This window comes from Bacillus sp. BSL6 (genome assembly GCF_052928345.1).
In genome coordinates, this window is record NZ_JAVGCW010000007.1 from 1 (window position 1) to 213,570 (window position 213,570).

The 213,570-nt window shown below is 35.8% G+C and carries 191 protein-coding genes, 3 rRNA genes, 5 pseudogenes, 8 riboswitches and 1 other annotated feature; of the genes and pseudogenes, 60 read left to right on the forward strand and 139 right to left on the reverse strand.

The window, feature by feature from the left end:
• Nucleotides 1-108: ribosomal RNA gene (locus RCJ96_RS20945) — 16S ribosomal RNA — on the reverse strand; the annotation flags it as partial.
• Between the two features lie 387 nt (nt 109-495).
• Between RCJ96_RS20945 and RCJ96_RS20950 the strand changes: the two genes are divergently transcribed.
• Entirely contained in the window at nt 496-852 is a 357-nt protein-coding gene (locus tag RCJ96_RS20950) for a YgzB family protein (RefSeq protein WP_000025063.1), read from the forward strand.
• Between the two features lie 204 nt (nt 853-1,056).
• Here the strand turns inward: RCJ96_RS20950 and perR are convergent, their stop codons facing one another.
• The 6 genes from perR to RCJ96_RS20980 form a co-directional block, all read right to left on the reverse strand.
• Entirely contained in the window at nt 1,057-1,485 is a 429-nt protein-coding gene (perR, locus tag RCJ96_RS20955) for a peroxide-responsive transcriptional repressor PerR (RefSeq protein WP_000237831.1), read from the reverse strand.
• A gap of 299 nt (nt 1,486-1,784) precedes the next feature.
• Nucleotides 1,785-2,240 (reverse strand): thioredoxin-dependent thiol peroxidase, encoded by a 456-nt coding sequence (bcp, locus tag RCJ96_RS20960; RefSeq protein WP_074608205.1) that lies wholly within the window; start codon nt 2,238-2,240, stop codon nt 1,785-1,787.
• Between the two features lie 44 nt (nt 2,241-2,284).
• On the reverse strand, nt 2,285-2,689 hold the full coding sequence (locus tag RCJ96_RS20965; RefSeq protein WP_000964351.1) for a potassium channel family protein: 405 nt from the start codon (nt 2,687-2,689) through the stop codon (nt 2,285-2,287).
• Between the two features lie 72 nt (nt 2,690-2,761).
• Nucleotides 2,762-3,547, reverse strand: coding sequence for an ABC transporter permease (locus RCJ96_RS20970; RefSeq protein ID WP_000639354.1), 786 nt, complete (start codon nt 3,545-3,547; stop codon nt 2,762-2,764).
• Between the two features lie 4 nt (nt 3,548-3,551).
• Complete coding sequence (locus RCJ96_RS20975; RefSeq protein WP_074608204.1) at nt 3,552-4,343, reverse strand: ABC transporter permease; 792 nt, start codon at nt 4,341-4,343, stop codon at nt 3,552-3,554.
• Complete coding sequence (locus tag RCJ96_RS20980; protein ID WP_000843646.1) at nt 4,336-5,349, reverse strand: ABC transporter ATP-binding protein; 1,014 nt, start codon at nt 5,347-5,349, stop codon at nt 4,336-4,338. The genes RCJ96_RS20975 and RCJ96_RS20980 overlap by 8 nt, the downstream gene beginning before the upstream one ends.
• A 121-nt stretch (nt 5,350-5,470) precedes the next feature.
• Here RCJ96_RS20980 and hemL point away from each other — a divergent pair, with 121 nt between their 5' ends.
• The 3 genes from hemL (at nt 5,471) to RCJ96_RS20995 (ending at nt 12,760) form a co-directional block, all read left to right on the forward strand.
• On the forward strand, nt 5,471-6,775 hold the full coding sequence (gene hemL, locus RCJ96_RS20985) for a glutamate-1-semialdehyde-2,1-aminomutase (protein WP_416504610.1): 1,305 nt from the start codon (nt 5,471-5,473) through the stop codon (nt 6,773-6,775).
• A gap of 198 nt (nt 6,776-6,973) precedes the next feature.
• Nucleotides 6,974-11,410 (forward strand): glutamate synthase-related protein, encoded by a 4,437-nt coding sequence (locus RCJ96_RS20990; protein ID WP_416504609.1) that lies wholly within the window; start codon nt 6,974-6,976, stop codon nt 11,408-11,410.
• Nucleotides 11,411-11,671: 261 nt separating this feature from the next.
• Nucleotides 11,672-12,760: an aromatic acid exporter family protein gene (locus RCJ96_RS20995; protein ID WP_000765785.1), complete on the forward strand. Its 1,089-nt coding sequence runs from the start codon at nt 11,672-11,674 to the stop codon at nt 12,758-12,760.
• A 13-nt stretch (nt 12,761-12,773) separates the two neighbouring features.
• On the opposite strand, the gene RCJ96_RS21000 is transcribed toward RCJ96_RS20995, so the two are convergent.
• The 4 genes from RCJ96_RS21000 to RCJ96_RS21015 all read right to left on the reverse strand — a co-directional run bounded on the left by RCJ96_RS21000 (nt 12,774) and on the right by RCJ96_RS21015 (nt 16,101).
• Complete coding sequence (locus tag RCJ96_RS21000) at nt 12,774-14,534, reverse strand: ABC transporter ATP-binding protein (protein ID WP_074608200.1); 1,761 nt, start codon at nt 14,532-14,534, stop codon at nt 12,774-12,776.
• Between the two features lie 54 nt (nt 14,535-14,588).
• Nucleotides 14,589-15,119 (reverse strand): nucleoside tri-diphosphate phosphatase, encoded by a 531-nt coding sequence (gene ntdP, locus RCJ96_RS21005; RefSeq protein ID WP_000506628.1) that lies wholly within the window; start codon nt 15,117-15,119, stop codon nt 14,589-14,591.
• Between the two features lie 251 nt (nt 15,120-15,370).
• The gene (locus RCJ96_RS21010; protein ID WP_000997582.1) at nt 15,371-15,631 is read right to left on the reverse strand and encodes a YgaB family protein; all 261 of its coding nucleotides are present in this window, start codon (nt 15,629-15,631) and stop codon (nt 15,371-15,373) included.
• Between the two features lie 188 nt (nt 15,632-15,819).
• Complete coding sequence (locus tag RCJ96_RS21015; RefSeq protein ID WP_000039045.1) at nt 15,820-16,101, reverse strand: gamma-type small acid-soluble spore protein; 282 nt, start codon at nt 16,099-16,101, stop codon at nt 15,820-15,822.
• 124 nt (nt 16,102-16,225) lie between these two features.
• On the opposite strand from RCJ96_RS21015, the gene RCJ96_RS21020 reads away from it, so the two are divergent.
• Entirely contained in the window at nt 16,226-16,450 is a 225-nt protein-coding gene (locus RCJ96_RS21020; protein ID WP_000275431.1) for a hypothetical protein, read from the forward strand.
• A 186-nt stretch (nt 16,451-16,636) separates the two neighbouring features.
• Here RCJ96_RS21020 and mutY read toward each other — a convergent pair whose 3' ends face one another.
• Nucleotides 16,637-17,734 (reverse strand): A/G-specific adenine glycosylase, encoded by a 1,098-nt coding sequence (mutY, locus tag RCJ96_RS21025; RefSeq protein WP_000171405.1) that lies wholly within the window; start codon nt 17,732-17,734, stop codon nt 16,637-16,639.
• A 149-nt stretch (nt 17,735-17,883) separates the two neighbouring features.
• Between mutY and RCJ96_RS21030 the strand changes: the two genes are divergently transcribed.
• The gene (locus RCJ96_RS21030) at nt 17,884-18,864 is read left to right on the forward strand and encodes a metal-dependent hydrolase (RefSeq protein ID WP_000379131.1); all 981 of its coding nucleotides are present in this window, start codon (nt 17,884-17,886) and stop codon (nt 18,862-18,864) included.
• 24 nt (nt 18,865-18,888) lie between these two features.
• On the opposite strand, the gene RCJ96_RS21035 is transcribed toward RCJ96_RS21030, so the two are convergent.
• Nucleotides 18,889-19,155: a YfhJ family protein gene (locus RCJ96_RS21035; RefSeq protein ID WP_000998157.1), complete on the reverse strand. Its 267-nt coding sequence runs from the start codon at nt 19,153-19,155 to the stop codon at nt 18,889-18,891.
• Nucleotides 19,156-19,276: 121 nt separating this feature from the next.
• Here RCJ96_RS21035 and RCJ96_RS21040 point away from each other — a divergent pair, with 121 nt between their 5' ends.
• Nucleotides 19,277-19,435 (forward strand): small, acid-soluble spore protein K, encoded by a 159-nt coding sequence (locus RCJ96_RS21040; protein ID WP_098000943.1) that lies wholly within the window; start codon nt 19,277-19,279, stop codon nt 19,433-19,435.
• A gap of 38 nt (nt 19,436-19,473) precedes the next feature.
• A complete protein-coding gene (locus RCJ96_RS21045; RefSeq protein ID WP_000122093.1) occupies nt 19,474-19,626 on the forward strand; it encodes a YpzG family protein in 153 nt (50 codons plus the stop codon).
• 64 nt (nt 19,627-19,690) lie between these two features.
• On the opposite strand, the gene RCJ96_RS21050 is transcribed toward RCJ96_RS21045, so the two are convergent.
• Both RCJ96_RS21050 and recX read right to left on the reverse strand, forming a co-directional pair.
• Complete coding sequence (locus RCJ96_RS21050; RefSeq protein WP_001057035.1) at nt 19,691-20,008, reverse strand: YfhH family protein; 318 nt, start codon at nt 20,006-20,008, stop codon at nt 19,691-19,693.
• 9 nt (nt 20,009-20,017) lie between these two features.
• On the reverse strand, nt 20,018-20,830 hold the full coding sequence (gene recX, locus RCJ96_RS21055; RefSeq protein ID WP_000268517.1) for a recombination regulator RecX: 813 nt from the start codon (nt 20,828-20,830) through the stop codon (nt 20,018-20,020).
• 81 nt (nt 20,831-20,911) lie between these two features.
• Here recX and RCJ96_RS21060 point away from each other — a divergent pair, with 81 nt between their 5' ends.
• From RCJ96_RS21060 to RCJ96_RS21075, 4 genes are all read left to right on the forward strand, one after another.
• Nucleotides 20,912-21,817, forward strand: coding sequence for a TIGR01777 family oxidoreductase (locus RCJ96_RS21060; RefSeq protein ID WP_242304619.1), 906 nt, complete (start codon nt 20,912-20,914; stop codon nt 21,815-21,817).
• Between the two features lie 140 nt (nt 21,818-21,957).
• Nucleotides 21,958-23,088: an amidohydrolase gene (locus tag RCJ96_RS21065; RefSeq protein WP_000698303.1), complete on the forward strand. Its 1,131-nt coding sequence runs from the start codon at nt 21,958-21,960 to the stop codon at nt 23,086-23,088.
• A 241-nt stretch (nt 23,089-23,329) separates the two neighbouring features.
• Nucleotides 23,330-23,887 (forward strand): GNAT family N-acetyltransferase, encoded by a 558-nt coding sequence (locus RCJ96_RS21070; RefSeq protein ID WP_000914738.1) that lies wholly within the window; start codon nt 23,330-23,332, stop codon nt 23,885-23,887.
• A 110-nt stretch (nt 23,888-23,997) separates the two neighbouring features.
• Entirely contained in the window at nt 23,998-24,117 is a 120-nt protein-coding gene (locus tag RCJ96_RS21075; protein WP_000358480.1) for a YfhE family protein, read from the forward strand.
• Between the two features lie 363 nt (nt 24,118-24,480).
• On the opposite strand, the gene RCJ96_RS21080 is transcribed toward RCJ96_RS21075, so the two are convergent.
• The 11 genes from RCJ96_RS21080 to nagE form a co-directional block, all read right to left on the reverse strand.
• Nucleotides 24,481-25,647, reverse strand: a complete 1,167-nt coding sequence (locus tag RCJ96_RS21080) for a diglucosyl diacylglycerol synthase (protein ID WP_000594713.1) — start codon at nt 25,645-25,647, stop codon at nt 24,481-24,483.
• A gap of 412 nt (nt 25,648-26,059) precedes the next feature.
• On the reverse strand, nt 26,060-26,791 hold the full coding sequence (gene pflA, locus RCJ96_RS21085; protein WP_000238472.1) for a pyruvate formate-lyase-activating protein: 732 nt from the start codon (nt 26,789-26,791) through the stop codon (nt 26,060-26,062).
• 69 nt (nt 26,792-26,860) lie between these two features.
• Entirely contained in the window at nt 26,861-29,110 is a 2,250-nt protein-coding gene (gene pflB / locus RCJ96_RS21090) for a formate C-acetyltransferase (RefSeq protein ID WP_074608196.1), read from the reverse strand.
• Between the two features lie 339 nt (nt 29,111-29,449).
• Entirely contained in the window at nt 29,450-30,994 is a 1,545-nt protein-coding gene (locus RCJ96_RS21095; RefSeq protein WP_001129993.1) for a glycosyltransferase family 2 protein, read from the reverse strand.
• On the reverse strand, nt 30,987-31,952 hold the full coding sequence (locus RCJ96_RS21100) for an NAD-dependent epimerase/dehydratase family protein (protein WP_000037033.1): 966 nt from the start codon (nt 31,950-31,952) through the stop codon (nt 30,987-30,989). The genes RCJ96_RS21095 and RCJ96_RS21100 overlap by 8 nt, the downstream gene beginning before the upstream one ends.
• A complete protein-coding gene (locus RCJ96_RS21105; RefSeq protein WP_001103215.1) occupies nt 31,949-33,193 on the reverse strand; it encodes a nucleotide sugar dehydrogenase in 1,245 nt (414 codons plus the stop codon). The genes RCJ96_RS21100 and RCJ96_RS21105 overlap by 4 nt, the downstream gene beginning before the upstream one ends.
• On the reverse strand, nt 33,183-34,763 hold the full coding sequence (locus RCJ96_RS21110) for a glycosyltransferase family 2 protein (RefSeq protein WP_139302791.1): 1,581 nt from the start codon (nt 34,761-34,763) through the stop codon (nt 33,183-33,185). The genes RCJ96_RS21105 and RCJ96_RS21110 overlap by 11 nt, the downstream gene beginning before the upstream one ends.
• Nucleotides 34,744-34,938, reverse strand: coding sequence for a hypothetical protein (locus RCJ96_RS21115; RefSeq protein WP_000899480.1), 195 nt, complete (start codon nt 34,936-34,938; stop codon nt 34,744-34,746). The genes RCJ96_RS21110 and RCJ96_RS21115 overlap by 20 nt, the downstream gene beginning before the upstream one ends.
• Before the next feature lie 16 nt (nt 34,939-34,954).
• The gene (locus tag RCJ96_RS21120) at nt 34,955-35,356 is read right to left on the reverse strand and encodes a hypothetical protein (RefSeq protein WP_000335513.1); all 402 of its coding nucleotides are present in this window, start codon (nt 35,354-35,356) and stop codon (nt 34,955-34,957) included.
• 157 nt (nt 35,357-35,513) lie between these two features.
• On the reverse strand, nt 35,514-36,755 hold the full coding sequence (locus RCJ96_RS21125; protein ID WP_416504607.1) for a serine hydrolase domain-containing protein: 1,242 nt from the start codon (nt 36,753-36,755) through the stop codon (nt 35,514-35,516).
• Between the two features lie 253 nt (nt 36,756-37,008).
• Nucleotides 37,009-38,502, reverse strand: a complete 1,494-nt coding sequence (gene nagE / locus RCJ96_RS21130; RefSeq protein ID WP_000938883.1) for an N-acetylglucosamine-specific PTS transporter subunit IIBC — start codon at nt 38,500-38,502, stop codon at nt 37,009-37,011.
• Nucleotides 38,503-38,826: 324 nt separating this feature from the next.
• Here nagE and glsA point away from each other — a divergent pair, with 324 nt between their 5' ends.
• Together glsA and RCJ96_RS21140 are read left to right on the forward strand one after the other, a co-directional pair.
• Nucleotides 38,827-39,756, forward strand: a complete 930-nt coding sequence (gene glsA / locus RCJ96_RS21135; RefSeq protein ID WP_001149849.1) for a glutaminase A — start codon at nt 38,827-38,829, stop codon at nt 39,754-39,756.
• A 175-nt stretch (nt 39,757-39,931) separates the two neighbouring features.
• Complete coding sequence (locus tag RCJ96_RS21140; RefSeq protein ID WP_000766603.1) at nt 39,932-40,273, forward strand: DUF3969 family protein; 342 nt, start codon at nt 39,932-39,934, stop codon at nt 40,271-40,273.
• Between the two features lie 25 nt (nt 40,274-40,298).
• Here the strand turns inward: RCJ96_RS21140 and RCJ96_RS21145 are convergent, their stop codons facing one another.
• Nucleotides 40,299-40,457 carry a hypothetical protein gene (locus tag RCJ96_RS21145; protein ID WP_000532409.1) on the reverse strand — a complete coding sequence of 53 codons (159 nt, stop codon included), beginning with the start codon at nt 40,455-40,457 and terminating at the stop codon, nt 40,299-40,301.
• Nucleotides 40,458-40,571: 114 nt separating this feature from the next.
• Nucleotides 40,572-41,183 (reverse strand): manganese efflux pump, encoded by a 612-nt coding sequence (locus RCJ96_RS21150; RefSeq protein WP_000100725.1) that lies wholly within the window; start codon nt 41,181-41,183, stop codon nt 40,572-40,574.
• Nucleotides 41,184-41,312: 129 nt separating this feature from the next.
• Between RCJ96_RS21150 and RCJ96_RS21155 the strand changes: the two genes are divergently transcribed.
• Nucleotides 41,313-41,966: a helix-turn-helix domain-containing protein gene (locus tag RCJ96_RS21155; RefSeq protein WP_001123720.1), complete on the forward strand. Its 654-nt coding sequence runs from the start codon at nt 41,313-41,315 to the stop codon at nt 41,964-41,966.
• A gap of 94 nt (nt 41,967-42,060) precedes the next feature.
• Here the strand turns inward: RCJ96_RS21155 and RCJ96_RS21160 are convergent, their stop codons facing one another.
• The 3 genes from RCJ96_RS21160 to RCJ96_RS21170 form a co-directional block, all read right to left on the reverse strand.
• Entirely contained in the window at nt 42,061-43,341 is a 1,281-nt protein-coding gene (locus RCJ96_RS21160; RefSeq protein WP_001001564.1) for an acetylornithine deacetylase, read from the reverse strand.
• A 95-nt stretch (nt 43,342-43,436) separates the two neighbouring features.
• The gene (locus RCJ96_RS21165; protein ID WP_242304625.1) at nt 43,437-44,858 is read right to left on the reverse strand and encodes an amino acid permease; all 1,422 of its coding nucleotides are present in this window, start codon (nt 44,856-44,858) and stop codon (nt 43,437-43,439) included.
• Between the two features lie 99 nt (nt 44,859-44,957).
• Nucleotides 44,958-45,212 carry a biotin/lipoyl-containing protein gene (locus tag RCJ96_RS21170; protein ID WP_000859492.1) on the reverse strand — a complete coding sequence of 85 codons (255 nt, stop codon included), beginning with the start codon at nt 45,210-45,212 and terminating at the stop codon, nt 44,958-44,960.
• Nucleotides 45,213-45,486: 274 nt separating this feature from the next.
• Here RCJ96_RS21170 and RCJ96_RS21175 point away from each other — a divergent pair.
• Nucleotides 45,487-46,889 (forward strand): annotated as a pseudogene (locus RCJ96_RS21175) (sigma-54 interaction domain-containing protein).
• Between the two features lie 149 nt (nt 46,890-47,038).
• On the forward strand, nt 47,039-47,236 hold the full coding sequence (locus RCJ96_RS21180) for a hypothetical protein (RefSeq protein WP_000063856.1): 198 nt from the start codon (nt 47,039-47,041) through the stop codon (nt 47,234-47,236).
• 53 nt (nt 47,237-47,289) lie between these two features.
• On the opposite strand, the gene truA is transcribed toward RCJ96_RS21180, so the two are convergent.
• From truA to RCJ96_RS21210, 6 genes are all read right to left on the reverse strand, one after another.
• A complete protein-coding gene (truA, locus tag RCJ96_RS21185) occupies nt 47,290-48,027 on the reverse strand; it encodes a tRNA pseudouridine(38-40) synthase TruA (protein ID WP_416504606.1) in 738 nt (245 codons plus the stop codon).
• A gap of 56 nt (nt 48,028-48,083) precedes the next feature.
• Nucleotides 48,084-49,463: a 23S rRNA (uracil(1939)-C(5))-methyltransferase RlmD gene (gene rlmD, locus RCJ96_RS21190; protein ID WP_000615223.1), complete on the reverse strand. Its 1,380-nt coding sequence runs from the start codon at nt 49,461-49,463 to the stop codon at nt 48,084-48,086.
• A 10-nt stretch (nt 49,464-49,473) separates the two neighbouring features.
• Nucleotides 49,474-50,337: a DNA-3-methyladenine glycosylase family protein gene (locus RCJ96_RS21195; RefSeq protein WP_416504605.1), complete on the reverse strand. Its 864-nt coding sequence runs from the start codon at nt 50,335-50,337 to the stop codon at nt 49,474-49,476.
• 59 nt (nt 50,338-50,396) lie between these two features.
• Entirely contained in the window at nt 50,397-51,179 is a 783-nt protein-coding gene (pdaA, locus tag RCJ96_RS21200; RefSeq protein WP_000681213.1) for a delta-lactam-biosynthetic de-N-acetylase, read from the reverse strand.
• A gap of 126 nt (nt 51,180-51,305) precedes the next feature.
• Nucleotides 51,306-52,826, reverse strand: a complete 1,521-nt coding sequence (gene fumA, locus RCJ96_RS21205) for a class I fumarate hydratase (RefSeq protein WP_000413516.1) — start codon at nt 52,824-52,826, stop codon at nt 51,306-51,308.
• 206 nt (nt 52,827-53,032) lie between these two features.
• A complete protein-coding gene (locus RCJ96_RS21210) occupies nt 53,033-53,215 on the reverse strand; it encodes an SE1561 family protein (RefSeq protein ID WP_000513558.1) in 183 nt (60 codons plus the stop codon).
• Between the two features lie 213 nt (nt 53,216-53,428).
• Here RCJ96_RS21210 and yfkAB point away from each other — a divergent pair, with 213 nt between their 5' ends.
• A complete protein-coding gene (gene yfkAB / locus RCJ96_RS21215) occupies nt 53,429-54,556 on the forward strand; it encodes a radical SAM/CxCxxxxC motif protein YfkAB (protein WP_416504604.1) in 1,128 nt (375 codons plus the stop codon).
• Nucleotides 54,557-54,590: 34 nt separating this feature from the next.
• Here yfkAB and RCJ96_RS21220 read toward each other — a convergent pair whose 3' ends face one another.
• Together RCJ96_RS21220 and cax are read right to left on the reverse strand one after the other, a co-directional pair.
• The gene (locus RCJ96_RS21220; protein ID WP_001992424.1) at nt 54,591-55,388 is read right to left on the reverse strand and encodes a YfkD famly protein; all 798 of its coding nucleotides are present in this window, start codon (nt 55,386-55,388) and stop codon (nt 54,591-54,593) included.
• Between the two features lie 81 nt (nt 55,389-55,469).
• A complete protein-coding gene (cax, locus tag RCJ96_RS21225; RefSeq protein ID WP_000482144.1) occupies nt 55,470-56,525 on the reverse strand; it encodes a calcium/proton exchanger in 1,056 nt (351 codons plus the stop codon).
• Nucleotides 56,526-56,704: 179 nt separating this feature from the next.
• On the opposite strand from cax, the gene RCJ96_RS21230 reads away from it, so the two are divergent.
• From RCJ96_RS21230 to RCJ96_RS21240, 3 genes are all read left to right on the forward strand, one after another.
• Entirely contained in the window at nt 56,705-57,121 is a 417-nt protein-coding gene (locus RCJ96_RS21230; protein WP_000550222.1) for a pyridoxamine 5'-phosphate oxidase family protein, read from the forward strand.
• Nucleotides 57,122-57,276: 155 nt separating this feature from the next.
• The gene (locus tag RCJ96_RS21235; RefSeq protein ID WP_000817786.1) at nt 57,277-57,423 is read left to right on the forward strand and encodes a BH0509 family protein; all 147 of its coding nucleotides are present in this window, start codon (nt 57,277-57,279) and stop codon (nt 57,421-57,423) included.
• A gap of 106 nt (nt 57,424-57,529) precedes the next feature.
• Complete coding sequence (locus RCJ96_RS21240; RefSeq protein ID WP_000100306.1) at nt 57,530-57,958, forward strand: EamA family transporter; 429 nt, start codon at nt 57,530-57,532, stop codon at nt 57,956-57,958.
• A gap of 8 nt (nt 57,959-57,966) precedes the next feature.
• Here RCJ96_RS21240 and RCJ96_RS21245 read toward each other — a convergent pair whose 3' ends face one another.
• Entirely contained in the window at nt 57,967-58,563 is a 597-nt protein-coding gene (locus RCJ96_RS21245) for a DedA family protein (protein ID WP_257811293.1), read from the reverse strand.
• A gap of 474 nt (nt 58,564-59,037) precedes the next feature.
• Between RCJ96_RS21245 and RCJ96_RS21250 the strand changes: the two genes are divergently transcribed.
• Entirely contained in the window at nt 59,038-61,800 is a 2,763-nt protein-coding gene (locus tag RCJ96_RS21250; RefSeq protein ID WP_416504603.1) for a tetratricopeptide repeat protein, read from the forward strand.
• 197 nt (nt 61,801-61,997) lie between these two features.
• Here RCJ96_RS21250 and lepB read toward each other — a convergent pair whose 3' ends face one another.
• Nucleotides 61,998-62,534 (reverse strand): signal peptidase I, encoded by a 537-nt coding sequence (lepB, locus tag RCJ96_RS21255; protein WP_000983296.1) that lies wholly within the window; start codon nt 62,532-62,534, stop codon nt 61,998-62,000.
• Nucleotides 62,535-62,720: 186 nt separating this feature from the next.
• Here lepB and RCJ96_RS21260 point away from each other — a divergent pair, with 186 nt between their 5' ends.
• On the forward strand, nt 62,721-63,005 hold the full coding sequence (locus RCJ96_RS21260; protein WP_000867043.1) for a hypothetical protein: 285 nt from the start codon (nt 62,721-62,723) through the stop codon (nt 63,003-63,005).
• A gap of 53 nt (nt 63,006-63,058) precedes the next feature.
• Here the strand turns inward: RCJ96_RS21260 and RCJ96_RS21265 are convergent, their stop codons facing one another.
• Nucleotides 63,059-63,739, reverse strand: a complete 681-nt coding sequence (locus tag RCJ96_RS21265) for a lysoplasmalogenase (protein ID WP_416504602.1) — start codon at nt 63,737-63,739, stop codon at nt 63,059-63,061.
• A gap of 123 nt (nt 63,740-63,862) precedes the next feature.
• Nucleotides 63,863-64,813, reverse strand: a complete 951-nt coding sequence (locus RCJ96_RS21270) for a DMT family transporter (protein WP_074608183.1) — start codon at nt 64,811-64,813, stop codon at nt 63,863-63,865.
• Nucleotides 64,814-65,084: 271 nt separating this feature from the next.
• Between RCJ96_RS21270 and RCJ96_RS21275 the strand changes: the two genes are divergently transcribed.
• On the forward strand, nt 65,085-67,010 hold the full coding sequence (locus tag RCJ96_RS21275) for a heavy metal translocating P-type ATPase (protein ID WP_074608181.1): 1,926 nt from the start codon (nt 65,085-65,087) through the stop codon (nt 67,008-67,010).
• A 183-nt stretch (nt 67,011-67,193) separates the two neighbouring features.
• On the opposite strand, the gene RCJ96_RS21280 is transcribed toward RCJ96_RS21275, so the two are convergent.
• From RCJ96_RS21280 to RCJ96_RS21290, 3 genes are read right to left on the reverse strand one after another with little or no spacing between them, the layout of a single operon-like run.
• Nucleotides 67,194-68,063: a YihY/virulence factor BrkB family protein gene (locus tag RCJ96_RS21280; RefSeq protein WP_001226530.1), complete on the reverse strand. Its 870-nt coding sequence runs from the start codon at nt 68,061-68,063 to the stop codon at nt 67,194-67,196.
• 6 nt (nt 68,064-68,069) lie between these two features.
• Complete coding sequence (locus RCJ96_RS21285) at nt 68,070-68,585, reverse strand: DUF4075 domain-containing protein (protein WP_001085393.1); 516 nt, start codon at nt 68,583-68,585, stop codon at nt 68,070-68,072.
• 53 nt (nt 68,586-68,638) lie between these two features.
• Complete coding sequence (locus RCJ96_RS21290; RefSeq protein WP_000250909.1) at nt 68,639-69,103, reverse strand: low molecular weight protein-tyrosine-phosphatase; 465 nt, start codon at nt 69,101-69,103, stop codon at nt 68,639-68,641.
• 174 nt (nt 69,104-69,277) lie between these two features.
• Here RCJ96_RS21290 and RCJ96_RS21295 point away from each other — a divergent pair, with 174 nt between their 5' ends.
• Both RCJ96_RS21295 and RCJ96_RS21300 read left to right on the forward strand, forming a co-directional pair.
• Nucleotides 69,278-69,502, forward strand: a complete 225-nt coding sequence (locus tag RCJ96_RS21295) for a DUF1128 domain-containing protein (RefSeq protein WP_000366197.1) — start codon at nt 69,278-69,280, stop codon at nt 69,500-69,502.
• Nucleotides 69,503-69,692: 190 nt separating this feature from the next.
• The gene (locus RCJ96_RS21300) at nt 69,693-72,359 is read left to right on the forward strand and encodes a cation-translocating P-type ATPase (RefSeq protein ID WP_270795273.1); all 2,667 of its coding nucleotides are present in this window, start codon (nt 69,693-69,695) and stop codon (nt 72,357-72,359) included.
• Between the two features lie 35 nt (nt 72,360-72,394).
• Here RCJ96_RS21300 and RCJ96_RS21305 read toward each other — a convergent pair whose 3' ends face one another.
• The 7 genes from RCJ96_RS21305 to RCJ96_RS21335 all read right to left on the reverse strand — a co-directional run bounded on the left by RCJ96_RS21305 (nt 72,395) and on the right by RCJ96_RS21335 (nt 78,969).
• Nucleotides 72,395-73,477: a toxic anion resistance protein gene (locus RCJ96_RS21305; protein ID WP_001064413.1), complete on the reverse strand. Its 1,083-nt coding sequence runs from the start codon at nt 73,475-73,477 to the stop codon at nt 72,395-72,397.
• An 18-nt stretch (nt 73,478-73,495) separates the two neighbouring features.
• Nucleotides 73,496-75,127 (reverse strand): YceG family protein, encoded by a 1,632-nt coding sequence (locus tag RCJ96_RS21310; RefSeq protein ID WP_074608177.1) that lies wholly within the window; start codon nt 75,125-75,127, stop codon nt 73,496-73,498.
• Between the two features lie 108 nt (nt 75,128-75,235).
• On the reverse strand, nt 75,236-76,027 hold the full coding sequence (locus RCJ96_RS21315; RefSeq protein WP_000025695.1) for a TerC family protein: 792 nt from the start codon (nt 76,025-76,027) through the stop codon (nt 75,236-75,238).
• 72 nt (nt 76,028-76,099) lie between these two features.
• Entirely contained in the window at nt 76,100-76,678 is a 579-nt protein-coding gene (locus RCJ96_RS21320; protein WP_001007534.1) for a TerD family protein, read from the reverse strand.
• A gap of 79 nt (nt 76,679-76,757) precedes the next feature.
• The gene (locus tag RCJ96_RS21325) at nt 76,758-77,342 is read right to left on the reverse strand and encodes a TerD family protein (protein ID WP_000146723.1); all 585 of its coding nucleotides are present in this window, start codon (nt 77,340-77,342) and stop codon (nt 76,758-76,760) included.
• Nucleotides 77,343-77,365: 23 nt separating this feature from the next.
• Nucleotides 77,366-77,962 (reverse strand): TerD family protein, encoded by a 597-nt coding sequence (locus RCJ96_RS21330; protein WP_001121583.1) that lies wholly within the window; start codon nt 77,960-77,962, stop codon nt 77,366-77,368.
• A 128-nt stretch (nt 77,963-78,090) separates the two neighbouring features.
• Nucleotides 78,091-78,969 (reverse strand): ROK family protein, encoded by an 879-nt coding sequence (locus RCJ96_RS21335; RefSeq protein WP_242304633.1) that lies wholly within the window; start codon nt 78,967-78,969, stop codon nt 78,091-78,093.
• A gap of 203 nt (nt 78,970-79,172) precedes the next feature.
• Between RCJ96_RS21335 and RCJ96_RS21340 the strand changes: the two genes are divergently transcribed.
• Nucleotides 79,173-80,150: an LPXTG cell wall anchor domain-containing protein gene (locus RCJ96_RS21340; RefSeq protein WP_446699840.1), complete on the forward strand. Its 978-nt coding sequence runs from the start codon at nt 79,173-79,175 to the stop codon at nt 80,148-80,150.
• 113 nt (nt 80,151-80,263) lie between these two features.
• On the opposite strand, the gene proS is transcribed toward RCJ96_RS21340, so the two are convergent.
• Both proS and RCJ96_RS21350 read right to left on the reverse strand, forming a co-directional pair.
• Nucleotides 80,264-81,694 carry a proline--tRNA ligase gene (gene proS, locus RCJ96_RS21345; protein ID WP_416504473.1) on the reverse strand — a complete coding sequence of 477 codons (1,431 nt, stop codon included), beginning with the start codon at nt 81,692-81,694 and terminating at the stop codon, nt 80,264-80,266.
• A gap of 47 nt (nt 81,695-81,741) precedes the next feature.
• Nucleotides 81,742-81,947 (reverse strand) — a binding site (T-box leader).
• 93 nt (nt 81,948-82,040) lie between these two features.
• Nucleotides 82,041-82,334, reverse strand: coding sequence for a YesK-like family protein (locus RCJ96_RS21350; RefSeq protein WP_139302790.1), 294 nt, complete (start codon nt 82,332-82,334; stop codon nt 82,041-82,043).
• Nucleotides 82,335-82,488: 154 nt separating this feature from the next.
• Here RCJ96_RS21350 and RCJ96_RS21355 point away from each other — a divergent pair, with 154 nt between their 5' ends.
• On the forward strand, nt 82,489-83,802 hold the full coding sequence (locus RCJ96_RS21355) for an alkaline phosphatase family protein (RefSeq protein ID WP_242304635.1): 1,314 nt from the start codon (nt 82,489-82,491) through the stop codon (nt 83,800-83,802).
• Nucleotides 83,803-83,910: 108 nt separating this feature from the next.
• Entirely contained in the window at nt 83,911-85,194 is a 1,284-nt protein-coding gene (locus RCJ96_RS21360) for an MFS transporter (RefSeq protein ID WP_000738818.1), read from the forward strand.
• 36 nt (nt 85,195-85,230) lie between these two features.
• Here the strand turns inward: RCJ96_RS21360 and RCJ96_RS21365 are convergent, their stop codons facing one another.
• The 8 genes from RCJ96_RS21365 to RCJ96_RS21400 form a co-directional block, all read right to left on the reverse strand.
• On the reverse strand, nt 85,231-85,623 hold the full coding sequence (locus RCJ96_RS21365) for a hypothetical protein (protein ID WP_416504472.1): 393 nt from the start codon (nt 85,621-85,623) through the stop codon (nt 85,231-85,233).
• A 12-nt stretch (nt 85,624-85,635) separates the two neighbouring features.
• Nucleotides 85,636-85,887, reverse strand: a complete 252-nt coding sequence (locus RCJ96_RS21370) for a helix-turn-helix transcriptional regulator (RefSeq protein ID WP_242304637.1) — start codon at nt 85,885-85,887, stop codon at nt 85,636-85,638.
• Nucleotides 85,888-85,943: 56 nt separating this feature from the next.
• Entirely contained in the window at nt 85,944-87,176 is a 1,233-nt protein-coding gene (locus RCJ96_RS21375) for an MFS transporter (RefSeq protein WP_416504471.1), read from the reverse strand.
• Nucleotides 87,177-87,242: 66 nt separating this feature from the next.
• On the reverse strand, nt 87,243-87,824 hold the full coding sequence (locus tag RCJ96_RS21380) for a TetR/AcrR family transcriptional regulator (protein WP_001254431.1): 582 nt from the start codon (nt 87,822-87,824) through the stop codon (nt 87,243-87,245).
• 80 nt (nt 87,825-87,904) lie between these two features.
• On the reverse strand, nt 87,905-88,048 hold the full coding sequence (locus RCJ96_RS21385) for a hypothetical protein (protein ID WP_000817976.1): 144 nt from the start codon (nt 88,046-88,048) through the stop codon (nt 87,905-87,907).
• A 126-nt stretch (nt 88,049-88,174) separates the two neighbouring features.
• Nucleotides 88,175-88,426: a hypothetical protein gene (locus RCJ96_RS21390; protein WP_242304639.1), complete on the reverse strand. Its 252-nt coding sequence runs from the start codon at nt 88,424-88,426 to the stop codon at nt 88,175-88,177.
• A gap of 13 nt (nt 88,427-88,439) precedes the next feature.
• Complete coding sequence (locus RCJ96_RS21395; protein ID WP_074608160.1) at nt 88,440-88,754, reverse strand: thioredoxin family protein; 315 nt, start codon at nt 88,752-88,754, stop codon at nt 88,440-88,442.
• A 10-nt stretch (nt 88,755-88,764) separates the two neighbouring features.
• Nucleotides 88,765-89,136, reverse strand: a complete 372-nt coding sequence (locus RCJ96_RS21400) for a DnaJ family domain-containing protein (RefSeq protein ID WP_073543758.1) — start codon at nt 89,134-89,136, stop codon at nt 88,765-88,767.
• Nucleotides 89,137-89,490: 354 nt separating this feature from the next.
• Between RCJ96_RS21400 and RCJ96_RS21405 the strand changes: the two genes are divergently transcribed.
• Nucleotides 89,491-91,515, forward strand: coding sequence for a glycosyl hydrolase family 18 protein (locus RCJ96_RS21405; RefSeq protein WP_074608158.1), 2,025 nt, complete (start codon nt 89,491-89,493; stop codon nt 91,513-91,515).
• A 457-nt stretch (nt 91,516-91,972) separates the two neighbouring features.
• On the opposite strand, the gene RCJ96_RS21410 is transcribed toward RCJ96_RS21405, so the two are convergent.
• The 6 genes from RCJ96_RS21410 to RCJ96_RS21435 all read right to left on the reverse strand — a co-directional run bounded on the left by RCJ96_RS21410 (nt 91,973) and on the right by RCJ96_RS21435 (nt 98,716).
• Nucleotides 91,973-93,517: an ABC-F family ATP-binding cassette domain-containing protein gene (locus tag RCJ96_RS21410; protein WP_416504470.1), complete on the reverse strand. Its 1,545-nt coding sequence runs from the start codon at nt 93,515-93,517 to the stop codon at nt 91,973-91,975.
• A gap of 389 nt (nt 93,518-93,906) precedes the next feature.
• Nucleotides 93,907-94,656 carry an ABC transporter ATP-binding protein gene (locus RCJ96_RS21415; protein ID WP_000016058.1) on the reverse strand — a complete coding sequence of 250 codons (750 nt, stop codon included), beginning with the start codon at nt 94,654-94,656 and terminating at the stop codon, nt 93,907-93,909.
• Nucleotides 94,653-95,651, reverse strand: coding sequence for an ABC transporter substrate-binding protein (locus RCJ96_RS21420; protein WP_074608154.1), 999 nt, complete (start codon nt 95,649-95,651; stop codon nt 94,653-94,655). Before RCJ96_RS21420 ends, RCJ96_RS21415 begins: the two co-directional genes overlap by 4 nt.
• Nucleotides 95,648-96,421 carry an ABC transporter permease gene (locus RCJ96_RS21425; protein ID WP_001057156.1) on the reverse strand — a complete coding sequence of 258 codons (774 nt, stop codon included), beginning with the start codon at nt 96,419-96,421 and terminating at the stop codon, nt 95,648-95,650. The genes RCJ96_RS21420 and RCJ96_RS21425 overlap by 4 nt, the downstream gene beginning before the upstream one ends.
• Nucleotides 96,393-96,713, reverse strand: coding sequence for an MTH1187 family thiamine-binding protein (locus RCJ96_RS21430; protein ID WP_000082906.1), 321 nt, complete (start codon nt 96,711-96,713; stop codon nt 96,393-96,395). The genes RCJ96_RS21425 and RCJ96_RS21430 overlap by 29 nt, the downstream gene beginning before the upstream one ends.
• Before the next feature lie 100 nt (nt 96,714-96,813).
• Nucleotides 96,814-96,915, reverse strand: a riboswitch (TPP riboswitch).
• Between the two features lie 61 nt (nt 96,916-96,976).
• The gene (locus RCJ96_RS21435; protein ID WP_416504469.1) at nt 96,977-98,716 is read right to left on the reverse strand and encodes a methyl-accepting chemotaxis protein; all 1,740 of its coding nucleotides are present in this window, start codon (nt 98,714-98,716) and stop codon (nt 96,977-96,979) included.
• Between the two features lie 141 nt (nt 98,717-98,857).
• A riboswitch (cyclic di-GMP riboswitch) is annotated at nt 98,858-98,942 on the reverse strand.
• Nucleotides 98,943-99,225: 283 nt separating this feature from the next.
• Between RCJ96_RS21435 and RCJ96_RS21440 the strand changes: the two genes are divergently transcribed.
• Complete coding sequence (locus RCJ96_RS21440; RefSeq protein ID WP_000498695.1) at nt 99,226-100,539, forward strand: anaerobic C4-dicarboxylate transporter family protein; 1,314 nt, start codon at nt 99,226-99,228, stop codon at nt 100,537-100,539.
• A gap of 115 nt (nt 100,540-100,654) precedes the next feature.
• Here RCJ96_RS21440 and thiE read toward each other — a convergent pair whose 3' ends face one another.
• Nucleotides 100,655-101,314 (reverse strand): thiamine phosphate synthase, encoded by a 660-nt coding sequence (gene thiE / locus RCJ96_RS21445; RefSeq protein ID WP_242304644.1) that lies wholly within the window; start codon nt 101,312-101,314, stop codon nt 100,655-100,657.
• Between the two features lie 16 nt (nt 101,315-101,330).
• The gene (thiM, locus tag RCJ96_RS21450) at nt 101,331-102,137 is read right to left on the reverse strand and encodes a hydroxyethylthiazole kinase (protein WP_270795284.1); all 807 of its coding nucleotides are present in this window, start codon (nt 102,135-102,137) and stop codon (nt 101,331-101,333) included.
• Between the two features lie 72 nt (nt 102,138-102,209).
• Nucleotides 102,210-102,319, reverse strand: a riboswitch (TPP riboswitch).
• A gap of 226 nt (nt 102,320-102,545) precedes the next feature.
• Between thiM and topB the strand changes: the two genes are divergently transcribed.
• On the forward strand, nt 102,546-104,735 hold the full coding sequence (gene topB / locus RCJ96_RS21455; protein WP_001140209.1) for a DNA topoisomerase III: 2,190 nt from the start codon (nt 102,546-102,548) through the stop codon (nt 104,733-104,735).
• A gap of 40 nt (nt 104,736-104,775) precedes the next feature.
• On the opposite strand, the gene RCJ96_RS21460 is transcribed toward topB, so the two are convergent.
• The 7 genes from RCJ96_RS21460 to RCJ96_RS21490 all read right to left on the reverse strand — a co-directional run bounded on the left by RCJ96_RS21460 (nt 104,776) and on the right by RCJ96_RS21490 (nt 119,116).
• On the reverse strand, nt 104,776-107,781 hold the full coding sequence (locus RCJ96_RS21460) for a YhgE/Pip family protein (protein WP_416504468.1): 3,006 nt from the start codon (nt 107,779-107,781) through the stop codon (nt 104,776-104,778).
• A 304-nt stretch (nt 107,782-108,085) separates the two neighbouring features.
• Complete coding sequence (locus tag RCJ96_RS21465) at nt 108,086-108,877, reverse strand: endonuclease/exonuclease/phosphatase family protein (protein WP_029437300.1); 792 nt, start codon at nt 108,875-108,877, stop codon at nt 108,086-108,088.
• 4 nt (nt 108,878-108,881) lie between these two features.
• A complete protein-coding gene (locus RCJ96_RS21470; RefSeq protein ID WP_074608143.1) occupies nt 108,882-110,519 on the reverse strand; it encodes a PTS transporter subunit IIBC in 1,638 nt (545 codons plus the stop codon).
• A 202-nt stretch (nt 110,520-110,721) separates the two neighbouring features.
• Nucleotides 110,722-112,386: a glycoside hydrolase family 13 protein gene (locus RCJ96_RS21475; protein WP_416504467.1), complete on the reverse strand. Its 1,665-nt coding sequence runs from the start codon at nt 112,384-112,386 to the stop codon at nt 110,722-110,724.
• A gap of 468 nt (nt 112,387-112,854) precedes the next feature.
• Nucleotides 112,855-113,685 (reverse strand): class C sortase, encoded by an 831-nt coding sequence (locus RCJ96_RS21480; protein WP_416504466.1) that lies wholly within the window; start codon nt 113,683-113,685, stop codon nt 112,855-112,857.
• 92 nt (nt 113,686-113,777) lie between these two features.
• Nucleotides 113,778-115,439: a SpaH/EbpB family LPXTG-anchored major pilin gene (locus RCJ96_RS21485; RefSeq protein ID WP_446699841.1), complete on the reverse strand. Its 1,662-nt coding sequence runs from the start codon at nt 115,437-115,439 to the stop codon at nt 113,778-113,780.
• 47 nt (nt 115,440-115,486) lie between these two features.
• Nucleotides 115,487-119,116, reverse strand: coding sequence for a SpaA isopeptide-forming pilin-related protein (locus RCJ96_RS21490; RefSeq protein WP_446699842.1), 3,630 nt, complete (start codon nt 119,114-119,116; stop codon nt 115,487-115,489).
• Nucleotides 119,117-119,279: 163 nt separating this feature from the next.
• A riboswitch (cyclic di-GMP riboswitch) is annotated at nt 119,280-119,371 on the reverse strand.
• Between the two features lie 263 nt (nt 119,372-119,634).
• Here RCJ96_RS21490 and RCJ96_RS21495 point away from each other — a divergent pair.
• Nucleotides 119,635-120,224 (forward strand): annotated as a pseudogene (locus RCJ96_RS21495) (BBE domain-containing protein); the annotation flags it as partial.
• Nucleotides 120,225-120,255: 31 nt separating this feature from the next.
• Here RCJ96_RS21495 and RCJ96_RS21500 read toward each other — a convergent pair.
• Nucleotides 120,256-120,837: pseudogene (locus RCJ96_RS21500) on the reverse strand (methyl-accepting chemotaxis protein); the annotation flags it as partial.
• Nucleotides 120,838-121,197: 360 nt separating this feature from the next.
• A pseudogene (locus tag RCJ96_RS21505) lies at nt 121,198-121,548 on the reverse strand (HAMP domain-containing protein); the annotation flags it as partial.
• Between the two features lie 206 nt (nt 121,549-121,754).
• On the opposite strand from RCJ96_RS21505, the gene RCJ96_RS21510 reads away from it, so the two are divergent.
• From RCJ96_RS21510 to RCJ96_RS21525, 4 genes are all read left to right on the forward strand, one after another.
• A complete protein-coding gene (locus tag RCJ96_RS21510) occupies nt 121,755-123,479 on the forward strand; it encodes a methyl-accepting chemotaxis protein (protein ID WP_416504463.1) in 1,725 nt (574 codons plus the stop codon).
• 170 nt (nt 123,480-123,649) lie between these two features.
• Nucleotides 123,650-124,372, forward strand: a complete 723-nt coding sequence (locus RCJ96_RS21515) for an amino acid ABC transporter ATP-binding protein (protein WP_000616944.1) — start codon at nt 123,650-123,652, stop codon at nt 124,370-124,372.
• Between the two features lie 121 nt (nt 124,373-124,493).
• Nucleotides 124,494-125,288, forward strand: a complete 795-nt coding sequence (locus tag RCJ96_RS21520; protein WP_000823738.1) for an ABC transporter substrate-binding protein — start codon at nt 124,494-124,496, stop codon at nt 125,286-125,288.
• A gap of 91 nt (nt 125,289-125,379) precedes the next feature.
• Nucleotides 125,380-126,072 carry an amino acid ABC transporter permease gene (locus RCJ96_RS21525; RefSeq protein WP_416504462.1) on the forward strand — a complete coding sequence of 231 codons (693 nt, stop codon included), beginning with the start codon at nt 125,380-125,382 and terminating at the stop codon, nt 126,070-126,072.
• Between the two features lie 52 nt (nt 126,073-126,124).
• On the opposite strand, the gene RCJ96_RS21530 is transcribed toward RCJ96_RS21525, so the two are convergent.
• Nucleotides 126,125-127,210: a fatty acid desaturase family protein gene (locus tag RCJ96_RS21530; protein WP_000661225.1), complete on the reverse strand. Its 1,086-nt coding sequence runs from the start codon at nt 127,208-127,210 to the stop codon at nt 126,125-126,127.
• Between the two features lie 582 nt (nt 127,211-127,792).
• Between RCJ96_RS21530 and RCJ96_RS21535 the strand changes: the two genes are divergently transcribed.
• Together RCJ96_RS21535 and RCJ96_RS21540 are read left to right on the forward strand one after the other, a co-directional pair.
• Nucleotides 127,793-129,319, forward strand: a complete 1,527-nt coding sequence (locus RCJ96_RS21535; protein ID WP_074606199.1) for an FAD-dependent oxidoreductase — start codon at nt 127,793-127,795, stop codon at nt 129,317-129,319.
• Between the two features lie 99 nt (nt 129,320-129,418).
• Nucleotides 129,419-130,720: an MFS transporter gene (locus tag RCJ96_RS21540; RefSeq protein ID WP_270795297.1), complete on the forward strand. Its 1,302-nt coding sequence runs from the start codon at nt 129,419-129,421 to the stop codon at nt 130,718-130,720.
• 14 nt (nt 130,721-130,734) lie between these two features.
• Here RCJ96_RS21540 and RCJ96_RS21545 read toward each other — a convergent pair whose 3' ends face one another.
• Nucleotides 130,735-131,517, reverse strand: a complete 783-nt coding sequence (locus tag RCJ96_RS21545) for a nucleotidyltransferase domain-containing protein (protein WP_074606197.1) — start codon at nt 131,515-131,517, stop codon at nt 130,735-130,737.
• Between the two features lie 121 nt (nt 131,518-131,638).
• The gene (locus RCJ96_RS21550; protein WP_270795298.1) at nt 131,639-132,748 is read right to left on the reverse strand and encodes a PRK06851 family protein; all 1,110 of its coding nucleotides are present in this window, start codon (nt 132,746-132,748) and stop codon (nt 131,639-131,641) included.
• 149 nt (nt 132,749-132,897) lie between these two features.
• A riboswitch (SAM riboswitch) is annotated at nt 132,898-133,010 on the forward strand.
• Nucleotides 133,011-133,096: 86 nt separating this feature from the next.
• Between RCJ96_RS21550 and RCJ96_RS21555 the strand changes: the two genes are divergently transcribed.
• The gene (locus RCJ96_RS21555; protein WP_000862957.1) at nt 133,097-133,729 is read left to right on the forward strand and encodes a cyclase family protein; all 633 of its coding nucleotides are present in this window, start codon (nt 133,097-133,099) and stop codon (nt 133,727-133,729) included.
• A gap of 27 nt (nt 133,730-133,756) precedes the next feature.
• Here the strand turns inward: RCJ96_RS21555 and RCJ96_RS21560 are convergent, their stop codons facing one another.
• The 7 genes and pseudogenes from RCJ96_RS21560 to RCJ96_RS21590 form a co-directional block, all read right to left on the reverse strand.
• A complete protein-coding gene (locus RCJ96_RS21560) occupies nt 133,757-134,137 on the reverse strand; it encodes a hypothetical protein (RefSeq protein ID WP_000424100.1) in 381 nt (126 codons plus the stop codon).
• A 224-nt stretch (nt 134,138-134,361) separates the two neighbouring features.
• Nucleotides 134,362-134,809: pseudogene (locus tag RCJ96_RS21565) on the reverse strand (ATP-binding protein); the annotation flags it as partial.
• Between the two features lie 206 nt (nt 134,810-135,015).
• Nucleotides 135,016-136,281 (reverse strand): S-adenosylmethionine decarboxylase related protein, encoded by a 1,266-nt coding sequence (locus RCJ96_RS21570; RefSeq protein WP_416504461.1) that lies wholly within the window; start codon nt 136,279-136,281, stop codon nt 135,016-135,018.
• Between the two features lie 237 nt (nt 136,282-136,518).
• Nucleotides 136,519-137,187, reverse strand: coding sequence for a hypothetical protein (locus tag RCJ96_RS21575; protein WP_001004273.1), 669 nt, complete (start codon nt 137,185-137,187; stop codon nt 136,519-136,521).
• A 162-nt stretch (nt 137,188-137,349) separates the two neighbouring features.
• The gene (locus tag RCJ96_RS21580; protein WP_000432501.1) at nt 137,350-137,799 is read right to left on the reverse strand and encodes a spore coat protein; all 450 of its coding nucleotides are present in this window, start codon (nt 137,797-137,799) and stop codon (nt 137,350-137,352) included.
• A 20-nt stretch (nt 137,800-137,819) separates the two neighbouring features.
• A complete protein-coding gene (locus RCJ96_RS21585) occupies nt 137,820-138,335 on the reverse strand; it encodes a spore coat protein (RefSeq protein WP_416504460.1) in 516 nt (171 codons plus the stop codon).
• A gap of 235 nt (nt 138,336-138,570) precedes the next feature.
• On the reverse strand, nt 138,571-138,810 hold the full coding sequence (locus RCJ96_RS21590) for a helix-turn-helix domain-containing protein (RefSeq protein ID WP_001004507.1): 240 nt from the start codon (nt 138,808-138,810) through the stop codon (nt 138,571-138,573).
• A 181-nt stretch (nt 138,811-138,991) separates the two neighbouring features.
• Here RCJ96_RS21590 and RCJ96_RS21595 point away from each other — a divergent pair, with 181 nt between their 5' ends.
• A complete protein-coding gene (locus tag RCJ96_RS21595) occupies nt 138,992-139,360 on the forward strand; it encodes a hypothetical protein (RefSeq protein ID WP_000235473.1) in 369 nt (122 codons plus the stop codon).
• A 195-nt stretch (nt 139,361-139,555) separates the two neighbouring features.
• Here the strand turns inward: RCJ96_RS21595 and RCJ96_RS21600 are convergent, their stop codons facing one another.
• The gene (locus RCJ96_RS21600) at nt 139,556-140,605 is read right to left on the reverse strand and encodes an NAD(P)/FAD-dependent oxidoreductase (RefSeq protein ID WP_074606191.1); all 1,050 of its coding nucleotides are present in this window, start codon (nt 140,603-140,605) and stop codon (nt 139,556-139,558) included.
• Between the two features lie 331 nt (nt 140,606-140,936).
• Between RCJ96_RS21600 and RCJ96_RS21605 the strand changes: the two genes are divergently transcribed.
• From RCJ96_RS21605 to RCJ96_RS21615, 3 genes are read left to right on the forward strand one after another with little or no spacing between them, the layout of a single operon-like run.
• Nucleotides 140,937-141,854 (forward strand): iron-hydroxamate ABC transporter substrate-binding protein, encoded by a 918-nt coding sequence (locus RCJ96_RS21605; RefSeq protein WP_000732578.1) that lies wholly within the window; start codon nt 140,937-140,939, stop codon nt 141,852-141,854.
• A gap of 48 nt (nt 141,855-141,902) precedes the next feature.
• On the forward strand, nt 141,903-142,943 hold the full coding sequence (locus RCJ96_RS21610; RefSeq protein ID WP_000823046.1) for a FecCD family ABC transporter permease: 1,041 nt from the start codon (nt 141,903-141,905) through the stop codon (nt 142,941-142,943).
• Nucleotides 142,940-143,947, forward strand: coding sequence for a FecCD family ABC transporter permease (locus tag RCJ96_RS21615; RefSeq protein WP_416504459.1), 1,008 nt, complete (start codon nt 142,940-142,942; stop codon nt 143,945-143,947). The genes RCJ96_RS21610 and RCJ96_RS21615 overlap by 4 nt, the downstream gene beginning before the upstream one ends.
• Nucleotides 143,948-143,996: 49 nt before the next feature.
• On the opposite strand, the gene RCJ96_RS21620 is transcribed toward RCJ96_RS21615, so the two are convergent.
• The 5 genes from RCJ96_RS21620 to mtnK form a co-directional block, all read right to left on the reverse strand.
• A complete protein-coding gene (locus RCJ96_RS21620) occupies nt 143,997-146,225 on the reverse strand; it encodes an S-layer protein (RefSeq protein WP_416504458.1) in 2,229 nt (742 codons plus the stop codon).
• Nucleotides 146,222-146,809: a hypothetical protein gene (locus RCJ96_RS21625; protein ID WP_000928931.1), complete on the reverse strand. Its 588-nt coding sequence runs from the start codon at nt 146,807-146,809 to the stop codon at nt 146,222-146,224. Before RCJ96_RS21625 ends, RCJ96_RS21620 begins: the two co-directional genes overlap by 4 nt.
• Nucleotides 146,810-147,062: 253 nt before the next feature.
• Complete coding sequence (locus RCJ96_RS21630) at nt 147,063-147,704, reverse strand: L-fuculose-phosphate aldolase (protein ID WP_000926545.1); 642 nt, start codon at nt 147,702-147,704, stop codon at nt 147,063-147,065.
• A gap of 54 nt (nt 147,705-147,758) precedes the next feature.
• Nucleotides 147,759-148,805 (reverse strand): S-methyl-5-thioribose-1-phosphate isomerase, encoded by a 1,047-nt coding sequence (gene mtnA, locus RCJ96_RS21635; RefSeq protein ID WP_074606184.1) that lies wholly within the window; start codon nt 148,803-148,805, stop codon nt 147,759-147,761.
• Nucleotides 148,806-148,814: 9 nt separating this feature from the next.
• Nucleotides 148,815-150,044 carry an S-methyl-5-thioribose kinase gene (gene mtnK, locus RCJ96_RS21640; RefSeq protein ID WP_074606182.1) on the reverse strand — a complete coding sequence of 410 codons (1,230 nt, stop codon included), beginning with the start codon at nt 150,042-150,044 and terminating at the stop codon, nt 148,815-148,817.
• A 588-nt stretch (nt 150,045-150,632) separates the two neighbouring features.
• On the opposite strand from mtnK, the gene ahpC reads away from it, so the two are divergent.
• Complete coding sequence (ahpC, locus tag RCJ96_RS21645; RefSeq protein ID WP_000924422.1) at nt 150,633-151,196, forward strand: alkyl hydroperoxide reductase subunit C; 564 nt, start codon at nt 150,633-150,635, stop codon at nt 151,194-151,196.
• Between the two features lie 14 nt (nt 151,197-151,210).
• On the forward strand, nt 151,211-152,737 hold the full coding sequence (ahpF, locus tag RCJ96_RS21650) for an alkyl hydroperoxide reductase subunit F (protein WP_000599492.1): 1,527 nt from the start codon (nt 151,211-151,213) through the stop codon (nt 152,735-152,737).
• Nucleotides 152,738-152,790: 53 nt separating this feature from the next.
• Here ahpF and RCJ96_RS21655 read toward each other — a convergent pair whose 3' ends face one another.
• From RCJ96_RS21655 to RCJ96_RS21665, 3 genes are all read right to left on the reverse strand, one after another.
• Nucleotides 152,791-153,537 (reverse strand): hypothetical protein, encoded by a 747-nt coding sequence (locus tag RCJ96_RS21655; RefSeq protein ID WP_270795306.1) that lies wholly within the window; start codon nt 153,535-153,537, stop codon nt 152,791-152,793.
• A 3-nt stretch (nt 153,538-153,540) separates the two neighbouring features.
• The gene (locus RCJ96_RS21660) at nt 153,541-154,149 is read right to left on the reverse strand and encodes an SAM-dependent methyltransferase (RefSeq protein WP_416504457.1); all 609 of its coding nucleotides are present in this window, start codon (nt 154,147-154,149) and stop codon (nt 153,541-153,543) included.
• Nucleotides 154,150-154,363: 214 nt separating this feature from the next.
• A complete protein-coding gene (locus RCJ96_RS21665; protein WP_048557692.1) occupies nt 154,364-155,479 on the reverse strand; it encodes a M20 peptidase aminoacylase family protein in 1,116 nt (371 codons plus the stop codon).
• Between the two features lie 293 nt (nt 155,480-155,772).
• Between RCJ96_RS21665 and nhaC the strand changes: the two genes are divergently transcribed.
• Nucleotides 155,773-157,194: a Na+/H+ antiporter NhaC gene (gene nhaC, locus RCJ96_RS21670; RefSeq protein ID WP_076869045.1), complete on the forward strand. Its 1,422-nt coding sequence runs from the start codon at nt 155,773-155,775 to the stop codon at nt 157,192-157,194.
• On the opposite strand, the gene RCJ96_RS21675 is transcribed toward nhaC, so the two are convergent.
• Entirely contained in the window at nt 157,183-158,454 is a 1,272-nt protein-coding gene (locus RCJ96_RS21675) for a transcriptional regulator (protein WP_270795309.1), read from the reverse strand. The genes nhaC and RCJ96_RS21675 overlap by 12 nt on opposite strands.
• A gap of 92 nt (nt 158,455-158,546) precedes the next feature.
• Between RCJ96_RS21675 and RCJ96_RS21680 the strand changes: the two genes are divergently transcribed.
• The gene (locus tag RCJ96_RS21680; RefSeq protein WP_074606177.1) at nt 158,547-159,656 is read left to right on the forward strand and encodes a mandelate racemase/muconate lactonizing enzyme family protein; all 1,110 of its coding nucleotides are present in this window, start codon (nt 158,547-158,549) and stop codon (nt 159,654-159,656) included.
• 14 nt (nt 159,657-159,670) lie between these two features.
• Nucleotides 159,671-160,366 (forward strand): N-acetyltransferase, encoded by a 696-nt coding sequence (locus tag RCJ96_RS21685; RefSeq protein WP_074606175.1) that lies wholly within the window; start codon nt 159,671-159,673, stop codon nt 160,364-160,366.
• A gap of 165 nt (nt 160,367-160,531) precedes the next feature.
• On the opposite strand, the gene RCJ96_RS21690 is transcribed toward RCJ96_RS21685, so the two are convergent.
• The 5 genes from RCJ96_RS21690 to rlmD (RCJ96_RS21710) form a co-directional block, all read right to left on the reverse strand.
• Nucleotides 160,532-161,239, reverse strand: coding sequence for a M48 family metallopeptidase (locus RCJ96_RS21690; protein ID WP_074606173.1), 708 nt, complete (start codon nt 161,237-161,239; stop codon nt 160,532-160,534).
• 94 nt (nt 161,240-161,333) lie between these two features.
• Nucleotides 161,334-161,852, reverse strand: a complete 519-nt coding sequence (locus tag RCJ96_RS21695; RefSeq protein ID WP_001251709.1) for a DUF1456 family protein — start codon at nt 161,850-161,852, stop codon at nt 161,334-161,336.
• Nucleotides 161,853-161,929: 77 nt separating this feature from the next.
• Nucleotides 161,930-163,948 (reverse strand): GAF domain-containing sensor histidine kinase, encoded by a 2,019-nt coding sequence (locus tag RCJ96_RS21700; RefSeq protein ID WP_074541518.1) that lies wholly within the window; start codon nt 163,946-163,948, stop codon nt 161,930-161,932.
• Nucleotides 163,949-164,262: 314 nt separating this feature from the next.
• Nucleotides 164,263-165,252 carry a tRNA dihydrouridine synthase gene (locus RCJ96_RS21705; protein ID WP_000566687.1) on the reverse strand — a complete coding sequence of 330 codons (990 nt, stop codon included), beginning with the start codon at nt 165,250-165,252 and terminating at the stop codon, nt 164,263-164,265.
• Between the two features lie 96 nt (nt 165,253-165,348).
• Nucleotides 165,349-166,725: a 23S rRNA (uracil(1939)-C(5))-methyltransferase RlmD gene (gene rlmD, locus RCJ96_RS21710; protein ID WP_074606171.1), complete on the reverse strand. Its 1,377-nt coding sequence runs from the start codon at nt 166,723-166,725 to the stop codon at nt 165,349-165,351.
• A gap of 121 nt (nt 166,726-166,846) precedes the next feature.
• Nucleotides 166,847-166,948, forward strand: a riboswitch (purine riboswitch).
• 200 nt (nt 166,949-167,148) lie between these two features.
• Here rlmD (RCJ96_RS21710) and RCJ96_RS21715 point away from each other — a divergent pair.
• The 3 genes from RCJ96_RS21715 (at nt 167,149) to RCJ96_RS21725 (ending at nt 170,949) form a co-directional block, all read left to right on the forward strand.
• Complete coding sequence (locus tag RCJ96_RS21715) at nt 167,149-168,345, forward strand: NupC/NupG family nucleoside CNT transporter (RefSeq protein WP_074606169.1); 1,197 nt, start codon at nt 167,149-167,151, stop codon at nt 168,343-168,345.
• A gap of 175 nt (nt 168,346-168,520) precedes the next feature.
• A complete protein-coding gene (locus tag RCJ96_RS21720; RefSeq protein WP_270795311.1) occupies nt 168,521-169,603 on the forward strand; it encodes a polysaccharide deacetylase family protein in 1,083 nt (360 codons plus the stop codon).
• A gap of 116 nt (nt 169,604-169,719) precedes the next feature.
• Nucleotides 169,720-170,949 (forward strand): aminopeptidase, encoded by a 1,230-nt coding sequence (locus tag RCJ96_RS21725; RefSeq protein ID WP_000007360.1) that lies wholly within the window; start codon nt 169,720-169,722, stop codon nt 170,947-170,949.
• A 40-nt stretch (nt 170,950-170,989) separates the two neighbouring features.
• Here the strand turns inward: RCJ96_RS21725 and RCJ96_RS21730 are convergent, their stop codons facing one another.
• The 10 genes from RCJ96_RS21730 to RCJ96_RS21775 form a co-directional block, all read right to left on the reverse strand.
• The gene (locus tag RCJ96_RS21730) at nt 170,990-171,313 is read right to left on the reverse strand and encodes a DMT family transporter (RefSeq protein WP_000263254.1); all 324 of its coding nucleotides are present in this window, start codon (nt 171,311-171,313) and stop codon (nt 170,990-170,992) included.
• A gap of 47 nt (nt 171,314-171,360) precedes the next feature.
• Nucleotides 171,361-172,812 (reverse strand): NADP-dependent succinate-semialdehyde dehydrogenase, encoded by a 1,452-nt coding sequence (gene gabD / locus RCJ96_RS21735; protein WP_416504456.1) that lies wholly within the window; start codon nt 172,810-172,812, stop codon nt 171,361-171,363.
• Nucleotides 172,805-174,172, reverse strand: a complete 1,368-nt coding sequence (locus RCJ96_RS21740; protein WP_000225164.1) for a sigma-54 interaction domain-containing protein — start codon at nt 174,170-174,172, stop codon at nt 172,805-172,807. The genes gabD and RCJ96_RS21740 overlap by 8 nt, the downstream gene beginning before the upstream one ends.
• A 116-nt stretch (nt 174,173-174,288) precedes the next feature.
• Nucleotides 174,289-175,653 (reverse strand): 4-aminobutyrate--2-oxoglutarate transaminase, encoded by a 1,365-nt coding sequence (gabT, locus tag RCJ96_RS21745; RefSeq protein ID WP_014481549.1) that lies wholly within the window; start codon nt 175,651-175,653, stop codon nt 174,289-174,291.
• Between the two features lie 154 nt (nt 175,654-175,807).
• Nucleotides 175,808-176,551: an HAD family hydrolase gene (locus tag RCJ96_RS21750; RefSeq protein ID WP_074607768.1), complete on the reverse strand. Its 744-nt coding sequence runs from the start codon at nt 176,549-176,551 to the stop codon at nt 175,808-175,810.
• 139 nt (nt 176,552-176,690) lie between these two features.
• Complete coding sequence (locus RCJ96_RS21755; RefSeq protein WP_000977677.1) at nt 176,691-177,596, reverse strand: diacylglycerol kinase; 906 nt, start codon at nt 177,594-177,596, stop codon at nt 176,691-176,693.
• 469 nt (nt 177,597-178,065) lie between these two features.
• A complete protein-coding gene (gene gatB / locus RCJ96_RS21760; RefSeq protein WP_001047674.1) occupies nt 178,066-179,493 on the reverse strand; it encodes an Asp-tRNA(Asn)/Glu-tRNA(Gln) amidotransferase subunit GatB in 1,428 nt (475 codons plus the stop codon).
• 14 nt (nt 179,494-179,507) lie between these two features.
• On the reverse strand, nt 179,508-180,965 hold the full coding sequence (gene gatA, locus RCJ96_RS21765) for an Asp-tRNA(Asn)/Glu-tRNA(Gln) amidotransferase subunit GatA (RefSeq protein WP_000051445.1): 1,458 nt from the start codon (nt 180,963-180,965) through the stop codon (nt 179,508-179,510).
• Nucleotides 180,966-180,980: 15 nt separating this feature from the next.
• Entirely contained in the window at nt 180,981-181,271 is a 291-nt protein-coding gene (gene gatC / locus RCJ96_RS21770) for an Asp-tRNA(Asn)/Glu-tRNA(Gln) amidotransferase subunit GatC (protein WP_000086999.1), read from the reverse strand.
• Between the two features lie 141 nt (nt 181,272-181,412).
• Nucleotides 181,413-181,649, reverse strand: a complete 237-nt coding sequence (locus tag RCJ96_RS21775; protein ID WP_001254393.1) for a YiaA/YiaB family inner membrane protein — start codon at nt 181,647-181,649, stop codon at nt 181,413-181,415.
• 231 nt (nt 181,650-181,880) lie between these two features.
• On the opposite strand from RCJ96_RS21775, the gene RCJ96_RS21780 reads away from it, so the two are divergent.
• From RCJ96_RS21780 to RCJ96_RS21795, 4 genes are all read left to right on the forward strand, one after another.
• Complete coding sequence (locus tag RCJ96_RS21780; RefSeq protein ID WP_144533216.1) at nt 181,881-182,363, forward strand: MarR family winged helix-turn-helix transcriptional regulator; 483 nt, start codon at nt 181,881-181,883, stop codon at nt 182,361-182,363.
• Between the two features lie 76 nt (nt 182,364-182,439).
• Nucleotides 182,440-183,621, forward strand: coding sequence for an ArsA family ATPase (locus RCJ96_RS21785; protein WP_074607764.1), 1,182 nt, complete (start codon nt 182,440-182,442; stop codon nt 183,619-183,621).
• On the forward strand, nt 183,614-183,805 hold the full coding sequence (locus tag RCJ96_RS21790) for a DUF3926 domain-containing protein (protein ID WP_074607763.1): 192 nt from the start codon (nt 183,614-183,616) through the stop codon (nt 183,803-183,805). The genes RCJ96_RS21785 and RCJ96_RS21790 overlap by 8 nt, the downstream gene beginning before the upstream one ends.
• A gap of 63 nt (nt 183,806-183,868) precedes the next feature.
• Nucleotides 183,869-184,351, forward strand: a complete 483-nt coding sequence (locus tag RCJ96_RS21795) for an HXXEE domain-containing protein (RefSeq protein ID WP_041184811.1) — start codon at nt 183,869-183,871, stop codon at nt 184,349-184,351.
• A 175-nt stretch (nt 184,352-184,526) separates the two neighbouring features.
• On the opposite strand, the gene RCJ96_RS21800 is transcribed toward RCJ96_RS21795, so the two are convergent.
• The 3 genes from RCJ96_RS21800 to RCJ96_RS21810 are packed head-to-tail and all read right to left on the reverse strand — an operon-like array spanning nt 184,527 to nt 187,066.
• The gene (locus tag RCJ96_RS21800; RefSeq protein WP_416504455.1) at nt 184,527-185,369 is read right to left on the reverse strand and encodes a MetQ/NlpA family ABC transporter substrate-binding protein; all 843 of its coding nucleotides are present in this window, start codon (nt 185,367-185,369) and stop codon (nt 184,527-184,529) included.
• Nucleotides 185,370-185,391: 22 nt separating this feature from the next.
• The gene (locus RCJ96_RS21805; protein WP_001261859.1) at nt 185,392-186,057 is read right to left on the reverse strand and encodes a methionine ABC transporter permease; all 666 of its coding nucleotides are present in this window, start codon (nt 186,055-186,057) and stop codon (nt 185,392-185,394) included.
• Nucleotides 186,047-187,066, reverse strand: a complete 1,020-nt coding sequence (locus tag RCJ96_RS21810) for a methionine ABC transporter ATP-binding protein (RefSeq protein WP_000622989.1) — start codon at nt 187,064-187,066, stop codon at nt 186,047-186,049. The genes RCJ96_RS21805 and RCJ96_RS21810 overlap by 11 nt, the downstream gene beginning before the upstream one ends.
• A gap of 123 nt (nt 187,067-187,189) precedes the next feature.
• A riboswitch (SAM riboswitch) is annotated at nt 187,190-187,294 on the reverse strand.
• A gap of 242 nt (nt 187,295-187,536) precedes the next feature.
• On the opposite strand from RCJ96_RS21810, the gene RCJ96_RS21815 reads away from it, so the two are divergent.
• Nucleotides 187,537-188,100: a cysteine hydrolase family protein gene (locus RCJ96_RS21815; protein WP_098946707.1), complete on the forward strand. Its 564-nt coding sequence runs from the start codon at nt 187,537-187,539 to the stop codon at nt 188,098-188,100.
• Between the two features lie 231 nt (nt 188,101-188,331).
• On the opposite strand, the gene RCJ96_RS21820 is transcribed toward RCJ96_RS21815, so the two are convergent.
• The 7 genes from RCJ96_RS21820 to RCJ96_RS21850 all read right to left on the reverse strand — a co-directional run bounded on the left by RCJ96_RS21820 (nt 188,332) and on the right by RCJ96_RS21850 (nt 197,414).
• Nucleotides 188,332-188,481: a hypothetical protein gene (locus tag RCJ96_RS21820; protein WP_000521648.1), complete on the reverse strand. Its 150-nt coding sequence runs from the start codon at nt 188,479-188,481 to the stop codon at nt 188,332-188,334.
• Between the two features lie 185 nt (nt 188,482-188,666).
• Nucleotides 188,667-190,214 carry an L-glutamate gamma-semialdehyde dehydrogenase gene (pruA, locus tag RCJ96_RS21825; protein WP_000259549.1) on the reverse strand — a complete coding sequence of 516 codons (1,548 nt, stop codon included), beginning with the start codon at nt 190,212-190,214 and terminating at the stop codon, nt 188,667-188,669.
• Nucleotides 190,215-190,367: 153 nt separating this feature from the next.
• A complete protein-coding gene (locus RCJ96_RS21830; protein ID WP_000343966.1) occupies nt 190,368-191,138 on the reverse strand; it encodes a TSUP family transporter in 771 nt (256 codons plus the stop codon).
• Nucleotides 191,139-191,233: 95 nt separating this feature from the next.
• On the reverse strand, nt 191,234-192,427 hold the full coding sequence (locus tag RCJ96_RS21835) for a CamS family sex pheromone protein (protein ID WP_242304651.1): 1,194 nt from the start codon (nt 192,425-192,427) through the stop codon (nt 191,234-191,236).
• 16 nt (nt 192,428-192,443) lie between these two features.
• On the reverse strand, nt 192,444-194,453 hold the full coding sequence (gene ligA, locus RCJ96_RS21840; protein ID WP_000031440.1) for an NAD-dependent DNA ligase LigA: 2,010 nt from the start codon (nt 194,451-194,453) through the stop codon (nt 192,444-192,446).
• Between the two features lie 15 nt (nt 194,454-194,468).
• Nucleotides 194,469-196,712 carry a DNA helicase PcrA gene (pcrA, locus tag RCJ96_RS21845; protein WP_001979861.1) on the reverse strand — a complete coding sequence of 748 codons (2,244 nt, stop codon included), beginning with the start codon at nt 196,710-196,712 and terminating at the stop codon, nt 194,469-194,471.
• Between the two features lie 12 nt (nt 196,713-196,724).
• Nucleotides 196,725-197,414 carry a heptaprenylglyceryl phosphate synthase gene (locus tag RCJ96_RS21850; protein ID WP_000272089.1) on the reverse strand — a complete coding sequence of 230 codons (690 nt, stop codon included), beginning with the start codon at nt 197,412-197,414 and terminating at the stop codon, nt 196,725-196,727.
• Between the two features lie 336 nt (nt 197,415-197,750).
• Between RCJ96_RS21850 and RCJ96_RS21855 the strand changes: the two genes are divergently transcribed.
• From RCJ96_RS21855 to RCJ96_RS21865, 3 genes are all read left to right on the forward strand, one after another.
• On the forward strand, nt 197,751-198,128 hold the full coding sequence (locus tag RCJ96_RS21855; protein WP_416504454.1) for a YgaP family membrane protein: 378 nt from the start codon (nt 197,751-197,753) through the stop codon (nt 198,126-198,128).
• 209 nt (nt 198,129-198,337) lie between these two features.
• Complete coding sequence (locus RCJ96_RS21860) at nt 198,338-199,183, forward strand: SPFH domain-containing protein (RefSeq protein ID WP_000660680.1); 846 nt, start codon at nt 198,338-198,340, stop codon at nt 199,181-199,183.
• Nucleotides 199,184-199,199: 16 nt separating this feature from the next.
• Nucleotides 199,200-199,364, forward strand: a complete 165-nt coding sequence (locus RCJ96_RS21865; protein ID WP_001085171.1) for a toxin-antitoxin system HicB family antitoxin — start codon at nt 199,200-199,202, stop codon at nt 199,362-199,364.
• A 37-nt stretch (nt 199,365-199,401) separates the two neighbouring features.
• Here RCJ96_RS21865 and purD read toward each other — a convergent pair whose 3' ends face one another.
• The 14 genes from purD to RCJ96_RS21935 all read right to left on the reverse strand — a co-directional run.
• Nucleotides 199,402-200,673, reverse strand: coding sequence for a phosphoribosylamine--glycine ligase (gene purD / locus RCJ96_RS21870; protein ID WP_242304653.1), 1,272 nt, complete (start codon nt 200,671-200,673; stop codon nt 199,402-199,404).
• A gap of 265 nt (nt 200,674-200,938) precedes the next feature.
• Nucleotides 200,939-202,474, reverse strand: coding sequence for a bifunctional phosphoribosylaminoimidazolecarboxamide formyltransferase/IMP cyclohydrolase (purH, locus tag RCJ96_RS21875; protein ID WP_416504453.1), 1,536 nt, complete (start codon nt 202,472-202,474; stop codon nt 200,939-200,941).
• A 24-nt stretch (nt 202,475-202,498) separates the two neighbouring features.
• Nucleotides 202,499-203,086 carry a phosphoribosylglycinamide formyltransferase gene (gene purN, locus RCJ96_RS21880; protein WP_000088580.1) on the reverse strand — a complete coding sequence of 196 codons (588 nt, stop codon included), beginning with the start codon at nt 203,084-203,086 and terminating at the stop codon, nt 202,499-202,501.
• The gene (gene purM / locus RCJ96_RS21885) at nt 203,083-204,123 is read right to left on the reverse strand and encodes a phosphoribosylformylglycinamidine cyclo-ligase (RefSeq protein ID WP_242304655.1); all 1,041 of its coding nucleotides are present in this window, start codon (nt 204,121-204,123) and stop codon (nt 203,083-203,085) included. The genes purN and purM overlap by 4 nt, the downstream gene beginning before the upstream one ends.
• A gap of 101 nt (nt 204,124-204,224) precedes the next feature.
• The gene (gene purF, locus RCJ96_RS21890; protein ID WP_000879025.1) at nt 204,225-205,640 is read right to left on the reverse strand and encodes an amidophosphoribosyltransferase; all 1,416 of its coding nucleotides are present in this window, start codon (nt 205,638-205,640) and stop codon (nt 204,225-204,227) included.
• A complete protein-coding gene (purL, locus tag RCJ96_RS21895; protein WP_000055574.1) occupies nt 205,625-207,844 on the reverse strand; it encodes a phosphoribosylformylglycinamidine synthase II in 2,220 nt (739 codons plus the stop codon). Before purL ends, purF begins: the two co-directional genes overlap by 16 nt.
• The gene (gene purQ / locus RCJ96_RS21900; protein ID WP_000666779.1) at nt 207,828-208,511 is read right to left on the reverse strand and encodes a phosphoribosylformylglycinamidine synthase subunit PurQ; all 684 of its coding nucleotides are present in this window, start codon (nt 208,509-208,511) and stop codon (nt 207,828-207,830) included. The genes purL and purQ overlap by 17 nt, the downstream gene beginning before the upstream one ends.
• On the reverse strand, nt 208,508-208,762 hold the full coding sequence (gene purS / locus RCJ96_RS21905; protein WP_000278826.1) for a phosphoribosylformylglycinamidine synthase subunit PurS: 255 nt from the start codon (nt 208,760-208,762) through the stop codon (nt 208,508-208,510). The genes purQ and purS overlap by 4 nt, the downstream gene beginning before the upstream one ends.
• Nucleotides 208,755-209,474, reverse strand: coding sequence for a phosphoribosylaminoimidazolesuccinocarboxamide synthase (gene purC, locus RCJ96_RS21910; protein ID WP_001170542.1), 720 nt, complete (start codon nt 209,472-209,474; stop codon nt 208,755-208,757). The genes purS and purC overlap by 8 nt, the downstream gene beginning before the upstream one ends.
• Before the next feature lie 88 nt (nt 209,475-209,562).
• Nucleotides 209,563-210,870 carry an adenylosuccinate lyase gene (purB, locus tag RCJ96_RS21915; protein ID WP_416504452.1) on the reverse strand — a complete coding sequence of 436 codons (1,308 nt, stop codon included), beginning with the start codon at nt 210,868-210,870 and terminating at the stop codon, nt 209,563-209,565.
• Complete coding sequence (gene purK, locus RCJ96_RS21920) at nt 210,867-212,018, reverse strand: 5-(carboxyamino)imidazole ribonucleotide synthase (protein ID WP_416504451.1); 1,152 nt, start codon at nt 212,016-212,018, stop codon at nt 210,867-210,869. Before purK ends, purB begins: the two co-directional genes overlap by 4 nt.
• Nucleotides 212,015-212,500, reverse strand: a complete 486-nt coding sequence (gene purE, locus RCJ96_RS21925; protein ID WP_000839367.1) for a 5-(carboxyamino)imidazole ribonucleotide mutase — start codon at nt 212,498-212,500, stop codon at nt 212,015-212,017. The genes purK and purE overlap by 4 nt, the downstream gene beginning before the upstream one ends.
• A 110-nt stretch (nt 212,501-212,610) precedes the next feature.
• Nucleotides 212,611-212,712: riboswitch (purine riboswitch) on the reverse strand.
• A 580-nt stretch (nt 212,713-213,292) separates the two neighbouring features.
• Nucleotides 213,293-213,408, reverse strand: a 5S ribosomal RNA gene (rrf, locus tag RCJ96_RS21930).
• 49 nt (nt 213,409-213,457) lie between these two features.
• Nucleotides 213,458-213,570: ribosomal RNA gene (locus RCJ96_RS21935) — 23S ribosomal RNA — on the reverse strand; the annotation flags it as partial.

Here is a 213,570-nt window from a genome sequence, read left to right on the forward strand (position 1 = left end):
GTCCGCCGCTAACTTCATAAGAGCAAGCTCTTAATCCATTCGCTCGACTTGCATGTATTAGGCACGCCGCCAGCGTTCATCCTGAGCCAGGATCAAACTCTCCAATAAAGTTAGTTTGTCTAGCATCTAAAATAAAAATTGACGTTTCACGTTGTTTGTTTCGTTCAGTTTTCAAAGAACTGCTTAGTCGCTCATTTGCGACTTCCTTATGTTAACATCTTCGTTTTTCGATGTCAACTAAGTTTTTTAATTTCTTTTTTATCGTTTTCTGCGTTTCCGCATCAGCGACGGTTATTAATATATCATGCAGTACATATATGGTCAATACTTTTTACAAAAAAATTTCACATCCCGTTAAAAGTTTAAAAACATGTTTCAAAAATCATTATAATTTCCCTTCCTTCTGCATTTCATATCTTATCACTTTACCATATTTCTGTACGATAGAAAATTCTAAATTTTATGTTATATTATTGTTATAGGAGCGTGGTGAGAATGAGCATTAAGTATTCAAACAAAATCAATAAAATCCGGACCTTTGCATTAAGTTTAGTATTTATCGGCCTCTTCATTGCATACTTAGGAGTCTTTTTCCGTGAGAACATTATTATTATGACAACATTTATGATGGTTGGCTTTTTAGCTGTTATCGCTAGTACAGTCGTTTATTTTTGGATTGGTATGTTATCTACTAAAACTGTACAAATTATTTGTCCAAGCTGCGATAAACCTACAAAAATGCTCGGTCGTGTCGACGCATGTATGCATTGCAACCAACCTTTAACAATGGATCGAAATCTAGAAGGAAAAGAATTTGATGAAAAATATAATAAGAAGAGCTATAAATCATAGGTACATATGATTACCTAAAAAAAATATAGCCTTACAGGGCTAAACATTAAAAGGTGATTTCTTGGTTAAGAAATCACCTTTTGTATTTATCCTTAATTAAATCCTCCACTGAACATTTTAACTCCTTCTGAACCTAACGTAATTCCCATATATAATAAAGAAAGAGGCTGACGTAAATCCGTCAGCCTCTTTCTTTATTATATATTACGCCTTATGACACTCTGGACAAACGCCATAAATTTCTAAGCGATGACTATTAATAACGAAGCCTGTTGTTTTTGCAGCTTCCTCTTCAAGTTGTTCCAAACCTCCATAAGGAAAATCAACAATTTTACCACATTTTTCACAAATCACATGATAATGTTGACTTGTAACATAATCAAATCTACTTGAAGCGTCTCCATAAGTTAATTCCTTTACAAGCCCAACCTCTTTAAATACACGTAAGTTATTATAGACAGTTGCAACACTCATATTTGGAAACTTACCTTCTAATGCTTTATAAATATCATCCGCTGTTGGGTGCGTCATTGATTCCACAAGGTACTCTAAAATAGCATGACGCTGTGGAGTAATGCGTACACCCGTATTTTTCAGCATTTCTAGCGCTTCTTTTAATTCTTCTTTGACCACCGTCATGCACCCCGATTCTATACGGATTATTATTTTATAATTCTTATAAAGAGTGTACTCCTTTTCTTATAAATCGTCAATATTTCTACTATAAGTATGTGGTTTATTTTTGTATATAGCCTTATTCTTATGTATCTTTCCCTATTTTTTATGCATTTACAATAGAAAAAAAGTGCGACATAATCGCACTTGGAATACTATCATCTGAGGAGGTATGCCCTACACTTCACTTTATGTAAGACAATAAAATATGTATAGACACTCGCCTTACTTCTATATATTTTATCTCCACAATGGATTTAGTTTATATAAGAAAGAACATCTTCAATATGTCCCTTCACTTTCACTTTACGCCACTCTTTTACAAGCTCACCGTCTTTATTAATAAGGAATGTAGAGCGCTCAATTCCCATGTACTCTTTCCCAAAGTTCTTTTTCAATTTCCAAACATCGTATAATTCTGCTACTTTATGATCCTCATCTACTAAAAGTGTAAATGGAAGTTCATGCTTCTCAATGAATTTCAAATGTCTATTTGCCGAATCCGGACTCACTCCAAGAATAACCGTGTCCTTCTCTTGAAATAATCCATATGCATCTCGAAAATCACATGCTTCAGTTGTACACCCTGGAGTCATATCTTTCGGATAAAAATATAGAACTACATTTTTACCACGAAAATCAGCCAAGCGAACTTGTTCCCCGTTACTTCCCTCTAATGTAAATTCTGGAGCCATTTCTCCTACTGTGATCATTGTTATCACTCCTACTCTTTTCTTTTACTATAACAAATGCTTCCTTATTTTTCATTGTCTGTTACAGACCTCATTACAAAAGCAAACGGTAATGTATATCCAATTAGCGCTTCTCCAATCGCAATCCATCGCCCAATTCCAATCGGAGATATGTCACCATATCCAACAGACAATAAAGTAACTGCGCTAAAATATAAACAAATTTCAACGAGTTGAAAAGAGTGAGCGTTTAAGCTTTCTCCATCCTCTTTCAAAACTGCAAAACCCATTTCCTCTAATACAACGTAACTTAATCCAAATGCAATCAATACTGTTGTATAAATCAAAAATAATGTAGCTAAATTATACAGCGAAAAAAAACGCGTTGAATCTGAATAGGAACTCCATAACAATTGGACACTCCTCAAAATAGCAATTGCTGCAATTAATAGAATAAATCCCCATAACATGTCCTCCACCTCATTTTATATGTATGAGACAGCCATTAGATTTATCCCTTAGAAACAAACGAGCTTTTATAATTAATTCCCTGCACCACGGTACCTTTTTACCCCTTGGTTCCAAAGAGTAATTGCAATTGTAAAACAGATAACACCAACGAGCGGTGTTGCAAATGCATAGCTATTCCACTCTGTTTTTCTTAAAAAGTACGCTGCTGGATACACTCCGACAAACGCAAATGGTAGGACAAACGTTAAAATGAAGCGAATCACACGGTTATAAATATTAACAGGATAGCGGCCATAATTCCCTATGTTATACATTAGCGGCATAATCGAACTTTTCGCGTCCGACCAAAAACCAAGACTTGCAAGCGTAACAAATATCCCTCCGTATACAAGTGCGCCCCCTCCTACCATCAACAAGAATAAGAAGATATCGTACCAGTAAAAAGATAATTGCAACTCCACTGCTGCGTAGCCCATTACAATCATTCCCGTAATCGCTCCAATTAAAGATTCAAGCTCCATTCTTTCTAAAATAATTTGAAATAAACTATGAATCGGTCTCGTTAATATGCGATCCATTTCTCCTTTAATAATGTAACGATCATTAAAGTCCCATATGTTAAAGAAAGCTGAGAAAATGGCAAACGGCACTAAAAAGAAACCATAAATAAAGATGACTTCTTCTCTACTCCAACCTTTTAATGCTTGCGTATGTCCAAACACAACGAGAATAAAAATTAAATTAACAGCCTGTAGTGATAAATCAGAAAGTAATCCAACGATAAAATCGCCCCGATACTCCAATTTTGTTTTTATATATTGGCTTGCATATTGCAAAAATAGTTTTATATATATCATCTCATCATCCCCCTTGTACAATTAGACGTTTTCTCGCCGTTCTCCACATGAGTACAATTGGAATAATAAGTACAATTGCCCAAATTACTTGGAATAATAATGCCTCATACAATTTACTTCCTTGTATACCTTCTGAAAAAATCATACTCGGAATATAACTAATGGCCTGAAACGGTAAAAACATCATTGCCTTTTGGGCCCATAACGGATAAAAACTAATTGGTAATAATAGACCTGAAAACAAATCAATAACAACACGTTTTGCATACATAATTCCGCTATTATTAAATAAGAAGAATGTGAGCATTCCCGTCATTAAATTAATTTGTGTATTAATAATAAAACTAAATATTAAAGATAAGAAGAAATATAACCACGTTTGAAAGTTCGTTGTAATTTGCAATGAAAATAATAAGGTAACGATGACCATACCCGGAATTGAAAAGAAGACAAAGCGAAATATTCCTTCACCAAGACCTTGCATCACTTTCATCCCTAAATAGTTATATGGACGTATCAGTTCTACCGCTACACGTCCTTCTTGAATCTCCATCGCAATTTCCCTGTCTATATTATTAAAATAAAAAGCACGTGCCATCCACGCAATTGCGATATACGTAGTCATTTGCGAAATAGATAAACTTTCAATATTCTCTTTTCCGCTATAAATTGCTTGCCACAAAAAATAATATGCGCCGATATTAATCGTATAAATTAAAATCCCGCTATAGTAGTTTGTACGATACGCAAGCATCATTAAAAAGCGAATTCGAATCATTTCAATGTACTTACCCATGTTTAATACCTTCCTCATAAATGTTACGAATAATTTCCTCTGTAGACACTTCGTTAATTTTTAAATCTTTAATTTGAAAGGCTTGTACCACTTTAGAAATAAGCATTGAAATAATAACTTCTTCATTCGGTATTTTGGCAATCCACGCGTTTTCCTCTTTCGCTTTCGACCAAACGACATGACTATCTGGCATAACCATTGATAAATCCTGATAAGAAACTGGTGCGACAAACTGAAAATGTATTTCTTTCTCTGCTCCCCACTGCGTACGAAGATTATTTAAAGAACCGTCATACATAATATTGCCTTCATCCAGCATGATAACGCGCTCACATAAAGCTTCAATATCAGTAATATCATGAGTTGTTAATAAAATCGTTGTTTTATAACGTTCATTCATTTCTTTTAAAAATTCACGTATTTTCAATTTCACAAGTACATCTAACCCAATTGTTGGTTCATCTAAAAATAATAACGGCGGATTATGAATTAATGCCGCCGCTAATTCACAACGCATTCTTTGACCTAAAGATAGCTTTCGAACTGGCTTATCTAATAAAGGACCAATATCTAACGTTTCGATCACGTGCTCCATATGTTCTTTATACTGAGCGTCTGATACACCGTACACTTTTTTTAATAAACGAAACGATTCTTGTACCGCAATATCCCACCAAAGCTGTGAGCGTTGTCCGAAAACAACACCAATCGTTCTTACAAATTCTTCCCTCTGCTTATGCGGGTTCATCCCGTTTACTAAAATGTCTCCTGATGTCGGAGTCAAAATCCCCGTAAGCATTTTAATTGTCGTTGATTTACCAGCACCATTCTCACCGATATATCCAACCATTTCACCTTGTTTCACAGTAAAAGATACATCATTTACTGCTGGCACTATTTTATAATTACGATTTAATAAATCGCGAAATGCACCCTTTAAACCTGGACGACTTGAATAGGCTGTAAATTCTTTACGTAACCCTTGTACCTCAATTACCGATTTCATAACCGGACCCCCTTCCTAAATGTCACAACGAATAGTTTACCCAACTGCCTTCTCTATCACAAACAATACGTCTTTTCGAAAAACATGTTAGAATAATACATAGATTTTTGTAAGGAGATGAATGGTAGTGAAATTCACAAAATCAGAAGCATTACATAAAGAAGCTTTAGAACATATCGTTGGCGGTGTTAATAGTCCTTCTCGTTCTTTTAAAGCAGTTGGTGGCGGCGCTCCTGTTGCTATGGAACGTGGAAAAGGTGCTTATTTCTGGGATGTAGACGGAAATAAATATATCGATTATTTAGCAGCATACGGTCCTATTATTACTGGACATGCTCACCCGCACATTACAAAAGCAATTACAACAGCTGCTGAAAATGGTGTACTTTACGGAACTCCAACAGCGCTAGAAGTAAAATTTGCAAAAATGTTAAAAGAAGCAATGCCTGCATTAGATAAAGTCCGCTTCGTAAACTCTGGTACTGAAGCTGTAATGACAACAATTCGTGTCGCTCGCGCTTACACAGGCCGCACAAAAATTATGAAATTCGCTGGTTGTTACCACGGTCATTCTGATTTAGTACTTGTAGCAGCTGGATCTGGCCCTTCTACACTAGGAACTCCTGACTCAGCGGGTGTACCACAAAGTATCGCTCAAGAAGTTATTACCGTTCCATTTAATAATGTAGAAACTTTAAAAGAAGCATTAGATAAATGGGGACATGAAGTAGCAGCTATTCTTGTAGAACCAATCGTTGGAAACTTCGGTATTGTAGAGCCAAAACCTGGCTTCCTTGAGAAAGTAAATGAACTTGTTCACGAAGCTGGTGCACTAGTAATTTATGATGAAGTTATTACTGCTTTCCGCTTCATGTACGGTGGTGCTCAAGACTTACTTGGCGTAACACCAGACTTAACAGCGCTTGGTAAAGTTATTGGCGGCGGACTTCCAATCGGTGCTTACGGTGGTAAGAAAGAAATTATGGAACAAGTTGCCCCTCTTGGACCTGCATATCAAGCTGGTACAATGGCAGGAAATCCTGCTTCTATGGCATCTGGTATTGCTTGTCTAGAAGTTCTTCAACAAGAAGGGCTTTATGAAAAATTAGATGCACTTGGTGCAATGCTTGAAAAAGGAATTTTAGAGCAGGCTGAAAAACATAATATCGATATTACATTAAACCGCCTAAAAGGCGCTTTAACTGTATACTTCACAACAAATACAATTGAAGATTACGATGCAGCACAAGATACAGACGGAGAAATGTTCGGTAAATTCTTCAAGCTTATGCTGCAAGAAGGAATTAACTTAGCACCTTCTAAATACGAGGCATGGTTCTTAACGACAGAACATACAAAAGAAGATATTGAATATACAATTGAAGCTGTAGGTAGAGCATTTGCTGCTTTAGCAAACAATAAATAATCCCGCCATTAAAAGGAAAAAAGAAAGCACACCTTTCTTTTTTCCTTTTTTCTATTTCATAAATTCCTCATTAATAGTATAATTATTCATAATTATCTGTTTAATTTTATTTTATATCCTTACTATCTTTGTATACAAGGCTGCTCACGCCTCAAATAGTAAGATTATTCAAACTTTCATAAGAGGGGGGATTGACGGATGCTCAATAAAACAAACACATGGACACCGTCTTTATTTCGAGATTACAAAAATGCGGAACACGATGCGTGTGGAATCGTTTCCGTTATGGAGAAACGAAAAATTCCTACAAAAGAAAATATTGACCTTTGCATACAATCGCTCGTCAAAATGAATCATAGAGCTGGTTTCATTAATGGCGAAGGCGATGGAATCGGTATTCACATTGATGTACCAAAATCACTTTGGAATGAAAAATTAAAAAGTAGCGGATATAATCCAACGATCGTGGATCATCCCCACTTTATCGTTGGACATTTTTTTCTAAACAAAAACGAAAATATAGTTAATTTAAAAAATCATATTCGTACACAACTAAACAACGAAAACTTTGCAATTCTTTTCGAAAGTGACAATGTAATAAACTCCGATGCACTCGGTCCACTTGGTAAACAAGAAGAACCTTTATTTTGGCAAGTTGCTCTTATCGCAGAAAATGAAGTTGCAAATATTGATCAAACATTATTTACAGTAACGATAAAAATAGAAGAAAATGAAGCGATTCATGTTGCTTCCTTAAGTCGTGATCACGTTGTATATAAAGTTCTCGGTGCTGGGGATACACTTGTTGCCTATTACAATGATTTACAACACCCACTTATCGCTTCAACTATGACACTAGGACATAATCGCTATTCTACTAATACATTATCTAACTTCTTTCGTGTACAACCATTTAGTATCCTCGGACATAATGGTGAAATTAACACAATTGCAAAATTACGCGATCAAGCTGAAATGATTCATGTTCCACTTACTGCTGGGGGCAGTGACTCCCAAGATTTAAACCGCACCTTAGAAACCCTACTTGTTCAATACAACTACAGTTTATTTGAAGCAATGGATATACTATTCCCGCCAATTATTAATGAAATTAAACTTTATGAACCACATTTACAAGATTTATATACGTATATACGTGAAGCATGGGGCCATTTTGCACAAGGTCCAGCTGGCATTATTTCACGTTATAAAGATGAAGCTGTTTTCAGCGTGGATTCCCTCGGGCTACGACCAGTATGGAAAGTAGAGACAGAAAGCTCTTATATTTTCTCTTCTGAACCTGGAGTTGTATCCCCAACTGAATATGTAGCAGAACCAAAACCACTCGCTCCAGGGGAGAAAGTCGGACTAAAGTGGAATGAACAAGATGAGCTTGTTCTTTATGAATATGACAAATACCAAGCTCAAGTATATGACCGTTTTAAAAAACGAGTGGATACTAAAGATTATCATTTAAACTTATCTACCCCTGAAACGAAAGAAATCCAAGGATTATGTGATTCTATGCAAGTTGACACAAAACAATACGTTGCTTTCGGATGGGATCGTGAACATATTCAGCTTCTTGAACAGATGGCAACAAAAGGTGTTGAACCAATTCGCTCACTTGGGCATGACTCACCACTCGCTGCACTTGATACTGATAGACGGAATATCGCTGACTTCATTAAGGAAAGTGTAGCTGTTGTTACAAATCCAGCAATCGATCGCGATCGAGAAGTTGAACACTTCTCCACACGAACGATACTTGGCAAACGTCCAAGTTTATTGGCTGATGCTAAACAGCCATTTGTAGTTGAGATGCTTTCCCCAATCATTTTAGAAGGAAGTGTAGCACAATCTATTGTAGAAGAATTACACACAATTACGTACGAGCAACTTATACAACTATTCAATACTCATAGCTCTATCGCTACAATCTCTGCTACATTCACTCAGGCAGAAACTTTACAATATGCCTTAAGTCGAATTAGCTCTGAAGCGATAACAGCCGTGAACGATGGAGCTTCCCTATTATTAATAGACGATGCTGATGCTCACCTAAATGGACGATTATGGATTGACCCGCATTTAGTTACCGCGAAAGTACATCAAGTATTAAGCGAAAATAAATTACGCCGAAACTGCTCTCTCGTTATACGTTCGGGTGCCCTTCGCTCCTTACACGATATCGTCACACTGTATGGATTAGGAGCAGATAGTATTAATCCCTATTTATTATTTGCAACCGTAAATGATGGGACAAAAACACCAATTATGAATTTATACAATGCACTTAATAAGGGACTGGAAAAAGTCATTTCAACAATTGGAATTCATGAATTGCGTGGTTACGGTCGCCTCTATTCTTCTATTGGATTACATGAGGAAATCGCAAATATATTGCAAATTACAAATTTCTTAGGTTCAAATGATTTAGCTTTTTCTCTTGAATCACTTGCTGAAGATGCACAAATGCGAGCGAACGATTATAACAATCCTAAAGTTAGAATGCGAAAATCTTTTCATATATTCCCACGAATTTGGAAAGCAATCGGCGATGTTGCAAAGGGAAACTCTTATGATGATTACCGTGAAAAATTAAGTGAATTAGAAGAAAATAACCCAATCGCAATTAGACATCTTGTTCAAACGAAAGAAACAAAACATGTCGTTCCGGCTGAAGAAGTGTCCATCAGTATTCAAAATCATGATTTACCATTTATTATTAGTTCCATGTCATTCGGCTCTCAAAATGAAATTGCCTTTCGTGCATATGCAGAAGCGGCCGACCAGCTAAATATGATTAGCTTGAACGGTGAAGGCGGCGAAATTAAAGATATGATTGGAAAATATCCACATACACGTGGACAACAAGTTGCATCTGGGCGATTTGGCGTAAACGCCGAACTACTAAATTCATCAAACTTAATTGAAATAAAAATCGGGCAAGGCGCAAAGCCTGGTGAAGGTGGACATTTGCCAGGTTCAAAAGTAACAGCCAAAATCGCCGAAGCACGTAATGCAACAATTGGCTCAGATTTAATTTCACCTTCGAACAACCATGATATTTATTCCATTGAAGATTTAGCTCAAATGATTACAGAAATTAAAACGGCTAATCAACTTGCGAAAGTAGCTGTAAAGGTTCCTGTTGTCCCTAATATTGGAACAATTGCTGTTGGCATCGCAAAAGCTGGTGCTGATTTTATTAACATTAGCGGATTTGATGGTGGTACAGGTGCTGCACGTATTCACGCATTGCAGCATGTAGGCCTTCCTGTAGAAATTGGTGTGAAAGCCGCTCACAATGCTTTATTAGAAGCAAATATGAGACATAACGTAGAAATTTGGGCTGACGGTGGTATTCGAAGTGTGAATGATGCCTTAAAAATCATGCTTCTTGGGGCAAATCGCATTGGATTTGGTACATTATCCATGATTGCAATCGGCTGTACAACTTGCCGCGGATGTCATTTAGATACTTGTCACGTTGGAATTGCAACACAAATTGAATCTGAAGCTCAGGCGAAAGAACACGGATTACGCCGCTTCGTCCCGCGCGAACTAGAAAGTGCCGTGGCTGGATTATTACATTTATTCACTACTTTTGGCGAAGAACTAAAACGATTAACAGGAAATCTTGGCTATACAAATTTACAAGAAATTGTCGGACGTTCCGATTTATTAGAGCAAGTTAGAGGCAAAAAATTATTAAACTTATGTAATTTACTACAAACGATAGAACATCCATCTGTTACAAACACGGAACAGATGCCTGAAAAACAATTTGAAACAGTTCATTCCCCTCATTCAAAAGAATTAGTAGGCGTTGGTGTAGAGCAACGCGTTATGGGCGGTCTAGAATCTTGCTATCGCGTTCGTAGTAAATTATATGAAGATACAAAACTTGAACCACTTACATTAAAGTATACGAATGGCTCGATTCCTGGAAATGGATTAGGTGCTTACAATAGTGAAAATTTATTTATACATGTAAATGGCGGTGCACAAGATGGTATTGGTAAAACCTCCTTTGGTGGTGGTATTTATATAACGAAAGCAAAAGGAAAAGATGACCTATATTATAACGGTTCTGTCGGAAAAGGTTTTGGATACGGTGCACAAAAAGGAGCGTTATACGTTCAAGGTAACGCTGATGCTCGCGCTGGCATTCGTCTCTCTGGAGCAGACATGATAATTGGAGGGCGCATGACGAAGCCACTCCGAGAAAAAGAGCAAGGGAATATAGGCGCATACTCTAATATTAAAGGTTTTGCTTTTGAATATATGACAAATGGGCGAGCGCTTGTTTTAGGGGATCCTGGCCCATGGATCTGTGCTGGTATGACTGGCGGCGTTGTTTATTTACGTCATGATTCAAGCTTAGGTTTAACAGAACAGGCCTTAAAAAGAAGAATCGCAAAAGGAGCAAATGTTACATTACAACCAATTAGTAAAAATGGTGTGCAAGATGTGACCGAGTTATTACTAGATTATATCCGTGTATTAAATGAACATGAGCAATATGAAGAAGTTGCTTTGTTAACACCGTTACTCGATGATATGCAGCAACAGTTTTTTGAAATCATTCCGAAAAAAGAGCAGGCTGATCCATCTATCTCAACAGAGTGATATGCCTATTTTTCATCTTCAAGAAAAAAAATTGACGAAGTACACTTCTCATAGTAATCTATAGTAACAATTTGAAACCTGCTGAAATTCAGCAGGTTTTTTTACTAAAAATTGATGTTTCAAAAGAATTAGGAAAAAGTATAAAATGAATCTTAATTTCTTATTAACGTCACTAAAATATCACTTGCTAACATATTGTAATGAATGTATAGTATCATGTTGTACATTCATTATGACAAGAGAAAGGATCTTATTTAGGGTATGAAACTTGGTGCTCGCATTTTAAAAACGGGTATTGCCATCACACTAGCTTTATTTGCTTGTATTTTACTTAACTTACCGAGTCCGGTATTTGCGGGAATCTCAGCTATCTTCGCTGTTCAACCGTCTGTATACCGTTCGTATTTAACTGCACTTGAACAAATTCAAGCAAACGTCATTGGTGCGGTATTCGCTATCGCATTCGCTACTGCTTTTGGACATAATCCTTTTATTATTGGATTAACATGTATATTAGTAATTGCTCTTACATTGCAATTACGATTAGAAAACACAATATCAATCGCTTTAGTAACTGTTATCGCTATTATGGAATATCAGGGTGAAGATTTCTTTAGTTTTGCCTTACTTCGATTTGCGACGATTATGGTTGGTATTATTGCCGCTTCACTTGTAAATTTAGTATTTATGCCGCCAAAATACGAAACAAAGCTATATCATCGCATCGTTGATAACACAGAAGAAATTGTAAAATGGATTCGAATGAATAGCAGGCAAGCTTCGGATTTTACAACGCTAAAAACTGATATTGATCGTATGAAAGAAAAAATGATCAAATTAAACCATTACTATTTGCTGTATAAAGAAGAAAGAAGTTATACGAAAAAAGTACAGTTCGCAAAAATTCGTAAGCTCGTTTTATTCAGACAAATGTTAGCTACGACAAGCCGTGCTTTAAGTACGTTAAAATCATTACATCGTACTGAAAACGAACTGCGCTATATGCCAGAAGAATTTCAGGAATCTATCCAGAACGAACTTGACTCATTAACACATTATCATGAACAAGTTTTATTAAAATTTATTGGTAAAGCAAAAAAACAACAATCTGTTGAAATGCTTGATGAGGTTGAAACAGGTAAACAAGAATTAATTGATATCTTTATGGAATATCAAAACAAAGACGATGAAGAAGCATATAAAACATGGCTACATCTCTTCCCTCTTATTTCTGCCATTATTAACTATAGTGAAGAAGTAGAGCATTTAGATTTACTTGTGGATAGCTTCTACACATACCATAAACCAGAAGCAGAACTTAAAATCGATGATAAAAAAGAAGACGAATAAAAAACAGCTCCTTTTACGCTAAAGGAGCTGTTTCTGTTATATGTTGAAGTTGATATAAGTTGTAATAATATCCTCTTTTTTTCATTAATTCTTCATGAGAACCTGTCTCTTTAATTTCACCATCTTCAATGTAAATAATCGTATCCACATGCGTAATCGTCGCCAATCGATGTGCAATTATAATTGTCGTTCGATCAGCAGCTAACGTCTGAAGCGCCTCTTGAATATATCGTTCATTTTCTAAATCTAAAGCGGAAGTCGCTTCATCTAATATAAGTAATGATGGATTCTTTAAAAACACTCGTGCAATCGCTACACGTTGCCTTTGACCACCAGATAACTTCACACCACGTTCCCCAACGACAGTATCATAACCATCAGGTAACTCTATAATAAAATCATGAATTTGCGCAGCTTTGGCAGCTGCAATTACTTCTTCCTCTGTAGCTTTCGGATTTCCATATAAAATGTTCGCCCCGATTGTATCGCTAAATAACAAATTATCTTGCAGTACAATTCCAATATGACTACGTAAATTTCTCATATCATACTTTCTGACATCTATCCCATCTACATACACTGCGCCTGAAGAAACATCATAGAAACGCGGGATTAAACTAGCAAGAGATGACTTCCCTCCTCCACTCGCTCCTACAAGTGCTACCTTCTCTCCTGGTAACATAGTTACCGAAAGGTTATGTAATACCTCTTTTTCATCCGCATTGTAACGAAAAGATACATTATCAAATATCACTTCACCATTTAATTTTTTCGTTTGTACCGCACTTGGCACATTCACAATATCGTATTTTTCATCTAATAGTTCAAACACTCGGTCCATCGATGCGAAAGACTGCGTTAATGTCGTAGATGAATTAACAAGGCGGCGAAGCGGACTATACAAACTATCCATATATCCGACAAAAGCAACCATAGTCCCTAATGTTAACTGCCCCTGAATCACTTCATATGCTGCAAAACCAATTACAAGTAACGGCCCTAAATCTGTTAACGTATTTACTGCCGAAAATGTTCTCGCCGTCCAACTCGTATGCGTTAACGCTTTCGTCAAAAATTCATTATTTCTTTTTTCAAACTGCTTCCCCTCATACTCTTCTAATGCAAAGCTACGTGTCACTTGCATCCCTTGAATACGTTCATGTAAATATCCTTGCATCGTTGCTAACGCTTGTGAACGCTCCTTCGTCAATTTACGAAGACGCCCGAAAAAATATTTCACTGCTACTACATAAATAGGTAAAATTAATAGCGCAACAAATGTCAATTTTATATTCATAGAAAACATAACAATAATAGCGATAGCAATTGTTGCCGTATCTAACCAAACATTCATCAAACCAGTAATTACAAAGTCCTTCGTTTGTTCTACATCATGAATGACACGTGAAATAATCTCCCCTGTTTTTGTATTCGAATAATAGCGTAAACTCAACTTTTGTAAATGACCAAAAATATGTTTTCGCAAATCATATAGTATTGTATTTGCGATACGCTGCGCAAAATATTGACGATAATATTCAATCGGTGGTCTTAACACCGCAAAAATAAAAAAAGCAATCCCAATCGCTGTTACTAGTTGGGACGTCTTATCTTGAAGTGACCCTCCGCCCTGAATGACATCATCAATAATATATTTTAATAACCACGGCATAATAAGCGGGATGCCGAATTTAACTAGACCAATCATAATCGTAATAGCAATAAGCCATCGATATGGTTTAACAAATTGCAAATATCTTTTTATACCTTGCACATAATCCCCCCTCTAATAGGACAAACCTGCGGGGAAATCCCCTGCAGGTTTGTTTTAATTTCTGTACATTAAATATCTCTCATACCACATATCTACAAAGTCTGGTGCGAATGGCCCTTTTCTTTGATGAATCCATTGTGTTAGTTGTGCTACATTTCGTTTTAAAATCGTATCAATTACAGGTGGATATTGCATAATTTGACTATGTTTTTCATACTCATCTTCATCTAAAAGCGTATATGTCATATCTGGATACACTTTAATATCTAAATCATAATCAATATACTTTAATGCTTCAGAATCATATGCAAAAGGTGAGCTTAAATTACAATAATAATATACTCCCTCTTCTCTTAACATTCCAATTACATTAAACCAATAGTTTGCATGAAAATAACAAATTGCTGGTTCACGAGTAATCCATGTTCGGCCATCTGATTCCGTCACTACTGTACGATCATTTGCTCCGATCACAAGACTTTGTGTCCCTTTTAAAATCGTTGTCTCTTCCCACATTCTATGAATGGAGCCATTATGTTTATAACTATGTATTTGTACTTTTTCTCCTTCTTTGGGAAATCCCATATATGCTCCCTTCCTTCAACTGCAAATGCCCTTTGAACTGCATTCACTTTTTTTCTATTATAACTTTTTTGTCGAAATTTTAAAACTAAAGCGATAAGACTCTATATTTTACACTGAATACGATATCCTTAATCCTATTAAGAAACAAGGATCTTCGCTTAACATTTTATAAAGGAAGAAATGAGAATAAAAAAAGTCCTTCCTCATTTCCATGTAAAGAAGGACCTTTCACCTAAAGGTAACGATATATCTTATCCTAAATTTGAAATCATTTTTTCAGTTTCAAAAGATTGAATCACACTATTTGTTTGCTCTTCAAATTTCTCATGTAATAGCTTGAGCGCTAATTCTGTTCTATATATTTCTTGGCGAATAAAATGTAATTCCTTTTTATCGCACGTATCCTTTTCGCTCATTTCAATTTGCTGATACTTCTCTAGGTGAGCTTGTAACTTCAACAACTCATCCATCGTTTCCAATTGCTCTCCTACCAACTTATCAAAATCGTTCATTACTTACCCCCTTTTGGACTTATTTATCATTTATTATTCCTCATTACATATTTCTAATCTTTAACTTCCTTCTCCTTTGACTACATTTGTTGACTTATTAGAAGTTATGTCGTTCGCTTTATTTTCATTACCAAGACCCATGCACAAAGAAAACACTTCTCCCGAATTAGAGAAGTGTTTTTCTTTCATTACTGATTTGAACTAGAAGATTGTGATTGTTTTGCAGCTGATTGTGCATTTTGTTTTTTCACAGCATGCACGTCTGTTTCAGTTGCAAATTCAGTACCATAACTAGCGTTTGCACTTTGTGCACCAGAAGCTTGTGCTTTCTTTGCTTCTGATTGCGCGTTTGCTTGTTTTACTGCTTGCACATCTGTTTCAGTTGAAAACTCTGTACCATAACTAGCATTTGTACTTTGAATGCTAGCACCAGAAGTTGCCTTGTTATAACCTTGTTGTTTTTTACTCATCTTTCTCACCTCCACAACCAATAATGTAACCAATTCACTTAGAAGCTATCCGTGATTTTCTTTTTTTAATCTCCGTATATATCTCTTGTCACTCATTCAAACTATAGAAAATGGAGGTGGAAATATGTATATCGGACGCGATATGACTGAACTAACGATGATTTCAAAAAATGAGTGGAAAGAAGATGAATTGGCTTATTTTCATCATTCATTACAACAGATTCTGCCGTATTTAAATGCAGAAGGTCAAAGTATCTACAAAGAAATTGTAATAGAAATTGAATCAAGAGGCGGCTTACAAGAAGGTGATGCTAGTTGGACTCATGGGACAAAAATTTCTTACGATTAAAAAAGTGTTCCCACCTGGGAACACTTTTTTTGTTTATCCCGCTTTAATGGGCAGTAAGACCCCCACCTCAAAATGCAGCGAAAGAAAAGAAGTAAGGTGGGGGTCGAGCTGCCCATTAAAGTCCGATTGGTGAGGGCTAATCATCAGTGGGGGATGAAGAAAACCCCCACTGATTAAAGTTTCACTTTATTGCATTGTAATTTTCTCAACACAATTCTCATAAATTGTACGATGCGATTTAGAGAAAGGTAACTGCTCAAATGCTTCTTTCGATACAAATTTCAATGTATCTGTTTCAACGATATCACCAGTTACTTTTCCGTAAAATACGAATATATCCCATGTGCGATGTGTAAATGTATGTTGTACATTCATTGCGTATTCATCAATAGAAATCGAGAGCTCAAATTTTTCTTTCATATAATCTGTAAGCTGTTCTTTCTGACTTCGAATCCCTTCGCCAAGTTCAATATTCGGAAACTCCCACATGTTAGCTAATAAACCGGTACTTGGACGTTTATTAATGACGTAACGACCATCTTCAGTTTGAAGTACTCCTGCAACGATCGGTACCATCGTAGGGGCTTTCGCTTTACTTTTTACTGGTAATTCCTTTTGAACACCTTCAGCATATCCCCTGCAATGCTCACGTACAGGACAAAGTAAGCATGCTGGATTTTTAGGAATACAAATCAGTGCTCCTAATTCCATCAAACCTTGATTAAAATAAGATGGATTTTCAGCCGAAATAATTTCACGCACAATCTCTTCAAACACTTTTCTCGTTTTCGGTTTTGCAATGTCATCCCATACTGATAAAATGCGAGATAATACACGCATAACATTTCCGTCAACTGCCGGCTCTGGTATACCATATGCGATACTTAAAATAGCACCTTTTGTATAGGGACCGACTCCCTTTAATTTCTCAATCTTCTTTACATCACTTGGCACAATCCCGCCATATACTTCTTTTACTTCTTTTACGGCTGCATGTAAATTTCGCGCTCTAGAATAATACCCTAAACCTTCCCATGCTTTTAACACTTCTTCATCATCAGCATTTGCCAAAGCTTCTAGAGTAGGAAACTTCCCCATGAAATTTGCGTAATATGGTTTTACAGCTTCTACCCTAGTTTGCTGCAACATAATTTCCGAAACCCAAACACGGTATGGATCTTTATTTTTACGCCACGGTAAGTCGCGTTGCTCTTTTTCAAACCAACCAATTAAATCATTTTGAAACTGCTCTATGTTAAAATTATTTAATATTTCAAGTGTCAAACTTGGTCCCCCTCATTTTTTTGCATATAAGTACTATTATAAAGATTTTAGGAAAAAATTTAAGTAAGATGACATAGGAAATAGAAGGCAAAGGACTTGAGGTATCGAATAAAAAGAGTTACATTAATAAAAAACGGAGGTGGATTTCTATGGACACAGCCACTCACCTTGTTATGGGCGTTACTCTAGGCAGTTTGGCCACGTTAGATCCAGCCATAGCACAAAGTGATATTGGGCCACAAGCAGTTATGCTCGCTACAATTGCCGGCTCCAATATTCCTGACATCGATACAGTTTTAAAATTGCGTAATAACGCTAAATATATAAGAAATCATCGTGGGATTACTCATTCCATTCCTGCAGTGATTCTTTGGTCTTTCCTTATAAGTGGCATCTCTTTCGCCTTCTTTTCAGACGCTCCATATTTGCATCTACTACTTTGGTCCTTTATTGCCGTCTTTCTTCATGTCTTTGTAGATATTTTTAATGCCTACGGTACACAAGCATTACGGCCCTTCACAAAAAAATGGGTAGCGCTCGGCATCATTAATACATTTGATACCGTCATTTTCTTTATCCATATACTCGCAATTGCTTGTATGCTCGTAGGTTCCCATAAAGGATATACTGCCTTAGCAGCGTATATATTAATGATTGTTTACTACATCGGACGGATTATGATGCATAGAAATATAAGAAGTGTTGTACAAAAACGTTTCAAAAATGTTGAGAAGATAATCATTTCTCCTTCTTATCGATTTTATCATTATCATTTAGCAGTCGTTACAACCGATTATTACTACGTTGCTAGATGGCATCGTGGTAACATTATGATCTATGATAAGTTCGATCGGGTACCGTTCCCAGATAATGCTATTATGCGCGCAGCTAAACAAGATGAAAACATCTCAGCATTTTTATCTTTCTCCCCTGTATATCGCTGGGACATTTTCGATTATGATCATTATTATGAAGTTCGATTCATTGATTTGCGATATCGTAGTAAAGACTATTATCCATTCGTTGCGATCGTTCAACTCGATCATAATTTAAATATTATTAGTTCCTATACAGGATGGATTTTTAGTGAAGAAAAACTTCGAAAAAAACTGGAGTTACTTCCACATTAAAAAAAGCGACTTCAGTCGCTTTTTTTAATGTTTCAAATGATCTTCTTGATTGATTAGATGGCTATATTTCGGATTATTTGTACGCATTTCATGAAGGCGTCCTCCATGATTATTAATCCATGATCGCACAACTTGTTCAGTCATTTCTTCTCCTTGATAACGACCTGATTTCGCATAAGTCGTTTGAAAATCTTCCCACAGTAATTCAACCCAAGCACGCGCTTGTGCGTAAGAAAGCTTGTCATTTTTGTCTAATAGTTCTTTCGTTAATGCTTCATAAATATCATTCATGTTCTAGTCTCCTTTACCTAATTATCCCTTCATTTCTAAAGGATAGTTTCTTCTATTTTGCACATTCTATAATTGATACTTCTTCAAGAGGTATCAACTGATGATGAGGAGGGCGTTCGCAATGGGTAAACAAGCCGAATTTTGGTCTGAGTCAAAAAACAACAGCAAAATCAACGGTCAACCGAAAGCGAAATCACGCTTCGCTTCGAAACGACCTAACGGCACAATTAACACGCACCCACAAGAACGTATGCGTGCTGCAAATCAGCAGGAAGAGTAGTAACAAAGTAACTTAACTTCCTACACGAGGTGATAAAGATGAGCTACCGTGATCGCTTAGATAGTCGTTCTGAATTATTTAACCATACGTGGACTCGTCCGAAACATGCAAAAGCGCAAGTTAACGGACAGACGCAACAAACCCAGTCTCTCATTATATTGGCGAATGAATGTAAAAAACGCCAATTTTAGAATCTCCTATCTCCTGTAACGCCTACCAAAGATGAAAACCAGAGAGATATTCGCTCTCTGGTTTTTATTTTTCTTGCAATAAAGAAATCGGTATTCCAATCTCTTCATTATCATTTTGCTTATGTCCCCAAGCAAATACCCCATTGAAATACGTAATTTCAAATAATATACCAGGTTCTTCTACTAATTCATACGTTTCACCAATATGGAATTTGTTTATGTCAGTCATATAAGCGCGAGCCATTGCTATCTTTCGCATTAATACATCGAACTCATTTACAATTCCAAGTTGCTCAGCTTTTATTGCTTGCTCTTTCAAAACCCCAATTTCTTCCCTTAGCTCATATGGTGTCATTTCACTGTAGCGTTTTGGCATATTCATTTTATTCCCTCACCCCTCTTCGCGTTTCATTTGCAAAAATATCTCTATCTCATCAATAGAGAATCCTTTACGATATAACGCTTGTTTCATCTTATTTTCAAATGTCCATCCATCATACTTCTTATATTTCTCATAGTATTTATTCCCATGATAGTGTAACGCTTCTTGTTGCTTTTCGTCATCTTTTTCGTCTTTCAATTCTTCCAAACAAATTTGAATCACATCTCTAGAATATCCTTTACGAACAAGCATTTCGTCTAACTTTAGCTTCATTTGTAAAAAGGAATGCTTTTGATAAGACTTTTTCTTCTTTTCTATAAGAATTAAAGCATTCTCAATTTGCTTTTCCTTTGGATATTCTTGTAAACTATGCGTAATAATTAAATCCTGAATACCTTTATTTAACAACTCTCTTTTAATAACCGTTGGACCTTTTCGATTCACATTACTTTGCGTTCTCGTATATAAAATAGCATACTCTTTATCATTAATATATCGGTCATGTAATAATTTCGAAACGACTTCAGAGATGATGGCTTGTCCTACTTCTTTTTTTCGTAAGAAATCTTCTATTTCTAGTTTCGTTCTCATTTGATAGGATAAATAGGAGATTGCTTGTAAATATGCTTTTTGTACCTCTTCATTGTACAAAATATTTCCTAACGCTATTTCATCAATTTCTAAGCCTTTTTGTAATCCGTGTTTTATTAAGATTACTTCGTTCACACTAAATCCGTATTCTTCCCCTTGACCTTTATCGATATAAATATTAAACCGTTCTTTCGATCGTTTTTGCACTTCTATTTTTGTAATGACAGCCATACTCTCACCTCTCTATTATTTTAACATAGTCGAGGAACGTTTTTGCTTTTCAAGAATATATATAATGAGGAGGAAATAATTGTGAAAATCGCAATTTCTGGTGGTACCGGCTTTATCGGCACATACCTTTCTACTTTTTTTATTCAAAAAGGATATACGGTTTACATTCTCACAAGAAAAGAAACTACTGAAACTTCTCACCCTAACCTTCAGTATGTGCAATGGACACCAGATTTGCAAACCTTCCCCCTCTCTTCTATTGATGTAGTTATTAATCTAGCTGGAGAGTCTATTAATAGTAGATGGACAAAGAAACAAAAGAAAGTCATTTTAAACAGTAGAATTCAAACAACAAAAGGACTCATTAAACAATTGCAGGCACTCCCTACAAAACCACACACATTTATTAACGCAAGTGCAATTGGATACTATGGAACGTCTGAAACCGAGTCTTTTACAGAACAGCATGTGACTCCTGGAAATGACTTTTTAGCAAATACAGTATATTCATGGGAACAAGAAGCATCTAAAGCACGTGCTCTCGGAATACGGACAATCTACGCAAGATTCGGAGTTATATTAGGTCCAGACGGAGGAGCCCTTCCCAAAATGCTACTTCCCTATCAATTCTATATCGGAGGTACAGTTGGATCTGGAAATCAATGGTTATCATGGATTCATATAGACGATGTCGCTTCCATGATTGATTTCATCATACACAAAGAAGAAATTGATGGACCGCTTAACATTACAGCTCCTGATCCTATAAGAATGAAGGAATTTGGAGAAATCATTGCAACTATAATAAAAAAACCTCATTGGTTACCTGTCCCTTCATTTATGCTTCGTGCTTTATTAGGCGAGATGAGCATACTTGTACTAGAAGGGCAACATGTATTACCTAGTAAAGCAATTGAGTATAGGTATCAATACACATTTCCGTCAATAGACCATGCATTACAAAATATACTTTCGCATACAATGTAGTACTTCTAAAACACAGTTTTACAGAGGGCCCTTTCAAAACTTTTATTTTCTAGCATCCGGAGCATTATTACACAAATAATCTTTCAGTTACTTTCCCTTACATTCCATTAACATTATAAAGTAACAGAAATGAGGTACCTATGAAAATATTGCTCAAACAAGCCATTGTCTATCCTATTACATCCCAAAAATTTCAAGGGGATGTACTCGTTATAGGAGAAAAAATTGCTGAGGTCAAGCCTTCCATTCAACCTACTCAAGATATGACAGTTATAGACGCACGTGCTCTTCATCTCTTACCTGGATTTATTGATGTCCATACCCATCTTGGTCTCTATGATGAAGGTACTGGTTGGGCTGGCAATGATGCAAATGAAACGTCTGAAGTTTCAACACCACATATCCGTTCTTTAGACGGAATCCACCCTTTGGATATTGCATTTCAAGATGCGGTACAAAATGGAATTACAACTGTTCACGTTATGCCAGGAAGTCAAAACATTATCGGTGGTACGACTTGTGTAATAAAAACAGCTGGAACTTGTATTGATCATATGATTATCCAAGAACCTGCTGGTTTAAAGATTGCCTTTGGAGAAAATCCTAAAAAGGTCCATAGTAATGGCACAAAAGAGTCCATTACGCGTATGGGAATTATGGGATTACTTCGGGAATCATTCTATGAAGCACAGCACTACGGGCATGAAGCTGATTTTCGAATGCTTCCTATCTTAAAAGCATTACGCCGTGAAATACCCGTACGTATCCACGCTCACAGAGCAGATGATATTAGTTCTGCTCTACGCTTTGCAACAGAGTTCAATCTTGATTTACGTATTGAACATTGTACAGAAGGACACTTTATTGTTGAAGAACTTTCAAAACACAATTTGAAGGTTTCAGTTGGCCCCACGCTTACACGCCGTTCTAAAATCGAACTAAAAAATAAAACATGGGATACTTACCATATATTATCAAAAAATGGAGTGGAAGTTTCCATCACAACAGATCACCCCTATACACCCATTCAATATTTAAATGTTTGTGCTGCTGTCGCAGTAAGGGAAGGATTAGACGAAAAAACTGCACTAGAAGGAATCACTATATTTCCAGCGCGAAATTTACGTTTAGAGGATAGAATTGGAAGCATTGAGGCTGGAAAAGACGCTGATCTTGTGCTCTGGACCCATCATCCTTTCCATTATTTAGCCAAGCCTGTACTAACTATGATTGATGGAAAAATAATTTACAAAAAAAATAAAAAAAACTAGTTTATTTTTTTGACTAGATAAAGTATTATACGATTATAAACTGAATGAAACCATAATCAATTTGTGTCGTGATTATCATTTTCAAATTGATGAATGGGGAAGGCAAATGGTGCGCCACCAGCGTTAGAAACTGGTTCTAGTGGGTTCGATTCCCACCCCGAAATTTTTTAAAGATTGATATAAAAATTTCGAGGGTGGGGTGTTTTTTCGTCATGCTACCCTCGTGTGAGGAGGAGTTAGTATGTTGAAAAAACGCGACTTACACGACAGCCACGTTCTATACGAGTTAATGGTGGATCCAGCTGTCTTCCCTTTTGTGCGTCAAAAGGCTTATTCTTATGAGGAATATTTATTTTTAACGAAACAAACGATTGAAGCTGAAGAGCGTGGGGAATTAATTTCACGCACAATTTTAGATGAATGGGGTAACCCTATCGGAACAATTACTTTATTTGATGTGCAAGAAAAAGCCGGATTCCTTGGAACATGGCTTGGCAAACCTTATCACGGAAAAGGCTACAATAAATTGGCAAAAGATTCATTTTTTAGCGAACTTTTCTACGAGTTAGATATTGAAACGATCTTTATGCGTATTCGCAAAATAAATATTCGTTCTATTAAAGCTGCAGAAAAATTACAATATGTAAATCTAGCAAACGAAACAAGAAAAGCCGTTTATGATGAAATTAACGCAAATGAAGAAGTATATAACTTATATGAAATTCCAAAAGATCAATATACACTTGCTACAATGCGAGATACAACGTTCCAAGATTCTCATCACTTAAAAGAAGCATAATCTAAATTTTCAGAAATAATAATTAACCATTAACATTTTGATATATACGTATATCACCCCATGTCTCTGGAAACGATAGATAGTAACTTTAGGACACGAGGTGATTTGTAATGGATAAAAAGAAACGTGATAAAGCAAAAAACGCATTATCTAGTACACAAGAAGTTCTTTACCAACGAGAATTTCGTAAAGCAGATCGCGCAGCGGGTTATCGCTCGAAAAGTATTTAAAGTGAGAATGAATAATTAGAAGTTCTCCCCCCTAATTATTCATTCTCATTACATATTTTTTCTACGTGATAGAGTAGAAAAAAGGTTCCTTATAAATAAGGAACCTTTTTTCTGTGGATAACGTTATCCACAGAATTGATAGAATTGTTAATAAATTATACAAACCCTTCACCAGCTTTTATGTTGTAGCGCACATCAAATGTTAGAATTGTGGATATTTTTCTAAAAATTGTGGATGATGTGGATATAGTTGTTAATATTCCGACTTTAATGTTTAATAAATACGCAATCTTCATGTGGATAAGTCTTTATCTTCGAAAATAATAAAGAACCCTCTTTAAACATACAAAAGAGGGTTTCATATTAAGTAAATGATTGTGCAAGAGCAGGTGATTTAATAGGTATATGATTCGGTTCTACATGGTTTTCTGCCAAAATTGTATCCACAATATGATCAGCTGGCTCTGGACGATAAATGCTTTTCATCGCTTCTTTCATTTGAAGAAGCCTCATATCATCTTGTAATAACGCCTCTGTTTTTGCAAAAACCTCACTATCATCACGAATGACAACTGCAGCCCCTTTTCTTTCAAAGTACATCGCATTTTCATTTTCTTGTCCTGGAACAGGCTTATATAAAATGACAGGTACTTGCAATGCTGCCGCTTCACTTAACGTAATACCGCCTGGCTTTGTAATCATACAAGAAGTAACGCGGAATAGTTCATCAATATTTTCTACATAACCAAATACTTTTAATGCATCAGGATTTTTTTCCTGTAACCCTAACAAATCCTGTTTTAACGCTTCATTTTTCCCACAAACGACAACTACTTGTAAATCAGGTACTGACATAAATGATTGGCATAGTTCTTTTACACTTCCTAATACTCCATGAGCACCTGCTACAATTAGTAAAATCTTTTTATTCTTACATAACTGATATTTATTATATATAATATCTGAATTGATCTTTAACTCAAAACTACTACGAATCGGAATTCCAGTTTCAACAATTTGCTCCGCAGGCACACCAATATCAACCATAACTTTTTTTACGTGATCAGTTGCTACAAAATAACGATCTACTTCCCGATGAATCCATATTTTGTGCACACAAAAATCCGTTAATACGTTATACACAGGAATTGAAATACCTGTTTGCTTTTTTAATTCTGGTACAGCTATAATCGGAAAAGTATTAATAACAATATCCGGTTTCTCCGCTTGTAAAAGTAATTTCAAACGTTTTCTTCCAAAATTAGCATACCAAGATGCTATTTTTTTATCATAAATTTTTTCTACGCCATAATAAAACAAGCGGTACAATTCTTTTCCTATTGTATAACTTTTTAAATATAAATATTTTGTAATATCGGTTATAACCGGATGTGATTCTCCGAACAAATCGCATACAATTACATCTTTAATTCCTTTTTGGCGAAATGTTTGTTCTAATGTTTTCGCTACTTGCACATGACCGTTTCCGTAATGTGCAGTTAATATTAAAACCTTGGGGTTTTTTATCAAACAAATCCACTCCTAGCTTATTGTTTCTCCATATTGCATATACGACAATAGGAAAAACATTTTCCTTAAAAATTACATAAACAGACTCTAATATTTCTCTTTCAGCTATGTACCTGTCGTGGATATGCAAAGCATATAAGATTGACCCCTTAATCCTATCTGTGCTCATATCTTTACATTATACTTTCCTATAAGAGCTTTCGCAATAACTTACAAATGTTCTCTATTCCATGATACTCACTCTTTTACTTCTTAATTCTTTTTACTATTTTGATTTCCCTTTACAATTATGTAAATTTCTCCACTTATTCCTTACAAAAATATGGATATTCTATTTTCAGTATACTCTTTTCTCCATATATACTCTAGGTTTTATTGTAAAGAAAGCAAAAAGCCTAACCCAACATTTGGATTAGACTGCTTGTAAAATATGTCTTGCTTCTTCTACATTTTTTTCAGTAGGCGGTTCTACATTTGCGAGTGGATACTTATGCCCAAGTGCCTCCCATTTATATACACCAAGCTTATGGTATGGTAGCACTTCAACTTTCTGAACATTAGACAGACTTTGAATAAAACTAGATAGTTTTTGTAGATCCTCCTCATTATCAGTAATACCAGGAACTAATACGTGTCGTACCCAAATCGGTTTATTTTTATCCGATAAATAACGAGCAAATTGTAAAATATGTTCATTTGGTTTTCCTGTTAATTTACGATGTTTCTTTGAATCAATATGTTTCAAATCCAATAAAACTAAATCTGTGTACTCCATTAAAATATCTAGCTTATTTTGGAATTCTGGTTCTTCAGAATAACAACCACCCGAAGAGTCAATTGTTGTATGAATTCCAATTTCCTTACATTTCTTAAATAATTCAATTAAGAAATCTAGTTGTAATAATGGTTCCCCACCACTAACTGTTATACCGCCTCCGGAAGCTTCAATAAAAGGAAGGTAACATGTCACATCCTGCATTACTTCTTCGACTGTTATTTCTTTTCCTTTACCGATCTCCCACGTATCAGCATTATGACAATATTGACAACGTAATAAACACCCTTGTGTAAATATGACATAACGAATTCCTGGGCCATCAACAGTACCACAAGACTCTACAGAATGAATTCTTCCTTTTACCATGTTACTTCCTCCTTTATTGAAACAGCCTCCCTCTGCTATTTATAAAATGCAGAGGGACACTTTTTTCATTTACATGCTTTCATGCATTGTACGGTTAATTACATCGATTTGTTGTTCACGAGTTAATTTAATAAAGTTTACAGCGTAACCAGATACGCGAATTGTTAATTGTGGATATTTCTCAGGATGTTCCATTGCATCCATTAATGTTTCACGGTTAAATACGTTAATATTTAAGTGATGTCCTTCTTTTACTGCATAACCATCAAGCATTGATACTAAGTTACGTACTTGTACTTCATCCTCTTTACCAAGTGCTTTTGGAATAATAGAGAATGTATTAGAAATGCCATCTTGTGCATCTTCATATGGTAATTTAGCTACAGATAATAATGAAGCTAACGCACCTTTTGTATCACGTCCATGCATCGGGTTCGCACCTGGTGCAAATGGTTCTCCAGTACGGCGACCATCTGGAGTGTTACCAGTTTTCTTACCGTATACAACGTTAGATGTGATTGTTAAGATTGACATTGTATGAACAGAATTTCTATATGTTTTATGTTTACGAAGTTTATTCATAAATGTTTTCACAAGATTTACAGCAATTTCATCTACACGGTCATCATTGTTACCGTATTTAGGGAAATCTCCTTCAATTTCAAAGTCAACTGCAATTCCATTTTCATCGCGAATTGGTTTTACTTTTGCATGTTTAATTGCACTTAAAGAGTCTGCTACTACAGATAGACCCGCGATACCTGTTGCCATTGTACGAAGAACATTTGTATCGTGAAGTGCCATTTCAATACGTTCATAGCTATATTTATCGTGCATGTAGTGAATAACATTTAATGTGTTTAAATATAGACCCGCTAACCATTCCATTGTCATATCAAACTTATGCATAACTTCTTCATAATCTAATACTTCAGAAGTAATCGGTGCGTACTCAGGACCAACTTGTGCTTTAGATTTTTCATCTTTACCACCGTTAATCGCATATAGTAATGCTTTTGCTAAGTTTGCACGTGCACCGAAGAACTGCATTTGTTTACCGATTCTCATTGCAGATACACAACAAGCAATCCCGTAGTCATCGCCGTAGTCAGCACGCATAATGTCATCATTTTCATATTGAATTGCTGATGTTTTAATAGACATTTTCGCACAGTAGTTTTTAAAGTTCTGTGGTAATTGTTTAGACCAAAGAACTGTTAAGTTTGGTTCTGGAGCTGGTCCTAAATTATCTAGTGTATGCAAGAAACGGAATGAGTTCTTTGTTACTAATGGACGGCCATCTAATGCCATACCGCCGATAGACTCAGTTACCCAAGTTGGGTCACCAGAGAATAATTCATTATAATCAGGTGTTCTTGCAAATTTCACAAGACGTAATTTCATAATGAAGTGATCCACAATTTCTTGTACGTCTTCTTCTGTTAAAGTACCATTTGCTAAATCTCTTTCAATATAAATATCTAAGAATGTAGAAGTACGTCCAAGACTCATTGCAGCTCCGTTTTGCTCTTTAATTGCTGCAAGATATGCAAAGTATAACCATTGGAATGCTTCTTGAGCAGTTGTTGCTGGCTTAGAAATATCAAAGCCATGAGAAGCAGCCATTTGTTTTAACTCTTGAAGTGCACGTATTTGTTCAGATAACTCTTCGCGTAAACGCATTGTATCTTCACTCATTACACCGCCAGTTAAATTTAAATCTGCTTTCTTCGCTTCAATTAAATGATCTACTCCATATAATGCTACGCGGCGGTAGTCACCGATAATACGTCCACGTCCGTATGCATCCGGAAGACCCGTAATAACACCTGATTTACGAGCAGCTCTCATTTCTGGTGTATAAGCATCAAATACACCTTGGTTATGAGTTTTTCTCCAATCTCTAAAAATACGACTAAGCTCTTTATCCATTTCGTATCCATAAGATTCACAAGCTTGTTCCGCCATACGAATACCACCATACGGTTGTAAAGAACGTTTAAATGGTTTATCAGTTTGGAAACCGACTACTTTTTCAGTCTCTTTATTTAAATATCCTGGTTCATGTGATGTAATAGAAGAAACAATTTTTGTATCCATATCAAGAACGCCACCGTTTTCACGTTCTTTCGTTGTTAAATCCATTACTTGCTCCCAAAGTTGTTTCGTTGCTTCAGTTGCTCCCGCTAAGAAAGATTCATCTCCCTCGTAAACGTTTACATTATTTAAAATGAAATCGCGAACATCAATCTCTGCTTTCCATTTTTCACCTTTAAAGTTTTCCCATGCGTTTTTAACATTTTCTAATACTTGAGTCATCCTAATCTCCTCCATTTTTGATTAGTACAGGACTAAGATTTTTTATATAACAGCTTACACACTTAGAATACTACTTTTTTACGAAAGTGAACGAAATAGTTGTGACATGTTTGTGAAACGTTGAGCAAACTACTATATACATAGTGTTAACTTCATTTTAAAGTCTTTAAAATTAACCCTTTCCTTAATTGTATTTTTTTGGTATTCTTATATACGAGTCCTATTTTGTAATATAAAAACAATACCCATTGTAGAGCTGTAATACTCTTATCTCCTAATCTGTTATAGTTTTTATAACAGAACAAAAAAGTGTACATATGTTGTACACTTTTTTGTTACCTATAAAATATCTCTTTTTCTATTTCCATCATGGAATCCACCACGACTGCCTGTTAATACAATTAATTGCTCTAACCCTTCTATATGATCACCAATAATTCGAAGTACAGCTGGTGGATGACCTATTTTAGCAAAATGTTCACTGGGTCGAATACGGTTCATCTTATCGACTTCAACACGACTTACACATGCAACTTCAAATCCTGAAAGAATAGCTTTCACTTGAGCTACACACGGTGCCAGTAAAGATCTATATCCAATTTCTTTCAAACACTTACGACTAAATGCATTCGGTACAGCGATAAGAGAGCCTACGCCTAGATCTTTTCTATCACAAGCTAAATTTAATGCATATTTAAATGCAGTTACAAGATGAAGCGGTACTCTTAAATCTAAATAATGATTTAGATCATTTAATGCAACATCTGTTCCATCTGCAATAGCTTTCGCAAAAGGATATAACTCACTCGCTGGAATAACAAAATCGCCGTCTATAAATAATACAATTTCTCCTTTTGCGAAATACGTTCCAAGTGAGCGCCCCACATCATTTCCGAGTGCTTCTTTATATACGATTGTCGTTGCTCCCTTTTCTTTTGCAATCGTTGCTGTTTGATCAGACGAACCATTTACAACAACGATAATTTCAAAAGGTTCAATTTTGCGAAGTTCTTCTATAACGTTTCCAATTGTTTTCTCTTCATCTTGTACAGGAATAATGACCGATAATTGCTTTCCCTTATACAAATTCGATGTAACGCCCCATCCTTGATAAAAATCTTCAAAATCTAAAGTATGATAGACACTATCTCTTTTCCTATTTCCATCATAATACCCTCCGCGCTCATCGCTACCTACTATTCGCTCCGCTACAGCTTCTATATGGTCACCTATCATCCGTTTTTCAGAATGAGAAAGACCCGTGCCATACGCAGCATGCTCGGTCGGCCGAAATTTATTTGGTGTAATAACGTCAATTGCACAATGTCGACTAATTCTCCATTTGCTTTGAACAAGACGTAAATGAGCGACAATAGGATTAACAAAACATTCATACCCAATGCTTTGAACAACTTCTTTCGTCAACGCATGAGGTACAGATAATAAAGAGTCAATTTTTAACTCCTCACTCTCTAACATTGCATTTAATATTTGGCGCCACACTGTCACTGAGTGCGGTTTTTGTTTCTTTAAAAATAATGCATCCAAATTATTTAAAACGATGTCGGCCTGATCATGTAAAATTGGATTTAGGAATAATTGTAACTTTGAAGTTTGAATAACAAAATCTCCATCTATAAATAGTAATACATCACCTATCGCGTGTTTTGCGCCAACTGCACGGCCCACATCATTCCCCAGTAGCTCTGTATACTTAATTACTTTACACCCTAAACGATCAGCAACCTCTTCTGTACCATCGTTACAACCGTTTGCTACTACAATAATCTCTACTGGATTTAATCCTTTTGCCGATTGAATAACGTCTGAAATCGTATCCACTTCATTACATACAGGTATAATAATCGATAGTGACTTAGCCATTGTTTTCTTCACGAAACCATTTAATAGTTTCTTTCAACCCTTGTTCCCACGTTACTTTCGCTTGAAATTGAACAAGTTCTCTTAATTTCGTTACATCTGGTCTTCTATTTGGAATTTCTTCAAAGCCATGTGGATATACCTCTTCGAAAGGAACTTGAACAATTTTTGAAGAAGAATTCGTTAATTTTTTTATTACTGCTGCTACTTCTTTTATACTCTTTTCATTCTCAGAACCTATATTAATAATCTCACCATTTACCTTCTCATCCATTGCTCGAATCGTTGCCTCTACCGCATCACTTACATACGTAAAACAACGTGTCTGCTTTCCATCTCCATATACGAGAATGTCTTCTCCTCGCAGTGCTGCGCGAATAAATCGTGGGATTACCCCTGCATACGGACCATCTTTCGCTCTTGGACCATAAATATTAAAATAACGAACAATCGTTACAGGTAAACCTTCTAAAGCGTATCCTAAACATAATGTTTCTTCTAACGTTTTACAAATTGCATAACTCCAACGTATTTTAGAGGTTGCACCGTATAATCGATCTCCTTCTTCAGAAAAGGGCGGCTTTGCCTTACCATATACTTCTGAAGTAGACGCAAAAACTACTTTCTTCTTTCCTTTTAGCGCTGCTTGTAAAATGTTTCTCGTTCCATCAAAATTCGTTTCAATAAGCTCTATACTCTTTTCCATTGTCGTTTTCACACCTAAAATTGCTGCTAAATGAAACACTACATCATGTTGATTTACTAATTCATAAATAGAATTTTTATCTAAAACACTTATTGGAATAACCCGAATTTCTTTCATTAACTCATCATGATATTTATTTTTCCCTTTATAGAAGTTATCAACGATAGTGACATCATAACCTCTTTTCACCAGCTCTTCAGCTAAATGCGATCCAATAAATCCTGCTCCACCTGTAATTAAACATTTCTTACTCATACACTCACCTTCTTTATAATTCCACGTGTATCTACGACTTGCTTTATCCCTTTAAAAACCTTCCAATCGATATTAGAGTGATCTGTTAAAATTAAAATACAATCCGCTTGTTTAACGACTTGTTCATCCAAAGAAACAGATTGATACACCTTATCTCCAAATTTTGCAGAAGAAATATATGGATCGTGATACGCTATCTCATATCCTGCTTTTATTAACAATTCAATAATTGGTAACGCTGGCGATTCTCTTAAGTCATTTACATCTTTTTTATATGCAATCCCTACAATTAAAACCGTTGCAGGTGATTGCACCACACCTTTTACTTTCCGGACCACTTTCTCTGGCATTTCCTCATTAATTACATGTGCCGCCTCAATTAATTGACTAATTGCTCCATTCTTTTTTATTCTCCACTGGAAATATAAAGGATCTACCGGAATACAGTGTCCCCCTATCCCTGGTCCTGGCCAATACGGCGTAAATCCAAACGGTTTTGTAGATGCCGCTTCAAGTGCCTCATAAAAATCAATTCCTAAACTTTCACATAGTGTATTTAACTCATTTACTAATGAAATATTGACTAAGCGCTGAATATTTTCAAATAGCTTACACATTTCTGCTACTTTTGGAGAGCTAACTGGAACAACTACATCAAATATAGTGCTATACAAAGCCTGTACTTTTTGTTTACACATTTCTGTTTGTCCACTAATGACTTTTGGAATCGTTTGAACTGAATATTGACTATTAGCCGGGTCAATTCTCTCAGGAGAATACCCAATATAGAAATCTTCTCCTACCTTTTTTCCTGTTTGAGAAATAATCGGTATAATAACTTCCTCGAGCGTACCTGGATATGTGGAACTTTCGAAAATGAAGGTTTGTCCTTTTTGAAGGTTTTGTTGTATATAATGCGAAGCTGAAATGAGGGCACTTAAGTCTGGTTCTCTTTGTTCATTAATTGGAGTTGGGACAGTGACAATAACGTAATCACTATTTTGAAAATCAGCAATACCTTGATCCGGTGTATTGACTATTAATTTTTTTCTAGTCAATAAACTTTGTAACAATTTAGAAGAAACATCTGGAATATAACTTTCTCCCTGTATAATTGATTCTATTTTTCTAGTATCTTTATCTAATCCAAGCACTGTATGTCCTCTCTCTGCAAAATGAACTGCCAAAGGAAGACCAACATATCCTAATCCGATAATGGCAACTGTACTACTAACATTCATCTGTATTCTCTTCTTCCTTTCTCAATTGTTGAATGATATCTCTATTCCGCTCTCCATCTGTAAAACTCCCGCGCTCGTCTGTGGATTGCAATAAATATGCAATCGCCTCAAGTTGATCACCGAAAATACGATCAAATGCTGGAATACGCCCATTTACAAATCCATGTTGCTCTGGGCGTACTCGATTTGTTTTTATGACATCTACAAAGTCTACCGCTGTAATAGAAAATCCCTCCAAAATAGCTTTCATTTGAGCGAGTGGTGGAATGATAAGAGAATCATATCCGATTTTCTCTATTACCTTTTTATGCATAGCATGTGGTACTGCCGTTAATGAGTTATTCCATAAATCTGGTCGTTTCGCTACCAAATTCACAAAATATTTTCCCATGCTAATTGGGTCTGCCGGATGAAACATATCTAATAAACACTGTAAATCATTCAATGCCACATCATTTCCATCTTCGATAGCATGTAAAAATGGAATTAGTTTTTCCCCTGGAATAACAAAATCACCATCGACAAATAAACAAATATCGGCCGTAGCATGCATAGCTCCTATCGCTCGGGCTACATTATGTCCAAGCGCTTCCTCAAATTCAATAACAATGACATTCTCTAGCTTTGCTTGTTTAACTGTCTCAACGTCCGCTCCATTCGCAACAACTATAATTTCATCTACACCTGATTTTTTCACTTCTTGTATAACAGATCTTATAGTCATCTTTTCTTCTGATACTGGGATAATTGCACTATATTTCGCTTTTTTCTTTTGTAATAAAACTGGTTTATACTTTCCTATAAACTCTCTATCCCTATTTCCTTCCGAAAAGCCACCACGCTTACCATATATTTCGATTACGTATTGCAAAGCACGTAAATGATCCCCCATAATACGACTAGTCGCTTTCGGATAAGGAGAGCCAGGTGATGTACCACTATGAACGGGACGCACTTTATTTGTATGAATGACATCGACAGAAGCCATATCAACAATATCTACTCCTCTAGACATCGCTATCGCTTGAAATAGTGCTGGATCCGCTAAATTCCACCAACCAAACTTTTGAATAACTTCCCTACTCATTGCATGCGGAATTGCGATTAAAGATCCAACAACAAGCTCTTTTTTATTCAAATAACGATTCAACATAAATTTGCCAACTGTCGTATAATGCGGTCTCATCTTTAAATAAACAGACCATGTTAAATTATTCACAACAATTTGGTGACCTTGCTGAATGCCTTTTATAAAACGTTGTAGCTCTTTATTATCAATGACGATATCACCGTCTAAAAACAAAACAATGTCGCCTTTCGCTTCTCTTGCACCAATTGCCCGTCCAACATCATTACCAAGAGAATATTTATAATAAATGACATGGCAATGATGTTGTAAGGCTATTTCTTTTGTTTCGTCTGTCGATCCATTATCTACTACGATAATTTCATATGGTTTCAATTTCTCCACTTCTACTAAAACTTGTGATAAAGTACTCGCTTCATTATGCACTGGAATAATAACTGATACCCTCATACTTGTACCACGCTTACCCTTCCAAGCGAACATAAGAAATGATAGGAATACGTACAACTACATCTTCCGGTGGTCCATAAGAAGGAGAAGTACGAACACTTACTGCCCCGTCTGTCACAGATAACAGAATACCTGCAACAATTTCGGCCGCTGTCACAACTTGCACTAGCTCACCAACATGATTACGTAATTCTTCAGTAAATAACATATATAAGTCTCCTTTCTTACGCTTCTTTAATTGATATAATACTTGTAAATGGTAATAAAACTTCTGTTCCTATTCCTTCTTGCAGTGTTAAGAAATCATCACCAACTGCTACAATTACACCTGTTAACTGTCCAACTGTCACCGTAATTTCTACATTTTTACCTAAATACTGCTCTGCAATTTCTTTAAAAGGTGATGTATTACATTCTTTTAAAATGTTACAAATAATAGATTGAAATCTACTTGATTCAATAAATTCTTCCGTAGCTTGCTTGGAGTTTCTTTGGATAAACCTCGCGAAGTTTTGCGAAAACAAAAGTCGTTCCATAGCAGGCAATAACTTATTATCTAAAAAATAATCTAATTGTCTATTAAACAATCTCGATAACTTTTTCCAATACTTACCGAATAAACACATACACTTCTCCTCCTATTATTTTTAAATTATAAAAATATATCCATACATCTTAATGTATACAAAGCAGACTCTTTTTGTGATAGGTAAGACATACATTTTTCAACGAAACAATATGTTCTAATCACATAAAAAAAAGACTACCTAAAAAGATAGTCTCTTACACTTCAATATTTCGTAACATCGTATAAATGTCATTATTCACTTTACCAAAAGATTTAATGTTGTTTTGAATGTTAGATAATAAAACAACATACACACTACCATTTTTACTAAATCCATTTAAACAGTTCCAGCCTGGCATTACACCGTGATTCGAATAACTTCCCGGGTCTACGTACCATCCAAACCCGTAATCTTTTTTTCCACCTGTAAACATTTGATCGTAGCTTTCTTTTGAAATCAACTTTCCAGAGAAGAGCGCTTCATTAAATAAATATAAATCATGGGCACTTGTATATATATCACCACAACCATAAAGTTGTGACATACTTGGAATATTAGGTGTTGTCATATTGTTATTTACTATTTTATAACCTGTCGATGGAAATCTTGTTTGTTCTAGCTCTCTACCAAAACCAGAATGTTTCATACCAGCAGTAGCAAAAATATGTTGTTTAATATACTCTTCTAACGGTTGTCCGCTTACCTTCTCAGCAATATAGGCAAGTATCGAATAGTTAGAATCGGAATACTTCCATTTCTCTCCTGGACTTCCAATACGCTTTTGCTTTCCTATTCGTTTTATCAATTCTTCATGAGAGATATCCTCTGTTCCCTGCTCGTACTCTGGAATTCCTGATGTATGTGTTAGTAAATGTTTTAACTGAATGCCATTACCTTGAGGGAAATCTGGAATATACTTCGCAATCGTATCCTCTACATTTAACTTATTTTGATCTTTTAATTGCATAATAGCAGTCGCTACAAAAGCCTTTGAAATAGAACCAATATAAAAAGTTGTCTCTGAATTATTCGGTACTTGTTTCTCTTTATTCGCCATACCGTATCCTTTATTCAAAAGAACCTTTCCGTTCTTCACAATAACCGCTGTCCCGCTAAATCCTGTTTTTTGCAAATATTGATCTAATTGAGCGTTTTCATTAATTTCTTGAGGTGGTCCCTCAGCAGGCTGTTCTGCAGCTTGTGCTTGCTTCACTTGTTCTTCCTGCTCTATTTGTTTTTTTGCTTCTTGCTTCTTTTTTTCTTCTTTCTTTTTTAGCTCTTCTTGTTTCTTCATTTCTGCTGCTGCTTTTAAAGTTTCTTCTTTCTTATTATGCGCAACAATTTTTGTATACATGAAATATACAAGTGAAAATAGTAAGACGAGAATGATTGTTCTTTTTATGTATACAATCGGCCGACGTGATTTCCCATTCGCATTATTTTTTTCGTGATCCATGATTACTTTTTTCCCCTTATTCACCAATAATTTAATCTCTCTACTAAAGATTTATTTTAGTAGATTATGGATAATCCATTCTATGTCATCCCTACTTTATCACGCACTGCACATATTACCAACCTATATGTATAAAAAAGAAAAAGAAAATTTACAAAAGTAAGATTCCCGTTAAATTTTTAACATAAAAAAAGAGGATATCCTCTAAAAACTGATGTTATCAATCTTTTTGGATATCCTCTTATCTAATTATTTATACGTGTTTTTTCATATCATCGGCAACAGATTCAACATTTGTACCTACGATAACTTGGACACTCGTGTTACTTAATTTCATAACACCTTTTGCACCAGCACGTTTTAATGCTGCTTCGTTTACTTGACCAGCATCTTTCACTTGTAAGCGTAGACGTGTTGCACAGTTATCAATAACTGTTAAGTTTTCTTTTCCACCTAAAGCTGCTACGTAAGTTTCACCAATTGAACCTGCAACTGGAGCTTCTTCGCCTTCAGCCATTTCCTCTTCATCTTCACGACCAGGAGTTTTTAGGTCGAACTTCTTAATTAAGAAGTAGAATACTACAAAGTAAATTGCTGCGTAAATTAAACCGATTCCTGCTAGTAACAATGGTTTTGTTGCAATACCGAAGTTTAAGACGTAATCAATTGCCCCGGCACTAAATGAGAAACCATCATGAATGCCAAGTGTTGTTGTAATGAATAGAGACAGACCTGTTAATACAGCATGAATTCCATATAGTACTGGTGATAAGAACATGAATGAGAATTCAATTGGCTCTGTAATACCAGTTAAGAATGAAGTTAATGCTAGACCACCTAACATACCTGTAACCATTTTACGTTTTTCTGGTTTAGCAGCTGCAATCATTGCGAAACATGCTGCTGGTAAACCGAACATCATAACTGGGAAGAAACCAGTCATAAACATACCTGCTGATGGATCTTTTGCAAAGAAACGTGCAATATCACCATGAACGATATCGCCTGCTGCATTTGTAAAGTCACCAAGTACGAACCAGAAGTATGTGTTCATTACGTGGTGTAAACCAATTGGAATTAATAAACGGTTTAATAATCCAAATAAACCAGCACCAATTGAACCTAAGTTCACGATACCATGTGCCACTGCATCAATACCACTTTGAATTGTTGGCCAAATTTGACCGAATACTAATCCTAAAAGTAACATTACGATTGAAGTAATGATTGGTACGAAGCGTTTTCCTGCAAAGAATCCTAACCATTCTGGTAGTTTAATCTTATGGAATTTGTTGTATAATAATCCCGCAACAACCCCTGCAATAATACCACCGAGTATGGCCATGTTTATTTTTGGCGTTAACGCCGCTGCTTTTGAAACCTTTGTCATTGTATCTGCTAATTTAGTTGGATCTACTGAACCGACTAAATCTTGAACACTTTTTAATTTATCATTTAACTCTGCTGCTGAATACGTCTTACTTAGAGCATTCGTTGTATTTTGTAAAACAAGATATCCGATTGCTCCGGCAAGTCCAGCTGCTCCACTACCGTCAACAGACAAACCGATTGCAACACCAATTGCAAAAATAAGTGCTAAATTATCAAAAATTGCTGCACCGGCCTGTGCCATAACAGGAATGTTAAATACGTCTTCTTGTCCTAAACGAAGCAATAATCCTGCTGCTGGTAGTACGGCAATTGGAAGCATTAACGCTTTACCAATACGTTGTAGAAACTGCAACATTTTAATTCCCCCTATCAAATTTATGAAATCGTTATCATTATAAGTACGCCTTAGAAAACGCTTTCTATTTACATAACCATAATAACATATAGTTGTATAGATGTGTAGTTTTTATTTTTGAATTTTTTATGGATAAATCTCCTATTTCCAAACTGTTATATAAAAGGAAATTTCTCCTTTTTCACTACAGAATATTCAAAACGAAAGACCCTCTATAGAACATGCAACTTTCGTTTTATCATTCCACTTTTTCATGTTATTATTTATTTCCGAGCATATCGGGAAAAGTAAACTTAGTTAATTCGAAATAGGAGCGTTGGTACTATGCAGTGCATTGAAACAAACAACTTACAACAGTTGTTAGAACAAGTAAAACCATATACGAAAAAAGGAAAGCTTGCCACTTATATCCCCGAACTAGGAAATGCCAATCCAGATGATTTAGGGATTGCCATTTTTCATAAAGAAACAGAATACATCCATGCTGGCAACTCACAAACACTATTCACTCTTCAAAGTATTTCAAAAGTAATTACACTTGCACTTGCCCTTTTAGATCGTGGTGAAGAATATGTATTTTCTAAAGTTGGAATGGAACCAACCGGTGATCCATTTAATTCTATTATTAAATTAGAAACGACAAGTCCTTCTAAACCACTTAATCCAATGATTAATGCAGGGGCACTAGCCATTACAAGCATGTTAGCAGGAAAAGATAATGAAGAAAAAATGGATCGCATTCTTCATTTCGTACGTGAAATAACAGATAATCCTACTATTAATTATTCTTCTAAAGTTGCCAATTCAGAATTAGAGACAGCTTACTTAAATCGTTCACTTTGTTACTATATGAAACAAAACGGAATTATTGATTGTGATATCGAAGAACTGATGGATTTATACACTCGTCAATGTGCAGTTGAGGTAAACTGTATCGATTTAGCGCGTATCGGTTTAATTTTTGCGATGGATGGATATGATCCATATAAGGAAAAACAAATTATCCCTAAGCATATTACAAAGATTTGTAAAACATTTATGGTTACATGCGGTATGTATAACGAGTCTGGTGAATTTGCGATTCGTGTTGGTATTCCCGCAAAAAGTGGTGTAGCTGGTGGCATTTTCGGCTGTGTAAAAGGAGAAATGGGCATTGGTATTTTCGGACCAGCTTTAGATGCAAACGGAAATAGTATCGCTGGTTTTAAAATTCTTGAACTTCTTTCTGCCCAAGAAGGTTGGAGCATTTTTTAATTTAGAACCATCCTGCTATACTAGCAGGATTTTTTTATTTCATAAAATCCTCAACTTTATCAGCTATCCGTCCCCTTAAAAAAACCGTACTGAAAGTTTCTCTATATCATGCATATTTGCTCCTCCCTCCTGAATAATATAGTACAACCTAGCGCTATATGTGGAGGTGTGAAAGATGAAACTAATATTTCAAATGGGAAAACAGCCTGTTCTTGAAAAAACAATTCTTCTTTTTATATTGAGTATTGTAGAAAGCTTAAAGCTAAAAGTTGTTTCACTCGATGAAGCTCACCGATACATATTCAATTTAGAAGTACTTGAACTATTAATGGATCGGAACATCGATGATCAAGTACTTGAACTTATTCATTTCGGAATGGGACTTGAAGACATTCATCATGTGCTTCCTGAAGAACTTGAACATACAATCGAAGAATTAAAGTGGCTTTGTATCCAAGTATTAAGTGAGTACAGTATGCACGAAGAATCGGAACAATTAATTGAAGATATACGTTAAAAAAAAAGCACCTATGTAGGTGCTTTTAATGTTTTTTCAAACTATTTTTATACGCTTCAATATTTACTGGTAGCTCTTCCTCTTCCAAAGTATGTTCATTTACATCTTTATGAATGAACGCACCTTTAGGTGGTTGGTGATCATGCCCTTTTTTCTTATGATCAAATGCTTTCCCGCGTCCCATACAAATCCCCCTTTCTTAAAAGAAATCCGTATTAGTATGGAGAAAAGTACGTCGATATATGCAATCCCTTGCTGTATTTCCAAGGAAATACTCGAACCTTGTTTTCTACTCTCCTTACAACAACTGATCTATCCCGATAAGAATTAATAACACGCCCGCAATAACCGTAGCCCATTTCCCTAAGTATTCTGCTAAATATCGTTTTCCTACATACGCAAAACCACTTATGCAAATAAAACTAAACACCCCAGAAATAGTTGCTGTAAGCCAAAGGTTCAAGTTTGTTACTCCAGCATCAAATCCACCTGCAATATTATTAATAGACAACGCAATCCCTAAAACAATTGCTTCTGAAAAACTAATTGTTTTAGAACCATCAAAATCTGCTTTTTCTGGATCACGTAAAATCCCCATAAGTACATTACCATCTTTAGAGCCTACGGTATTTCTTTGCCCCAAGAAAGGCTGGCACAAAATAAACACACCGATTATCCCTAAAACGATTGCTCCAATCAAGTTTGCTGTAAACTCTGAAATAAATAACGCAATCCAGTTCCCAAAAAATCCAGCTAATAAAGTAAATAAAAAACCAAAAAATGCGATGATAAAATTGTTGAACCACGAAATTCTAATTTTACGAATGCCATATGCAATCCCAACACCTGCATTATCTAAATTAGAAGCAATCCCAATTAAAAAAATTGAAAATAGACCTGCCGTACTCATAAATAGCCACCCCTTTTTCTCACTTTTCAATGCATCTTATGAAAATGTTGAGCAACTGTGCCTGTCTGTTTCATATACATGTAATAAATGCTCAACATTTTTTCAACAATAAAAAGGAGTGCCTTCGCTATGCCTAAAGAAAATCCAAATGAGCGGCTTAGTAGATTAATAAAAAAACTTTTAAAAGAACGTGCCTTATCTATGCGTCAACTCGGAATGCTTACAAATATTGATCCCGCAACAATCTCAAGAATTATGAATGGTAAACAACCGCCAAAACAAAAACACCTACAAAAATTCGCAGAATGTCTGCAAGTTCCACCCCAATTGTTATTCGATGAAATGTATCCGGATTCTCCTCACATTAATAAAGAAAAGACGGATATGTACACATCTCTTGATACCATTCAGCAAACGCTGCAATCCTCTAACTTATTCGATTTCGACTACACAACAACCCGCGTAAAACAAGAACTTGAAAACTATGAACGATATGCGCAAACAACAGAGGGTGAAAAACGTATTCATGAAAGTTTTGCAAGCAAGTTAGAACAAATTGATAGTGCTGGTCCTTTCATTGAACAATTAACGGATATGTATCAACAATTTTGCAATGAAACGATTTCAAAAGAAGAGCGTGCAGTTCTTGGCGGCGCATTACTGTATTTCATTTTATCGACAGATATTATTCCCGACTATCTCTTTCCAATTGGTTATTTAGATGATGCAATTGCTGTTGAATTAGCGAAAGAGAAATTAATTGAGCTAAAACGAAAGACATAGAAAAATAAAGAACTATTTCAGTTGTTTCTATCCAACTCTGAAATAGTTCACTAAAAAATCGTACAAGTATACATACCTGTACGATTTCAACATACTAATCTATTTTTTTCGTATGACACCATTCGTATATAAATGCTGTTATTACTTTTGTAAATTCAATTAACTGTTCTATTTCTACTTTCTCATTTATTGAATGAGCTTCCTCTAATGTACCTGGTCCGTAAATAACGGCCGGAATATGAAATTCACTAAACCAACCACCATCCGTTACCGTTGCAGACATATCTAAAATTGCATTTTTAGAAAGAATTGATTCGTGTACTGAGCTAAGCGTTTTTACAGCTGCATGTTCACTATCTATTTCTAAAGAAGGAAAAATTTCGCCACGATCCACAATCATTGATTCTCCGCCCCACTTAAATTGTGGTGGATTTTCACTTAGCCATGGATCAGCAGCTGCCACTTTCCCAATATACTCTTCAATTTCTTTTATTATTTGTTCATGTGTTTCATTCGGATAAAAATGTACTGTTATCCATAACCGGCACTCATCCGCAATAAATGCTGCATGTCTTCCGCCTTCAATAACAGCTGGATTAATTGTTGTTGTTCCAGATGGATAGCCTTCATATGTTTTCATGACTGCCCAATGACGCTCTAATTCTTGTAAACTTTGCACAATTTTCATCATTTTTTCAATCGCGCTCGCTCCGAATAAACGACCCCCTGCATGGATCATTTGCCTACGTGTTGCATCATGAAACGTTTGGGGGCTTTTCACAGTAATCCATCCAGTAATTACGCCCCCCTGTCCTTGCATATGTAAATCACTCGTATCCACTACGACTGCAAAATCAGCTTCATATCCCCTTTTACAGCATTGAAGTGTTCCCGCCTCTCCAACTTCTTCCCCAATTACGGATTGAAAGATTAAATCTCCAGGTAATTCAATGCCAGCTTCTTGTAAAAGCTGAATAGCAAATAGTGCCCCAGCCAGTCCCCCTTTCATATCTGCTGCACCACGTCCAACTAACCAACCATCTTTTATAAATGGCTCAAACGGATTCGTTTCCCACGCCTCATCTGCTGATATTTCCGCTACATCCATATGCCCATTAATAATAAGACTTTTATATGTGTCACTTTCTATCCCTTTTTTCACCCCAACAACGTTCGGGTCATTCGGATATACATCCCATTTATCAACACTAAAATTTCGTTTTCTTAAAAACTGTGCAACAAATTCTTGCGCCTCATTTGTATTTCTCGCCGGCGGTGCTGGTGTTTCAAAACGAATTAATGTTTTTGTAAGCTCTAGTAACTCATTTTTTCGTAGATCAATCTGTTCTAATAACTGTGCAACTTCTTCATTCATCGCTAATTCCCCTTTGCATACGTAGTATATTCCCAGCTTTATTTTCACAAAAAAAGAGACTGTTTACAATTTTACAGTCTCCAAATTAATCACTATTATAAACTTTCTATTTCTGTTGTCTTTGTCTTTTCAATATGCTCTAAGTTACCCCCCTTATTTCTTGTCGCACGGTAAAACAGTAAACAAACAATCATAAAGGGAATACCACAATACAATGCCATTCTTTGTTCTGGAATAAAGGCCATACCTACAATTACTGTTATATTTAATACTAACGCAAGCAGTGGAACGAATGGATACAGCGGTGTTTTAAATTTCAAGTCCTTCACATCCCCGCCCTGCTTTATATATGACCTTCTAGCTAATAAGTTAGATAGAGCAATAGATGCCCAAACTAATATCGCTCCGAACCCAGCAATGGAAAGTAACCATAAATAAACTGTATCTTCCGCATAAATACCTGATAGTAATGAAAGACAACCTACAATCGTACTTACAATCAACGCATAAATAGGAACACCATTTTTAGATAACTTACCAAAAATCGGACTAATCATTCCTTGATTAGACATAGACCATAGCATACGAGAAGTTGCATATAATCCTGAATTCGCAACGGATAATACTGCTGTAATAATAACGAAATTGATAATATCGGCTGCATAAGGAATACCAATTTTATCAAATACAACTACAAATGGACTTTCTATCACTCCTGCTTGTTGCCATGGGAATAATCCTGCAAGAATGAAAATAGATAATACAAAGAACACAAGTATACGCCAAACTGTATTATTAATTGCCTTCGGGATCGTTTTCTCTGGATTTTCACTCTCTCCAGCTGCAATACCAACTAGCTCTGTTCCTTGGAAGGAAAAATTAACAGCAATCATCGTAATTAAAATAGCGGATAATCCATTTGGAAACAATCCACCATAATCAGTAAAACTAGAGAACATTGGTGCTGGTTCATTTCCTTTCATATCTAGAAAACCAAACATCGCTGCCCCACCCAAAATAATAAATGCAATGATTGTAATGACTTTAATACTTGCAAACCAAAATTCAACTTCTGCAAAACTTCTTGAAGATAACGCGTTAATAGCAAAAAGTAGTACCGCAAACACTACGCACCAAATCCAAGACGGTACATCAGGAAACCAGCGTTTCATTAAAATACTAACTGCAATTAGTTCAATACCTATTGTAGCCGACCAGTTTAGCCACGACATCCATCCGACTACATAACCCGCTGCAGGGGAAATATGCTTCGTAGCATACGTTTGATAAGATCCTGCGTCAGGCATCGCAACAGCTAATTCTCCGAGACAGAGCATCGTTAAATACATAACAAATCCTCCAACAAGATAAGCTACAATCGCTCCTCCAGGTCCAGCTTCATGAATTGTATACCCCGATCCTAAAAAAAGTCCGGTACCAATAACTCCTCCAAGTGCGATCATAAATATGTGTCTGCTTTTCAATTCCCTTTTTAATACTTGGTTTTGATCCATCATACAAATCCCCCCTTTTCCCTTTGGAAACCCATTTCATGTAAGCATTTTTAAATTTTTTTATACGAAAAATAATTATTGAAAAGAGCAAAATACATAGTATTAATCACTACCTGTTATTAAAAGATCATCCCTCACCGTTATTAATAGCTTTTTATCAGCGATAGCTTGTCCTTCTACTACTTCTAATGACTCGATATACCCACTGATTCCTACCTTAATTTCTACTTTCTGTTTATCTATTGTTTCAATTAATGCTAATTTCTCCCATTCGTATACGTAAGAACTTTCCGTAACAAATAACTTCTCAACTTTCCCGTAACAAGGACTATACACGCCTTCTATAACCGTCTTCACTTTATACACTCCTCCTTCTTATTAATTGGTACTGAAACGTTGCATATCCCTCCTTTAGAGATTTCAACTATTCTTTATGCAAAATGCGTACCAATCTTAAATTCCTATTTAAAATAAGGGTTCCTCACAAAAAAATCTTCATAACCGCAAATTTTTTCTACCGTGTAAGAAGTTTTAAAAGGAAAATTGCAAAAAAATTTTGCGGTTTTATAAGAATTTTAATAAAATTATAAAAAGTCAGTCTTCATAGGGTGAAATGAGGAGAAGATAATCTATGCGTACAGAAGAAATTAATTTGAAACAGATCATTGAAATGAATATGCTATATGAAACTTTGCTCAATGAACTCGATATCGGGATTCATATTATTAATGAGGAAGGTAAAACGATTATCTATAACCGTAAAATGATGGAAATTGAATCAATGGAGCGCTCAGATGTGCTATATAAAAATCCTTTAGAAGTATTCGCATTTGAAGAAAATAAAAATAGTACTCTTATAGAAGCATTAAAATTAGGAAAAACAAACAAAAATATAAAACAAACTTATTTTAACAATAAAGGGCAAGAAATTACGACGATTAACAATACTTTCCCTATAATAGAAAATGGAAAAATTAAAGGCGCTATTGAAATTTCAAAAGAGATTAGCAATTCTAAACAAACAATGAAAACAAACCTTTCCCGAAAACAAAATAATAAGTTTACCTTTGATCACATAATTGGTGATTCTGAAGCCATTCAATCAATCATTGCGGAAGGAAAAAGGGTAATTCGTACATCCTCCTCTATACTTCTCGTAGGAGAGACAGGCACTGGGAAAGAACTATTTGCACAAAGTATCCATAATGAAAGCCAGCGTTCAGGCAAACCATTTATTTCACAAAACTGTGCCGCTATACCTGATACGTTAATGGAAAGTTTATTATTTGGTACGAACCGAGGTGCATTTACAGGAGCTATCGATAAAGCCGGTTTATTTGAAGAAGCGAACGGAGGAACTTTGTTATTAGATGAGATCAATTCGTTAAGTCCAGCACTTCAAGCGAAGTTACTGCGGGCTATACAAGAAAAAACAATACGAAGAGTCGGAGGCACACAAGAAAAAGAAATTGATGTTCGCATTATAGCAACTATTAATGAAGACCCTCTTGAAGCTATTACACACAATCGATTACTTGAAGACTTATATTACCGATTAAGCGTCGTTACTTTATGCCTCCCGCCGTTACGCGAACGAAAAGAAGATATTCCCGCTCTTGTTCAGCACTTTATCGAAAAGTACAACATTCAATTTGAACTTAGCGTAACAGATATAGATGTACATGTAAGAGAATTCTTGTATGCATATGATTGGCCTGGAAATGTACGAGAATTGGAACATATCATTGAAGGTTCAATGAACTTGGTTGAAGATGAAAATATTATTACAGCGTTTCATCTTCCCACTCGCTTTCGCGAACGAATAAAAAAGAATTCAATACGCAACCTTTCCTAACTAATAACGATACTGATACACCTAAAACATTAAAACACACAATAGAAGCAATGGAAAAGAACTACATCGATCAAATTCTAAAAGAATATCACGGTAATATTTCACAAGCTGCAAAGTTTTTAGGATTAAGTAGGCAAAACTTACAATATCGAATTAAAAAATTGCATTTACACATATGAAATGAAGCTTGGATGAGTGGATTACTAGCCCTCACCAATTCGACTTTTATTGCTTGTTAATGCAGCATAAATCTGCTTTAATGTACAAATAAAAAGTTGGTAAAATATGCTATAATGAACATATAACATACTCGAAAGGAACGATATATATGAGTAATGATAAAAAATTAAAATTATTACAATACTTAGCCTTCTTCCCTACCATTGTATGTATGATGTTACTAGTTGATATAAATGCCTATCCTTATGCAAAGCTACTAGCAACACTTAGCGGCTCTTTTGCAGCTATTATGCTTGCTGCTTTTTGGAATTTGAAGATACGTATGAAGAAAGAAAGATCTTCTTAACGCTAAAGCATAAAAAAAATCGAGCCTACACAGCTCGATTTTTTTACTGATTATTAAAACTCAACATTCTCCAAATACAAACCACTTGCCTCAGCAAGGCAATTAATCTGATTACGTTGTTTCGCCTCTAAAATGTGTGGAATCGCCTCTGCATCTAATTGTCCTAACCCAACTTCAATTAATGCTCCAACAATTTTTCGGACCATGTTATGAAGGAATCCGTTACCACTTACTCTAATTTGTACAAATCCTGCTTCTTCCATCACTTCAAGTGTATATACTTCTCGCACCATAGACTTTTTCTTTGATTTTGCATTTGAAAAAGCAGTAAAGTCATGTGAACCAACTAAATGTTTCGCAGCTTCTTTCATGCTTTTCACATTTAATTTTTTATTCACATGCATGCTATATTTACGCATAAATGGGTTCGTGTGCTCTTCATTCCAAATTTTATAAAGGTATGTTTTTGCTTTAGAATTGTAACGAGCATGGAATCGATCATGTACTTCTTCCACATTTGTAATGCTAATATCATTTGGCAAATATTGATTTAAATATTTTTTTACTTTATGTTCCACTAACTTCTCATCACTTTGAAAGTTAGCAACTTGATTCAAAGCATGTACACCAGCGTCTGTTCTACTACAACCGATAATTTCAGTTTCTTTTCCGACCATTTCGGAAATGACACTTTCAATTTTTCCTTGAATCGTATTATCGTTATTACCGAGACGTTGCCACCCTTTAAAACGGGCACCGTCGTACTGAATCGTTAATTTATAATTGTTCATTTTATTCTCCTTCATAGAAAATATTCCCTCATATCGTGAGGGAATATAAATACACTTTACTTTCTAACAAGCTTCACTACATTTTCTACATGAGCTGTATGCGGGAACATATCAACTGGTTGTACATATTCCACTTCATAGCTCTTCATTAACGCTTGTACATCACGTGCTAATGAAGAAGGGTTACAAGATACGTAAACAACTTGTTTCGGCTTCACTTTTAAAATTGTTTCCAGTAATTTATCATCGCAACCTGTACGAGGTGGATCGACAACAATTACATCTGGACGCCATCCTTCTTTTACCCATTTCGGTAGCCATTGTTCAGCTTTACCTGCTTCATATTTCGTATTTGTAAATCCGTGACGCTTCGCATTTTTTCTTGCGTCTGCAATTGCTTCTGGAATTACATCCATACCACGTACTTCCGCTGCATCATTTGCAAGCCAAAGTCCGATTGTACCAACACCACAATACGCATCTACAATTTTCTCATTGCCAGTTAAAGCAGCGGCTTTTTTCGCTTCATTGTATAAAACAACTGTTTGTTCTGGATTCAACTGGAAGAATGCACGTGCTGATAATTCAAATGATAAATCACCAAGTGTTTCTTGAATTACTTCTTTTCCAGCTAATTTAAATGTTTTATCACCGAAAATAACAGATGTTTTACGCCAGTTTACATTTTGCATAATTGATTTAACAGCTGGCATCTGTTTTTGTACTTCTGCAATAAATTGTTCTTTATTTGGCAACTCTTCTTTTGTTGTAATAAGTGTAACTTGTACTTCCCCTGTTTGCACTGCAGTACGTGTCACAATTGTACGTACTAAACCTTTTTGTTTTTTCTCATTGTAAATAGAAACATTTAATTTTTCTAAAATACGTCTTACAACTTTTGTCGCTTCATTCGTTGCTTTATGTTGAATCATACAATGAGCAATATCAATTAACTGATGTGAATTTTGTTTATACAGTCCTGTAATAACCTTTTCGTCTTTACGCCCCACTTGTAGTTGACTCTTATTACGATAATGCCATGGATTTTCCATGCCAAGCGTCGGACGAATTTTCTCTTCCAAACCGTTGTTCATATACTTCTGGAATGCTTGTACAACGATATCACGCTTTTGATTTAATTGTTCTTTATAGTCTAAATGTTGTAATTGGCAACCGCCGCACTCTTCATATACCGGACATGGTGCTTTCACGCGATGTGGTGAAGCTTTACGAACTTTTTTCACTTTCGCTTCAGCGAAGCCACGCTGAATTTTCGTCGTTTCAGCAACAACTTCTTCTCCTGGTAATGCCCCGGGAATGAAGACAACTTGTCTCTTAAAATAACCAACGCCTTCTCCGTTAATCCCAAGACGTTTAATTGTCACAGGAAACGTTTGACCAACTTCCAACTTACTCTCATGTTGCTTTTGTATCATTATTACACCTCTACTCTATACTTTTCCATAAATATAACGCTGCATAACTGCAGTATGGTTCACACTCTTGTTTCACTTTTTCTAAAAATACATCATCAGGTTTATCATCTAATTGAAATACACCTTGTACTGCACGCTGAATCCCAATGTCCGCTTTCGGAAACATATTTTTCCGTCCAAGCCCAAACATTAAAAAGTTTTGCACTGTCCATGTACCAATCCCCCTAATTGGTAACAATTGTGCTGAAACCTCTTCTTCCGCCTTGGTTTCTATACTCGCTAAATTTAATGTACCGCTGGCAATACTTCGACCTAATCCTACTATATATTCAGCCTTTCGCTGACTAAACTTCTGCTCTCTCAATTCCTCTATTGAAATATTTGCTACTATTTCTGGAGTGGGGAAAAAGAATACACCGTTCTTCTCTGTTCCATATCGTTTCACAAACTGTTCTGTTAACACAGTAGCAAATTTCAAATTTATTTGTTGATGAATGATACAACGAAGAAGACAAGCAAAATAATCAAACTCTAAAATAATTGGAGTATAAGCATATGTTTCAAATAGTGGACGTAATGATGTGTTTAAAAAATGATTTTGTATATCTTGAAACGGTTCATTCCAATGAAAAATGGCCCTCATTCGTTTCATAACTTTCTCTGGATCTCCTGTCTGACTAGAAATCCAAAACTGTGGATTTTGAACAGTACCAATCCCTTGCAGGCGAACAACAATCTGTTCCTCGTCTATACAAAGCGGGACATAAATAACTTTCTCATCTAATTGAATGACGTTAAGAGGATCAAAAGATAAACGTTTTAATACTTCTTCAAAATGATACGGATACTCTAACGTAACATGTTCGCTCCACATACGTTTCCCCATCCTTTTTACACATCATTATAGCATGAGAAAACCGCAAGCATACATGCTTACGGTTGATTGCTTTTTACTAAGTCATCTAGACTTTTAAAATGATACCCTTTCTCGCGCAAATCATCAATGATTTTCGCAAGTGCTTCTGCATTATCTTTTGATATTGCATGAAGTAATAAAATAGATCCTGGATGAATCATCGTCATAACATTATTATGCGCATATTGCCATCCTCTTTGCTCATCCACTTTCCAATCTAAAAATGCAAGTGACCAAAATACATTATAGTAGCCCATCTCTTTCGTAAGAGCTAACGTTCTTTCACTAAATACGCCGCGCGGAGGACGTACATATTTCACTTCTTTTTGCCCGGTTACTTTTTTAATTTCTTCCGTTACACTCGTTAATTCTTGACGAAGTTTCTCATCATTTACCGCTGTGAAATCAGGATGGCTCCACGAATGGTTTCCAATAATGTGTCCTTCATTCTTCATTCTTAACAATAAATCTTTTTGTGTTTTAATATAATGCCCCGTTACAAAGAAAGTTGCTGGTACTTTTTTTTCTTTTAATACGTCTAAGATTTTTCCTGTGTATCCATTCTCATATCCATTATCAAATGTTAAATAAATATCCTTTTTCTTCGTATCCCCTAAATAAAAACCACCATTTTTTTGTAGCAAATCTGTATATAACTTTCCTGCATCTGGTACTGTTTCATTTTTAGGGCGCGGGATTCCCCAGTTATGTGGAGTATTTGTATAAGCTAGTGCCGAAACTGGAACAAGTGCCATCATAATTGAAAAAATGAGACCGATATATAACCATTTATGTTTCATAAATAGTCTCCTTTCCATATATAATCGTACTCGTAGTTTCTGTTGCTACGCATTCTTTCATGCTGAACATGTTTTTCTATATATACCAAAAAAATGCATCTCGAATCGTTCGAGATGCATTTTTGTTTACTTAAATACTGGCTCTTTAAAGCTAGCTAATTTTTCAAGTGATGTTTTATCAACATCTGCATGTAAGCTATTACCGTGAGAATCCATTGTTACAACTGCTTTAAATCCATCGATACGTAAATGCCACATTGCCTCTGGAATACCAAATTGTAAGAAATCAACATCTTTCACTTCTTTAATACATTCAGCATAATATTGCGCTGCACCACCGATTGCGTTCAAATATACACCACCGTGTTCTTCTAAAGCTGCTAATGTTTTCGCACCCATACCGCCTTTTCCAATGACAGCTCTAATACCGAATTTCTTCATAATATCACCTTGGTACGGTTCTTCACGAATACTTGTCGTTGGACCTGCCGCTTTAATTTGCCAATTGTCATTGTCATCTTTCACAACAACTGGACCACAGTGGTAAATAATTTGTCCATTTAAATCTACTGGACAATCGTTATCCATTAAATGCTTATGAATTGCGTCACGACCTGTATACATCATGCCATTAATTGTTACAACATCACCAACGCGAAGTTCACGAATTTGCTCTTCTGTAATTGGCGCTTGTAATACAATTTCACGCTGCTCCGTTTTTTCTTGTACTTCTTGCTCCAGTGTATCTTCACCTTCTTGATATAACCAATCCATAATTTCACCTGTTTCAGGATGGATTGTTACACCAAGGCGACGGTATGCCCAGCAATTATACGCCACAGATACGTAGAAACTAGCTGGCAGACGGTTATACACGCCAATTTTACAGCCAAGTAAAGTTGTTTCTCCGCCAAATCCCATCGTACCAATGCCAAGCTTATTCGCATTTTCTAATACATATTCTTCAAGTTGTTGTAATTCTGGGATTGGATTGACATCATCTAATGTACGGAATAATTGATTTTTTGCTAATTCGTAACCTGATGTGCGGTCTCCCCCGATACCAACACCAATTACACCTGCACTACATCCTTGACCTTGTGCTTGATATACCGCATGAAGAAGGCATTTACGAATCCCTTCTAAATCACGGCCAGCTCGTCCAAGTCCTTCTAGTTCACACGGTAAGCTATACTGAATATTTTTATTCTCACAGCCACCCCCCTTTAGGATTAAACGTGCATCAATATAATCTTTTTCCCATTGTTCAAACTTAATAACCGGTGTACCTGGTCCTAAATTATTTCCACTATTGTCTCCAAAAAGAGAATCAACAGAATTTGGACGAAGTTTTCCATCTTTTGTCGCCCGCTCAAGCGCATTATAGATAGCTTCCTTCAACTTTAATTGATTCACACCAACTGGTGTATAAATTTTAAACGTTGGCATCCCTGTATCTTGGCAAATTGGCGAGATGTTATCATCAGCCATTTTAATGTTATTTGTAATTGTGCCAAGTGCCATCGCAGAACGAGTCCCTGCATTTTCTCGCTCTTTCGCTTGTTGAATCGCACGACGAACATCTTTCGGTAAGTTCGTTGACGTTTCAACAATTAGTTGATACATGCTTTCTTGAAGCTTTTCCATTGTTACTTCCCCCTCAATTGTGAACGCTACCAAAACGTTATGAGCTGAAATTTCCACTATTATGCTCTGCAGCTTTTTATTTGTTTCACGCTATTCAAGCATACATGAAATTTTTCACAACTTGATTATACCTCTTTTTCTATCGTCCTTCTATTATCCGCACAGAAAAAGGCTACCAAATTGGAATTGGCAGCCTTTTTAATATATTATTCGTCTTTTTTAAATTGCTCACATTTTAATTCTAATTCATCTAGCATTGCAAGAAGACGATCTACATCTTCTAATTCTACTTCTTCAGGTTCAATTGTATCAATTACTTCAATGAACATATTTAAACGTTCTTTTAAATATACTAATTGTGTATCTTTATCTTGAATTGCTTTTCCCATGAAGGCACTCTCCTTTTAATTCGAGTTGCTTTTATTATACCGCAAAAATGATTACAATGGGTATGTAATTTCATCAATTTTGTCACGGTTATTCACTATAATGTAAGCCCTCTCTCTTTTCCCTCTAAAAAGTTTCGCTTTATAAAAAGCACATATTCTTCTATTATAGAGGATGGACAAATTGTTATTTCAATAGTCAAAGGAGTATTTCATATGACGATATCACAAAAAATGAAGCCGATTACTCCTTCTTACGATCCATGGGAAGCGTATATGGACCTTGAAGAGTACGGCAAATTACTATTAACAAATGTTGAGTTTACAACAACGACGTTATGCAATATGCGCTGTGAGCATTGCGCTGTTGGTTACACGTTACAGCCGAAAGACCCGAATCCGCTTCCGATGGATCTTTTATTAAAACGATTAGATGAGATTCCTCATTTACGTTCTTTAAGTATTACTGGCGGAGAACCTATGCTTTCAAAAAAATCCGTCGACAACTATGTAACACCACTCTTAAAATACGCCCACGAACGAGGTGTTCGCACTCAAATCAACTCAAACTTAACTATAGATTTAGCACGTTACGAACAAATTATTCCCTATTTAGACGTATTGCATATATCTCATAACTGGGGAACAATTGACGACTTCGTTGAAGGCGGATTTGCAATGATGGAGCGTAAACCTACGTATGAACAGCGTGCAAAATTATTTGAACGTATGATCACAAATAGTAAAGCTCTATCAGATGCAGGTGTACTCGTATCAGCCGAAACGATGTTGAATAAACGAACTCTACCACACATTGAGCATATTCATCGTCAAATCGTTGATGAAATGGGATGTAAACGTCATGAGGTTCACCCAATGTATCCAAGTGACTTCGCGAGTAATCTAGAGATTTTAACAAAAGCTGAAATTCGTGATGCAATTGAGCATTTACTAGAAATTCGCGATGAAAATGTATGGATGTTATTTGGAACTTTACCTTTCTATGCTTGTAGCGATGATGAGCGAGACATTTCCACATTTAAAAAATTACAAAAGAGCAAAAATGTAACTGTTCGTAACGATCCAGATGGCCGTTCTCGTTTAAATGTAAATATTTTTGATGGAAATATTATTGTAACGGACTTTGGTGATGTTCCACTTCTAGGTAACATTCAAACAAATACGTTACAAGAAGCGTATGAAAAATGGAGCGCTTCAAAAACAGCAAAATCATTAAGCTGTCACTGTCCAGCAGTAAAATGTCTTGGACCGAATGTTCTTGTAAAAAACAGCTACTATCCGACAGAAGATTTCTTATCAAAAACAGCAAATATTACATTATAAAAAAACGTCAGCTTATAAGCTGACGTTTTTTATCTTATTGCGAATGAGAAGAAGAAATGAATTTAAAATATAAATGATCATGAATTGGGATAGCGGCTCCAATTCCTTGAGAAGTAATATTTTTTACAACAAGCCTTTTTTGATTTCCTTTTAATACGAGGTATACTTCTCCAAATGTTACTTTCCCTTTTTCATTTACTGCTGGTGTATAAGCGTATAAATATCCAAGTTGACTCGGACTAATATTATACACACGCTCATGCCCTGTACCATAACCAATAGTCGTTTTAAATGAAAGTGGCAATTGTACTTTTTCAAGTGCTTTGAGAAGCATCATTTTTTTCACATCTGCAGCATCTTTCATATCTGCTGTTAAATCACCTTCAACCGTCTTTTGTGTTTCTTGCTTATAGCGTAGTGGATATAGGCGATCTCCTCCGCGATTATCGTACACATTGCGATTTACTTGTTTATATTCCCAATTAACCGATGTATCAATCGATTCATAATGTAAAGCCCATTGCCCTAAATAAATCTTTGCTCGGTACCCTACCGCAAGCGGCGCATTCGAAATTGTTGTTTCATTAAACATTCGAATTAAGTCCGGATTTTCAATTTTAATATTTGCTGTTTTTAATAATTCTTGAGCAAACTTACTCGGCTGTAAACGCGGTAAATCTTGCGCATCATTTGGAAACGTATTGTCTTTAGAAATATTTAAAACAGATGAAGGCATTTTTGTTTCTACTGTTGTCTTTGCAAAGCCACTGTTAGGAAATAATAAAATAAACGAGACCATAGTTGAAAGACATATGCTGTATACTCGTTTCACCTGTCTGGCTCCTTCCTACATAAAGGTATATATACTACTTCGTTTATTGTTTTCTCTGAGCACAATTGTTATGCCTATTTTTCATAATAAATAAAAACCAATTCCCATAATGACATACGCAGCTAATAAAGTACCGCCTTCAAACCAATTCGTATCTCCATCATTTGAAATCGCAATCGTTAAGAAAACAGCTGTAATCATAGAAACAAGTTCTGGTATTGTAAATACTAAAGGCATCCTTTGCGTGAAGAACATAGAAAGCAGTACTAATACAGGAGCAACAAACATGGCAATTTGTAATGTAGAACCTATCGCAATCTCAACTGCAATATTTACTTTATTTTTATACGCCATAATAATTGCAGATGCATGTTCCGCTGCATTCCCAACAATTGCGACGATAATAACCCCTATAAATAGTTCTGACCAACCAAATGATTTTGCAACTGTCTCAAATGTATGCACGAGCGCCTCTGACACATAAGCTACCGCAATTGTTGCTATCGCTAAAATGAGTAATGCTTTCCCTTTCGACCACTCTGGTTCTTCCTCATGAGCGACTTCATCACTTTTATGCTGATATACACCACGATGCGTAACTAACTTAAATAGCAATGCAGCAAGGTACATAATAATCATAATAATCGAGACACCTATACTTAACTGATACGTCTTTCCAGCGTCCATCTTCATTGAAAAAATCTCTGGAATAACAAATGCTACTACTACAGCAAAGATTAATAAAGCCGAATTATGCCTTGCATCATATACATTAAAACTTTGTCTTTTATATTTAAGCCCTCCCACAAAGAAGGATAGCCCTCCTACTAATAATAAATTTCCAAGTACAGAACCCGTTAAAGAAGCTAACACAACTTCAATTAATCCTGCCTGAAGGGCAAAAATTGAAATGATTAGTTCAACAGCATTACCGAAAGTAGCATTTAATAATCCACCTATTCTAGGACCAGATACAATTGCCAAACTTTCTGTCGCTCTCCCCATAAAACCCGCTAATGCGATAATCGTAATACAATACACAGCAAACATAATTGTTTGAGGCCAATGAAGTGTTTTCCCAAGTACAGACAGTGGTACACCTATAAGCGCCACTATAAGAAATATTTTATTAAACATGCTTTCCATCCTTCCATCGTATGTATTTCTCCTCGATATTATTATTATTCTTCTCCTAACTTGTCCGATTTCATCACAATTGCGTTTAAAAAATCGAATTGAAGAAAACAGTATGAAAGATATTTAAATTACCTTGTTGAAACAGACAGAATTATAAATTATGAAAAGGGGTTAAAATTATGCACTTAAAAGAAAAAATCGCAACTATTATTCAAGGTCAACGTACCGGTGTATTATCTACAGTACGAAATGAGAAACCTCATAGCGCCTTTATGATGTTTTTCCACGAAGATTTTGTACTGTATGTTGCAACAGATCGACAATCAAAAAAGATAACAGATATTAAAAACAATCCAAATGTACATGTACTACTTGGTCGTGAAGGAAAAAAATTAGATGAAGATTATATCGAAGTGGAAGGCTTAGCCTCCATCGAGGAAGACTCCACATTAAAAAACAAATTTTGGAGTAATAGCTTAAAGCGTTGGTTACTCGGTCCTGAAGACCCTAATTATGTACTAATTAAAATCAACCCCGATACAATTTATTACATCGATGGTGCCGGTACGACGGAGCCCGAGTTTTTACGACTATAAAGTGAAACAAGCCCACCTTTAGGTGGGCTTGTTTTGTCGAAAAGTTCTTCTGAAAAAAACAATAAAATAGGTGGAACTTTCTAAAGATTCTGTTATATAATAGCAGTAACTTAAATAAACTGTATTAAAACAGATTGAGAGGAGAAATAAAATTGATGAAAAGAGAAGAACGCAAAAACATGATTGAGTTTATCGAAAAGAAAAAAGGGATTGAGCGTGACGAATTATTATTTATGACAGACGATGAAGTAGAACATATTTATAATGTAACGTACTTTTTATATGAGGAAATTGCAGAGTAGTATAATAATCCCCACCTTATGAAAAATATAAGGTGGGGATTATTTCGTTATTAATACATGAGAATGATTTTCATGTATAATAATATACGATTGGAGGAATTTTACTATGAGTTCATGGCTCTTATTCGCACTATTATCAGCAATTGCTGCTGCCCTTGTGTCTATTTTCGGTAAAATTGGTTTAGATGGAATCGATGCCAATGTCGCTACGACGGTTCGTTCTATTATTATGGCATTATTTATGGTAGGCGTTATTATTATACAAGGTAAATTTCAAAATATCGGCGACGTACTTCTAAATAAAAAAGCACTGCTCTTTATCACATTAAGTGGAGTTGCAGGTGCTTCGTCATGGCTATTTTATTTTCTTGCCCTCAAAACAGGGAAAGTTTCACAAGTGGCTCCTGTCGATAAACTAAGCGTTGTATTTTCTATCATTCTCGCTATGATTATACTCGGCGAAAAGTTAAACTTTATGACTGGTATTGGTGTTGTCTTTATTACAGCTGGTGTACTATTTATCGCTTTCAGCTAAAAAAACCGCTACTCGCGGTTTTTCTTTTTCTTTATGTAAAACCATACGACACATGTAACAACTACTGAAATAGATAAAATCCATATTCCATAATGATGTAAACTATACTCGACGAAACGCCACTTCTCTCCTAACTTCCAACCAAGTCCAATAAAAACACTGATCCAAATAAGCGCACCACCGTAAGCGTACAAACAAAAACGCCAAATTGTTAAATTCGACATCCCAGCAAAATACGCTGTTAAATGACGTACTCCTGGGATAAAATAACCAACTATTAAAAGAAATGGGCCATATTTTTCAAATAAAATATGTGTTTTTTCAATGTGATGTTCTTTAATTCTAATTTTCGGTCCATATTTTTTTAAAACAGGGAGTCCAAGTTTTAAACCTAATATGTAGCTTAATGTAATGCCTAACATCGCACCAGCCATCCCACTTAAAAACGCAGCAGTTCCTGACATAACGCCTTTTGAAACGTTATAACCAACGAAGGTCAATAAAAACTCGTCTGGTATCGGTAATCCAACAATCCCACCGGCCAAAGCTATAATAATTCCAAAATACCCATAATGTGCGATTAACTCGCCAATATGTTGTTCCATTCGGAAGACACATCCTATGCACGATCGTTATTCCACATTGTGCCCTTTCTATCTTTCAGACAAACATGGTATACATATTCACTATACATTGTTTTTATAATGAACTCTACTTCTATCCATTCCTTTAGCAGAAAGAAATTGAACCATCAATCAGTGAGGGTTTGTTCATCCTTACTCATTTTTAGTACACATCAATCGTGCGCTAGACTCCCGCCACCTTCCCTTATATTCACCTCTTTTTGAAGTGCTAATCTTACTATCTACAAACACCGAGATGAAAAAATAAAAATTCATATGCCTGTTTTTTTGTTACAATAAAGGAAAGTTACTTTTCGCAACGGTTTAACTCTCAGGAAAAATGATATACCTAGCAAAAACATAGTTTGGTCGATATAATGCAACTTCTACCTATTAAAAGAACATGCACCCTTTACATACAACATCATTTTTCTAAATTATACAGGGGGAACGAACATGACCATTGAAAATCAATTTATCCAAAAGGTTTACTATAAAACATTTTTAACAGAAGAAACTTCTACTCCAGTATCAGAAGTACTCGGTGAAGCATATATAAATGAATCTACAAATGAATTCTCCAACATTTCTAATATTCGCTTTGCTCAAGGTGAATTTTATTACCAAAATAAAGACTTTGAAGCAGCGATATTTAAATGGGAAAAAGTAAATAACGAACTTGCACTTTGGGCAACCAAAAATATTGCAGATGCTTATTTTGAACTAGGATTCTTACCAAAAGCAGAAGAAATGTATCAATCTATCCAAACGGAAGATACAACTCTTACAATGGAAGTTTCCTTACAACTTCTTTCTCTTTATATCGAACAAGATCGTTTAGGTCTAGCATTTAAGACGATTAGTGAAGCTGTTGCATTTCAACCTGACTATCCAAATATTACTTCAATTGCTCGCTCGTTCTATGAAAAACAAGAAGATTGGAATAATGCCATCGAACTTGCCGTTCAAGAAGGAATTCGAACAAAATCATTACACTGGTTCGATACTTTAATCAATTATGTGAATCAAGGATTTACGAAACAAATCAAACCAGAATATTTCTATGAATCTTTAAAAGCTTTATATGCAATTGATCAAGTCCAATTTAAGGAACTTGTTATCGCTCTTTGGAACAGCTATCAAAATGAAAAATCACATCTACCTTGGATTCAAACAATCAATCATTTATTCTTACATATTGAGACAGACAACAATGACGATTGGCATGAAATTGTTGAACGCTATCAAGATACGTACTTTGAATTAATTACTGGTGAACATTTCATGCATGAAATGCAAGGACTTGTACCTGACTTATTAACAAATTGGTTTAGTTTAACGAGAGCAAAAGACGCCCTATTCGTCTCTGCTGCAGTGTTAGCGTGGAATGAAGTTTCACCTACAACTTTAGAGTCATTACTCGTAAAAAGTGCGGGAGCCCTACTCTCTAATTCAACAGCTGAAACAAATGTGAATATGGAAACTGTTTCTCATTTATTCGAAACAATTGCTGTATGGGCTGAAAAAAATGATGTAGATTTAAGTCATCAATTTACGTTACTCGTTCATGAACTATGTGATTTAAATGTTACAAAATTACTAATTTCGGGAACTAGTGACTATGATAAATTATCATTCGTCAATTCAATATTAGGAGAGAACATCTTAACTGAAACTATAACAACTCCTATTCTATTTAAAGATGATAGCCAAACTGAAATAACAGAATTCACTGCGTTAGACGTGCACAATATACCGAACTTTGATGAATTCCATCAAATAATGACTACACCTGAACAATCAGAACTTGAGAACAAATGTATAGAAATTAAATTACCAAGTAGATTTTTGAGAAAGAATAAATTTGCATTTCTTGTTACACCATCTGTTCGAGGACAAGTGGATAAAAACAGCTCATATTTTGAATACTTACAAGCCGCAGATAGCCTTATTTACGTATTAAATTCTGCTTCATCGTTACATGGTGAAGAACTTGATACATTACTTTATTTACGTGAACAAGTACCAAACTTACAAATTCATTTCGTATTACATACAAATAGTGCGGATACGAATGAAAAACTAATGAGTAAGATGAAAGTCCATTTCCCAAATGCGCAGTTCTTCCCATACTCTCCTTCACAAGAGGGGAGCCAACAACTTGGGGACGTGACAGAGTCTATTCTTTCTAATCTAGCAGAACGCGATATAGAACAAGAACGTATCGAAAAACTAATATGGTTTACTCAAAAGACAATCGCATACCTTGTAAATGAACGTGTAGAATTAGAAAATACATTAGTCAAATCAGTACGTTGGAATAAACATATCTCAGTAAAACTAAACGGATTTATTAACAATCTTACCGCTCTTGAAAAAGATAAAATTCGTTCTATTACAGAATCTTATCTTTTAACGAAAGAAGAAATCACACGAGATATCCATTCTCAAATTCCTGAATTATTACAGAGCTGCTCTGACCTTGTTCAAGAAGATAGTGATTTCAAATTAGTTCATGAAGAATTAAATACTGCGATGAACGAACGAATTCAAAAACATGTACAGCAAGTGCTTCTTCCTAAATTTACTGGGTTTATTCAAGAGTGGATTGAAACAGCACATAATGAATTTATTCAAGCTCAATCTTATTTAGATGAAATGAGTGAAACGTTTAATAAATTATATAAAGAAGAACGAATGAAACTTCCTTGCGATTTCAAATTACTAGATGATTGGCATCGAGATGTTGTACGCATGACCAATAGAATTACAGTATCGAATATCAATATTTTATTACGTTTTACACCGACACAATTTTTCTTAAAGAGTGCAGGAAAACTATTTGGTAACATGCAAAAAAATCAATCTATGCTTGCAAACAAATATAAACAATATATTGAAACGGAAGACTATACGGAAATTGCTCAAACGATTTCAAAACAATTCTTCCTTCAATTTGAAGTATTTGAAGGCGCATTAGAACGAGATATCATGATGTTCTTTAAAGATCCACTTAGCATACTGAAACAAAATGTAGAAGCCGCTCAACTTGAAATACAGGAAGACGAGCAAACATTAGCAACGTTAAGAAGCAACCCAGAAACTTATCACGATCCGTTAGCATTCTTTAAACTGCAACTATTACAGCACAAATTCATTTTAAGTACGCACAAAAACAATGAAGACGTCTATGAATTTAATGAGTCTCCTACGATTTAACGTAAAGTGAAACTTTAATCAGCGGGGGTTTTCTTCATCCCCCACTGATTATCAGCCCTCACCAATCGGACTTTAATAGGCAGCCCGCCCCCCCCACCTAACTTCCTTGCTTTCGCTGAATTTTGAGGTGGGGGTCTTACTGCCCATTAAAGCGGGATAAAAAACCAAGCAAACTGAAATTTGCTTGGTTTTTTACTTTAATTCATTATTTTCATATGTTCAAATGGATAATAAATTGCTGCTAATTCTCCTAATACATCAGCTTTATCAATGAGTCCTAAACCATTTCTACTATCTCTGCTTATTAAGCGATTATCTCCCATAACAAAAATCTTATTTTTAGGAACTGTAATCGGTCCAAAGTCCTCTGTTAAATTCATAAGTTTTTTTTCAGCTTGTTTTTTATTACTATACAAATACGCCTCCTCTATCACTTCATGATTCACATATAATTGATCGTTTCTCACCTCAATGACATCACCAGGCAAACCAATAACCCTTTTCACATAAAAATTATCCGTCTTTACAACAATAATATCTTCTCTCCCATAACTTTCAAATTGCTTTGCCAACTTATTTACAATCACCTTATCCCCATCTTGTAACGTTGGCTTCATGGACGCTCCTTTTACAGTCGTAGGAAAAAATACGAATATTTTCGCCAAAAACACGAGCAAACATGCAATTGCAATTGTTCCAAAGAATTCACGCAAACGTTTTTTCTTTTGCATCATTCCACCATCTCATCATCTTTTTACTTTTATTATAAAGACTTCAACCGTATATTTTCCACAAGATTCTGAATTATTAAATTATAATATTACAAAAATACAAATAATAATATTCAATAATGTATTATTTTCATATACTATATCTTGCATTTATCATTATATTTTTAGTTACTTAGGAGGACTTTTTCTATGAAAGTTATGCTTAAAAATGAAAATACCGGTCAAATTAAACAAGCAAAAATTGGTTTTAGTTGGACTGTATTTTTCTTTGGTTTCTTCCCTGCTATATTCCGTGGAGACTGGAAATGGTTTTTAATTATTTTAGTCGCTAGTATGTTTACATTCGGATTCTCTAACTTAGTCTTCTGCTTTATTTACAACAAGCTTTACATCAATGATTTATTATCCCAAGGTTATAAAGCAGCAGATGAATACAGCCTTTCTGCTCTACAACAAAAAAATATTGTAGCATAGTAACAAAAAAGATACTCTTCAAATAGTCTATCCACTATTCGAAGAGTATCTTTTTATATTCCCACATATACAATACACATTTGAGCCGCTACATATGTAAACCAAATCCAAAGTGGTTCATACTTTAATTTGCGCCCTCCAATATCTGTCACGCCAATAATAAAATCAGAAATCACAAATAGTAAACCACCAAAAGCTGGTATCCACCATATTCCTGTATTCTCATAGTATAAGGCGAATGCAAAGCAAGCCATTCCTCCAACCCACAATCCGTAAATTAGCGCCCCTATCGTAAACAATTTATCTTGTTTCTCATTTCGAATAAAAAAGAACCATCCTATAATGAGAAAGAGTCCGTATACGAGTAAACCAATCCAAAAACCATTCCATGAAATGCCTGTTTGCAAAAATGCTTTTACATAAAAACAATGAGCGAGAGCGAAAGTAATCATCCCTCCAATTAATCTGTGACCAATTGAAATTAAACCTGCCATAAATAAATCTCCTACAGTTGATAACGTCATACCTAGTGCAACCCACGTACTATACTCTACTGATGGATCTTGTAACCATATCCAAATTGCACTTGCTGTTAACGAAAAACTAAGGATAAGACGGACTGCTAAAGGTAACGGCATATTATTTCTTGTTTTTTTTGTCTGCCCTATTGCGTACATTGCACCAATTAGAAAAAGAATGATTTGTGCAATTAACACCATGTAAAGTAGATTCATAACATGTTCTCCCCAATAAAATGCTTTTTGTATCTTTTTTCGTTACACCTAGTCTATTATCCTTTTTCTACATAAAAAAAGAAGAACAGTACTGTTCTTCTTTTTTAATCGTTTTCCTGTTATTTATGCTACTTGTTTTTCTTGCTCCATTTTCTGCTTAGCTGGCGTACGATTCACCACGATAATTCCCGCGGCTACACATGCTAAACCGAATAGTACAAATGAATGAATTGCTTCGCCTAAAATCATGCTCGATAATAATACACCAAATACGGGTATAAAGAACATGTACATGGATACTTTTCCAACCTTGTTATACTTCATAATTGTATTCCAAATGCAAAATCCTGCTGCAGATAAGAAAGATAAGTAGATAAGCATAAGTATTGCATGTACACTAAATGTAAATGGCATAATTCCAACTTGCAAAGCACCTATACATAATAGTCCGATAGAACCAAAAATCATTTGGTATGCCGTCATATAGCCGACATCTAACGTTTTACTACCTTCTTTCGCCAATATGTTCCCATATGAATATAACATTGCTGCACTCAGAAGTAATAAACTACCAATTCCGAAATGGAATGACAAACTACCATCACTCGGTACATTTACTAAAACGACACCACAAAATCCGATAGAGACTCCAATTATTTTTTTCATATTGAGCGCATCGTCTTTATATAAGAAGTGCGCAAGTAAAATTTGAAAGAATGATGATGTTCCTGAAATGATAGCTCCTTCAATGCCAGAACTATAACTCATTCCAATATAAAAACATATATATTGAAGAAATGTTTGAAATAAGCCAATTTGTACTAACTGCTTCCCCGTTCCTTTTTTGAAGCTCATATCTTTTCCTAACGCTTTAAAGAAGAATAAAAGCATAACCCCAGATAAAAAGAAACGATAGCCAGCAAATAATATTTGCTCTCCAACTTCTTGTGGCTGAATTCCAAGTTCAGCATAACTTAATTTAATAAAAGGAAATGCGCTTCCCCATAAAAAAGTTGCTACTATTGCAGCAATAAATACGCCAATCGGATGGGTAAAAAATTTCTCTGTCTTCACTTGTTGTCTTCCTTTCCGACCTTTTTATGAACAGTATTCATATATACCAAAGGAATTGAGAAAACACAAGTTTTCAGTTTCTAAACAAACAAAAAACATATCATCTAACGAAAACATATGCTATACTATAGAATAATTACAACATAATAACTATTAAAATCAGTTTCAACAGAAATGCTGCTATCCATTATGGATGGCAGCTTTCGTCGTTTTATAGGGGTTTCGATTTTGATTATTTTTCTCAATAAGAATTTGGAAGGAGCGAGTAGTAATGAACTCAGAAGTAAAAACATTACAAGTACAAAAGTCTATTTCTCATCCCTCTTTATGGGATACATTAAAGAAACATTATGAACTTATATTTGCAATCGCATCTGGTATTTTCATTTTAGCTGGTTGGTTATTCACAAAGAACGATGTAATGAATGTAGGCATTACTTGCTATATCCTTGCTTATATAGTTGGTGGATATGCAAAAGCAAAAGAAGGTATTGAAGATACAATTGAGGAGAAAGAGCTAAATGTCGAAATGCTTATGCTCTTTGCTGCTATCGGTGCTGCAATTATTGGCTACTGGGCAGAAGGCGCCATTTTAATCTTTATCTTCGCACTAAGCGGTGCGATGGAATCTTATACATTAAGTAAAAGTCAAAAAGAAATTTCAGCGCTTCTTGATTTACAACCGGAAGAAGCATTACGTATTTCAAATGGAACTGAAGAACGTGTTCCTGTTGGACGATTACAAATTAACGACATTATTCTAATTAAGCCAGGTGAGCGCGTTCCTGCTGACGGTACGATTCATAGCGGTGAAACAAATATCGATGAGGCAGCGATTACTGGTGAACCTATTCCAAATGAAAAAAAATATGGTGATGAAGTATTTGCTGGTACTGTAAATTTACGCGGCGCTATCGAAGTTACAATTACGAAGCCAAGCGATCAAACATTATTCCAAAAGATTATTCGTCTCGTTCAAAGTGCACAAAGTGAAAAATCACCATCACAACTATTCATCGAAAAGTTTGAAGGAACATATGTAAAAGGTGTACTACTCGTTGTTGCGCTTATGATGTTCGTCCCTCATTTCTTGTTGGATTGGAGCTGGAATGAAACGTTTTATCGCGCTATGATCTTACTTGTAGTCGCATCTCCTTGTGCACTCGTTGCTGCCATTACACCAGCAACGTTATCTGCTATTTCTAACGGCGCAAGAAACGGAATTCTCTTTAAAGGTGGCATACATTTAGAACGCCTCGCTTCCGTAAAAGCAATTGCCTTTGATAAAACGGGAACATTAACAGAAGGAAAACCTACTGTAACAGATGTATATGTTCGAGAAAATATGACAGAAAAAGAAGTACTTTCTATTACAGCAGCAATTGAAAGTCACTCTACACATCCTTTAGCTGAATCTATTGTGAAGTATGCACAACATGCGTATGACATTACATTAAAAAAACCAGAAAACGTTGAAGATGTAACTGGTTTTGGGCTAAAAGGAACATTCGAAAACAAAGCTTATAAAATAGGTAAAGCTGATTTTATCGGTGAAAAAACAAAGACATTTCATAATGGTATTTCTGCTTCACTTGAAAAAGAAGGTAAAACTGTCGTTTATATTAGTGACGAGGGTGGCATCCTTGGGCTTATCGCTTTAAAAGATACACTTCGCCAAGAAACAATAGCTGCTATTCGCGAATTACAAAGTATCGGTGTCGAAGCAATTATGATTACTGGTGATAATGAAGAAACAGCAAAAGCTATTGCCTCTGAAAGTAATATAAAGGAATATTACGCATCCTGCTTACCAGAAACAAAGGTTGAAACGATTAAAAAGCTAAAAGAAAAATACGGGACAGTAGCAATGGTCGGAGATGGTATAAATGATGCCCCTGCACTCGCTACTGCTAGCATTGGTGTAGCGATGGGAGAAGGAACAGACGTAGCTTTAGAAACGGCAGACGTTGTACTTATGAAGAACGAGTTATCTCGACTTTCGCAAGCAATTCGTTTATCAAAACGAATGAACCGTATTGTAAAGCAAAACGTAATCTTTTCACTAGCTGTAATTGCAATGCTCATTTGTTCAAACTTCATGCAATTTTTAGCTCTTCCATTCGGTGTTATCGGGCATGAGGGAAGTACGATTCTTGTTATTTTAAATGGCTTACGATTATTAAAAGGAAACAAATAAAAACGGGTCCCTTAGAGGACCCGTTTTTTCTAATGGTAGCTATTATGCCCGTTTGCACTACCACTCGTTTTATGCTTTGGATGCGAACTACTCTTTTGTTTATTGTTATTTTTATTGTTGTGATTCTTTTTATTATTACTCATGAAATATCCCCCCTGTTCCCTATTATTATGGAACAAGAGCTCATTTTTCATTACGGGAATTATTGTCACCCGTCCTATAATGATGGAGTAAACCATTAATTTCACCGCCAAGTAAAATTACCCATCCAGTTAAGTAAAACCATAACATTAAAATAATAATACCACCGAGACCACCATATGTATTGGCGTAATTCGCAAACTTATCTACATAATAAGCAAATGAGTACGATACCACAATCCATCCTACAGTAGCAAATGTTGCTCCTGAAATGACTTCTCTTCTTTTTAATTTTCGATCTGGTGCAAATGTATATAAAAAACTAAACAATGCAAATAACACGAAGAAACTCGCTACTAAACGCGTAATACTCCACACGTAAGAAAAACTATCCGATAAACCAATTGCTTTAAATACAGCTGCCCCAATGACTTGTCCAAACACTGGAACAATTAGTGCAAACACAATCATAAAAATAATCGCTAATGTAAATACAATTGATAACGCCCTCGTTTTAATAAAAGAACGTGTTTCCGTTACATCATACGCACGGTTAAAAGCATTCATCACCGCATTTACACCATTTGAAGCAAACCATAACATTGATAATAAACCAAATGATAATAAACCACCATTTTGCTCATTTACAACTTTATCAACGTTTACTTCAATTAAAGACATTGCATCTTCGGGTACGTACGGTTCTAATAAGTTGAGCACACTTTCTGTTTGAAGGTCAATGAATCCAAGAAGCGTAATTAAGAAAACAAGCCCAGGAAAAATCGCAAGTAAGAAGAAATAAGCGAGCTGTGCTGCCAAGCCCGCTACATCATCGCGCATCGTTCGGTCATATAAATCTTTACCAAACGAATAAGTACGATTTCTTCTCACCTTTTCTAAAATTTTTCTCATATATGGTTAAACGCTTTTCTTCTCTTCTTTATCTTGCTTCAACTCAATGTACGCTTCAGTTTTTTTTTCCTCTACATTGGAGTCTTTCATAAATAGTTCACGCGCTTCTTTCATACCGCCATCTTCAGCAACTACCGGCTCTTCTTCTGCTTTCAGTTCATCTACTTTTGGAGAAACAGCTTGAATTTCAATCGTTTCTGGCTTCTCTGCTGGCTCAACCTTTTTCTTACTAAAAATTTCTTTCGTTTCTTTTAACGTCTCTACAACAGACGGCGTCAATTTTTTAATTTCTGCTACTTTTGCTTTCACTACATTTAAATCAGCAAGTTCGCGTCCTTTATCTGTAACAGTTTGCACTTTTTCTTTGATTTTTGCATTTTCACCAATTTCAATCATCTTTGTTTTTGCTTTTTCTGCAGTATTTTTTACTTTTTCACGGTTTTCTTTCTTCAACATAGATACAGCTACACCTGCAGCTACACCAATCGCAATGTTTCGAGCAATATTATTTTTCTTTGCCATATTCCTTCACCCTTTCATTTCTTATGTTAGAAAGTATTTCTTTCTAAGCTTCCTCATATTCCTTGTTCTTTTCGAATGAAAGCTAATAGCTTTGCACACCCTTCTGTTACAAGGTCATATACTTCTTGGAAATTCCCTGTATAGTAAGGGTCGGGAACGTCTGTCCAGCCACCGTCTGGAACAAAATCGGACAGCCTACCAATATAGCCTCCAGTTTTACCTAAACTTTTTAAATCTGCTATATTCTTGTTGTCCATGGCAATAATATAATCAAACTTTGTTAAGTCTTCTTTTTCTACTTGCCTTGCTTTAATTCCTTCAAAAGTGACTGCATTTTCTTTTAAAATTTTTTGTGTTCCTTTATGTGGCGGATGGCCAACATGCCAATCTCCAGTTCCTGCAGAATCAATGACAATTTTCTCTTCGAGTCCCTCTTTTACGACAAGATCTCGAAAAATCGCTTCTGCCATCGGAGAACGGCAAATGTTCCCAAGACAAACAAACAATACTTGAACCATATTTTTGTTTCTTCCTTTCTTGGTGCATTTCTTTATATATACTTATAGTATAAACAACCAATTAGTGAATATAAAGGAAATCCCTACTAATTTAATAGGATTGAAAAGATTCATTAACGAAAATGATAAAAAATGTTAAGATAGCCTTATGTTATTTTAAAGGGGGACACTTCGGTGGATTTATCCGTAAAGTCAGAAGAAAACGTTGAATATATGGTTGAAGCTATTAAAGAAAAATTACGTATGGTTAATGCTGGAGCGATGAGAGCTGCTAGCTTTAATGAAGAAATGTACGAAGACTTACGTGACATTTATGAGCATGTTATGAAACGTGAAACATTCAGCATTAGTGAAATGCAAGCTATTACAGAAGAATTAGGTACATTAATTAAAAAGTAAAGGAGCCTCGTTTATGAGGCTCTTTTTTACTTCCAACAAATTCATGACAACTCTTCTCTTTCCCTCAATCAACTGTAAAATATTGTACAATAGAAGTAGAACCTCACCTTAGATTTTTTCTCCATACATACTACTCACAAATAATAGCAACACTACCATTGCTAACTGTTTTTACTGGAGGTGCTTACTTATGAGCAATTGGTACAGTAAGACGAAAGACCAAACATTAATTGACTTAGAAACAAATGAACAACACGGTTTAACAGAAGAAATTGCAAGTGAACGTTTAAAGCAATACGGTTTTAATGAATTAGCTACAAAACAAAAACGCACTTTATGGCAGCGTATTTTCGCCCAAATTAATGACGTCCTCGTATATGTCCTTATTATTGCTGCCCTTATTTCAGCCTTTGTAGGTGAATGGGCTGATGCAAGTATTATTGCGCTCGTTGTAGTTTTAAATGCTGTTATCGGTGTCGTCCAAGAATCGAAAGCAGAACAAGCTTTAGAGGCATTGAAAAAGATGGCGACACCTAAAGCTATCGTCAAGCGAGATGGTGAACTAAAAGAAATTCCATCTGAGCACGTCGTTCCAGGTGATATCGTTATGCTCGACGCCGGACGATATATCCCATGCGATTTACGCCTTATCGAAACCGCAAATTTAAAAGTTGAAGAATCTGCTCTAACTGGTGAATCTGTCCCTGTTGATAAAGAGGCAATCTACCACCCTTCCATGCAAAGTGATGAACAAGTACCACTCGGTGATCAAAAAAACATGGCCTTCATGTCTACCCTTGTAACATATGGAAGAGGCGTCGGTGTTGCTGTTGAAACTGGAATGAACTCACAAATTGGTAAGATTGCTACCCTGTTGCATGAAGCAGACGATGATATGACACCACTTCAAAAAAGCTTAGCACAAGTCGGAAAGTATTTAGGCTTTGTTGCTGTAGCGATTTGTATCGTTATGTTTCTCATCGGCTTTTTACAAGGACGAGATACACTAGAAATGTTTATGACAGCTATTAGTTTAGCCGTTGCAGCTATTCCAGAAGGTTTGCCAGCTATCGTTTCCATCGTTCTTGCAATTGGTGTGCAACGTATGATTAAACAAAATGTTATCATTCGGAAACTACCAGCTGTCGAAGCTCTCGGTTCTGTCACAATTATTTGTTCAGATAAAACAGGTACGTTAACACAAAATAAAATGACCGTTACTCACTTTTATAGTGATAACACATACAATCAATTAGAAAATTTAAATGTAAATAATGATGTGCAACGTCTATTGTTAGAAAATATGGTGCTATGTAACGATGCGTCTTACAACAATGAATCACAAACGGGAGACCCGACTGAAATTGCTCTTCTCGTTGCCGGAAGCACTTTTAACATGCAAAAAGATCATTTAGAAAAAATACATGAACGTGTTAATGAGCTACCTTTCGATTCAGATCGTAAAATGATGTCAACTGTACATACATACGATGAAAGCTACTATAGCATGACAAAAGGTGCTATCGATAAACTCTTACCTCGATGTACCCACATATTTAAAAACGGTAAAGTCGAGGTTCTAACAGATACTGATAAAGATCAAATATTAAAAGCTGCCGGGGCAATGTCTCAAGAAGCTTTAAGAGTACTTTCATTCGCATTTAAACAATACAACTCAAGCGATGTGGATATAGATCATCTTGAAGAAAACCTCATCTTTATTGGTCTTGTCGGTATGATTGATCCACCGCGAACTGAAGTGAAAGACTCAATTTCAGAATGTAAAAAAGCTGGTATTCGTACAGTTATGATTACTGGTGACCATAAAGATACCGCCTTTGCAATTGCCAAAGAACTTGGCATCGCTAAAGAAACATCTGAAGTGATGATTGGAACTGAATTAGATAACATTTCAGATACAGAACTAGCAAGCAAAATTGATCACTTACATGTATTCGCTAGAGTCTCTCCAGAACATAAAGTAAAGATCGTAAAAGCATTACGCGCAAAAGGCAATATCGTTTCTATGACCGGTGATGGCGTCAATGACGCTCCCTCTTTAAAACAAGCAGATGTTGGCGTAGCGATGGGCATTACAGGAACAGACGTTGCAAAAGGGGCAGCGGATGTCGTATTAACAGATGATAATTTCTCATCTATCGTGAAAGCTGTTGAGGAAGGTAGAAACATTTATCGTAACATAAAAAAATCAATTCTCTTCCTACTCTCTTGTAACTTCGGAGAAATTATCACTTTATTTTTAGCCATTTTACTCGGCTGGGCAACACCACTACGACCTATTCACATTTTGTGGGTAAATTTAATTACAGATACGCTGCCTGCATTATCACTTGGGGTTGATCCTGAAGATCCTGATGTGATGAAGGAAAAACCGCGACATGCGAAAGAAAGCTTATTTAGTGGTAGCGTTCCTTTCCTTATTTTCAATGGGGTTGTCATTGGACTTTTAACGCTAATAGCCTTTATCGCCGGAGCAAAGTTCTATACTGGAGATACAAATTTATTCCCCCTTTTCCCAGAGCGAATTGATGAGGATGCTCTATTACACGCTCAAACGATGGCATTTGTCGTTCTTAGTTTTTCTCAGCTCGTTCATTCATTTAACTTGCGTTCAAGAACGAAATCGATCTTTTCAATTGGGATCTTTACAAATAAATATTTAGTCTTCTCCCTTCTTATCGGTGTTCTTATGCAAGTTTGCATCATCTCCATCCCGCCCCTTGCAAATATATTCGGTGTGCATGCATTAACGATGCGAGATTGGGGATTTGTTCTCTTATTAAGTATCATTCCGCTTGTTATGAATGAAATCATTAAATTAGTGAAGAAAAACTAAAAGGCAATGAGGATTAATCCTCATTGCCTCTTCATTTATCCTTGCAATTCTTTTTTGATGTTCTCTGTTAATGTAGCCATACGCTTACGGCTTTCTTCACGCTCACGCTTGTTTTGCTCTTCAATTTGTTGTGTTTCTTGCATACCTCTTGAAATAATGTTCCAAGTTTCCTCAAGCGTTTCCATCTTAATACTAGAAGAACCTGATAATCTCGCTACTTCTACACTTTGCGTTGCGATATTTTGTGCATTTTTCTTAAGTAATTCATTTGTACGACGATCAAGCTCAGCCATAGAATCTGCAACAAGTTTTTGACGCTTCGCATTTACCGCCTGAATGATACCATTTTTAAAGATAGGAATCGTCGTAATAAATGCTGTATTGATTTTACCAATTAATTTATTATTACCACGTTGAATCATACGAATTTGTGGTGCTGTAAGTAACGCAACCATACGTGCTTTTTCTAAATCATCAATACGCTGTTCTAAAATTTCAACAGAGTTTTTAAGCGATTCTAATTCAATACCTGCTAATTGATCATTATTACGTACACGCTCTTCATACATCGGAACTAACTCTGTATTTAAACGCTCTAATAACATTTCTCCTGCTACTACGTATTTTTCTAAGTCTAAATAATATTTTAAGTTTTGCTCATATAAACCATCTAACGTACCAATTGATTTTTTCATTTCATCTTGATACTTCGTAATTTCCACATACACTTTATCAATTTCACGGCCCATCGTTTGATATTTGCTAAAGATTTGTTCAATCATTTTATCCGCTTTTTTGAACATACGTGAGAAGAAACCGCTTTTCTCTTCCGCAAAGTCTTTGCTATCAAATCGGTCCATAATTTTACCAAGTTGTTTTAATAATTCACCAGAATCTTCTATCTTTGATAATGACATCGTATGTAAAATTTGATCAGCAAAACGTGAAATTTCCATAGAAGGTTCTTTTCCAAGTTCAATTAATTCTAATTGATCTTTAATATCTACCGCATTATAAATACGTTGTACATCCGCATCTTGTCTAAGTTGCAATCGAACATCTTGTGCTGTTTGCTCATTTAATTCTGTTTTCGAATCTAGTACGACTGGGTTATTCATATGGTATTCTCCCTTTCCTTATAAAAATGGACGAAATAGTCCTTTTATTGTTTGTGATAAATTTTTATAGGCTGATGAACCATGAAACTCAAGATCGAAATTAACTTCTTCAAGCCAATGTGAATCAAATGCCCCCGCTTCAATATATGGTTCAATATCGTTTCTTCCCGTTGGATTGAAATGGAATACATCTACTCCAATTTGATTTAAAAATAGTAATAAAACAGCATCAGAACGAGTTAACTCTCCACTCTTCTCATTATTAAATATAACAATTTTCGGTACATCTTGTGAATAATCAAATTTCTCAAGCTGTTCTAAAATATTCGGTGGTATTTGAGAAAGTTGCGCGAAAACATATAGCGCTACATCTTGTTTCGTCTCTTTTGCAATTGGTTTACACATTTCGCTTTCACACGTATGGATAATCGCTTCTGCAATACCATGTTGTAATCCTTCTGGCAATCGTTTATGCGGCCACCAATGACTGTTCATAATTAAATCTGGATGCAATTTTCCCCCGCGGTCTAATGCATCTCGATAATGGTATTGGAAATTTGCTTTCTGTTCTTTCGTAAACGGAAATGCATTAATTAATAAACTGTTATCAAATGATGTAACAGCCTTTAATCGTTGAAAATACTCTTTATCATTCTTTGAAACACCTGATATTTTCGCAAATAAAGAAGGGATATAAATGTGTTTATTTTCAACAAAGAATGTCGGGCGTACAAACGCCTTTTCTTTCGTAATTAAAAAGAGTTCATCATATGTTGTTTTTAATGTACGAGCTACAGGCGTATAGGAACGAAATTGCCATGGCTTGTACAGCAGTGAATTATCGTGGTGAAGTACTTGCTCAATTTCTTTTGAAGCTTGATACGCTACTGTTGCTACACGCTCACGGCGACGATCTGGAAATGGTTCAAGAGAAATGCGACCTGGATGAGACACAATAAAGGTCCTTCCCTCTTCATCGACATTCTCAAATCCATCTTTTCCTTCTGGGTGATAATAAAGCACATCACAGCCGAGCATAATAAGAAAATATAAGAAATATATACGGCTTTCCTGTGCATCACCGTACCAAACGATACGCGGCATTTGTTTCTTATAGTTAATCGTAGAGAACCACTTCGCTACGTAATTTTCGCTTAATTTAATCATATCGATTAAGAAACGACGGAAGCCTTCTGTCTTTAAAGATTGATTATGTTGTTTCTCATATAATTTCAATACAGAAATAAATGTCGTATGTATATAATGTTGTAAATCCGGATTGTCTACTTTTGGCAAAAGTTGTTTCCCAGATAAGTGCGCCACTAGCCTATTTACTGTTAGACCATTTGGTGCTTCTTGATGTAATCCGAACACTTCTTGAATATGACGAAGTTTTTCCGAATCGATCACTTTGTTTAAATTTTGTTCGTGTAAAACTTCGATTCCTTTCGCTTCACTATAATCAAATAATTCATTAAAATATTCATCTACATCATTAGGAACGCCAAGGATTCGACATGCTATATAACTAAATTTCATCTCATTCTCTGTCAGCTCATATTGTGGACGTTTTTCTAAAAGTGTTTCAAATTGCTTTAAATCTGATTCATCTTTTAATGCATATGGTTGAAGTGTAAAACGTGAAAACACAACAGTTCACCTCCAAAAACATTTACTTTTTTCTAAGTCTTCTTTCTATTATAAACTATTTTTGGTTATAAAAAATGGGCGCTCGTAAAACGAGCAAACCCATTTCAATTATTTATTGTCTTCCTTAGTAGCTGCAACTTCTTCTTTAGCTTGTCCAGAATTCTTCATGTAGTGAAGTATAAATGTTGCTCCAAATGCTACAACTAAAATAATGAAGAACAATGTATGACTTACTTCAATATGAATAACAGACAGTAACATTTTTGCTGCAATAATCAAAATTAAAATATATGCTGTCGTTTCAAGTTCTGGAATACGCTCTAACAATTTTAAGAATACACCAGCGATACCGCGCATCATTAAAATACCGAGCATCCCACCTAATAATAGAATCCAAACTTCATTTGATACACCAAATGCAGCAAGTACGCTATCTACAGAGAATGCGATATCCATTAATTCAACCATCGCAACTGTTCCCCAGAAGACACCAAACATTCTGAAGAGAATACTGTTTTGGTTCATACCATGAGCTTCCTCTTCTTCTGCATTACCTTTTCTTTTATCAATGAAGTATTTAACTGAAAGCCACGCTAAGTAAAGTGCACCTAACACTTTTACCCATGCTAATTTAATTAAGAACATTCCAATTCCAATTGCAATAAATCGAAATACATAAGCACCAATAAGTCCATAGAATAATGCTTTTTTACGTTTTTCTTCCGGAAGGTGTTTTACCATTACCGCTAATACAAGTGCATTATCAGCAGATAATAACCCTTCAAGTACAACAAGTGTACCTATTAATCCCCAAGATACTGGATCTTGCAACACTTTAATCCACATGTCCAAGTCGAAAAACTGAGCATACGTATCAAGGATTCCTTGCAAAATACTCATCTTACCTATATCCCCTATTCTTTGCTAGATTTATAGAAAGGTCAAAAAAAGGAAACGAATATCGTTTCCTTTCTATGCATCCAAGCCATACGCTCTTACAAGCGCACCTAAACCACCTTGGAATCCACTTCCTACTGCATTAAACTTCCACTGTCCATTATGACGGTATAATTCACAAAAGACAACCGCTGTTTCAATGGAGAAATCTTCCCCTAAATCAAAACGAAGAACTTCTTCATTCGTTTCTTCATTCGCTAAACGAACGAAGGCATTTCCTACTTGTCCAAAGTTTTGACTACGGCCTTCCGCATCATAAATCGTAACTGTAATAGCAATTCTATGCACATCTGCTGGAACTTTCTTTAAGTCCACAACAAGTTGTTCATCATCGCCTTCACCTTCACCTGTGCGGTTATCCCCTGTATGTAGAACAGACCCACAAGGAGACTGTAAATTATTATAGAAGATAAAATCAGTTTCCTTCGTACATTTTCCGTTGGCATCTAATAAAAAGGCAGATGCATCTAAATCGAAATCTGATCCACCATCATAAGATTTAATATCCCAACCAAGACCAATTACTGCTTTTGTTAAGCCAGGGCTTGTTTTACCTAAATCGATTTTCTGTCCTTTTTGTAACTGAATGGCCATGTATATTCACCTCTATATTTTAATCTTTAAAAATATATCCATTAGCAAATATATATTTACTAATGGATAGCTAAATCTATTACTCTACATCTAAACCGAAATTGTTACATAGAGACGCTAATCCACCTTGGAATCCACTTCCGATTGCATTGAACTTCCATTCACCTGCATGACGGTATAATTCACCTACTACAACCGCTGTTTCAATAGAGAAATCTTCTCCTAAATCGTAACGAATTAACTCTGCATTCTTTTCTTCATCTAAAATACGTACGAAAGAATTAGAAACTTGTCCGAAGTTTTGGCTACGACCTTCTCCATCGTAAATTGTGATTGTAAAACAAATACGTTCAATATGTGCAGGTACGTTTTTCAAATCTACTTTGATTGACTCATCATCGCCTTCACCTTCGCCAGTTCGGTTATCTCCTAAATGTTCTACAGCACCATTCGCACCTTTTGGGTTATTATAGAAAACAAAATCTTCTGCTCCTGAAACTTTACCGTTAGCACCTACTAAAAAGATACTAACATCTAAATCAAAATCAGCTTGTCCATCATAACGATTTGTATCCCAACCAAGTCCTACAAGAACTTTTGAAAGACCTGGATTCGTTTTTGTTAAGTCTACCTTTTGTCCTTTTTTCAATGAAATTGATGCCATATACAATTCCTCCTCGGTTTATTTTATTGATAACGTGATACAATCTCACTTAAGTTTTTATCTTGTGTGCCTTCCCCAACAGCTGAAAACTTCCATTCACTTCCGTGGCGATACATTTCACCTGCAATTAGAGTCGTTTTGCCAGCATAATTATCCGATAAATTATAGCGTGCGAATTCTTCACCAGTTTGCGGGTTTTGAATACGAATATATGCATTACGAATCATCCCGAAATCTTGACGACGATTTACACAGTCATAAATATTTACAACGAATACTAAACGATTAATACGGCTTGGAACTTTATGTAATTCTACGAAAATTGTTTCGTCATCACCAGCGCCTTCACCTGTTAAATTATCTCCTGAATGAATAATACTACCACAAGTAGAAAGCTTGTTTCCGAAGTAAACTAAATCGTTTTTATTTAAAAAACGATCCCCTTCTAACATAACAACAGATGCATCACAATCTACATTTGGTTTACTTCCAAATAATGAAGACAGAAACCCACCTGATTGCCCAATTGGATCCCAGCCTAAGCCAACCTGTAGTTTTGCTACTTTTGGTTGTCCTTTCGTTAAATCGATCTTTTGACCTTTTTCTAAAATAATAGGCATGCAGTTTCTCCCTTTCTACAAAGCATTTTCCAAATCGGAAAATATTGTATTCTTCCCTTATATTGTAGCATTATTTACCTAGTGATAAAAAGGATAAATTCTCAGTTATATGAAAACATTCATATAATTTACTTATGATGATGTAAGAAGTGGTAAATAGCACCAACCATTCCTGCACAATTACCGTTTTGCGCAAGTTCAATCTCACAAGTACTATAAATCTCTTTATTTAAGTATTTACTGACCTCTTCTTTTACTTCTTTTAAAAACTCATTTCCTCTAGCGGTAATTCCTCCACCAATAATAATTGTTTCTGGATTAAAAATATAAGCAAGATTACTAATTCCAATCGCTAAATGTTTAAAGAACACCTCAACTACTTGCGTAACTTCCCTATCTCCTTTATCATACAGTTCGAAAATCGTTTTCCCATTCCAATCACCTTCTCCTTTATATTTTCGGACAAGATGAATTAACCCTGAAACGGAAGCGACCTCTTCAAACGCTTTTCCTTCTATTAACATATTTCCCCATTCACCAGCACTAAACGAATGCCCTCTATATAACTCTCCATCTATAAAAATTGCTCCTCCAATACCAGTTCCAAGGGTGAGCATAATAAAGTTTCCTTTCTCTCTTCCACTACCATTCCACTTTTCTCCAAACGCTGCACAATTCACATCATTATCAATGGATACAGGAACTTTTAATACCTCTTGCAATCTATTAATAATAGGAATCGTACTATAGCCCGGAATATGATCCGCCCCTCCCGTCACAACCCCTTTATTAACGTCAACAATTCCCGCAGTACTAATACCAATTCCCCAAACCTTATGTTCCCCCATTAATTTTTTTGATAAAAGAATGAGTTTTTGAATGATTTGTTCTCCGCCCAAATGAATTTCTGTTGGAACTGTTTTATGCTTTAGTACTGTTCCTGTTTCTGAAACAATTCCATATTTAATGTGTGTACCACCAATATCAAATGCAATATACTCTTTCATCTGCTGTCACTTCCTCTACTGTAATGAGTGTAAAATTCTCACCACTCTACTATTCATAAAGAATTTACACTAACTCTTTTCTCTCTTTAGAAATACACCACCTTTTTCTATATATAGTTTTTTTTGCATAAAACTCTTTTTCCTATGAAATATTACAAAAGGATGTATTTTAGATGGAATATTAATTTTTCAGGAGGAAATCAATGACGAAAATTTTCATTTTAGCATCAACTCTTTCTTTATCTTTCTTTAGTGGATTAAATATCGGTAATGCAGCAACAGAAAACTTCTCTCCAATAACAAACGCGGTTGTACAAAATAACGATCATTTCGCAGAAGGTAACTCAAAAGATAATAACAAACCACCAGGAAACGGTGGTTCTCAGGACGATAGTGGTTCTGGTGACAACGGCTCTGGCGGCAATGGCTCGGGTGGCAGTGGTTCTGGTGACAACGGCTCTGGCGGCAACGGTTCTGATGGCAATGGTTCTGGTGGCAATGGTTCCGGCGGTAGCGGTTCTGATGGCAGTGGTTCTGGTGGCAATGGTTCCGGCGGTAGCGGTTCTGATGGCAGTGGTTCTGGTGGCAACGGTTCCGGCGGTAGCGGTTCTAATGGCAGTGGTTCTGGTGGCAACGACTCTGGTGGCAATGGTTCCGGCGGTAACGGTTCTGGTGGCAATGGCTCTAGCGGTAGCGGTTCTGATGGCAGTGGTTCTGGTGGCAATGGCTCTAGCGGTAGCGGTTCTGATGGCAGTGGTTCTGGTGGCAACGGCTCTGGCGGCAATGGCTCTGGTGGCAATGGCTCTGGTGGCAATGGCTCTAGCGGTAGCGGTTCTGATGGCAGTGGTTCTGGTGGCAACGGCTCTGGCGGCAATGGCTCTGGTGGCAATGGCTCTGGTGGCAATGGCTCTGGCGACAATCATGGTAAAGGCGATAGCAGTTCTCAAGGGGGAAATGACTCTCATGGAGGTAACCGTGTTAAAGGCGATAGCAGTTCTCAAGGAGGAAATGGCTCTCAAGGTGGCAATAGTTCCAAAGGTGGTAACGTAAAAGATAACGCGAAAAAACAAGGCGATAAGTTACCTAATACGGCAACACATTATCCTGCATCTATTTTAATGGGACTTTCAACATTCCTAATCGGTATGTTACTATTTATTCGCCGCAAAAATGCAAAATAAAAACACATTCTTCCATCTAAAAAATACATGAAATAAATTATAAAACTAAAAGGACTTTGGATTGCATTTTTTTATGCACCCAAAGTCCTTTTCATTATCTATCAAAAAGAGCATTAATACGCTTTTCCCCAATACACCATTTGTTTAGCTTCTTTACCACAACAAACACATTCATCAGCTAAATGTTCTTGTTCAAAAGGCATACAGCGAGAAGATACCCCAACTTCTTCTTTTAGTTTCTCTTCACAAGCTAACTCTCCACACCACATTGCTTTAATAAACCCTTGCTTTTCATCCGCTAATTTTTTCATCTCTTCAAAATTCGCCACACTATACGTATTTTCATCACGAAATACTTTTGCTTTATTAAATAAAGAGTTATGAATTTCCTCAAGTAGTGCTGGAATGCGTTCTTCTAATTGATCCATTGATATAAACTCTTTTTCTTTCGTATCTCTTCTTACGAGTACAACTTGATTCTTTTCAATATCTTTAGGACCAACTTCTAATCGAATTGGAATACCTTTCATTTCATACTCATTAAATTTCCAACCTGGTGTTTTATTACTAGCATCTATTTTTACTCGTGCAACCTTTTGAATATGTCCTTGTAACTCTATCGCTTTCGCCAAAACTCCTTCTTTATGCTGCGCAATCGGTACAATAACAACTTGCACTGGTGCGACTTTAGGAGGCATTACAAGCCCATTATTATCACTATGAACCATAATAAGTCCACCTATCATTCTCGTTGATACGCCCCAAGATGTTTGGTGTACATATTGCCACTTACCGGTACGATCTAAAAATTTAATATCAAATGCTTCAGAGAAATTCGTTCCAAAGTTATGGGATGTTCCTGTTTGAAGTGCTTTCCCATCATGCATTAAGCTTTCAATCGTATAAGTTGCCTTTGCTCCCGCAAATTTTTCTTTTTCTGTTTTTTGTCCTTTAATTACCGGTATCGCTAAATAGTCTTCACAGAAAGAAGCATATAGATTTAAAATATTTAACGTTTCAGCTTGAGATTCTTCTGCTGTTTCATGAATTGTATGTCCCTCTTGCCATAAGAATTCTGTTGTGCGAAGGAATGGCCTAGTTGTTTTCTCCCAACGAACTACTGAACACCACTGATTATATAGCTTTGGCAAATCATTATAGGATTGCACAATTTTTGAAAAGTGCTCACAGAATAAAATTTCAGATGTAGGGCGTATACAAAGTCTTTCTGCTAACTTTTCATCCCCGCCATGTGTCACCCATGCTACTTCAGGAGCGAATCCTTCTACATGATCCTTCTCTTTTTGTAATAAGCTCTCTGGGATAAACATTGGCATATACACATTTTCATGACCGGTTGCTTTTAACTTCTCATCCATAACTTTCTGCATATTTTCCCATAAGGCATAGCCGTACGGGCGTAGAATCATACATCCTTTTACACTTGAATAATCAACAAGTTCTGCTTTTTTTACAATATCTGTGTACCACTGTGCAAAGTCCTCTTCCATCTTCGTAATCGCTTGTACTTGTTCTTTTGCCATAGTCCGTCTTCCTCCTTCTAGAAAATACAAAAAAGCCCGCGTCCCTAAATAGGGACCGAGCTTTGCCGGCGTTACCACCCTGATTCATGCACAAAATTGCGCATGCTCTCTTTTTGATAACGGGAAATTCCCGCTGCATATGCAGAACGCAAAGGTAGGTTCCATGTTGTCTTTTTAAGAATCTTTCAGCCTGACGGATTCTCTCTCTGCTAAAAAGGTTGAACATATACTAGTCCTTTTTCATCGTTATAACAAAATAAATTTGTTGAATATCATAATATAAATTTCACTTCAAAACAAGAGTGAATTTTCTTATTTTTATATATTCTTTTCATTTTTTGCAGTTTTATACGTAGCTTTTTCGTGATATTTTTAAAAGTTGATGTGCAATCATACCAATAAGTGTACCAAGTAGGACGAAGAAACCAATAAACCCATACCCCATTCCTTCCCATCCACCAATAACCATCATTGTAACAGGAAAGGATGCTAAGCAAAGAAGTATTAAACTAAGTGCAAATATAATATCAAACTGCTTATTTGGAAACCGTTTCTTTAGTAAATACGAAATAGCAAATACAAGAATAATCGTAATTCCGCCAATGATGTAAAAGATACTAAATCCATCTAGCAGATCCACAGTATTCCCTCCTTTCATTCATTCCCTTATACTTAATTATATGTTTAACTTTTCTGAAAATAAATAATAAATTTTATTCAAAAACATATTTTTATTACTAGGTATTAATAGTAATATATAGTAATAGGTTTTATATAATTAGGAGGATTGCTTTATGGATAAAGCATTAACGAATCGTGTCATCATTTTATCATTCGACTGTTTATCAGCTTTAGATTTTCCTATACTACAAAAATTACCTTACTTCCAATCTCTAATCAAAAAGGGCACGGTTGTCGAAAAAGTAGAACCAATTTATCCTTCTGTAACATACCCAAGTCACTCAACAATCGTTACTGGAAACTATCCTAATAAACATGGCGTAGTTAGCAATACGTTATTTCAACCTGGGCGCCAGTCACCAGATTGGCATTGGTACCGAAAATCCATTAAAGGAACAACGTTATACGATGAAGCACATAAAGCAAATTTAACGACAGCTGCCCTGCTATGGCCTGTTACCGGCAGAGCAAATATTGATTACAATTTACCAGAAATCTTTCCAAATAGGCCGTGGCAAAATCAAGTTTTAGTTTCATTATTTAGCGGTAGCCCGCTGTATCAATTAGATTTGAATCGTCGTTTCGGCCATATACGAAATGGGCTGTCACAACCTGAACTCGATGATTTCGTACTTGCTTCTGCTGTGCATACAATCCAGACGAAAAAGCCTAATGTTATGTTCGTGCATTTTACTGATTTAGACACTCAAAGACACTATCATGGCTTTGAATCCAAAGAAACAATAGCTGCAATTCATAGACATGATGAGCGACTAGGGAAAATTATTCAAGCTTTAAAAGACAGTGAACTATACGAAGAGAGCACTATTATCGCTCTTGGTGACCATAGCGCTTTAAGTGAAAACAAAGCCATTCAATTAAATGTACTATTTCATCAAAAAGGGCTTATCTCTATAAATTCAAAAGGAAAATTAGTAGACTGGAATGCTTATTGCCAAAGTTGCGATGGGTCCGCCTATGTATATGTGAAAGACAAAAATGATACGGATACAATTCGAGAAATACAACTACTCCTTGAAGAACTGCTTCAAAATAAACAAAACGGTATTGAATTTATACTTCATGATGAGGACGCGAAGGAATGTGGTGCAGATGGTAATTGTTTATTTATGTTAGAAGCGCGAGAAGGATATTATTTCACTGAAAACTATACAGGAGATTTTATAAAAGACATTACTGAAAAAGATGTTACGCCTAGTAAAAAATATACATTTGGTACGCATGGATACTCTCCAACAAAACCTAACTATGAAACAATTTTTATAGCTGCCGGGAAAGGGATAAAAAGCGGCATTACCATACCATATATGAGACTTATTGATGAGGGCCCAACTATCGCTAGACTACTCGGTTTACACTTAGGTGAAACAGACGGATCAATTGTAGAGGATTTACTCCAATTGTAAAGAACTGTGTATATATGTAAAAGTTATGTAAAAATCATCACTGTTTCTCTTTTTATAATTTTTATTTTTGTACACTGTTAGTAGAACTAATTTAAGGGGGAACACTATATGAAAAAAATGTCCAGACAAGAAAAAAGCTGGATATTATACGATTGGGCGAACTCGGTATATTCGCTCGTCATTACAACTGCATTATTCCCAATTTACTTTAAAGCAGCTGCAAAAGAAGCTGGACTATCTGGTGCAACGTCAACAGCATACTGGGGATATGCGAACTCATTCGCTACACTTTTAATTTCTATACTTGCCCCTATTCTCGGCACAGTTGCTGATTATAAAGGATTTAAAAAACGATTTTTCACGTTCTTCTTTGGACTCGGTATTGTATTTACAAGTATGTTAGCAGTCGTCCCAACATCTCAGTGGTACTTATTACTAGGATGCTATATGCTCGCATTAGTCGGTTTTGCTGGAGCAAACATTTTTTATGATGCATTTTTAGTAGATGTCACTTCTGAAGATAGAATGGATCGAATTTCTACGAGAGGTTTCGCTTTAGGCTATATTGGGAGTACTATTCCATTTATCGGTTGTATCGCTCTTATCATTCTTGCTCAAAAAGGAACTATCCCTTTATCAGTCGGCATTGCTAGTCAAATTTCATTCGCGATAACCGCTCTTTGGTGGGGACTATTCACAATTCCAATGCTGAAGAACGTAGAGCAAACACATTATATTGAACGTCACCCAAAACCAATTGCAATGAGCTTCAAACGCCTTGCTGATACTTTTAAAAATATTAAAGAATATAAAACGGTCTTTATGTTTCTAATCGCTTACTTTTTCTATATTGATGGGGTCGATACAATTATTACTATGTCTACCGCTTATGGAACAGATCTCGGCATTAGTGCAACGAATCTATTAATCATCTTATTCGTCACACAAATTGTAGCTTGTCCATTTGCTTTATTATACGGAAAATTATCAACAACATTTACAGGTAAAAAAATGCTATATGTCGGTATTATTATTTACATCATTATCTGCATATATGCTTATTTCTTAAAAACCACACTCGATTTCTGGATTTTAGCAATGCTAGTTGCTACTTCTCAAGGCGGTATTCAAGCACTTAGTCGCTCCTATTTTGCAAAACTAGTACCTAAAGAATCTGCAAATGAATTCTTCGGATTTTATAATATATTTGGGAAGTTCGCCGCGATTATGGGTCCAGTATTAGTCGGTGTTACAACGCAATTAACAGGAAAAACAAACGCTGGTGTTCTTAGTATTATTGTATTGTTTATTATCGGTGGATTTTTATTAACTAGGGTCCCTGAAAATAATACATCCGTTACACCACCTAATCCGAAAACTAAAACGCTATAAGAAAAAGATCCTCTTCATGCAAGAAGGGGATCTTTTTTATCTATAACGTCTTACAATTAAAAACTCAACAGCCGGCTTTACAACTATCGCAGCACATAACGCAAACAATAACGGTATGTTATGAAAATCAATCCATCTATTGAAGCCTACAGATGCGAAAAACAGACCAAAAATGAATACAACGAGTACATAATATGTAACATTGGCACTTGTTTTTAATACATGTTTTTCTAAATCCTCTTTCTCCTCAGTATCCCCTTCGACGCTATGTGATGCCAAACTTTTAAATAGATAATGTAACGCGATGCTACAAATAAATAGTGCATACCAGTTTACTTGAAGTTCAGTTAGCCAATAGTAAAGTGCAAACACTAACGTACCTATAGCCACTAATATAGTAACGAAAAGGCTTATTTTCTCTTTCCCCAACAACTACTCCCCCTACTGCTTGTACAAAAATAGTTTATCAACAGTTGTTCCTAATACTTCCGCTAAACGAAAAGCTAACGCTAAGCTTGGATCATATTTATTATTCTCAATTGCATTTATCGTCTGTCTAGAAACCTTACATTTATCAGCTAATGCGCCTTGTGAAATATTATTTTCAGTGCGTAATTCATAGATTTGATTTTTCACATCATTTCTCCTAACCTGTAAAATCGTTTTTACATCATCAGTATATAATTGGCTCATATAGTTGTCAAAAGTTCGCCAAAGAAAAAGGGAGCACTTCTGCTCCCTTACAATAGTTATTTCGACGCTAACGAATTTGTTAGTTCCTCTTTATTAGTGACATCTTCTTTCTTTATTTGCATGCGTAGAACTGGCCCTATTGCTAATAAAATAAGTGCCATTGCTATACAAAATACTGTAACTATTGAGGTCAGCTCCTTCAATCCTCCAGCTATTGAAGTTCCAATTAACATTGCTCCCATAAACAGCGGTAAAATTGTTCCATTTACTCTTCCAACCATATTTTCTGGTACAAGTTGAATCATAAGCGTACCGACAACGATATTAACACAGGCTAAACAAATACCTGTTCCAAATCTCATGAAACTAGTAATCCAAAATGATGTAGATAGCCCTTCTACTAAAAATGACATCGCTAATATGCCCATACCGAATACGAACATCTTTTTCGGGTTCACTTTTGAAGCGAAAATCGCAGCAACAATACCACCAATTAACATACCTATTCCATCAGCTGCAGCTAAATATTGAACTGCTTCCTTTTCCATTCCAAGGCGTTCTATTACAAGAAACACTTCTAATGGCGTTGTTAATCCAACAGCTAAGCCCATAATGGTGAAAGTAATTGTAATCATACATAAATTTTTCGTATGAAGAACGTATTTCCAACCCTCTTTTATATCATTTTTTAATGAATCTCTTGCCACTTGCTCTTGTTCAACCCATTTCGGTAAAAATGAAAGAGCGATAGCAGATAACAAAAATAAAATGATTAAGCTATATAGTGACGTAAATAAACCAAGTTGTGTATACACAAGTGATCCTACCACTGGTCCAAAAATCATAAATAATGACTGTAATGTTTGGTTAAATGCAATCGCATTCGCTACCTGTTCTTCCTTTACGTAGCGCTTAAATATACGCGAAGATGATGGTTGGGAAAACTGGCCTACAATCGCGGAAATGAGTGTTGCAAAAAATATGGCCTGCCAATAATCCAGTTTTAACAACAGGACAATTCCTATAATAGACATTACACTTAATACATCTCCAGCGACCATTGTTCTTTTCGGATTCCAGCGATCAGCTAGCGCACCACCGATAAACGAGAAAATAAAAATAGGTGCATATTCCATAACCGATAACAATGAAACGGAAACTGGATCATTATTCGTTCGCTCCATTATGAAATATAGAAGGGCCATATTTCTAATCCAAATTGCAAATTGTTGTAAAATATCAGACGCCATAACGAGCATAAATGCTCGGTTTTTAAATAAAGCGTTCATTTTTATTCTCCTTCCATAAACCGACCGTTCGGTCTAATTTATTTTGTAAGAAAAGCAACTGACCTATTATTCAGCTGCCATTCCTTTTAACAATACATCTATCGCCTTTTTATAAATACGTTTCAGCTCTTTATAATCTAACTCGTAATAAAGTACTCCAAGCCCTGATAATAATCCATTCACAATATACATAAGATCGCGCGTATTATCCTCACGAAACTCTCCAGACTGTATGCCTGCTTCAATTAATGTCTCAAACATAACATACGATTCTCTAGTTAAAGCTAACATTTCATCCAAAGTTTCTTTGCTTACAACTTGGCTCATAGAAAATTCTTCTATTGCATTAGAAATAGGTTGTTGTATGTCCTCTACATGATATTCTGCTAAGGCATACAATTTCTCAGTGCTAGTACTATACAACTTCTCTTTTTCATTCCATTTTTCAAGCCAATCATACGTATGCTGCTTTACTACAAATAAAAATAATTCTTCTTTACTTTTAAAGTGATAATAAATGCTTCCTTTACTTCGCTCTGTAATTTCACAAATCTCTTCCATAGATGTAGCTGCATAGCCCTTCTGTGAAAATAAAATTTCTGCTTTATATGCAATTTCTTTCTTTATCTCTTCTGCACTTCTTCTCATATTCACACCTCTTTAAACCGACCGTTCAGTCTAATAATAACAAATTAAAAACCTCTATTACAAGAGGCTATATTTCTTATTTAAGAAAACGTACTCTCAAACCACGTTCGAATCATATGTATAATTCCAATTTTAAATCCTAATTTAACAAGAAATACGCCTCCCGCAGCTAATAAAAATAACATTACTTTCCCCTTGTTTTTCACTTTCGGCTCCCTTTTCATTTCCATTCCCCTTAGTATATTAAAAATATTTAAACAAACGTTTCTTTAACTGTTTTTATGCATATGTAAGCCAACTAATTAAACGTTTGTTTAAAAAGAAATACGCCTATATAAGGCGCATTTTCATCAATCACCGCCACCTCCGCCACCATCGCAGCTGCCTCCGCTATCTCCACCGAAAGACCCTCCACAATCATGTGAACCTCCATGCGAGCTATCATTATCAGATCCCGCAAAGAAAAATAATGGTGATGAGTTGTTAGATGAGTTATGAATGTTATTTTGTTTTGTAAGATTTACCTTCTTTTTGTTTGATCGAACTGCTGTTAAGATTGTTACAACTACAACAAATAATAGTATAAAAATAATAAATTCCATATAAAAGCCTCCCTTATTCCTCGAATAATTGAAAGGTTCTCTCTAGATTTTCAAGCGAAATGAAGCGCGATTCACGGAGAATCTCTTTTCCATTATGAAATAATAAAATTGTCGGTCCAGTAAATACTGCATATCGCCCTGCAACCTCTTGCATGTCTTGCAGTAATATCTCTATTTTCTCTACGTAATCATAGTTCTCTAATACGTAATTTACTTTCCTTAACATGACATCACAAACACCACAATTTTCCGTTTTAATAAACAGAAGTACTAATTGTTGTTCTTCAATATATGTTGCTAATTCTTCTATCGTTTCAAATTTTTTCATCTTATCCCTCTTAACGTAGTTTATGAAATACTTTATCTTGATACATACGAAATGCTGAACTATCTTTAATCTTTCTTTTTTCCATTACTTGCTGAAAACGTAGCGTTTTTGCCGTTAACTCTTCTTTTAATTTTTTTCTCTCTTCTTCATCATAACAGCAAGCAATTAAATCCTCTATTTTTAATATATCTTTTTGTAGTTCCATTTCTGGAGGAATCATGCCCGCATTTTTTAAAATTTTATAACTCATTCTAAGTTCTGGAGGTACCATTGAAAGATCTTCTAATTGTAGTGGTTTTCCTTTTCCCGGAATATTATCGAGATCACCATTCCGTATTGCTTTTCGAATTTTTTCTTCAGCAATATTCAAAAACACATCCACACTATTCCCTCCTTTACATATTTTTACTATTATTTTACATGAAATTTCATTATCTTGCTACGCTATTACAAATTGACCTCATACAATTTTTTCTCAAATTTAACTCCAAGAAGCCCTTTCCTCTCTAATCGATATTTTATTTTCATGTGTAATCTGTATTAGAGCCATTTCATATTGAGAAAGTCTTTTCGAATTCAATAAAGCGTTTACACCAAATCTTACATTTGCTACGATTTAATCAGCTTCAGCTCCTTGTATAGACTTCGTGATGTCTGATCATTTTTATCTAGATTCATTTTGATTTATTGGCGAATGCCTTTAAATATATCTTTTATTTTGAAAGGAGAAATGGCTATGAAATCAAAAAAATTCACACTGCTATTACTATCCCTACTACTCTTCTTACCTCTTTTTCTCACAAACTTTATTACTCCCAATGTCGCATTAGCAGATTCACAAAAGCAAGGTCAAAAAATTGTTGGGTATTTTCCTTCATGGGGCATTTACGGACGTAATTATCAAGTTGCAGACATTGATGCATCAAAGCTAACTCATTTAAACTATGCTTTCGCTGATATTTGCTGGAATGGAAAACATGGAAATCCTTCTACTCACCCTGATAATCCAAATAAACAAACGTGGAACTGTAAAGAATCTGGTGTACCACTGCAAAATAAAGAGGTCCCTAATGGTACTCTCGTACTCGGTGAGCCATGGGCTGATGTCACAAAATCTTATCCTGGCTCAGGTACAACTTGGGAAGATTGTGATAAATACGCACGCTGCGGAAATTTCGGCGAACTGAAACGATTAAAAGCTAAGTATCCTCACTTAAAAACAATTATTTCCGTTGGTGGCTGGACTTGGTCTAACCGCTTTTCTGACATGGCCGCTGATGAAAAAACAAGAAAAGTATTCGCTGATTCTACAGTCGATTTCCTACGCGAATATGGATTTGACGGCGTTGATTTAGATTGGGAATATCCAGGCGTAGAAACGATTCCTGGTGGTAGTTATCGCCCTGAAGATAAGCAAAACTTCACCCTACTCCTTCAGGATGTTCGAAATGCATTAACGAAAGCTGGTGCAGAAGATGGTAAACAATATTTACTAACAATTGCATCAGGTGCAAGCCAACGTTATGCTGATCATACAGAGCTAAAGAAAATCTCTCAAATACTGGATTGGATTAATATTATGACATATGATTTCCACGGTGGATGGGAAGCTACTTCTAACCATAATGCAGCTCTATACAAAGATCCAAATGACCCAGCAGCGGATACGAATTTTTACGTAGATGGTGCAATAGGCATTTATACAAATGAAGGGGTTCCAGCAGATAAACTCGTATTAGGTGTACCATTTTACGGACGCGGGTGGAAAAGTTGTGGAAAAGAAAATAACGGACAATACCAACCTTGTAAACCAGGTAGTGATGGAAAGCTCGCTTCTAAAGGTACTTGGGATGACTATTCTACCGGCGATACAGGTGTGTACGATTATGGTGATTTAGCAGCTAATTATGTTAATAAAAATGGCTTTGTTCGCGGATGGAACGATGTGGCGAAAGTACCTTATTTATATAATGCAACTACAGGTACATTTATTAGTTATGATGACAACGAATCTATGAAATATAAAACAGACTATATAAAGACAAAAGGTTTAAGTGGCGCAATGTTTTGGGAGCTTAGTGGTGACTGTCGCACAAGTCCAAAATATAGTTGCAGTGGACCAAAATTACTTGATACGTTAGTAAAAGAATTACTAGGTGGACCTATTACTCAAAAAGATATTGAGCCACCAACAAACGTAAAAAATATTGCTGTAACAAATAAAAATTCAAACTCAGTTCAATTAAACTGGACGGCATCTACTGATAACGTAGGAGTTACGGAATATGAAATTACTGCTGGAGAAGAGAAGTGGAGTACAACAACAAATAGCATTGCAATTAAAAACTTAAAACCTAATACAGAATACACATTTTCAATACTAGCAAAAGATGCTGCTGGAAATAAATCACAGCCTACTTCTATTATTGTAAAAACAGATGATGCTAACACAACACCTCCTGGTGGAAATAGCAATGCTACCTTTTCAGTCACTTCAAATTGGGGAAGTGGTTACAACTTCTCGATTGTAATTAAAAATAGTGGAACGACCTCTATTAAAAACTGGAAATTAGAATTTGATTATAACGGCAATTTAACACAAGTTTGGGATTCTAAAATTAGTAGTAAAATAAATAATCATTACGTAATTACGAATGCAGGATGGAATGGTGAAATTCCTCCTGGTGGATCGATTACAATCGGAGGAGCAGGAACAGGCACTCCTGCTGAACTTGTAAATCCATCCATTAGCGAAAACTAAACGTAACTTCCAATAATTATTTCACTAAAGTTTGAATTTAGGTTTGATTCCTCTCTCCTAAATTCAAACTTTTAATTTTATGAAAAATCACAAAGAAACATTATAATAACCTATTATAATTATATTTAGTTTTCAATATGAAGTTCGTGTGAAGTTCATCTGAATTTTACATGAATTTCCTTTAAGCTCTATTGTCTTCCTATACTAATCACATTATCCTTTACATATAGGAATTATTTTCATTCCATTTCAAACTATCTACATATATATATAAAGATAGTCGCCTATTAGGGAAAGGCATCTAGTATTATTATAAATATAAACATAACAAAAGAAAAAGCACGCTTATAAGCGCACCATAAGAGTGCTTCTTCATACAATTCTCATGTAAGAGTTCTCGAAAATCATGTTAATCACAAAGAAAAGGCATTAGCTTATACAAGCTAATGCCTTTTCTTTATTCATATTGTTCAGCGTTCCATTCTTCTATATTCCACACTTTTGTTATCCATGCTTCATAAAAAGAAGGTTCATGTGATACAAGTAAAACGGTTCCTTTATATCGTTGTAGCGCTTCCTGCAACGCCTTCTTTGTTTCTATATCCAAATGATTAGTTGGTTCATCTAAAATTAAAACATTACTTTTCTTTACGATAAGTTCACATAAACGTACTTTCGTTTGTTCTCCTCCGCTTAATAAACGAATAGGTTTTAATACATGTTCTTCTTGCAATCCACACTTTGCTAATGCTTGGCGCACTTCTTTCTTTGTCATATCTGGTCGCTCTGCCCAAACTTTCTCTAAGGGTGTTGTTTCTGAAGCAAACTCTTCCTGGGCAAAATACGCAGGATTTACTCGTTCTCCAACAGAAATTGAACCGCTTAGCGGCTTAATTTGACCTAATAATGTTTTTAACATCGTCGTTTTTCCAATTCCATTATGACCAATAATCGCTATCTTTTCTCCTTTTTTCACTTGTAAATTCAACTCTGGACATAAAGGATCACTATAACCTATCCTTAGTTTCTCAGCTTGCAATATACGACTCACCGGCTCCTCATAAACATTGAAATCAAAACGGGATCGAGTTACAGAATGAATCTTTTCAATCCTTTGCATTTTCTCTAATACTTTCTCTCGACTTTTAGCCTGTTTCGCTTTTCGAATTTTATTTTTTTGAATAAATATTTCTAACTGAGAGATTTCTTTTTGTTGTTTCGCATACGCCGATTGTAATTGTTTCTTTTGCACTTGGTAACTTTGTACAAACTTTTCATAGTTTCCTACGTATCGCTTCACTTTTCCTCCTTCTAGATGAAAAATAACATTTGTAATACTGTTCAAAAATAATTCGTCATGCGAAATGATTACATAAGCTTTTTCATATAGTCTCAAATATGATTGCAACCATTCTATATGAGCTGTATCTAAATAATTTGTTGGCTCATCTAGTAATAAAACATCAGCTTTTTCTAAAAGAAGCTTCCCAAGTAATAACTTTGTTCGCTGTCCCCCACTTAACTTCGATACATCCTTTTTCAAACCTATTTCAAATAAACCTAAACCGATTGCTACTTCTTCAACTTCTGTATGAATGTGATAAAAATTAGAGCTTTCCAATATAGTTTGTAATTCTCCATACTTTACTAACAGTTTTTCTACTTCTCCTGCTCCATTCATTTGTTCAGCAATTTTTAACATTTCGTATTCAATCGCATACAAATCAGCAAATGCACTTTGCAAGTATCCCTCAATTGTCATCCCTTCTTGTAAATCCATATGCTGCTGCAAGAAACCTACCTTCACATGCGGAAACCATTCAATGTTCCCATCATCATGTATAAGTTCTCCTGTTAAAATCTTTAACAATGTTGATTTTCCGATTCCATTTCCCCCTACTAACCCAACATGCTCACCCTTCAATATTCGAAAACATGCATTATATAAAATGGTTTTCTCACCATACGAATGACTTACATTTTCTACCGTTAATATACTCATTATTTTCTCTCCTTTGCTTATGATTCATAAGCTAAATAGAGAGAGCAACAGTATAAAGCCTTATTTAATTGTGCATATAAAAAATGGGTAAGGTGAATACACCTTACCCATTACATATTATCGTAAGAAAGGATTAAGGTTCTTTACCTGCTGTCTTCAATTTAGCTTAATCGATAAAAATGGGCAGACTTCTCCCATATCAAGCTAAAACCATTTGAAGAACAGTTGATAAAGTCATTTTATCCTTTCACTCCTTTAACATTTGTTATATTAAGAGTATAAACTACTCTGTTATATTCTATTCTCTACTTTTCCTTTTGTTCCTTCTCCCCCTATAAAAAAAAAGCCTCTTAACAGTAATTATACAAAAAACTGTTAAAAGGCTTTTTCTATTTTTTCATATAAGGAGCTAATACTCTCAAAATTTCTTCCTTATCCTTCTTTAACTCAAGTGATGTTAACATATCCATCGTTCTCGGCCTAGGTAATTTCACTTGTACCTCACCAACTATTGATGCTGGTCTTTGAGATAAAATAAATACGCGATCCGAAAGCAAGATTGCCTCATCTAAGTCGTGTGTAACCATAACGATTGTTTGCTTCTCTTGATGCCAAGAGTTTAAAAGCCAGCTATGTACTTCCATTTTTGTAAAAGCATCTAATTTACCAAAAGGCTCATCAAGTAGCATAATTGGCTTTTCACATAAATATGTGCGCAGAAAACTAATTCTTTGACGCATCCCTCCAGACAATTCATCTGGATAATGGTCTGCATATTCATCTAATTCAAACTGCTTTAATGCTTCCATTCCTTCTGTCAGCCTTTGTTTTTTCGGCTTCCCTTCAATTTCTAACGGAAGAACGATATTTTGTAAAGCCGATCGCCACGGTAGTAATAAGTCCTGTTGCGGCATATAACTTACAACATCTTGCTCTTGCATTTGCTTATCGTTATACGTTACACTTCCACTTGTTGGATTTTCAATATTTGCGATCATATTTAATAGTGTGCTTTTCCCACAACCACTCGGTCCTACAAAGGAAACGAACTCTCCCTCTCTTATAGAAGCACTAATATTTGCTAATACATTCTTGCCATCGAAAGATTTCACAATATCTTTTATTTGTAATCCACTCATTTTTCACTTGGAAGGAACTCATTTGTAAAGGCATCTTTCACATCAATTTTCTTCTTAATAACTTTGTTATCATATAAGAAATTCATGTAATTCGTCCAAACTTCTTCCTTCTGTACTCCCCACGCTTTTGCATCATCTTGATACTTCGTACTTAGCCATTTTTGACTTTCTTGTACTAAATCTTTATTTACATCTGGAACAGCTTTAATTAAAATATCGGCAGCTTCTTTCGGTTCTTTAATTGCAAAATTATAACCCTCTGTCGTTGCACTCATAAACTTTTTCACAAAGTCTTTATCTTGCTTCGTATGTTTTTCACTCGTAATCATAACAGGACTATAGAAATCAAGCGCTGGATCTAAGTCTTTCACCATAATCGTATTTAACTCTTTTCCTTGGCGCTTCGCTTCAATTCCATCCCATCCATAATAAATCCATTCAAAATCTGCATCACGACCAATTGATTTAAAGAAATCTGTTTGTCCTAAAATGATTTTTTCAACTTTATTAAAATCAGCTTGGTGCTTATCCATAATAGTCTTTAATGTCGCTTCTTCCGCTGGTCCTCCCCAGCCACCGTAACGTTTCCCTTCAAAATCTTTCGGTGACGTCATATTATCTTTCTTAAGCGATGCAAAAGCTGAAGTGTTATGCTGAATAATCGCCCCTACAGATACAACAGGAATACCTTCCACACGAGCCAACGTTACATTTTCTTGTGCGCTTATTGCGAAGTCAGCTTTTCCTGAAGCTATCATTTGCTCCGCCGTCACATTATCACCAGGCTGAATGATTTCTACATCTAAGCCTTGCTTTTTATAATAATCTTTCGCTTGTGCTACATATAAGCCAGTATGATTCGTATTCGGAAACCAATCTAATACGACTTTTACTTTTTGATCTTTAGTTGCACTTTCTTCTTTCTTTGCCGTATTACATCCAGCTACACCTACTGCTACTAAGGCAGCCAACATAACTTTTAAACCTTTTTTCATTTTCTGCCGTCCTTTCTATATATCCATGGTGCTGTTATTCTTGCCATAAACTCCACGATAAAATACAGACATAATGTCACCATTACAATAATTGCTGCAACACCAAATACTCGGGCTGTTAAAAAGGATTTCGTAGCCCTTGTAAGCATAACTCCTAATCCTTCACTGGCACCAAGCCATTCTCCAATAATCGCTCCCATTACACTATATGTAACTGCAATTTTTAAGCCGGAGAAAAAGTATGGAAGCACTGCTGGAAACTTTACTTTCTGGTAAATTTGCCATTTTGTTGCCTTCATCGTTTGCAACAACTTCAACATATTTTTATCTACCGTTTGAAAACCTTCTAAAATGCTAAGCGCAATTGGAAAGAAACAAACGAGTATGACTACCATTACTTTCGGTAGCATTCCATATCCAAACCAAATAATAAATAACGGTGCAAGTACCACAATTGGAATCGTTTGCGAAATAACAAGCAACGGGTTTATTAAAATACGAAATAAAGGGATAACGTCCATAAGAATTGCAATGCTTGTCCCAATTAAAATCGCAAAGAACAGTCCAATTATAACCTCTTGCAGTGTTTGCATCGTATTCGGTAATAGTAAATCTTTCATTCCAATTAATTCTTGAACAATGGCAGAAGGCTTCGGTAAAATCCACGGTTCAATTTTAAATAATGAAACAGATCCTTCCCATATCGCAATGAGAAGGATAAGCCAAATTGTTGTAATTATTTTAGATTGCTTCTGGTTTTGCATATTCATCACGGTACTTCCAAACTTTTTCATCTATCGTTACACCAGTGCTTGGACGATAGTGGATTTTAATAGAAGTAATCACTTCTTCAGCTCCAGCATCCACACAAGCTTGTTGCGCACGTTTAACGACATCAAGAAGTACATCTAATTCTCCTTCCAGCGTTGTTTCCATTGCCCCTACTTCATAACGAACTCCCGATTGTTGCACAACTTCAATTGCCTTATCAACAACAGAATATACATCTTTTGTTTTTGCTTGTGGTACTACTGAAAATGACATTGTAACTTGTTGTGACATAATAAAATCCCCCTTATGAAATTAAATTTTAAAACAAGAAAAGGCTTTCCTACTACGTAGGAAAGCCTTGTATGCAAGTTATTATAGAATAACATATGCTACATCACTTTAAGTAACTCCCTACGCTGGCATTATCCAGATCAGGTTGAGGGTCGATGTTTGCTTACATCCTCTCAGCCAATTGGCTCCCCGGTCCTTAATTCGTTTTCATTGTAGCATGATTTATTTTATTGAACAAACAAAAGCATGTATAATCATTTCATTTAACTTTTGAACTCCCCAATTAACTCTTGTAACTCCTGTGAGAGCCAGCTTAAAGAACTGGCTAATTCAGCAATATCCTGTACAGACATTTCCTGTTCTTTCATGATTTCTTCAACATTACTACTACTATTCGCATACTTATTTGTAATAAGTGATAGTTCATTTACAACACGAACAATGTTTTGGCTATTTTGCAATATATTATTTGAATTGCTAGAAACAACTCCAACTTGATTAGTAACAGTTTGTGCTGATTTCGAAATTTTTTCAAAGAAAGCACCACTACTTTCAACAAGTTTCATTCCAGACTCTACTTCTTTTGAGGTTTTTTGCATTGAAACAACAGCTTCTTCCGTTCCTGCTTGTGTTTCCCCTATTAATTTTGCTATATCTTTTGCTGATGCTTCCGTCTGCTCTGCTAATTTACGCACTTCATCAGCAACAACAGCAAATCCCTCTTCAGTTTCCTCAGCACGTGAAGCTTCAATAGTAGCATGTAAAGCTAGCGAATTCGTTTGATTTGAAATACTTGTAATTACAGTTACAATATCACTAATTTCTTTTGATCTTACTTCCAAAGAATAAATGATAGAAGATAAATCTTGTACTGCATTTTGTATTATATTCATTTGATTAATTGCCTGTTTAGTAACACCGTTTCCTTTAACTGAATGATGCTCTATACCTTCAGACGCTTTCACCATTTGTTTTGCAGCATTCTTTATCTCTTCCATCTTATCTTCCATTTCATATACAATACCTAAATACTGTGGTACTGAAGTTTCTTGTAATTGAGCGCCAGCTCTTAACTCAACCATAGAACTTACGATTTCTTGAACTGCCATACTATTCTCTTTTGTACTCACTGACAATTCTTGTGAAGATGAGGAAACCTGTTCTGCTGTCTGCTTCACTTTATCTATAATTCCTTTAAACTTCTCGATGGTATTATTAAAATAAGAATTAATAATACCAATATCATCTGATCTTTCCTCTAATTTAATATTTAAATCACCTTCACCAACTCTGCGCAATCCTTCACGTAAATCTCGCAATGGAGCAAGTGCATTACGTACAATTAAGAATTGAATAACAGTTGCAATTAAAACAGAAATACAAATAAACATTAAACCTTGTATAATGAATTTTTCCTTTGTAATAGGAACAATAGAAGCATCTACATCGGCTGCAACAATCGCCACAATATTTCCTTCTCCATCTTTAATTGGCTCTAATATCGTTACCCATGTTCCTAATAGATCTTCATATACTACTGTCATGTTTGCTTTTTTCGTGCTCATTACCTTATCGTATGCTTCCATCCAAAGATCTGGTTGTTTATAATATTCTCCCGGCCTTACTTCAACAACATTTGCTAACTCTGTAGACAAGTCGACGATTAGTAACTCACCTTTTTCATTTTTTTTTGCTCCAACAATATACGTTTGTCCAACACTATTCAATTCTTCCGTTGCTTCATCTAATTTCTCTGTTAACTTCTCTCTCTTTTCTCTTTGTGCCACTGGGTCTTTTGTAACATCTCTCACTATTTCTTCGTCTAATTTATGTAATACCGTATCTCCTGTTTCAAAAGAATGCCTTTCAAATATAGACATCATGCTATTTTGAAACATGTTAAAACTTAACGCTCCCATAGTACCAACAAGCGTCAAAATAACTAACACAGTTAACAATACATTCTTTTGAAGAAATGATAGCTTGTGCCAATATTTTTTCATCAACATCACCTTTCTTAATTAACTTAATATAAAGGAAAGCTATTAAAATAGAAACCTTATCAACAACTGATAAGGTTTCTCATTTGTTTGCAAATAAAAAAAGACCAATGAAAAAGCATTGGTCAAGACCAACCCTATCCGTCCGGTAACTGGCTAGCGTAGCCTTTCGGCCTTAGCTCCTGTAGTTTTGCGTCCTAATGTTTCCATCAGTTTGCCTTTCTCGCTGAACGAGTTGAACGATATGGGAGTTCTATGAGAATTACATTATTCTCTATCAAAGATTACAACATAAAAATTAAAATGTCCACCTATTTAGAGATACAAATGTAAAATTTGGATGTATTATTTTTTCGAAATAATTTAACAAAGTACGTGAATGTTACATTTCTTGTGTTATATAATAAAAAATGTATATAACACAAGGATTGTTTTGATTATTTATTTTAATTTTCTTTTAAATTAAATTATTCAAATATATCTTAACTAATGAATTTCGGAGGTAGTTTATCATGTTTTGGCTACAATTTCTTACATTACTACTCTGCATTTTTATTGGCGCACGTCTAGGCGGAGTTGGTCTAGGAGTAATGGGTGGCGTTGGTATGGCAATACTTGTTTTCGTCTTCCACTTACAACCTACAGCTCCTCCTATTGATGTCATGCTTATGATTTTAGCAGTAATTACAGCTGCTGGTGCACTCCAAGCCGCTGGAGGAATGGACTACCTTGTTCATTTGGCTGAGAAAGCATTACGAAAAAATCCAAAACGCATTACATTCTTTGCTCCAATTGTTACTTATTTATTTACACTTTGTGCAGGAACTGGTCACGTTGCTTATTCTGTACTTCCTGTTATCGCAGAAGTCTCTCGCGAATCTGGAATTAGACCAGAACGACCAATGTCAATTGCCGTAATTGCTTCCCAACAAGCAATTACAGCTAGTCCTATATCAGCTGCAACAGTTGCACTTTTAGCAATGTTAGCTGACTATAAAATCACCTTATTAGATATTTTAAAAGTAAGTATCCCTTCTACTTTCATCGCTTGTATGATAGCTGCATTTGTTGCTAGCAAAATGGGGAAAGAATTAAATGAAGACCCTGAATACTTAAAACGATTAAAAGAAGGAATGATTCCTAAGATTGAAGAGAAAAAAGAATTTGTTGGTGTAAAAGGCGCTAAATTATCAGTTATCCTTTTCCTAGTAGGAACTTTCCTTGTCGTACTTCTCGGTTCATTTGAAGCACTTCGTCCAGGATGGATAGTTGATGGAAAGTTAGCCCGTCTTTCCATGCCAAACACAATTGAAATGGTTATGTTAACGATCGCAGCTCTTATTATTATTTTCTGTAAACCAAATGTAGAAAGCATCGTGTCTGGTAACGTCTTTAAAGCGGGGGCAACAGCAGTTGTTGCTATTTTCGGTATCGCTTGGATGGGAGATACTTTCTTTAACGGAAACTTAAATATGATTCAGGGATCAATTCAGCATCTAGTAACAAGTGCGCCATGGCTATTTGCCATCGCATTATTCATTCTATCTATTTTACTATATAGCCAAGCCGCAACAGTACGTGCTTTAATGCCTCTTGGATTATCACTCGGTATTCCACCAGCACTACTGATCGCGATGTTCCCTGCAGTAAATGGATATTTCTTCATTCCAAACTACGGAACAATCGTTGCTGCCATTAACTTTGATCGTACTGGCACAACTGGCATTGGTAAATATGTTTTAAATCATAGCTTTATGATTCCAGGCCTAATCGCAACATTCACTTCTATCGGAATTGGAATGCTCTTAATTTCAATTATGTTTTAAAGAAAAAGCACAAACCTACAAATTTAAAGGGTTTGTGCTTTTTTAATCAAACGTTTGTTTAAATATTTTTATCTGTCCATTCTGTTCTTTACTATTTTTGTGAAGTTCCCTTTTCCTACAAACTCCTACTTACTTCCTCTACTAATTTCTTCGTACTTTCATAGGCAGATTCCGCTAAACTAATCGCAGAGATAACGGAAACACCATCCGCACCTGCTTCTATAACCGAAGCTGTATTTTCAATTGAAATGCCACCAATCCCAACAATCGGTATTGTAATTCCTTGTTCTCTAAAATGAGCTAAACCTTTCGTTCCTTGCACCGCTTTCGTATCCTTTTTCGTACTCGTCGGAAAAATTGGGCCAACTCCTAAATAATCAGCTCCGTTTTTAATTGCCCAGCGTGCTTCTTCAATTGTATGGGTAGATACACCAACAATTTTATCCCCCATTTTTTCACGAACAGAAGTAATTCCTTCATCATCTTGTCCAACATGCACGCCATCTGCATCTAACTCGAGAGCTAGTTCCACATCATCATTTACGATGAATGGTACACCGTATTCCTTACAAATTGCTTGTAATTCTTTTGCGAAACAAATACGTTCTTCTCCCGTTAAAGCCCCTTCTCCCTTTTCACGAAATTGAAAAATTGTTATACCACCTTCAAGTGCCTCTCTCAATACTTGCAGTGGATCCTTCGTACAATTGTTACTTCCCATAATAAAATATACTGATAATAACTTAGACATTTCTGCCTTTGAAATACGTGACATTTATTTTCCCTCCTTACTATATAACCTCAATCTTCCCATACTTTTCTATATCACCCGAAGTCGTATTGGCTAACTGATTTAAAAATTCAATTTGGAAACTACCAGGTCCTTTTTCTACTGTCTTAGCAGCTGCTAGTTCCGCGGCTACACCATAAAACGTTAATGCCGCTAATGCAGCCTTTACATAATCCTTTTCTACCGCTACAAATGCTCCTATTACAGAAGTTAGTAAACAACCAGTTCCCGTAATTTTCGTTAAAATAGAGTGACCATTTCGAATAACAATAGTTCGCTCTCCATCTGTAACAACATCTTCTTTTCCAGTAATCACCGCAACTGTATTTAGTTCATCTGCTGCCTGCTTTGCAATACTTACGACATTACCATTTCCAGCACCAGCGTCTACCCCTTTAATTTCCCATTTTTCATTAATAACGTTCGCTATTTCAGCTGCATTTCCGCGAATAATTGCTAATTCGATTTCAGCCGGAATATGTCTCGCAACTTCTGTTCGATACGAAGTTGCCCCTGCGCCAACCGGATCAAACAGTACCGGTACATCATTCCTATTAGCCGACTTACCAGCAAGTAACATCGCTTCTACCTCGTCAGGACGAAGTGTCCCCATATTTAATACTAACGCCCCAGCAATGCTAGCCATTTCTGCTACTTCTTCTTTTGCATACGCCATTACAGGGGATGCCCCTAATGCTAATAAACCGTTAGCTGTAAAATTTGTTACAACAACATTTGTAATATTATGAACGAGCGGATTAGATTCTCTCACCAAATCCACTACTTTGCTAATTTCTTTCGTATTCATCCTTCTCATCTCCTAACTATAGTGATGGGAGATACACAAAAAGGCACTTTGCGCGTACGCAAAGTGCCTGAACATGTGCTTTTACACTCTCCCTACGCTGGCATTATCCAACAGGTTCAAATGGTCAATGACGGAATAGTCATACTCTCAGTTTGCATCCACAAACTCCCATGTGCTTATTATTCATCTACTTCAAAGTCTACTCTTATTCTACTAAAATAACAAGTTCTTTACTTTTCTATTTAATATGGAAGCAACCTATATAACAATAAGCATAATAAAATGAAACTTTAATCAGTAGAGACTTTGTTCATTCCACTAAAAACCGTTCAAATATGGAGCGAAACTGAATCTCAAGAAGATGTATGCTATAGTTAACGTATGGAAATTTGAAAGGATGTTTTTAATATGGCAAAAAGCGTTGTAATCGCTGAAAAACCTTCCGTTGCACGAGATATTGCGCGTGTACTGAAGTGTGATAAAAAAGGAAATGGCTACCTTGAAGGTAGTAAATATATTGTAACTTGGGCTTTAGGTCATCTTGTTACATTAGCTGATCCAGAAAGCTATGATGTGAAATATAAAAAGTGGAATTTAGAAGATTTACCGATGCTACCTGAGCGTTTGAAATTAACTGTTATTAAACAAACAGGGAAACAATTTAACGCTGTAAAAAGTCAGCTTCTTAGAAAAGATGTAAATGAAATTATTGTAGCGACAGACGCTGGACGTGAAGGGGAATTAGTTGCTCGTTGGATTATTGATAAGGTTCGAATTAACAAACCAATTAAACGTCTATGGATTTCATCTGTTACTGATAAAGCAATTAAAGATGGTTTCGCAAATTTAAAACCAGGTAAAGCATATGACAATTTATACGCTTCAGCTGTCGCACGTTCAGAAGCTGACTGGTATATCGGTCTTAACGCGACTCGCGCTTTAACGACTCGCTTTAATGCCCAGCTTAACTGTGGCCGTGTGCAAACACCTACTGTTGCTATGATCGCTAATCGTGAAGATGAAATAAAGAACTTCAAAGCTCAAACTTACTACGGCATTGAAGCTCAAACAACAAATCAATTAAAACTAACGTGGCAAGATGCAAATGGCAATAGCCGCAGTTTTAATAAAGAAAAAATTGATGGTATTGTAAAAGGTTTAGATAAACATAATGCTACTGTTTTAGAAATTGATAAAAAACAGAAGAAGTCATTCTCTCCTGGTCTTTACGATTTAACTGAATTGCAACGTGATGCCAATAAAAAGTTCGGTTACTCTGCGAAAGAAACATTGAATATTATGCAGAAATTGTATGAGCAACATAAAGTGCTAACATACCCTCGTACAGATTCGCGTTACATTTCATCTGATATCGTTGGAACACTTCCAGAACGTCTAAAGGCGTGCGGCGTTGGGGAATATCGTCCTTTAGCACATAAAGTATTACAAAAGCCTATCAAGGCTAATAAATCATTTGTTGATGATAGTAAAGTAAGCGATCACCACGCAATTATTCCGACAGAAGGATACGTTAACTTCTCAGCCTTCACAGATAAAGAACGTAAAATTTATGATTTAGTTGTCAAACGTTTCTTAGCTGTTTTATTCCCGGCATTCGAATACGAACAACTAACGTTACGCACAAAAGTCGGCAATGAAACGTTCATTGCACGCGGAAAAACAATTTTACATGCCGGTTGGAAGGAAGTATATGAAAATCGCTTTGAAGATGATGATGTAACTGATGACGTAAAAGAGCAGCTTTTACCTCGCATCGAAAAAGGCGATACATTAACTGTAAAGTTAATTATGCAAACATCAGGTCAAACGAAAGCACCTGCACGTTTTAACGAAGCAACTTTACTTTCAGCAATGGAAAATCCTACAAAATATATGGATACGCAAAATAAGCAACTTGCTGATACATTAAAATCAACTGGTGGATTAGGTACTGTAGCAACGCGTGCTGATATTATCGACAAGCTATTCAATTCATTCTTAATTGAAAAACGCGGTAAAGATATTCACATTACTTCAAAAGGCCGTCAGTTACTTGATTTAGTACCAGAAGAGTTAAAATCACCTACACTAACTGGTGAGTGGGAACAAAAGCTAGAGGCAATTGCAAAGGGTAAACTAAAAAAAGAAGTATTCATTTCCGAAATGAAGAACTATACGAAAGAAATTGTTTCTGAAATTAAATCGAGTGATAAAAAATATAAACATGACAACATTTCAACGAAGTCTTGTCCAGATTGCGGTAAACCAATGCTAGAGGTAAACGGCAAAAAAGGAAAAATGCTCGTTTGCCAAGACCGTGAATGTGGTCATCGTAAAAATGTATCTCGTACAACAAACGCTCGTTGCCCTCAGTGTAAGAAGAAGTTAGAATTACGTGGTGAAGGTGCAGGACAAATCTTTGCATGTAAATGTGGCTATCGCGAGAAATTATCCACATTCCAAGAAAGACGTAAAAAGGAATCTGGAAACAAAGCTGATAAGCGTGACGTTCAAAAATATATGAAACAGCAGAAAAAAGAAGAAGAACCATTAAATAACCCATTCGCAGAAGCATTAAAGAAATTAAAATTTGATTAAACAAAAAGGTTCCTACCTCTAGCGGTAGGAACCTTTTATGTTAGTGAATGATTTTACTTCCTTTTGCATTCTCAACGAATTTTTCACTTGATTTGTTAATTGGTGTTTTCAGTAATAACGCAGCAACAATCATAACTACTACGAAAGCACTTAACACAAGTAAATCTCGCGTTACAATATCCCATAGCATTCCGCCTACTGTTTCACGAATTGCACTAATTGCGTATGTGAACGGTAAGAACGGATAAATCGCTTGGAAGAACGCCGGTGTCATTTGAATTGGGAATGTTCCGCCCGATCCTGCTACTTGCAGTACAAGTAAAATGATCGCCATCGATTTCCCTACGTTTCCGAAAATAGAAACGAGTGAGTACACGATACAAACAAATACTCCACCTATAAATAAACTAAATAATACAAACCAGAACTTATCGACTACGTACGTACCGAGTAAGAATATATCTCCCATCGATACGATAAACGCCTGTGAAAGACCTATCGTTAAGAATGTTAATAAACGTCCGAAGTAAATTTCATGGCTCTTATAATTCGCGCCCTCTTCATGTACTTCTACTGTTAATAACGAAACCATTAATAATGCGCCTACCCATAATGCAAGCACTGTATAGAATGGTGACATTGCTGAACCATAGTTCGGCATTGCAAATAATTTATTCTCTTTTAAATTTACTGGATTTGCAAAGTAATCACTTTGCTTCTCAACATCGTTTTTCAACAAACGGATGATGTCTTTTAAATCCTCTTCAGATTCAAAATCACGAATTTTATCTGCTAATTCTTTAATCTTTTTCTCAGTAGCTGGCATTTCAGCTTTAATATCTGCTAATTTCTTTCTACCGTCTACTAAGCCTTTTGATGAATCTTCTAGTAATTTTTTAACATCTGGAAGCTTTTTGTCTGCTTCTTTTAAAATTTGAGATGTGTTTTTAGACATCTCTTTCGTACGAGCAATAGCTGCATTGAAATTTGGAGTGATTTCTGAGTCATATTTAGCTAAAATGTCACCAATTTGGCCCGAAACATTTTTAGATACTTCATTAATGCTCTCAATAACATCTACCGCTGGTTTTTGCCCTTTATTAATAGAGTCAATTCCTTTATCAGTTAAATCGATTCCTTTTTGAAGACCATCTTTTACTTTATTCAATTTAGAAATCGTGTTATTCGTGTTCTTATCACTATTTACATCTGCTAAAACTTTATTTGTATTTTCCAGAACTGGAATCATATCATTAACTAAATTCCATGCTGCTTTGAACTGTCCATTTAAATCATTTAAGGCTACTTTTGTAGAGTCTAATCCATTAACACCTGCGTTGCTTAAGTCTTCTCTTGCTTTTCCAAGTTCTGTTTTTACTCTGCTGTAATCACTTACAGCCTTATCGTACTTTTCTCTACCATTGTCTAATGCCTCATTGGTTTGATTTACTAACTCATTCGCTTTTTTTATATCTTGATTTAAATTACCTCTAAGTTGCTGAGCATCTTCTTTTACATTTTCAGCTTTGTCTTTCAATTGCTCAGCTTGGTTTTTCAATTGCTCAGCTGTGCTTACTGCTTTTTCGAAATCTGCTACAAACGTAGCATTATAATCTGCTTCTGCTTGATTTACCAAGTTATTTATTGCATCTAGCTTTTTATTAGTAGCATCTCTTACATCTTGTTTCACTTCTTGCCCTGTACCAATAATATTGGCAATATCTTTAACGCCACCATTTGCATTTACAATTGCTGTTTTAAGGTTTGTTAATTTCTCTATTCTCTTTTGGAAGAATTCTTTTCCAAAATCAGTTGATGCCGACTCTTTAAATTTAGTAAAGATATCAATTACATATGAAACACTATCTGCTCTACCTTGTAGCGTCTCAGAAACATTATTAAGATCTTGTTTCGCTTTCTCTGGATCAAAATTACCATTTTGCAACCCGTTTATAACACCTTGTGCGTAAGTTGTTCCGACACGTATCGAACTAAAAACATTATTTACAGTTTGATTAATATTTTTAGCAATATTTTTATACCCCTCACCATTCACTTGCGGTAATGCTGGAATTTCTGGTATTTCTGGTATTTGTGGTATTTGCGGAATAGTTATATTAGGTAACACTGGTAATTTAGCTGGATCTGGAAGTGTCAGATTAAAATCAAATGAAGGATTTTTTAAGTAATCCGTAATTTTCGCTGCAGCATCCAATCCCTGCTTCGTTACAATTAAATTATTCTTAATAGTTCCTGGAGCACGATTCAATGTTTCATCGTTTCTCGCAAAGAATGCATCTAAGCTCTTAAGTGTATCCTGACCATCATTAATAACACTCTCTACAACCGGCAACTCTTTCTGCGCTACTTTCACAACATCCTCTGCTCGAGTCGCATCATCTAAAGCCTTATCCATCAATGTATTCATTTCTGGGAACTGCGCTTCTAACTTAAATACAAGATCTTTTACTTTCTCAATACTTGGTAAGTTTGTTTCTAAATCGATTCCAAGGTCATTGAAGATTTTAAAAATCTCACCGTTCGCTGTTTTAACAAAGTTTTTACTAATTTCTTCTGTAATACCTGATGCACCTTTTGCTGTAATCTTCGGTGCAATCGCATTTACCTTTTCATTTACATAGTAATCAAGTTCTGGTTTCTGTGGATTTTCATCCAGAACAGTTGCAATCTTTTCAGAGAAGTCTTTTGGGATCGTAATACTTGCATAGTAATCCCCGCGTTCCACTCCGTAAATTGCCTGTTTTTCATCTACAAATTTCCAGCCAAGCTTTTTGTTTTTCTTAAGAGAATCTACAATCTCGTCCCCGATATTGATATCTTTCCCTCTTAAATTAGAGCCTGCATCTTGGTTAGAAACTGCAATGGGAACTTCTTTTGTATTTCCATATGGATCCCAAGAAGCTTTAATGTTAAACCATGCATATAACGATGGTAAAATCATTAACCCTACAACAATAACAATTGCAGCCCAATGTTTAGCTACATTCCGTAAATCCGTCTTATAAATACGCCAAATTTGTTTCATAGAAGTTATCACCTAATTATATATTTTTCCTTCTTTAGAAAATGATACATACATTTTGCAATTATATCACTTTCTACATCGTGGATTAACCAAAAACGAACTATTTTTTACCATTAACTTTAACTTACTACATTATATAACGAAGTAAGTCAAAGTATGAATACAAAATGACCAAATCGGTTTTACATTCAATAATAACAAATATATAGGAAATGTCATAAAAAATACAAGTATTTTCTCTTGGAAATACTTGTATTCCTAAAAAAACCTCACAGCTTTTTATCATCTGTGAGGTTTTCTTCTATTATATATCTACTTGTACTTCTACACCGAAATGATCTGAAATTATATTTCGGTTTGTACCATTAAAAATAACCTTTGAAGAACGAACTTTCTCACTTCGGTTACACAATATTAGATCGATTCGTAAATTATGTTTATTTTCATCCCAACCAGCAATTTCACCTTGGACAGTTGTTCCTTCATCCTTCTCTATTGCTAGTTCATATGTGTCGTACAAACCCTTTTGCATCATATATTCATAGCCCTCACCTTGCAAACGGGCATTATTATTAAAATCACCCATTAAGAAGGAAAGTTCATTGCTATCTACATGCTCCATTAAACGATTCACTTGACCTTTAAATGATTCTTCTTCATCATTCCACCAACCGAGGTGGCAAGAGTAAAACGTGATGTTCTTCCCATTATAAGCAATTGTTGCACTTACAATTTTGCGTGTTTTCCAATACGTTGTATCCTTATTTTCTGAAATAAAGAACGTATCTTCTTTTACAACATTATGCTTCGTTATAATCGCTAATCCTTCTTCATACACATCATAACCAATATGAGAGAAATCCCAAGTAATATTGTAATCTTTTACATGTAACGCATTTAACTCTTCTAATAGTAAAAGCCCAAAATTATCTTCTTTCTTGTTACCGCATACATTTTTAGCCCCTATCGACTGACTTACTTCTTGCAATGCGATAACATCGTACTCTTCTTCTTGAATGACTTTAGCAAGATATTTTATCTTTTCTATTTGATTTTCTTCTTGCCAAGAGTGACAGTTTAAAGTTAGCAATTTCATATTATTACGCACCTAACATATCTTGAATGTCTGACTTTAATACGTCAGCTTTCGGGCCATATACCGCTTGTACACCTTTATCTTTTACGATAAGTCCTAAAGCACCATTTTGTTTCCACTGCGCTTCTGGTGCAACAACATCTAAATCTTTTACTGTTACACGTAAACGTGTCATACAAGCATCTACGTCAGCAATATTTTCTTTTCCACCTAATAGATCAATAACTTTTGTTGCTAATGAACCATCTTGTACATTTCCTGTTCCTTCTGATGTCTCATCTTCGTTATCAATATAGTTACCTGCACGTCCTGGTGTTGGTAAGTTGAACTTTTTAATTAAGAAATTGAATAACGTAAAGTTCAGACCGAAGAATACTAATGAAACGATAACGAAATTGATTAAATCTCTAGTTAGTCCTGCATTAACCATCATCGGTGTACGAGTAATTAACTCAATAAATCCGAATGCGTGAACACGTAAGTTAATTAAATCTGCTAATGCGAATGCAAGTCCTGTTGTAATTGCATATACAACATATAATACTGGAGCAATAAACATGAACATGAATTCAATTGGTTCTGTTACACCTGTTAAAAATACTGCTAATGCTGCTGATAAGAACATTGGTTTATATTTTGAACGTTTTTCTTTATCAACATTACGGAACATCGCGAAAGCAATCCCCATTAATGCTGCTGTTGAACCGATAACTTGTCCAGCTTTGAAACGAGCTGGTACAACGTTATTTAATAAATCGTTATATGCTTTTGTATCTCCATTTGCTAATAAGTTATTTAAATCTGTAATCCATGCAAGCCATAAAGGATCTTGTCCTGCTACAACTTGTCCAACTTTTGAGCCAGTTAACATCGTATATGTTCCACCTAGCTCTGTATAGTTCATCGGAATTGTTAACATATGATGTAAACCGAATGGTAATAGTAAACGCTCTAACGTTCCATATACAAATGGTGCAACAATTGGTGCACTATCTTTTGAAGCTGCAATCCAGCGACCAAATTCATTTAATCCACTTTGGATGAATGGCCATAAAAGTGATAATACAATTGCAGTTACTGTAGACCAAACAATTACAACGAATGGTACGAATCGTTTTCCATTAAAGAATGCTAATGCTTGTGGCAGTTTGTTATAGTTATAATATTTGTTATATAAAGTAGCTCCTAAGAAACCTGTGATAATCCCTACGAAAACTCCCATGTTTAATGCTGGTGCACCAAGTACAGAAGTAAAGTAATCTTTTACAATTAAATCTCCTGCTAATACTGAAGAAACTTTCGCTTTTGAATCCGCTAACATTTCAGCGTTTACACCAAATATAGCTCCTGTAATTCTGTTCGTTAAGACGAATGCTAATAGCGCTGCAAATGCACCACCTGCACGATCTTTCGCCCAAGATCCCCCGATTGCTACTGCGAATAAGATGTGTAGATTAGTAATAATTGCCCAACCGATGTCTTCCATTACGCGAGCGATTGTATGAACTGCGTTAATATCCCCAGCAGACATTCCAATTAACTTACCGATAGAAATCATTAAACCAGCTGCTGGCATTACAGCTACAACAACTAATAATGCTTTCCCGAACTTTTGCCAAAAATCAAAAGACGTAATTTTCATCTGTTCTTCCTCCCCTTTATTTATAACAACATAATGATTTAAATTATAATTTCTGTTTCCTTTATGAAAACGATTCCTTATTTCGTTTTTATCCCTTTACGCAACCGTTTTCATAAATCTATTTTAATAAAAGCGTTTTCACTTTGCAATAGAAATTTATTATTTTTCATAAAAAAAGATGCTCTTAGAGCATCCTTTTTTATTATGAAATGCGATAAACCCTTGTTTCATAAGGCTTTAACGTGATTGTAGTTACTTGTTCATGTTCCGCAACTTCATAGTTATTTAAAAGCAAACGTTTGCGTTCTATTGCAAATGAATCCTCATTATATACAGCTTCCTCTTTTGAGATATTACTAATTACAATGATTTTTTCATCGTTTAATGTACGAGTATATGCATAAATTTGCGGATCATCTTCTAAAAGTAAATCGTACGTACCATAATTCAGTACATCGTGCTCTTTTTTCAAGGCAATCATTTTCTTATAGAAATTGAAAATAGAGTTTTCTTCATTTTTCTGCTTTTCAACATTAATCTCTTTGTAGTTTTGATTCATACTAAACCAAGGTGCACCTGTTGTGAAGCCAGCATTCATCTCATCGTTCCACTGCATAGGTGTACGTGAATTATCGCGGCAAGAAGCCCATATAATTTCCATCATATCTTGATGGGATACGCCCTCTACAATTTTCTCACGATATAAATTTTTAGTTGCAACATCATCGTAATCTTCAACATTTGGTAATTGGACATTTGTCATCCCAATTTCTTGCCCTTGATAAATAAACGGTGTACCGTGCATAAAGAAATACATTGCTCCTAAAGCTGTCGCACTTTCACGCCAATATTGTTTATCATCTCCCCAAGTTGAAACGATACGCGGCTTATCGTGATTCTCAATATATAAAGCATTCCACCCTTTATTTTCTAACCCTTTTTGCCATTTGGTTAATACCTTTTTCAGTCCTACAACATCAAGGTCTTTCTTCTTTTCAGCATCCCATAAGCTTAAATGTTCGAATTGGAATACCATATTGAACTTACCTTGCTCTTCTCCAACCCAAAGCTCAGCATCTTCAATCTTAACGCCATTCGCTTCACCAACAGTCATAATATCGTACTTAGAAAATGTATTTTCTTTTAACTCTTCTAATAAAGGTTGAATACCATCCACATTCATATGTTTATCAAAAGATGGTACATACTTTAGTTCTTTTGGATTTGGCATATCTTTAAAGCCATCTTCTTTTTTTATATGGCTGATCGCATCCACACGGAAACCATCAATTCCTTTATCAAGCCACCAATTAACTGTGTCGTATAACACTTCTCGAACTTCTTTATTCTCCCAGTTTAAATCTGGTTGTTTACGCGAGAATAAGTGTAAATAATATTGTCCTGTTACTTCATCATATTCCCATGCCGAACCATTAAAAATACTTTCCCAGTTGTTTGGTTCCGCACCATCTTTACCATCATGCCAAATATACCAATCACGCTTCGGATTGTCTTTAGATGAACGAGACTCAATAAACCATGGATGTTCATCACTTGTATGATTAATAACTAAATCAATAATAAGCTTCATATCACGTTTATGAACCTCATCTAGTAAAGCATCAAAGTCTTCCATCGTACCAAACTCATCCATAATATCTTGATAATCACTAATGTCATAACCATTATCATCATTAGGTGACTTATACATTGGACAAATCCAAATTACATCTATTCCTAAATCTTTTAAATAATCCAGTTTCGCAATAATACCTTGTAAATCTCCAATACCATCGCCATTTGAATCCATAAAGCTACGTGGATAAATTTGATAAGCAACCGCTTCTTTCCACCATGTCTTATTCATAGTCATTCTCTCCTTTTGCATCCCATCGGAATTTTTTTATGCAAACGTTTTCGTAACACTATCATAACAAAATATGGAGAGTTTGCAACGAGAATTTTTTACACTACTATTAAATATCTACATTCCTTTACAAAATCATCCCCTATTTCATTGTTATTGCAGAAGTTTTATTATTGTCAGATCTGATTAGCTTACTTTCTTTAATATAAAATAAGACCATGATTAATGTGCATCTTCCACTTATCTTCTTTATTTCACTAAATTTTGATGTAGTAGTATCAATATCCGTTAATGTAAAATTCCTACTTACCATATGAAATGATTCCAAATATGAAGGAACTTAAAAAAGGTAATCCCTATTTTCATACAGAGATCACCTTCTTAAGATTACATTATTTTTTAATACCCTTATAAGGGGGAACATTTCAACTTCCTTCTCCAAACAATCCCTTTTATTACCTATTTATTTCAGCTTATTTTCCCTGCTGCGTCTTTTCTCCTCTTTCTTCTTCTCATATAAATAGAAAGTAAAAGTACAACTAAAATAAAGATTGGAATGGCTACCATCCAATCTTTGGACGTAGATGGTTTTGAAATCATTTCTTTTTCTTTTTCTTCATAAGGAATTCGATGCCCTCTAATTAACAAACGATGTGTATTCACACCATAAGGAGTACATGTAATTAAAGTAGCGTAATCCTTATTTTCCACAATTAATAGATCATCTACTTCATGCGGCAACACAACTTTAATTTGATCTACTTTATAAGCAAGGACCTTATCTAATGAATGAATATAAAAAACATCCGATTCCTTCATTTCATCCAAATCAGTAAATAATAATGCAGAAGGTAAACCCCTATGCCCCGTTAAAACAGTGTGTGTGTTTGTTCCTCCTACTGGTAATGAAGATTTATCTAAATGACCTACACCGCGACTCAAAACTGCCTCTGAAGTCCCTTGATAGATTGGAAGTTTCACATTAATCTGAGGTATTTCAATATAACCCATTGTATCGCCTAGGTTTAAAGCATCTGCATAAGAATTTTGATCAGCTTTTTGTTGTTCAGCAAATGGATCTGAAAATGTTTGTCCAGAGTGTTGAACTTGCTTATTATGCTCATCTGCCTCTTTTTCTCGACGTTCGAGCTCTTTCTTTTGAAGGGACTTTACAGCTTTATCATAAGAACTAACTTGAGAATAATGTGTTCTTGTTGCAAACCAATCGCTTACAGTTGGATACAAAAATATACCTAGTCCTAATAAAAAAATGCATCCAAAAAAGATATTTTGTTTCATAGTACCCCCTTTAAGTATTTAAAAATATTAAAAAGAGGAAAGCTATCCGCTTCTCCTCTTTTTATGCTATATCATTATCATTTTCTAAAACCTTAATTTTTCGCTGTATTTCTTCTGAAGAAAACAAATGCTGCTACAGCCATCAACACAAGACCCACTACAGTAAATAGCATTGTTCCCCTACCACCTGTTGAAGGGAGTACCCAGCCACTTTTATTATTCTTTACTTCTAATTTAATAGTTTTGTGCTCTGCATTAATTGTTACATCAATTGGATCTCTTAATTTTTGATAAGAAGCTTTTGTACCATCTTCTTTTTCATAAGTTGGTGCTTTCGTTTCAACTACTTGGTAGTCTCCGTATGGGAGGTTATTCCATGTGATAATACCATTTTCATCAGATACACCTTTTACTTCTTGCTTTCCTACTACTACCACATTACCTTTTTTATCTTGCAATTCGAATTCTGCACCTTGTAATTTCTTATTATCAGCACCATCAACTTTCGTCAACTCAATGCTACCAGCTGTTGGGACAACAATTACCGGCTTAGATTCTTTTTGATCTTTTACATTATTATTATTTTCAAAATTAATTGTTGCTTTATTTGGAATTTCCGTTCCAGCTGCTACGTCTTCTTTAATCTGTGATTTAATTTGTAAATGCAACTCTTTTTTCTCATTTAATTTTGAGAAATCTTTCACAGTCGCTGTTACTTTTTGACCTTCTACAACTACTTCTACCACACTTGAATCTACTTCTACACCATCGATGTACACAACTGGTTTTCCTTGCATTACTAATCGATTATCTAACGTATCTGTTACAACATACTGTTTATAGTCTTTAATATCTTCTGGAATTAATGTTTTAATATCATAGTTATAATCTGTTTGTGTATTAATTGGTAAGAACTCTAAATCTTTATTAATCTTTTTGTCTATCGTTGGCTCTTCATAGTTCTTTACTTCCACAGTCTCTACTTTACCAGATGTAATTGAACCATCTTTACTAAGAGTACCTGATTCAATAATTGAGAATCCATGTTTTGTTAGATCTTTAACATAACCTTTTGGTGCTTCTTTCTCTTGGAAATAATACTTACCATACTCTAAACCTTCTACACGAATTTTACCATCTGTACCTGTTACTAACTTTTCTTTAACTACTTTACCATCCTCTGTATATAAAGAGAATTCCACACCTGGAAGTACTTTACCTTTTGCACCTATTTTTGTTAATTCTACTGCTCCACGTTTGATTTCATTCTTTGGATACATGTGAACATCGTAGTTTAGCACATCGCCCGTTTTACTTGTCATTGGAATGTCAACTGTATACGTATGTGGATTTAAGTTAACATGCTCTGGTCCAGCAACTTCTTTTACTTCATAACGTCCTAACTGTAAATTTGTAAATACTGCCTCGCCTTTATCAGTTGTTGTCATTTTGATTGCTTCTGCGTTTGTTACAGGCTTTACATTTTCCTTTACAATCTTTCCATCATTTGAAATCTTTTCGAATGACGCAATTTGCTTAATTTCAAATGTTACACCTTTTAATGGATTAACATCTTCAGGTAAAGTTTGATTCGCAGAACCATCACCCTCTACACCTGGATCTCCATTTTTTTCTTGTGCGTACTTATGAATGGTTAAAGAACCTGTATCTTTTGATGCTGCACTCACAAACATACTAGGCAACATAGAAAACGTTAATGTCAAAATTAAAAGCATACTGAAAATCTTTTTCATATTATTTTTCCTCACTATCTCTATAAATTTTTCAATTTAAAACTCTATTACTTATTCCTTTTATTTCGAACATATAAGAACACAACTAGTAACATTAAAATCCCACCGATAGAATAGAAAATGCCTGTACCTATCCCTCCGGTTTTTGGGATTTCCCACTGACTCTTTTGATTTTCTATCGTTATTTTGTGTACTGATGACCCGACTTCTACTGTAATTGGCTCTTTCAAAAGCATATATCCATCTGGGGCTTTTACTTCTTTAATTGTATATTTTCCGAACAGTAATGGATTGGAAACTGCGTTACCATTTTCATCTGTTGTTAATTTCCCAATCTCTTTACCATCTTTGTCTAAAATCTGAAACACAGCATTTTTTAATTTCAGATTGACATCTGTAGCATCGACCTTCGTAATTTCAATTACACCTTTTTCTAGCAATTCATTTTCAACGGTCTTCTCTATTGGTGTTTTTGTGTCTTTCGTTATTTCAAAGTCGTATGACTTATTATCTAGTTTATAACCTTCTGGAGCTTCGACTTCAACTAGCTTATATTCACCAATTGGTAAATCTATTGCCTTAGCTTTTCCATCTTCACCTGATGTAATTGTTTGAATGACATGATTATCTTTATCTCGGACTTCGAAAACAGCACCTTTTAATGGAATGTTGCTGCCTTTTTCTACTTTCGTAACTTGTAACTCTCCAGCACCAACTATATCTTCAACTAGTCCAGCATCGATTGTCATATTATGTTCATCTTCACCAAGTTTGATCATTTCTGAATAGCCATCTTTATCAACATTCGAATCAATTCTTGCATCATTACCAACGTTTTTGTTTGTCCATTTGTAACCATCTGGTAACTTAAATCTCACTTGGTATTCATCTGGATCTAAATTTACAAACTTGTAATAACCAGGATTTCCTTTTTTGTCATTACCAGTTCTCGTCATACTAATAACTTTTCCATCTTTATCTAATAGCTCTACGACTACACCATTCACACCAGTGTTTCCATCGTTTTGAATACCATCTTTATTTTTATCTAGCCAGACGTAATCTCCTAATGAGCTCTTTTTCGAAGCCTGTAATTGTACACCCACTCGGTTTGGCTCTGCTGGTTGAATCCAATTTCCTGTTACATCATTTATCGCACTGTATCCAAATGAATTCCATGCAATTCCCGCCGAAGCATCCATATCAACAGGTGCACGCATTGACCATTCTAGTGTCGCTGCTTCGCCTGGATATACAAGCTTATTCTTATCAAATTCAAATTTAACTGCCGTTACTTTTGTTAAATCCGCCGGTGGCTCTAAAGACCAATTCGGATCATTTGCACCATCTGGATTCACAAAAGCATCATTTCCTTGAATTAAATCATCACGCTTAGGCTTTGAAACAGTCGTATAATAAATCTTAATGAAGTCACCGTCAGTAAGCTGGATTGGTGATGTTAGGTATGGGGTCCATTTGCTACCACGCTCTTGTGAATGATTCTTCGTTTGTAAAACTGACTGGTCACCCTCCGCAGGGAATATATCAATTAAGACACCATTCCTAACCGCTACGGTTCCACCATTTTCAATTTTCAAACGATATTTCACTTCTCCACCTGGTACTGTCGTCGCTACTTCTGGTGAACCTTTCCAGCTATCATCTAGTTCACCTTTTACATATTTAATTGATTTTAAAGATTGTTCTTCTTCAATCTCAACAGCATCTTGACTTTCAATAATTGGGTCACTTATGTCGCCATCACCATCAAGATCATTTTCATCTTTTCCTGTTGGCTGTCCCCACTTATCTGCCGATATAATTGTCGAGGCATTAGACATTAAGCCCGCCTTATTATAGTACTTTCCTGCCATCGCAAAGTTGTTAACCCTTACTTTAAACTTAACAGTCACAGCGCTTCCCGCTGAAATGTCTAATTCTGAGAAAGTCCATCGTAAAAGCGTTCTTCCTTTTTCTTTATAATTAGGAATCGATTCCACCTTTACTTTTTTTGCATCATAAGGTTTTCTTTCCCATTCATCTTTAACAGTAGTAAACTTCTCCGAACCCGGAACATATTCTAATCCCTTTGGTAACCAATCTACAATTATTGGTTGTTTTAAAGGTGTAGAGCTCCAATCAACTTTACCAGTTAGTTCAAATTCCACTTCTTCTCCCTTGATATACTTTTCTCCAGGCTTCGTTAACGCCTTTTTCTTAAAAGTAACCTTTGATTCGGGATTTTCTTTTACTTTTACTTGCGCTGTCGCTTCTTTTATATAGTTTTTCCCGTCAATATCATATGAAATATGTGCGGTATTTTTCAAAATACCTTCTTTAAAGTTCGGATCATCCACTTTAAACATTAACCATGCCCCATAACTCATTTTAAAATCTGCAGGCACTTTACCAAACTCATATCGGATTCCGGTTACTTTGTCACCTTCAACTAATGATAAAGAAGAAACATCTAACCATTCTCCGTTCGTATTACCACGAATCACTTTCCACTCTTTCCACTCCTGGTTATCCTTCGTTTTGTATAAAACCTTATATTCACTTACACCTGAAAATGCCCCTGTATGCATTCTCGTAAAATGAAGTTGTTCATCAAAACGGTCATCTTGGAGCACAAAATTATCAATTTCCTTAGAATATTGATTTTGAATGTTAGATAATGTAAAAGCAATTTCTTCTTCTTTACTGTACTCAGACTTTTGGGCAGTCTTTCTCAGCTCTGAAAAAGCTTGCTCTGGAGGAATAACAGGAGGTTTTTTATTTGTTACTTCAACATACACATGTGTTTGTTTTGTTAATTCCTCTTCCCCTTTTGGCTTTAGTTTTGCCTCAACTCTATTTAGAACTTGTTGATTTTGATCTTCACCAAAATTTTCCTCAGGGAACTTAACCTTAACTTTAACAACTTTCTCGCCTTCTACATTTTTCAAATCCCATACGACTGTATGTGAATTCGCATCATATTTCCCGTTATCACTAGCTGATATAAACTGTGCTTCTTTCGGTAGTAGATCTTTTATTGAAAGCGAATCAAGTGTAGTGGGTCCCCTAACGTGTTGAGCACGAATCCTGTACTCGACTTCTTCTCCTGGCTTAATCGTCCACTTATTAGGAGTTTTACGCATTTCCCACTCTGGTTTTTTAGGGGGTTCAGGTGGTACTTCTTTTTCATATGCTACAACCGTTACTTCATTGGAAGTTTTGCCTCCTTGATCAGATACAAAATCTGCTACAGCTGTAGCTTTCGTTCCATTTTTTGTTCCTTTAGGAAACTTCACTGTAATAGGAACTGCTTTAGAATCTCCATTGGGAAGGGGCTCTTTAAATGTATAAATAACCGAATGCGTTTCTTTATCGTATACTGCATCCGTACCACTAATTTTCCCATGTCTTACATACTCGACTTCAGGTGGTAGTTTAACAATAATTTTTGCATCTTTATGCCCACCTTCTAATCCAAATGTACTTAAATCAAGTTGATATACAAAATCTTTATCTACATTTTTTTGCGAACCATCTCCGCCCTCAACCGAAAGCTTTACGCTGACATTTGCTTCTTTGTCATATGTTTCTGCTGCCACAATATGTATAAATGGCTGTACAATAATTTGCATTACCATTAAACAAATGACAAATATACTAATCTGTTTACTCTTCATACTCACACCTCTCTATTAATCTCCTTAACACCAAAGAGATTGGCTATTTCTTCGAATACCAGCCGCCTTCAGCCTAAGAACAATAAAATGGGCCATCTTAAATCAAACATCTTATTATCTGATAATTGGGCAAATAAAAAAGGATTGTCGAGTTGCAAATACAGTTTGCAACTCGACAATCCTAGTAATAAAATTCATTACCTTAGACTCAAAGCTTTGCGGCCTATTCTTTCAAATAGTGTGCCAAGATATTCCAATGTTACTATTCTATAAAAAAAATGATAATTTATCTACTATTTTTTTATTTTACATAATAATTCTCAAAAAACTTTTAATAAGCCACCATATTCTTACTTCTAAACTTTAAAATGACAATGTTCATTCGTAGTCTAAAGTTATGCTACATGTACATTATTACTCTATCTCTTTTACATTAATTCAAACACCCTTAAATATTTTTTCCATATATATATATTATAGTACAAACAATCTTATATAAAAAAGGAGCCATATAATGAAACAAAATTGAAGCACAAGGAGAGTTTGTTTGTTCTTCCTCTGAACTCCACTCTTTATTATCCCCCTTCTTGAAACTGGTAGCCCCTCTCTCTTTATAGAAGAAGCTCCTTATATAAAAGCTGTTGAATTTTTTAATAGCGGCAATATCCCTGAAAGTTTCAAGCGCTCTAGTTCCTATGTATATAAACCTATACCCTTTAAAGGAATTCAAATTATGTAATATTTTCTTTCTCATGCACCAAATAAAGACGCGAGTATTTGGCATCAATCACTCGTAGGTGCTGTTGAAAATATTTCACCGAATGAAACAGCTTATTTTCATCGTAAAGCAATTATTGCACAAGAATATATCACTTCTTGGAAACATGACGATGAAGAAAATAAAAATATACGCTAGGTTAAGGATTTAAGAGAAAGCTTAGATTCTTATACACTAGGTGACTATGTAAACTGGCCCGATATCGACATAAAAAATTGGTAAACAAGTTATTATGGTTCTAACTTCCCTAGGCTACGTAAGGTGAAGACAGATTATGATCCATGCAATGTTTTTCATTTCCAACAAAGTATTCCACCATTTCATACGTAAAAAAGGAAGAACAAAATACTGTTCTTCCTTTTCACATTGAAAATCGTTCAATTGTTTGTTTCAAGTCTGCTACTTGCTTCTCTAAATCCTTTAATAATTGATCGATCGCTATCATATTTTTAGATTGTTGCAACGTTACACGTGCTACTTCTTGTGAACCAGCTGACGTTTCTTCAGCAATTGCTGCTACAGCCTTCGTCTGTGCACCTGTTTGATGAATGTGACTCACTTGTTCATTCATATAGCTACTAATTTGCTTCGTTGCATCCGCTACTTCCATAACACTTGATGACATTTCTTTTAAAATTAATTCGGTAGCTTCCCCACGTTTCGCCTCTTCCTTAGCTATTTTCACTTGTTCTGTCATTTTCGTTGCAACTTGTTGCACTTCCTCTTGCATATTCCGTAATAACTGCGATATATTTCTTGCAGAATGGTCACTTTCATCTGCAAGTTTACGTACTTCTTCAGCTACAACAGCAAAGCCTCGTCCATGCTCTCCAGCACGAGCAGCCTCAATAGAAGCATTAAGTGCTAATAAATTCGTTTGGCTAGCAATCTCACTCACAACAGATACAATGTGTTCTACTTGTTTCATTCTTTCCTCTAACTTCTGTACATTTTGCATTGAATCTTCATTTTCTTTCGCCAATGTTTGAATACCTTGAATTAAAGACGTAAAGACACGAGTACTATGCCCTAAAGCTTGAACCATTTCTGAAGACAACTCATCAGACTGTTTCGCTTTCTCTTCTACTTCACTTGCAATAGAAGTTGTTGTATCAACAGCGGAAACAATCGCTTGAATTGATGCCGCTGATTGCTCAGCGCCAGAAGAAATCTCTGCAAGAGTTTCAGAAACACCTTGTGCTTGTTTCGTTGCTTCGCCTGTTTGTTTTCTAATTTGCTGTACTTGATTGTTTGTATACGAAAATGTTGTATCAATATTTTTTACCATGCCCCTTAAGTTCCCAAGCATCATATTAAATGCAACACTTAAAGATTTAATTTCATCATCAGTCTTCGGTAACGGAACATCTTCACGAATGTCTCCTTCAGCCGCTTTTCTCGCCGCCTCCTCTAACTTTCGAAGCGGTTTAATTAAAAATACGGCTGCTCCATATGCTAAAATTCCAGACCATACTACTCCTAATAGCATAACGATAATATTATATGCAGTTTGACTTACATAACTTTGAAAATAATCATATATCACATAAATAAAAAATATACTTGTTGAATATGTAATTAAAGCTAAAACTGTAGTGAATAGCATAAGTTGTGTACGTAAGCCAAAGGAAAATGCCTTCCTTTCTTTTTCCATCTCTTCTTTCCCCCTTTTTATAAGTAATATAAGTACCACCTATATATTATTATCCATATTTTCTTTATAGAAAGATATACAGATTTTTATTTTTTATTTACATATTAATTACATTACTTTTTCTGTATATAATATGTAAATAATGTATAATTTTATTTGGATGCCCATTATATATTCAACTAAATAATTTAAGGTTAGGTGATTCTATGTTAAAAATTATATATCGGTTAAACGTTATAAACAGATTAATATTGTTAGTAGCAGTACCCATTATTTCCATATTAATTATTAGCGTTGTAAATTATATGAATTTACAACAAATGCACAAACAACTTCAAACAGTATATGTCGATCGGCTACAACCTATTAAATGGCTTGGATCTATTGAGAGCAGCCTGTACCAAGAATTTAGTTATGTAAAGGAACTCATTATTACGGAAGACGAGAATCGACGTACTACAATTTTAAATAAATTAAATGATACAAATAAAGAAACCGAAAAATTACAGGCTCAATACGAAAATACATATATAACAGGCGAAGAAAAAAAACTCCTTAGCCAATATAAAGAAAAACTAGAAAACTATAAAAAACATCGTGCTCAAATGCTAGATTTCATTAAAGAGAATAAGCTGAATCAAGCATATTCATTCTACCTAACTACAGTTGAACCTAATTTATCAGCTACAGTAGGCGCTTTAAAAAATCTTAGTGATTATAACGAAAAGTTAGCTGAAGGTCTGTATAACGACAGCGAACACTCTTATAAACAAGTGATAAGCATAACCATTATTTTATTCATTGCATGTTTAGTTCTTTGCATTCTTATCTCCTTATTTACTGCTAAATCAATTATCAATCCAATCAATTCATTACGGAACATAATGAATACAGCTGGAAAAGGGGATTTAACCATTGCCGTACCAAAACAATATCATCATGAATTTGGTCATATGTTTAATAGTTTTGATCAAATGATATCAAACTTACGACAAATTATTAACAATGTGATTCAAACAAGTGTAAAAGTGAAAAGCTCTACAAATCATATTGTTGAAACAGCAACCGTTTCCTCTTCCACTATGGATAACATCACAAATACAATGAAACAGTTGTCTCACCATATTAATGATCAGTCTGCAAATATTAAAGATAGTTCTACAGCAATGAATGAAATAGCAAATGGCGTACAAAGCATAGCCGAATCTTCTACAACGATTTCAAACTTAGCTATTTCTACTTCTGATAAGGCAAATGTAGGAACAGAAATCATTGAAAATTCCATTTCTCAAATGACAACTATTCATACTGTCATGGATGAAATATATAAAGTGGTAGATCAATTAGTTATTCGTACGCAAGATATCGATAAAGCATTACAAACTATTACCTACATTTCTGAACAAACAAATCTATTATCTTTAAACGCTGCAATTGAATCTGCTCGCGCCGGTGAACATGGAAAGGGATTTGCTGTTGTATCTGAAGAGGTGCGTAAACTTGCTGAACAATCAAAACAAGCAGCTACAGATATTACAAAACTTAATTTACTTGTACAAAATGATACAAAAGATGTAGTCAACGTTATGGGGAAAGGACAACAAGAAATTCAAGAAGGCATTCATGCTGTTCAAAATGCAAAATTAGCATTCCATAATATTGTAAATCATATTAATGAAGTTACAAATCAAATACAAGATATAACAGCAAGTGCAGAAGAAATGTCAGCAAGCTCAGAAGAAATAAATAGTGCCCTTATTAATATCTCTTCAATTTCACAAAATATAGTTTCGGAGACTAATCATACATCCCAATCTTCACAAGCTCAGTCAGTATCAATACAGGACATTACACATATGTCTCTTCAAATGCAAAAACTTGTTGACGAATTAGAAAAGTCTGCAACTCAATTTAAAATTAAAAACTTGTAAGTATATGAAAGACCACCTAATTTAGTTGGTCTTTCTATTTTAATTACACATTCAGATTTACTTATATAATAGCTGTCCTCTAAAAAAAATAAAGGATTCTGACAATTTGTGACTAATAACAGAAATAAGGGGCAACATTTGTAAAATATATTTTTGACTGGGGGTTTTGTATGATTCAGGTTCGAAATCTAGTAAAATCATTTGGCTCACTTGACGTTTTAAAAGGAATTGATTTAGAAGTACAAGAAAAAGAAGTTGTCGTTTTAATTGGTGCCAGTGGTTCCGGTAAAAGTACATTACTTCGCTGTCTTAACTTTTTAGAAATGTACGATGAAGGTGAAATTCACTTACAAGGTGAACGAATTGATCCAAAGCATTCAAATTTAAACAAAGTCCGCGAAAATGTCGGTATGGTTTTTCAGCACTTTAACCTCTTTCCTCATATGACCTCACTAGAAAACATCATAGAAGCACCTATTCATGTAAAAAAATTAGAAGCAGCAAATGCAAAAGAAATCGGAAATCAGCTTCTGCAAAAAGTCGGCCTACAAGATAAAGCAGATGTAACGCCCCACCTCCTATCAGGTGGTCAAAAACAGCGTATTGCTATTGCACGAGCTCTTGCTATGAATCCTAAAATTATGCTATTTGATGAACCTACCTCAGCTTTAGACCCTGAACTTGTTGGAGAAGTATTGCAAGTTATGAAAGAACTTGCTGAAGAAGGAATGACCATGGTTATTGTTACTCATGAAATGAATTTCGCAAGAGATGTAGCTGATCGCGTCATTTTTATGGATGATGGAAAAATTGTAGAAGATGCTCCGCCAGCACAATTCTTTTCAGCTCCATCACATGAACGAGCGAAACAATTTTTACGTAACGTTTTATAATATAACTTCTGTTTCAAACGAAAAGAAATACATTCATACGGTGCACAACTAATCATCTAAATAAAATATTTCAATAACATACTTAAAACCATCCGTATGATCAATATATAGGAGGGGTTTTATGAAAAGAAAACTATTAACCATTGTTGCGAGTATTACATTATGCACATCCTTTATACTAGGAGCCTGTAGTAAGGAAAGTGCTACTACTTCTTCAAATGGTGAAAAAGAATTTCGTTATGCGATGAGTGGCTTATATAAACCTTTTAACTATAAAGAAAATGACGGGAAACTTGTCGGTTTTGATGTAGAACTAGGTGAAGCACTTGCGAAAAAAATGAATATGAAACCAACCCCTATTACAAATCCATGGGAAACGCTAATCCAAGGTCTCAAAGCGAAAAAGTATGATGTAATACTGGGCAGTATGGCAATTACAGAAGAACGCTTAAAAGCTGTTAATTTCTCAAATCCTTATTATCGTTCTGGTGCCCAAATTTTTGTAGCTAAAAAGAATACATCTATCTCTTCTCCAGAAGATTTAAAGGGTAAGAAAATTGGTGTTGTAAAAGCTAGTACCTTTAAAGACCTCGTTGCAAAATATACAGATCAAATTACAGAATACGATAGCGATATTACTGCACTTATGGACTTAGAGCCTGGACGTATCGACGCAGTAATTACAGATCAAATGGTTGGTTTACGCATGATTAAAGAAGGTAAATCAAATATAAAAGAAGCTGGAAAACCACTAAACCTTGATGAAATGGGAATTGCTATTCGTAAAGATGATAAAGAAATGGTCGAGAAAGTAAATAAAGCTTTAGATGAAATTATTAAAGATGGTACGTATGAAAAGATCAGTAAAAAATGGTTTGGGCGTAATATTCTTGGTGAAGAGGAAAAAACGAAGTAATTTAGCCCTTCAAAGTTTCCATAAATCATGCCCCACTTTGTGTGGGGCATTTCATTCTCTACTAAAATCTATATAATATGAGGTGAAACGCATGTTTGAAATTTTTCTCTCTACCTATCCCACACTCTTAAAAGCTACTATTGTGACATTACAATTAACACTAACATCCCTATTACTCGGTTCACTAATTGGATTACTATTCGCTTTCTTTCGAATCTCTAACAATAAAGTTTTAAATAGTATTGCTCACGTATACATCGCCATTATTCGTGGTACACCTTTAATTGTTCAAATCGCCATTCTCTATTTTGGGATTACATCTGTTGTTGTTTTTACTCCTTTTTGGGCAGGAGCCATTGCTTTAGCAATTCATAACGGTGCATATATTACTGAAATTTTCCGAGGCTCTATCCAATCTGTCGATCGTGGGCAAATGGAAGCTGCTCGCTCTCTAGGTATGCCGTATTCTTTAGCAATGCGCCGTATTGTATTACCACAAGCATTTCGTCAATCTATTCCTCCTTTAGGAAATCAATTTATTATTGGATTAAAAGATTCTTCACTTGTTGCTTACGTAGGATTGTCCGAATTATGGGGGTCAGGTTTATCAATCGCTGCAGGGAACTTCCAACAATTAGATACATATATAATCGTTGGTTTATATTATCTTGTTCTTGTTCTTCTATTCACGTACCTTGTTAACCTTTTAGAAAAACGACTACAACGAAAAGAAACAAATTCAGTTCAAGTTAGTGCAAAGAAGAAAAAAGAAGTCTCTTTATAAGAAAAAGCAAGCCAGAGATGGCTTGCTTTTTCACTGCAACATATATCAATTTTTACTGATTTACTTTTTTAATACTCTCTTCTTCCTCTATATGTTCCTCACGATATGAAATATTATGAGGATCTAGCCCATTTCCTAAAGAACCATAGAAATGCTCTCTATGTGGATCCACTAATTCACTTCCTTGATAATACACACGTGGTGTATTCCATAGCGCTGCCAAAGCTTTTGTCATCGGCATCTCATGATAGCGTTCCGGCCACATTTCTTTAATTTTCTCTTTTACTAACGGGTAGTATTTAGAGCTCATAGCAGGGAACAAATGATGTTCTGTATGATATGAGAAATTGAAATGTAAAACGTCTACCCAACGCGGCACTGTTACTGATAAACAGTTTGCTAACGGATCATTTACTGGAACAATTGGATTTAAGCGGTGATTTGTTGCGATATATGCCATTACAATAAAGTTAGCAATTAACAATGGAATCACATATGCAAATAACCATTTCCCAGGTCCCATAATAAACAATAAACTAATCCAAACAGTCCAAGGCAAAAGAAGTTGAAGCCATACAGACTTTTGATTGGATGACTTAAACTCTTTTATAAAATGAAAGAACATTCGAGTCGAATGCAATGTAAATTGAATTGTTAATGACAGAAAACTAAAGAATGAACGTACATGAAGAGGCATGCGATATACCCAACTCAAAAATTTACTCTTTTTAAGCTTCTCAAGTGTCGGCCATGCATCTGGATCATTCTCTTCATGTTGTGTATGAACGTGATGCGTTGCATTATGCCACTTTCTCCAAAGTTTAGGACCTGTTGATAGCGGCATAAATGCAATCGCGCCTAAGAAATCACGAAGCCATGCCTTTCTTACAACAGTTCCATGTAGAATTTCATGCCCTAAAAACCCAAGTGAAGCAAAACATAATCCAAGAACAATCGCAATTCCTAGATTCGCCCACACATTCAATTCAAATACACCAATCGATATTAATCCCGCCAATGCCACAAGCAAATAAGCCAGTCCGCCAAATAAACGAGTAGGAACTGGTTTAAATGCTTTTTTCGGCAAATGTGGTGATACACGTGCTGCATACCACCCAAACGTATGAAGCTCCTTCATCCTTTTGCCCCTTTCTTATGCCGCGCCTTGCGCAACTTACATATATCAATTCTTGCTTCCAGATTGATTTTACTAGGTGATTAAAAAAGCATCTAGTATAAGGAAAATATACTCACTCTATCGTCACTTATTTTTCGCTTTTATTATCAATGAAAAACATTTCTCTTTTTACTCTCTATCAACCTTTCCACATGATGAATCATATCAATAGAATTTCTACATTGTCAATAACTTTTATGACCTAGTAATAAAAGTTGGTTATATTTTTATAATTATACTTTATTTCAATAAAGAAAAAACACATATCTTATAAGGTTTCATCCATTATACATATACGTACCTTGACATGCTATAGACTCTATCTTATTCAAGAACTATCGGTGTAAACAACAAATACACTCACTTAAATTTAAGCTTTACACAACTCCTACCTCTTCATACCAACAAAACCTAATAATTATATTGAAATAATTTTATCTTTCTTTTAAATAAAAATAGCCTTCCTCTAAAACAGCACACATGAATTTCATCTCATATGGAAATATTAAAAGGAAAATTGTTCTAAATCAGGAGGTTTCCTTAATGACAAGCGATACATTTCCACAATTCCCATCATCTTATTGGATTGAATCTACTCAACTCCCTGCTTTTCCCCCTTTATCTGAAAATATAAAGACAAAAGTCGCTATTATAGGTGCTGGTATTACAGGTATTACTACTGCCTATTTACTTGCAAAAGAAGGCATCGATGTTGTATTAATTGATTCTGGTCTTATTTTAAACGGGACGACTGGACATACAACAGCGAAGATAACAGCGCAACATGATCTTATTTATGATGAATTAATAAACCATTTCGGTATGGAAAAGGCCGGGCTTTACTATGAATCAAATAATCATGCTCTACAATTTATTAATGAAACTGTGCAAACATATAAAATCGACTGTAATTTCTCAAATGAAGATTCATATTTATATACAACCACTGATAAGGGATTAAGAAATTTATCGAAAGAATATGAAGCTTATCAAAAATTAAATATACCTTGTGACTATGTTCAATCTCTATCGATTCCAATTCCAGTACAATCTGCACTTGTCATGAAAAATCAAGCCCAGTTTCATCCCCTTCTTTATTTGAAAACGCTTTTAGAAAAATTTGTGGAGATGGGTGGAAAAGTTTATGAACAAACGACTGCTATGGATGTAGAAAAAGGAGATTCTCCACAAGTCATTACAAAGGGCGGACATCGCATTACTTGTGAATATGTTGTCTCTTGTTCACACTTTCCTTTTTATGATGCGAATAGCTTTTTCTTTACGCGAATGTACGCAGAACGCTCTTATGCTCTTGCTATTAAAACAAAAACAGATTATCCAGGTGGCATGTATTTAAGTATTGATGACCCAAAACGCTCCTTACGCTACACAACAAGCAATGGGGAAAAATTAATTTTAATTGGCGGAGAAAGTCATAAAACAGGCCAAGGAATAAACACGATGCTTCATTATGAAGCACTGTATTCTTTTGCAGAAGCAACGTTTGGGGTAGATGAGGTTCCTTATAGATGGTCAGCACAAGATTTAATCACGCTAGATAAGGTCCCTTATATCGGACATATTAACGAGAGCAATCCAAATATATTTGTTGCAACTGGATATCGTAAATGGGGGATGACAACTGGAACTGCTGCCGCTCATTTACTGAAGGATTCCATTCTAAAAATAGACAGTCCATATAAAGAACTATATGCACCTTCACGCTTTCATGCAAATCCAGATATAAAAACGTTCTTCTCCCAAAACATTGATGTTGCGAAACATTTAATTGAGGGAAAGATTGAAACTGCATTACGTAAGCCAGAAGATCTCGAAGTTGGTGAAGGATCTGTCGTACATGTTAACGGGAAACGAGCAGGTGCTTATAAGGACAAAGATGGAAAATTACATATTGTCGATACAACTTGTACACATCTCGGCTGCGAAGTTGAATGGAATAATGGTGATTGTACTTGGGACTGCCCTTGCCACGGTTCCCGTTTTTCAATTGAAGGAGATGTTATTGAAGGTCCGGCAGATCAACCGTTAAAACGAGTTGATAATGAGTAAATAAATAAAACTTTTTCATATAAATTCCGACACAAGAAGGGAAATATTAACATCAAATGAAATAATATATTCATCTACAAATCAAAAGGGGTGAACATTATGCAACCTTCAGCTCCACCTCATCCAGAATCTACAAAAACTATTTTTTCGAACTCTATTACAAAGCTTGTTGTTTTTATTTGTTGGCTAGCCATTCTAGCTGACGGCTATGATTTAGGTATTTACGGGGCCGTTCTGCCTAAGCTACTGGAAGACAACAGCTGGGCACTATCACCAGCTCATGCTGGTACAATTGCAAGCTATGCTTTGTTTGGAATGTTTATTGGCGCTATTCTAGTTGGAACTATTACAGATCTAATTGGACGAAAATGGACACTTATATGCTGTTTAACACTTTTTTCTATTACAATGGGCCTAGCTGCACTTGCTCCTTCTCCTGAATTATTTGGACTATGGCGATTTATCGGAGGAATTGGACTAGGCGGTGTCATTCCAACAGCTTCCACACTTACTGTTGAATATTCACCAAAAAAGCGACAATCTTTTATTTATGCTCTTATGTTTACTGGCTATCCTTTAGGTATCGTGTTAGGCGCTATTTTGTCCATGTTTATGTTAGAAGACTTCGGATGGAGAACTATGTTTGGTATCGGAATGATTCCACTACTCCTCATTCCTTTCATTATTCGTTATTTACCTGAATCCATTCAATTTTTGTTATCACGTAACCGCCAAGAAGAAGTGGATAAAATTCTTAATCGTTTTCAAATTGAATTCCATGCAAAAGAGAAAACTCATCAACCCCCATCTAATATACGAAAGAAAAATGGATTTCTTACTTTATTCTCAAAAGAATACATAAAAGCAACGCTGCTTTTTTGGATCACTTATATAATGGGGATGTTTTTAATATACGGTTTAAATACTTGGTTACCTCAGATGATGCGACAGGCAGGATATCCTCTTGGATCTAGTTTATCATTTCTACTTATGCTAAATATTACCGCCGCTATCGGTGCATTATTTGCTGGAGCAATCGCGGATCGTATAGGAGCTAAAATTGTTATTAGCATCTCCTATCTTATGGCAGCTATATGTATTGGACTATTAACAATTAAACCATCTGTTACAATCATTTATCTTTTAATTGGTCTTGCTGGAATTGGATCAGTCGGTATTACTCAAATATTAAATGCATATGTAACACAATACTTCCCATCACATATCCGAGCTACTTCCTTAGGCTGGGGACTTGGACTTGGACGAGTTGGTGCGATTGCTGGTCCTATTCTTGTCGGTATTATTATGACAATGCAATATGACTTAGCATGGAATTTCTATTTATTCTCATTCGCAGGTCTTCTCGCGGCTATATCAGTTTTCCTTATTCCTGCAAAGTAAAAAAGGGCACAAATTTATTCGTGCTCTTTTTTGTATACTTCGAATAACATATCTCGAAACAATGTATTTAAACTCTCAATATCTATCCCTGATCCCTTTTCGATTCCTTTTACATATTGCTGATAGTAATGAATTTGTTCTTCTAAAAATTGATTCAACACATCAATTTTTAATCCAACATCTAATTCAGTACCTGCCTTTTTCTTTATTAACAACTGTTCAATTTCATCTAATACGCTACGCTCCAATGATAATTCTGTAATTAATCGATCGAATTCTACAGGAGGCAAAGTTGTTTTCTCCTCTAGCCACTTACAAGCCAAAATAGGACGCAATACATAAAAGTACTTTTTTAATTTTACATTCTCACCTTGCAAAAATTCACGATAATTTTTTGAAGCCATATGTAAGTAATGATATATCGTTGCTTTCGGATCGAAGTTCTTTTCACTCATTTGCTGAAGCTGTTCTGGAAAATTAGAGTTTTTCGAATAAAAAATGGGTGATCGAATCCATTCGAGTAAAGCTGGGTTTGACTTTGCAAATAGTTGTAACGCTTTTTTAATATCCCATCCGCTTATATCTAAATCATCACTAATCGGATACTCAATTACATCTCGTTTATCATGAATGGATAAATACCATTCTACCGGGTGCATATAAACGAATCTAACATCATAATCACTATCTTTTGATGGAAACCCCCATGCACGACTCCCTGACTCCACAGCAAATAAAATTTTCACATCATTTTCTTTCTCAATTCGTTCTAACTCCAACTTAATTTTCTCTCTCATTTCATACCCTCTCCATTTTTTGATTATTTCCTTGGAAATTCGACAAATATATTACTAAGTTTACTACATACTAAAATAGCTGTCAGAAAATTTCCGACAGCCTGTCAAAATTCGTTATTTTTTACTTGTTCTTTTCAGTTACACTAACCGCAATTCGTTCAAACTCTTTTTGAATCTCCTCTTTGTATGCATCTACTTTTGAAAAGTCCATAGCAGCAATATAAATTCGTTCTAATTTATCACGAACTGATTTCGCTTTCGCTAAAAAAGACATCGCCTCATTCATTTTTGCTTTATATTGAATAGAGACGTCACGAATTTCCTCCGCATACTTCTCATCCGTCCCTGGTTTTACAATAAGGGCATACATATCTATAATTTCATCACCTTCGCGGCTCGGAAAATATTCATGTGGTGCGGTGCTATCGAAAATCGCAAACCCTAATTCTCTTACGATCACCATATCAAGACTATTTGGATCAAACCCACAATGATATACTTCAACTTCAAATCCTTTTTCTTCTGCTGCCTTAGCTAATTTTTTGAGCATTGTTGATTTCCCAGAACCTGGGCGTCCTTTTATAAAATAACGATGTGGTAATCCTTCTGTTAAATTAGGAACAAAATCAACTGCTCCTTTCGGTGTAGCTGCTCCTAAAAACCGATGTTTCACAAGCGATTGTTTCCCAACTTTATCTGTAAATAATTTCTGAATAAGCTGCTCGGTTAGTTCGTTCGCTTTATTAAAATCAATATTACTAATATATATTTTCTCCCACTCATCATGTATAACTAATGCCTCGTTAAAACGAGCGTAAGCAGCTTGAAAAGCTTTGCTTGCTTCTGAAACAAATCGTTCAATTTCCACTTTCTGCTTTCTTAACTTATCTGAATCCCAAGCAATTCCTAAATTAATATACTCCTCGACAACTCCTGGCATTTTTGGCTCAATAACATGCGGTGATGTTCCATCAACAATTCCTACTTTTAACTTCGGGATAATGACACCATCAACCGATTTATTATCAGAAGAACAGTGTAAAAATTCAATATCATATCCCTTTTCAACCCATTCACGACCTATTACCTTAATTAAAGAAGATTTTCCCGTTCCAGGTCCACCCTTTAAAATAAATAATCTGTTTAGTCCTTTTAAATTCTCTTCATATAAATTATGAAATCCTCTAGCTGTATTTCCACCAGCATAATAATTCAATACATTCCCTGTCACTGCACTCACTCCTTCGCAGCATTCTATTTACATAAGCTACAATATGCGAGCAACTTTATTTGGGTGAATACCTATTTTGTGTTGCACAGAAAAAGGAAATGAATTACAATTTTATTATCACGAAAATTCCGAACTTTAAATTGAATATACCTTTATCAAGAGAGGCAGAGGGACCGGCCCTTTGAAGCCCAGCAACCTCAGTTTATACAAACTGAATAGGTGCTAATTCCTGCAAAATGCATTGCATTTTGAAAGATAAAACGTAACTATTGTGTGCAAAACTCATCTTTCTTGATTATGAAAGGTGAGTTTTTTATATTTCAAAATATATACTTGGAGGTATTTAAAGTGAAAGTAATTGACCTATCCCAAACATTTGAAAAAAATATGTCTCAATTTCCTGGAACACCAAAAATCAATTTAGAAGCCATTACAAGCGTTGAAGAAACAGGTTATCAAGTTACAGATTTTCATTCTGTCGTTCATGTTGGTACACATTGTGATGCTCCTGCTCATTTCATTTCAGGCGCAACGACTATTGATCAATTGCCCCTAGACCAATTTGTAGGTGAAGCTGTTCTTATCGACGTAACTCATGTACAAGAACGAAAACTACCTAAAGAAGTATTACACAATGCTGACATAAAAGAAGGTGATATTGTCATTTTCCATTCCAACCTATCTAATAAATGGAATACAGAAGCGTATGAACAAGAAGCCTTTTATCTTTCCGAAGAATTAGCTGAAGAATTAGTTCAATTAAAAGTAAAATCTGTCGGTTTAGATTTCATTTCTCCTGACGAGGTAACGACAGAAACATCGCCAATTCATCACATACTACTTGGGAATAATATTTATTTAATCGAAAACTTAACAAACTTAGATGCCATTAATGCGAAACGTTTCTTTTTCTCAGCGGCACCTTTAAAAATTAAAAATAGCGACGGTGCTTTCGCAAGAGCATTCGCTGTAATTTTTTAAACAAACTATACAAAAAAGCAAAGATCATCATTGACCTTTGCTTCTATTTCTTTTATTTAAACTAAGAAAGAATTGCTCAACGCGAGGACGTAACCAAGCTAAATAATCTTTCTCTTTCTTCTTTGTACAAGCTATTTCTTCCCCATCGACCATTCCGACAAGCTCTAGCTCTAACAGTTGCCTCGTAAATGCTAACATATTTATTTCTTCTTCCGGATACTCTTCTTTTAATTTCTCCTCAATTTCCCCTAATAAAAAACCGTCACGCATCATTGCCAATGCATCAATCCAAAGTGGCGGCATTTCATATTTTTCTCCTGTAATTGTATCTTTTACAATATAATTCTTTTGCTCTTTTCGAAATTGAATCGCGTGTAAGCATACAGTCGAATTTAATGTTAATTCCATCATACCACCTCTTTCATAATATCTGCATAGAAAAAAGGATGCGCGTGCACCCCTTCTTTTTCTAACACTACCGAACCGTTACATGAATAACAAATCTCATGTCGATATTTTCCTCCATTATAAACGAAGTATTTTATAAAAAAAACCCTTCTTGAAACATTTTATAAAATGTTTATATTTACGCAACAAGAACACTTTTCTGAAAAATATTTTCTTATAGCACATTATACTATCATTAAAAAAATTCCCACTTTCGTTCCTATTTCCACGCTACTTTGAATCACAACACTTCCTTGATACTCCTCAATAACTTTATATGTAATCACTAATCTAAGTCCCGTACCATTCTGCTTTGTTGTGTAAAAAACTTTACCGATTTTGTCTAACTTCTCGTTCTCCATCCCAAAATGGAAATACATAAATATCCTTCCGTTTTTCCGTATACACGGATATGAATGTCTCCCCCTTCTCGCATCGATTCTATCCCATTTTTAATAACACTTGTTTTAATTGTTTATCATCACCGTTTATAGGTGATACATTCTCATCTATTTTCCAGTGAAACTTCACTCTATATTGCGCTGCATAACTTTCCATTAACTGCACAACATATAAAAGGATTTCTCCTATTTTACATCATTCATAATTTGTTGGCTTTGGTTCCCCTAACAAATCCGTTAATTTTTTTAATACTTTTAAAGCTTCTCTTTCCCCATAAATTAAGCTTTTAAATTTTTTCATATAAAATACTCCTCATGATCAATACAAAAACTCTACATATTATCTCATTAAGTTATAAGGATAAAATTACTTTCGTAGCAATATGTAACCTTATAACGCGAAAAAGAAGGGGATTTCCCCTTCCTTTTCGTCACAACTTATATCCATCTTACCCGATCATGTAGCAAGCCATCCGTAAAATCATTTTCCCCCACTACAAAATTCTTCATATATAAATTCAAATATTCTCCGTACTTACTTTCTGTATTTAATAATAATTCCTCTACATAATAGGCACCTTGTTTAAATTCATCGAACAGTAAACTACACAAGCCGGCATAAATTCCGCATCCTACTTGGAAGTAAGTCGCATTCGTTTTATATTTATGAAAAACTTGGCTGCTATTCATCACGTTATACATATATGTCTCGCTATTTTCATAAACGAGTAATACACCGACTAGATCCTCGCCCGCAATCTCTTCTTCGGCTGGATTAAATACTTTACGATTCCAATTCCATAGATCTTCTACCTTATCTAAATTCTGTCTAATTATATTTGTTGTATACTCGTTAATTCGGTAAAGAAACCCTACTTCCATGTTAAAGTTTTTCCCTAAAATTAAAACTTCCTCATGCGGCATCAAACAACCATAAAACTCTTTCTCTCCCAACTTTACTTTATACTCTGAAGCATATACATCTTCATAAAAGTAAAGAGGACGATGATGACTCATATACATCGGATAACTCCATATCGCTTCATCTAGAAATCGCTCTACTGCCCATGAAGCATACAGTGTATGAGGCTTTATAAGTGCTGTATCATTCAAAAATGACGTATCATGTTCTACTATATAGCATGCTCTTGGCTTTTCATTCGGGCGTTCCTTCATAAGTTCAACAACCATCCATTGAACGACACCTGGATTCATACCTGAGCCTATAATTGCTTTTGTATTTGTAAATTTATCTTTTTCCTTCTCAAATCTCGTATATCTTTCCGTAAGCTGAAAGCCGATTAAACTATCGTCCTGATCTACTGCCTCGTTTTCCAAAGCTGAATTAATATAACAAATTCCAAGTTCATTACAACAGCTTAATACTCTGATCGTATCTGCCCCTGAAACATCAATCACAACGCTCGTACTACTTTCTTTTAAATGTTTTTTAAATGTCACTACATCTTGGAGATCTATTTCGGATAAAAACAATTGATCTTCCAAATTTGGAAACAACTCGTCATAATACGTCCTATTTTTTTGTTTTATATCAACCAAATAAAATGTAACATTCTTTATCACTTCATAAATCGGGTCTTTTTCATTTACTATCGCTTGATTTAAAATCGCTAAAACTGCTTTTGCTGCTCCACCAGCACTACCAAGTAATGTAATCGATAACGAATTTGGAAACTGCTCCACCAACAAAACCCCTTTAATATATTAGTTAAGCAGTTCTCCCTCAAAAAAATAAATTGAATACATCAAAAGATAGCTCGTACATATTTTTTATAATTTAGTACAAAATTTCCTCTTCAACAGTCATACTAACATATTTATATTCAATTCATTTTTCCCCTCATATTCAGATCAAGCTAAACAAATAGGCTCGACCTTTTCTTCTGCATATAAAAGAAAAAGCCAGCCCTTTCAATTAACTTACGGACAATGGACAGATTTTACATGTTGAATATTTACATACATTTTCGCATCACGCGCTTTTAATATTTCAATATGCCCCTCATCAATCTTCGCCATCTTTCCGATTTTATTATATTCCTCACCTAAATCGAACACCATAATTTTTCCAGACATTTTAATAAGTTGTTCTTCAAACGTTCGAGCTAACGTAATATTTAAGGGATTCACGGGGAGTTCATTTTTATTGAGGGCGTAAGGCACTTGATTTTCTTTATACGGAATTAACCATTTCAAGTGTTTTAAAGATATATATACAGTTTTATAAACTGGACTATAAAAAACAATATAATCGTTCATTACACTTGTAACATACCCATGTATTGGAGCATTTCCTGCTACATAAATTTCCGTAAAAATCCCTTTGGAAGTACTTAATACTTTCCTCAAAGAAATTGAAGGTGACTCTCTCTTAATTACAGAATCCACATCTGGTTTTGAGATTTCTTCATCATGTGGTCGTAAAAATTTATAATATTGTACATGGTATAAAGATATATATACGTAGTCTTGTCCATTGTAAAGAACAACGATATCATTTCCTACGTCTATTAATACACCTTTAAACCTTTTTTCACCAATTAATTTAACATATATATTTTCTCCAATACTTTTGTTTAACTCATTCATCTATATCCTCCTTCCTATGAATTTCTTCTTTCCTGTCTTTCATTTCTAAAAAAATAATCAGGGCAAAGTTCTGTTTTAATAGTAAGTAATTCCTTTTCATACTATTGAAATAAGAAATTGTTCTTCTCTTTCCCTCATAATGCCCCTCTTATTTATTAAACATTATTCATCTTCATTCTTTTTACATTTAACTACTTGACTCACACTCTTAATATGAGACTTAACTACATAAATCACTTCATCGCAGTTTACTAGTGTAATGCAGCCATGGTGTACCTCACTTAACAAACCTTCCACACATTCTGGACCACCACGATTAATTTTTACCCACTTATACTTCAAGTCTTTTAATATATCTAGAAAAGTATCCTCATCAGAGCAGAAACATGAACTATAGCAATCGCCACATTTACTTTCTTTCACTTTCTTAACTAGGCTCTTCACATGCTTCAAGTGATAATATACTAATTCACCATGTGGTAATTGTAACGTTAAATAATCTTTGCCTAACGATACAAGCTCACCAACTCGACTTTCTGGTCCGCGAAGGTTTACTTTGACAGTCTCACCAACTAAACATTTAATTTGGTCACAACATAATACATTCTCCAATTTCGTATCCCCCTTTCTTATTATCTTCCTCTACTTGATTGTCTTTGTGCACGAGCACGACCTGAATTATTGCTACTTTCCTTACTATCGTCGCTCTCATCGCTCTCTCCACAAGCTAAAGCATTATAGTTAACACTTTTAATATGCTTTATTGCAATTAATATAATTTCTTCTTTTACGATTAATGTTACGAAGTCACAAGAAACATCTTGTAAAATGCCTTCCACTTTCTCTGGACCACCGCGATTAATTTTCACCCAGCAATATTTGAAACTTTCAAGCAGTGCTTCAAAGTCTTCTGCACAGGTGCAATCTTCCCACTCGCAATCACTTGATCCACATTCTTTCGCATTTTTTGTGATACTCTTTAGATGTTTAAGTTGATAGTAATAAAGCTCACCTTTTTCATTCTGCAATACGAAGTAGTCCGGACATACTGATATTATTGTTCCTTTTTGAGATTCTGGACCACCCCTGTTTACTCTCACAAAAGATCCAATTAAGTCTTTCAAAAAATCACAATGAAATAAACTCACGAGAAAACCCCTTCCATTAATTTATAAGCTTTTGCACTGATAGTATATGTATCTGTACAGGTTACGTTCTCTATGTTTGTCCTAGCTAGAAAAAAATATGCTTTTAACATGGTAGACTACTACCTATCAAAATTTGAGGAAAGGCTAAGAACTCCTTATGCTTTTAATATCTTTAAACAAAAAATCCCTTATGAAGATACATTTCTGCATATCTTCATAAGGGATTTCCCATAGTTTAATCTTCGTCTTTAACATCCATATCTTCTGGAATTGGTTCGTTCAATATTTCTTCCACTAATTGCTTATATTTCTCCATTTGTTCTAAATGTGTATTGAATTGTTCTTTATTTAATAAATATTGCTCTCCATCAAATAGTGCACGAATTTTCTTTTGCTGAATTAACTCTTCAATATACGACTTTGGTAAATTCAAATACTCCGCAGCTTCTTCTACTGTTATATACAACTCGTTCATTCCTTTATTATTTTTTCCTATATACTGTATCTTACTTTATTTTTGTAAACAAATAAAAAAGATTTTGTAAATGCAACCTAAAAAGCAGGTAGATGCATTCCATATATTGTATAATAGTATATAGTAAGAATTTTTTAAATATAGAATGGTATTACCCATTTACACAAAGGAGAGTTAACATATGGCTACTCGTCACATCATTACAATGTTAGAAAAAACATTACAAATTGAAACAGAAAACACAATTTCTCATTTAACTGCATCTTTATCTGATCGTATTCTTTCTCAAAGCGTAGCAATACAGGAAAACAATTGTTACCATACAATTGGAGAATGGTACAAAAATCATTTCTTATTCCAACAAGATGATTTCCTTTGGGCTAAATACGTTTTCTATGACGCATATTGTGAGGAAATAAAAAAACAAGGTCATCTTACAAAACGTGTTCGCCAAATATTAGAATCATTAGCTCGAATGCATGGAAAACAGTACATTGCTTCTATATTAAACATGCCATTTCCTAACGAACGAGCTAAAGGAACAGCATAATGTAATACAGTTCTGCGTCAGCAAAACATAGATTCATTATTTTCTAGGAAGATTCACAAATAAAATGTTCATGTCACATGAACTGATGAAACCGGTGTCATTATAATGATTGAAAATATAGTAAACAGGAAAACCCCCATTTACCTCTCTCGTCATTCGAATAGAGAAGTAAATGGGGGTATACTTGTTCCTTTACTATTTCATCATCTGCTTAATCAATTCTCGATTTCTCTTCTTAAATACCTCATTATGCGAAGAAACCATTCCATACTCACTTGCATCTGGCTGAATAAATTGTTTCGCTTTATTCACAGCATTTCCAGCATCTTGGAATGCTCCCGCAATTAAGTGTAATTTTCCTTCATGCTTTAAAATATCCCCAGCAGCATATAATCCGTCTACTGAAGACTCACTATTTGCATTCCCTGCAATATAAAAATTATCTATAATCGCAACGTCTAACTCACTATTTTCTAATAATGTAATGTCACGTTCATATCCATGATTAATAATAACTTCATCAATAGGTAAATGAGAAACTTCACCTGTCTCATGATTCGTTAATTCTACATATTCAATCGCTTCATGACTATCACCAGCAATTAATTTTGTAATCGATGTATGAAAGAAACACTCAGCTGAGCTGTTCAGCAGTTGCTTCACTTGTGCTTCATGACCAGATAATTCTTCTTTTCTATATGTTACATATACTTTTTTCGCGATTGGTTCTAATTCATTTGCCCAATCAACGGCCGAATTTCCTCCGCCGGAAATAATGATCGTTTTATCTTTGAAACGCATTAAAGACTTCACTGTATAATTTAAATTCGATACTTCAAATCGCTCAGCACCTTCAATTGATAACTTTTGTGGTTTCAATATACCACTTCCAGTTGCCACAATAACTGTTTTTGAAAAGTGTTCTTTTCCATCGTTTGCTTTTAACGTAAAAGTGCCATCTTTATTACGAATAATCGATTCTACTTTTGTATTTAATACAACTTCCGGCTGAAATGTTAACCCTTGTTGTACAAGTTGCTCAATTAATTTATCACCTGTAACTGGTAATAGTCCACCTACATCCCAAATCATCTTCTCTGGATAAACATGTATTTTTCCACCTAGCTGTGGTTGAAATTCTATTATTTTCGTTTTCATTTCTCTGAGTCCACTATAAAAAGCTGAATAAAGCCCTGCAGGTCCTCCGCCTATCACAGTTACATCAAACAATTCTTCTCGATTCATTCGTGCTCACTCCTCAGCTACTAATCATTGATTATCATTCTCAATAAAATATAACCTGTTTCCGCAAAATTTACAATTAAAATTACTATTGACAATACAACTAGATAAAATTATATTATTTAATGAATCAATAGTGATAATCATTATCAACTTGTTAATAATTAGAAAATTTGAGATTACATCTTCTTTTATTAGTATGGTTAATACTATATTGTGACATCTCACATTCAAAATTTTTAATAAACATTTTGTATTACCACTACTCTTTCAAAAAGATTGCAGTTAAACAAATTATCGTATACACATATCATCTATTTAAAGGAGACAGACGATGAAAAAGTTATTTATTTCACTAACAGTTCTTTTCGTCCTTGTTATGAGCGCTTGTAGCAATGGCTCTACAGACAAAAAGAATGATGCAAAAGGTAGTAAATCAGAAACCATTACATACCAATCTGAAAATGGTAAAGTAGAAGTTCCTGCAAATCCAAAACGCGTTGTTGTTTTATCATCATTCGCTGGTAACGTAATGTCATTAGGTGTAAACCTTGTTGGGGTAGATTCATGGTCTAAACAAAACCCACGTTTTGATAGCAAACTTAAAGACGTTGCTGAAGTATCAGATGAAAATGTTGAAAAAATCGCTGAACTTAATCCAGATTTAATCATCGGTTTATCAAATATTAAAAATGTTGATAAGTTAAAGAAAATCGCTCCTACTGTAACATACACTTACGGAAAAGTTGATTACTTAACACAGCATTTAGAAATTGGTAAGTTATTAAACAAAGAAAAAGAAGCAAAAACTTGGGTTGATGACTTCAAGAAACGTGCACAAGAAGCTGGTAAAGAAATTAAAGCAAAAATCGGTGAAGATGCTACAGTTTCTGTTGTAGAAAACTTCAACAAACAGCTTTATGTATACGGCGAGAACTGGGGCCGCGGAACAGAAATTCTGTACCAAGAAATGAAATTAAAAATGCCTGAAAAAGTAAAAGAAAAAGCATTAAAAGAAGGTTACTACGCATTATCTACTGAGGTATTACCTGAGTTTGCTGGTGATTACTTAATCGTAAGTAAAAACAAAGATACTGATAACTCATTCCAAGAGACAGAATCATATAAAAACATCCCAGCAGTAAAAAATAATCGCGTATACGAAGCAAACATGATGGAATTCTATTTCAATGATCCACTTACATTAGATTTCCAACTAGACTTCTTCAAGAAGAGCTTTCTTGGTAAATAATACAAACATGAGGAATTCTTAAATTAAGAATTCCTCTTCCTTTATTCTATGAAAAGAAAAGATGTGAAACGAATGACAAAAGAACATGATAATACACGTTCTATAGCTTTTACATACAAATTAATTTTAAGCATAATTGCATTCTTTCTTATTTTTATGGTGGCAATGGTATTAGGTGCTGCAGATACTTCAATAAAAGACGTATGGTTAGCACTCACTTCCTCCGCTAAAGGGGACAAAATATCTATTATTCGCGAAATACGTTTGCCACGTGAAGTTGCTGCTATTTTTGTAGGAGCTGGACTTGCTGTTTCTGGAGCAATTATGCAAGGATTAACACGAAATCCACTTGCAGATCCTGGATTACTCGGGCTATCTGGTGGAGCAAATGCTGCGCTTGCACTAACACTTGCTTTCAACCCTTCCATAAGCTATCTTTACTTAACATTAGCTTGTTTTATCGGTGCTGCCGTTGGTGCAATTATGGTATTTGGAATTGGTATGGTGAAAAAAGGCGGTCTCTCCCCTCTTCGAATTGTATTAGCTGGTGCTGCCGTTTCAGCATTTCTACTTGCAATTTCAGAAGGGGTCGGCATTTACTTCAAAATTTCACAAGATGTATCACTTTGGACTGCTGGAGGCGTAATTGGAACTACTTGGAGCCAATTGAAAGTTATTATTCCAGTCATTTCAATTAGTATCTTTATCGCTATCTTACTAGCAAAAAAACTGACAGTTCTTAGTTTCAGTGAAGAAGTAGCTATTGGACTCGGTCAAAAAATTATTGTTATTAAAACCATTCTATTTATCATTATTATCTTACTTGCAGGTGCGTCTGTAGCACTTGTCGGAAATATGGCATTTATCGGTTTAATGGTACCTCACATGGTACGCCCAATTGTCGGGCCAGATTACCGATTTGTTATACCGATGTCAGCAATTGCTGGTGCTTCCTTTATGCTACTTGCAGATACAATCGGACGTACGATTAATGCTCCGTACGAAACACCAGTTGCCGCTATTGTCGCAATTGTAGGGTTACCATTCTTCCTATTCATTGTACGTAAAGGAGGAAAAACGTTCTCATGATACCATCTATTCTCAAAAAACAACGTCTTATCATACTCGCTTTACTTATACTAACCATTACAACCATTGTAATTGGAATGGGGCTCGGTTCAGCATCTTTATCTTATGATCGACTGCTCCCAACATTAATGGGCCAAGGAACTTTTAAAGAGGAGTTTGTTTTATACTCTTTAAGACTACCTAGAATTATCATTACATTATTAGCTGGTATGGCTCTCGCTTTATCAGGAGCTATTCTGCAAGGAATTACCCGAAATGATTTAGCTGAACCTGGTATTCTCGGTATCAACTCTGGGGCCGGTGTTGCTGTTGCTATTTTCTTTTTATACTTTCCAATAGATGTAGGTTCATTTCTTTACTTACTACCTGTCGTTGGATTTATCGGAGCATTTCTAACAGCTGTTCTAATTTACGTATTTTCATATAGTAAATCAAGTGGACTTCAGCCGGTACGATTAACATTAACTGGTATCGGTTTTGCATTTGCACTATCTGGAACGATGATTGTCCTTATTTCATCCGCAGATCGTATGAAAGTAGACTTTATTTCAAAATGGATTGCAGGAAACATTTGGGGAGACGATTGGATCTTCATTTTCGCAATGCTCCCATGGTTAATCGTATTAATTCCATTTGTTTTCTATAAAGCAAATCGATTAAACATTTTAGCATTAAACGAACCAGTCGCAATTGGCGTTGGAATTGAAATTGAAAAAGAGCGTAGATATTTATTAGTTGCAGCCGTTGCACTTGCTGCTGCCGCTGTTTCTGTAACAGGAGGAATTAGCTTTATCGGACTGATGGCTCCTCATATCGCGAAATCTTTAGTAGGTCCAAGGCATCAAATCTTCATGCCTATCGCCCTTTTAATCGGCGGATGGCTATTACTATTAGCAGACACAATCGGACGAAATATCGTTGAACCTAACGGTATCCCAGCAGGTATTGTTGTCGCTTTAATTGGTGCTCCTTACTTTATGTATTTGTTGCTTAAGAAGGCGTAAAAAACACCCTCAAGAATGAAATCTTGAGGGTATTTTTATCTCCAGCATTTTATTCACTTTTATACATATCAACGCGTTTTACAAAACCATCAGCGACACTGAAATAGATAGCGTAGCCCTCCTTGCGGTATACAAGGGCATCACTATCTATCCCTTCTTCTATTCCATACGGCTCACCTAACCAACTCTTTAACTCATTTACAGGAATATTCATATGTAACCAAATTTTTTTAACTTTTGAAGGAAACATATCCAGGTTATAATCACCATAAGTAACAGTATTAGCTGCATCACAAGCTGTACACTTTGCTTCCTGTAAAGCATCAGGTGTACCAAATTCTTGTTTCACTGCAGATTGTTCTTGTCCAATCACATTCAATCCAAATGGTCCTAAATTCCCGTCAATTAAAGCTGTTTCTAGAACCTGTTTTAGTTCTTGCTTTGTTTTAACTTTAAAATTATAAGAAGAACCAGCGCTATCATTCACCGATATTGATGGAATTGACTTATCTGCATCCGATTCTTTTGCAAGAGTAGTATTTTCTTGAGAAGAACTCTTCTCTCCATTACTACGCCATACTATTTTCTCTCCATGCCAAGCACTGTTATTGTCCTCTTTCATCAAGTACATTCCACTTATACCAAATAGCATCAATATAACCATGCCAAGTGGAATATAGATTCTTTTATCTTTTTTTATAACCTGTAGTACACCTTTCACCTTATTGAAGGTCTTTGAAAGTCTTTCATTAGTTGTACAAGCGAGTAAATATTTATAGAAAGAATCCCATCCCTGTGTCTTTTTATACAATCTTTTCAAACTAATCATAACAGCGAATGGTACCTCTTGATTTTGTGATATTCGGTAAAAAGAATTTACTTTCTGACGCTTCGATTTCATAAATCGAGCAAGTAAAATAGCAAGGTATTGAGAAGAGCTAAACTCTTTTAATTCTTCACCAGGATATAAATCATGCTCATCTTTTCGTTTAACCATACGCATTTCATAGTCCAAAATCAGATTTAATTTTTGATTCTCTTTCAAACCATGATGCAAAAATTTCATTGTAAACTCAGTCTTTGTCATCAAACCTAAATTCCTAAGATCATGATCATGAACTACCATCGGTAATTGTTTAAATAACTCTGCAGTAAAGGTGATAAAAGTATCCTTTTCTTTTTCGTATAGTTCTAACGATTTGCACATAAGCGCTGCAAATTTTAATAAGTTCGCATAATATTTAATACTTTTCCCATTCTTTATAATTGTTCGTTCCATAATTGGATACTTGCTAACGTGTTGATAAAACTGGTTAGATACTTGGACTGCTTTGTCAATTTCTTTTTTCTGTAATAAAGATTGTATATGAGAAATCGTTTCTATTGCCCATGTTACTACCTGTCCTTGCTCACCTTTAATTAATTGCAATTTATAAACGTTATCTTGCAAATATAACTTTTGAAATTCTATGCCACTCTTTTTCAGCTGCTTATTAACAGTTACAAATGCGCCTCCATATAAACTCAATTGAACATACTTATAATGGGTTTTTAATTGTTCCAGATCCACCTTCAACTGTTCATTATATTTATCCCACATTTGTCGTACATTCTCTTGCGCGTTTACTATTTTTAAAGCATCTGGGTCTAATAATTTTGCAAGTCCTTTAACTAAGAAGGAGCCTCCAAACCCCATAATTAACGATGCCATTATTTGTGATACAAGCTGCACAAATTTTTTCCCTGGAAGCCTACTTTGTATATCTCTTAATAATTCTGTATATTGACCATATGCCTCATAGTAATTTTGAAAGTTTTTAATCGTGGTATCCATTGAAAGGTTCATTCTTTTCTTTAACCCCTCAAAAACATTACCTGTAAAATATAATTTTTTAAATAAATGTCCATGTTGATTTTTTGATATTTCTTCAAGAAATTCATAATACACTTTCCCTAAATATGGAAAACTTAGTATCCCCTTCAGCTCATCTCTAATTTCGCCCACCTGAGTTAATTGAAAAAAACGGGTAATATATTGTGAATACATTTCTTTATTATCTGGATTTTGTAAGGGCTTAAAGACTTCTTCTTCTAGCATTTTATTCCGTTTTTCAATACTTTCATGAATTTTTTGGAAAAGTGCCTCTCCTACTCTCTCGACAAAAGATTCAATTTCTTCTGCTACATTATGAGTAAGTTGCTCATATAATTGTTTTTTGGTTTCTAAATACAGCTCTACTGGATTATCAGCTTGCTCTTTTTCTTTTATATAACTCAAAACAGATTCCCCAACAAATCTAAAATATCTAATCCATCTACAGACGTAGACAAAATAGAACCCGCATCCGTTATATCCACAACACTATTCACTACATCTAAAGCGTCCAAATGAGTAGTATCAATCACATCTATATCTATATTCGGGGATATGAATTCTGGACTTGTATCAATTGTCATCCCTTCCCCTAGTGGATTCGAGTTCATATCATATAATTTTTCTCCCGTAGCTGTATTCATTGTTAAGCCACCTGAACTATTAGGCTGTGAGTACCCTATTATCCCTTCAACATTATCATGAAAAGTTTCCCCACCATACATATTTTGGCTAGAAGAAACGGTATGTCCACCTCCAAAATCAAAGGTCGTTCCATCATACGCATTCTCTTGAACACGAGCAATTGTTTCTCCATGACCATCCATTATAACGCCACCACCTTCAACAGGAGACGGCTGATACTCCGCGACCACTTCTCCGCTTCTGCTTTTCAAATCATATCCGCCAGTCAAATTCGGTAAAATAATCTTTTCTTCCAAACTATCATTAGTAGACTGTATTCCCTGAAATAATTGATTCATTAACATTTCACTATTCCCCAAACCTTATCCATCCCTTCATTCTCTTCACTTTATCAGTTATTCTCCCCAAAATATGTATATACTTTTCTAAACTACTTATATTTTATGCTTCTCTATCCTTAATAAAAGTTACAATATTTACCTCATTATATCATTAAATTAAATTATTCCCTTAAAAGGATTTAATATTTATAAAAAAATCTACTGCAATAGATCCTTTTCCGAATCTATCGCAATAGACAAAACACTCCATTGCTAACTACTGCTGCCCATATCCTTCAAACTTCTTCGCCAAATTCTCCATCTCGTCTTCTGGCAATAGCTTCGGTTCCCCAATGCTTTTCGTTTGATAGTAAATTTGTGCACAAAACTCAATTTCTTCTGCAACGGTAAATGCCATTTTTATATGGTTTGCACCTGCAATTAAACCGTGGTTCGCAAGTAAAACAGCACGACGATCAATCATCCCTTCGAAAGCCGCCTCTGCTAATTGCTTCGTACCAAATGTTTCATACGGTGCACAGCGAACATTAGGACCTGCGAAAGCAATTAAATACGATACTGCGGGCAGTTCCCATCCTAATGATGCAATCGTCTTCGCATAAGGAGAATGTGTATGCACAAGCGCATTTATATCTTCACGCTTTCTATAATAAATAAGGTGCATATCGAGTTCGCTTGATGGTTTTCTCTCTCCCTCTACTACATCGCCATCTAAGTTTAATATAACTACATCTTCAGGCTTCGTTTCATAATAATCTAAACCACTTGGGCTAATGGCAACAAGACCTTGCTCCCGATTGAAAATACTAATATTACCGCCTGTCCCCTTTGTTAAACCGCTAGAAATCATTTTCTTTCCATACGCTACAATTTCTTCTCTCTCTTTTTGTAATAACATATACATCCCCCTAAGTATGAAGCTTATGATGACTGACTTTTGAGATCTATCCACTTATTGAAATAGCTTTTTTAAGTTTTCCGTAAACGGTGCTTTTACAATGCCTTTTTCCGTAATAATCGCTGTTACATTTTCATGTGGCGTGACATCAAATGCTGGATTATATACTTTACTTTCTTTCGGAGCAGAATATTGTCCGAAGCGATTAATTACTTCAGAAGCATCTCTTTCCTCGATTGGAATTTCTTTTCCTGTCGGTGTTTTTAAGTCGATTGTCGGCGTTGGTGCCGCTACATAAAACGGAATGTTATAGTATTTCGCTAAAATAGATACGCCTAATGTTCCAATTTTATTTGCTATATCACCATTTGCTGCCACACGGTCGCATCCAACGATTACCGCATCAATCTTCCCTTGTGACATAACCATAGCTGCCATATTATCCGTAATGACAGTGACGTCAATTCCTGCTCGCTGTAGTTCTAATGCTGTTAACGTTGAACCTTGTAATCTAGGACGTGTCTCATCTGAATAGATTTTTAAGTCCCATCCTTTTTCTTTCGCTAAGTACATCGGAGCTGTTGCAGTACCATACTTAGTCGTCGCTAACGCACCCGCATTACAATGTGTTAATACTCCCATTCCATCATGGAATAACGTTAATGCATGTTCTCCAATTTGACGGTTAATCTCTTCATCTTCTCTATGAATCTCTTTTGCCTCTTCTAGTAATCTATCTTTCAACTGTGTGATTGATAGATGAGTATGATCTGTCGCTACACTTTCCATTCTTTCAAGTGCCCAAAATAAGTTTACTGCTGTCGGTCTTGATGTGGCCAAATATGCACATACCCTTTTTACTTCATCAATAAATTCAGCTTCCGTACTTTCAACAAATTCCTTTATCCCTAAATACACACCGTAAGCTGCTGAAACACCAATCGCTGGCGCACCTCTTACTTTCATTACTTGAATGGCATCCCACACACCTTCAGCTGTCTTGAAAGATTCATAGACAACCTCATTCGGTAATAATGTTTGATCTAATAAAACTAAAGCATCATCTTTCCACTGGATTGGTATTAATTGCTCTTCCATCATCTTCTCCCCTTACTTCGCGTAGTGCGTTGACTGTTCTTTTAACGTTTCTACAAAGCTTGTACCTGTTTTATATTGATTCGCTCGTAAAATAAATTTCTTCGCTACTTGAAGACAAATACGTTCCGCTCTAGCACGTGCTTCCTCATTCTCAATGCAAGTAATATCTTTTACTTTCGCTAGCCCAACAATACGACGAATTAACTCCAGTCCCGTCACCGCAGCCGTATCCTCTAATACAGATTGTAAATAGATTTCGTTAAAGCCTTCTTCCTTCGCCATAATCTCTGTCACATGAATATCCCAAGCGTCTAAAAACTTCTTCTTAAATAAATCAATTACCTGTATTATTGTCGATTGTAACCAATCCATATACGTATCTTTCTCGGCTCCAGTTGACATTGTCGCATCTGCATTCACCCAAGCAAACATTAAATTCGCCATTACATTCCCAATGTCATAGCCCATTGGTCCATAAAAAGCAAACTCAGGATCAATTACCTTTGTGGAATCATTTTTTACAAAAACAGAACCAGTATGCAAATCACCGTGAATAAGCGCCTGTGCATTCGTCATAAAAGAAAACTTAAGTTTAGCTACTTCTATACGAAGCTCTTTATCACTATAAATATGTTCTCTAATCCACCCTTCATTTAACAGAAATAACTCATTACGCTTATTATGATTTGTAAATGGCTCAGCGTATACGAGGTCTTCTGTAATCTCACATAACTCAGGATTTATATAATTCTTCACAAGTTCCTTCTTCTCTTTATGATTCATTACAACATCCGATGTTAATAAGAGTGTATTTACCATAAAGGTAGTTAAATCATCCGCAAGCCTCGGAAATATTTCATGATTTATAAGTGCTGTACGTAATATTGTGTGATCCGATAAGTCCTCCATTACGCAACAATTCATCACACTATCAAACAAATACACCTTCGGAACAAGTCCAGGGGCTAACTCTTCCTCTAACTGCAAAACATCTGATTCTATACGAATACGATTCGTCGACAACTTAAACTCATCTGAAATACGTGCTGTATCCCCAGCTTGCTTTACAATGACAGAAATGTTCTTCTGTTCATCCCAAACGCGGAATACATAATTTAAATTACCATCGCCTATTTCTTTACACTGTAACCCCTTTGCATGTTCAAACTTACATAATTTCTCTTTCACATATACAATCACATCGCTAGCTTCCATTAAAAAATACTTCGTGAACTTAGACATGGTTTCCCCTCCACACTAATTGTAAGCGTTTTCTAAAAGCTATAAAAAATAATAGGATTAAATCTTTCATCCTATAATATATGTTCTTCTTTTTGAAATGTATATCTAGGTTTTATTATATCTTGTTAATATCTTGAGTCAATGTTTCTATATCATTGCAATATGCTTCCTAATTATATATTTGAGAGGACAAAAATTGTTCAAAAAGATTCTAGTTCATTTTATTTTATTTATCACACAATTCTTTGTAAAATAAAAATACGCAGTTCCTTTTCAAAAAGACAACTTCTAAGAAATATTTCCTTCCTAAGAATTTATACTTACATCATATCTCTAACATACACACTACTCTTTCAAGCACTCATTGAAAATTTATAAACTTAAAATTACCTTTCCATTCCCTGTTATCCTTAATTGAGAATAAATATTAATTAAATTGATATAAAGTTCGTTTATTCGCTTGACAAAATAACCACTTCTATATGATAATTAATATCGAATTAGAATTATTATAGTTAATTAAAAAATATATTTTATGAGCACACTATTTTTTGATGCTCAAAACCAACATTTAGGAGGAATTTTAATATGTTATTAATCGGCACAGAAGTAAAACCGTTTAAAGCTAATGCTTACCATAATGGAGAATTTATCCAAGTTACTGACGAAAGTTTAAAAGGAAAATGGAGTGTAGTTTGTTTCTACCCAGCTGACTTCACATTCGTTTGCCCAACTGAACTTGAAGACTTACAAAACCAATATGCAACTCTTAAAGAGTTAGGCGTTGAAGTATACTCTGTATCTACAGACACTCACTTCACTCACAAAGCATGGCATGATAGCTCAGAAACTATCGGTAAAATCGAGTACATCATGATTGGTGACCCAACTCGCACAATCACTACAAACTTCAACGTTTTAATGGAAGAAGAAGGTCTTGCTGCTCGCGGTACATTCATCATCGATCCAGACGGCGTTATCCAATCTATGGAAATCAATGCTGACGGTATCGGCCGTGACGCAAGCATTCTTGTTAACAAAATTAAAGCAGCTCAATACGTACGTAACAACCCAGGTGAAGTTTGCCCAGCTAAATGGCAAGAGGGTTCTGCTACACTTAAACCAAGCCTTGACCTTGTAGGCAAAATCTAAGGAGTTCGATCAAAATGATACTAGATGCAGATATAAAAACACAACTATCCCAATATCTTCAATTAATGGAGAACGATATTTTACTTAAAGTAAGCGCAGGAGACGATGACGTATCTAAAGATATGTTAGCTCTAGTAGACGAATTAGCTACTATGTCATCTAAGATTACAGTAGAAAAAGTTGAATTAGAGAGAACACCAAGCTTTAGCGTAAACCGCCCTGGTGAAGACACTGGTGTCGTATTCGCTGGTATTCCATTAGGACACGAATTTACTTCATTAGTGTTAGCTTTACTACAAGTAAGTGGACGCGCTCCAAAAGTTGAACAAAAATTAATCGATCAAATTAAAAACATTCAAGGCGAATATCATTTTGAATCTTATATCAGCCTAAGTTGTCATAACTGTCCTGATGTTGTACAAGCTCTTAACGTAATGAGCGTTCTTAACTCTGGTATTACACATACTATGATTGATGGCGCTGCATTCAAAGAGGAAGTAGAAAGCAAAGACATCATGGCAGTACCAACAGTTTTCCTAAACGGCGAATCTTTCGGCAGCGGTCGTATGACACTTGAAGAAATTTTAGCTAAAATGGGTAACGGTCCAGATGCATCAGAGCTTTCTGATAAAGATCCATACGATGTTCTTGTTGTTGGTGGCGGCCCTGCTGGTGCAAGTGCAGCAATTTATGCAGCACGTAAAGGAATCCGCACTGGTATCGTTGCTGAGCGCTTCGGTGGTCAAGTAATGGATACTATGGGCATTGAGAACTTCATCAGTGTAAAACGCACTGAAGGTCCTAAGCTAGTGGCAAGCCTTGAAGAGCACGTTAAAGAATACGACATCGATGTAATGAATCTACAACGTGCGAAACGTTTAGAGAAAAAAGAACTTATTGAAGTGGAACTTGAAAACGGCGCTATTCTGAAAAGTAAAAGCGTAATCGTTTCAACAGGTGCTCGCTGGCGTAATGTTGGCGTACCAGGTGAAGCTGAGTTCAAAAATAAAGGTGTAGCATACTGCCCACACTGTGACGGTCCATTATTCACTGGAAAAGACGTAGCAGTTATCGGTGGAGGTAACTCTGGTATTGAAGCAGCTATCGACTTAGCAGGTATTGTTAAGCACGTAACTGTTCTTGAATTCATGCCAGAATTAAAAGCTGATGCTGTATTACAAGAACGTCTTAACAGCTTACCAAACGTAACTGTTCTGAAAAACGTTCAAACGAAAGAAATTACTGGTACTGATAAAGTAAACGGTATTTCTTACATCGATCGTGAAACTGAAGAAGTTCATCACGTTGAATTACAAGGTGTATTCGTACAAATCGGTCTTGTGCCAAACACAGACTGGTTAGGCGAAACAGTTGAACGCGTTCGCGGTGAAATCGTAACAGACAAGCACGGCGCTACAAACGTACCAGGAGTGTTTGCTGCAGGTGACTGTACAAATAATCCGTACAAACAAATCATCATCTCTATGGGTTCAGGTGCAAACGCAGCTTTAGGTGCATTTGATTACTTAATCCGTAACTAATTATATAGACGTGAGTAAAAGAAGCATTACCAATTAGGTAATGCTTCTTTTTATTACAATGTATTTACGTAGTCGTCAAAATCCTTCCAACATAGTATTGTATACGGCGGCCCTATATCTAATACTACTTTTACATCCTCTGCCACTACTTGGATTCTTTTTAATGTGCTGTCTCTTTTTCCAGCCGGATAAATAGCAAGTTTTACAACTTCCGGTTTTCCACCCTCATAAATCTTTATTTTCAATTCTAATTGGTCTATTTCTTCTTTTGAAGGAATCTCTTTTCCTTCCCAATCACACATTTCAAATAGAGGATATCGATCTCCATGCCATTCCTCAACAATCTTAATGACTTTAAGGATAATATAATTCCCTGATACTAATTCATAACTAACAGCATCCCCCGCTTTTAAAGAAGTATTAGCTATAAATCTCTTCGGTACTTTTTTCGCTTCTGGCTGAGGAGAATTTAACTGCTCTCTTAATTTATTTAAAACTACTTCACGTTTCTTCTGTAATTTAGGTTCTTCTTCCCAGCGAGCTAAATCTGCACCGCTCTCTATTATTTGCAATGCCTCCTGTTTAACATTCTCTTGAAGTCTTCCTAACTTCCATTGCACGGAAGAAAATATTAACCAAAAAACAATCAGCTCTTCATCATCTAGTTCATGCTGGTACCCTTCAATTACAATCCTACTTGCTTCCTCATTCGAATAATCGTTTCCTAACAAATCCTTATACAGTAACTTAATATCTTCAGCAATATCGTCTGATAATATCGCTACTCCCCAAGCACCCATACATTAACACTCCAATCTATACACTAAAAACCTCTCATTTCCATTCTTCTCATAAGCACCTGGCAATCTAACTTCTTTCTTCAGCTCAAACGCAGTCTGATTTTCTAAGAAGAAAATATAGTCCTCAGAAGGATAATACAAAATAATATCCACTTCTCTCTCTATTTCCTCTACCGAAAGCAAAATGTTATTGACTACATTCATAAACACTTGTACAGAAAATGGATTAAAGAAATAAAAACGGTTATCGCGTGGATCAATCTCATATTCCTGCGCTAAACAACATTGGAATTGAATTTTCCCCTTACTGTTTCGTGCCTTTCGTTCATAACGATCTCGATTATCAATCGCTTCTTTATAAAACTCTTCATTCATTTCAATTCCAACCGCTGAAGCACCACATTTATGATGCATATAAAAGTTTAATCGCCCTTTTCCGCATCCAAAGTCTACAATTCGGTCGCTACTTCGTATTTCATATTGATTCAATAACTCATCTAACCCGCTATACGGCGTCGGTTCATAGCGATGATAATGCATAGACTTGTTAAATCCTTTTTGCTCACCGACTGTTTTTATATGTAAAACTGCATCGTAATATTGTTCATTCATTCGTTTTCTCCTATTAAGAAATGGTACTTATTATTATACACCATGTACTGGATGCTCATTTTTCATCAAATTAATAGGTACGTGAAATTATATCGACGATTTTCTCAATATATCTATCGTAATTTCAAATATATCAACGATTTTTTCAATATATCGACGTTTCGACAAAGGATATTGACTTAACGACAAATTTCTACAAAAAAACAGGAGCTCCCTAGCCCCTGTCTTCTAACACTTTCAATACAGTTTGTTTTAATATTTCTACCCCATCCATAATACAACTATGATCGAACTTCATATACGGATGGTGTAATCCAGGTTGTAGGTCTGCTCCTAATCCAAGCATGACAGCTTTTAAATGTGGTCTCTTCACTGTGTAGTAATGGAAATCATCGCTTCCTGTCGTATAAAGTGGTCCCGTACATTTATCTTCCCCATACACTTCAAGAATGCCTTTACGCATAAACCGCTCAGCTTCTTCTGAAACTTCAGCTCCTGGCGCGAGATCAATCCACTCATATGAAGTTTTCGATCCCATCGATGCAGCTGATTCTATGACATGCTCTATTTTTTTCTTCAATTCTTCTAATAATGTATTACTCTCCGCTCTGACATCTAAGCTAAAATGCCCGTTACCCGGAATAATATTTAAATTATCACCACCAGCTTGGCACCTCGTCATCTTTACTGAATAGGAACTTTGCGGTGGTAGCCATATGTTTTTCAAACCGATATTAATCATGGAAATAACATCAATCGCATTTATCCCTTGATGTGGGCGTGCTCCATGTGCATCTTCTCCGTGAATCATACCCTCTAAAAATCCTGCTGCTCCGTGACGAATTGATGGGGCAGCCTGTTTCAAAGATAGTTCTTCAATCGGGCGCAAATGAACACCGAATAGGAAATCCGCATCATCCACAGCACCTTTCTCTACCATTTTTAAAGCGCCATTCCCTTTCTCTTCTGCTGGCTGAAAAATAAATCTAACTGTACCACTTTTCCATCTCATATTCTTTAATTGTAAAATAAGTCCCATTACAATCGTCATATGAGCATCGTGACCACACGAATGATTCGCTTTAAATTCTCCATTCACTTCTTGCCAAAGTGCATCCATATCAGCGCGAATCGCAATAACAGGATTTCCGCTTCCAATTTCAGCAATCACCCCTGGGCAATCATCAAATATTTTATATGAAATTCCTTCTTCTTTTAAAAAGTTAGTAATATACGCTGTCGTTTCATACTCTTTCCAACTCACTTCAGGGTTTTCATGTAAATGCTGAAAAATTTCAGTTAAACGCTCTTGTAGTTCTAATGTTTTCAAAGCTACATTCTCCTTCCCAAATTCCAAACCATTCAGGTTAATTATACTTATGAAAAACAGATGTTTTTATGAACATATTGAATTTTAAGAAAAAAGTCAATTATTTATTTTTAAACACTAAAAAAGCTTACTCTACATCTATATTACAAACTAAACAAACAACTAGAATATTACTTATTTTCTGTCTTTTTTGTTGACGCTTACATATATTTTTAGTTATCATAACCTAATAAACGTCTATTTTACGACAATTCTAAAAATACAAACAAACATACATAACAAGGAGGACATTTATGAAAAAAGAAATACCTTTTGGTGTAGCCATGATCCCTATTATCATTACAGTTGCAGTTATGATGGTTACAATTGTTGTATTAAAACAAAGCCCTCACGTCCCACTTATTATCGGTACAACCGTTGCTTCCATCGTCGCTTGGCGTTACGGTTACAAATGGAACGACATTGAAGAAGCGATGTATAAAGGAATTCGCCTCGCATTACCCGCTATCGTTATCATTATTCTAGTAGGTTTAACGATTGGTGCCTGGATTGGTGGTGGAATCGTCGCAACAATGATTTATTACGGTTTAAATCTATTAACACCATCACTATTTTTAGTTTCAATTACAATTATTTGTTCTATTGTTGCATTAGCTATTGGTAGCTCTTGGTCTACAATGGGAACAATTGGTGTTGCAGGAATGGGTATTGGCCTAAGTATGGGAATCCCAGCTCCAATGGTTGCCGGTGCTATCATTTCCGGTTCTTATTTCGGCGATAAAATGTCACCGCTTTCAGACACAACAAACTTAGCCGCAGGATTAACAAATACAGATTTATTCACACATATTCGTCATATGTTATTTACTACAATTCCAGGTTTAATTATTACTCTTATCGTTTACGCCTTCTTAGGAAGAAGCTTTGGCGCTAACAATATCGATGCAAAAAGCATCGAGCAAACATTACAAGTATTGCAACAAAACTTTGTTATCTCACCTTTCCTATTAATCATACCTGTAGTCGTTATGGTATTGGTCGCTAAAAAAGTTCCTGCTATACCAGCTATTCTCGTAGGTATTATTTTAGGATTTTTATCACAAGTCTTTATTCAAGGTGGTTCTGTCTCATCAGCTGTCGCTGCACTCCAAAGTGGATTTGTCATAGACACTGGCAACAAGCTAGTAGACGAGCTATTTAATCGTGGTGGTTTAAGCTCTATGATGAATACCGTCTCTATGACAATTGTCGCTATGACTTTCGGAGGAGTATTAGAACATACAGGTATTCTTCGCTCCATTGTAAATCAAATTTTAAAATTAGCGACATCAGCAAAAGGTCTTATCGCTTCAACTATCGCATCTTGCTTTGCAACAAATCTTACTTGCTCTGAACAATATATTTCGATTGTTGTTCCTTCAAGAATGTACGCGAATGCATACACAGAAAAAGGACTACATTCTAAAAATTTATCCAGAGCATTAGAAGATGGAGGAACATTAACTTCTGTTTTTGTACCTTGGAATACATGCGGTGTATTTATACTCGCAACACTCGGCGTAGGTGCTTTCGAATATGCTCCTTATGCTATATTGAATTTCATCGTACCTATTATCTCGATTATTTACGGTATAACTGGTCTCACAATTACAAAACTATCTGACATTGAAAAAGCGGAACTACTAAAAAAACAAAACGCTCAATTAGAAGCTTAAAGATAACGGTAAATTCAGTTCATATATTGCGCGAGGACGCCCTTGTTGATAAGGCATTTCCTCGCCGCAAATATGAACATACCCATAATCAACTAGTTTCTTTAATAACCTTTCTGTTGATCGCCGAGTCACTTGTAAGTATTCAGAAAGATCTGCTGCTGTAAACTTTAATGACGGATGTGATTGACTAAATTGAATAATTTTTGATAAATTTGCTGGGCTAAGTTTCGTTTCCTTCGCTATTTTCATTAGTTCCGGATTGTCATTCTTCAAACTTTGTACTCTCTGTTCTTTCGGGAACGGACCAAATAGTTCTTTATCACTTGTTAGTATATAAAAACAGTGGTCTATTGGATTATTCTTCGCGAAACCTTGGGCGATTTTAGCATTTTGCTCCGCTTCTTTCACAGTTTTTCCGTAACCAAATCCAATAGCTATCGTTCCTTCTACGCTCGCAAACAAGTTATCTATCGCATTTGTTTTAATAATCGATTCGATATCACCACGAGTTGTATACAAAATGCATGTCATTTCATCCACTTGTTTAAATGAACCACGTAGTTCTTTTGAAATGACATCTAGTTTTTCAAGCAAATTCGTTCGTAATTCTAAAGAAGAAATAATACAAGCACCAACAGTAGCTGAATGGCTTCTTGCTAACTCAGCTTTTATTTTTGCATCTTTTAACCCTTGTATAATGGATTGCTTCGGATCTATCATACGTTCTGAAGGAATACCTATTTTTTGAAGTTCATCATAGACAGCGTGAATACTAGTTAAAGCTAAATGAGCTTCTCCAGATTGATATTTAGCTACATGAAAATCAATAACTCTATTTATTTCATCTTTACTCCACAGCATATTTTCATAATCAAACACTTGTGGACTTTCTTTTATGCCAATATCATGGAACACATTTATAATGAATGAACGGTCTACTAAATCAATTGAAATTTTATGTGGTTGAACCCCTTGGTGATACATGACAGAAAGAATGGAAGATGCGACAGTCGTCTCGTCTTGCTGTAAGTACGTACTTGGAATTCGTAATTGTTCTCTTACTTCTTTTGCCATATAATAAGGTAAAGCACCTGAGAAAAAGATGAAATCACAAGGCTTTAAACGCTTTAATAGTTCAGAAGATTCTGCCGGATGAAGGTAAACATATGGATCAATTTCTATTTCTTCTAGTTTATGAGCAATAGGTAAAAGTGTCTCCATAAACTCTTTTGAACCGACAACTGCAATTTTTATCATCATTTCTCTAACTCCTTATCATTAATTAACGACTATTTAACGTCAACTATATCAAATGTACAAAACTATTGTAAACAGGAAGGGGTTTCTACCTAATGAAAATTAAAGCTATTCATCTTTATGCAATTCGTTTACCGCTTCGCGATCCATTTGTTATTAGTTATGGTTCTTATTCTGATATGCCTTCTATTATCGTCAAAATGGAAACAGACGAAGGCATTATCGGTTATGGTGAAGGCGTCGCTGATGATCACGTTACAGGCGAATCGTGGGAAAGTACTTTCCATACTTTAAAGCATACACTAGCTCCTGCTCTTATCGGGCAAAATCCAATGAATATAGAAAAAATACACGATATGATGGACAATACAATTTACGGTGTTCCAACAGCGAAGGCTGCTATTGATATTGCTTGTTTTGATATAATGGGTAAAAAATTAAATCAACCTGTATATCAATTAATTGGTGGACGATACCATGAAGAATTTCCTATCACTCACGTATTAAGTATCGCAGATCCAGAAGAAATGGCCGAAGAAGCTGCTTCCATGATTCAAAAAGGTTACCAATCTTTCAAAATGAAAGTCGGTACAAATGTAAAAGAAGATGTAAAAAGAATTGAAGCGGTACGTGAACGTGTAGGAAATGATATTGCGATTCGTGTTGATGTAAACCAAGGTTGGAAAAATAGCGCCAACACATTAACAGCACTTCGTTCATTAGGTCATTTAAACATCGACTGGATTGAACAGCCTGTTATCGCAGACGATATTGACGCAATGGCTCACATTCGTTCGAAAACAGACCTTCCGCTTATGATTGATGAAGGATTAAAAGGTTCTCGTGAAATGCGCCAAATTATTAAATTAGACGCGGCTGATAAAGTAAATATAAAACTAATGAAATGCGGTGGCATATATCCCGCTGTAAAACTCGCTCACCAAGCAGAAATGGCCGGCATCGAATGCCAAGTTGGATCCATGGTCGAATCATCCGTTGCCTCTTCCGCAGGATTCCATGTCGCTTTCTCGAAAAAAATCATTACGAGCGTCGAGCTAACAGGTCCATTAAAGTTCACGAAAGACATCGGAAACTTACATTACGACGTACCATTTATTCGCTTAAACGAAAAGCCAGGACTCGGCATTGAAATAAATGAGGATATCCTGCAAGAACTCACCGTCTTTCAAGACAGTGTACGCTAAAGGAGGGCTAACGCATGACAGTTCTATACGAGGGCAGATTAAAACAAAATAACGAGCTATTTCACGTTACATTACTATCACTAGAGCACATCGAACAAATTTTATTATTACAAAACGTTGTAGTTGAAGCACTAGAAGATAAAAGTCGTCTACAACCACTCTCCCAAGAAGAATTTCAATACATTCTAGAAGGAAACGGCATGATGATCGGTGCTTTTATCGAAAACGAACTCATCGCATTTCGTGCCCTACTCGTCCCTCCTATCGACGATGAACATTTAGGACTTGATATTGGCTTACCAGAAAGTGAACTGCACCGCGTCATCTATCAAGAAATCTCAAATGTTCATCCGAACTGCCGAGGCAATGGTATGCAAAAAATATTAGCGACAGTCATCATGGATGAATTACAAAAAGAAGATAGCAAATACGACTACGTTTGCTGCACCGTTGCACCTTTTAACATTCCGAGTTTAAAAGATAAGTTCGCACAAGGGATGGAAATTGCTGCACTGAAGGAGAAGTATGGTGGTAGTCTGCGGTATGTTTTTGTGAAGGAATTGCGTGAGGACAATGAAAGGGATTGGACGGATATTAAAAGCGTTCCAATGAACAATGCTGGTGGACAACAGGCGTTGCTTTCGGAAGGGTATCGTGGGTTTGAGATGGAGAAGGTAGATGGAGATTTTATTGTGAAGTTTGGACGATAATTGCTACGCCAGAAAAAAAGGAGATGTCTGCTGTAACATCTCCTTTTGCTTTCTCTTCCTTGAACATATCGACCGCAACCCCAAATATATCAGCGGTTTTCCAAATATATCAGCGATTTTTGAAATATATCGACTTACCGACAAAGATTGACAATAATTGCATCACTAAACCGTCATCTTCCAACTAGATAACGCTAACCAATTCTCCATTTCCTTATAATCGGGCATTATCTTCCCGACAAGACGCCAAAAAGAGCGATCATGATTTAAATGAACCATATGACACATTTCATGAACAACTACATAATCAATTACTTGCTGTGGTGCCATCGCTAGCTTCCAATTGAAGGTTAGTTGTAAATTCGAATCACAAGTACCCCACGTGCGACTACTATCTGTAATACGAATAGAACGTGGTTTTGTTTTAAAGTTACTTTGATGCGCTTTAATACTCTTCTCTACTAATGACTTACACTGCTTATAGTAAAATCGTTTTAAAGCTTGCTGTATTTTCTCATCTTTAAGATCTTTCACATAAATATGTAGCTTATCTCCTTCAAACACTGCATTATCTTGCGTAATATTTGTATCTTGAGAAATTTGTATCGGATACGTACTTCCTAAATACAAAAAGCCTTCTCCTTGACCATAATCCTTTTCCTGTGGTCCACGCGCTCGCTCCGCCATTTCCTTACGTGTTGTCTGAATCCAATCCCACTTCTCTTCTAACAACTGGATTAAGTATTCAACAGGTGTCCCTTTCGGCGCCTGTACTTCCACATTTCCGTAAGAATCCACAAAAAGACGCACCGATTTTTTCTTTTTATAAGTTATATGAAAATTAATTGTCTCACCTAAATAAGTATGTACCATTTCATCACCTAACGTATTATTTTACAAATGAAAAAGAGTAGGATACGAACACCCTACTCTACCTATTATATCATTTACCGCTTTAACGGAATCATTATCCTCTATACTTTACAGCTAATCCCTTAATGAAATTCCTTGCGTATCTATCGCCGCACTCTTTGTAATTTTTATGGCCTTTTTTTCTTAATAGAGCGCCTAGTTCTCCCTTAGTCACCGTAACGCCTACGCTATCTAATATATCAAGTACATCCTCACTTGTTAAAGATAGTGCTATTTTCATTTTCTTTAGAAGAAGGTTATTCGCACTTTCTTTGCTTTGTACAGGTGCCGGTTGCCCTGGTTTCGGATCTTGCTTCCCTCTTTTTAAAGTAATAAATCCATTTAAAAATGCCTCTAACATCATCATATCGCATGTTTTTACGTACTCATCTTCTTCCACATCAGGGTTTTCAGGTTCGTGCTGAGGCGCTCTCTTTATTTTTGTAAGCATATCAACTACGTCTTCTTTCGTTACTTCCATTCCGCCAAGTTTAAAAATTTCTACCATATCTATATCTTTTATATCTAAAGCATATCTTACTCTTTTTAATATATCGTTGTTGCTCATTGCCATTGGGTTTCCTCCTGAAATGTTGATTATTTTTAACTTTTTATTTGTAATACAGTTTACCGTAACTAATCTAAATAAGATTATTTTTTATTATTTTCATAATTAAATTTAACAAAAAAGGTAGTGCCTTCCGATCCTGTTTGAATTTCTATTTTTGCATTATGACGGGTAGCAATGGCATAACATACGCCTAATCCCAATCCAGTTCCATTATCTTTGGTTGTGTAAAATGGAGTCCCCAGTTTCTCTAATACTTCAGGGCTGATACCTTTCCCTTCATCCCGCACTGCAAGCACCACACAATTTTGCCCTTCCTTATAGGTGCTAATGGTTAGAGTTTTCCCTGTACTCATCGCTTCTAAGCCATTACGGTATAGGTTCATTAATAATTGCCGTATCTCATTACGATTTAAAAGTAATGCTGGAACGTCATTTGTATCGACTTGAATATATTTATTTTGATTATGCGTATCTATCTTTATTAAAGGAATAATATCGTGGATAATTGAGTTTAAATCTAACATCTGCAAATCTGATTTCTTTGTATTACCTATTGAGAGAAATTCAGTAATAATAGAATTGGCACGGTCAAGTTCTTCAACCATTAAATTAAAGTAGTTATTATGTTTCTCATAGTTATTCTCTTCTTTTAATAACTGCAAAAATCCTCGTATTGTTGTCATTGGATTTCTAATCTCATGGCTGATACCTGCTGCCATTTGCCCTATTAACTCTATGTTGGATAACCTTTTCAATTCCTGCTCATATTGCTTTTTTTCTGTTATGTTTTTACAAATACAACAAATACCATCATCATACGGATATGCAATAACTTCATGCCAATATTCATCAGAGGTAGAAAAAAATTCAAAATGAACTGTAGTTCGCTCTGACATTACACGATGAAGCTCCTTATATATAACTGTATCTACGCTACTTGGGAAGACCTCCCATATATTCTTACCTAATACGTCTTTTGCTGTTTTTCTTTGTGGGAAATGTTGATGTTTATTTACATAAGTAAATTCCCATTTATTATTCAAAGTCAAGAATCCATCCGTAATACTTTCAATCACACTTGTGACTTTTTCATTAGCAGCAGCCAGTTCTCTCGTTCGTTCTTCCACCATGCTTTCAAGTTGATCCATATATAACAAGTTTGAAAACGTAGGAGCTGTGGCATCGACGATAGATTTTGCCAGTTGAATTCGGGAATCATCGTAATTATGAGTTTTTTCCTCTTTGCCAACGACGATTACCCCTAATACTTCTCCCATTGAAACCAATGGCATCATCAGTAAACCCTTACTATCTATATGTTTTGTTCGAATAATCTCTTGAATCTTGGCTTCATAGCTTTTCTCCATCCAATCTGCTTCTATCCAATCACAGCCCGAGCTTAACTTCGTTGTCTTAATCGTTGTTTTGTCTAGCGGATCTAAAAGGTGGGCAGCCATGTTTTTACTCTCTAAAATCTGTCCTAAGTAAAAAAAGCATTTATCAAAACTCTCCTGTATTGAGGAACACATTGATAAATCACGGGTAACATTTAGTAACAGCTGCTTCTCGGCAATAAGATTTTCTTTTTGGGTTAAATTTTTTGCGTTTTGAATGGCGACCGCCGCCATGTTTACATAAGCTTCAACACTTTGAATTTCTGAATCTGTTAAGTTCATTGGAACTCCATAATCAAATAAAAAAACAAGACCAAATAACTCTTGTCCAAATGAGATAGGCAGAGCTAATAAAGACTTAATTTTGAACGCACCGACTGGTCTCGGATCCGGTCGATGATCCTTTGAGGTATCAGGAATATAGATGGTTTTTTTAGTTTCAATAACTTCTTTTGCCAGTAAGTCTACTTCAGGGTCAATTACTTGAGTATCGAGCGTTACGCCATTTATGGTCTCTGGTTTTCCTGCAAACCCTCTAAATGTTCCATCTTCTTCAGGTAAATAAATTCCAACAGCGTCACACCTAACAATCTCCTCTGATATCGCCATGGTTACACGCTGCAATACTTCACGTAGTTCTAATTTTGTATTTATTATTTTGGTTATATTCGCGAGCCTAGAATATCTCGTTTGATCACTTAACATTTGCATAGCCTCCAATTATAGGCGTAATAAAGTGCAACTTTAATAAGTGAGGGGTGATTCATCCCCCACTTATTATCAGCCTGAATCCAACCTAACCTCTTTGCACTAGCAGAATTTTGAGGTGGGAGTTTTACTGCCCGCAAATAGCGGGATAAAATAAACATGCTAATATCAGTGAAAATCAAGATCAACCTACCATTTTCTCCTGTATTCTTTTCTTACCCTTGTTTTATATAGAATACCTCACTTACTTCTGATACGGTTCACCTTACACTAATAAAATTACTACACTCCATCCCTCTAACTTTCAAAAGTTACACCGTTTCACTACCCTGTGTCTCACTAACACTCTCCTCAAACTTATCAAGCAATGCACGTACTTCATCCGTCGACTTCGTACTCATCAATTGATTTCGTAGTTCAGCAGCTCCAGGGAAGCCTTTTACATAAATTTTGAAGAAGCGATGTAGCCCTGTGATAGAGCGTGGTAATACTTCTGCATATTGATCTTGAAGATCAAGCTGTAGCCTTAAAAGATCTAGATGTTCTTTACTGCTATGCTCTCTTGGCTCTTTTTCAAAGGCAAATGGATTTTTAAAGATGCCTCGTCCGATCATAACACCATCAATACCGTATTTTTCAGCAAGTTCCAGCCCAGTTTTACGGTCAGGAATGTCTCCGTTTATCGTTAGGAGCGTATTTGGTGCAATACGATCACGTAATTTTTTAATTTCCGGAATTAGCTCCCAGTGCGCATCTACTTGGCTCATCTCTTCTCTTGTACGTAAATGAATAGAAAGGTTTGCAATATCTTGTTTGAAAATATGCGTTAACCAATCTTCCCACTCACTTAATTCTTTAAAGCCAAGTCTTGTTTTTACGCTGACAGGTAGTCCGCCTGCTTTTGCAGCTTGAATAAGTTCTGCCGCAACATCTGGACGCAAGATAAGGCCACTACCTTTTCCTCTTGATGCTACGTTCGGTACAGGACAACCCATGTTAATATCGATGCCTTTAAATCCTAGTTCTGCCATACCAATACTCATTTGACGGAAATATTCAGGATTATCTCCCCAAATATGTGCTACCATCGGTTGTTCATCTTCTGTAAAAATTAAACGGCCACGTACACTTTTCATACCTTCTGGATGACAATAGCTATCTGAGTTTGTGAACTCTGTGAAGAATACATCTGGGCGACCAGCTTCACTTACTACGTGACGGAAAACAACGTCTGTCACATCTTCCATTGGTGCAAGTACGAAAAACGGCCGTGGTAAATCACGCCAAAAATTATCTATCATTTCAAATTCAAATCCTCTCACTATGAATACAATTTCAAACTCTCAATAAACCAAAAAGCAGATGGTATAGATTTTCCTATATCAACTGCTTTTCTATTATACCAACTTAAGCCAAGCCACACACTCTACGTGAGTCGTATGTGGGAACATATCAACAGGTTGTACTTCCTGTGTTTTATATCCGCCTTCTTCTAGTACTTTTAAATCACGTGCTAATGTTGCTGGGTTACATGATACGTATACGACGCGTTTTGGTTTCATGTCGATGATTGTGTTAAGTAGTGCCTCATCACAACCTTTACGCGGTGGATCTACGACCATTGTGTCAGCGATTACGCCTTCTTTATACCATTTTGGAATAACTACTTCTGCTTCTCCTACACCAAATTCAGCGTTTATCATGTTGTTTAGTGCTGCGTTACGCTTTGCGTCTTCGATCGCTTCTGGGACGATTTCAACGCCGTACACTTTTTTCGCTTTTTGTGCTAGGAATAAGGAGATTGATCCAATTCCACAATAGGCATCAATTACTGTTTCATTGCCATCTAATTTTGCGTATTCTAACGTTTTATCGTATAACACTTTCGTTTGTTCTGGGTTTACTTGATAGAATGAACGTGCTGAAATCGCAAATTTAATATCGCCGATAAAGTCATAAATATATTCTGATCCGTACAGTACTGTCGTTTTGTCTCCGAAGATTACATTTGTACGTTTCGGGTTTACGTTTTGAACAATTGATTTTACTTCTGGGAATTTCGTAGCAATTTCTTCAATGATTGCTTTTTTGTTTGGCAGTTCTGCTGTACGAGTAATGAAGACAAGCATAATCTCCCCTGTTACTTGTCCGTAACGAGCCATTACGTGACGAAGTGTTCCTTTGTTACGCTCTTCGTTGTACGCCGAAATACCGTGTTTTTCACAAATTCGTTTTACTTCTTGAATCAATGTATCGTTTTCTTCTGCTTGAATTAAACATGATTCCATATTAATAATGTCATGCGTTCCTTGACGATAGAAACCAGCTACAAGTCCGCCTTCACGTTCTCCAATTGGTACTTGTGCTTTATTACGGTATACCCACGGATTCTTCATGCCAAGTACAGGATGAACAGGAACATCGCTTAGTCCTCCAATGCGCTGCATAACGTCACGTACTTGTTTTTCTTTCGCTTGTAATTGTCCTTCATATGTTAAATGCTGAAGCTGACAACCGCCGCACTGATTGTACACTGGGCATTCGGCATCTTTACGATATGGGCTCTCTGTATGAAGCTTCATTAAACGACCGAATGCGAAGTTTTTCTTCACTTTAATAATTTTAATTTGCGCTTCTTCACCTGGTAATCCGTTTTTAACGAAAATAGGATAGCCTTTTACTTTCGCAACACCGGCACCATCATGTGTTAAATCTTCAAATACTACATCTATAAACTCGTTTTTTTCAACTGGTGGCGTCATTTTTGTACTCATTTTCCGACCTCTCTTTTTCATAACACTGCGTTACATTTTATCATACTTATATGGTCTATTTCTATTGGAAGAAAAAAAGCTATTGACGATAGTTCTCTGTTAATGTTACGCTACTACTAATTTAATACGGACGATGTTACCTCATATATACTCGATAATATGGATCGAGAGTTTCTACCCGGCAACCTTAAATTGCTGGACTATGGGGAAAACTAATGAATATTAGCCTATGTGCAAAAAGGACTCATATTGATTAGCTTTCTCTCATAGATGAAAGTGAATCCATATGGGTCTTTTTTATTTTTATTTTTCTAAAAGGTCAGACATCTTACGTATGACATAAAACCTCTTTGTCTTATTTTTAGTAATATAACGAGCGTTTTATGTACAAACTTTATACGAACTTCTGAAAGGGGCAACTACATGCAATATGTAATGAGTATTATCGGTATTCTTGTCGTTTTAGGTTTATGTTTTGCTTTGTCAAACAACAAAAGTAAAATCAACTTCCGTGCAATTGCAATTATGATTGGTTTCCAAATTTTAATCGGTTGGTTTATGTTTGGCACAAAAATTGGTCAACAAATTATCATCTTCATTAGTAAAGTTTTCAACAAACTAATTAAACTTGGTACGACAGGCGTCGATTTTCTCTTTAATGGAATTCAAAGAGATTTTGTCTTTTTCTTAAACGTATTATTAATTATCGTATTTTTCTCAGCACTACTTTCTATCTTTAGTTATTTAGGTGTTTTACCATTCATCGTTCGCGTTGTCGGCGGTGCTATTTCAAAAGTTACTGGTTTACCACGCGTTGAATCATTCCACGCAGTAAACTCTGTATTCTTCGGTTCAAGTGAAGCTTTAATCGTTATTAAAAATGATTTACAGCATTTTAACAAAAACCGTATGTTTATCATTTGTTGTTCTGCAATGAGCTCAGTTTCTGCTTCTGTTACAGCATCATACGTAATGATGTTAGATGCAAAATATGTATTAGCAGCTCTTCCATTAAACTTATTCTCAAGCTTAATCGTTTGTTCGTTATTAACACCTGTTGATACGAAAAAAGAAGACGAAGTAGTTCAGAAATTTGACCGAACTGTATTCGGGGATAGCTTTATCGGTGCAATGATTAACGGTGCGCTTGACGGTTTAAAAGTAGCAGGTATCGTTGCCGCATTAATGATCGCTTTCATCGGTGTGATGGAAGTTGTAAACTACGTAATTAGCGCAGCTTCAGGTGCAATGGGACATGCCGTTACGTTACAACAAATCTTTGGTTACGTACTTGCTCCATTCGCATTCTTAATGGGGATTCCAGCTCAAGATATTATCCCAGCTGGCGGAATTATGGGTACGAAGATTGTATTAAACGAGTTTGTAGCAATCCTTGATTTAAAAGGTGTTGCAGCAACATTATCTCCACGTACAGTTGGAATCGTTACAGTATTCTTAATTAGCTTCGCAAGTATTAGCCAAATTGGCGCGATCGTTGGTACAATTCGTGCTCTTTCTGAAAAACAAGGAAGCGTTGTTTCTAAATTTGGTTGGAAAATGCTATTTGCATCAACACTTGCTTCTATTTTATCTGCGACAATCGCTGGATTGTTTATTTAATAAAAAATCACCTTACTCGTTGAAGTAAGGTGTTTTTTTTATCTATTGTTACTTTTCTCATTCCATACATATTCTTCAAATGCTATGATGAACAAGGGTATGTCCCCACCTCTCTTACAGTGGTGGGGATTTTAAATATAAATATGTAACATAATACACAATAGAAGGTGATTTTATGAGAAAATATGTTGCAATCGCTTTATGCACATCTGCCATTCTAGCAGGTTGTAATACTAGCAATGTAAACCAGGAACCTAAAAAAGAGAAAAAGGTTCAAGAAACTAAGAAACAAGCAGCTACTGTGCAAGAACAAGGTAAAATTTCTTATCAGTCCATTACACACGAAGCTACAAATACTACCATTCATATGACAGATATAAAAGATGCTTTAACTGAAGTACAATATAAAATTTGGCGTACTGCTGATGGAAAGGAACACACTAAATCTTTTTCTTCTAAAGAAAAGGAGAAACAGTTTACACTTCCTTTTGATATAAAAGAATTTGAAGGAAAACGTGGTGAGTTTCAAATTGAAGCAATAGGCATAAAAGAAGATGGGAAAACCATTCCACTCACAAAATCTGCTATTACTTTCGAGCAAAAGGTTCCCGTTCTTATGTACCATGCAATCGATGATTATCACGGTCAAGGTATTAAAGACTTATTCGTATCACCTGCTAACTTTGAAGCCCAAATGAAATATTTAAAGGACAATGGTTATACACTGTTAACGTTTGAACGCTGGGGCGATATAAATAAAGTAAATAAACCTATCTTTGTTACATTTGATGATGGTATGAAAAATAATATGAATGCATTTCATGTTTTACAAAAGCTAAAAGACGATACGTTTAAACCGGCGGCAACAGAATATATGATTGTTGATAACGTTGATGTAGAAGGAGCATTGTCTACTTCTGAAATAAAAGAAATGGTTGGTTCCGGCATTTTCTCGGTGCAATCTCATACTGCAACACATGCAGACTTACCGAAAATTACAAACTATGAGGAAGAGTTAAAAGGTTCAAAAGAAAAGCTAGAAAAAATAACAGGTAAGCCTGTTATCGCGATTGCTTATCCATTCGGTCATGTAGATGATAAGGTTGTTGCAGAAACGAAGAAGTATTATCAATTTGCGACGACAACAAAACCCGGAAAATTCATTACAAAAGGTGAACCCGATGAATTGTTAAAAATGAAGCGTGTTCGCATACACCATACGACGACCGTAGAACAGTTTGCTTCTTCGATTAAATAACGATGAGGGCTCAATATATTTTGAGCTCTCTTTTTACGCTATATTTATATATATTTTTTGAATTTTCTTGTATTATATATAGTAAGAAATCTTTCAAATTAAAGGAGATTATACATATGTCATTTGAACAAACGTTAGAGAAATATGCTGCCCTTGCAGTCAATGTTGGTGTTAATATTCAACCAGGACAAACATTATCAATTAGCGCACCTCTTGAAGCTGTACAATTTGTACGCCTCGTTACAGAAAAAGCATATAAATCTGGTGCAAAACACGTATATGTGGATTGGAATGATGAGACGTTAACACGCTTAAAGTTCGATCTAGCTCCTGAAGAAGCATTCGCTGAGTTCCCATCTTGGAAAGCACACGCTCGTGAAGAATTAGCAAAAGAAGGCGCTGCATTTATGTCTATTTATGCAGAAAACCCTGATCTATTAAAAGGTGTAGAACCAACGCGTATCGCAACAGCTCATAAAGTAGCTGGTGAAGCAATGAAAGTATACCGTGATTACGTACAAGCTGATAAAGTAAGCTGGTGTGTCATTTCTGTTCCTACGAAAGAATGGGCTGCGAAAGTATTCCCTGACGTTGCACCAGAAGAACAAGAAGCAAAACTATGGGATGCTATTTTCAAAGCTACTCGTGCTGATTTAGAAAATCCTGTGGAAGCATGGAAAGAACACGATAAAACATTACATACAAAAGTTGATTACTTAAACGAAAAGCATTATAAAGCTCTTCACTATACTGGTCCTGGAACAGATTTAACGATCGAACTTCCAGAAAAACATGTATGGGCTGGTGCTGGTAGCTTAAATGAAAAGAACGTACCATTTATGGCGAACATTCCAACTGAAGAAGTGTTTACAATGCCACTTAAAACAGGTGTAAATGGCCAAGTATCTAGTACAAAACCGTTAGCATTTGCAGGTAACATTATCGATAACTTCACGTTAACATTTGAAAACGGACGTATCGTAGATTATAAAGCTGAAGTTGGAGAAGAAGCTTTAAAACATTTAGTAGAAACAGATGAAGGTTCTCACTTCTTAGGCGAAGTAGCTTTAGTACCTCATGATTCACCAATTTCAAACACAAATATTTTATTCTACAACACGCTATTTGATGAAAATGCATCTTGCCACCTTGCAATCGGAAATGCTTATGCATTTAACTTAGTTGGCGGAAAAACGATGTCTAAAGAAGAACTTGCTGAAAATGGCGCAAACGCTAGTATTACACACGAAGATTTCATGATTGGATCAGCTGAGCTTGATATCGACGGCATTACAGCTGATGGCAGACATGAACCAATCTTCCGTAAAGGTAATTGGGCGTTTTAATAAAAGCAAAAGGCTATCTCCCGCAGCGGAAGATAGCCTTTTATGATGCAGATGAAACCTTAAGCCCAATTACTCCTAACACGATGAAAAGAATACAAAATGCTTGGAATAGGCTAATGTGCTCTTTAAAAAAGTACACACTAATAATCGTAATAAGTAACGTCCCAACACCAGACCAAATTGCATAAGCAATACTTAAATGAATCTTTTTTACAACGATGGCGAACACGCTGAAACAAATTCCGTAAAATACAAAAATAAGTACACTTGGAATGAGCTTTGTTAAACCGTTTGATAATTTCATCGCAATTGTTCCAGCTACTTCAAAAATAATTGTTACAAGTAATAATAGCCAATATACCATACTAGAATCTCCTTCTCTGTTACCTTATAGAGATTCTAGTATACTACTTATAGTCCTAATGAAATATATTTAATTTCTAAATATTCCTCGATACCGAAATGACCTCCTTCACGACCAATGCCACTCTCTTTAAAGCCACCGAACGGTGCTTGTGCAACTGATGGGAGGCCATCATTTAAACCGATAATACCATACTCTAGTGCTTCACTAATTTGGAATGCTTGGCTAATGTCTTTCGTGAAAATGTACGCTGCTAAACCGTATGGCGTATTGTTCGCACGTTCAATTACTTCTTCAACCGTTTTAAATTTCGCAACAGGTGCAACTGGTCCAAATGTTTCTTCATTCATACAAAGCATCGTATCATTCGCTAATCCAATTACAGTTGGTTGAATAAAGTGTCCATCTAGCTCTGTAACCTTTTGGCCACCATATAAAACTGTTCCACCTTTTTGAATAGCATCTTCAATATGTTCTTGTACTTTTGAAACTGCATTCTCATCAATAAGTGGCCCGACAGTCGTTCCGTCACCGAAACCATCTCCTACTTTCAACTTCCCTACTGCCTTTTGAAACTTCTCTGCGAATACTTCGTAAACTTCTTCCTGAACAAATACTCGGTTTGTACATATACACGTTTGTCCTGCGTTACGGAATTTCGAACCGATTACTGCCTCTACTGCTTTATCTAAGTCTGCATCATTCATAACAATAAACGGTGCGTGACCGCCTAACTCAAGTGAAACCTTTTTCATCGTTTGTGCCGCACTAGCCATTAACTCTTTCCCAATTTCCGTTGATCCTGTAAAGGACACTTTTCGAACACGCCCATCTTCCATCCACGTATCAGCAATTGCTTTCGCACTACCTGTTACAATATTTATTACGCCTTTTGGAATGTCTGCTTCATGAGCTAATTCAGCTAACTTTAACGCAGTTAACGGCGTTTGACTTGCAGGTTTTACAACCGCTGTACATCCTGCTGCAAGCGCTGGGGCTACCTTTCTCGTAATCATAGCAGCCGGGAAGTTCCACGGTGTAATAGCTGCCATAACGCCAACTGGTTGCTTCATAACTAAAATGCGCTTATTTGGATGAGAAGCAGGAATCATTTCACCATATACGCGTTTTCCTTCTTCTGCATACCATTCAACAAAGCTATTTGCATAATTTACTTCACCAAGCGCTTCTGCAAACGGCTTTCCTTGTTCTTTCGTCATAATTGCTGCAATCTCTTCTTTATTTTCATCAATCAGTGTGAACCATTTTTTTAATTTCGCTGCACGATCTGCTGCTGTTAACTTAGACCATAATTTAAAAGCTTCATGCGCAGCATCAACAGCTTGCTTTGCCTCTGTTATCCCGCCCTTTGGTACCGTCGCAAATATTTCCTTCGTTGCTGGATTATTTACTTCGATTTGTTCTTGCAATGTAATCCATTCACCATTTATATACATCGCCTTTTTCTCTACATTTACAAACGTCGCTTTTTTATCCAATATTCTCTTCCTCCTCTATAAGTTTCTTTATTTTCCTAGTGGCAGCAGATTGACTTATTTTTAAAAACTCCGCTACTTTATAACTCGATCCATATGTTTTATATGCTTTCAAAATAATATTCCGTTCTACTTCTTCTAACATTTTATAGAGACTTTGACCGGACTGTTCAACCGTTGATTCTTGCATCGCTATTGGTAAATCTTCTATCGTAACGATATCATCGGCAGTTATAACAATTCGCTCAATCACATTTTCAATCTCTCTATTATTTCCTTCCCACGGGTAACCAACAAACATTTGCAATGTACTAGGCGCTAATTTCACATTTCTACCATATTTCTCGTTAAAGTGTTGTAAATAATGATAAATAAGTGGCAAAATGTCTTCAGTTCTTTCCCGTAGTGGCGGGATTACAATGGGAATGACATTCAGACGATAATATAAATCTTTCCGAAATGTTCCTTGTTTCACCATCATACTTAAATCTCTATTTGTTGCCGCTACAATTCTAACGTCCACCTTTTTTAATTCTCTTCCGCCTATAGGGCGAAACGTTTTTTCTTGCAACACTTGCAAAAGCTTTGCTTGAGTTTCAAGCGGCATTTCGCCAATTTCATCTAAGAATAGCGTTCCTTTATGCGCTGATTCTAATAGTCCCTTTTTCCCTTCACGATTCGCACCTGTAAAGGATCCGCCTGAGTATCCAAAAAGCTCTGATTCAATTAAATTTGTCGGCAATGCCGCACAGTTAATTTCATAGAAACTTTCATTCTTCCGGTTACTCACTTCATGTAAATGACGCACCAATCGACTCTTTCCTACTCCTGTCTCACCTAAAACGAGAACCGTACTATCTACCACGGATACTTTCTTGATTGTCTCGACTATTTTTTGCATAGCGATACTTTTAAAAATAAGTCCTTCATGTTCATATGTTTCTCTTAATTCTTTTTTATATGTTTTTAACTGATTATCCATTTCTTCTACCTTTTGACGTAATTGATAGAGTTCTGTAAGATCACGAGAGTAACTAATTACTCTTCTTAAATTGCCCTCCTCATCAAAAACAGGCCTTGTACGAACGTGTAAATACTCTCCTGATTTTGTCGTCTGAACTAGTTCGATTGGCCTCTTTTTTTCAATTACTTCTAACGTTGCTGATGGGTAAAAGATACCATCTTTCTGCAATTCTTTTACATGTTTACCTACTAACTCTTTTGCAGCCAATTGATAGTGCCTTTCACATGTACTATTTACACGTACAACGATTCCCTTTTCGTCAGTCACAAAAATTTCGTCAAACGCATATTCAAATACATCTTGTAAATCCATTAACACTCGTTCCTTTTCTGCAACCATCCTAGCCACCCCTAACTTCCAATCCGTCGATTCACTTCACTACCTTTATTATAAAGTGAATTTTCTGCATTTTATATAGAGTCAGCTAGAATGTTTGCTGTTTTATTATTTAACTTTTAAACACGAGCAATATTTGCTTTCTCATAACAGACTTGCAACGATTCTTCAATGATTGTTAATCCTTCTTCCAGTTGCTCATCTGTAATCACTAATGGCATTAGCACACGAATAACATTACCGTATGTTCCTGCTGATAGTAGAAGTAAGCCACGTTTATTTGCTTCTGCGCATAAATTAGCTGTTAACGTTTTATCAGGTGCTTTCGTCTTACGATCTTGAACGAGCTCAAATGCACACATTGCTCCTAAACCGCGCACATCACCGATGCAATTATATTTATTTTTCATCTCTTCGAATCGGTTCATTACGACTTTTCCTAATTCTATCGCTCTATCATTTAAATTCTCTTTTTCTATTACATCAAGTACTGCTAATGCTGCCGCACATCCTAGCGGGCTTCCTGCATACGTTCCACCAAGTTCTCCTGGTGCAGACTCATTCATAATTTCTTTGCGCCCAATAACACCACTAATCGGTACACCAGCACCTAATGATTTAGATACCGTAATTAAATCCGGAACGACATCATAATGATCAATGGCGAAATATTTTCCTGTACGGCTAAATCCAGTTTGAATTTCATCCGCTACAAATAAGATGCCGTGTTCTGAACAAATATTGCGTACTTCTTGCACAAACTTCTTACTTGGGACGATAAATCCACCTTCCCCTTGAACAGGTTCCATTACAACGGCTGCAATCGTTTCTGGTGCTACTTCTGATACGAAGAAATTCTTAAACTCTTCAATCATAAAGTTATCGTACTGCTCTTCCGTTAATCCTTCTGGGCGGCGATATTCGTACGGGAATGGTGCTTTATAGACTTCAGGCGCAAATGGACCAAATCCAAATTTATATGGTTTTACTTTACTTGTCATTGTCATTGTCATTAATGTGCGTCCATGGAAACCTTTAGAAAATGCAATAATACCAGGTCTTTTTGTATATTTACGAGCGATTTTTACCGCATTCTCAACTGCTTCTGCACCACTATTTAAAAATAGTACTTGCTTATCAAAACTTCCTGGCGCTAATGCCGCAAGTTTTTCTGCTAATTCAATATATGGCTCATACATCATGACATTAAAGCCAGTATGAATGTATTGATCTACTTGTTTATGGAGTGCTTCTTTAACAGCTGGGTGACAATGCCCTACGTTAATTGTTCCTATTGCTCCAGCGAAATCAATGTACTGATTGCCATCAACATCAGTAACAAGAGCACCATTTGCAGATTGTACAAACGTTGGGATGCCGTTACTTACTCCTTTTGGTACTATATTTTGGCGGCGTTCTAGTAAAGACGCTGCTTTCGGTCCAGGAATTTGTTCATTTACTTTAGCAAATTTTTTTGTATTCATTACGTACCCCATCCTTTTCTTTACATTGTTTTCTCTTTTCATTGCAAAATGTATGCCAATATTCTTTTTCAGTATTCATCCTACACACCTTCTATTTCGCCATAAAAAATAAGTCTATAAAGACTCATAACGAGTCTTTATAGACTTATTTTTCTTACACATTAGACTTTCCTTTTTCCCAAGTCAACTCACCTGAATGCGAAATAAAGTCCCCAACAGATTGTACTACTAAATCAGCAAGTGGTTCTAATGTTTGACGATTCCCTGTACCAGATAGTACTCCAATTGCATAGCAATCACCATTTTTCGCTAAATATAAATCAGTCGGTGTATCCCCAACGACCGCTACTTCACATGCCTTTAAATGAAACTTCTCACAGAAGGATTCTATAATTCTTTTATCGGGTTTTTGTGCCGCAAATGTATCTGAAGCTACAACATAATCAAAAAAGGTCTCTAATTGGTACTGTTTTAAAAATAATTCTGTCGGTGCAAAATCATCAGCTGTAACAACACCTAAAATAAATCCTCTATCCTTTAAGCTTTGTAAAATTCTCGGTAAATCCGCCGTCATTTTCATATAAGAACGGTGCTCATACATAAGGGAAAATAATTTTCCACTTACCCACTCATGCATCTCCTCTTCCTTAGATAACGGAATATACTTACAAAGCTCCTTTGCAACATCAAGGCTCGTTCCTGCCGCTATTGCGCTACGAGGGTTCACAAACACCCCCTCCACGCCAATCTCTTTTAATAAAGTAGGCTGCATTGACTTTGGCAGTTCATATAAATTTATACATTCCGCCACAAGTTCTTCAGCTACTTTTATCCAAATTGAATGAAAATCCATTAAAGTCCCATCTTTATCAAATAGTATTGCTTTTACCTTCTCCATAGCACACCCTACCTCTCGTCTCTTATCTCCTCCAGTGTATCAATAAAGTATGGATATAAAATAAACGAATTGTAAAAATACCATGAAAATCAAACTAACTTCCAATTTACAATCCTTCTATATAATAAAAAGGATGCCTTTACAGGGCATCCTCTTGATGTTCAGGAACAAATAGTTCCAGACAATGATACATATTTTCGAATTCCATCGGTGCATCTCCACCATATTCACCATCTAAATTAATCATTAGTTTATCTGGTGAATGCACTTTAATTCGGTTCGCTTGTGTGTATAGTACTTTTGGATTGTTAATATGTTCACCACGCTGCGCTTGTGTTGCAGCTTTAATTAAGTCGGCAATCGAACCTTTTTTCAGCACTAATAAATCAAATAAGCCATCGTTAATCGATGCATATGGTGCTACCTTTTCAAAGCCACCCACTGAACGAGTATTCGTAATTAAAAACATCGTAATTTCTTCTTGTAGTAATTTTCCATCATACTCAATTTCAACATATGTTGGATGTAGTGATGGTAGCATTTCGATACCTTTTAAGTAATAAGCAAGTTGTCCTAATACAGTCTTTAGCTTACTTGGTACTTCATATGTTAATTCTGTAATACGACCGCCACCAGCGATGTTAATAAAATATGTATCGTTTGCTCTACCAAGGTCTAATGGCACAGTTTTTCCTTCACAAATAATATCCGCTGCCTCTTCAATAGAACGAGGTACACCGATTGCACGTGCAAAGTCATTTGTCGTTCCAACTGGAATAATTCCAAATTTCGGACGGAATTCATGACCAACTAGACCGTTTACGACTTCATTTAACGTGCCGTCACCACCAGCCGCAATAACAACATCAAATTTACGCTCTACAGCTTGCCTCGCCGCCACAGTTGCATCTCCAGGACCCGTTGTCGCATGACAAGATGCTTCATATCCAGCTTGTTCTAATTTTTGTAATACTTCCGGTAAGCTCTTCTTAAATAGCTCACGCCCAGAAGTAGGATTATAAATAATTCTTGCTCGCTTCATCATTTATTAGCACAGGAAATTTCTTTATGTATCGACAAAGAACATACCGAACTTCTATTCAGTATTCCCATGCCTACCTCCTCTCATCTTCCTATCCTTCTTTTATCTCGCTCAAACAGGCAGTAAGAACCCGATTCGTGTAGCCCATCAAAAGTAAATATTCATTTCAATGGTTTTGTTTTATTTGACAAAAAATTTATGTCCATCTATTTCCTCACAACACTTTACATATAACGAATAATAATTATCTATTATTTCATGAGATGAAAAAACCTCTATTTCTAGATTTATCATTATTCCCACCTTTTTGCAACTATCATACCATAGTTGCTATACAAACATTTTTCCACTTTTGACAGTTAATCAAACGTTTGTTTAAATAATTTTCTCTCATTTAAACAAACGTTTGATTAACCTAGAAAAACACCCATGTACGGGTGTTTTTCTGCTTAATCTTTAAAAGTTACTACTATTATCGCTTATTAATCTCTTCAAGTAAGATTTTATTAACAAGCGGTGGATTTGCTTGTCCTTTTGTAGCTTTCATAATTTGACCAACTAAGAAGCCAATTGCACGGTCTTTACCGTTTTTAAAGTCTTCGATAGATTGCTCATTATTATCAAGAATTTCTGTTACAACTTTACGAAGTGTACCCTCGTCAGAAATTTGAACAAGGCCTTTCGCTTTAACGATTTCTTCTGGGTCTCCACCTTTTTCAATTAATTCGTTAAATACTTTCTTCGCAATTTTAGAAGAAATTGTACCTTTTTCAATTAATTGAACCATTTTAGATAAACCAGCAGGCGTTAATGCAACGTCTTTTAATTCTTTTTGTTGTTTGTTTAGGTATGCAAGTACTTCACCCATTAACCAGTTTGATGTTAATTTCGCATCAGCACCGTCTGCAACAGTTGCTTCAAAGAAATCAGACATTTCTTTCGTTAATGTTAATACGTGTGCATCATAAGCTGGTAAGCCTAATTCTGCAACGTAGCGAGCTTTACGTGCATCTGGAAGTTCTGGAATAGAAGCACGAACTGCTTCTTTCCACTCATCGTCGATGTAAAGTTCAACTAAGTCTGGCTCTGGGAAGTAACGGTAATCATCAGATCCTTCTTTCACACGCATTAAGATTGTTTTCTTCGTTGCTTCATCATAACGACGTGTTTCTTGTTGGATGATACCACCAGATAATAATTCTTTTTCTTGGCGAGCTTGCTCAAACTCAAGACCTTTTTGTACGTAAGTGAAAGAGTTTAAGTTTTTCAGTTCCGCTTTTGTACCGAACTTCTCTTGTCCAACTGGACGAAGGGAAATGTTCGCATCACAACGCAAGGAACCTTCTTCCATCTTACAATCAGATACGCCTGTATATTGAATAATTGATTTTAACTTCTCTAAGTATGCATATGCTTCTTCTGGCGTACGCATATCTGGCTCAGATACGATCTCGATTAAAGGCATACCTTGACGGTTGTAATCTACTAATGAACCATCAGCTGTATGCGTTGATTTACCAGCATCTTCTTCTAAATGAAGACGTGTAATACCGATACGTTTCTTTTTGCCGTCTACTTCAATTTCAATCCAACCATTTTCACCAATTGGCTTATCGAATTGAGAAATTTGGTAAGCTTTCGGATTATCTGGATAGAAATAGTTTTTACGGTCAAACTTCGTTTCCGTTGCGATTTCACAGTTTAATGCCATTGCAGCTTTCATTGCAAAGTTAACTGCTTCTTTATTTAAAGTAGGAAGTACCCCTGGGTATCCTAAGTCAATTACACTTGTTTGTGTATTTGGTTCCGCTCCGAATTCTGTTGGACTCGCAGAGAAAATTTTCGAATTCGTTTTTAACTCAACGTGAACCTCTAAACCAATAATTGTTTCTAAATTCATCTATGCTCGCCTCCTTACAGACTTGCTTTTTTTGTATGATGGTCTGTTGCTTGCTCAAACGCATGTGCAACGCGGTAAATTGTCGCTTCATCGAAGTGTTTACCAATAATTTGTAAACCAAGTGGCATGTTGTTAGCACCGAATCCACATGGAACAGAAATCGCTGGAACGCCTGCTAAGTTTACTGGGATTGTTAAAATGTCATTTGCATACATTGTCATTGGATCATCAACTTTTTCGCCCACTTTAAATGCCGGAGTTGGCGTTGTTGGTCCAATAATAACATCGTAGTTAGCAAATACATTTTCAAAGTCGTTTTTAATTAATGTACGTACTTGTTGTGCTTTTTTGTAATATGCATCATAGTAACCAGAGCTAAGAGCAAATGTACCAAGCATAATACGACGTTTTACTTCATCACCGAAGCCTTCGCTACGTGTGTTTTTGTAAAGATCCATTAAGTTATTCACATTATCAGAACGAACACCATAACGTACGCCATCAAAGCGTGAAAGGTTAGCTGATGCTTCAGAAGAAGATAATAAGTAATACGTTGCTAGAGCGTATTTAGAGTGCGGAAGAGATACTTCCTCCCAAGTTGCGCCCATACCTTCTAATACTTTTAAAGCAGCTAGTACTGACTCACGAGCTTCTTCGCCAACACCTTCTCCTAAGTATTCTTTCGGTACAGCAATACGTAAACCTTTAACGTCGCCTGTTAAACCAGCTAAGTAGTTTCCTACTTCAACGTTTGCAGAAGTTGCATCCATACGGTCAAGACCTGAAATAGCTTGTAATAAGTATGCATTATCTTCTACTGTACGTGTAATCGGTCCGATTTGGTCCAGTGAAGATGCGAATGCAACTAATCCGTAACGAGATACACGTCCGTAAGTTGGTTTTAAACCTACAACGCCGCAATATGCAGCTGGCTGACGGATAGAACCACCTGTATCAGAACCTAGAGAGAATAATACTTCTCCTGCTGCTACAGCTGCTGCAGAACCACCACTAGATCCGCCTGGAACGTAATCTAAGTTCCATGGATTTTTCGTAGCGTAGAAACCTGAGTTTTCATTTGAAGAACCCATTGCGAACTCGTCCATGTTTAATTTACCGATTGTAATTGTGTCAGCAGCTTTTAGTTTTTGCACAACTGTCGCATCATAAATTGGATCGAAGTTTGCTAACATTTTGCTTGCACAAGTCGTACGAAGACCGTTAGTTACAATGTTATCTTTTACACCAATTGGCATACCGAATAATAAACCATTATCTTCAGCGCCGATTTTTGCATCTAATTCTTTCGCTTTTGCGCGTGCGTTTTCTTCATCTAATGTAAGAAAAGCTTTTACGTTATCTTCAACATCCGCAATACGTTTGTAAGATTCTTCTACTAAATCCGTAACGGAAATTTCTTTGTTGTTTAATTTCTTATGTAACTCTGATACTGAATGATCAAATAATGACATCGAAATTCCCCTCCTCTATTCTAATACTGCTGGAACACGGATTTGATTATCTTTGTGATCCGGTGCATTTTTTAATACTTCTTCAACTGGTAAACCTTTTTCTGGTACATCTTCACGCATAACATTTTTCATAGTTAATACATGAGTTGTTGGTTTTACATCTGTTGTATCTAATTCATTTAACTGTTCTGCAAATGTAACAATTGCATCTAGTTGTTTTTGAAATTTTTCTGCTTCTTGATCAGTAATTGCAAGACGTGCTAAATGTGCTACGTGCTTTACATTCTCAACGGAAATTCTTGACACGGCTAGGCCACCTCCATAATATATCGTTCAATCTACAATACTATTGATGATACCAAATTTTCAGTACTTCAAGCAAGTCAACACAGAGTACTTACGCCATTTTTACATAAAAAAAGAAAGGCAAATGCCTTTCTTTACAATTTACTCTTTATCTAACGGTTTATTTTTCGGAAATCTCTCGTTATCTTCTTCATTATCACGAATTGTTTTTTGTAATACAAAACAAGACATCGTTAAAAATAATGTTCCAATTAAATAGTATCCTTTTACACTAAGCGTTTCATCTAGCGTATAAATACCAATTAGCATACCTGAAAGCGCACAAACAAATGAAGTCCATGCTAAAAACGTGAACGCTTGCGTATTACGTCTTCTCATCGTTCTCCCCCTCGTTAGCAGTACATCCATTATAGATAATTATATTTACCATGATGGATTTTTATGTAAATTCTAGTTTTATATTTATAAATCTATCATAAAAGAATACTATTTTAAAGAAAGTTTTCTGCCTAATCTGAAAAAACAATTAAAATCATTGACAATTATTTCTATTCTACATAAAATAAAAATAAATATTACGAACCTCGAAATATACGGGAGTGGAATTAATTGTTGCAATACGAACATTTTTTAGACTTACTGCTAGATAACGCCAAGAAACTTTTCTATCCTGAAGAATGGGTAAGCTTAGATTTAACACTTTCTAAAACTGAAGTATTTTGTTTACTTTGGATGGAGCGAAATACAGATATTACAATGACAAAAATCGCTGACCTTCTTGATATACCGATGAGTACAACGACAGGTGTTGTAAATCGTCTTGTAAAAAAGGGATATATTGAAAGATACCGTGACGAAAACGACCGACGCATTGTATTAATTCGTTTAACAGAAAACGGCGTATTGCTCGTTCAAGAAGTAAAACAAAATGCAGCCCATTACTTTAGCTTAGTAACAGAAGCATTATCGGAAGAAGAAAAAGCATTTTTACTACAAATCTTCCAAAAGATTATGAATCACATTGCTACGTCACAACAAAAAACAGAAGAAAAGGTTTCAACACCTAAAATGAAAAACATTCCGATTGAATAAAACCCTAGCTGGGTTTTTATTCAATCGTTTATTTCGCCACTCGTAATATTCGATACTCGAAACAAGGGGGATATGAATGATGAGAATTATTTTGTATACAGGTAAAGGCGGCGTAGGAAAAACTAGCATTTCAGCGGCAACAGCAATTCAAAGTGCGAAACAAGGATTAAAAACTTTAGTAATGAGCACAGATCCTGCTCATAGTTTAGGAGATTCATTTGGTATAAAGCTATCTTCTGAGCCATTAGAAGTTCGTAAAAATTTGTGGGCACAAGAAATTAATACGATTTATGAGATGGAAAAAGGCTGGGGAAAATTACAGAAATATATTACACTACTCTTCACTTCCAAAGCAGCCGATGATATTACAACAGAAGAGTTAACGATGTTTCCTGGTATGGAAGATTTAATTAGCTTACTTCGCGTGCTCGATTATTATAAACAAAACACATATGACGTTATTATCATTGATTGTGCTCCAACAGGAGAAACATTAGCAATGCTCAGCTTTCCAGATATGCTCGGCTGGTGGATGGAAAAACTCTTTCCTATTAAAAGAAAAGTTTTAAAAGTTGTTCGCCCTGTAGCTCAACCACTTCTTGGTGTCCCCCTTCCAACCGATGATATTATGGACGAATTAACAAATACACTTGAACAGCTCGGAGAAATGAGAGATATTTTATCAAACCGAGACGTAACGAGTATCCGCATCGTTGTAAATCCCGAAAAAATGGTCATTAAAGAAGCACAGCGCAGCTTTACGTATTTAAATCTATACGATTATAACGTAGATGCCATTATGATCAATCGTGTCATTCCTAACACTGTCACCGATCCTTATTTTCAAGCATGGAAAGATACCCAAAAGAAATATAAAACATTAATTCAAGATAGTTTTGATCCACTTCCTATTTACGAAGCTCCAATGTTTGAACAAGAAGTTATTGGTTTACCTATGTTAGAACGTGTAGGAGATGCTTTATTTAAAAAAGATTATTGTCCTACTGAAGTAAAATTTAACGGCCGCACACAATATGTAAAAAAAGATGGCGATGAATATATTTTCGTTCTGTCCATTCCCTTCTCAAATAAAAGTGAGCTCACATTAAATCAAAAAGGTGATGAGCTTATCATTCGCGCAGGTTCTGTTAAACGGAACATCACATTACCAAAAACATTAACGCACCTTTCTATTCAAGGAGCTAAGTTTGAAGAGGACGTACTAAACATTCGGTTTGGAGGTGTCGTGCATGCATGAAGAACTACTAAGGAAGGTAATCCGTACAAAAATAAAAGTTGGTATGCATATATTAGAAGAGTTACCTGCTCCAATCCAGCAATCAGCTAAGCAAATACTAAATATTTTACAAGAGGAACTATCTTCTTATGCTACCGAACAACCACAACATAATAGCAATTTAAAAAGTATTGTAATTGAATAATTATATCCTTGTAGAAGGCCTTTTCCTATAGGCTTTCTACCCCTTTATTGGAGCTGATGTAAATTGATAAAAACATTTTCTGTAAGACACTTTACTCCTCTTACAATCTGGCTAATTCCCTTTTTATTTTTCATTCATAACCTTGAAGAATCTTTCGAAATGCCACAATATCTTGCTAATCAATTTTCGATTACTTTTATAACTAGCCAACACTTTTTCATTGCGATTTCTGTATTAACTCTCTTTGTCTTAGTTATCGTCTTTCTATATCAACTGAATTTCTTGTCTTCTATATACTGGATTATTTTTATACAAGGGGCTATCTTCTTCAACTCTGTTCAACATATTATTTTGTTTTTTATTTATCGTTCCTATAATCCTGGCGTAATATCCGCAGTTTTCATTGTTATCTTTTCTATTTTCTTTTTTTCATCCCAAAAACACTTAATTCATAAAAAGCAATTCGTAATTACACTCGTGTTCAGCTTATTTTCTTATCCCATTATCATTTGGATTACCTTACTACTCGCTAGCCGCTTTCAGTAATAAAAAAAGACCAGGAAAACTCCCGGTCTATTACTCTACTTAACAAACATTGGATTCTATATTATACAGAATTGGAAGGTACAGAATTAGGGTTTGTTTTGTTTGTTAAGTAGATTATATGTTGAACGAACTAACAGCGGAGGGGTTCCTTCTGTTAGTCCATTAAACCCAATCATTATTTTACGATTTTTTCAAGCTCATCAAGTGAAAGATTTACTGAAATGGAACCATCATTTGTTTCTTTCTTAATTGCATCTATCACTTCTTTTGAATGATATAGTTCAATTACTTTTTTCAGTGTTGGATCATCTTTATCTTTCGTACGAGCTGCGAAAATATTAATATATGGCTTCGCATTTTCATTCTTTGGATCTTCTAAGAAAATTGGATCCTTCGCTGGATCTAATCCAGCTTGACCAGCAACACCGTTATTAATAACTGAAGCTGCTACATCTTTTAATACACGAGGTGTTTGCTGTGCGATAACCGGTGTAATTTTTAACTTCTTCGGATTTTCAGCAATGCCACTTGGATCTCCAAATAGACCAAAGTCTTTTTTAAGCTTTAATAACCCAGCTGCATCAAGAAGTTTTAATGCACGTGCTTGGTTCGTTGGATCATTTGGAATCGCAATTTCTGAACCATCTGGAATTTCATTTGCTTTCTTATGTTTTTCAGAGTATAAACCCATTGGTGCAATTTGCGTTGTACCAACAGCTGTAATATCTAGCTTATGCTCCTTTTTAAATTGCTCTAAGAATGCAATATGCTGGAATGAATTTAATTCAATATCTCCATCAGCTAACGCTTTATTTGGCGTTGTGTAATCAGAGAACTCAACCAGTTTAACTTTAATTCCTTCTTTTTCAGCTTTTTCCTTTACAATTTCCCAAGCGTTTCCATCCGTTCCAGTTACACCAATGCGAACTGTTTTCTCTTTTATTCCTGCATCCGAGCAGCCACTTAACGCCGAAATTCCTACAATTGCTGATAATGCAAATGCTAAAATCTTCTTCATTCTCTTTTCCCCCTCTTCCTTTTTATGATCTGCGTAAAAAGACTTTCGCAAAGTAGTTTCCTAAGTTTTGAGCTAATTGTACGAGAATTATAAGTAAAACGACCGTTACGAACATAACTGATGTATCAAAACGTTGATAACCATATGTCATTGCTAAATCACCAAGACCGCCACCACCGACAAGCCCAGCAACTGCAGAAAATTCAATTAAACCAACTGTCATAAATGTAACACCTAAAATTAATGGTGCTAACGCTTCTGGTACAAGGATTTCAAAAACAATTCTAATTGGTGAAGCACCCATCGCTTGCGCTGCTTCAATTACCCCTTTCGGAACAGAAACAAGATTTGTTTCAACCATTCTAGCGATACCAATTGATGCAACTAACGTCATTGGAAAAATTGCTGCTGCTGTTCCAATTGTCGTTCCGATAACACTTCTTGTTAACGGGCTTAAAGCTACTAAGAAGATAATGAATGGAATCGGACGAATTGTATTAATAATGATATTAAGAATAGAAAAGACCCATTTATTTTCTAAAAAGTTTCCTTTTCTCGTTACATATAAAAGTAAACCTAGAGGTATACCAAGAATTGTAGCGAATATAAGGGTTACAATTACCATTAAGAGGGTATCCCCCGTCGCATCTAGTATGCGCGGCCAAAATATACTCCAATCAACTCGCATGAGCTTCTACCTCCTTCAGCTGCACTTGCAGTCTTAGATGTTGTAATGCTTTTTGAATTTCCCTCTGTTCACCTTGCAATTCTACAAGAAGATTTCCAAATAGCACATTTTGAAGTTCAATAATATTTCCGTACAGTACATTTACATCCACATTATAGTTTTTTGCGATATATGATAGTACCGGCTGTCCTGTTTCCTCACCAGTAAATGTTAGGCGATAAATCTGACCACCATTTTGAATTTTCGCTAAAACACTTTCCGGTAAATGATCATTAATAACAGAACGTACAAAGTTTTGAGTCGTCTTTGTTTTCGGTTGTGTGAAAACATCAAACAGTTTTCCTTCTTCAATAACTTTTCCTTTTTCCATTACAGCTACACGGTGACAAATTTCTTTCACGACATGCATTTCATGTGTAATAAGAAGAATTGTTAAATTGTATTCTCGATTTACTTTCTTTAATAAGTTTAGAATTTCTGTCGTTGTTTCTGGATCTAAAGCTGATGTTGCCTCATCACATATAAGAATATCTGGTGATGTTGCAAGTGCTCTAGCAATACCTACACGCTGCTTTTGTCCGCCTGATAGCTGCTCTGGGTAATTGTTTGCCTTATCTTCTAACCCTACAAACTTCAGCAATTCATTTACTCTTTCTTTTATCTCATTCTTTGGTACTTTTGCTAACCTTAATGGATAAGCAATATTCCCAAACACTGTTCTTGAATTAAATAAATTAAAGCTTTGAAAAATCATCCCGATTCTTTGTCTTAGCTTCCGTAATTCTTTCGTCGATAATGATGTAATCTCTTTATCATCTATTGAAATCGTTCCTGCCGTTGGTCTCTCTAACATGTTTACTAGGCGTAATAATGTACTCTTTCCAGCGCCACTAAAACCAATAATGCCAAAAATTTCGCCTTTCTCAACTGATAACGTTACATCCTCCACCGCATGAACAGATTGCCCACCTGATTCATATACTTTACTTACATTATTAAAAGAAATCATTTTTTCCCCTCCTATATGCTGTAAAAACTTGAAGTAGAGCTCTCGAGGTAAAATAAAAAGTGCTCTCCTTCTTATCAAACATAAAGATAAGAAGGAGAGCACTTATATGTACTCGTTCACATCTTCTCATCTTCCAAGCCCTTATAGGCTTGCTGGAGTTAGCACGGTATTAAAAAACCCGTTGCTGAGGTATCGTAGGGCCAGTCCCTCCACCTCTCTGGATAAGAATGTATCGATTTAATTGTCGTTTAATTAATTCTCATTATAGAACTCAGAATAATAAGAGTCAATACATTTTTTAGAAAAATATTAATTATTTCTTTATTAAAATTTTCAGATGAAAATTTTAATAGAAAATAGTAACCTTTAAAGTTATGTAAACTTCTCCTCTTGCATATTTTTTAAAAGGATAATCTTCTCTACTAATTGAATACCATTATTTGAATATGAAATCGGAGGAAGATAAATATATGAAAACAGCTCTTTTACTCGTTGATATTCAAAATGATTATTTTCCACATGGAAAGATGGAATTGCGTAATCCAGCAGAAGCAAGCGCATATGCTAGTCAGCTACTACAGCTCTTTAGAAAGAAAAACGAACCCATTTTTCATATCCAACATGTAGCAATAAAAGAGGACGCTACTTTTTTCCTACCCAATACAGAAGGTGTACATATTCATGAAAGCGTACGCCCACTTAAAGAAGAAACCGTTATACTCAAACATTATCCAAATAGTTTTCGCGAAACCGATCTTCTAGAGCAATTACAACGTTTAAAGATTGAGCACCTCGTCATATGCGGGATGATGACTCATATGTGTATTGATGCTACCGTAAGGGCTGCCTTTGATTTCGGCTTGCAATGTACTGTTATACATGATGCTTGTGCGACAAAAGATCTTTCTTTTAAGAATGCTACGATACCAGCTGTTTATATTCATAATACAATTTTAGCTAGTTTAAATGGCGTATATGCAAATGTAATGAGTACAGAGGAGTTTTTAGCTACAAAAAAACACTCTCTTCAGTGAGCAAAACCGAAAAGAGTGTTTCTTGTCAAACCATAGATTTTCTTTCAAATTGTATTATACAGGAAATCCTTAAAATGAATACAAAAAAATGTGACTAATAAGTCAACTTTTCTCATTGTTTTATTTCTATTTACATGTTTATCCCGATATGAATAGGTTTTAGCTAGTTCCACTTACCAAATAGTAATATATGGTAAGTGTTTTTTAATGCAAATTAACTAATTTCTCCTATTATTTATCTGTTTGTTTTTGTTTCTTTTTCAAATACTCCGCACGCAATTTTTCAATTTGCTGCTTTTTATCAAATTTGACAGGCGTCTGTTTTTCATGAAACTTCGCGACAGCTACCTGACCTTTGTAATCCAATTGATATTTTCCCACTTTGTTCACCTACTTTTCTTGTCTTTAAAGAGAATCTATTCAGCAAATATAAATATACCTCATTTTGCTGAAGTAAACCTTATTACTTTATTAGTTTTTCTACTGATTACTATGTTAATCCACATATAAAAAATTTTTCAAAAAAAGAGATCTTCGCAGACTGCGAAGATCTCTTCTACTATTTCTTATAAAGTTTCAGAAGTAGTTTTTGCTTGCATGTGAAGCGCTAAGTAGTCAGGACCACCAGCTTTAGAGTCTGTACCAGACATGTTAAAGCCACCGAATGGTTGGTATCCTACGATTGCACCAGTACATCCACGGTTGAAGTATAAGTTACCTACGTGGAAGTCTTCACGTGCTTTTTCAATATGATCACGGTTGTTAGAGATAACTGCTCCTGTTAAACCGTATTCTGTATTGTTTGCAATTGCAAGTGCATGGTCAAAGTCTTTTGCTTTACAGAATGCTACTACTGGTCCGAAGATTTCTTCTTTCATTAGGCGAGCATCTTCTGCAACGTCAGCAACGATTGTTGGTTGGATGAACCAGCCTTTAGAATCGTCTCCTTCGCCACCTGCTAAAATTCTACCTTCTTCTTTACCAATTGCAACATAGCTCATTACTTTATCGAATGCAGCTTGGTCATTAACAGGACCCATGTTTGTACCTAATACAGCTGGGTTAGCAACTTTTAATTCTTTCGTTAATTCAACAGCACGATTTAATACGTGATCGTATACATCTTCGTGGATTACTGCACGAGAACATGCAGAACATTTTTGTCCTGAGAATCCGAATGCTGATGCAACGATAGATTTAGCTGCTAATTCAAGATCTGCTTCTTTATCAACAACGATTGTATCTTTACCGCCCATTTCAGCGATAACGCGTTTTAACCAAATTTGGCCTGGGTTTACTTTCGCTGCGCGCTCATAAATACGGATACCTACATCACGAGATCCAGTGAAGCTAATGAAACGTGTACGAGGGTGATCTACTAAGTAGTCACCAACTTCAGAACCATTACCTGGTACGAAGTTTACTACGCCAGCTGGTAAGCCAGCTTCTTCTAATACTTCCATGAATTTCGCTGCTACTACAGGAGTTGTACTAGCTGGTTTTAGTAATACTGTGTTACCAGAAACTAAAGCAGCTGTTGTCATACCTGCCATAATTGCGAATGGGAAATTCCAAGGAGAAATGATAACACCTACTCCTAATGGAATGTAAGAGAAACGATTATATTCAATTGGACGGCTTTCTACTGGAATTCCGTCTTTTAATTTCAACATTTGACGACCATAATATTCCATAAAGTCGATTGCTTCTGCTGTATCAGCATCTGCCTCATTCCATGGTTTACCTGCTTCTTTTACAAGAATAGCAGAGAATTCATGTTTTCTACGACGAACGATCGCTGCAGCACGGAATAAAATGTCTGCACGCATTTCTGGTTTTGACTTTCTCCAAGTTTGGAATGTTTCATCCGCTACTTGCATTGCTTTTTCAGCTAACTCACGGCTTGCTTTTGAAACGCGACCAACAAGTTCCTCTTTATTTGCAGGGTTTACAGAAACAATTTTGTCTTCTGTAGTGATTTTTTCTCCCCCAATAATTAATGGATAGTCTTGTCCAAGATAAGATTCTACTTTCTTTAAACCTTCTTCAAACGCTAATTTGTTAGCCTCTACTGAAAAATCTGTAAATGGCTCATGTTTGTATGCTACTACCATTATTTTTAGCCTCCCCTTAGAAAAACGTTTACATTTTACAACATTATTCTACACGATAATTTAGATTTATTCAAATATTCCTAGACTTATATTTTAAAAATTAATTAATTTTTAAAATATAATAAAAAAACAGAGTTATACAAATGTATAACTCTACAAAATATGAGTATATTCCAAAACGTTTTTGCTAATCAATAAAATAGTCACTAACAAAAATAAAGTTCTTACATATCCAACACCTTTTTGAACTGCAAACTTCGATCCAAAATAAGCGCCAAAAATCATCGATAACCCCATAATAATACCGTATTCAAAATGAATTACGTCTAAAAATAAAAAAGTGATTAACGATACGATATTACTAACAAAATTCAAAAGTTTTCCAGATGCTGCCGCTTGAATAAAATCCAAACCAATTAATAAAAATGCAAAAATTAAAAAGGATCCTGTTCCTGGCCCAAAAAATCCATCGTAAAACCCTATCATTAAAATAACAAAGAAAAATATTAATGTTTTTCTTTTCGTCATCTTCTTATAGGTAGATACACTTCCCCAATCCTTTTTCGCAATAATATAAATAGCAATAAACACCAACATTACAAGCACTAACGGACGTAAAATATCCGGCGGGATAAACTTTACTACTAAAGCACCTGCGACCGCTCCTATAACAGTTAACGGGATTAACTTTCCTACAATTTTAAAATCAACCTTTCCCGATCGAATAAAGTAAATCGCACTCGTAAACGTCCCCATCGTTGCAGCTAATTTATTCGTTGCAATTGCCGAAGCTGGTGGTAAACCAACAAACATAAGTGCCGGAAGCGAAATTAATCCTCCACCGCCAACAACTGAATCAATAAAAGCTGCTAAAAAACCGAATGCAATTAATAAAATAATGACTTGAAAACTTAATTCATCCATGCCTTTTACCCCTTACCCCATTATTTATAACATTTTAAATTATAACAAAATTACTCAAGAAAAAAAGCCGTTCCATAAAGGAACGGCCCTTCTACTTAATCTAAAATTTTCACATACGGTTCATCTTGCTTCGCTTCACGTATAATAATCGCTTCTGGACGTTCTACAGATTTAATCGTTACTTGTACTTTCATATAATTCGGGAAGTATTCCATAACAAGCCCGGCTACATATTGTGTAAAGCCAATTATTTCTGCTTTCCCATTAAACTGGACAGGAATATCAAGCTTTATTTCTCTTAATTCATCATCTCTATACATACCAGTACCGATAACAGCTGTATAGTCACCTTGGAAATAATCGCTTAATTTTGCCTTGAAGTTTGATACTCTCGCCAAGTCTTCACGTTTATTATCTGTTTTCGCTTGTTCAGATGGGAACAAATAATATTTCTCATTAATTTGTTTCCAATCCTCAACCGTTTCACTACCTTTTTCGACATTCGCATAAGAAACAAAGTTACCTGGCACGAGCGAAGACTTCGGAGCCTGACGATAAATTGCAAATGTTATCGGAAGGTTTTTTGTCTCAGGATCTTGTTCATGCATAACTTTCAAGATTTCTGGCACCATTTTTTTCCCTTCAGCTAACATCTTTTCATTCGAAATTGCAGCCTCACGCGGGTACCCATGCTCTTCCTCATAATAATGAACCGAATTCATCGCTAATCCAACTACAATGCCACTACGCTCATTTTTTTCGCCTTTGTTCACATAATAATCATGCTCTAAAATATTTGAAATATATATTGGATTTTTTTTATTTTTCACTTCTAATGATTCGGATCCTGTACCTAATGCAGGATTTAACCCTATGTTCGGGAATTTAACCGCATCTTTTTTTAATGTATCTTCTAGTTCCTTTTGTTCTGCATCTGTACGTTTTCTTTTAACAAGCATCTGTATATACTGAGTAGTTAGGGATTTTCCGCCTTTGAAAACATTATCTTTCGTACTAAATGATTCTTTCGCAATACGCATTAATCCTGTTTCAAATTCATCTATATCAAGACGATTACTTACTCCTTGCACAACTAAGCCACGTGCGTTCCCTCCCCCAAATGGAATAGTCGTCTTATAATATTCATCCGAAATAGAGTAATTCGGGACGATTGCTTGCTCTTTTGCTTTCCCCGATTTCTCAACCACTTTTTCATCTTTGTCAGCACCTGCACTACACCCACTTACAAGTAGGCCAAGGCTTAATACCGCTAATGCTATTTTTTTCATGGTAAGTTTGCACCTCTTACTTATTTAGCTCTTGTAAGAACCTCTCTTCATTCCAAACCTCGACATTATGTTTCTCCGCTTGTGCTAATTTCGAACCTGCCGCTTCACCTGCAACAACTAAATCTGTACTTTTACTAACACTTCCTGTTACCTTTCCACCTAATGCCTCAATCTTCTTCTTCGCTTCACTACGTCCCATAACTTCTAATTTCCCTGTTAAAACGACAGTTTTTCCTGCGAAGTACGACTCAACGTTTTGTAAATCAGCAATTTTCATGCCTTTATATGTCATGTTCACGCCGTATTCTTTAAATTGTTGTAATAACTCTAATACGTCTTCATTATCGAAATACGTTACTACGGATTGAGCCATTTTTTCACCAATTTCATTAATTGCTTTTAGTTCTTCTTCCGTTGCCTTCACAAGCGCATCCATCGTTTCGAAATGCTCTGCAAATGTACGTGCCGCTTTCGCTCCAACATGGCGAATACCAAGACCGAATAATAATCGCTCTAATGAGTTTTCTTTAGAATTCTCAATTGCTTGTACTAAATTCGTTGCTGATTTTTCTCCAAATCGTTCTAGCTGTAATAATTGCTCTTTCGTCAACGAATATAAATCAGCAAATGTACGAATATAATCTGCCTCAAAGAGTTGTGTAATGACACGTTCTCCAAGTCCATCAATATTCATTGCATTTCTTGAAACGAAATGGATTAACCCTTCTCGAATTTGAGCAGGACAAGTTGGATTTATACAACGAAGTGCTACCTCTTCTTCTAAACGAACTAGTTCACTCTCACATGCTGGGCAATGCGTTGGCATATGATATTCTTCTTCCTCACCAGTACGCTTATCGAAAATAACATTCACAACTTCAGGAATAATATCTCCAGCCTTCTTCACAACAACGTAGTCACCAATTCGAATATCTTTTTCACGAATTAAATCTTCGTTATGTAAAGAAGCACGACGAACGATCGTACCAGCCACTCGCACTGGCTCTAGCTCTGCAGTCGGTGTTACAACCCCTGTACGACCAACACTTAATTCAATGCCTGTTAATCTTGTTACAACTTCTTCCGCTGGGAATTTATAAGCAATCGCCCATCTTGGACTCTTTGCTGTAGTGCCTAGACTTTCTTGAAGAGCAACATCATCTACTTTTATAACGATCCCATCAATCTCATAATCAAGATGCGGACGTTTTTCTTGCCATTCTTCTACATAAGCTATAACTTCTTCAATTGTTTCACATGTGCGTCGATTTGGATTTGTTTTGAATCCAAGTTCACCTAAGAAATCAAGCGATTCACTATGTGATAGGATTGTTTTTTCTTCTACATTCGCAAGACCGTATACAAACATAGATAAGTTACGCTTCGCTGCAATTTTCGGATCAAGTTGGCGGATTGAACCTGCTGCCGCATTACGCGGATTTGCAAATACATCTTCACCATTTTGCTCTTTTTCTTCATTTAGCTTAACGAATGAACGCTTCGGCATATAAGCTTCGCCTCGTGCTTCTAACGTTACTTCTTCATTTAAACGAAGCGGGATTGCTTTAATCGTTTTTAAATTTTGAGTAATATCTTCACCTGTTACACCATCACCACGTGTTGCCCCTTGAATGAAGCGTCCTTTTTCATAATGAAGTGAAACTGCAAGTCCGTCAATTTTTAATTCGCATATATATCTTACATTCGCATCATCAATTCCTTGACGTACTCGTCGGTCAAAATCACGTAAATCTCCTTCGTTAAATGCATTTCCTAAACTTAACATCGGTGACTTGTGTGTTACTTTTTCAAATATATCAAGAACCGTTCCCCCAACGCGAACGGAGGGAGAATCTTCACTCATAAACTCTGGGTTCTCTGCTTCTAATTTTATAAGCTCCTGCATATTACGGTCATACTCCGCATCAGAAACAGAAGGATTGTCTAACACGTGATATTGATAGTTAAATGTATTTAACAAATCACGTAGTTCTTCTATACGTTTTTTTGCTATTTCTTTTGACATATCCTCATTCCTTTCCTATTGTTTCGTCACAGGTGCAAATTTTGCTAACAAACGTTTAACACCAATTGGGCTTGGAAACGCAATATCTAATTCTTTTGCATCTCCTTCACCTTTTACACTTACAACTGTACCGACTCCCCATTTTTGGTGGGAAGCTTTATCGCCTACTGCCCAGCCAATTTGTTCGCCGCCTGTCGTCTTAGCTGCAGGACGCGCGAAAGCTGAGCGAGAACGTGTTGTAGTTGTCGTTTTACTGCTACTTGCCGTTCTTCCTTTTGCACCAAACGAAGTTTCACGCTTCGGCGCTGTTTCATTTAATGATTCCACTAGTTCTGTCGGGATTTCTGTAATAAATCGAGATGCGGCATTCATACTTGTTCTACCAAATAAAGTACGCATTTGTGCATTAGATAAATACAACTCTTCTTCTGCACGAGTAATACCTACATAAGCAAGACGACGCTCTTCTTGCATTTCATCTTCTTCCATTAGAGAACGAGTATGCGGGAATATTCCTTCCTCTAAACCAACAATAAAGACAACTGGGAATTCTAACCCTTTCGCTGAGTGCATCGTCATTAAAATAACTTCCTCACCAGCAGTTGGGTCTTCATCTACACGATCAATATCTGCAACAAGTGCTAAGTCTGTTAAGAATGCAACAAGACTCTTATCTTCACTTTGAGATTCAAATGTTTGCGTAACAGATAAAAACTCATCTAAGTTCTCTAGACGACCTTCTGCTTCTAACGTACGCTCATTTTTCAACATATCGCGATAGCCTGTTTTCTCAATAACTTCTTCTACCAATTCTGTAACAGATAAATACTCTTGCATATTTACCCAGTTGTGTAATAAACCTGCGAATTCCTTTACTGCCTTTGTAACCTTTGCACTTACTCCAACATGCTCAATCTCATCGAATACAGCTGTTAATGAAATTCCATTTTGTACACCGTAATTAATAATTTTGTCGATAGAAGTCGCACCAATTCCACGCTTTGGTACGTTAATAATACGTGCGAAACTAATCTCATCATCTGGATTCCCAATTAAGCGTAAATACGCCAAAATGTCTTTAATCTCTTTACGGTCGTAGAACTTCGTACCGCCGACAATTTTGTAAGGAATATTAGATTTCAGGAAAATCTCCTCGACCATACGAGACTGCGCGTTTGTACGATATAACACTGCAAAATCAGTATATTTTCGTTTTCCCATTTGAATATCGTCGCGAATTTTTTTCGCCACAAAGTATGCTTCGTCCTTTTCCGTTGCAGCACGATAATACGAAATTTTGCTTCCAACTTCATTATCTGTCCATAATTTCTTCGGTTTACGATTCGTATTTCTTTCAATAACAGCATTCGCTGCATTTAAAATATTTTGTGACGAACGATAATTTTGTTCTAACAGAATAACTTGCGCGTTCTCATAGTCTTTTTCGAATGACAAAATGTTAGAAATGTCCGCACCACGCCAGCGATAAATTGACTGATCTGAGTCACCTACAACACATAAATTTTTGAAACGTGCTGCTAAATGTTTAACAAGAAGGTACTGCGCTTTGTTCGTATCTTGATACTCATCCACGTGAATATACTGGAATTTACGCTGATAAAACTCTAGTACTTCTGGAACACGTTCAAATAGTTGAATCGTCGTCATAATTAAATCATCAAAGTCTAGTGAGTTATTTTTCAAAAGACGTTTTTGATATTCTGTATATACATCGCTCGTTAATTTTTCATATGGATCAGCAATTGTAATTTTCTTTGCATATTTATCCGCAGATAACAATTCATTTTTCGCATTACTAATACCAGCTAAAATAGAGCGCGGTTCAAATTTCTTCGGATCAATATTGCGCTCTTTCATAATTTTTTTGACTACAGTTAACTGATCACCTGAATCTAAAATTGTAAAGTTACGATTAATACCAATGCGATCGATATCACGTCGTAAAATACGTACACACATTGAGTGGAACGTAGAAATCCAAATATCTTCTGCTTCTGGTCCGACAAGTGTATCAATACGCTCGCGCATTTCACGAGCCGCTTTATTTGTAAAGGTAATAGCTAGTACATTCCATGGTGCTACTCCTTTTTCACCAAGTAAATACGCAATACGATGTGTTAACACACGTGTTTTACCACTGCCTGCGCCTGCCATTAATAGAAGTGGTCCGTTCGTTGTTTGTACTGCTTTTTGTTGCTGCGGATTTAAACCATTTAATAATCTATCTGTCATACTCATATACGCCTGCACCTACTCTCCTTTTACTGCTTTAACCGTTTTTAACGCTGCTTTTATATCATCATAAATAATATTTCCGACAACTACTGTATCAGCATGCTGCGCCATTTCCTTCGCCTGTTCAGCATTAGAAATACCGCCGCCATAATATAACTTAGCTTGTTTCAATTCTGCTTTCACATTTTTAACAAGTTCAACATCTCCATACGTACCGCTATATTCTAAATAAAATATCGGTAAACGTAATAGCTTGTCTGCTAAACGCGCGTATGCAATTACATCATCTTCTGTTACATCACACTTTGCATCTGTAAGCTGGGCTACTTTCGCTTCAGGATTTAAAACACAATATCCTTCCATAAAAATTTCGTCCCAATCCATAATATCCCCAAATTCTTTCAAAGCCTCATGATGAACGCCTGTTACCCATTCTACCTTTCGGCTATTTAAAACACTTGGGATATAATAAAAATCGAATCCTGGTGTAATTGCTTCTACATCAGAAACCTCTAACACACAAGGAACTGCATATCTACGAATGCTAACTAGCATGTGTAGTACATTATCAATTGTCACTCCATCACTTCCGCCTACAATAACAGCATCTGTTCCAGACTCACAAATCATTTCTAAATGTTCGTCACTTAACTCCTTATTCGGATCAAGCTTAAATACATGTTTCCATCCGGAAATATCGTACATGAAAACACCCTTTCTTTTCTCAAGTTGTATATATTTCTGTTTAAAATAACAGTTTATTTTCATTCGGATTTTTTAAGTTCACCTTAAATATTTGTTTAAAGCGGAGAATTAAGTTTGGAATCCTCTCTTCCACATTTTTCAAACGAGAGGATTTAATTTTGAACTTCCTTTTATGCATTCTCTCATTATAACAAAAAAAGCTACTTACACACACGCACAATCCAACATCTTTTTCCACGTCAAATGTTGGATTACATATCCCCAAAATCAAACGGGATACTAATAAGAGAAATAGTATTATCTATTTCAACTTTCATAAAAAGGAGTGTTTTTCTAATGAAGCAAAATATCGGTACAATAAATGCCCTAATTCGAATTACACTCGGACTTGTCCTCTTCGGTTGTAGTGCAACGAAACTCGTACGCAAACCTTGGTGCACTTGGTCTAACATTTTGCTATGGATTGGTGCAATGAAAGTTGCAGAGGGAATTGTTCGTTTCTGCCCTGTTGTGGAAATGTGGAAATTCGGAAAATATATGAATATGGGGGCATTTAAAATGCCTAGCATGGATTTTGCTAAAAAGGGACATACTAAAGAAGAAGCGAATCAAACTTCCAATCACGACAAACCACAGTCAAATGGAAGTTATGACGCTTCTGACAAAGAGATTGAGTCAGCGATTGAAGATATAATCCTGGCAAAACCGCTTTGAATCATTTGTCACGATGCAAGATGCTCTCAAAGGGACTTAGCTGCTGCAGTGGGCGGTTAAGTCTTCTTTATTTTACCACGAAACAGAACGTACATTCTTATTTTAAGTATTTAAATATACATAATCAATAAAATTCAGAAAATTAGGTGTAAACCCCTTGCTTAAAATGATATAAAAGTGATATCATTTTTATATCAGGAGGCGATCATATGAAAGAAAAACAAGTATTTTACGTTAATGGTTTTCTTGGGATTATTGGAATTTTAATTTTAGCCGCTATCGGTGTATTTTTCCTTGTACAAGAAATTTTTATAGGAGCAGCATTAACTATTATTTTAGCCGCAATTCTTGCTACAGGTATTGGTATTGTTCAACCAAACCAAGCAAAAGTCATTACGTTTTTCGGTAATTATTTAGGAACAATTCGTCAAAACGGTTTATTTTTAACGATTCCGTTCGCGTTCCGTCAAACTGTATCGTTACGTGTTGAAAACTTTAATAGTAAAAAATTAAAAGTAAATGATGTCGACGGCAACCCAATTGAAATTGCAGCTGTTATCGTATATAAAGTTGTTGATTCTGCAAAAGCAATGTTCGGCGTTGAACATTATGATCGATTTGTAGAAATTCAAAGCGAAACGGCAATCCGCCACGTTGCAACAAAATATCCTTATGACAATTTTCAAGATGAAACTTGCATTACGTTACGTGGAAACACTGAAGAAATCTCTGAAGAATTAAAACGTGAGTTAGAAGCACGCCTTGAAATTGCTGGCGTAGAAGTATTAGAAACTCGTTTAACACATTTAGCTTACGCAACAGAAATTGCCCATGCAATGCTACAACGTCAACAAGCAAAAGCAGTATTAGCTGCTAGAAAAGAGATTGTTGAAGGTGCTGTGAAGATGGCCAAAGATTCAATCCATATGTTAGATGAAGAAGGCGTACTAGAACTCGATGACGAGCGTAAAGCAAATATGGTGAACAACTTATTAGTTGCCATCGTTTCAGACAAAGGTGCGCAACCAGTTATTAATACAGGAAGCCTATACTAAAAGGTTGTAAATCCTTATGGCTAAAAAGAAAAGCTTTCCATTACGTATTGATCCTGAATTACACGCAGTCATCGAAAAATGGGCGAATGATGAGTTTCGTAGCGTCAATGCACACATCGAATATTTACTTCGAGAAATGGCAAAGCAAAAAGGGAAATTAAAAAAGGATAAAGATGCATAAAAAATCCCGCTGAGGAATCAGCGGGATTTTTCACATATTAATTTCTCGTCATCTCATGCCCAATTGCACGATATCCTATATCACTTCGGTAAAACAGACCATCACTCTCAATTTTACCGATTTCTTTATATACTTTATCTTTTGCTTCTTGTAAACTATTTGCCTTACAAGCAACAAATAATACACGGCCACCGTTCGTTACAAAGTCCCCATGTTTCATTGCTGTACCTGCATGGAAAACAATCACATCTTGCAATGTATCTAACCCGTTAATGATTTCGCCTTTTTTATATGCTTCTGGGTATCCTTTCGAAGCAAGTACAACACCAATAACTGCTTCTTCTGACCATTTTAACGTTAACTCACTCTCATCTAATACAGCGTTACATACATCAACTAAATCATTTTCTAAGCGTGGTAATACAACTTCCGTTTCAGGATCACCAAAGCGAGCATTAAACTCAATTACCTTTGGACCATCATTTGTTAAAATAAGTCCCGCGTATAAAATACCTGTAAACGAACGGTTTTCTGCAATCATCGCCTTAGCAGTTGGATGTAGTACCATTTTTATCGCCTCTTGAACTGCTGATTCCGAAATTTGTGGTACTGGAGAATACGCACCCATTCCGCCTGTATTTGGACCTTTATCACCATCAAAAGCTCGTTTATGATCTTGCGCAATTACCATGGGATGTACAGTTGTTCCATTCACAAATGCCATTAATGAAAATTCTTGTCCATCTAAAAACTCTTCAATAACAACCTTCTTACTTGCTTCGCCGAACTTTACATCTTGCAGCATTTCTTTCGCAGCTTGTAATGCCTCTTCCAGCGTCATCGCTACTGTTACACCTTTACCAGCAGCTAGGCCATCCGCTTTAATAACGATTGGTGCGCCAACTTTTTGAATGTACTGTACTGCTTCTTCATAATCTGTAAAAGTTTCATATGCCGCAGTTGGAATATTATACTTTTTCATAAGCTCTTTTGTAAAAGCTTTACTACCTTCAATAACAGCAGCCGCTTTATTCGGACCAAATACGCGAAGCCCCTCTTCTTTAAAACGATCAACGATTCCATTCATAAGTGGAATTTCTGGTCCAACGAAAGTTAATTCTACATGATTCTCTTTAGCAAATAAAACTAATGCATCAAAATCATTTTCATCAATATCAACTGGCGTTGCAACATCGCGCATACCTTCGTTACCCGGTGCTACATATACCTTTTCTACCTTTTCAGATTGCGCGAACTTCCAAGCTAAAGCATGCTCACGCCCACCGCGACCGATTACTAAAACATTCATATTTCATCCCCCAATACTTAAATAAGTACAAACTAGAAGCTATGCTCCTAGTTTGCTTTTTCATATCAATAAAAGGTTATCTCGAACGGACTTTTTAAACATCCATATCAATCAAAGTTTAAAAAGGAGGATTAAGAGAACCGAGCAGGTCGAGGCGCATTTGCCAGGAGGACACGGAGTGTAGTTTTCCTACATGAGTACCGCACTGGCATTGCAACGACGACATGCGAAGGTTATCTTAACCGGACTTTTTAAACTTCCTCTATTAGTGTTTGAAATGACGTACGCCAGTGAACACCATAGCAATCCCATACGTATCCGCCACTTTAATAGAATCTTCATCACGGATTGATCCGCCCGGTTGAATGATTGCTGTAATTCCTGCTTTTGCTGCTTCTTCTAATGTATCTGGCATTGGGAAGAAAGCATCAGATGCAAGCGCGCTACCTTGTGCTTTTTCACCAGCTTGTGTAATTGCGATTTTTGCAGAACCTACACGGTTCATCTGTCCCGCACCGACACCAATTGTCATATCATCTTTCGCTAAAACAATTGCATTTGACTTTACATGCTTTACAACTTTCCAAGCTAGTTTTAAATCTTTCCATTCTTGCTCTGAAGGTTCACGTTTCGTTGGAATTGAAATTGTACTTTCATCTAATGATAACGTATCTTCCTCTTGAACGAGAAGGCCACCTTGTACAGAAGTTAATTTTTTGCTTGCGCTTGTCGCTTTTTCAATATTTACAGTTAATAAACGTAAGTTTTTCTTACTTTGTAACACTTCTAAAGCTTCTTTCGAGAAAGCAGGTGCGATAATAATCTCTAAGAAAATTTCGTGTAACTTTTCAGCTGTAGCTTTATCAATTTCACGATTCGCTGCAATAATGCCTCCAAAAATGGATACTGGATCCGCTTCATAAGCACGTGTGTATGCTTCGTGAATATCCGTACCTACTCCAACACCACATGGATTCATATGTTTTACTGCTACTACTGCTGGCTCTGTAAATTCTTTCACGATACTAAGCGCTGCATCTGCATCGTTAATATTGTTATAAGATAGTTCTTTCCCGTGTAATTGTTCTGCGTACGCAACAGAAGAAGTTACAGCGAATGGCGCTTTATAGAATGTTGCTTTTTGATGTGGATTTTCTCCATAGCGTAAATCTTGTTTTTTCTCAAATGTCACTGTTAATGTTTCTGGGCTTTCTTCACCCATTTGCTCTGTTAAGTAGTTAGAGATTAACGCATCATATGCTGCTGTATGGCGGAATACTTTCGCTGCTAATTTACGTTTCGTTTCTTCTTTTACTTCACCGTTCTCTTTCAGTTCTGCTAATACAACATCATAATCTACTGGATCTACAATTACAGATACGAATTTATGATTTTTCGCAGCAGAGCGAATCATTGTTGGGCCACCAATATCAATATTTTCAATTGCATCAGCAAATGTTACATCAGGCTTAGCGATTGTTTCTTTGAATGGGTATAAGTTAACGACAACAAAATCAATTGTCTCTATACCTAACTCATTCATTTGTGCTACATGCGTTTCATTATCGCGAACTGCTAATAGACCACCATGAATATTTGGATGTAATGTTTTCACACGACCATCCATAATTTCTGGGAAACCAGTTACTTCAGAAATACCGATTACTTGTAAGCCGTTTTCTTCTAGTAATTTTTTTGTACCGCCTGTTGATATAACTTCGATCCCTTGTTCTAGTAAACCTTTAACAAATTCTACTACTCCTGTTTTATCTGAAACACTTACTAATGCACGCTTTTTCATTTACCCTTCACCCCTGGTTGTATGTTAGTTAACAGTTGGTTCTTTCGTAGATTGAACAATTTGATTCACTGTATTTACGTATAATTTATGTTCAACTTGTTGAATTTTCTTTTGTAAGCTTTCTCTCGTATCCCCTTCAGAAACAACTACTGCTTCTTGTGCAATAATTGGCCCTGTATCCATACCTGCGTCTACATAATGAATCGTTACTCCAGTTACTTTCACACCTGCTTCTAACGCTTGACCAACAGCATCTTTCCCTGGAAAACTCGGTAATAGTGATGGATGAATATTAATAATCCTTCCGCCGTAAGCTTCTAGTAAAGTTGGTCCAATTAAACGCATATATCCAGCTAAAATAACATAATCAATTTCATACTCTTCTAGCTTCTTTAATATCTCTTTTTCAAACGCTTCTTTTGACTCATATGCTTTCGCTGAAAAAGCGAAACACGGGATATGATGATAATGTGCTCGCCCAACAGCGCGTGCTTCTGGTTTATCACATACTAATAAACTAATTTCTGCATCCAATCTTTTTTCTTCTACTGCATTAACGAGAGATTGAAAGTTAGATCCGCTTCCAGAAGCAAAAACTGCTAATCTACTCATAGCGCTGTGCCTCCATTAAAAGTAACGCCAGCTCCTTGTACAGTGCGTCCAATAATACGAGCAGTTTCTCCTTGCTCTTCAAGAAGACGGACGATATCTTTTGCATCTTCTTCCTTCACCGCCACTACCATACCAATACCCATGTTAAAAATATTGAACATTTCTTTCTCTTCCAGCTTGCCAACTTCTTGAAGTAAACTAAAGATCGGCTGAATTTCCCAAGATCCTAATTCAATTTCTGCACCGATTTCTTCTGGTAACATACGTGGAATATTTTCAATGAATCCGCCACCTGTAATATGTGCCATACCGTATACTTCATATTTCTTCAATAGTTCTAAAATAGGTTTGACATAAATTTTCGTTGGTTTTAATAATTCTTCACCAAGAGGTAGCTCTAAGCGTCCGTAAATGCGATCTAAAGATAGCTCTCCATCTTCTAGTAATACTTTTCGTACTAAAGAATAACCGTTACTATGAATACCGCTAGATGCCAAGCCAATTAATACGTGACCAGCTTCAATTTTTTCACCTGTTACAATTTTCTTTTTATCAACGATCCCAACTGTAAAACCAGCTAAATCGTATTCTTCTGTAGAATACATTCCTGGCATTTCAGCTGTTTCTCCACCAATTAAAGCACAACCTGCTTGGCGACAGCCCTCTGATATACCTTTGACGATGTTTTCAATTTTACTAGGTTCAGCTTTACCACAAGCAATATAATCAAGGAAGAAAAGCGGCTCTGCTCCTTGGACAACAATATCATTTACACACATTGCTACTGCATCAATACCAATTGTGTCATGTTTATCTGCCATAAAAGCGAGCATCAATTTCGTTCCCACGCCATCTGTTCCAGATACTAATACAGGTTCTTCTAATGCAAATTTTGATAGATCAAACATACCTCCAAAACCGCCTAAACCGCCTAGTACTTCTTTTCTCATTGTTGTTTGTACGTGTTTTTTCATGCGAGATACCGCTTCATATCCAGCTTCAATATCTACTCCTGCTTGCTTATATGCATTCGCCATCGTTATTTACACCTCGTCTTTTAATTTCTCCCTATCCTGTGCGGGCCGTTTTAAGAAAGAAGCTAGCTTCTACATCAAAAGAAGTAGAAGCTTTTTTCTTCTTATTTCATACTTTCTAAAAGCTCTTGTTCATAATCATAAAGAGCTGTTGGATAATCTCCATTGAAGTACGCCATACAAAGGCCACCGTATTTCCCTTCATATGGACGTCCAATTGCATCTACTAATCCATCTTCACTTAAAAATGTTAATGAGTCTGCACCGATCATTTCACGAATTTCTTCTACTGTATGATTTGCTGCAATTAATTCTTTTCTCGTTTGAATATCAATGCCATAGAAACATGGATATTTCAAAGGTGGTGAAGCTATTCTTACGTGAACTTCTGTCGCTCCAGCCTCGCGAAGCATACGAACAATTCGTTTACTCGTTGTTCCTCGTACGATAGAATCATCAATCATAACAACTCGTTTCCCCTCAACCACACCTCTTACTGCTGAAAGCTTCATCTTAACCCCTTGCTCTCGCAGTTCTTGAGAAGGTTGAATAAATGTACGTCCAACGTAACGATTTTTAATTAATCCTAACTCATATGGAATGCCTGTCGCCTCCGCATAACCAATCGCAGCTGAAATACTAGAGTCTGGTACGCCAGTAACAACATCTGCTTCAATAGGAGCTTCTGCCGCCAAACGTTTCCCCATGTTTTTACGTGCTGCATGAACGTTAACGCCTGCGATATTAGAATCTGGTCGTGCAAAGTAAATGTATTCCATACTACAAATTGCATGTTCTACATCGTTTGTGAAACGATCTACGTGAATTCCTTCATCATTAATGATAAGTAATTCACCCGGTTCTACATCACGAATGTATGTTGCACCTACTACATCAAAAGCACATGTTTCAGATGCTACAACGTAAGCATCCCCCATCTTTCCAATTGAAAGTGGACGGAACCCATTCGGATCTAATGCAACGATCATTTCATTTCCAGTTAGTAAAAGATACGCAAACGCACCTTTCACTTTATTTAAAGCCTCTTTTACACTTTCAATTAACGAATCTTTCGTGCTACGTTTAATAAGATGTAAAAGTACTTCTGTATCTGAACTTGTTTGGAAAATACTGCCCTCTGCTTCTAATTCACGACGAAGCATTTTTGCGTTAATTAAATTTCCGTTATGAGCTAACGCCATACTATGATCGGAAAAACGGAACAACAATGGTTGAACGTTAGCAACTTCACTTCCACCAGCCGTCGCGTATCGTACATGCCCGATTGCTGATTTTCCATTCAATCCTTCTAGCTCACCTCTTGAAAACACTTCCGATATTAAACCTAACCCCTTGTGACCGACGATTTTTTCCCCATTATTTACGACAATGCCTGCGCCTTCTTGCCCACGGTGCTGTAAACTGTGCAATCCGTAGTATGAAACTTGTGCCGCATTTTCATGCCCCCAAATTCCGAAAACGCCACATTCTTCGTTTAACCCCTTTATTTCAGCAAGCATGGGATTGCCCCTTTCCAAGCCTTTCTCATTTCATCTACATTTGCTGTAAGTAATACTTCATTTTCTTCATTATGAATTGTTACTTCATTTGTACTTGTTACTTCTCCAACTTGAATTGCTTCTACCGCTTTTTCGAACGCTTCTTTATTTTCACGTTTTACAGTTATTACGAAGCGGGATTGTGATTCCGCAAATAATGCCGCTGTTGCTTCCCCGTCTAATTTCACAGTAGCGCCTAAGCCGTTAGCACCAATTGCACTTTCTGAAATCGCAACTGCTAAACCACCTTCAGCAACGTCATGTGCAGATTGAACAAGGCCAGCTTGGATTGCTGCTAATATTTGTTTTTGACGTTTTAATTCTACGTCTAGATCAATACTTGGTGATTGTCCGAAAATTTTTCCGTGAATCATTTTCTGTAATTCACTTCCACCAAACTCAGCTTTCGTCTCTCCAATGACATAAACTAAATCGCCAGCTTGCTTAAACTCTTGTGTTGTTACATGTTTTAAATCGTGTACAAGTCCAACCATCCCAACTGTCGGTGTTGGGTATACCGCTTCACCACTACGTTCGTTATACATTGATACATTTCCACCAATAACTGGTGTTTGTAATGTGCGACAAGCTTCACTCATACCATCTACTGATTTCTCAATTTGCCAGAAGATTTCTGGTTTTTCTGGGTTACCGAAGTTTAAGCAATCTGTAATTGCAAGTGGCTCCCCACCAGAACATACAATATTACGTGCTGCCTCTGCTACTGCGATTTTACCGCCCACTTCTGGGTCTAAATAAATGTAGCGAGAGTTACAATCTGTCGTCATTGCTAATCCTTTTTCTGTACCGCGTACACGTACAACTGCTGCATCTGAACCTGGTGTAACAACTGTGCTTGTGCGAACTTGATAATCATATTGATCATAAACCCACTCTTTACTTGCAATCGTCGGTTGTTGTAATAGAGCGAATAACGTTTCTTTATAGTTTTCTACTTTCGGCGTTTCCATTTTCATTTCTTGGAACTCAGCAAAATATGCTGCTTCTTTTGATGGTTTATGGTAAATTGGTGCTTCTTCTGCAAGAGCATCTGCTGGTACTTCAGCTACCATTTCACCTTTATGGAATAAACGAAGCATTTTGTCTTCCGTTACTTTCCCCATCGTAACGGCTGCAAGACCATACTTCTCAAATAAATCTACTATCTCTTGTTCTCTACCTTTTTTCACAACAATTAACATACGCTCTTGTGATTCAGATAGCATCATTTCATATGGTGTCATTCCTGTTTCACGCTGTGGTACATCATCTAAGTACATTTCAATACCCATGCCTGCTTTACTTGCCATTTCTGCAGAAGATGATGTTAAACCAGCCGCACCCATATCTTGAATTCCAACAAGTGCATCCGATTGAATAAGTTCTAAGCAAGCTTCGATAAGAAGTTTCTCCATAAATGGATCTCCTACTTGAACTGCTGGACGCTTCGCTTCTGAGCTTTCAGATAACTCTTCAGATGCGAATGTAGCACCGTGGATACCATCACGACCAGTTGATGCTCCTACGTACATTACTGTATTTCCAGCACCGTGCGCTTGCCCTTTTTTAATGTCCTCGTGGTTAATTAAGCCTACGCACATTGCATTTACAAGTGGATTTCCTTCATAACATGGATCAAACTGTACTTCGCCGCCAACAGTTGGAATACCGATACAGTTACCGTATCCTGCAATTCCTGCTACTACTTCTTCGAATAAGTATTTCACACGTGGTGATTGTAATTCTCCAAATCGAAGTGAGTTTAATAGAGCTACTGGACGTGCTCCCATAGAGAATACGTCACGAATAATACCGCCAACACCTGTTGCTGCTCCTTGATATGGCTCAATAGCAGAAGGGTGGTTATGACTTTCCATTTTAAATACAACCGCTTGATTATCACCGATGTCTACAATGCCAGCACCTTCCCCAGGCCCTTGCAAGACGCGCTCACCTGTTGTTGGGAATTTTCGAAGTACTGGTTTTGAATTTTTATAACTACAATGTTCAGACCACATAACAGAGAATAATCCTGTTTCTGTATAATTTGGCAGACGGCCTAAAATCTTTTCAACCATGGCAAACTCTTCGTCTGTTAGCCCCATTTCCGCATATATGCGCTCTTCTTTAATTTGTGTTGGATTTGGTTCAAGCATTAACGACATATGTTTCCCTCCACTGTTTTAAGATAGATTGAAAGACTTTTAACCCTTCAGCACCGCCAAGTAATTCATCTACAGCACGCTCTGGGTGTGGCATCATACCAAGTACATTTCCTTTTTCATTTACAATACCAGCAATATCTGAAACGCTTCCGTTCGGGTTTTCTACGTAACGGAATGCGATCTGATTATTCTCTTCTAATTGTTTAAGAGTCTCTTCATCACAATAGTAATTCCCCTCACCATGTGCAATTGGAATATTGATTACTTCATCTTTTTCATATTGTGATGTAAACATCGTTTCATTATTTTCAACACGTAACTGAACTGTTCGACACATAAATTTTAAGTTTTCGTTTCTCATTAATGCCCCTGGTAATAATCCTGATTCAACAAGAATCTGGAATCCATTACATACACCTAAAATTGGCTTTCCTTGCTCAGCAGCTTTCTGTACTGCTTTCATTGCATTCGCAAAGCGAGAAATAGCACCGCAGCGTAAGTAGTCACCGTAAGAGAAACCACCTGGTAGTAGAATTGCATCATATTCATCTAAATTCTCTGTATCGTGCCAAACGTAATCTACTTCTTCGCCAAGCTCATCTTTAATTGCATGGAACATATCGACATCACAGTTCGAACCTGGAAATACTATTACGGCAAATTTCACTGTGCGACAACCTCCTCAACTTCATAACGGAAGTCTTCCATTACAACGTTCGCTAATAGTTTTTCACACATTTCCTTTACCTTGCTATCTAAGTCAGTTACCGATTTATCAATTGTTAGTTCCATGTACTTTCCAATTCGAACATCCTGTACTTCTGTGAATGAAAGGCTATGAAGTGCTCCTTTTACTGCTGTTCCTTGTGGATCTAATACGCTTTCTCTTAATGTTACATATACCTTAACTTTATACATGTGAAATTCCCCCTAAACGTTTTAAAATCTCTTCATAAGCATCTGTTAAATTTCCAAGATCACGACGGAATACGTCTTTATCAAACTTCTCATTGCTCGTTTCATCCCATAAACGGCAAGTATCTGGTGAAATTTCATCTGCTAAAATGATTTCTCCTTCATCCGTTACACCAAACTCTAATTTGAAATCTACTAATCTTACACGACAGCTTGCGAAATGATCAATCAACACTTGATTGATTTGTAGAGCCATATCTCGTAATACGCTTACTTGCTCTGGCGATGCAACGTTTAATACACGAATATGATCTTCCGTTACAAGCGGATCTCCTAAATCATCATCTTTGAAGTAAAATTCTACGATTGGTTCTGCAAGTACAGTTCCCTCTTCCATTCCTAATCGTTTTGAAAGACTTCCTGCAATTACATTTCTTGTGACAACTTCTAAAGGAATAATACTCACTTTTTTAACAAGTTGTTCTGTTTCAGATAGCTTCTCAACAAAGTGTGTTTTAATTCCTACTTCTTGTAACTTTCTGAACAATAAAGTTGTAATCTCATTGTTCAAACGACCTTTTCCTGTAATCGTCTCTTTTTTCTCCCCATTGAAAGCAGTCGCACTATCTTTGTACTCTACCCAAACCATATCTGCTGATTCTGTACGATAAATTCTTTTTGCCTTACCTTCATACAGCAATTCTAGCTTTTGCATTTCGCAAGCCCCCTGTAGTTTGAAAAATGTGAATAATGTTTTTATAAAGAATGGCACAGAATGACTCTATTCTGTGCCATATGAAATTTTACGCTTCGTTTAATCCTAGGCGTTCAAAGATTGTATCAACGTGTTGCATATGATGCTCATAGTTAAAGCATTCATTAATTTCTTCTTGTGTTAACTTGCTCGTAATACGCTCATCAGCTTCTACAAGCTCTTTAAATTGTACTTGTGTTTCCCAAGCTTCCATCGCTTTAGGTTGTACGATATCGTAAGCTTCTTCACGCACCATACCTTTATCGATTAATGTAAGCATTACGCGCTGAGAATAAATTAAGCCGTATGTTCTTGTCATATTGCGTTTCATATTCTCTGGGTATACAGTTAAGTTTTTAACGATATTACCAAAGCGATTTAACATGTAATTTAACGCGATTGTAGCATCTGGTAAAATTATGCGTTCTGCTGAAGAGTGAGAAATATCACGCTCATGCCATAATGGAACATTCTCATAAGCTGTCATCATATAACCGCGGATAACACGAGCTAAACCAGTCATATTTTCAGATCCAATTGGATTACGCTTATGCGGCATTGCAGAAGAACCTTTTTGACCTTTTGCGAAAGCTTCTTCAACTTCACGTGTTTCACTCTTTTGTAAACCACGAATCTCAACTGCCATCTTTTCGATAGACGTTGCGATTAATGCAAGTGTTGACATGTAATGAGCATGGCGATCACGTTGCAATGTTTGTGTTGAAATTGGTGCTGCTTCTAATCCTAAGTTTTCACAAACATACTTTTCTACGAATGGATCGATATTTGCATATGTACCAACCGCACCAGATAATTTACCAACACGAACTGTATTAGCAGCTTGTTTGAAACGCTCTACGTTACGTTTCATTTCTTCATACCAAAGACCAAGTTTTAAACCGAATGTTGTTGGTTCTGCATGAACACCGTGTGTTCTTCCCATCATGATCGTGTATTTATGCTCTTTTGCTTTGTTAGCTAAAATGCTTACAAAGTTTTCTAAGTCTTTTAATATGATTTCATTCGCTTGTTTTAAGATGTAAGATAACGCTGTATCTACTACGTCTGTAGATGTTAAACCGTAATGAATCCATTTACGTTCCTCGCCTAATGCTGGTGTTTCTGATACAGCACGAGTGAATGCAACTACGTCATGACGTGTCTCTTTTTCAATTTCATAAATACGATCAATATCAAATGATGCATGCTCACGAATTTTCTTAACATCTTCTTTCGGAATATCGCCAAGCTCAGCCCATGCTTCACAAGCTAAAATCTCAACTTCTAACCACGCTTTAAATTTGTTCTCTTCCGTCCAAATTGCACCCATTTCTGGGCGTGTATAACGACTAATCATCTTTTTCCCTCCAACAGTTGTTCTTGATGGTCCCAAATATGCAAACTCTTCGCTTTTTCTAGAGCGACTTCAATATTATCATTTAAAATATTAACATGCCCCATTTTTCGCTGCGCTTTTGCTTCTTCTTTTCCATACAAGTGTAAATAGCACCCGGTTAATCTATTCACTTGTCTTAGGACCCCTTCTATATGTTCGCCTAAAATGTTTACCATGACAACTGGTTTTAACAAATTTGTTTCTCCAAGAGGTAAATTACAGATTGCTCGAATATGTTGGCCGAATTGACTCGTTTCACATGCATCCTGTGTATAGTGTCCTGAATTGTGAGGTCTTGGTGCTAATTCATTAATGTAAATCTTACCATCAGCTGTAACAAACATCTCTACCGCTAGTGTTCCCACAAGTTCTAGTTCATCCGCAAGCACTTTTGCATAAGCAATAGCTTTTTGAGAAAGTTCTTCTGTAATGCGAGCCGGAACGATGGATTCATGCAAAATGTTATTTACATGAATATTTTCCGCTACCGGAAATACTTTCGTTTCACCACTTACACTACGAATGACAATAACTGATACTTCTTTTTCAAAAGGCACCCATTTCTCTAAAATACACTCTGCTGCATTCGCAAGCTTTCGCGCTTCACCAACGTCAGCTTCACTTCTTAAAACAACTTGCCCTTTCCCATCATATCCACCTGTCGTTGTTTTTAAGACGGAAGGATATGATAACTCAGTGATTGCTTCAGTAAGCTGCTCTTGAGTTTGAACCAATCTATACGTTGCTACTGGTAATCCCGCTTTTTCAATTGCATTCTTTTCAGTAAAACGATTTTGCGTTTTACTTAACAACTGACTGCCTTGCGGTAAGTAAGCATGCTTTTCAAGCCATTGTAAACATCTATAATCAATATTCTCAAATTCATATGTGACAACATCACTAATCTCCGCTAAATGCTGAATTGCTTTTAAATCGTCATATGATGCAACAATTTCAATATCAGCAACTTGTGCACATGGTGAGTTTTTTGTAGGATCTAAAACAGCAATTTTATATCCCATTTCCTTAGCTGCCAATGCCATCATTCTTCCTAGCTGGCCGCCTCCAATAATGCCGATTGTTTTTCCAGGTAAAATGATTCTCGTCATACTAGCTCACTACCTTCGCGCACATCTTTTTCAATTGCTTCTCTTCTCAATTCTAATGCATCATGTATGTCATCATGGAATGATCCAAGTATTTGTGCAGCAAGTAAACCAGCATTTGTTGAACCAGCCTTACCAATTGCAACAGTTGCAACTGGAACCCCTCCTGGCATTTGGACGATGGATAATAATGAATCTAAGCCGTTTAACGCTTTTGATTGAACTGGAACTCCGATTACAGGAAGATTCGTCTTCGCTGCAACCATTCCTGGTAAATGCGCTGCTCCACCAGCTCCAGCAATAATAACTTTCAATCCACGTTCACGAGCCGTCTCTGCATATTCAAACATATAATCCGGAGTCCGATGAGCGGATACAACTTTTTTCTCATACGGTATATTTAATTCATCTAAAATGTCACAAGCATATTTCATTGTTTCCCAGTCTGACGTGCTTCCCATTATGACTCCAACTAGTGATTTCATATTAGAATCCCCCCGATTCAAATAAAAAAAGCCTGAAATAGAACATTTTCTCTTTTACTATGAGAGAAAGCGCTCTACTCAGGCATACGTATCCCTTGTGAATAGAAAAATACCGAGTGACTTTCCCTCATAGTCTAACGAATAACGGTCGTTAGGTAGAGACTTGCAGGCCATATCCCCGCGATTATATGAGGTCTTATATATTATTCTTTCTATGGCTATATTAACAATATTTTATAAACAATGTCAACAAATAATCGAATGTTTTTTTATTACTCATCAATAACGTTCGTGTTTTAGTTATATTCAAAAGAATAATTGTAACTATATGCAAGAAGGATAAGCAATTAGAATATATATTTCTAGAGATCTACCATACACAAAACGGTTTGTATGTTAATTCCGTATGCTTTTATATAAAGTGAAACTTTAATCAACCTTCACCAATCGGGCTTTTACGGGCAGTTGATCCCCCACCTAGCTTCTTTGCTTCCGCTGAAATTTGAGGTGGGGGTCTTACTGCCCGTTAATGCGGAATAAAGCATATCGTTTCTATTCCTTTGTATCGCATTCATTACTGTAATGATTGAATACTTATTTTCATTCTTATATCATCCCGCTTTTCTTACTCTCATTATGTAAAATATATACTTGTAGTAAGAAATAACAGTTACCCTCAATAGCCTCATTTTCATTCTTTTCTCTCATTAAGATTACTAAATTTACGGATTATGACATTTGATATATATAAATAAACACAAAAAAACCTAAGTCGAAACGACTTAGGTTTTTGCTTGGCGACGTCCTACTCTCACAGGGACAAGGTCCCAACTACCATCGGCGCTAGAGAGCTTAACTTCCGTGTTCGGTATGGGAACGGGTGTGACCTCTCTGCCATCATCACCAAACTATGAAGGCATATTCCTTCAAAACTAGATAACATTTGCTACATATTATATGGTTAAGTCCTCGATCTATTAGTATTCGTCAGCTCCACATGTCACCATGCTTCCACCTCGAACCTATCAACCTGATCATCTTTCAGGGATCTTACTAGCTTACGCTATGGG

Coding starts and splice junctions, on each gene's coding strand:
- RCJ96_RS21775 (WP_001254393.1), bottom strand. CDS start 181,649: ATGAGAAGACGTAATACGCAAGCGTTCACGTTTTTAGCATGGACTTCA.
- RCJ96_RS21280 (WP_001226530.1), bottom strand. CDS start 68,063: ATGAGAAAAATTTTAGAAAAGGTGAGAAGAAATCGTACTTATTCGTTT.
- pcrA (WP_001979861.1), bottom strand. CDS start 196,712: ATGAGTATGACAGATAGATTATTAAATGGTTTAAATCCGCAGCAACAA.
- RCJ96_RS21155 (WP_001123720.1), top strand. CDS start 41,313: ATGCCTAAAGAAAATCCAAATGAGCGGCTTAGTAGATTAATAAAAAAA.
- RCJ96_RS21035 (WP_000998157.1), bottom strand. CDS start 19,155: ATGAATGATATTTATGAAGCATTAACGAAAGAACTATTAGACAAAAAT.
- RCJ96_RS21510 (WP_416504463.1), top strand. CDS start 121,755: ATGTTAAAAATTATATATCGGTTAAACGTTATAAACAGATTAATATTG.
- RCJ96_RS21315 (WP_000025695.1), bottom strand. CDS start 76,027: ATGAGTATTTTGCAAGGAATCCTTGATACGTATGCTCAGTTTTTCGAC.
- mtnA (WP_074606184.1), bottom strand. CDS start 148,805: ATGATGGAAGAGCAATTAATACCAATCCAGTGGAAAGATGATGCTTTA.
- rlmD (WP_000615223.1), bottom strand. CDS start 49,463: ATGATACAAAAGCAACATGAGAGTAAGTTGGAAGTTGGTCAAACGTTT.
- cax (WP_000482144.1), bottom strand. CDS start 56,525: ATGTTTAATAAAATATTTCTTATAGTGGCGCTTATAGGTGTACCACTG.
- RCJ96_RS21030 (WP_000379131.1), top strand. CDS start 17,884: ATGGACACAGCCACTCACCTTGTTATGGGCGTTACTCTAGGCAGTTTG.
- purK (WP_416504451.1), bottom strand. CDS start 212,018: ATGACGAGAATCATTTTACCTGGAAAAACAATCGGCATTATTGGAGGC.
- pruA (WP_000259549.1), bottom strand. CDS start 190,214: ATGGTAGTAGCATACAAACATGAGCCATTTACAGATTTTTCAGTAGAG.
- RCJ96_RS21865 (WP_001085171.1), top strand. CDS start 199,200: ATGGCTAAAAAGAAAAGCTTTCCATTACGTATTGATCCTGAATTACAC.
- RCJ96_RS21740 (WP_000225164.1), bottom strand. CDS start 174,172: ATGGTTGCAGAAAAGGAACGAGTGTTAATGGATTTACAAGATGTATTT.
- RCJ96_RS21305 (WP_001064413.1), bottom strand. CDS start 73,477: ATGAATAACCCAGTCGTACTAGATTCGAAAACAGAATTAAATGAGCAA.
- RCJ96_RS21615 (WP_416504459.1), top strand. CDS start 142,940: ATGATACCATCTATTCTCAAAAAACAACGTCTTATCATACTCGCTTTA.
- RCJ96_RS21390 (WP_242304639.1), bottom strand. CDS start 88,426: ATGGAATTTATTATTTTTATACTATTATTTGTTGTAGTTGTAACAATC.
- fumA (WP_000413516.1), bottom strand. CDS start 52,826: ATGGAAAAGCTTCAAGAAAGCATGTATCAACTAATTGTTGAAACGTCA.
- RCJ96_RS21165 (WP_242304625.1), bottom strand. CDS start 44,858: ATGATGGATCAAAACCAAGTATTAAAAAGGGAATTGAAAAGCAGACAC.
- nhaC (WP_076869045.1), top strand. CDS start 155,773: ATGAAAAAAGAAATACCTTTTGGTGTAGCCATGATCCCTATTATCATT.
- RCJ96_RS21125 (WP_416504607.1), bottom strand. CDS start 36,755: ATGGATCACGAAAAAAATAATGCGAATGGGAAATCACGTCGGCCGATT.
- RCJ96_RS21300 (WP_270795273.1), top strand. CDS start 69,693: ATGAGCAATTGGTACAGTAAGACGAAAGACCAAACATTAATTGACTTA.
- purD (WP_242304653.1), bottom strand. CDS start 200,673: ATGAATGTTTTAGTAATCGGTCGCGGTGGGCGTGAGCATGCTTTAGCT.
- RCJ96_RS21755 (WP_000977677.1), bottom strand. CDS start 177,596: ATGATGAAGCGAGCAAGAATTATTTATAATCCTACTTCTGGGCGTGAG.
- bcp (WP_074608205.1), bottom strand. CDS start 2,240: ATGATCACAGTAGGAGAAATGGCTCCAGAATTTACATTAGAGGGAAGT.
- RCJ96_RS21535 (WP_074606199.1), top strand. CDS start 127,793: ATGACAAGCGATACATTTCCACAATTCCCATCATCTTATTGGATTGAA.
- purC (WP_001170542.1), bottom strand. CDS start 209,474: ATGCAAAAGCTAGAATTGCTGTATGAAGGTAAGGCAAAAAGAATTTAT.
- gabT (WP_014481549.1), bottom strand. CDS start 175,653: ATGAATACAAAAAAATTTGCTAAAGTAAATGAACAAATTCCTGGACCG.
- purB (WP_416504452.1), bottom strand. CDS start 210,870: ATGATTAGTCGTTATACACGCCCAGAAATGGGTGCAATTTGGACGGAA.
- rlmD (WP_074606171.1), bottom strand. CDS start 166,725: ATGAGTACAAAAATGACGCCACCAGTTGAAAAAAACGAGTTTATAGAT.
- RCJ96_RS21290 (WP_000250909.1), bottom strand. CDS start 69,103: ATGGTTCAAGTATTGTTTGTTTGTCTTGGGAACATTTGCCGTTCTCCG.
- RCJ96_RS21015 (WP_000039045.1), bottom strand. CDS start 16,101: ATGAGTAAAAAACAACAAGGTTATAACAAGGCAACTTCTGGTGCTAGC.
- RCJ96_RS21525 (WP_416504462.1), top strand. CDS start 125,380: ATGTTTGAAATTTTTCTCTCTACCTATCCCACACTCTTAAAAGCTACT.
- RCJ96_RS21385 (WP_000817976.1), bottom strand. CDS start 88,048: ATGAAAAGGGAGCCGAAAGTGAAAAACAAGGGGAAAGTAATGTTATTT.
- RCJ96_RS21700 (WP_074541518.1), bottom strand. CDS start 163,948: ATGTTAAGTGATCAAACGAGATATTCTAGGCTCGCGAATATAACCAAA.
- RCJ96_RS20980 (WP_000843646.1), bottom strand. CDS start 5,349: ATGAAATCGGTAATTGAGGTACAAGGGTTACGTAAAGAATTTACAGCC.
- RCJ96_RS21285 (WP_001085393.1), bottom strand. CDS start 68,585: ATGGCAAAGAAAAATAATATTGCTCGAAACATTGCGATTGGTGTAGCT.
- RCJ96_RS21600 (WP_074606191.1), bottom strand. CDS start 140,605: ATGAATCGAGAAGAATTGTTTGATGTAACTGTGATAGGCGGAGGACCT.
- RCJ96_RS21695 (WP_001251709.1), bottom strand. CDS start 161,852: ATGGCAATGAGCAACAACGATATATTAAAAAGAGTAAGATATGCTTTA.
- RCJ96_RS21235 (WP_000817786.1), top strand. CDS start 57,277: ATGAAAAGAGAAGAACGCAAAAACATGATTGAGTTTATCGAAAAGAAA.
- thiE (WP_242304644.1), bottom strand. CDS start 101,314: ATGTCACGTATTTCAAAGGCAGAAATGTCTAAGTTATTATCAGTATAT.
- RCJ96_RS21320 (WP_001007534.1), bottom strand. CDS start 76,678: ATGGCCATTCAGTTACAAAAAGGACAGAAAATCGATTTAGGTAAAACA.
- RCJ96_RS21260 (WP_000867043.1), top strand. CDS start 62,721: ATGAAAGTTATGCTTAAAAATGAAAATACCGGTCAAATTAAACAAGCA.
- RCJ96_RS21110 (WP_139302791.1), bottom strand. CDS start 34,763: ATGTTCGCTTGGAAGGGTAAGCGTGGTACAAGTATGAGGGTATCAGTT.
- RCJ96_RS20970 (WP_000639354.1), bottom strand. CDS start 3,547: ATGATATATATAAAACTATTTTTGCAATATGCAAGCCAATATATAAAA.
- RCJ96_RS21070 (WP_000914738.1), top strand. CDS start 23,330: ATGTTGAAAAAACGCGACTTACACGACAGCCACGTTCTATACGAGTTA.
- RCJ96_RS21685 (WP_074606175.1), top strand. CDS start 159,671: ATGACAGTTCTATACGAGGGCAGATTAAAACAAAATAACGAGCTATTT.
- RCJ96_RS21420 (WP_074608154.1), bottom strand. CDS start 95,651: ATGAAAAAAGGTTTAAAAGTTATGTTGGCTGCCTTAGTAGCAGTAGGT.
- nagE (WP_000938883.1), bottom strand. CDS start 38,502: ATGTTGCAGTTTCTACAACGTATTGGTAAAGCGTTAATGCTTCCAATT.
- RCJ96_RS21490 (WP_446699842.1), bottom strand. CDS start 119,116: ATGAAGAGTAAACAGATTAGTATATTTGTCATTTGTTTAATGGTAATG.
- RCJ96_RS21275 (WP_074608181.1), top strand. CDS start 65,085: ATGAACTCAGAAGTAAAAACATTACAAGTACAAAAGTCTATTTCTCAT.
- RCJ96_RS21430 (WP_000082906.1), bottom strand. CDS start 96,713: ATGTCACAACAAGTTACAATGTCATTTTCAGTAGTACCACAAGCAAAA.
- RCJ96_RS21545 (WP_074606197.1), bottom strand. CDS start 131,517: ATGAGAGAGAAAATTAAGTTGGAGTTAGAACGAATTGAGAAAGAAAAT.
- RCJ96_RS20965 (WP_000964351.1), bottom strand. CDS start 2,689: ATGTTATGGGGATTTATTCTATTAATTGCAGCAATTGCTATTTTGAGG.
- RCJ96_RS21475 (WP_416504467.1), bottom strand. CDS start 112,386: ATGAATAAGACATGGTGGAAAGAAGCGGTTGCTTATCAAATTTATCCA.
- RCJ96_RS21720 (WP_270795311.1), top strand. CDS start 168,521: ATGAGAAAATATGTTGCAATCGCTTTATGCACATCTGCCATTCTAGCA.
- RCJ96_RS21355 (WP_242304635.1), top strand. CDS start 82,489: ATGGATAAAGCATTAACGAATCGTGTCATCATTTTATCATTCGACTGT.
- gatB (WP_001047674.1), bottom strand. CDS start 179,493: ATGAATTTAGAAACAATTATTGGTTTAGAGGTTCACGTTGAGTTAAAA.
- RCJ96_RS21540 (WP_270795297.1), top strand. CDS start 129,419: ATGCAACCTTCAGCTCCACCTCATCCAGAATCTACAAAAACTATTTTT.
- purM (WP_242304655.1), bottom strand. CDS start 204,123: ATGGCGAATGCATATAAGCAAGCAGGAGTAGATATTGAAGCTGGATAT.
- RCJ96_RS21705 (WP_000566687.1), bottom strand. CDS start 165,252: ATGATAGATAATTTTTGGCGTGATTTACCACGGCCGTTTTTCGTACTT.
- purS (WP_000278826.1), bottom strand. CDS start 208,762: ATGTATAAAGTTAAGGTATATGTAACATTAAGAGAAAGCGTATTAGAT.
- RCJ96_RS21120 (WP_000335513.1), bottom strand. CDS start 35,356: ATGTGTTTATTCGGTAAGTATTGGAAAAAGTTATCGAGATTGTTTAAT.
- RCJ96_RS20950 (WP_000025063.1), top strand. CDS start 496: ATGAGCATTAAGTATTCAAACAAAATCAATAAAATCCGGACCTTTGCA.
- proS (WP_416504473.1), bottom strand. CDS start 81,694: ATGGCAAAAGAACAAGTACAAGCGATTACGAAGATGGAAGAGGACTTT.
- RCJ96_RS21095 (WP_001129993.1), bottom strand. CDS start 30,994: ATGGCTAAGTCACTATCGATTATTATACCTGTATGTAATGAAGTGGAT.
- RCJ96_RS21335 (WP_242304633.1), bottom strand. CDS start 78,969: ATGAAAGAGTATATTGCATTTGATATTGGTGGTACACACATTAAATAT.
- RCJ96_RS21380 (WP_001254431.1), bottom strand. CDS start 87,824: ATGAGAAGAAGTGCAGAAGAGATAAAGAAAGAAATTGCATATAAAGCA.
- RCJ96_RS21140 (WP_000766603.1), top strand. CDS start 39,932: ATGAAACTAATATTTCAAATGGGAAAACAGCCTGTTCTTGAAAAAACA.
- purF (WP_000879025.1), bottom strand. CDS start 205,640: ATGCTTGCTGAAATAAAGGGGTTAAACGAAGAATGTGGCGTTTTCGGA.
- RCJ96_RS21485 (WP_446699841.1), bottom strand. CDS start 115,439: ATGAAAAAGATTTTCAGTATGCTTTTAATTTTGACATTAACGTTTTCT.
- RCJ96_RS21850 (WP_000272089.1), bottom strand. CDS start 197,414: ATGTACGATATTTCCGGATGGAAACATGTATTTAAGCTTGATCCGAAT.
- pflB (WP_074608196.1), bottom strand. CDS start 29,110: ATGACTCAAGTATTAGAAAATGTTAAAAACGCATGGGAAAACTTTAAA.
- purL (WP_000055574.1), bottom strand. CDS start 207,844: ATGTCGTTAATGCTTGAACCAAATCCAACACAAATTAAAGAAGAGCGC.
- RCJ96_RS20990 (WP_416504609.1), top strand. CDS start 6,974: ATGCTCAATAAAACAAACACATGGACACCGTCTTTATTTCGAGATTAC.
- glsA (WP_001149849.1), top strand. CDS start 38,827: ATGCAGTGCATTGAAACAAACAACTTACAACAGTTGTTAGAACAAGTA.
- RCJ96_RS21180 (WP_000063856.1), top strand. CDS start 47,039: ATGAGTAATGATAAAAAATTAAAATTATTACAATACTTAGCCTTCTTC.
- RCJ96_RS21010 (WP_000997582.1), bottom strand. CDS start 15,631: ATGAACGATTTTGATAAGTTGGTAGGAGAGCAATTGGAAACGATGGAT.
- RCJ96_RS21150 (WP_000100725.1), bottom strand. CDS start 41,183: ATGAGTACGGCAGGTCTATTTTCAATTTTTTTAATTGGGATTGCTTCT.
- RCJ96_RS21040 (WP_098000943.1), top strand. CDS start 19,277: ATGGGTAAACAAGCCGAATTTTGGTCTGAGTCAAAAAACAACAGCAAA.
- thiM (WP_270795284.1), bottom strand. CDS start 102,137: ATGAATACGAAAGAAATTAGCAAAGTAGTGGATTTGGTGAGAGAATCT.
- RCJ96_RS21245 (WP_257811293.1), bottom strand. CDS start 58,563: ATGGAACAACATATTGGCGAGTTAATCGCACATTATGGGTATTTTGGA.
- RCJ96_RS21325 (WP_000146723.1), bottom strand. CDS start 77,342: ATGGCATCAATTTCATTGAAAAAAGGACAAAAGGTAGACTTAACAAAA.
- RCJ96_RS21230 (WP_000550222.1), top strand. CDS start 56,705: ATGCACTTAAAAGAAAAAATCGCAACTATTATTCAAGGTCAACGTACC.
- RCJ96_RS21560 (WP_000424100.1), bottom strand. CDS start 134,137: ATGGAATTAACATTAAATTCGACTGTATGCTTACACGCGATTCAATTT.
- RCJ96_RS21835 (WP_242304651.1), bottom strand. CDS start 192,427: ATGAAAAAAATAGCATTAGCGGTATTAAGCCTTGGCCTACTTGTAAGT.
- topB (WP_001140209.1), top strand. CDS start 102,546: ATGGCAAAAAGCGTTGTAATCGCTGAAAAACCTTCCGTTGCACGAGAT.
- lepB (WP_000983296.1), bottom strand. CDS start 62,534: ATGATGCAAAAGAAAAAACGTTTGCGTGAATTCTTTGGAACAATTGCA.
- RCJ96_RS21330 (WP_001121583.1), bottom strand. CDS start 77,962: ATGCCTATTATTTTAGAAAAAGGTCAAAAGATCGATTTAACGAAAGGA.
- RCJ96_RS21855 (WP_416504454.1), top strand. CDS start 197,751: ATGAAGCAAAATATCGGTACAATAAATGCCCTAATTCGAATTACACTC.
- RCJ96_RS20995 (WP_000765785.1), top strand. CDS start 11,672: ATGAAACTTGGTGCTCGCATTTTAAAAACGGGTATTGCCATCACACTA.
- RCJ96_RS21065 (WP_000698303.1), top strand. CDS start 21,958: ATGAAAATATTGCTCAAACAAGCCATTGTCTATCCTATTACATCCCAA.
- truA (WP_416504606.1), bottom strand. CDS start 48,027: ATGAACAATTATAAATTAACGATTCAGTACGACGGTGCCCGTTTTAAA.
- RCJ96_RS21680 (WP_074606177.1), top strand. CDS start 158,547: ATGAAAATTAAAGCTATTCATCTTTATGCAATTCGTTTACCGCTTCGC.
- RCJ96_RS21610 (WP_000823046.1), top strand. CDS start 141,903: ATGAAAAGAAAAGATGTGAAACGAATGACAAAAGAACATGATAATACA.
- RCJ96_RS21375 (WP_416504471.1), bottom strand. CDS start 87,176: ATGAACGCTTTATTTAAAAACCGAGCATTTATGCTCGTTATGGCGTCT.
- RCJ96_RS21195 (WP_416504605.1), bottom strand. CDS start 50,337: ATGTGGAGCGAACATGTTACGTTAGAGTATCCGTATCATTTTGAAGAA.
- RCJ96_RS21425 (WP_001057156.1), bottom strand. CDS start 96,421: ATGAATATGCAAAACCAGAAGCAATCTAAAATAATTACAACAATTTGG.
- purH (WP_416504453.1), bottom strand. CDS start 202,474: ATGAAAAAGCGTGCATTAGTAAGTGTTTCAGATAAAACAGGAGTAGTA.
- RCJ96_RS21590 (WP_001004507.1), bottom strand. CDS start 138,810: ATGAACGAGTTGTATATAACAGTAGAAGAAGCTGCGGAGTATTTGAAT.
- RCJ96_RS21805 (WP_001261859.1), bottom strand. CDS start 186,057: ATGCGAGTTGATTGGAGTATATTTTGGCCGCGCATACTAGATGCGACG.
- RCJ96_RS21860 (WP_000660680.1), top strand. CDS start 198,338: ATGAAAGAAAAACAAGTATTTTACGTTAATGGTTTTCTTGGGATTATT.
- RCJ96_RS21360 (WP_000738818.1), top strand. CDS start 83,911: ATGAAAAAAATGTCCAGACAAGAAAAAAGCTGGATATTATACGATTGG.
- yfkAB (WP_416504604.1), top strand. CDS start 53,429: ATGACGATATCACAAAAAATGAAGCCGATTACTCCTTCTTACGATCCA.
- RCJ96_RS21595 (WP_000235473.1), top strand. CDS start 138,992: ATGGCTACTCGTCACATCATTACAATGTTAGAAAAAACATTACAAATT.
- RCJ96_RS21045 (WP_000122093.1), top strand. CDS start 19,474: ATGAGCTACCGTGATCGCTTAGATAGTCGTTCTGAATTATTTAACCAT.
- ntdP (WP_000506628.1), bottom strand. CDS start 15,119: ATGGGATTTCCCAAAGAAGGAGAAAAAGTACAAATACATAGTTATAAA.
- RCJ96_RS21075 (WP_000358480.1), top strand. CDS start 23,998: ATGGATAAAAAGAAACGTGATAAAGCAAAAAACGCATTATCTAGTACA.
- RCJ96_RS21405 (WP_074608158.1), top strand. CDS start 89,491: ATGAAATCAAAAAAATTCACACTGCTATTACTATCCCTACTACTCTTC.
- RCJ96_RS21050 (WP_001057035.1), bottom strand. CDS start 20,008: ATGAATATGCCAAAACGCTACAGTGAAATGACACCATATGAGCTAAGG.
- RCJ96_RS21575 (WP_001004273.1), bottom strand. CDS start 137,187: ATGAATGAGTTAAACAAAAGTATTGGAGAAAATATATATGTTAAATTA.
- RCJ96_RS20975 (WP_074608204.1), bottom strand. CDS start 4,343: ATGGGTAAGTACATTGAAATGATTCGAATTCGCTTTTTAATGATGCTT.
- gatA (WP_000051445.1), bottom strand. CDS start 180,965: ATGTCATTATTTGATCATTCAGTATCAGAGTTACATAAGAAATTAAAC.
- RCJ96_RS21250 (WP_416504603.1), top strand. CDS start 59,038: ATGACCATTGAAAATCAATTTATCCAAAAGGTTTACTATAAAACATTT.
- RCJ96_RS21115 (WP_000899480.1), bottom strand. CDS start 34,938: ATGTTATTTACTGAAGAATTACGTAATCATGTTGGTGAGCTAGTGCAA.
- RCJ96_RS21145 (WP_000532409.1), bottom strand. CDS start 40,457: ATGGGACGCGGGAAAGCATTTGATCATAAGAAAAAAGGGCATGATCAC.
- RCJ96_RS21815 (WP_098946707.1), top strand. CDS start 187,537: ATGAAAACAGCTCTTTTACTCGTTGATATTCAAAATGATTATTTTCCA.
- RCJ96_RS21520 (WP_000823738.1), top strand. CDS start 124,494: ATGAAAAGAAAACTATTAACCATTGTTGCGAGTATTACATTATGCACA.
- RCJ96_RS21395 (WP_074608160.1), bottom strand. CDS start 88,754: ATGAAAAAATTTGAAACGATAGAAGAATTAGCAACATATATTGAAGAA.
- ahpF (WP_000599492.1), top strand. CDS start 151,211: ATGATACTAGATGCAGATATAAAAACACAACTATCCCAATATCTTCAA.
- RCJ96_RS21460 (WP_416504468.1), bottom strand. CDS start 107,781: ATGAAACAAATTTGGCGTATTTATAAGACGGATTTACGGAATGTAGCT.
- ligA (WP_000031440.1), bottom strand. CDS start 194,453: ATGTCAAAAGAAATAGCAAAAAAACGTATAGAAGAACTACGTGATTTG.
- RCJ96_RS21470 (WP_074608143.1), bottom strand. CDS start 110,519: ATGAAAATTACGTCTTTTGATTTTTGGCAAAAGTTCGGGAAAGCATTA.
- RCJ96_RS21655 (WP_270795306.1), bottom strand. CDS start 153,537: ATGGGTGCTTGGGGAGTAGCGATATTATCAGACGATATTGCTGAAGAT.
- RCJ96_RS21605 (WP_000732578.1), top strand. CDS start 140,937: ATGAAAAAGTTATTTATTTCACTAACAGTTCTTTTCGTCCTTGTTATG.
- RCJ96_RS21160 (WP_001001564.1), bottom strand. CDS start 43,341: ATGAATGAAGAAGTTGCACAGTTATTAGAACAGATTGATCTACGAAAA.
- RCJ96_RS21660 (WP_416504457.1), bottom strand. CDS start 154,149: ATGAATGAACAATATTACGATGCAGTTTTACATATAAAAACAGTCGGT.
- RCJ96_RS21210 (WP_000513558.1), bottom strand. CDS start 53,215: ATGGGAAAAGCAATTCAAGATAAAGATACACAATTAGTATATTTAAAA.
- RCJ96_RS21675 (WP_270795309.1), bottom strand. CDS start 158,454: ATGATGATAAAAATTGCAGTTGTCGGTTCAAAAGAGTTTATGGAGACA.
- RCJ96_RS21530 (WP_000661225.1), bottom strand. CDS start 127,210: ATGAAGGAGCTTCATACGTTTGGGTGGTATGCAGCACGTGTATCACCA.
- RCJ96_RS21830 (WP_000343966.1), bottom strand. CDS start 191,138: ATGGATGAATTAAGTTTTCAAGTCATTATTTTATTAATTGCATTCGGT.
- RCJ96_RS21800 (WP_416504455.1), bottom strand. CDS start 185,369: ATGAAGAAGATTTTAGCATTTGCATTATCAGCAATTGTAGGAATTTCG.
- ahpC (WP_000924422.1), top strand. CDS start 150,633: ATGTTATTAATCGGCACAGAAGTAAAACCGTTTAAAGCTAATGCTTAC.
- RCJ96_RS21410 (WP_416504470.1), bottom strand. CDS start 93,517: ATGAGTATATTAACGGTAGAAAATGTAAGTCATTCGTATGGTGAGAAA.
- RCJ96_RS21480 (WP_416504466.1), bottom strand. CDS start 113,685: ATGAAACAAAATATCTTTTTTGGATGCATTTTTTTATTAGGACTAGGT.
- RCJ96_RS21515 (WP_000616944.1), top strand. CDS start 123,650: ATGATTCAGGTTCGAAATCTAGTAAAATCATTTGGCTCACTTGACGTT.
- RCJ96_RS21715 (WP_074606169.1), top strand. CDS start 167,149: ATGCAATATGTAATGAGTATTATCGGTATTCTTGTCGTTTTAGGTTTA.
- pflA (WP_000238472.1), bottom strand. CDS start 26,791: ATGGTAAAAGGAAGAATTCATTCTGTAGAGTCTTGTGGTACTGTTGAT.
- RCJ96_RS21105 (WP_001103215.1), bottom strand. CDS start 33,193: ATGAATGTTAGTAGTACAGTTGCCATTATCGGATTAGGATATGTTGGT.
- purE (WP_000839367.1), bottom strand. CDS start 212,500: ATGAAATCACTAGTTGGAGTCATAATGGGAAGCACGTCAGACTGGGAA.
- RCJ96_RS21810 (WP_000622989.1), bottom strand. CDS start 187,066: ATGATTTCTTTTAATAATGTAAGTAAAGTATATGAATCAGGTGGGCAA.
- RCJ96_RS21630 (WP_000926545.1), bottom strand. CDS start 147,704: ATGTTATTACAAAAAGAGAGAGAAGAAATTGTAGCGTATGGAAAGAAA.
- RCJ96_RS21240 (WP_000100306.1), top strand. CDS start 57,530: ATGAGTTCATGGCTCTTATTCGCACTATTATCAGCAATTGCTGCTGCC.
- RCJ96_RS21435 (WP_416504469.1), bottom strand. CDS start 98,716: ATGAAAAAATATTGGCACAAGCTATCATTTCTTCAAAAGAATGTATTG.
- hemL (WP_416504610.1), top strand. CDS start 5,471: ATGGTAGTGAAATTCACAAAATCAGAAGCATTACATAAAGAAGCTTTA.
- RCJ96_RS21725 (WP_000007360.1), top strand. CDS start 169,720: ATGTCATTTGAACAAACGTTAGAGAAATATGCTGCCCTTGCAGTCAAT.
- RCJ96_RS21340 (WP_446699840.1), top strand. CDS start 79,173: ATGACGAAAATTTTCATTTTAGCATCAACTCTTTCTTTATCTTTCTTT.
- mtnK (WP_074606182.1), bottom strand. CDS start 150,044: ATGTCTAAGTTCACGAAGTATTTTTTAATGGAAGCTAGCGATGTGATT.
- RCJ96_RS21265 (WP_416504602.1), bottom strand. CDS start 63,739: ATGAATCTACTTTACATGGTGTTAATTGCACAAATCATTCTTTTTCTA.
- RCJ96_RS21440 (WP_000498695.1), top strand. CDS start 99,226: ATGTTTTGGCTACAATTTCTTACATTACTACTCTGCATTTTTATTGGC.
- pdaA (WP_000681213.1), bottom strand. CDS start 51,179: ATGAAACATAAATGGTTATATATCGGTCTCATTTTTTCAATTATGATG.
- RCJ96_RS21465 (WP_029437300.1), bottom strand. CDS start 108,877: ATGAAATTGCTAACTTTAAACTGTCACTCTTGGCAAGAAGAAAATCAA.
- RCJ96_RS21785 (WP_074607764.1), top strand. CDS start 182,440: ATGATGAGAATTATTTTGTATACAGGTAAAGGCGGCGTAGGAAAAACT.
- recX (WP_000268517.1), bottom strand. CDS start 20,830: ATGGCTGTCATTACAAAAATAGAAGTGCAAAAACGATCGAAAGAACGG.
- RCJ96_RS21100 (WP_000037033.1), bottom strand. CDS start 31,952: ATGAGTAAGAAATGTTTAATTACAGGTGGAGCAGGATTTATTGGATCG.
- RCJ96_RS21730 (WP_000263254.1), bottom strand. CDS start 171,313: ATGGTATATTGGCTATTATTACTTGTAACAATTATTTTTGAAGTAGCT.
- RCJ96_RS21415 (WP_000016058.1), bottom strand. CDS start 94,656: ATGAGTGGATTACAAATAAAAGATATTGTGAAATCTTTCGATGGCAAG.
- RCJ96_RS21370 (WP_242304637.1), bottom strand. CDS start 85,887: ATGAGCCAATTATATACTGATGATGTAAAAACGATTTTACAGGTTAGG.
- purN (WP_000088580.1), bottom strand. CDS start 203,086: ATGAGTAGATTAGCAGTTTTTGCTTCTGGAAGCGGATCTAACTTTCAA.
- RCJ96_RS21625 (WP_000928931.1), bottom strand. CDS start 146,809: ATGTTAATGAATCAATTATTTCAGGGAATACAGTCTACTAATGATAGT.
- RCJ96_RS21750 (WP_074607768.1), bottom strand. CDS start 176,551: ATGGAGAAGGTAAAAGCAATACTATTTGATAAAGATGGGACTTTAATG.
- RCJ96_RS21790 (WP_074607763.1), top strand. CDS start 183,614: ATGCATGAAGAACTACTAAGGAAGGTAATCCGTACAAAAATAAAAGTT.
- RCJ96_RS21690 (WP_074606173.1), bottom strand. CDS start 161,239: ATGGTACATACTTATTTAGGTGAGACAATTAATTTTCATATAACTTAT.
- RCJ96_RS21020 (WP_000275431.1), top strand. CDS start 16,226: ATGTATATCGGACGCGATATGACTGAACTAACGATGATTTCAAAAAAT.